Source organism: Paenibacillus sp. FSL H8-0332 (assembly GCF_037963835.1).
GTDB classification, from domain to species: Bacteria; Bacillota; Bacilli; order Paenibacillales; family Paenibacillaceae; genus Paenibacillus_AQ; species Paenibacillus_AQ rhizoplanae.
Genome location: NZ_CP150145.1, coordinates 6,053,487 through 6,284,172 on the forward strand (window position 1 = coordinate 6,053,487; position 230,686 = coordinate 6,284,172).

Genomic DNA, 230,686 nt, shown 5'->3' on the forward strand with positions numbered 1-230,686 from the left:
GGCTGTCTGAGATGCTCAGCCCTTCCACCGCAAGCACCGGCTTGCCGTAGGGAAGATCGCTTTTGTCATACTTCAGCACCACATCCCGCCCAACCATCAGCCGCGAGATCTCCTGCTCTGTTACTTCCTTAGTATCGAAGACACCTTCACTCCGGCCGCCGCGCATGATAGTAATCCGGTCACAGATTGCTTTGACCTCCTTCAGCTTGTGCGAGATGAACACAATCGTGTGCCCCTGCTCCTTAAGCTGCTGCAGCTCATGGAACAGCTCCTCCGTCTCCTGCGGAGTCAGCACCGCTGTCGGCTCATCGAGGATGAGAATCTTGGCCCCGCGCACCAGCGCCTTCAGAATTTCCACCTTCTGCTTCATGCCGACGCTTAGGTCCTCCACCTTCGCCTTGGCATTCACTGAGAGATTATATTTACGTGCAGTTGCTTCTGTCAGACGTACAGCCTCTGCATAATTGAAGCCCACGCCCCTCTTCGGCTCCATACCCAGCACCATATTTTCAGCCACTGTAAAAGAAGGCACCAGCATGAAATGCTGATGCACCATACCGATACCGCGGTCAATCGCGTCCTGCGGGGACTGCAGCTTCACTTGTTCTCCCCGGATATAGAGCCCGCCTTCGCTCGGGCTCTCCATTCCAAACATAATTTTCATCAGAGTCGATTTACCGGCTCCGTTCTCACCCGCAATCGCATGGATCTCGCCTTCACGCAGGGAGAACTCAACGTTCTTGTTGGCAACCACACCGTTCGGATACACTTTGGTGATTCCCCGCATTTCCAGCAGAGCATTTGCCATGGGTTATCAACGCCTTTCAACCAAAGATTCTATTCATGTCCTTAAGGTTTAACGGCATTACGGATCGCTTCGACCTCAGAGGTCTCCATACCCATTGCATTATCCACCTTAATTTCCTTATTGATCAGCTTCTGCTTCACTTCTTCAATCTTGGTCTGCAATTCCGCCGGGAATGCCGCTTTGTAGATTTCGTTCTCGGCAATGCCTACGCCGTCTTCCACGAATCCAAGTACATCGCGTTTACCCATTTCAAGCGTGCCATCCTGCAGTTTCTTCACTGCACCAAGGATGGCCGAATCGATCTTTTTAATCGCAGAAGTAACGATCAGGTTGGCTTTCACACTATCCGTATCCTTCAGCAGCATCGCCTGGTCCGAATCGACGCCGATTGCATATTTGTTCTTTTCCTTCGCTGCATCGAAGATACCAAGGCCCGTACCGCCCGCCACGTTGAAGATAATATCTACACCCGAGTTATACTGGATCAGCGACAATTCCTTGCCCTTCGCAGGGTTCACGAAATCTCCGGCATAAGAGACAGCTACCTTCACTTCCGGATCAACATATTGCGCTCCCTGAATGTAACCGACCAGGAAGGCATTGATGCCGGGAATATCCATTCCGCCCAGGAATCCGATCACATTGTCCTTGTTGGCGTTAGGCATATCAGACTGGGTAGCAAGCGCCGCAGCCGCTCCGGCCAGGAAGGAGACCTCGTTGGTCGAGTAGGACATATTGTACATATTGGCAGGCGCTTCCTCGATGTCAGTGTCATAGTTGATGAATTTTTTATCAGGATTCGCTTCTGCCGTTGCATTGAACATTTCTGTAATTTCCGAGCCGCCGGAGATGACAACATCCCAATCCTCAGCAGCGATATCATTAAAAGTCGGCTCCCATTTCGTCTTGTCAGCGCCCATTTCCACAACCTTCGTTTCTGCGCCAAGCTCGCTTTTCACCTTCTGCAGACCATTGTTCGCCGCATCAAAAAACGATTTATCCCCCAGCGTCCCCGGAATCAGCAGTACCACCTTGAGCTTGTCCCCCGCAGCCGAGCCTCCGCCTTCCGCATTCGTTCCCGGAGTTGCTGCCGCACCATTCCCGTTCCCGGACTTGTTGTTTCCGCACGCAGCGACCAGTACCATAACTGCCAGCAACATTAAAGTGAGCATTTTCTTTTTCATTTTCTAAGTTCACACCCCTATTTGTAATAGATCCACCCTGCTGAATAGCATAAAATCCCAATTACACGTTTTGTTAGTTCCTTCGAACCGGGCAGCATGAATAAGCGACTGTTGAAATTCTGAAAATACGCAATTTACTCTGAAAACCAAACATTTCATGTTACATTTCACTAAAAAACCGTAAAATATCCGAACAAGATGGCCAGTCCAGTTGAGAATCTTCGGTTTTATTGATAAGATCATAACAAATGAAAACATAAATATTTATATATATTCGGTCAACTTTTTATACGATTCGGCTAAATGACTATCTAGGGAGGCTCATCATGGATCGTGTCCTATATATTGTAAATGCAGAGCATGAAGCGGGTACCTATATCCCTCCGCACCAGCATGAGTGCTTCGAGCTTGTCTATTATATCCATGGTCAGGGCACCTGCAGCATCGGCCAGCGCAGCTATCACTTCCGGCCCTCTACCTTCGCCCTCATTCCGGCAGGCTTCAAGCATGACGAGAATCATCAGCCCAGCCCGGAGGTGCTGTTCGTCGGCTTTCACTGCGGCAATCCGGTGATCAATTCGCTGTCCGGTGTGTTTGACGACGATAAAGAGCACACAGTACTTCAGACCCTGCAACGGATGAGCGCCGAGTTCAAGCGCAAGCGCGACGGGTTCAGCGAGCTGCTGAATCTACAAATGAGTGAAATTACCGTCTATCTCCAGCGGCTGCTCAGCGCCTCCGATTTCCATTCCCCGGCCGAGGATCAGATGCAGTATGTGCTTAATTATATGAACGAGCATTACCGCCACAAGCTCTCGGTGGCCTCGCTGGCAGAGATGTCCGGCTACAGCTACGACCGCTTCCGGCATCTGTTCAAGGAGCGGTTTATGCACTCCCCCCACCGTTATCTTTTACTAAAACGCCTGGATTATGCCAAATCGCTCCTCCTGCACAGCCAAATGCATATTTCCGAGGTCTCGGCTGCAGCCGGATTCGTCAACGACGCCCAGTTCTGCAATATGTTCAAACGGGAGATCGGCCTTTCCCCGCGCACCTTCCGCATTCAGAGCAGAGTCATATAGGGAATAGTCCCCCTCCCCTGTCACAAGTAGCTTTTGTACACGAATCTTGCATTTGTTCACTGTGCTGGGGTCCGGCCTGTTCACTGTTGTAAGCTTGTTCCTCTGTCCTGTTCATAGGCTGGAGCTTATAATCGTACTATGAACATTTAAGACAAGGACGGTACCCGCAAGAATACACAGTGAGTCAGGGGGGCTACTTTGGATGAGACTGAACAAGATCGGCAATCAACGGGCACTGTACAGCAGACTGCTAGTGAGCATTACGCTTTGCGTCTCCTTAACCTTTCTGGTCTCCACCATCATTTATTACAACTACTATATCGGCGTAGAAAAGAAACAGACCTTCCAGTCCGACCTCGGCAACCTCACACAGACCAGCCGGGAGGTCATGAACATGACCGATGCTGCGCAATCGCTTTCTTTTCAAATCTACCGTAATAGCACCATCTCCAAAATCGTGTTCTACGATAAGCCGGACATCTACGATGTCACCGCCGCTATGTCCGAGCTGGGCAACTATCTGAGCTCCATGCCTTATATCGAATCCATCTATGTATATAATCCCAAGGGCGGGCAGCTGTATGTTGCCTCCTCCCATGGCCAGAACGGTGTGTATACCGAAAAGGAGCTGGTCGATACCTCCATTCTGGATATTCTGAGCCACTATCAGAACTATAAGGCGTTCACCCCGATCCCCAGGGTCTATTCCAACGGCGCACAGGAGAATGATCAGGTCCGTGCCTACACCTTCCTGTGCCTGGATGCCATTGGTTGGGACCGGGCGATTAATTCGGCGGTGATTGTCAACATTTCTGCCCCTTGGATCAACAAGGAGATCGCCAGCCCCGTGGATTCAACCAGCGCCACCTATATACTGGATGATCAGGGCGCCTTCCTGTCCAGCAATAGCCTGAAGCAGCAGGAGCTTTCCCACGAGGAAGCGGGATTCATTGAGCAGCGGATCAAGGGCCGGGAGGCCGGCTATTTCATCGCTCCCTTCGGGGGCGTGAACTCGCTGATTTCTTATACAGCACCGGACGATTTAAGCTGGCAGTATGTACGAATTACGCCGTATGAGATCATTACGAAGCAGACCAACAACATCCGTAACACCACCCTGCTAATCGCGGGTCTTGTGCTGGTGGCCGGCATCGGCCTCTCCTGGATCATGTCCAGAAGTCTCTACCTGCCGATGAACCGGATTGTCAGCGAGATGCATATTCTGGAGACCGAGAAGCGCGACAGCATGTTCATGATCCGGCAAAATACACTGCGGGACCTGATCCTCGGCCTGAAGCCGCTGCAGTCCATGCAGCAGGTGGAGAAGCTGCGCCAGCTCGGCATTCATTTCACCTTCAATGATGATTATCGGCTGATCCTACTGCGGATTGACCGTTACCGGGAATTCCGGGAAGCCCGCTCCTCTTATCTGCTGGCCTCCAAGTTCGCCATCATGAACATCGCCTCCGAAATCTGCGGCCAGACCTACCGCGTGGAGACTGTAGATATGAACGATGACGGAATCCTGGTGCTGCTGAACATTATTGATCCCGTGGAATATACGGATACCGGCCTGATCGAAGCCCTGCTCCGGCAGATTCAGCAGGCCTGCTCCGATTATCTGAAGATCAGCCTTACGCTGACCTACAGCCATATTGACCGTAATGCCAGCCAGCTGCATCAGCTCTATCAGCAGGTCCGCGAGGCGTCGAATCACCGGCTGTTCTATGGTCATGGCTGCATCCTTAATGCCCGGGACATCTGCACGCTTCAGTCCAGCACTTATCATTATCCGGCGGACAAGGAGAAAAAGCTGGCGGATGCATTGCTGAGCGGTAGAGTGGACGATGCCGCCGAGCAGTTCAGCTCGATGATCCGCGAGACCGGGGCCTTCCCTTATCAGACCGCGCAGTTAACCGTGTCCAGGCTCAGCGTCACCGTCAGAGAGATCGTAAATTCGATCCAGAAGCGTAACCGCTTACAAATCGATGGAATAGCCGAGCTGCCCTGCCTGGAAGCCATCGAGACGATAGAGGAGCTGGAGGCGGCTTTCGCCGCCCTCTTCCATACCCTGCAGGAGCAGCTGGCCGGCAAAAAGAACACCAAGCAGCACGACCTCATCTGCCAGATCAACGCCAAGATCAATGAGGATTACATGAAGCCCCATCTGAGCCTGAACCAAATCGCCGATGAACTGGACATGTCACCCATCTATATCAGCCGTCTCTACAAGCAGCAGACCATGAACAGCATCGTCGATGTCATCCTTGAGGTGCGGATGCGTGAGGTGTGCGCCCTGCTGGAGAACACCGACCTGCCCGTCACCGCGATCGCCGAGCGCTGCGGCTTCACCAGCAGCTCCTACCTGCACCGGATGTTCAAGCGCAGCTTCGGTACAACGCCTACCGATTACCGGCGGTTAAAGAGTGTGCGGATGAACTAGGGGGTGTGCTTTGGTGGAACACCAAGCCTGCCGTTGGCTTCCCTGGTTTAGTGAAGCACCAAGCGCCTCAGATCTCACTAACCCGCACATGGTCGAGATGCTCATATCATTTAAACAAACTCGGCCAGTCTCGAAGTTGCAGATATTGCAACTTCGAGACCGTATTCATACCTCACTTTGTTAAATTGTTGCACCAAATGCAGCAACTCGCCCAAGTATCCGCCGAACTTAGAAGGAATGATGCCTTTCCTGCAACAATTCCCGTCCAGGCCCCATTTATAACGTAGAATGTTGCAATTTGTGCAGGATTTAAGTAGTGGTGGCGCTTTTGCGCTTTGGTGGAACACCAAGCCACGCTTTCCGCTTTGCCTTGCAGTTTCCGCTTTGGTGGAACACCAAGCCACGCTTTCCGCTTTGTCTTGCAGTTTCCGCTTTGGTGGAACACCAAGCCACGCTTTTCGCTTTGCCTTGCAGTTGCTGTGTGTGGAACACTAGCCCGTCTCCAGATACATGGAGACGGGCTTCTGCTCTCCCCTCCTGCCCCGGAGGCCTTAGGGCTGACGCGGCCTCCGCGGCTGTGGTCTCGTTGCGCCAAGCGCTTAAACAGCGGAGAAAACGGAATGAATGTGGAGAAGCGGAGCGTTCGCCTTTGTGTCCGGATTTTCACCGCTAAGGTAAAATCAAAAAAATCCGGACACAACAGCGATCGGAACATCATTCCGTTTTCGGAGCGTCCACCCAAGCGCCCAAGCACCAACCTGCGCCCCAAGCCCCCAGTCACAGCAAAAAGCCCCAAAAGCCATACGGCTTCCGGGGCACCACCTCTACTTTACATAAGCCTCCCACTGCTTCGTCCACTCCGCCTGAATCTTCTCCAGGCCCGCCTGCTTGGCCTTCTGCATGAAGGTCTCCAGGCCCTTATCCACATCATCCACGAGTCCGGCCTCCAGCGGGAACAAGTACTGCTTCTCTACCTGCTCAAGCGCAGCCTTCTCCGCCTGATAGGAGGTGTAATCCTCGGCGAAGCCCAGGAACAGATCCGGCTTCTGGATTTTATCCAGCTCATCAAAGATCGCCTTGACCCCGTCAAAGCCCTTGTCGAACAGCATGAACTCCGGATTTCTCCACGCCCAGCCGTTCATGCCTTCCCGGGTGAAGCCATTGGAGGTACTGGTGCCAACAAGCTTGTAGTAGCCGTCTTCCACCGTGTAGTTCTTGCCTTCAATACCGTATTGCGTCAGCTGATTATAGCGTTTGTCCAGCACCATCTTCTGATAGAAGGCGAGTGCCCGCTCCGGGTTCTTGCTGCTCTTCGGAATAGCGAACCCGTTGTGAATCGGATGTACAGGGGTTGCATAGCCGGTTGTCAGGCCGAAAGGAGAATACGCCAGCTCCCAATCCGGATGAGTCGTGCTGATCTTCATCTTCATGTCGTTGAACCGGTTAGGATTGTCGCCGAACATGCTGGCCGCTTTACCTGAAGTGACCGGGTCCTGCATCGTATCCTTAATATTCAGCACATTCTTCGGAATGAAGCCTTTATCGGCCCAGCGCTTCATCATCTTCAGCTCTTCTTTTTGCTCATCGGAGCCCCAGTAGGAGTAGACCGTGGACGGAGAATCATACTTCACACCCATGCCGTACGGCAGCGCGCCGACCATTTTATGCAGCTCCGTGTAGATATAATGGAGATTGTTGCCTACATCGCTGTTGAGTGACATGGGCATCATATCCGGCTCGTTTTTGACAATGCCGTCCATGTAGGCCTCATAGCTGGCCAAGTCCTTAGGCTCGGGGAGATTGTATTTCTTGCGCAGATCCTCGCGGTAGACGAACCCGTTGGTTACATACTCCTTGAAGGTCGCCGGAACCGTGTAGATTTTACCGTCAACCTTAACATCCTCCCACATTTTCTCAGGGACGAACTTCTGCAGCTCGGGTGCCGCCTTAGGCAGCAGATCATCCAGTGCCAGGAAGGCACCGCGCTTCGCATAGGATTGATATTGAGTCCAGTCCGCCGTAAAAATCAGATCAATCGCCTGCCCGGAGGACAGCAGCAGCTTATACTTCTGATCCCAGTCCGTCCAGCTGGTGAAGTTGAACTTCACCGTGGCGTTCAGGTCTGCCTCAGCCATTTTGTTGACCTCCGCCTGGATGGCCGGAAGATCCTTAGGAGCATCGCCGAGCATATAAAATTGCAGCTCCACCTTCTTCGAGGTGTCGATCCCGGTATCCGCTGCCTTCGCCGCTCCCTCTGATGCAGCCGGTGTGCCTGCGTTGCCGTCCTTCCCGGCACTGCCGGTGTTGCCATTGCTGTTCCCCCCGCCGCAGCCGGCCAGGAGCGATAGAGCGAGCACACCTGTTGTAAGCGTAACCAAAGATCGTCTGCCTGCTTTCTTTCTCATGAATGAACCCTCCTAGAATTTGTTGTAATCCCATGCTTCATCGATGCTCCTCGTGCAGTTCTCTCCCCGGAAGCATACCGCCCTTGTGTGTGACTCTATGTTAGCCGATATAGCAGCTGTACGGTAAAGGTACAATCTGCCACACGGTTCTAACCTTTGACCGCTCCGATCGTCAGCCCCTTCACGAAATAACGCTGGATGAACGGATACAGGAACAGAATCGGACCCGTGACCACAATCGCCATCGCCATCTTGGTGGATTCTGTAGGCAGATCACTGCCTAAGCTGACCCCGGTACCCGCGCCCATATTGGCGATGAAGGAGGCCGAGTTAATGACATTGTACAAATGGAACTGCAGCTGATACTTATGCGGATCATTGATGAACAGCGAAGAGGAGAACCAGTCATTCCAGTAAGCCAGAGCCAGAAACAGACCTACGGTCGCGATGCCGGGCATCGAGAGCTGCAGCACAATGCGCCAGTATATTTTGAAATCCCCCGCCCCGTCAATTTTGGCCGATTCGAACAGCTCCTCCGGCACCGCCGAGCGGATGAAATTCTTCATCAGAATAATCAGGAACGGCGTCATCAATCCGGGGAGAATCAGCGCCCCGTAAGAGTCGGTCAGATGCAGATACTTAGTAATCATAATGTACCAGGGCACCAATCCCCCGCCGAACAGGGTCGTGAAGTAAATATAGAACGAGAAGGTATTGCGGTATTTGAAATCCTTGCGGGCCAGCACATACCCGGCCATCGTCATGAAGAACAGTCCCAGCGTCGTCCCCGTCACCGTAGTGAACAGCGTCACCCCATACGCCCGCAGCACCTCATCAGGAAAAGTAAATACCGTCTTGTAGCCCTCCAGCGAGAACTGCGCCGGGATGAAATGATACCCGTCCTTGATGATGGACTCATTAGCCGTCAAGGAAGCCGAAATAATCAGCAGGAACGGAATCAGACAGGCTAAGGAGCCTAGTATAATTACCGTGTAAGCCACTCCCTGGAGCAGCCTGGTGTACGAGTCGTCTTTGATTTGCATGCTCTTTCTCTCCTTCCGCAGCAGGTTCCGCACAACCTAGAACAAGGCGTAATCGTCATTTATTTTACGGATGATATAGTTGACCGTCATAATCAGGAAGAAGCCGAACAGCGATTGATACAGGCCGGCCGCCGTTGCCATCCCGACATCGAAGGTCACCTTGAGCGAGCGGAACACGTACGTATCCAGAATATCCGTTGTATTGTACAGCACCCCGTTATTGCCAATCAGCTGGTAAAAGAGGTCAAACTGCCCCTTCATAATACTCCCCAGCGAGAACAGCAGCAGCATGACGAAGGTCGATTTCAGCATCGGCACCGTGATATACCAGATCCGTTGAAAAATGTGGGCACCGTCAATTTTGGCTGCTTCATAATATTCCTCGCTGATGCCCGTGATGGAGGCCAGGTAGATGACCATGCTGTAACCGAGATTTTTCCAGAGATAAAAGAGAATGATCAAGAAAATCCAGATGACCGGATTATTATAGACATCCACAGGATTCGCCCCGAATTGCGTCAGCAGCGTATTGAGGAAACCGTTATCATAATTGAACACATTGTAGACGATAACGCTCAGAATAACGAACGATACGAAATACGGCAGGAACATGACCGATTGGGTCAGCTTCTTGAACCACTTCACCCGCAGCTCGCTGAGCAGAATCGCACAGATAATCGCCAGCACATTCCCCAGTAAAATAAAAGCCAGATTGTAGCCGATCGTATTGAGCGTCAGCTTCACCAGCGTGCCGGACTTCCAGAGGAATTCAAAGTTCTTCAGCCCCACGAAGGGAGCGTCGAACAGCCCGGAATTGAAATCAAACTGCGTGAACGCATAATAGACCCCGACCATCGGAAAATACGAGTTAATTAGAAAGAACAACAGCGTAGGCAGCAGCATCAGGAACAGAATCCGGTTATGGACCAGCTCATGCACAAAGCCCTTCTTCCTTTTCTTCCGGGTGCCGGACTCAAGCTGCGGGGATAGCCCGCCCATTCCCTTCATGGGAAGCTGGGTGACAAGCGGCATACCGGTCTTGCGTTTGCGGTGTCTCAAAGCCTTCACTCTCCTATGCCTATAGATAAGTTGCCGCGTTAGTTACTGGGTCCGAAGCCTCCGCCCTTGGGCCTTGATGGCCCTGCGGCTTCGTGAAATCCAATGTATGACCTGAGTATAGAAGAGGCCCCCTGCGGCTGAACAGTGAAGCTTCGGGATATTCCTGCACTTTATGGCTAAGCACACTGTGCACTTATCATACTTTTGTGCAGTAATCGCAATTTCAACGCAAATAAGCCCCCGGAGTACTCCTTAAGGAGAAGAATCCGGGGGAATTCGGGTGGCCGCTCAGGACCTATCCGTAGCCTTACGATTTAAACTTGCCTGTAATAAATTATAGGTGATATACTCTGGAAAATGTACTAATTCTCCAACCTAAACTTTCAATATCCAAACTTATCTTCAGGAGGCCAGCCTATGAACCCGCTTCTGTTCCGTATCCCTCCCCTGCCGCATTATATTGCCAGCGGCCGCAATCACTGCCAGCCCGGCTATCAGCACCGGAGCCGCCAGCAGATCAAGGTATTTGACTTGCTCATTGTCCAGCAGGGCTGCCTGTATATCGGCGAGGAGGAGCAGCGCTTCACCGTGAAGGCAGGCGATGCCTTGATCCTGCGCCCCGACTGCCACCACTTTGGAACCGAAGGCTGCAAGGAGGAGACGGCCTATCATTGGCTTCACTTCCAGACCTTCCATGACCTGCCTTCCTTATCCGTAGCAGGGTCCGCTTTCGGCAACCCGAACGAGACTACAGGAGAGCTTCCCGCTTCTCTATTCGATATCAGCTCCTTCAATCTGGTGTTATCCCAGTTTGTCAGCTTACTTCTGCCGGACAGAGCTTACGAGGTATTGGAGCAGCTCACGCAATTGCAGGCCACCGCCCACCTTGAAGCCGTCCGCTTCCGGCAGCAGCTCCTCTTCCAGGATCTCCTGCAGCAGCTGGCCGCTTCTGTAAACCCGGAGCACCGCAGCTCCCAAACCACTTTATGTGCCGAGCAGGCCGCCTCCTATCTCCGCTCCCACTACCGTGAAGAGATTACAACCGCCATGCTGGGAGACAGCCTCAACTTCCATCCGGTCTATATTGCCCGCTGCATGAACAAGGTATATGGCTGTTCACCTATGGAATATCTGCTCCGCTACCGTATCGGACAGAGCAAGCTGCTGCTGATGCAGACCAGCTTCCCGATCGCCCGGATTGCCGAAGAGGTGGGCTTCAACCAATCCTCCTACTTCAGCTCCACCTTCATGAAGCTGGAGGGATTGTCGCCGCGAGAGTACCGGCAGCGCTTCTCATGAAACAGGCCATCAGCGAAGGATACGCTGATGGCCTGTTTACTTAGTGATTATTACACCTCCGGCAATGCCGCCGTCAGCGTGAACTCGAATTCCAGCGGCTGATTGGCTGCGATCCGGTATTCCGGATGCACCGGCGCACCCCAGCTGTCATCCCCTCCCACACCCAACTGCTGCGCCGCGAGGGTGACAACCGTGTAGTGCACCTTAGGCAGCTCATAAGCATGTGCTGCCTGCTCCAGCTCGAACGCTGTATACGGTGACAGCGTACATTCCAGCGGCTGGCCTGCAGCCGCCTGAATCTGCAGCCCATACCCCCGGCTGTCCGTGATGCTCACCTCACGGACGCCCGTCCGGTTGCCGGATTCCTGCGGCACCAGATACGGTGACGGCAGCTCCGCCACCTTACGCCGGAACCGGGTGAGCCGCGCTCCATGTGCGCGGTCACTGTAGTTCTCTTCCGGTCCGCGGGCATACCACTCGGTGGCCTCGTAGTCTGCCGACATCCGGAAGGATACCGCCACTACCGGCACATCCGGCAGGCCGTCTGCCCCGCCATAGACCATACGGACACGGACCCTGCCGTCGGCATGGACCGTGTATTCAATGCTTGCCTTCAGCTCACTGCTGATGCTGAAGGCATAATCGAAGCTGACCGTAGCCCGGTCTGCTTCGGTATGCAGGCTGACCGCCGTACACTGGCGGGCCAGACTGGCCGCGAACCAGCTGCCGGCATGGTATCCCAGCGCAGTCCCCTTATCATTGTCGGTCGTTGCCCGCCAGAAGTGCGGAGCCGGCGGAGTCGCAATCATCTCACGCCCCCCATAGCAGAGCGACACCAGTGAACCTGCCTGTTTGGAGAATAACGCAGAGAAGCCGCGGCCGCTCACCCCAATGTTCACATCTCCTTCAATGACGCCGAACTCCGCTGCCGCAGGCAGCAGCGCCGCTTCCCCGCCTGCTGTTACCCCGGCCGCTTCTACGCGGAAGACATGCTCTCCATAAGCGGTCTCGAACCCCTGCTCCGCCCATAACTCTACTTCCTTCAGCACCAGACTTACAGCCAGTGTATACTCCCCTGGAGTTGCTGATACATCCGGCAGTTCCAGCGGAATTCTCGCCTCTTCCTGAGCGGCAACCGCAAGCTCCTGCTGTCCCTTGAAGATCTCCCGTCCTTCCCGGTATAACCGGAACTCCAACATCAACTGGTCCGTTCCTTCGAACAGATTGCCGTTGGTCACCGTCACGGCGTCCTGTTCAGGAACAAGCCGGATGTTCTGGTAGAGGAACTTTACCTCCTGCATCTTCGGCGTGATACTCCGGTCAGCGAACACAATCCCGTTGCCGCAGAAGCTATAGTCCGTCGGCCGGTCATCGAAATCCCCGCCATACGCCAGATACTCTTCACCGTACCGGTTCTTGGCCACCAGCGCCTGATCGATGTAATCCCAGATGAAGCCGCCCTGATACAGCGGATAACGGCTCTCCAGCTCGATATATTTATGGAGTCCCCCTACCGAATTCCCCATAGCATGCATGTACTCACAGCTGATATACGGCTTATCCGGCTGATTCTCCAGGTATTCTACAATGTCTGCGGGCTTGGCATACATCCGGCTCTCCATATCACTGCTGTCATTATATTTGCGGTTATGGAAGACTCCTTCATAATGCACCAGCCGTCCCGGATCAGCCTTGCGGAAGTAATGGGACACCTTCAGAATAACCTCACCCGCATACGATTCATTGCCGCAGGACCAGATCAGGATCGACGGATGATTTTTATCGCGCTCCAGCATCGATACCGCCCGGTCCAAGACAATCTCCTCCCACTCCGGCTTATCCCCGGGGATGTTCCAGGACGGCTCAACGGCGCCCATCTTCTGCCATGAGCCATGGGATTCCAGATTCATCTCATCAATCACATACACCCCGTATTCATCACACAGCTCATACCAGAGCGTCTGATTCGGATAATGCGAGGTCCGCACTGCGTTGATATTATTCTGCTTCAGGATGATGATATCCTTGATCATATCTTCCTTGGAAATGTTCCGTCCTGTACGGGGGTTGAACTCGTGGCGGTTGACGCCTTTGAACATGATCCGTTTGCCGTTCAGCAGCATCAGCTTGTCCTTCAGCTCAAACACGCGGAAGCCCGCCCGCTGCACAATCGCCTCCACCAGTTCCCCTTCGCCATTACACACAGAGATACAGACGTTATATAGGTACGGATTCTCCGCGCTCCACAGGAACACCTTGCCTGCATCCACACTTAGAGCCGCCTTACCCGCCACAGCCCGTCCTTCTGCTTCCGCTACCACAGCGCCTGCCGCATCCTTCAATTCCACCCGAACCACAGCCTCAGTCTCAGTTGCCATACGAAGTTCAGCCGTTAACTTGCCTTTCTCATAAGAAGCATCCAGCCCCGCCTGAATCCGCAGATCCTGTACATGCAGCTCAGGAACCGTATACAAATACACCTCACGAAAAATCCCCGAGAACCGCCAGAAATCCTGATCCTCCAGCCAGCTCCCCGTACAGCGCTGATAGACCTCAACCGCGAGCTTATTGGCTCCTTCCTGCAGATAGGGTGTCAATTCAAATTCCGCCGGGGTGAAGCTGTCTTCACTGTAGCCGACGAAGTGCCCGTTCAACCATACATAACAAGCCGCCTCTATCCCCTGAAAAGAAATAAAGACCGGTCCCTTACCCATATTCTCCGGCACCTCAAAAAACTTCACATAGCTGCCCACCGTATTACTGCTCACCGGAATCTCCGGCGGTCTTACAGCATCCAGACCGTCCCAAGGGTACATCGTATTCGCATATTGCGGTCTGCCGTACCCCTGAAGCTGAATATGACCCGGCACCTGGATGTCCCCCCAGCCTCTCGTATCATATTCCGTCTTATAGAAATTCTGCACACGGGCTGCCACATTCACTGCATAACTGAATTTCCAATCTCCGTTGAGCGAGTGGCGCAGCGCCATGGGGGCTTGTCTCTCCGCTTCCTCCATCGTTCTATAATAGCGGTGGTCCGAATGCGCTTCCAACCGGTTCACCTTAAATACAGATACATCGCTTAGCCAATCCAGACTAGGTTCATTGCCTGACATTATAGTGTCCTCCTTCATCTTCTTGAAGTGAATCTGTTCCTTATTCTACCCAAAGTTTGCCCCGGCTCCCAGAGCAGGATCACAACTTCGGTGCAGATAACTTACTTTTCAAGTGGTTTTATAATTTCCGGAGGCTTCGGCTTCATTCTCAAGGGAAGCGAAATAAGCGATCTTATGGTCAATCTTCCGGGCAAAGCTCTGAAAGAATTTAATCTTCTCATCGATATGCTGTTTATGCTCCTGCAGCAGCTTGCGCTGATCGGGCAGACGGTCCCTGCCTTCCTGGGAGAGCGCGATGAATTGCTTAATGTCCGCTATAGCCATTCCGGTATCCTTCAGGCAGCAGATTAGCGAGATCAGCTCCAGATCCTCGTCATTGAAGCAACGGTTACCGTTCACATCCCTTGCCACAACCGGCAATACACCCTCCCGTTCGTAGTAACGCAGCGTATATTGGCTCAGTCCGCTTTTTTGTGCTATGGTTTTGATGCTGTATCCCATCATGCAGCTCCTTTCTGCCAACCATGGCTGGCTTCACCTATATGTAAAGGTAACACCAATCCGTTTCTATGAACAGCCACTCTATGATTCTATTGACTTACACCTAACTCTAAGGTCTAAGCTTACACTATACCTTCATTTAAGGAGTGAATAATTAATGGTAAAAAGAATTAATGTGGCTAACGGTACACTTGAGGTATCCGAGATTTCACTCGGTTGTATGCGGATCGCTGATCTGTCTCCCAAAGAGGCTGAAGTCCATATCCACAGCGCCCTTGAGGTGGGCATAGACTTTTTCGACCATGCAGATATTTATGCTGGCGGTAAAGCGGAGGAAGTATTCGGGGACGTACTGGCGGCAAATCCCGGCATGCGCGACCGGCTGATGATTCAGGCCAAATGCGGCATCCGTAACGGCTTCTTCGACTTCTCCAAAGAGCATATTGTAACTTCGGTTGAGAACAGCTTGAAGCGGTTACAGACCGATTATGTCGATGTCCTTCTCCTCCACCGCCCTGACACGCTGATGGAGCCGGAGGAAGTAGCCGAAGCCTTCGATAATCTGGAGCGCAGAGGGCTGGTCAAGCATTTTGGCGTCAGCAACCAGAACCCGCTACAGATTGAGCTGCTGAAAAAGAACGTCAAGCAGCCCCTCCTGTTCAATCAGCTTCAGCTCAGCATCATGGTTACCGGCATGATTGATGCCGGCTTCAATGTCAACATGACCAATGCGGGTTCCGTAGTCCATGATGGTGGAATCCTGGAATACAGCCGCCTGCACGATATGACCATCCAGCCATGGTCGCCGTTCCAATACGGATTCTTCGAGGGCGTATTCCTCGGCAACGAGAAGTTCCCTAAGGTGAATGAAGTGATTAACCGTCTCGCCGCAGAAAAAGAGGTAACCGATACCGCCATCGCAACCGCCTGGCTGCTTCGCCATCCGGCTAAGATGCAGCCAATTGTCGGTACCACCAACACAGCACGCCTGCTCGACATCGCGAAGGCTTCACGCATCACCCTCAGCCGCGAGGAATGGTACGAGATTTACCGCGCAGCGGGGAATGTGCTGCCTTAAGTCCAAACTTCTGTATGACAAAACCCGCACACCTCCTCTTCAGTATAGGGGTGTGCGGGTTTTTTATTGCTTGCAAAAAATTTTATATCATAATACGCTTTTCACAGACATCGATGTACTTATATTTAGAAGGAGAACTTGTGTGAATAGCAGAATAGAAAATTTCGAGAATCTGATCAAAACAGACTATGGCAATATTGCTGGTATTGCAGTACTGATCGGCAGCGAAAAGGTATATGAAAGCTATTTCGACGGCTACACCGCTGACGATACGATCCATGTTGCATCCGTGACCAAAAGCATCATTTCTGCACTTATCGGCATTGCCATAGATCAAGGCTTTATTAAAAGTATAGATCAGAATATATTGGAATTTTATCCGGATTACACGGTCAAGCGCGGCGAAAAAACGATACAGGATATCACTATTAAAAATATGCTGACAATGACCGCACCGTATAAATACAAATCGGAGCCCTATACAAAGGTCTATACCAGCGAAGATTGGACCAAAGCTGCGCTGGACTTGTTGGGTGGCAAGGATGCTCCTGGAGAATTCAGGTATTCCACAATCGGTATACAGGTCCTGTCGGGAATCCTCACCTATGCAACAGGCCAATCTGTACTTCATTTTGCCACCGATAATCTGTTTGAACCGCTTGGCATTGAAGCACCCCCTAATGCAATGATCCATTGCAAAGAAGATTATTTGGCTTTCCTCAAAAATAAAGATGTAAGCGGTTGGATGATGGACCCCAAAGGCACACATACTGCAGGTTGGGGCCTCGCCTTAACCGTCATGGATATGGCGAAAATTGGCCAAATGTACTTAAATCAAGGATTCTGGAACGGTAGGCAAGTTCTATCCTCAACATGGATCAAAGACAGCACCCAAGAAAGCAGCCGATGGGGAGATTTAGCGTACGGGTATTTATGGTGGATTGTTAGCAATGAGGGAGGAGGTTGTTATGCGGCTTTGGGCGACGGCGGAAATGCGATTTATGTTAACTCCAACAAGAAAATGGTAGTTACGATTGCTTCGCGTTTCATGCCGCGTGCGAAGGACAGAATTGAATTGATTACAAAGTATATCCTACCGTTGTTTGAGCCGACAAAGGAGTAACCGACATCGCCAAAGCCCCGGACATCACCCTCAGCCGCGAGGAATGGTACGAGATTTACCGCGCAGCCGGGAATGTGCTGCCTTAACGAAGAAGGCAAAAAACACCGCCAGACTTTAGACCTCTTTGGGGTTAAAGCTGGTGGTGTTTTTTTTAACTATCTCGCGGTTGGACTTGCCTTTTTACCCATCCTATAAATTCCAATCCAGGCTAACATTAATACGATCTGAGCCAGAACGACCAGCCACAATACTTCTGTGAAACCTCCTATCAGGCAAAATATAGTATTAACCAGGGGGAACCCTAAGAAAGTAAACATGATCGGAAAATCTTTTTTGGGAGTGATTGAATAAATAACCTTCCGGTCCCAGAACTTTAGGAAAGCTAATGCTAAAACTCCGATTGTAATTACAGAAAGTGCAATCAAATTCACCCATTGCATATTAGAGGTTCTTTCGAAGAACGGCCCCATATAGTTAAAGAAGTTAGATAAAGGTGAGAACATACAAGCCAATGACGCAATGGCCGCCAGAAACGGATAGATGTAACCCACGGATTTACTGTAGCCTTTCTTTTTATGCCACCATTCCCCAATTAGAATAAAGACTGTCCAATACCCCGCTATATAAATCCATCCTGTAAAATTCATCACAGGTTCCCCATAGATTTGAGGTTCACCGGCCAGCGGATAATAAGTCCATCTTGCAATGGTTCCATCCATGGTCTGAAAGATCTGTTTAACGGCCACCGGGTCGAGTGAGAAGTCAAACACCATAGCGCTTAATCCCGTAATAAAGGGCTTTGTCCAGGCCGGTATATTTACAGACTTTAGCACACGCAAAGTGGAATAAATGATCAGAAACTCAATAATAGGAACAGTAATTGGTATATTAAATAACATCAAAATACTGCGCCCATAGGCGTAGAAACCTTCCCCAAGCGATGAAGCAGTAATTTCAAAAACGGCGGCGTAAAAAAACACAAAACCTATAAATTGAAGCAGAACCGTTTTGGGATGTGTTTCCTTATCAAGGATATAGAAAACCATTAGAACAGCAGCAATTAAGACTATAATATCTTGAATAATCCATACAGGGACTACAGTTATATCACCCATATTATTCCTCCATTTAATTTAATTTGAATCGAACGTTCAAATAAATTATAATATCACCATGTTAGTAAAACAACAGGCTGTTCGTTTGGATTATGTTAGTTATCATACATATCATATTAGATTTGTTCATTTACTATTTTATTATTTTAAATCGGGAGGATACGATGTCAGACAAAAAAACAGATCACAGAGTGAGATATACAAAAATGGTTATAAAAGAAAGCTTATTAAAGCTGCTGACAGAACGGTCAATCAATAAAGTTACCGTGACCGACATTTGCAGAGAAGCGAATATTAATCGCAACACCTTTTATTCACACTATGCTAGTCAATTTGAGCTTCTTTCAACGATCGAAAATGACCTTTACGAAGAAATTAAGCAACTTGGGATTAGTTCTGCAAGCCCTCAAAAGCTGTCTTATGAATTATGTAAGTATATAAAAGCAAACAAAACGATATGTGAGGTTTTGTTCTCCGAGCATGGTGATAAAGAATTGTTAGAAAGAATCCTTTATATCAGTCACGATCTAACTATTGAGCGATGGAAGCAGGAATTAAAGTATTTTGATCCACAATTATTTGAGTCATGGTATACATTTACCGCTCATGGCAGTATAGCCATTATTAAAAAGTGGGTGAGCAGTGGTCTGAGGGAAAGCCCCAGTAAAGTTGCAGCCTTTATTGATAAAGCGACAGAGGCAGTATCCAAAGCATTTTACTCTAAAGAATTATAAATCATAAAAAATGAAGCGGTCCCCCTGTTTTGAAGGCCGCTTCTCTGCTCTTTTTCCAACATTCATCTTGTTCCAATTTCATTCTGACCGATCCTTTTGATCCTTTGCTGCTTGTAAAAGTACGGCCTCTTGAGCTGAAAGCTCATTTAAAGTCGTGAAAAAAGGTTCTATAGGTACCATCACACCACAGGTTGAGCCTAATCCCAGCATCAATCTGAGATAAAATTGAACCTTCCTTTTCTCCCTGGAAATCTGCTCTAATTCTGACAGGTCCGAATTTTTTCTTCATCAGCCGATGCTTCCTTCCATCTCAATCCTTAGTGTCGCCATTCTCCTCAGTTCCCCTCCCGTATTGTTCTTCGGCTTGCGTACCCAAAGTGCCCAACAGGCGGCTGAATTATCGGGCATGGCCCAATCCATCGGATATCTGCTGGCAGCCATCGGCCCGGCGCTGATTGGATACTTGCATGATGCCAGTCATAGTTGGAGCGCTCCACTCCTGATAATGGTCGGCGCCTCTGCTCTTCTTGGCATCGTTGGTCTAGGTGCAGCCAGAAATCAATTTGTTGGTGCTGCGAAGTAAGTTCATGAGATAAGCACTCAAGCGCTTAAGCACTTAAGCAACTGATGATTACTTAGATCTTAGACACTGCGAATATAAAAAAAAGAGTTCATCGGAGGTATACTCTGATGAACTCTTTTAGCGTATACCGGCGAGAGGACTCGAACCTCCACGGTTTCCCACTCGATTTTGAGTCGAGCGCGTCTGCCATTCCGCCACGCCGGCGTATACATATATAATTTCCAGAAAAATAATGGAGGTGCCACCCAGATTTGAACTGGGGATAAAGCTTTTGCAGAGCTTTGCCTTACCACTTGGCTATGGCACCAGATTAAATGGAGCGGACGACGGGAATCGAACCCGCGACCCTCGCCTTGGCAAGGCGATGCTCTACCGCTGAGCCACGTCCGCATATAATGGCTGGGGATATAGGAATCGAACCTATGAATGACGGAGTCAAAGTCCGTTGCCTTACCGCTTGGCTAATCCCCAATATATTTTTTAAAAGAAAATGGGGCGACCGATGGGTCTCGAACCCACGAATGCCGGAACCACAATCCGGTGCGTTAACCCCTTCGCCACGGTCGCCATGTAAAGCTATTTAATTGTTATGCCTTATTACTCTTATAAAAGAAATGGGGCGACCGATGGGTCTCGAACCCACGAATGCCGGAACCACAATCCGGTGCGTTAACCACTTCGCCACGATCGCCATATGATTCTTTTATATGAAATAACTTGGCAGGGGCAGCAGGAATTGAACCCACACCAACGGTTTTGGAGACCGTTGTTCTACCTTTAAACTATGCCCCTAAAAATGGTGGAGGCTGATGGATTCGAACCACCGAACACGTACGTGAGCAGATTTACAGTCTGATGCGTTTGGCCACTTCGCTAAGCCTCCACGGTATGGTGCCGGCGAGAGGACTTGAACCCCCAACCTACTGATTACAAGTCAGTTGCTCTACCAATTGAGCTACACCGGCATATTAAGTTGTATATGGTGGCGCGGGAGGGAATCGAACCCCCGACACAAGGATTTTCAGTCCTTTGCTCTACCGACTGAGCTACCGAGCCATATAAATATTTTGGTAAAAATGGCGGAACCGACGGGATTCGAACCCGCGATCTCCTGCGTGACAGGCAGGCATGTTAGGCCAACTACACCACGGTTCCAAAGTAATATTGCGGGGGCAGGATTTGAACCTGCGGCCTTCGGGTTATGAGCCCGACGAGCTACCGGGCTGCTCCACCCCGCGTCATTGAACAAAATCTATTCGGTTAAAGATAGATGGTGGAGGCTGAGGGGTTCGAACCCCCGACCCTCTGCTTGTAAGGCAGATGCTCTCCCAGCTGAGCTAAGCCTCCATATATGACTCGTATGGGATTCGAACCCATGTTACCTCCGTGAAAGGGAGGTGTCTTAACCCCTTGACCAACGAGCCACGCTGTTCTATTACTTGTAAGGTATTGCTACGGAGAGAGAGGGATTCGAACCCTCGAGACGCTTGTGGCGCCTACACGATTTCCAATCGTGCTCCTTCGGCCAAACTCGGACACCTCTCCATATGGCTCCCCGAACAGGACTCGAACCTGTGACAACTCGATTAACAGTCGAGTGCTCTACCAACTGAGCTATCAGGGAATATGCATATCAGGCTTAATCGCCTGAAAACTGAATCCGAAATGAATCTGCGTGTTAGAAATTTGGATAAGCCCTCGACCGATTAGTATTGGTCAGCTCCATGCATTGCTGCACTTCCACCTCCAACCTATCTACCTCGTCGTCTTCAAGGGGTCTTACATACTGGGAAATCTCATCTTGAGGGGGGCTTCACGCTTAGATGCTTTCAGCGCTTATCCCGTCCGTACGTAGCTACTCAGCCATGCTCCTGGCGGAACAACTGATGCACCAGCGGTACGTCCATCCCGGTCCTCTCGTACTAAGGACAGCTCCTCTCAAATTTCCTGCGCCCACGACAGATAGGGACCGAACTGTCTCACGACGTTCTGAACCCAGCTCGCGTACCGCTTTAATGGGCGAACAGCCCAACCCTTGGGACCTACTTCAGCCCCAGGATGCGATGAGCCGACATCGAGGTGCCAAACCTCCCCGTCGATGTGGACTCTTGGGGGAGATAAGCCTGTTATCCCCAGGGTAGCTTTTATCCGTTGAGCGATGGCCCTTCCATGCGGTACCACCGGATCACTAAGTCCGACTTTCGTCCCTGCTCGACTTGTAGGTCTCGCAGTCAAGCTCCCTTATGCCTTTGCACTCTGCGAATGATTTCCAACCATTCTGAGGGAACCTTTGAACGCCTCCGTTACTCTTTAGGAGGCGACCGCCCCAGTCAAACTGCCCGCCTGACACGGTCCCCGTACCCGGTAAGGGCACTAGGTTAGAACCTAGATACGATCAGGGTGGTATCCCAACGGCGCCTCCGCAGAAGCTTGCGCTCCTGCCTCAACGGCTCCCACCTATCCTGTACAGATCGTACCCAAATTCAATATCAAGCTGCAGTAAAGCTCCATGGGGTCTTTCCGTCTTGTCGCGGGTAACCTGCATCTTCACAGGTATTAAAATTTCACCGGATCTCTCGTTGAGACAGCGCCCAAGTCGTTACGCCATTCGTGCGGGTCAGAATTTACCTGACAAGGAATTTCGCTACCTTAGGACCGTTATAGTTACGGCCGCCGTTTACTGGGGCTTCGGTTCACAGCTTCGGGTTGCCCCTAACCACTCCCCTTAACCTTCCAGCACCGGGCAGGCGTCAGCCCGTATACTTCGCCTTACGGCTTCGCACAGACCTGTGTTTTTGCTAAACAGTCGCTTGGGCCTTTTCACTGCGGCCCCCTCGGGCTATTCACCCTACCGAGGCACCTCTTCTCCCGAAGTTACGAGGTCATTTTGCCGAGTTCCTTAACGAGAGTTCTTCCGCGCGCCTTAGAATTCTCTTCTCGCCTACCTGTGTCGGTTTGCGGTACGGGCACCTTCTCCTGGCTAGAGGCTTTTCTTGGCAGTGTGAGATCATGACCTTCGCTACTGTAATTTTCGCTCCCCATCACAGCCTGGCCTTAGTAGTGTGCGGATTTGCCTACACACCAGCCTCACTGCTTAGACGGACATATCCATCAGTCCGCGTCACTACCCTCCTGCGTCACCCCATCGCTCATAGCGGATTACGGTGGTACAGTAATTTCAAACTGTTGTCCTTCGACTACGCCTTTCGGCCTCGCCTTAGGTCCCGACTTACCCTGAGCGGACGAGCCTTCCTCAGGAAACCTTGGGCTTTCGGCGGATCAGATTCTCACTGATCTTTTCGTTACTCATACCGGCATTCTCACTTGTATGCTGTCCAGCGCTCCTTACGGTACACCTTCAACCTACATACAACGCTCCCCTACCCCAGATGCAAAGCATCTAGCCATAGCTTCGGTGGTGTGTTTAGCCCCGTTACATTTTCGGCGCAGAGTCACTCGACCAGTGAGCTATTACGCACTCTTTCAATGGTGGCTGCTTCTAAGCCAACATCCTGGTTGTCTGTGCAACTCCACATCCTTTCCCACTTAACACACACTTGGGGACCTTAGCTGATGGTCTGGGCTGTTTCCCTTTTGACAATGGATCTTAGCACTCACTGTCTGACTCCCGGCAAGAAGTACATGGCATTCGGAGTTTGACTGAGCTTGGTAACCCTTGCGGGCCCCGCACCCAATCAGTGCTCTACCTCCACGACTCCATTCACCGAGGCTAGCCCTAAAGCTATTTCGGGGAGAACCAGCTATCTCCGAGTTCGATTGGAATTTCTCCGCTACCCCCACCTCATCCCCGCATTTTTCAACATGCGTGGGTTCGGGCCTCCAGTGCGTGTTACCGCACCTTCACCCTGGACAGGGGTAGATCACACGGTTTCGGGTCTACGTCCACATACTCATTCGCCCTATTCAGACTCGCTTTCGCTGCGGCTCCGGCTTCTCACCTTAACCTTGCATGTTAAACGTAACTCGCCGGTTCATTCTACAAAAGGCACGCCATCACCCATAGAAAGGGCTCTGACTTTTTGTAAGCACACGGTTTCAGGTTCTATTTCACTCCCCTTCCGGGGTGCTTTTCACCTTTCCCTCACGGTACTGTTTCACTATCGGTCGCCAGGTAGTATTTAGCCTTAGCAGATGGTCCTGCTGGATTCATACGGGGTTTCACGTGCCCCGCACTACTCGGGATCCGTCTCGGAGAGAACACAGTTTAGGCTACAGGGCTTTTACCTCTATCGCGGGCCTTTCCAGACCTCTTCGCCTACCATCTTCCTTTGTAACTCCATGTGAGACGTCCCACAACCCCAAGAGGCAAGCCCCTTGGTTTAGGCTGTTCCGCGTTCGCTCGCCGCTACTGACGGAATCACTATTGTTTTCTCTTCCTCAGGGTACTTAGATGTTTCAGTTCCCCTGGTCTGCCTCTGCATTTCCTATGTATTCAGAAATGAGTAACTGCGAATTACCACAGCTGGGTTTCCCCATTCGGACACCCCCGGATCAAAGCTTGCTTACAGCTCCCCGAGGCAGTTTCGTTGTTCGCCACGTCCTTCGTCGGCTCCTGGCGCCTAGGCATCCTCCGTGTGCTCTTAGTAGCTTAACCAATGCTCCGGCGTTTCGCTTGTTTGCACAATCGAAAACCTTCGCTTAGCATCACTAAAATATTGAAACTTGTTTACACAAGTTCAGCTTAAAGGAATGTTCTAAAACGCAAATTCATTTCGGTATCCAGTTTTCAAGGATCAAAGTTAAAGATGAGAGCTTAAACTCTCAAAACTGACCAACGAGTGAGTATTCGAACCCAAGGGTTCTATTGTGGAAGCTTTAGCTTCCGATTTGAATGTTTCCGTTGCAGGAAACGATTCTCCATAGAAAGGAGGTGATCCAGCCGCACCTTCCGATACGGCTACCTTGTTACGACTTCACCCCAATCATCTACCCCACCTTCGGCGGCTGGCTCCCTTGCGGGTTACCCCACCGACTTCGGGTGTTGTAAACTCTCGTGGTGTGACGGGCGGTGTGTACAAGACCCGGGAACGTATTCACCGCGGCATGCTGATCCGCGATTACTAGCAATTCCGACTTCATGCAGGCGAGTTGCAGCCTGCAATCCGAACTGAGACCGGCTTTGCTGGGATTGGCTCCACCTCGCGGCTTCGCTTCCCGTTGTACCGGCCATTGTAGTACGTGTGTAGCCCAGGTCATAAGGGGCATGATGATTTGACGTCATCCCCACCTTCCTCCGGTTTGTCACCGGCAGTCACTCTAGAGTGCCCAGCTCAACCTGCTGGCAACTAAAGTCAAGGGTTGCGCTCGTTGCGGGACTTAACCCAACATCTCACGACACGAGCTGACGACAACCATGCACCACCTGTCTCAACTTTCCCCGAAGGGCACCTGATGCATCTCTGCTTCGTTAGTTGGATGTCAAGACCTGGTAAGGTTCTTCGCGTTGCTTCGAATTAAACCACATACTCCACTGCTTGTGCGGGTCCCCGTCAATTCCTTTGAGTTTCAGTCTTGCGACCGTACTCCCCAGGCGGAGTGCTTACTGTGTTAACTTCGGCACCAAGGGTATCGAAACCCCTAACACCTAGCACTCATCGTTTACGGCGTGGACTACCAGGGTATCTAATCCTGTTTGCTCCCCACGCTTTCGCGCCTCAGCGTCAGTTACAGCCCAGAAAGTCGCCTTCGCCACTGGTGTTCCTCCACATATCTACGCATTTCACCGCTACACGTGGAATTCCACTTTCCTCTTCTGTACTCAAGTCACCCAGTTTCCAGTGCGACCTCAGGTTGAGCCCAAGGTTTAAACACCAGACTTAAATGACCGCCTGCGCGCGCTTTACGCCCAATAATTCCGGACAACGCTTGCCCCCTACGTATTACCGCGGCTGCTGGCACGTAGTTAGCCGGGGCTTTCTTCTCAGGTACCGTCACTCCGATAGCAGTTACTCTACCGGACGTTCTTCCCTGGCAACAGAGCTTTACGATCCGAAAACCTTCATCACTCACGCGGCATTGCTCCGTCAGGCTTGCGCCCATTGCGGAAGATTCCCTACTGCTGCCTCCCGTAGGAGTCTGGGCCGTGTCTCAGTCCCAGTGTGGCCGTTCACCCTCTCAGGTCGGCTACGCATCGTCGCCTTGGTGAGCCGTTACCCCACCAACTAGCTAATGCGCCGCAGGCCCATCCCCAAGTAGCAGATTGCTCCGCCTTTCATTCTCTCTTCAGGAGAGGAAAGAAATTATCCGGTATTAGCTACCGTTTCCGGTAGTTATCCCAGTCTTGAGGGCAGGTTGCCTACGTGTTACTCACCCGTCCGCCGCTAAGTTAATCAGGAGCAAGCTCCATCATAACTCCGCTCGACTTGCATGTATTAGGCATGCCGCCAGCGTTCGTCCTGAGCCAGGATCAAACTCTCCAAATTGGTATTTAGAAAGAGCGATTGCTCATTTTGAAACATCTGACGAGAATTTTCATTCTCATTTTTGGATCTCACCGAAGTGATCTCCAGATACTCACTCGTTGTTCAGTTTTCAAAGATCAAGTTCATCTTTCGTCACTGTTTTTTGTCTCAGCAGCGACCTTTATAATATATCACAGCGTCCTCGTTTTAGTCAACCTTTATTTTTAATTTCTTTTTTCGGCTGATTTACGACTGCATTACTGCGCATCGTTATGTCAGAGGGACGAGTTATAATTTATCATAAGAACTGCACCCTAGTCAACCCTAAATATTATACTCCCTTTCAGCTCTTCTGCAAACTTGGACAAATAAAATAACCCCACAAAGTGAGGCTTTAGCTTCGATGATGACTCAGGTACTTTGCGGGGGCCCCAAACATATAAATTCTATAAAAAAAGAGAGTACATGTACCCTCTCCATTCTCCCGCTAATGCTATCTATATATAGAGCTGTTCCCGCCAGTAGGCGTACTGTTCACTTAAAGGGTATAACGAATGGTATGACCGTCCCCGGCTTCAACTGCCCATGAGGCGATCTCCCGAATTAATGAACGGGAGACAAGCTTGCGGAGTACAAGCGGCAACTCTGCCTGGAGCGGGCTAAGCCCCGAATGCTGCAGAAGCTCCTTAATACTCCATGCCTCCTTACGGCTGCCCAGAATATGGAGCAGCATGGCACAGGAATCCTCCATTTTTGACATGAGGGCAAATTCACAGGCGAGCAGGATCAGCTCAATTCTCTGGTCCAAGGTCTCTGTGCTGATAGTCAATTCTTCGTATAGCTTATGGACCGGGGAGTTCAGGCTTTTCACCTGTCCCCATACTGCCGGTTCCGGGAAATACCCCGCTTCACTTACTTCAATGCGTGCCCAATGATATAAGGCAATCAGTACGCAATTATAGGCATCCATGGTACACCCTGCTTCAATATAACGCTTGGACTTAATATACATATGTAAAAAACGGGCGAATTCCATAAACAACACCCGTTCTTTGAGCGGGCCCTCAAACTGGGTAAGCTGCTTGCGCATCTCCGCCAAGATCCCCTTCGGGTCCCAGATGACCTCTCCGGATATCAGGCTGCTAACAAGCTCGTTGTTATCCCCGGCCATTACAGCACGTTCCAGTGCAGATAGACCTACATGTACCGATTGCGTCCGCTTATCAGCGGCAATGCTATGGGTTATGATGCGTTCCGTCTCCTGTTCCTCATGCAGCAGAAGTACCACCATATCAAAATCGTGCAGCAGCGCACTCTGAAACGTGGCATCCCCTCTTTGCCGCCAAGCAACGGCTCCCAGAACATTCTCCTCAAATGTCTCCCCGCTTAGTAGGGTCAAATTGGACAGTTCCATACTTCCCTCCATCAAATTTGGCGATTTTGCATCCGTCAGTTATAATCTCTATACATAATCTTATTCTACATATTCATGCCAGTTCCTCCTGAACAACCGAACTATATTTCAGTTAGGAGATCATACTCATGAAATTTAAATCAGCCAAAATCAATGCTTTTCGCACCTGGGGACTGCTTCTGACCATGCTGGGCATGGGGCTTATGATCATGGGAACTGCAGGTATTGTCTTCTGGGGATCTGCCGGCAAGGTAGTTGCTGCTGTCGGTCTTGTCATTGGACTCGTCTCCATGATGGCCAGTCTGGCTATTTATTTCTGGGCGGGCATGCTCTCCACCAGTGCGGTTCAGGTGGAATGTCCGGAGTGCCATAAGCTGACCAAAATGCTGGGCAAAACCGACCGCTGCATGTTCTGCCACACCGTCCTCACCATGGACCCTGCACAAGCTACCATTACTGCCGAAGAGCTTGAACTCCAGCAGCTTAAACATTGAACGTGTTCAGGCAGCGTTGACTCCAATCATTTGTTGTTATGCGGATATTCGGATTTCCTTGCAAAAAAAGGTGTTGTCCTCTCCAGGACAACACCTTTTTTATGATTATGATGAGCAGGAGATAATCTTATTTTATAATTCCCTTCAATGCTTCCCAAGCCTCCGGACTGGCGAAGCTCCGGTTCCAGGCTGCCACACCGCCCAGTTTCAAGGATTGGGCCAACTCTACCCTTGCTGTGAGCGAGGTGGTGTCCTCGATCCAGATTTTGCGGAGAACATCCTCCTCCTTATACTCCACGTAGTTCTGTCCGGCTTCCTTATCGAATACCGGTTTCAGCTTCTTCTCAGCAATGATCTCCTTGACCGCATTCATGCTGACGGCCTTGGAGCTTACCTTGGTCTTGCCCTTCTCGGTGGCTTCCGTCCAAATCCGCGTATAAAGCGGCACTCCCAGAATCAACTTCTCTGCCGGTACCTCATCCTCCTCGATAATCCGGTTCAAAGAACTCTTAACCCATGGTAGAGAGGCTACTGAACCTGCGACCGGACTGGCTGCCCAGTGTTCATCGTAGGCCATTATAACCAGGAAGTCGGATACGGCGGCAAGCGCCCGGCGGTCGAGGAACATGGACCACATCTCGCTCTTGGACTTCGGCGTCACATCAATAGAGACAATCAGATTCCGGCTCTGGGCCATCGGCTTCAGTTCCCGCATGAACTGCGTTACGTTCGGTCCATCCTTGGTGTACACATTCTCGAAGTCGATATTAATGCCGTCTAAGTTATACAGGTCTGCATACTTTAGCATCTGAACAATGGCATTCATCCTATTGTCATATGTGGACAAGGCTTCAGTAGTCAAATCGGGTTCAAAGCTGTTGCTCAGCAGTCCCCATACCTCCATCCCCTGATTATGCGCCCAATCCACATAGGAACGGTCAGCCTGGCTGCGCACATTACCGTTCACATCAATAATGCTGAACCAGGTAGGGCTAACTACGTTAACTCCCGGCAAATCAGCAAATTTGGCCGGATTCGGCTTGCGTTCGTACACGGCTTCCCAGAACATGTTAACAGGCTTGCCCTTCCAGCTGCGCTCGGCGCGTGTAGGCGCTGCGGGCTGTTTCTCTACTGTTGTGGTTCCGTCTGCGGTAATATCATCCGCTTGGACATAGCCTGCATAACCGTTGTCAAGCTGAGCATATACCCAGTCCTTCGTGTCCGTGTTCCAGATTCGTACGACATCCCCAGGGTTCATATCAGCAAAAATCGGTGCATGCACCGAGGGTTCACTGCGCAGGGCTTTGGTCTTTCCGCCTTCCTCACCCTTCACTTTGCCAAGCGGCACCGATTCTCCCGCAGTCATCAGCAGTACCGCACCGGTAGCCGTATCCTCATTGATCTCGAAGCCGTACAAATTCTCCAGCGTGTCTACCGGAAGGTAGGTCACTTTATCCTTAACCTCAGGAGCAAGGCGAAGCTGCAGAGGTTCATTGTTCAGACTTGCTGCTGTTGATTCCTCCTGCATATACAGGAGACTGCTGTCCGTCGAGAGAATTACAGATTTGCTCTTGTCTTCATAACGGATAGAAGGGTCTACGTATTCCTGTAAAAAAGGCAGAGGTAACAGCATACTATCCCCTGTACCTGAAGCAGAGTATCCCGTAAGCTGTCCCTTCACAAAAATCGGCTTGTCCAGCCCCTTCCAGTCCGGGTCCAGATGCTGGCGGTTCGGCAGTACATAATAAACAACCCAAAAGGCTGCGGCGGCTATGATGACAAGTCCCAATAAGCGGCGAAAAAGACTTCCACGCTTTTTGACGCGTCCTTGTCTCTGTCTTCTGTCCAAAATAGGTCCTCCAAACAATATATTGAATTTTTAAATGCAGGCAACGCTTCTGTTAAGTATACGCCATGCAGGCGAGCTTGGTTGCGCGAATCTCTTGGAAGGTTTGTATTTTTGTAACAGCTTCATTCTCTCTTCATACAAAAAAGCGTGCAGAATCCGCATTCGGACTCTACACGCTTATAGATAAACTTGCATTTCAGTGCCGCTTCTCGCCGCAGCCTTTACAGACACCATATAGTTCCATACGTAATCCATGAATCTTGAAGCCTGTGGCCAACTCGGCCTGATGCTCTACTTCATGGAGAGAGGAATAACTGAAATCCTCAATCTTGCCGCATTCCTGACAGATAACATGATAATGATCAGATACATTGGCGTCGAAACGGCTGGAATTATCACCGTAGGTCAGCTCACGGACCATACCTGCTTCCATGAACATCTTAAGATTGTTATACACAGTTGCCACACTCATGCTCGGAAACTGAGGCTCAAGCGCCCGGTAGATGTCGTCTGCCGTAGGATGATTCATCGCTTCCATCAGATACGTTAGAATCGCATGACGCTGAGGCGTAATACGGACACCGGTTGTCTTCAATTGCTCCAATGCATGCTGTACGCCACTACCCATCCATGCCACCGCCTTTGATTATACAACTTAATAATAATTCTAATGTAATTGTATGACTCTGCTTTTAGCGTTGTCAATGAAGTCATTACATTATATTCATTATTATATAATAAAAATTCCTTAATTCAATATTTGCTCACATTTAAATTGCTGTTTCCGTCTACACGCAGCTTGAATTCGCCGGTTCCGATCTGGCCGGAAAGCACTTTTTTGTCAATCACGAGCCCTGGCAGGTCTGTTACTATATCTCCATAGCCGCTGGAGCCCTCCACCGTATAATTACCCGTTAACGGCAGGAACAGTTCAATATCCCCCACTGCACTGTAAATATCCCAGTCTCCCCCGAAATCTCCGGAGCGGACACTGATCCGGCCGTTCAGGGATTCGGCATGCAGCTTGGCTCTTGCTCCGGATACCTCAACATTGCCGTTCTTCGTGGACAGATCCAGCGTATCCCCGCTGTCATATGCCGTGATATTGCCGACCGCCGTTGACATCTTCAAGGCACCTCTGACGTCCCAGGCCCCCATATCGCCTCCGCTTGTCCCCAGCTCCACATTGCCCAGGACATCTCTGGCGCGCACCGCGCCGTTTAAGGTTTTACCTTTTACATTACCGTAAATGCGGTGCAGGATCAGCTCCCCGTTCCCGGTCTCCAGCGAGATGTCGGCAATGGCCTCCACATTCTGCAGTGTTATTCCGCCATTCATCGTACGGACGTTCAGGTCGAACCGCCGGTCTTCCGGCAGGGAGATATCGAGGTTGATCCGCGGCTGGCGTTTGCCGGATTCACCGTACGCCTTACTCTGGGGTGTGATCTTGATCGTTGTTCCCTCTGTCACCTCGACAAAAGACTGATCGGCTATGGATTCAGCCAGTACCCCGTCCAGCTGGTCCACCCATACGGTTGCCGTAATCTCGATATCCTCCACAGCAGCCCGGTGAATGAGAATATCTCCATTTATAGCGTCGATATTGACCTTGGAGGTGTTCAGTTCGACCGGAACCATCAGCGGAGCCTTCTGATAAGAGCTTCCTTCCGCTTCCCCGTAATCGACTGCCGCCACGGTCAGGTTAAGACTCACCTTGTTCCACAGATGCAGATAGTGCTCCTGCTCGGTTACGATGAACACACAGGCAGCCAGTATTACCGCAGAGAACAATCCCCGCAGATCCATCCTAGCTCTTCCGGCAGTACCGCTCTGCTTCAGACGGCGGAAAAGAATATAGATCAGCAGATACTCTACTCCCCATAATACCGGAATGATAGGCCACCATTTGAGCAGCAGCATCATATAATCCGTTCCATCGCGCCAGTCCAGGAGAAGCAGAATTCCGACAGCAGCCAGTGTTACTGAGGCCGTATATCTGCCGATCCGCCGCTTCTTCCGTTCCTTGTCCTGACGCGCTATGGAGTCCCGGGCCATCTCTCTGATTCCCATAAGCAGGCCAAGGCCTATCAGCACCACGGAGGCGGCAGCACCGGCAGAGGTCTCAATGAATCCCCGAAGCCAGGGCGGCTTTTGCTGGAAAAGAAAGAGCAGCGCTCCGCCGATAAGCAGCAGGAGGCCAAAGGAAATCCCCGGCTCGCTGATCCTTACCCGGCGTCTTGATGATGTACTAGACTGGATGGTCTCCAGCTCTTCTGGATCATGCTCATCAGGAAACCGCAGAATCCGGTCTGCGTTCTGGAGCGCGTCGAATACATTATAGAAGTATAATACCGGAATCAGCAGCCCCAGCAAGATCAGCAATGGTACATTAATTTGCATCCCGATAGATGAGAAATACAGCAGCGCCACAATATCCAGCACAATTAGGAAAATGACAGAAATCCCTTTGCGGAGCAGCCCGAGATAGAGATGTCCCGTGCCAGGAAGCACTGCAGCCAGCAGGCCGGCTATAAATTTACGTTTGCGCGGACGGCGTTTGGGACGGGGAGGGATGTAGGGGGCCTTCATTTCTTCATCAGCTTCAGACAGCGGCAAGCCTGCCTCATTCTCTTCCTCCAGCACGGGAAGCTCCTCATGATTCTGTTGACCGGAATTCATTCTCGGTACTCCTCCTTTCTAAAATGGGATGTACTTGTCATTTCAGCCTGCCTGTCCGGTGGAACTCCAGCAACTCTACTCCCGGAACCACCTCTTCGGACCCCACAGGAATGAACCCGTGCTTGGTATAGAGCGTCACTGCCGGAAGGTTCAGCTTCCCCGTAGAAACGATAAACTGCTCCATCTCCGCATAACGGTCAAAGATAAATTCTAACAGTCTTCCGGCCACGCCTTGGCGGAAATGGTCCGGGCTGACCATCATCCGGGTAACGGTTAGCTTGCCGGGAGACTCCTGGGTGACTGCAACAGCGCCGAGCAGCTCCTCCGTCTCATCGAAGCAGCCGTAGAACTCCTCTGTAACCCGGCTGAGCATGTCCCTCGTCTCGAGCAGCGGCGGTATGTCACGAAACCCGATGATCTCCGCCTCCAGGCGGTACGCCTTATGCTGAAGGCTCCATAGCTCATCCAGCATGATCTCATCCTGCAGATTCAGCTTCACTATTGTATCCATCCGTACATTCCCCTTATATACTGCACAGGGGCCTGCCGTTGCCGACAAGCCCTGTGCCCAAGATTCTATAATCTATTACCCAATCTAGCTGTTCAGCACTTCTGCAAGCAATGTGTTCACAAGACCCGGGTTCGCTTTCCCTTTGCTTGCCTTCATGACCTGTCCTACAAGGAAGCCGATCGCTTGTTTCTTGCCGGCCTTGTAGTCTTCGACAGATTGCGGATTAGCAGCGACCACTTCCTGTACGATTTTCTTAATCGCACCTTCATCACTAATCTGCACTAGACCCTTTTCTTCAACGATAACTGCAGGCAGCTTGCCGCTCTCCAGCATTTCTTTGAACACGGTTTTGGCAATTTTGCTGCTGATGGTTCCGCCTGCGATCAGGCCGATCATCTCGCCCAGTCCCTGCGGCGTAATCTTCACCTGGGATAATTCCAGATTATTGCTGTTCAAATATCCCAGCAGGTCTCCCATCATCCAGTTGGCGACAGCCTTGGCATCCTGTGTATAAGCCAGACTGCCTTCAAAGAAGTCGGCAAGCGGCTTGGATGAGGTAAGCACTCCCGCATCATAGGCAGTCAGGCCAAATTCTTCGCTGTAACGGGCCTGCCGGGCATCTGGAAGCTCCGGAATGGTGGCACGGATCTGTTCCTTCCAGGAATCACTGATATGCAGCACGATAAGATCCGGGTCCGGGAAATAACGGTAGTCATGGGCTTCTTCTTTACCGCGCATAGACAAGGTCTTGCCCCCAGCTTCATCCCAGCGGCGGGTCTCCTGCACAACGATCCCGCCGTCATCCAGAATCTCTCCCTGACGGAGTTGTTCGTACTCCAGCCCGCGGAGAACCCCGCGGAAGGAGTTCATATTCTTCAGCTCCGCCCGGATACCGAATTCCTCCTGCCCTTCCGGGCGCAGGCTGATATTGGCGTCACAACGCATCGAGCCTTCTTCCATCTTCACATCGGATACATCGCAATACTGCATGATGGCGCGGATCTTCTCCAGATAAGCACGCGCCTCCTCAGGCGAACGCAGATCAGGCTCAGAGACAATCTCAATAAGCGGAGTCCCCACCCGGTTGAAGTCAACCAGTGAAGCAAATCCTCCATCCACATGAGTCAGCTTGCCCGCATCCTCCTCCAGATGAAGACGGGTGATGCCGATCCGTTTGGTCTCTCCATTCACTTCAATATCAATCCAGCCGTTCAGGCCGATAGGCTGATCAAATTGCGAAATCTGGTAGGCCTTCGGGGAATCGGGGTAGAAATAGTTTTTGCGGTCGAATTTGCTGACATCGCCAATCGTACAGTTCAGAGCCATTGCGGCTTTCATGGCGTACTCTACAGCCTGCCGATTAAGAACCGGCAATACGCCGGGGTGGCCCAGACAGACCGGACAGGTATGGGTATTAGGCGGAGCGCCGAATTCTGTGGAGCAGCCGCAGAAGATTTTGGACTTGGTATGAAGCTCCACATGAACTTCAAGCCCGATGACCGTTTCATATTTAGACATAGATAATCTCATCCCTTAAAAGTTTTGTGGGCAACTACTCAAATTATATAAGAAGCACTAAAGAAATAAACAAAAAGCAAAAGAAACGGAGGGGAAATTTGGAACTGTAGGAGCGGTAGCGACCGCCTGAAAGCTTTCCGCAGGAAAGCTCGCTTCGGAAGCATCATCAGTCACCGGATTTCACCCGCGAAGAGCGGTTTAAATCAAGAAATCTGGGGACAACAGCGGCCGGAAGTCCAAATGTTCACCGCAGTGACGATGTAGCTTCAAGTTCAAATCTTAAGTGCATCTTAATATAAAAGCTACATTTGCGGACGGGCCTTGTGATGCTCTGTATGCTGTTCAAAGGCATGCGCAACGCGCAGTACCGTACTCTCGTCAAACTCCTTGCCGATAATCTGCAGGCCGACAGGCAGGCCTTCTGCGAAGCCGCAAGGGATGCTGATGGCAGGAATACCGGCCAGACTGACAGGAATGGTCAGGATATCATTCAGGTACATGGTCAGCGGATCTTCGGTCTGCGAGCCCAGCTTAAAGGCTGTCGTAGGCGCAGTCGGGCCGATCACGACATCATAATTCTTGAACACTTCATCGAAATCCTGCTTAATCAAGGTGCGAACCTTCTGCGCCTTCAAATAATAAGCATCGTAGTATCCGGAGCTGAGCGCATAGGTGCCGAGCATAATCCGGCGTTTGACTTCAGGACCGAAGCCTTGACTGCGGGAGTTATGGTACAGATCCAGCAAACCGCCTCCGTCATCCACACGCGTCCCGTAACGGACACCGTCAAAACGGGCAAGGTTGGATGAAGCCTCGGAAGAAGACAGGAGATAATAAGCAGCTACGGCATATTCTGTATGCGGAAGCGAAACCTCTTCCCACACGGCGCCGAGACTCTCCAGCACTTTAAGCGCTGACAGCACGGATTCACGGACCGATGCGTCTACGCCTTCGCCGATGTATTCCTTCGGCACAGCTATACGCAGACCGGAAATATCACCGGTGAGCGAACTCAGATAATCAGGTATGCTAACCTTGGCCGAGGTGGAGTCCTGGGCATCATAACCGGCAATCGCCTGCAGTACATACGCTGAATCCTCAACGCTGCGGGTAATCGGACCGATCTGATCCAGGGAGGAGGCAAAAGCTACCAGACCGTAACGGGAGACCAGGCCATAGGTAGGTTTAAGACCGACCACTCCGCAGTAGGAAGCCGGCTGGCGGATCGAACCTCCGGTATCGGAGCCAAGGGTGAAGAACACTTCTCCGGCCGCAACCGCCGCTGCCGAACCACCGCTCGACCCGCCGGGAACACGTTCCAGATCCCACGGATTGCGCACCGCCCCGAAGCTGGAATTTTCATTCGAACCGCCCATGGCGAACTCGTCCATGTTCAGCTTGCCCATGGTTACGGCATCGGCCTGGCGCAGCTTGGAGACTACGGTCGCATCATAAATCGGCTGGAAGTTATTAAGGAACTGGCTGGCACAGGTGGTGCGCAGACCTTTGGTCACAATATTATCCTTGATTCCGGCAGGCAATCCGAATAACAGACCACCCGCTGCTCCGGACGCCAGCTTGTCATCAAGCGCACGTGCCTGATCACGGGCACCCTCTTCATTCAGTGTCAAAAAAGCATGAACCTTGCTGTCACGTTCCGCAATGACGGACAGGGATTCTTCAGTCAGTTCACGGACCGAGACCTCTTTACTGTGCAGCATGTTATGTACTTCAGGTAGTCGATATTGAAACAGGCTCAACTTGCTTCCTCCTCTCAGGGTATGGTTATTCCAGAACAGCGGGAACCTTGAAGTGTCCGTCTTCATGTTCCGGTGCGTTAAGCAGCGCTTCCTCTTGGGTCAGGCTCTCCTTCACCGCATCGTCACGCATCACATTGCTGACTTGCAGCACATGGGTGGTCGGCTCTACATTCTCGGTATCCAGTTCATTCAATTTCTCGGCATATTGTAAAATAGCATTCATTTGTTCGGTGAAGGTAGCCTCTTCTTCCGGGCTTAATTGCAGTCGGGCCAGCTTGGCCACATGCTGCACATCTTTGACGGTGATGCTCATAATGAATATCCCTCCTGTTTAAAGGGCTAAAGCGCCCGGATAACGTTTTTAATTATAGGGTAGACGGCCTTACAATTCAATGCGCTTGTCGATGGAGGGAGATATATACAGCAAAAGACCCGCACCTGCTGATTGTGGCAGGAAGCGGGTCTTGAGTGCTTAAGCTTAATCCGGCTAATGATTCATCCGGTAATACAGGTCATTCCAGCGCAGCTCATTCTCAAGTGAAATCATGGTGCTGGAGGTGTCGATGACAAGGCACTCGACCCCTGCCATACGCGCCCAATCCCGGAGCTGTTCACTTGTTGTATGGAAGGAAAAGGCGAAGTGATGTGCACCCCCGGCCAGAATCCACGCTTCCGATGCACGGGTCAAGGACGGCTCCGGCTGCCAGAGGAGCCGCGCTACCGGCAGATGAGGCATTCTATGTTCATTCTGTACGGCATTCACTTCATTGACGATCAGGCGGAACCGGTCGCCCATATCCACCAGTGTGGCATTGATTCCTTTGCCGCTGGCTCCGTTAAATATTAGACGCGCAGGAGCTTCCTTGCCGCCGACAAACAAGGGATGCACTTCAATCCTTGGTCTGTCCGCAGCCAGGGACGGGCAGATCTCCAGCATATGGGAACCCAGTACCATTTCATTGCCCTTTTGCAGATGATACGTATAATCCTCCATGAAAGAGGTCCCTTGATTACCGGCCATAATCTTCATCATCCGTACCAGCGCGGCCGTCTTCCAGTCGCCTTCACCGCCGAAGCCGTAGCCTGCCGCCATCAGCCGCTGAGCCGCCAGCCCCGGCAATTGCTTCAGTCCATGCAGGTCCTGGAAGCTGGTCACGAACGCTGTATACCCGCCCTCCTCCAAAAATTCGCTCAGCGCAATCTCCATCCGCGCCTGTTCACGAATGGCTTCCCGTTCAGCGCCATCGGCGCGACCCTGATCCGTAAAGTCATATAATTCGGCGTATTCATCCATCAGCCTACGCAGCTTGGCATCACTTACACTCCGAACCCGTTCAGCCAGATCACCGGCCGGATAACCGTTGACCGTCCACCCCAGCTTGATTTGCGCCTCCACCTTATCGCCTTCCGTCACTGCGACATCACGCATATTGTCGCCGAATCTGGCGATTCTCATCGTCTGGCTCCCGGTATAGCCCGCCGCCGTCTTCATCCACCCTCCGATTCTTGCACGCACCTCTTCATCCTTCCAGTGGCCCGCAATAATCTTTCGGGCCATGCGCAGGCGGGCGCCGATGAACCCGAACTCACGGTCGCCGTGCGCCGCCTGGTTCAAGTTCATAAACTCCATGTCGATACTGTCCCAGGGAATCTCGATATTGTATTGGGTATGGAGATGGAGCAGCGGCTTGCGCAGCTGGGTAAGCCCCGAGATCCACATTTTGGCCGGAGAGAAGGTGTGCATCCATGTGATCACCCCCGCGCAGGTCCCGCTGGAATTGGCTTCAAGGCACACTCGCAGAATCGCTTCCGGAGCTGTGACCGTTTCGCGGAACTCAATCGGATACGGAAGGCCCCCTTCGCGGTTTAGCTCCTCGACCATTCTCCTGGAATTCTCCTCCACCTGCTCAAGTACATCCTCTCCGTACAAACCTTGGCTTCCTGTTACAAACCAGAATACATATGGCTTAGCTTGCAGCATATCAAATTCCTCCGTTAGTTCAGTTCGTTTTGAATTTCAATTCAATCTCGTAATGAACGGCTTCTCCAGGCTCCAGCAGCTTCAAAGAATGCGCTCTGTGCTCCTCCGCTCTTCCCCGGGTCCAGCAATTGGACGGCTCGAGTCCCAGCACATGTTCACCTGCTCCGGGCATTCTCCACTGCACCAGTCTGGGCAGCGTCCGCTGATCCCACTTCAGCTCTACCGTCAGGCCTCCCGATGAAGAGGATAAGCCGGGTATAGGAAAAGAAGGGCTGCTGATTTGAGCGCAGATGTACGTTTGCCGTTCCAATGGCTCATGGTAGTACACTTGTTCCTTAAAACGCTGATCCGGCGCCTGCCATTCATGTATCCGTGATATCTCCATATCATCATCACGCGGAGCACAGCTGCTCTCCGGCAATACAATCCGGGTATCCTCCGCAAGCAGCGGAAAGCCAAAGTTGAAATGATACAGCATCAGATGCGGGGCCGGTGTAAAGCCTGCATTCTCCACGCAATCGTTAAGCAGCAGACTGTTCTCTCCAAGCCTGCTTGTAATGGTGCGGGTTAAACGCAGCTTATGTCCAAAAATGGACGTCTCCTCTATGACTCCCCGCAGGCGGATCTCATATTCATTGTCTTGCCATTCCGCCTGATACGAAGCTTGGCGTGCAGACGTATGATGAATCTGTCCATGCAATCCATAAGCTCCGTATTCGTCCCGGCCGGCCGCACCTGCCTGCGACAATCCGCAAGTCATCAGCAACCCGCCGGAGGCTGTCTGCAGCCAGTGATTCCCCTCATCCCTGAAATAAGCGGCATGGGGATCGCCGTTGGCGGCAGACCAGCTAACCGGAATGCCGCAAAATTCAGCCAAAGAGATATCCATTCCCTTGCCGGGATGCACCCAATAGGAGAGGCCAGTGCCGGTCCGCACACGGAACACTTCCTGACCGGCCTCCGGCCCTTCTCTCATTACAAAGGGCTGCACTCCCGCAAGCTGCTCTATTCTCCCAACTCTCGCTTCCAGCTCACGACGGGTCCATTCTCTGCCATAAAGTCTTGCCATACCACCATTCCTCCTGCACCCGGGAAGGAAAGCCTCAGGCTTGTCCGGCACTCCCGAAAATTCTCATCGTACGAACAATATCCTGCTGCACAGCTTCCATAGCCCATCTGGATAGATCATGATAATAGCTTTTGCGCTGCTGCGCGCTGTTGGCCGCCAATTTCGCCTGGAGGATATTGGCCACTTCATGCGCCATATTGGAATAATAGTTAAGCTTGCGGATGCCGCACTGTATGGAAGTTTCATAGGCAGCTTCATCCAGTCCAGACCCGCCATGCATCACCAGCGGCAGGCCGGTAAGCTCTTTGATGAGCTTCAAACGCTCAAAATCCAGAACCGGTTCTGTCAGATAAACACCGTGCGCGGTCCCGTAAGCAACGGCGAGCGCATCGACATCGGTATTTGCAATAAAGGTCTGTGCCTCTTGGGGATTGGTGTATACATCGTCCGGATCATATTCTTCGATCTCTTCCTCCGCTCCGCCGCCCTCCGGACGCAGAATCTTGCCAAGCTCGGCTTCTACGGAAACTCCAAGCGCCTTGGCGATTTTGCTGATCTCATTGGTCTGGCGGATATTCTCCTCCAGCGGCAGATGCGCACCGTCGAACATCACCGACGAGAAGCCGAGTTGCATCGCCCGGATCAGAATTTCGTGATCCTGGCCGTGGTCCAGGTGTACCGCAACGGGAACCCGCGCTTGCCTCGCAGCCGCCAGTATAATGGGAGCGATCACTTCAAGCGGAACAAGCGGAATATGCACTTCCGCAAAGGACAGAATGACCGGTGAGCGCGCCTCCTCGGCCCCGGCAATGATTCCCCGGATCATCTCCAAATTAATCACATTGTACGCGCCGACGGCATAACGTTTGGCTTCGGCATCCTTCATTAACTCTTTCAGGGTCACTAATGGCATTCTTCAGCATCTCCTATGGGTTCGACATGACGTTATTCACTGCTTGATACAGCCGTTTATATTTGGCGTAATTCTCATCATAATGCCTGCGGTTCTCCGGGCGGGGATAGAAGGTAGTGCCCACCTTCACCAAACGGCGGGCAGCTTCTGCATAGGAAGGGAACACTCCCAGCGCCACCCCGGCCAGAATAACCGCTCCTAGAATACCCGCCTCTTCGATATCAAGGGCGATGACGGCCCTATTCATGATGTCCGCCTTGATTTGCAGCCATAGGGCAGACTTGGCACCGCCGCCGCAGGCTTTTAGATCCCTGATACGCATACCCGCTTGCTCCAGACAATCCAGATTGAGCCTCATCTCATAGGTGACGCCCTCCATCAAGGCTCTGTACAGTTCACCCTTCGTAGTGTTGAAATTCAAGCCCGCGATGACCCCAACCGCAGCCGGATTCATGTAAGGTGTGCCTGAGCCGGCAAAATGCGGCAGTACCAAAATGTCTGTAGGACCTTCTCCGGCGCTCTCGCCCATAATCTCATAGACACTCCGGCCGGACTTATCTGCCGCACATTTCTCTTCATAACCGAACTGGTCCCTGTACCACTTGAGCAGGGAGCCGCCGGTGAAATTAAACGCATAGGTGGTATAACTCCCCTGGATATAAGGAACCAGCGCCAGCTTGCTGAGCGCAAGCGCTTGGTCATTGACCTGCATTTTATCGAAGACCGGCGTGATGCACTCTACGGTGCCGATGCCGTCTACGGCCGAGCCTTCTTCCGTGACTCCCGCGCCAATGGCAGCGCATACCTGGTCATGTCCGCCGAGCACCAGCTGAAGGTGGGCAGGCAGTCCCAGCGCCTCAGCCGCTGCGGGTGAAATCCGGCCGAGCCGTGATCCAAGCTCCAGCGCCTGGGGAAATATCCCGCTCCTTAAGCCTGACGCCCGGATTATCTCCTCATCCCACTCAAGCCGGTGAACATCAAAGGCCATCGTTCTGGACGCCAGCGAATAGTCGATCACGGGTCCTGCACCCAGCTTGTAGAGAATAAATGATCCAAACGGCAGAAAGGTATGAAGCCGCTCATAAATGTCCGGCCGCTCTTCCCGGTACCACATCAATTTGGAGAGGGTGTACATCGGATGGGGATGAAGACCCGTCCTGCCAATGATCTTCTCTTCTCCGATATGCTCCACCAAAACCTCCAGTTGCTCGCTTCCCCGCTTGTCAATATACAGCAGGCTGTTTCCAAGCACGCAGCCCCCGCTGTCGAGCAGAACGGCAGCCTCCCCAAAGGAAGAAACGGACAGTCCGGCAAGCATGGCAGGCGGTCTGTCATACTTAATCATTGCGGAACTGATCACAGCTTGAACCGCTTCCCACACCCGCTGCGGGCTCAGCTCATAACAGCCGCTTTCCGGCGATTCCATGGGATATTCCCTGTATGCCTGGGCCAGCACCTCACCCGTTGGAGCCATGATCAGGCATTTCGTTCCTGTTGACCCGATATCTAGGCCTATGAGATCGACGGCCATGTCCCCGATTCAGCCCCTCTCCCCATCCGGGACGTATTTCACACCGGCTATACTATAGCGCTCAGAGATTATGTCTTGTTCCTCTATGCTCAGACCGCCTTCTTGGGTCACCTTAATTGAGGCAAAAGGCAGGCTCTCAGAAATCATGGAATAGCTTACTGCATCATCACATAAAAGCGAGCATTCCCCTGCTTCCGCACCGTACAGAACAGGCTCTATATTAAAAACGGTATCGTCCCGGACACATAGAACGGGCTCTGCCCAAGGAATTAGCGCGCCCTGTTTGATATACAGAGGAACTTCATCCTCAGCAACCTGGCGGGTGATCCATTGTCCGCCGTTCAGCCACTCTCCGGTCAAACGTTCGTACCAGCGGCCTTGAGGCAGGTAGAGCTTACGTGTGTCACCGTTACCATAGACAACAGGAGCAGCCATAAGATCCTCTCCAACCATGAACTGGTCGAAGCAATCCAGCACCTCAGAGTCACCCGGGTAATCCATCACTAAGGGACGTATAGGCGGTACCCCCTGCTGACGGTATCTGCCAAATGCGGCATACAGGTAAGGAATCAGACTCATTCGGATTTGCAGAAGCTTTCTGCATTGCTGCGCCAGTTGCGGCCAATCCTCCAGCCATTCACCGGCATGGTTCTTGTCATGATCGAATTGCTTCCACGGCGGCGAAGGAATCATATAACAGTTAAGCACCGCCAGAGGCGAGAAAATCACAGCGCCAATCCGGCGCAGCAGCTCTTCCCTCGTTGCTGTCTGGCGGACCTCCGGCGACCAGAGCAGACCTGAGAAGGACGCTGTGGCCAGCCCCCGTACGAAGTCTTCATGGTCGTAGAGGTCGCTGTACAGTACATAGGGATAGGGCGCCGCAAGCGCATGGGAAGCGCGTACCTGTCCATAGGTCCGGCGATCCGCTGCCTTGAACGGGGCGAGCATCGTTTGCTGATAGAGCTGGCCGAACAAGCTGTGCATCTGCTCCCCGTCCGCCCCTCCCGGAAAACGGGCGAAATCGGGAAAACCCCAGTTGCCGATATAATCGCCGTTATCACATTCATCCAGCTTGAAGCCTGACAACCCCGCCTCAATGAAGGGCTGGTGGATGTCCGTGAAGGCTTTCCGGGCCTCAGCTTGGGTGAAATCCGGCACCAGACCGTCCCATACATAGCTGTCGGCCGAATAAGGCTTCAGCTCCGGGAAGACAGGACTATCAGGATGCACATAAGCATGCTCCCACAGATTAAGCCGGTACCCCATATCATTCAGATCCTGGATCAGCCTTGTTTCATCCGGAAATCTGTTGCTGTCCCACACATAAGTACAGGAGTAGGCGTTCGTCTGCCAGCCGGGCTCCAGACCAAACATGTCGCAGGGCATCTCATCTTCCCTGATTTGCCGGGCTAACTGCAGGACATCCTCCTGATCCGCATGCCAGTCGGCGCGGTACATCACACCCAATCCCCACATCGGAGGTAACGCCCCGCCGCCGCTGAACAGATTATAGCGGCTGACCGCGTCCTTCATATCCCCGCCGCAAAACACATAAATATCTACTCCTTGCGCCGCAGGGATATCCACCAGCATATTGCCGCTTCCCTTTTTCACTTCCCAGTGCCCCTTCTCGGTGCCTGCCGATTCGAAGCCTTCCAGATCCTGCTTGCTGCCAACTCTCTTGCACCCTCCGCTGAAAAAGGTTGCGTACCGGGCCGTATCCACCAGAATGGCATAACCGGCAGTACTTACATAAAAGGGAACCGGCGCATGGGAGTCGCCCAGATCCGCGGACGGGTCGGAATTCGTGCGCAGCTTCTTCTTGCTGCCGCTCTGTCTGAACGATTTAAGCTGTAAGCCCAAACCGTATACTTCCTCTTCCGGCTCCAAGGGAATCTCCAGCAATACAGAGCCCTGGCGCGGTTGAAAATGAATGTCCTCCCTTAGAAAGGGAAGCGGATTATCTTCAAGCGCATTCAGCGCTTCGAGACATGTGACGGGCTTCAATACCGATACCGGTGTAAATTCTTCGGGTGTTCCGAAGGTCAGCTTAAAGATTCCACTGGCAATTTTCTGCATAATCCATTTCTCCTACTGTAAATAGTTTTTGGAACTATCCCTTCACGCTTCCCAGGACGAGACCAGACACGAAATAACGCTGTAAAAAAGGGTAGACGCACAAGATGGGCAACGTGGCCAGAATGATCTGCGCGCTCTTGGTCGTGCGCGGTGAGATGCTGGCCAGGAGTGCGGCGTCCTCAGACCTCACATTGCTGAAATCGAAGCTGACAATAATGGAGCGTAAATAGGTGGCGAGCGGATAGTTCTCGGTCTGGTTCATGAAGATCATTCCGTCAAACCAGCTATTCCAATGCCCTACCATAGCCAGCAGCAGGATGGTCGCAAAGGCAGGCAACGACAGCGGGAAATATAACCGCCACAGGATGGTCCAGTGTCCGGCTCCATCTATGCGGAAGGACTCATCCAGTTCCCGGGGCAGTCCTCTGAAGAAATTGATCATCAGAACGATGTTGAAGACCGCCAGGGCTGTCGGCAGGACCAGTACCATCATGGTATCCAGCATGTGGAGGGATTTCACCTGCATGTACAGGGGAACGATGCCTCCGCTGAACAGGATGGTGAACATGAAAAACCATACATAAAACGTCCGCATGCTGAAATCCCTGTTCTCCCTGGAAAGGGGGTAAGCCGAAATAAAGGTAACCAGCATCTGCAGGGCGCTGCCCACAAGCACACGGATCACAGCCACGCCCAAGGATCTTAGAAATTCCGGACGGGTAGCGATAAATTTATAAGCGTCCAGTGAAAAGTCCGACGGAAAAAACCGTACCTTCCCCATCGCCACCGCCGAGGCGGAGCTGAAGGAAATGGCTAACGTATTGACAATCGGCGCAATGCAGAGGATTCCCAAGAGAATGAGAAACACTTTGTTGAATACTGCGAACACGGTGCTGCCGTTCAAACGGTATTTCACCCTTGCTCCCCCTTTCAAAAAATGCGGTAATCGGCAAACTTATAAGCCATATAATAGGAAACTGAAATAAGTACTCCGGATACCAGCGATTTAAACAGTCCTACGGCTGTCGCTACGCTGTACTGCGCCTGATTAAAGGCCAGCCGGTAGACCAGCGTATCCAGGATATCGCCGGAATCGACCACCAGCGGATTGAGCAGCATGAATACCTGTTCGAACCCGGCGTTCAGCACATTGCCCAGACTGAGAGTAGCCAGAAGAATGATTGTGGGACGAATGCCGGGCAGCGTAACATGCCAGATCTGCCGCCAGCGGCTGGCTCCGTCAATCATGGCTGCTTCATACAAATCCGGATTAATGGAGGTTAGCGCAGCCATATAGATAATCGTATTGAAGCCAAAGTTCTTCCACACTTCAGTAGTGACCAGTACGCCGGGGAACAGCCGGTTGCTGGACAGGAAGCCCACCGGCTCTCCGCCAAAGGCCTGGATGAGGCTGTTAATCACCCCCTCCAGACTGAGGACATCCAGAATGATGCCGCCGAGCACCACCCAGGACAGGAAATAAGGCAGGTACATCGCAGTTTGCAGCACCCGTTTCAGCTTCTGGCCGCGCATTTCGTTCAGCAGCAGCGCAACAACGATAGGCACAATCAATGAAAATACAATTTTCAAAATCGAGATATAGATCGTGTTATACATGACTTGCCCGAAGCGGGGCATGGAAATAATATATTTGAAATTGTCCATCCCGACCCACGGACCCGCAAGCCAGCCCTTGAACACGCTAAAGTTCTGGAAGGCCATGACAATCCCCATCATCGGGATATAGCAGAATAGAACAGCCAGTATAATTCCCGGTATCAAAAACAAATGGTACGGTAATTCATGTCTGAAGCGGCTCTTCAGGTGCGATGCTCTCACAATAGGCTACCCCTTTCATCACAAGCTGGCATTGATCTCGTCCAGAATCTGCTGGCCGCCCAGCTTGTGCCACTCGGATACGAAGGTATCGAAGGCGTCAATAGGCTCCGCACCCATGATGATCTTCGTAAAAATTTCACGTTCATAATCGCCCAGAATGCCCATTTTGTTCAGCATCGTTTCCGTGGTGCCTCCATAAGCCTGGGGAATCAGATGATCCGTGCCATAGCCCTCCACAATCGTTTTGAAGGCTTTGACCTGGTGATATTCCATATAGCCGGTCCCCTTGCCGTCCAGATAAGCTACGCTCGGTTCGTATTTCCCCGTCTCGGTCAGAGCCTGATCCAGCTTGCTGGGATCGCGCTTCTCGATGGCTTCGATCAGGTATTCCAAAGATTTCACGGTAGCATCATCGGTCGTAAGAGTCCGGGCCAGAGACAAGTGCCCCTGTTCCACAATGGTCTGCCCTTTTTCGAAAGCAAAGAATTTCTTGACCTCGGGATCATTCCGGTTCGGACCGTAAGCCATCTCGTTGTAATCATTTAATAATTGGACGAGAATTTCGGGATGCTTATAGTCTTTGTTCACCGCATAGTAGCTCACCACGGTTGTGCCTACATTGGCAAATACATCCTCGCCGTCGGCGCTTGGGGCCGCCAGTGGAGTCCAGACCATATCCGGCTGGCCCTCCAGGCCCGTACCGTACATGTATACGTTCCAGCAGCGTCCATAGCTGATGCCGTATTTGCCGCCGCTGACCTCCTCCGTTACCTTGGTCGTATCCTTCATGCCAAACTCAGGATCAATCAGGCCGGCCTGATACATTTCTCTGAGCTTAGCCAAGGCATTCTTCATTTCAGGCTGCACGCTGCCGTAGGTGATCTTGCCGTCATCTCCTTTGAGCCAGCTCTGCGGATAGGCATGGTATCCGTTGAAGAATCCGGTGGTGGAGGTAATCCCGTCGAATAGCCAGTTGCTGAACGCCAGCCCGCCGGTGTCGTCGATGCCGTTGCCGTCCGGGTCCTGTTCCTTGAAGGCCTTGGCTACCTTAATTACATCGTCGATGGTCTTCGGCACAGGCAGGTTCAGCTTATCCAGCCAGTCCTGACGCACCCACAGCAGACTAGGTTCATAGATGACTGAGGTCGTGTAAGGCAAAGCCATGAGCTTGCCGTCAAAGGTAGCCGAATCCATCGCAAGGCCGCCGTCACCGGTAAGAATCTCCTTCGTCAAATCAGAAGCATGCTCCTCGAAAACATCGGTCAGATCCGCTGTCATACCGGCTTTTACCATGGTCTCCAGCTGGTTGGTGGAGGCTTCAATGACGATATCCGGGATTGAGCCCGAGGCAATAACGATATTCAGCTTCTCATTGTATTCATTCTGCAGAGCGGTCCATTCGTGTATGACATTCAGATTGAACTTGTCAGCATAATGCCGGTACCAGATGTTGTTCGCAAAATCATCCCCTGCGGGATATCCCCAGGTGGGCAGGGAATAACGGCCTACCCGCAGGTCAATGGGTTGCTTCGGATCGGCACTGGAGCTGGCAGTGTCTTTGGTATTGGTATTGGATGGTGAGCTGCAGGCTGTCAGGGCCAAAAGAACGGTACTAATCGATAAAGCGGCAATTTTTCTCATGATTTTGCTTCCCCCTCATATTCGGTTTCTGCATGATCTCTTTATTGCACAATCAGAGCCGGCTGGCCCCAGAAGGCCCTGTCATATCCGTAGTCGCCCAACGAATCAGTGATCAGGGTAATGATGACCGAAGTTCCGGCATATTCGGCCAGCGGGATACTGAACGGCGTCCAGGCCCCGCCTGGCATGATATCCTGCGACCACTTTACCGTTCCGTTCACCGCTATGCGGAAGCCGGCGCCCTGGGAGCCCTCCGATCCGTCCTTAATGCCGGCGAATCCCTGCAGTACAGCCTGCGTGTCTGCGGGCAAATTCAAGGCATATTCAATATGCGTCTGCCCGTGCTGCGGCGGGTGGGCATCCAGCCCCTGCTTCTCAACACCGAGTACAGAGCCGCTTCCCGGGAATCCGCCGAACGGAGACTGGGCTTGCCCTTCGCTTCCGTCCTCGAACACCAGGCTCGAATGATATGGAGCGCCGGGTAACGATAAGGGCAGCTGCACAGGAGCAGACACGTTGTGAATCAGATACACCGTACCCGAGGCAGGTGCTGTAATTTCGTAGTGATTGTTACCTAGACTTACAGACGAGGCTGCTCCGTAGCTGGATTGCACCACAGTTAAGGGCAGCGGGCTGTTCACCTTGAAGCTTACGCTGCGGTTGCCGCCGTAAGTTGCGACGGCTACTGTCGGCGCCACCCATACGGCAGAATCATTGTCCACCGTCACACCGGGATGCGTCTCCAGCCGGAGGGTCACTTCTTTGCCTGCGAATTCCGACAAATCCAGCTCCATGGCTGTAGGTGAGGCGCTTCTGCTGAACTGCTCTTCACTCAGCACCGTACGGTCCCCAGGCGCTTCTGCCTTATCCCAAGCGGATACCTTGAAGGTGACACCGTCACTGCTCGCAACATTCTGCTCGGAGCCCAGCTGCACACCGGCTTGAAAGCTCGCTGCCGCTGCTGCAGGCAGATTGATATCAAATTCCAGCCAGGTATGCCCGCCCTGCCACTGTCCTGCGTAAGGCGGATGGGCCAGGATCCGGTCGCCCCAGTGCTGCACAGTTCCTCCTCCGGGGAAGGAGTAGGAGAATCCGCCCGTGGTAGGGAACGGGGCAGCGGTTGTATGGACGGTACCGTCTCCCAGAACCTCTCCTGCTCTAACCGGTCCCTCGTAATTCAGCAGATCTATATCCCCGAACTGAAGCTTGTCGTCCATAACGATGGTGGTGTGGGTGGAGCGGCTGGACAGCCGTTTTAGCGCCACATCCTCCGGCCACTCATAGACATGGAATCCCTCGGGATCGCGGACCTGGTTCAAATACAGATACGTTTTGTCCGGGTCCAGCCCGAACAGCTTCTGTTCGTCATAGAGCAGCCACCCCGGAATGCTTCCCGGCAACGGATAGGTCTCTGCCCCGTACAAATAACGCATGATGTCGGTGCCCCCGCCGGAAGGGTTCCCGTCGTAGGCGGTCAGCTTCTCGCCATAGGAATCGCGGACATATTTGGCACTGCCGCCGTTTGCTGTCCTGAAAGCAAACAAAGTGGGATCTGACATATTGCTGAAATCGGCTGTAGGCTGTGCGCTCTGGTACCAGCCCGCTTCATCCAGCAATTGTTCCATCAGCGGGGTAGGATTGGCGATCTGGCCCAGATTAGGTCTTGTGAGCATCGGAATGGCCCCGAGCCGGTTCTGAACGACCTTATGCCAGGCCATGAAATAATCCTCCGTGATCGGGTTCGCATGATCAGGATGACCATAAATGGTCGTATACGGGGCAAAAATCGCTGAGCTGGCCGGAACCACCTGATTGATTTTGCTGTCATCCCACGTTCCGCTCGCGGAGAAGATGCCATAGGCATGGCGCTGCGCAAAGGACTCATAGCGTGTCGTGATTTCATTCAAGCTCTCCCCGCCCAAGGCGATATCCGGCAGCGCTTCTCTAAGCTCGCGGTGCAGGGCGATATTGCCTTGCATCATGTTGTTGCCGTCAATCAGGCCGTTGGCATCGTTATACATGAGCAGCGACTGGTCCAGATGCAGCGCGTCCGGTCCGACCTCATTCACCAGGGCAGTCATCTTGTTAACGAAGAGTTCCCGCCACGCCTCCGCCGCCGGATTAATAACGGCAAATGAAATCTGTTCCGATCCTGCTGTATACTCCCAGCGCTTCCGCTCCAGCGTGAACGGATCCTTCACCTGATAGGGCTGCATCTGTGTATAATTCTCGTTGTTAAACGATGTTCCGAATATATTGACATACAGCATCACGCGGAATCCCAGCGCCTGAGCAGCGTCGATCCTGGCTGCGATATCCGGCTTAGGCTCATAATTGGGAAAATTCACATCATAGGGGTCCGCTCTCCAGCCGGGAACAACCAGCAGCGTCCGCTCCGCATCTACCCGCTGTGCAAGCTCCTCCAGCATCGGCTGGTCTTCCAGATCGGTCAGTACCGTGAATCCGATATCCTTCGCCCAATCCGGTGCCTTCGCGGAAGATTCAGCTAACCCAAAGGCGCCATCTGCCCACTCCCGGTACATCGCCGATCCTTTTGCCCAGTCACCGGCGTAGGCTTTAAGCCGCCAATCCGTGGAGACTGACTTGGTCGTTTGCTGAAACGGAGCGGGCGATTGCGTCTCTATTCCAACATAGAAGCTGCCATTCTCATGCTTCACATGCAATGTTTTGAAGAAATCGGCATTGTCATCCGCATGAACCAGCAGTCCGCCCTCTGCCCCCTGCACAAGAAACATCTGCGCCTCCCAGACATCGGGATAGGTGAACTGGGAGAAGCCATAGGCGGCGTCCGGTGATTCGGCAGTGAGCCGGATCCCGCCCAGTGCAGGAATAATCAGATCATACGTATCGGGGATAATGAATCCCCATTGCACGCCCGATATACCTGGTTGCACTGTCTGCGCATGTTGGCTGACGGTCAAGGTACCGTCATATTTACGGGCAACCGTCGTTTCCAGCTCAGCCAGCGAAGTGCCCGACCCCCAGGTGTGTTCATAGGTGACATGCCCTCTCTTCGCTGAAACGGTGGAAGTTGCCGTATCATTCCACAGATTGTTCTGCGCCAGATGGCGGATACCGGTCAGCTTGCCTTCGTTGCCGCGGGCCAGATTTATCGTTCCATAGGTGAAGTCGATGGCGGCCGTGCCGGAATCAATCGTCACCTTCACATTAGCTGTATCTGCAAAACTAAGACCCGGCAGACTGCCACACCAAAGGATACACGCCACACATACCATCACTGTTCTTCTGACAACATGGATCATTACCTATCCCCTCTCTTCATCCGGAATGGAATGGACCTACATTGCAAACTGCCTGGTAATGAATTCCGCACTCCCCTCACTCACGAACAGCCCCATCCCTCCTTGCTGGAAATCATACAGCCGTGTGCTTAACGCAAGCTCCTCGTTCACATAGACTACGCATACCTGATCTTCCAGATATATGCTTAACGAGCAGGCGGTTCCCGGCAGCAATTGCAGCGGCCGCTCCATGCCGACGGCGTAGGGGACATCTCCCTTCCTCGGCCACTGGTCAACAACAATCCGGTTACGGCCCGGCTCCAGCCGGATCATATACCCCTGCCCGAACTCCTGATCGGTCCGCAGAATAATGCCGCAGCCCCGGGTGCCGGGAGCGAACGTTATCGTCGCCTCCAGCTTGCAGGCGCCGTCCGGTAATGGCCCCGCATAGGCACCGGCGAAGGAATCGGTTGCCGTAACCGCAGCCGTGCTGCCGCTGAACTTCCAGCGTCCGAGCACTTCGGTGAAGGATAAAGCGCTTTCCTGATTAAACGCAGCATTCAGGGTATCCGGCACTTTTACAAGCAGCGCACCATCCGTGCCCTGTACGACTTCATGCACAACCAGATGTCCGCCCCATTGCCAGGTGCCCCCGTCATGCTCGCCTTCCCGCGTCGGGTTCCATCCGAAAGCATAACGCCGCTCACCGTCGGTCCAGGTCTTGGCGGCATAGAATGCCCGGGTATCAAGTGCATCGTTCTCGGGTGCCAGCCAAGGCCCCTGCAGCGAGCGGCTCATCCGGTAATGCGTGACCGTACGGTCCGAGAATGTCGAGTACAGAAGGTACCACCAGTCCCCCATCCGGAACAGGTCCGGGCATTCGTGAGTCGTATACAAGTAGGGAGCCCAGAACGGATCGCGTACCTCCCAGCTGGTCAAGTCCTTGGAGGCGCATAGGGCAACGCAGCCGCGGCGACCCGCGGGGCCCTTCTTCAACCGGGCGGCAAGGAGCATCCAATATTCCCCCGCCTCCTCGTTCCAGAATACAAACGGATCACGCCAGTCATGCTCCTCGTAGCCCTCCGTTGGTGCGAAGAAGGCATCCTCCGGCCGTTTTTCCCAATGTACAAAATCGCTGCTGACCGCATGCATCACTGCCTGCTGCGCCTTGCCCTCTGCCGGAAAATGAAAATTGTTGCCGGTATAGAAAATATGATACAGTCCGTCTTTCTTCAGCACGCATCCCGTATAGATATACAGGTCCTGCTCGGATACCGCGCCCCTCGGCAGAACCTCTCCGTATTCCTTGTAGTGAATGAAATCCCGGGTCCCCAGCAGAAACCAGGGCGTGCCTTCACCGTGTCCTTCCCTGTCGCGCCAATCTTTCAGATACAGCAGCTTGAACTCGCCGTCTTCATAGAACGGGATAACGTCGGCCAGCCAGCCGTCTTCAGGCTTGTAGAATAATTTGCTCATGCTGCTCGTTCACTCTCCTCCATACGGTTCATTAATTTCTTCCAGGATCGCTTTACCGCCAAGCCGGTTCCAATCCTTTACGAATCTATCGAATTCATCAATGGAAACCGCCCCCATAATAATTTTGGTGAAGGTTTCTTTCTCGAGTCTGTCCAGCATGGCCCACTTCTCTGTCATCGTAGGGGTCTGTCCTCCGAAGGCAGTCATCAGCAGCCGGTCGCCGCTATAGTGGTCCATGGTCGTCTCGAACCCGAAGTATTGATGGGCAACGGCCCAATTATCCATATTTCCGGTTGTCAGGTAATCAAGGGTCGGCCCGTATTTGTCGGTTTCGGTGAGCGCATCCTTCAGCAGGCTTCCATCCTCGTTCCTGATAGCCTCGCGCAGTAACGACAACGACTCTGCCACATCCTCGTTGGATACACCGGATTGGACAAAGGACAGCCTGGAGGTGTTGATCCGTCCGCCGGCTTCTTCCACAGTAATGAATTCGCCTTCGCCGCGTCTGGAGCCATGAACCACCTCTTCATGCAGGTTCAGCATTTTCACTACAGCCTCCGGGTGCTGATAGCCTTTGCGCACTACGACATATCCGCTGGCCGAGAAGCCTACGCTGGCCTTGGCCGGCACGCCATCCACCGAAGGCACCGCATACGGCTTCCACTCCATTCCGGGGTTTTGCCGTACCGCATCCAGGAATACATAGGGATTCCAGTTGGCGCCGAACGTCATGCCGAGCTTGTTCGCGGCGATATCCTCCACTACCTGGTCGCTGTCCTTGACACCGAATTCCCGGTCCAGCTGCCCGCTCCTGTACATCTCCTGAAGCTTGCCCAGCGCACGCTTCATCTCCGGCTGTATGGAACCGTACATCACTTGACCGTTCCCGTCCTTGATCCAGGTCTGCGGATAAGCATGATACGCATTGAAGAATCCGGTAACCGAGGCAATGCCGCCATACAGGTAATTATTGATGGCCAGGCCAAAGGTATCCTGCCGGTTGTTGCCGTCGGGATCTTGCCGCGTAAATGCATCAGCAATCGCAAACACCTCCTCCAGCGTTTTGGGCTCAGGCAGACCTAATTTGTCCAGCCAGTCCGTACGCACCCACAGCAGATTGGCTTCGTAGATCGGAGCATTGACGATGGGAATGGCCAGCAGTTTGCCGTTGAACGTGGCGGAAGCCAAGGCCGCACCGCCGTCTCCCAGCTGTAGTTTTTTGGTGCGGCCGGAGGCGTAACGCTCATAGACCGCCGTCAGATCTTCCAATTGATCCGCATCCGCCAGCTGTTTGAGCTGGCCTGCGGAGACGGAGAACATCTCCGGCAGACTGCCCAATGCGATCAGGACATTCAGCTTGCGGCTGTACTCGCCCGGCAGGGCGGTCCAATCGTGTTCAATTTCGATGCCCAACAGGTTGCGGTACTCCCGGTACCAGATATTATCTTCAATGCTGTCACCGCCGGGATACGTCCAGGTCTGATCGACCGGACGAGCGATATGAAGCTGAATCGGCGGATCGTATTTTCCAAACAGGTAGACTTCATGTTCCGCAGAGTTCAGAATTATGCCCGTTCCGGGACTGCTCGCGCTTAGCAGCAGCGACAGAACGATTCCGTAAGACGTCAAGACTGCCAATCTCTTTCCCTTCACTTCTTATCCCCCTTCAATCTTGGAGGAGCTTCGTGAAAGTTCGCCTTATTTAGCATTATTATAGGCTCTCTTCCCCTGGCCCCTCTACTCGCCGATTTTCACTTTTGATTATCCGATTTGGATAAGGTATGCCGCTCTCTGTATTCCTGGGGAGTAATGCCGGTCTCCTTCTTGAAAAAGCGGTAGAAGGATTGCTCCGTCATAAAGCCGACCGCTTTCGAAATGTCCTGAACAATCAGACTGCCGCCCTCCAGCAGCTTCTGGGCTTCAGCCAACCGGTAGGAAGCCACGTAATCCGGCAACGACTGGCCCGTTAAACGCTTATACAACCGGGTCAAGTAATACGGATTGTAGCCGACGACATCACCGATCCGGGTCAGTGAGAGATCGCCGGCCAAATGGTGCTCCACGTACAACCGGACGCGGGTAATCAAATCATGCTCGCGGTAGACCTGGTCATCCTGCTTTTGTTCAAACAGCTGCATGGCCAGCGCCGACAAATAATCTTCCGCGCTCTCCCAGGAAGGGTGGGCCTCATATCTTGTAAGCTTGTCCAAATCCATGGACTCTCCGATGACCTCATGCAGTTCCCAGCGGTTCATATAAGACAGCAACAAACACATGAGCGAATAGTAGATCTCCAGCTTCAGCCGGTTGTCGGTGCCGCGCGCAGGGGAGGCCAACGCTGCCAGCTTGCCGAATTCGAGAAAAAAATGCTCCTGCTGTCCGTTGTCCAAATAAGCCGCCATGGCTCCCAGCTTCCCCAACTGGCTGCTAATTTCATGATTGTGCAGCTCTGCCTGCTGCGCCTCTTCTCCGGCTTCCTTGCGCTGTTCGATCAGGACAAGCTCCTTGCCCATGCCAAGTCCCCGTCCCAGCAGCGCCTTAAGGGTGCTGAACTGCCGGGGCGCCTCCTCCCAGGGGCAAAATGCTGCACCGGCCGAGAACGACAGCCGCAGCTTCAGCAGCCGCTTGCAGCTCATGGCGATCGTCTCAAGCGTCCCATGGATGAACCGGAGCGCCCGCTCCCTGTCCCCCGGAGCATCTCCCATAGGCTGCAGCAGCCACAGCAGCTTGTTCTTCTCATAACGCAGACTGATGCAGCGCACGGAGGGGAGCCAATATTCTTCGGCAATATTCCGGATAGCGTACAGCATCAGCTCCCTGTCTGCTACACTAAGCTCGTCCCGCCAATCGTCCACACGCCCGATGGTGAGCAGCACGCCGCGGGCAGCATCCAGCGGGCATTCCAGCTCCTGGAATTTATGTGCAAGCTGGCTTACGCCCGGGCTATCCCCCTGCAGCAGCTCCAGCAAATAATCGCCCAGCAGCAGCGGACGGACAAGCTGCAGCTGCCGGTGCGCACGCTCGATCAGCTCCTCTGCTTCCACCGCCGCATATAGCTGCGCAGCGGCCTGCTCCACAGCGCGAAGAATCGCTTCCTCGCCTTCTGTCTTTAACAGATAGTCCACCCCGCCGCCGCGCATGACTTGCTGTATATAATCAAATTCGTTATATCCGCTCAAAAAAATAATTTTGCACCACGGCCAGTAACGTCTGATTTCCTGCTGCAGCTCAAGCCCGTCCATTCCCGGCATGCGGATATCGGACAATACAATATCGAACTTCATCTTCCCCAGCTGCTCCAGTGCCTCCGCAGCGGAATACGCACCGTATACCTCCAGCTCCAGCTTGTCCCAGTGCCCGAACAGATCAAGCAGGTTCCGTACAATCCACCGTTCATTATCGACAATCAGCAGTCTGATCATGGCTGTCTCCCTTCTTCCCGTCTTATCATCAGCAGCACCTTCAATCCGCCCAGTTCACTGCGTGATACTTCAATTCCGAACGCCGGACCATAATTCAACTGAAGCCGGCGGTGCACATTGAGGATTCCTGTCGTCTCCATCGCTTCTTCAGCAAGAGCCAGCGTTCTGCGCAGCGCATTCAGCTGTTCATCGTCCAGCGATTCGCCGTTGTCTTCCACCCCGATGACCAGCCGGTCCGCCCCTTCCTCCCGGAAGGTTACCCGCAGCATCCCTTCTGCCAGCTTGTTCTCCAGCCCGTGGGCATAAGCATTCTCAATTAATGGCTGGACAATGAGCCGAGGCACCATGGAAGCCTCCCACCCCTGCGGGATGGGCTCCAGTTCGGCTGTGACCGTACCGGCGAAACGTATATTCTGAATCTCCACATAAGACCATGCGTGCTTCATCTCTGCAAGCAGACTGACCTGCTCTGCTCCACTACGTGTAATAAACTGAAAATAGCCGCTGAGATGGTGAAGCATCCGCTCGGCTACTTCATGTTCCCTCATACGAACGAGACCCTGCAGAATGAAGAAGGTGTTGTAGAAAAAATGGGGGTTAATCTGCGATTGCAATTGCTTAAGCTCGGATTGCTGGGATCTGATCTGCTGCTCATACACCTCATGAATCAACTCCTGAATCCGCTCCAGCATATGATTGAAGTGGTTATATACATAATTGAATTCATCCTGATTGCCGTGATAGAGCCTGACACTCAGATCACCAATCTCCACTCTCCGGAAGGAAGTAATCAGCCGCCTCATCGGCTTATGAATAAACCGGTATATCCAGTAAGAGAACACTACGGCGAGCAGCAAAGCGACCAGCGACTCTCCCCAAATCCAGTTGCGATGCTTGTTCAGCGGCTCCAGCACCGTCTCCGCAGGTACAAACACGGCCAAAGTCGTCCCCAGCAGCGGTGAATATTCACTGGCTCCAAAATAGTCAATGCCTGCTGACTCCAGCCGGTATTGGCCGGATTCGCCGCTGTCGTTGAGCAACTCCCCGCGGAGAGCTTCCCCGAACGCAGCCAGCAGCGAGTCCTCCACACCGGAGGCAATCTGCCACTGGCCGCCGGTGTCCATCCATACAGCTCCGCCGCCCTCCCCCTCGGCCATGCTGGAGAGTGAGCGGAGAATCTCCGGGCGTGACAGCTGAATTTCGATGGCCAGCACTGGCGGCCGGCCGGCGTACACCGCATCGGGGTAGACGCCACTCATCAGCAGCTTCTCGCCCATGCCGAAGATCGGTGATTTCATGTGGGCCGGGTTCAAAATGCCCTCCAGTTCTTCAGGCGGCATCGCACTGTCGAAATTGTTGGCATTGATGCTTCGGTCCAGGGAAGGAATATACAGCTTAACGTTCTCCACGAACGGGCTGGAGCTTTTGAGCAAATATAATTTGCTCTTGGCGGATAACAAGGCGCGGGTCCGTTCATAATCGTTCAACTGGTTCGGAACCGTCGCCAGCAAGAGCAAATCATCGTCATTGACATACTCCAGCTTCAGCCGCGTCAGCCGTGTCAGCTCTGTCTCCAGCGAAGTCAGATAGAAGTGGACACGGCTGGCCATGGATTCCGAGATTTGCTTCTGGACGACCTCCTGTCCGGATTGATTCATGACCAGGCCCCACAGGTAGAGCGGAATAATGACAAGCAAGAAAGCCATAACAAGTTTGGGATAAATTGAAAGCGTTCTCATAAATCTGATCAACAGCATCTCTCTCCTTCCACAAGCCTCCCCTGTAGTCCCATCATACCTCTGCAGCAGGCCCTTAAACAATAATAAAGAGAGGCGGTTAGCCTCTCACATTTCAAGCAGAAATTGTATGGTTTTGTCCTCGAAGCCCGGCAGCCGTTCATGGATGAAATCGGGATAGATCTCCAGTTTCTTCTCGCAGCGGATTCGGTTGTAGGCGGCGAATTGTGTCGAAGGCGGACACACCGTATCCAGCAATCCCACACCCATCATCACCTTCCCGCTGATCCGGTCCGCCAGGTGTTGAACATCAATATAGCCGAGCCGTTCAAAAATCTCATTCTCCCGCAGGTGCTGGGGATCGCGGTGACGGAAAAACGTCCGCAGTTCCTCATAGGCATCTCGGGCCAGGTCCATTTCCCATACCCGTTTATAATCACACAGGAACGGAACACTGGGTGCAGCCCGGTTGATCCGCGGCTCAAGCGCCGCACAGGCCAGCGCCAGCCCCCCTCCCTGCGATCCGCCGATTGCACCGACGCGGGCCGCATCCACTTCCGGCATGTCCATTACAATTCCGGCGAGCTGTGCCGCATCAAGATAGATCTGCCGGAACAGCAGCCGTTCGGGCGCATCATCCAGTCCGCGGATCAGGTGCCCTTTATGTGTGGTTCCTTTGACCCCGCCAACATCTTCAGACAGTCCTCCCTGGCCTCTGCAATCCAATGTGGCTATAGTAAAGCCCAAGGAAGCATAGATTAGCTTGTCGGCCCAGTCATCCGAGTGGTGGGCGTACCCATGGAACTGCACTACCGCCCGGTGCGGACCTGCAACATGCTTCGGCTTGACCAGCTTCGCATGGATACGCGCTCCGCCTGTCCCCGTGAAATACAAATGGAAGCATTCGGCGAACGGAACCTGAAATTCGCTTCTCACCAGTTCCACACGGGCATCCGTATTTCTCATCTCTTGCAGTGCTTGTTCCCAATAAGCCTCGAAGTTGGCCGGACGGGGATTACGTCCCTCATACGTTAATAATTGTTCTAACGGCATATCGACTAGCGGCATTAATAAGCACCTCCGTCTCTCTTGGTTTGTGTGTCCCATATCAAATACAGTACAATGTTGCCAGCAACGAAAGAAACAACCCGGAAGAAGAGGAGGCCGCACCATGAGCTTGTTGTTCAACCTGCCCGAAGTCAAGGAATTGCTGCGCAATTTCTATACATTGACCGGTATCCGCACCGTGATTTTCGACAATTCCTTTACTGAGCTGACCGCATACCCTACCCGTCATTCGACATATTGTCATATCATCCGCAGTGATCCGCGCGCGGAGGCCCAGTGCATCCTCTGTGACCAGGCAGCCTGCACCCAAGTGAAAAAGGAGAAAGCCCTTTACACCTATCAATGTCATGCCGGACTTACCGAAACGGTGGTTCCAATTCAAACGGACAATCAGGTCATCGGATATATTATGTTCGGCCAATTGCTGCAGACCGGGTCCCGTGATGAGTTATGGGAGAAGGTCTGTGAGAATATAAGCCCCTATAATGTGGATATGAATAAACTATACAGCGCCTTCCAGCGCAAAAAATACATCTCCAAGGAAGTCATTGATGCTTACGCCAAAACCATGGAGATGAGCGCCAGCTACCTGTATCTATCCCGGATGCTGGTGCTGAAGGAGGATACGCTGGCACAAAAGATCGACGGTTATATTACAGAGCATATCCAGGAACCGCTGTCTGTTCCCATTCTGTGCAAAGCATTCAGCATCAGCAAATCCCATCTCTACAAGCTCTCGGAGCAGAATTTTGGCATGGGCATTGCGGAATATATCCGTAACCTCCGTATCCAAATGGCCAAAAGGCTGCTGGGTGACACCGACAGTCCGATTTACGAAATTGCGGAGCAAGTCGGCATTCCCGATTATAATTACTTTACCAAAGCCTTCAAAAAGGTCACCGGCACATTGCCCAGCGTCTACCGCAAAGAAAACACTTTACAAGGACGCACTCCGGGCCGATTCTGACGGCACCTGGTTGAAAGCGTATACAGCAGAGATGGCAGCTTCCGGCACCAGCCTCTTGTTATCACCCCCGGCTTCTAGCAGTTCAGCCCTGCTCTGTGCTGATCTTATCATCCGGTCCCTGGACCAAAATAGTAATAATCGTTTGAATTAATAGTCATTTTGTTCTCAAAGGTGTGTACTATAGACAGCGCGCTTGGCTTGTCAGGAGACAAAAAAAACCCACAAAGTGGGGCTTTAGCTTCGATGATGACTCATCAAAAAAAAGCCGGCATTCGCCGGCTCTTACTTAAATCCAAGCGCGAAGATTCACCTGCTTGATGAAATCCGCCTGGGACAAACTCTCTGGGGATGCAGCCTCTATCTCTTCAACCTCAACTTCTTCACCGTTCATCAGATGATGGAACAGCTTCTCATTGTACGTTGACAATGCATAATCTATCAGCGCTTCGTGCGTGGCTCTTTCAGCTTCTAGTACCAGCAATTGCTCCTCGGCCTCAATATCCTCTGCCGTAACATAGAAATTCCGGTTAGCTTGGGGAACACGAATGACATAATCAAACGCATTATCAGGATTGCGGTCGTAAGCAATCAGGTAGCCATAGTCTCCGATAGGAAGACTCTGCTCAAAAGCGTCTGCGATAATGACAATCTTCTCTCCTAAACGCAGCATCATCCTACCTCCTGACCAAAATCTATCATGGTTCTGCTTGTTTCAACAGTCTACTAAAAAAAGATAGAGCTGTCCAGCAGCAGGATGATTGTACGATGAATTTCCGCAGAAAACACTCTGAAAATTCATGAAAGATCGCTTTCTTATTGCAAAGCTTGCTAGACTGGCAATTTATTCCTTCCAGCCAGCAGTGAGGCGCTGGCAATACAAATAATAATCAGGAGCACTGCGGAGACAATCGGTGCCAAGCTCACTCCGGTGCCTCCATCTGCAAGTACACCGGCAGACATTCCCGGCAGAGCAGCAGGCATCCAGTTCAGCTTAACTGGCAACAGGCCATGGACCAGACTCATGACCGCTGCCAGCAGGAGAGATAGACCGGCAGCTGCAGGTCCGCGCAGCCAGGCACTGAAGAGCAGCGTAAGCGATACCGCACAGAGCAGCCACAGCGCATACAGCGCAGACGCTGCAATCACATCCCCCCAGGATAAAGCCCCCATAAGCTGTACAGTATAATAAGCCGCTCCCGCTGTTCCCAGCCCAATGGCAATAACCAGCACCGTGAAGTTCGCGGTCCATTTGGCTGCAACAACGGATATAGAGGAGACCGGCTTCGCCATTAACAGTTCGGAGGTGCCGCTGCTGCGCTCTCCTGCCAGACTGTTCATCGTTCCCAGCACCAGAATCAGCATCCCAATTGTTCCATACTGGCCTAAGGCCTGAGCCATTACAGAAGACGCAGCTGGTCTCTCCATATTCTCCATCAATCCAGCCGGGACATTGGAAGAGAACGCCAGGATATCCGCCATATAAAAGCTGACCAGCGGCTGCATAATTCCCAGAACAATAAACACCACGGGAACCCAAATCAGCTTATAGCTGCGCACATTCTCCAACATCTCCTTCAAATATAGAGCCCAAAGCCTCCTCATGTTCCCACCACCTTCATGAACAGGTCCTCCAGTGTCGATGAGCCTGCTTCAAATTGCAGCAGCGGAATATCCAGTTCCACAGCTTCCTGTAAAAGCGTCCGGCGGGCGAGTTCTACATCCGTGACATTGAACACGGCCTTGCCATCCGAAATTAGCGCTTCTTCAATAAAATCCCTGTGTCTAAGTCCTTCAAGCCAGCGGATAGCCGAATCTTCCTTCCCTGTAGTGAGTCGGATTACCGGCAGACTGTATTCTGCACGGAGACTGGACAAGGTTCCTTGGACAGCTATAGTCCCCTGGTTCATCAATACGACATCATCGCATATCTCTTCCGCATCATGCAGCACATGCGTGGAGAAAATAACGGTTGTCTCCTCCCGGATGTCCCTAAGCAGCTCCATGACTTCCCGGCGTCCGATAGGATCAAGCGCGGAGACAGGCTCATCCAGCAAAAGCAGACGCGGGCGGTGTACCAGGGCCTGACCCAGCCCGAGGCGCTGCTTCATTCCCCCGGAATATCCGCCAATCCGCCGCCGTGCCGCAGAGCCTAGTCCCACACGCTCCAGCACAACGCCCGATACCGCCGCAGCCTCCCGTGCATTCATGCCGCTCATCCTGGCGGCAAATACGATGTATTCGAGTCCGCTCATCCAGTTGTAGAAAGCCGGGGCTTGCGGCAGATAGCCCAGTTGCCGGCGGTAATCCTTCCCCGGAGACCCGTCAAAAGTGATCGTTCCGGCAGACTGCGTCAGAAGACCGGCAAGCATACGCAGCGTTGTAGTCTTCCCGGCTCCATTGGGTCCGAGCAGCGCGACACAGCGTCCTGCTTCAATTCCAAAGCTGATGCCGTTCACCGAGGGATGCCCCTTAAAGCTCTTGTGAAGATCCTTGACCTCAAGCAGCGGCATTAGAATTCTTTCCTTCCCAGTGTAAAATAAGCCACGCTGCCCAGCAGGTTGCCAAAAATCAAGAACAGAACCCACATCCATTTCGGTCCGCGTACCTGCTCTGTCTTGCTCAGTGAAATCAGACCGATTATTGCCAGCACTACCTGCAGTGCAAGCAGCGGCGCAATCAATCCCCAATTCAAATCCTCCATAGCCGTGTCCTCCTTATCTGTCGGGCAATGAACTATTGTCTCAGCGGCTCCTTCCGTCCTTCCGTTTGCGCTTGTCTGGAAGAACTACAAACAGCAGGTAACATACTGCCGGTGACGGTGCACCGGTAAGTCCCCAGATTCCCCAGAACCAGGCCTTCCTCCCTTGACCTCTGTCCCTGGCATCACGGAACAGCCAGGTTCCCTGCAGCAGCAGCACAGCTGCAAGAATTATCCAAATCCAAACAGGTATCTCCTGCAGCTCCTTCACGCTTATGATTCCTCCCGCCCGTGTCTGATCCTCGCTGCTCCCAGGCTGCCAAGTGCGCTCAGAATGAACACTGCCTGCAGACTCCAATACAGCACCGGCGCCGTGCTTAGAATAGAAATCACTATGGTAACCAGTACAAGAGCCACCAAAAGGAATAACAGCAGCTCTTTACGGCGCCGCTTCCTCCGGCGGATAGCTTCCCCGGCAATTAGCTGCTCCAGCTCCGGCAAGGAGGGCGGAGTAACATCGGCATAGAGCATATCCAGGTGATCCAGCTCTGCGGACAGCTTACCCAGCAGTTCCTCGTCACTCTTAAACCTCATCCTCATTCAGCTCCTTTCGCAGTTGACCCAATCCGGCAGCTACCCTTGATTTGACCGTTCCGGAAGGGATCTCCAGCATCTCCCCGATCTCATCGTAGCTGTATCCGTAATAATGCTTCAGCAGCACAGCCATTCTGTGCGCAGAGGATAGACGCGACAAGGCGTCGAGCACTTCACTCCACTCCATATTCCGGCTCTCAAAGCTCCAGCGTAAACTGCGGTTCCCCTGCTCCTGCATCTGCCCTTCCCGCCACTGTGCCTCCCGGCTCCAGCGCCGCTTACGGTCAATGTACAACCGGCTGCCAATGGTAATCAGCCATGAAGAGAATGCCGAGGTCCCATTATAAGTCCCGATCTTCTCCATGCATCTGACCATCGTGTCCTGAGCAATCTCTTCCGCAAGCAAAGGGTCAAGTGTCGCTTTGATCAGATACTTGTACAGGAAGGGATAATGCTCCCGCAGCAGCACGGCCAGTGCAGCAGCGTCACCCTGCTGTGCCTGGCTGATCATCTCCAGCGTCCTGTCGCCCATAGCCCCTCCCCTTATCTCTTCTGTCACACCTGTAATACGTCTATGTAATAGTTATCGTTCATTCCGAGTCAGAATTATTCTGCAGCTCCCACAGTCTGCGTCTCCATGGCTGAATAGCCCCCTTGCCTCCGGGAAAGCTCCAGAACAGCGTATATTTAGTATCACTCTTCCCGCCCAGATCATTCACTTCATTCCGCTCCGCTATCAATGAATCATTCGCTTCCAATTCCCCGTAATCCAACTGACAATGCATATTATCCTTCATTCTGCTTCCCCCAATAAAATTCATATCTATAGGCAAAAAAAAGAACGCAAACCGGGATTATTCCACAGTCTGCGTGCTTCGCGAGGTAAATGTTACATTTAATTAACCATATTGTAACAACCTGGCCCCGGCTTGTCTACCTCTAATTTCCCGGTTTGTGTCAAATCCGGCCAAAAGATGTCGTTACACGGCAAACGGAAACGGCTTTGGCGTCCTCTTACATCGGGACATAAGGGTTGTGAAGCCTCTCATAGCCGATTGAGGTTCGCGGACCATGTCCGGGGAACACTCTCACTTCCTCATCCAGCCGGTAGAGCTTGCCGCGGATTGAGTCAATCAGATCCCGTTCTCTGCCGCCCGGAAGATCGGTACGTCCCACTCCCATTTTGAACAAGACATCACCGGCAAACAAATCATTCCCGCATAAAAAGCTAACGCTCCCCGGCGAATGTCCCGGCGTATGCATGACACTGAAAGAAAGGCCGAGCAGCTTCAGAGTCTGGCCTTCCGCCAGATCGTACTCTGCCGGATCTGTGCTGATGGGAGGCGTAGTATCAGGCCACATCAAGGAGCCGTTCAGCTTCGGGCTGCCCAGCCACTCGCTCTCCAGCGGATGGATATAGACCGGGCACTTCTTGGCTTTGCGGACCTCGTCCAGCCCGGCGATATGGTCGAAATGGGCATGCGTCAGCAGAATCGCTTCAATCTCCATTCCCTCAGCGCCGCGGAGAAGACCCGCAGGATTAGCGCCCGGATCAATGATGACACCGCGCTTCGGGTCTGCCCCCGTCAGAAGATAGGCGTTAGTCTGGAGTGCCCCCAGGTTATAAGAACGAATATTAAGCATCGGCATTAGAATCCGGAGATCAGACTGCGCAGCTCTTTGACGATAACTGCGTGTGATTCCGTTCCTTCTCCGTAGGCTTGCCCCATAGCTTTGCGCACTTCGGTAATTTTGCTGTCATAGTCCGCTGCTTCGCGGTCAGGGTTCTCCCGTTTGAACTCTCTCATCAGGGTCTGCACATGCTCCGGACGCGGTCCCCACTGGCCCAGTTCATAACCTCCGGTATCCGCAAAAATCACGATCGGAACCGAACGTCCGCCCATGGTCAGGAAGTTGTCCATCAGGTCCAGATTCTCTTCCAGAATCATCACTTCCGTCTTGAAGCCCGCAGTCTCCAGAATCCGGAAGACTACCGGGACATTACGGACAACATCTCCGCACCAGTCGGCAGCCAGAATCAACACACGCAGATCATCCCGGTGATTCAGGCTCTCGAAATATTCGCGGTCACTCTCGTCTTCCCAGGTGAACTTCTCATACCAGGCTTCAAAAGCCTGCTGGTTCTTCGTCATGGCCTCCACGAACTGGCGCGGAGTCAGGCCTTGGCCAAATTTAGATGCTACATTCTGCTTCATACTGCACTACCCTTCTTTTTGGATTTGTACCACTTGAACAGGAAATACAGAATAATTACCGCAATAGCGCCAAGAAGAATCTCATGAGTGTACTTGGCTGCGACCTCATCAATGGTCTTCCACTTGTCCCCGAGCGTATACCCCAGATAGACAAACAACGCGCTCCACGGAATGACTGCAAGGGTTGTCAGCATAGTGAATTTGCCCAGCGGCATGCGGGAAATACCAGCCGGAACCGATATGGCATGGCGGACAACCGGGATAAAGCGGGCTGTGAAAATCACACCGGTCCCATACTTTTGAAACCATTCTTCGGAGTGGTCAATGTGCTTTTTGGAGATGAAAATGTACTTGCCGTACTTCTCCAGCACAGGCCTGCCGCCATAACGGCCAATCCAATAAACAAAGATCTGGGCGATCACTCCCCCGACGGTACCGAACAGCACCGCACCAAAAAAGTTAATATCGCCTTGTGAGACCAAATAGCCGCCGAAAGCCAGGACAATCTCACTTGGGATGACTTCAATCATGAGGCCGATCATAATCCCGAAGTAGCCCAAAGACTGAATCCATTCAAACAATTGTGAAATGACATCAGATATAAAGTGCAATGCAGGTCTCCTCCCGTATGGCGTAATAGCGTGGTATTCTGCTGGCAGAACCCATCCGCTTAACCGCTCTATGTATCCAGCTTCTCCTAGCCTATTCTAGCATATGCAGGCTTACGACTTCTACATTAAGGAAAACAAGTGGAAACGGCTTTCTGACCTTTTAAAAGAAAGGGAACGTTTCGGCGAGAAATAGAAGGATAATTTATAGCGTGAACCATATGTGAGTTTCTATATTGACAAAGATTGGAATCGGCGAATATGGAGTTGAATGAATCGTTCAAAGCGCTCGCTGACCCGACCCGAAGGCAAATTCTCCGGCTGCTGCGTGAAAAGGACCGGACGGCCGGGGAAATCGCCGATTTTTTCAATATGACAAAGCCCAGCATCTCTCAACACCTCAATGCGCTGAAGCACGCGGGGCTTGTGCAGGACGAACGTAACGGGCAATTCATCGTCTATTCGCTGGACTCCACGGTACTTGAAGAGGTGCTTGGCTGGTTCCTGGAATTGACGGGTACGGGCAAGGGCAGTACGGACAGCAAACCGGAAGCTCAGGCGGATGCTAGCCCAAAGGACTCAGGGTCCAAGGGGAAAAGTGACCCGCGTGCTATTAAAAATACGGAGGATGAAGATTGATGGCGAATTTCAAATGGAAGTGGCAGGATACGCTGATTGTCATGCTGGGCTTGCTCTCCCTGGGTTATGCTCTGCTGAATTGCGGGAGTCTGCCGGATCAGCTTCCCGCCCAATTCAGTATTACCGGCAAGGTCAATACTTACTGGAGCAAGGGTTCAGTTATTGCCTTGTTCTCTTTTATGGGGTTGATTTTTCCGCTAACGATGCAGTTCATTCGCAATATTGATCCTAAGGGAGAGAATTACAATAAGTTCCCGGGCGCTTACAAAATGGTCCGTCTCACCGTTGCCGTCATCTGTGATGCCGCCCTTGTCCTGTCGGTCAGTTCCGGGCTGGATGAACATTTTGCCGCCGGAAAGTGGGCTACTGTAAGCCTGGGGCTGCTGCTGGCTGTAATCGGAAATTTCCTGCCGCAGATCAGGGATAATTATTTCACCGGAGTCCGCACGCCCTGGACGCTGCATGACCCAGCCGTATGGCGGAGAACCCACCGCTTCTCCGGAAGGATGTGGGTGATCGGCGGCCTGCTAATTGCACTGGCGGCCTTCATGCCCGCTACGCTATCGATCTGCATGATCATTACTGCTCTGGTAATCATGATTATTCTCCCTACTGTATACTCTTGGCTGATCTCACGGCGTGTTAAAGCCTGAGATTGGTCCGGGGATGGCTATGAACTGAGGCGCGGGTGATGGGCGGCAGCGGGCAGTCTAAATGCTCCCGCTGCTGCGGTCATTATGCTGATATGTTCACCGCAGCGGCGATCAAACTCCGAGCTCCATTCTAAAGTGCGTCTTATCTATCGTTGAAGCTAAGAGCCGCTTGGGACTGTAAATGTATTAGCTGAAAGTAGATCCCTTCGCTCTGCGGAAGTAGGGTGAAGTTGCGGTCATTGTGCTGCGGTCCTCTGTCCTGCTCCTTGGTGGTCAGCAGGCTGTACTGCCGCAGCAGCTCTAGCCCCGCCGCCGCGCTGTCCGCCGCTATACGTCTGTCTCCCTCTGCCAAGCTGCGTTCCCCCATCTCAAGCATTCCTTTTAAAGCGGCAAGCCTTCCCGCAGCATTAAAGTGATCCGTCTGTTGACTACGGCGAACCCAGTACAGCGCTTCCCCCGGATCACTGCCCCGCAGATAACGTGCCGCAAGCTCCCCATGCAGAGCAACATCCCCCTGAGAGAATGACAGGCTTCGCAACAACAGGTCAACCCCCTGCTTCTGTGGAAGCAGCCGCGATAAAGCAACCGCAGTCTGAGGCTCCCTCGGATTCCATCTCAGTGATTGCTGCAGCAGTGTAATTTGTACGGCAGGATCATTCTCTCTGACCGCCTGCTTGAATAGAGCAGCCCCCTTCATGGCCTGGAAGGAAAGGCCGCTGCACAGGAGGGTCAGCCCGCAGAGAACGCTGATTCCTGCGTATCCCCATAATCGGCGCGGCCGCTTCCTTCGCTGGCCGGCCGGCTTGCTGTGCTGCCAACGGGAGTCATACAGAGCTGGAGAGGCAGCCGTCCTAGCGGTCCGGCTGTTTGCTTCGGCAAGTGCCCAGGCGGGCAGCAGGAGCAGCAGCAGCCAGACCAGTCCATAGCTCCAGTCAAAATCGACTGCGCTATGCAGCAGGATCACGAACAGGGGCGGAAGCAGCCTTGGTGACGCCTTGAATACCAGTCCTCCTGCGGCCAGAAGCAGCAGGAGGACCGCAGCCAGACCCGCCATCCCGAGGTTCAGCAGGATGTCGAGGTAACCGCTGTGCACCTGGCTGCCCACATAGGGGCGGGACTGGGCGGCAAGGTACGTATGCCGCCAGGTCTCGCCCCCGCGCCCCAGCCAGGGCGCTTCTGCCGCGAGCTTCCAGGCGTCGCGGTAGAACAGTCCGCGCGCGTCGGCCGTCGGTGACGGCCCGGTGATCCGCGCGCGTACCAGCAGGAGGACGGCGCTGCCCGCCGCCGTCCAGGCCCCCGCCGCCAGCGCCAGCAGGGCGGCGCGGTGCTTGCCCGCCGCGCGGCTGACGCGGCGGTGCAGCCATAGGCCGGCCAGCCACGCGCCGGCCCAGAGCCCGGCCAGCAGCAGCAGGCCGGGCAGGGGCTCTGCCGCCAGCCCGGAGCGGGCCAGCTGGCGGTAGAGCAGCGCCGCCGCGGCAACGGGGGCGGCGCCGGTGATCAGAAGCGGCACGAACAGTTGCCGCTTCAGGAGAAGGGCTGCGGCACCGGCGGCAGCCGCAGCCAGCCATGCGCCACGCGACTCGCTGAGCAGCAGCGCGGCGGCGTACGGGAAGAGCGGCAGCAGGCGCGCCGCTGTCCGCATTAGCTCTGCGGTCCGGCGCCACGCGCGCTCCTCTCTGCCAGCTATAGCGGTCTCACCCGCGCTGCTTAGCGCTTCACCCTTCACTTCACCGCTGGCTATGTTCTCTTGCCCTGTCCGGCTTACCGTCCCACCCTCTGCTTCACTGCTGGCTATGTTCTCTTGCTCAGCTCTACTTACCTCTTCACCGTGCTCCTCCAGGCTTGCTGCTCCACGGGATGCTCCGCCCTCTTCCTCTGTGCCCTCTTCTCCGTTCACGGTTCCCGAAGGGCCCATCAGCTTGAAGCCGCTGGCGGCAGAGAATAACCTTTCCAGCAGAAACACAGCCATCACTGCGCCAAAGGCATTCGGATACTGGAGCAGTCCGGCCAGCCGGGCACCGGTAACACTGACCTCAGGTGACTGGCTGTAGGCTACCGCGTAGGGAAGCGGCAGCCCTCCGCATACCGCCAATAAGGCAGACAGGCTGATCACGAGGCCAAGCAGATGCCAGACCGCGGCAAGAAGAGCTCCTCCCCGGCGCGTTCCTGCCGCAAGTACAGCGAAGAGAGCATAGCTGGCGTAGAATCCCCAGCGCAGCAATTCATTCCATGTTCCCTGCGAGGATAAGGGGCCACGGAAGGCATGAATTGCATATAGAATACAGATGACCATGCAGCAGCCCGGCAACAACCATACAATCGCTTTTAACCTCCTAACTCTGCTCACGCTGCCACCCAACACTCGCCCGCTCCCGGACACTGCCTCAACTGCTGCCCGCGTCGTCGCGGCCCTCCCGCCATGATATGTCACCAACCGCTTACTCCCGGCTAACCTCTCAGCTTCAGTTATTTCTCTCTTTACGGGACCTCCAGTATCTCCCTTCACGCCCCCTCCGGCCAGTGCCCGTACGGGCTCCGCCTTCCCTGCCAGCTTCCCCTTCAGCTTCAGCTTCCGCATTTCCCAGCTGGAGGCAGCATAGAGGACAAGCCCCCCTAAGGTAAGAACTCCGCACAGCGCATACCATCCAGTCAGGAAGAGGTACATTTCCCCTACAAAAAAGAATCCCCGCAGCATACAGGCCGCAACCCCCGCTGCTATCAGCGCCAAACCGCAACCCAGCGTGACCGCCATTCCCCCGTATTGCCGAAACCGATTGATCTGCATTCCTAAATCTCCTATTCCTCTTGTTGCCTACAGTCTTCCCATATCTATCGCAATGCAAAAGAAAATGGCTACATAAAACACACTTAAGTCTATGATTGGGGAAATAAACGCATAGGGGGAGATAAACGCATAAGGGAGAGATAACGCTTAAGAGAAGGACTGGTAGTCAGGCAGGATAAGTCGACGTGACTTTTCAAAATGTTGCAAGTATTGCAGCTTTGATTCAGATATATCCGGGTGTCCAGATGGATTGTTGCACAAAATATAAGAATAGTTCCATAAACCGGCTTAGGGGAGAGGAAATGCTGCATTTTGTGCAACAACCCCAACCAGAGGACGGCGTAATGACGAAACTGCTGCATTTGAGGCAGGATTTCAAATAGAATTTTAAATAGGATTTTAATTTGAGCATCCAATTGAGCATTCACACAAAAAAACAGCCGCCCCCATAGGAAGCAGCCGTTCTGTCACACACTGAACTATTAAGCTGGTTAATTAAGCTCCATCTTCCCCCCGGGCAGCAGGTCGGAGCAGACGCGCTCCAGATAAGGCTTGGCACCGAGGAAATTGCGGAATGCGGTGTATTCGCGCCATTTGGCGGCCTGATCGCCGCTGTCGCTGCGGACGGCGCGGATCAGGATGTTCTTCGGAGTGTGCTCCATGTCGATGAATTCCAGCAGCTGGCTGCGGTAGCCCATCAGGTCCAGCAGCTTGGCCCGGATTGCATCGGTGGCGAGCGCCGAGAACCGTTCCTTCAGGATGCCGTGTGACAGCAGCGGACTTAGTACATCGCTCTGCACCTGCGCGAACAGCTCATGCTGGCAGCAGGGCACCGAGAGGATGACCGATGCGCCCCAGCGTACCGCCTTCTCCAGAGCCGCATCGGTCGCCGTATCACAAGCATGCAGAGTAACGACCATGTCCACCTGCTCCAGTTCATTATAGTCGGCGATGTCACCGACCAGGAACCGCAGACGGTCATAGCCCAGCTTGGCAGCGAGCGCACCGCAGTGCTCAATGACGTCCGCCTTCAGGTCAAGACCGACAATATTCAGCTCCCGCTGCTCACGGACGGCCAGATAATGATACAGGGCAAAGGTCAAATAGGATTTGCCGCAGCCAAAATCAACAATCGTCAGCGGACGCCCTGACGGCAGGTCGCCAAGCACATCCTGGACCATCTCCAGGAACCGGTTGATCTGGCGGAACTTGTCATACTTTTTGGCCAGCACCTTGCCTTCGCTGTTCATAATGCCAAGCTCCACCAGAAACGGCACCGGCTCGCCCTCGTCCAGCACATATTGCTTCCGGCGGTTATGGGCCAGATCCGGGGCTTCCTGTTTGCTGGCTGATTTGGTCAGAATGGACACCTTGTATTTTTTGCTGATCAGCACCTGGTAGTCGGCACTTGTGGTACACAGCAGGCCTTGGCGGAAGGTCTCCCGCAGTAAAGACAGCATTTCTTCTGCGGCATTCTCTGCGGGAATGTTGCGGTGTTCCACCTTGGGGCCGATATAGTAGGCAAACTGATAATGCAGCTTCCCTTTTAACTCAACAGGTTTGATCTGTACTTTACTGTAGGCGGTCTCGCCCTTGCTGCGCAGCTGGCTTAAAGTAGCTGTAATCAGCGTACGGCCGGTAATCACTTGCTCGATCAATTCTTTCAAAGCTTCCACTGGGTACATCCCACTTTCGGGTTTATAAAATAGAGCACGGTGTCTCCTGAATATCGTTATATTATAGCACTAACCGTCAGCTTGCTCCATTCTTCCCCGCCCTGCTGCACTTCCTCCAGAGGAAGACTGCCCTCGGCTAACTGCTCCGGACTCAACAGCAGCAGCCGTCCGTACAGCTCCCTGCCTTCCTCTGCAACATCCTCCCCATGCTCCCAGAGCCGGTACAAACTGTTCTCTGCTTTGGCATACCGTCCCATGGATTCCTGGTAGGCCATCAGCAGCCGCTCTGTTTTGGCCGGAAGGCGGTACGGCTCCACTTCCTCCAGCAGCTCATTGATCTCTTTCGTCATATTCAGCAGTTCCCGGTCGGCGCCATGCAGATCCGCATACAAAAACAGGTGGAGCGAGCGCATCGCCCTGAACAAGGCCTGATCCTGCTCCCCTTTGGCCGTGTAGATTCCGCCTTCCTCCTTCAGCAGCCGGGCTACCCCTTGCAGCTTATCCGCTTCCAGCACCCCGCCGAGACGAAACATATCAATAATATCCTCTACGGACAACGAATTGAGCAGACGCGAATTCAGGCGAAAATGCCGCATCAGTAGCTCATCCACTTCCCACAGGGCTTCTGTAGTTTTTTTATCCTGCTTCAAGGTCAGCACCTTGGCTACCATTGCCGTCATATCCTCGATCATGCGCACGATATAATCTCTCCGGAACATGTTTGCTCACCCTTTCGCCTTTGAAATCATCTTAAACCATTCCACCTGCCTGCGCCACCTGTGCACAACCCGTTCCTCAACAGACACTTGTGTTCACTGCTGCTGATTGTTCTTGACATAAAATAGCAGCCTCAAATACAATACACATATCCGATCTGGAATACAGATCGTACTGTAAGACAGATCGAACTATAGGAGGAAACGTGATGCCACAACCTGCTGACCCCGGGCAAAGCCCTCCGGAAGCTGCTGCTTCAAGCAAGTCTCAACTGGAAGAAAACGTCCAGCCTTTGAAGGTAACCCCGGAACAGGATAAACTGCTGGAAAGTGCCTTGCGGATTAAGATCATGCATACGCTGTCGGGGGAACCCCTCACATCCAAACAGGTTGCCGGGAAGCTGAACAAGACACCGGGGAACATCCACTACCACATCATCAAGCTCTATGAAGGCGGGCTTCTGGAGCTTGTCCGCACCGAAACGGCGGGGGGCATCATTCAGAAATTCTACCGCTCTAAGGGAACTATGTTCCGCTCGGAGCAGCTTACCGGCTTTCACTTCAGCCAAGAAGACCAGGTGGAGCATTTCATCACCAGACTCACCCTTTCCCCCCGGGAGCTTGCTAAATTCCATCAGGAGATGATGGAGCTGATCACCGCCTGGGAATCTAAAGTTACTGCCGGCGACGAATATGGCGTGGAAATCGTGATGGGCCGTCTGCAGTCTGCAGAGCCTGCTACTGAGCCGGATACAGATTCGGAGGTACAGAAGTAGATGAATACCGCCGCCCCTTCCGGGCAGGAAAAGCACAATCCGCTGCAGGGTTTCGCTGCTCCTTTTGTCCGCTCGCGCGCCTTCCCTTATCTGTGGCTGGGACATTTAATTTCATTCCTCGGCAGCTCAGTGACGATGGTCATTCTGCCCGTTCTCGTCTATTCCCTGACCGGATCAACTACCACGATGGGTCTGGTCATGGCCGCTTACATGCTGCCGAATGTGATCATGCTTCCGGTATCCGGACATATCGTGGACCGTTACGACCGTGTGCGGATTATGATGCTGGCGGATATTGCCCGTTTTGCCGTAATGATGATAACAGCAGTCTTAGCCCTGACCGGAATACTCAGCATTCCGCTGCTCTGTATCCTGGTAGCCTTCTATGGTCTGCTCGATGGTCTATTCCAGCCTGCCTATGCTGCAGTCCGGGCCACAGTATTCACTCCCGACATCCGCGTGGCTGCGAATTCGCTGACCCAAATCACTACCCAGTCCGTACGCCTGATCGGCCCCGCCCTGGGCGGTCTGCTGATCACTCACCTGTCCGCAGGTGTCGGGTTTGGCCTGGATGCCTTCACCTATCTTATCTCCCTCATCTGCCTGGTCTATCTGCGCAGAGTGCTGATCGCCCAATTACAGACCAGACCCGCCGCAGATGCCGCGGCCTCAGTTCTACCGGATACTGAAGCCCAGGATACTCCTAACTGGAAAGAGGATTTCATCGAGGGGATCTCCGTTCTGCGCAGCCACCCCTGGCTGTGGATTACGATTCTGGCCTTCTGCTTCATCAACATCTGCTACGCGGGAATCAGCACCGTCCTGCTTCCCTGGCTCTTCAAGGTCCATCACGGCTGGCCTCCTTATGTCTACGGGCTTGCCGTTACTTTCTCCGGGGTAGGCGCAATTATCGCAGGCCTGCTGTTCGGACTGCGGCCCAAATGGAAGAACCGCGGCATTATGGCTTACAGCGGTGCTATGCTGGGTGGTCTGGCCCTGCTGCTCATGCCGTTCGCGGGTACTCCTGCTGCAGCCATCGGTTTCTTTGCCCTTGAAGGCTTCGGGCTGATGATCTTCGGGCTGATCTGGGAGATCAGCCTGCAGGAGCTTGTTCCGAAGGAAGCCTTTGGACGGGTAGCCAGTCTGGATATGTTCGGGTCCTTCGCTCTGCTGCCGGTCGGTTACATCTTTGTCGGCTGGCTGGCCGACGTGATTGGTGGGGTTCCGACAATCCTTATTTTCTCCACTCTGGGACTGACCTGTGTCGCTCTCGTGCTCTGTGTTCCGGCTATCCGTAAATTTCAATAAAACCGCCATGCGGCCGTGCGGTCAACACAAAGAGACAGCACCCGCCCGATGGCGGAAGTGCTGCCTCTTTCTGCTTATATGAATTACTTCTGCACAGGGGCATGCACGAAATCCTTAATAATCTGTACCAGCTGCTCCGGCGCTTCATACATACTCATATGGCCTACACCCGGAAGTGTCGCCTTGGTGATATTCTGGTTATCCGAGGTGAAGGTCCGCTCCGGCGTCACTTTCGTGTCCTCCGCTCCGGCCACCAGCAATACCGGCAGCGCTGTTGCCGAGATCACATCGCGGCGGTCCGGGCGCTCGCGCATAGCCAAGGACGCGCCAACAGCGCCTTGCGGCGGAGTCTTATAGCCGATCTCCTTGGCACGATCCAGCAGCCGGGGTTCCGCTTCAGGAGCAAACAGTCCAGGCACCAGCTGATCTACAAAAGCAAAGATGCCTTCGCTCTGGATCATCGTGACGCTCTTCAGCCTGTTCTCCTTGGCTTCTTCACTGTCCGGATAGCCGGAGGAATGAATCAGCCCGAAGCCCTTCAATCTGGAAGCATGATGCTGGGCAAACGACAGGGTAATATAGCCTCCGAGCGAATGTCCGAGCAGATAGCATTCAGGAATCTCCAAGGCATCCAGCAGCGACAGCACATCATCGGCCATCTGCTCGATGGTATAGGCTCCAAGCGGAGCATCTGAAGCCCCGTGCCCGCGCAGATCAGGGGCAATGACCCGGTAATTGGCGGTTAAGCCCGGAATAACCTTCTCCCAGTATTCAGCACTCCCGCAGAATCCATGCAGCAGCACTATTACTTCACCCTTGCCTTGATCACTGTAGCAAATGTTGCTTCCTTCGCATCGAACATTTTCCATGGCTGCTTCCCCTCTTTCTTATGTAGTTGTCTATATTAATAAGCTAGAACAGAACATTTGAAACGCTCTCAATCCGTAAGTCCAAAACCCTGGGCTGCAGCCAGTGCAATCTGGTCAGCCATAAGGATCACCCGGTAGAGCGGTGTGGTCTGCAGGGTCCGGTAGGGGCGGGGGCTGTTCACATCAACGATGGCTGCCAGGCTGTAATTCCCTACTGCCGGCAACCGCAGCCCGACAGATTCTGCCGGACGCAGCGGCTGTGCTGCCGCAAAATAACAGCCCAGCGCCGCAGGCGGTCCCAGACAGGCATCGATAGCGATAATAATCTGCCCTTCCGGAATCTCTGTTATCCGCTGAACCAGATTATCCGCGTCACAGGGCGATGGCAGCGTTCCCGTTACATTCGGAAATCCGTACTCCAGTAGACGGCTTCCCGTCAGGGGGCCGAGTGCATCCCCTGTAGAGCGGTCCGTTCCGATACAGAGAAAGGTCAACTTCTCCGCCGAATACACTTCTGCGATCTCCCGGAAGAAGGCTGCCAGCCCCCCGGCATCCATCTTACGTCTTTTTCTGCTCTCCTCTTCTCTGATGGCCAAGACCTTCCCCCCTCGTTAACCTACCTGGAATGTTTCCCTATAATTTAACATGTTTGCGTGATCTGGACAAAAAAATGGTCATTTGCGGGTCAACCATGTTAAAATACTGGAACTATGACTAAGGGAGGACGGTATACCCAATGGACTTATCGAAACCAAGCCAGGAGAACGTTGAATATATGATCGAAGGCATTAAAAACAAGCTAAAAATGGCCAGTGCCGCTGCGATGCAGGCCTCGGCTTTTTCGGTGGAGCAATACGAGGATATTCAGGATGTGTATGAGGTTGCCATGGGCAGCGACAGGCTCAGTATCTCACAGGTGGAGGCACTGGTCTCCGAGCTAGGACGTTTACGCAAAAAATAGAACAGTGCTGCCCTTACAAGAAGAAACGGCTACGGCATCCTTCACAAGGACGGTATCCGCTTCTGCAAGAAATAAATCCTTATCTTTTAAAAAAACCCTTCTCTCCACCTGTCCGCAAGCGGATGGTGAAGAAGAAGGGCTTTTCTCTGCGTTCCGGCTTTGCTTCAGGATTGTACTGCTCCCGGCATTTACGGGAGATCAATCAGGATGAATTCGGCATCGCCTTCGCTGCTTATGCCTTTAAGGGTCAGGTCACAGCTCTTGCGGATACGCGCCGCATCCCCATGCTGGAGCTGGAATACACCGTCCGCGCATGATATCTCCAGATTCCCGGAAATGACATACAGATGGGTGCGCCGCTCCTCCTGCTGGGGATAGCGCAGCTCACGGTTCGTCTGCAGAACGGACAAGTAGATGTTAACATCATTGTCCAGCTGCAGCGAGCCCTGAGTCCCTTCCCCTGAAGCCACATGCAGCAGGTGGTTGAGCTTAAGCTCGGCCGGAAAGAACCGGGCATCCCATTTCGGAGTCTTACCGGGCCGGTCGGGCAAAAGCCAGATCTGCAGGAACCGGACATCCACATGGTCTGACGGATTCGTCTCCGAATGGTTAATGCCTGTTCCTGCGCTCATCAGCTGCACACTGCCTGCCTGCAGATCTGCATGATTCCCCAGATCATCCTGATGCTTCAGCACACCGGATACCACATAAGTGATAATCTCCAGATCATGATGCGGGTGCTCATGCATACCTTGCTCCGGCTTCAATTCATTGTCGTTATGCGCCAGCAGTGCGCCGAAATGGGCGTTGCTGGGATCATCATAATCGGCAAACGAAAAGCTGAACTCACTGTGTATCCATTCTCTATTCGATGTATGTCGCTCGGCTGCTGTAACTACTTTTATCATAATGTTGCACCTCCATAGATGTTGGAATCTTATCAATATCCTAAACAGGGGAATGAATGCTCTTCAATATGGGATGTATAGATGCGCTATGATTAACTATTTCTTACCCCCTTCCCTTCGAGATCAATCAAACTTGTAAAGCCGCATATTCATCGAAATAGGTATGAAAAAACACCTTTTCGGCTGGTATGCTCCCTTATGCTCCGGCAATCTTTGCCAAGCTATTCCGCTGTTTCAGCACTTAGCCCAAAGTGTATATACGAAGTAAGAACATTCAGGCTCACCTGAATTTGAATGACAATTCTGATAAGGAGTGATTGATAATGAATAAAGCAGAGAAGGAATTTCCGGTAGAAAGCGGCAGCACATTCTTTAAAGGGATCTTCATCGGCGGTCTGCTTGGAGCAGCAGCGGCACTGTTATTCGCACCGAAGCCTGGACGCGAGATGCGCAGTGACCTGTCCGATAAGCTGACCGTAGCTACAGACAAGACGAAAGAGGTTGCCGGAGCCGTAACTGACAAGACCAAGACGATTGCTACGACCGTAGGTGAAAAAGCTACAGACCTGGCAGGCACCGTATCGGCCAAAGCCTCCGATATCTTCACCACAGTCAGTGACAGCAAGCAACAAATTGCAGCTACTCTGGCGGAAACCGGCAAAAAGATTGGCGAAACGGTAAGCGATGCCTCCAAGGACATCACGGGCAGCGTTAAGGATGCCTCCCAGGACATAGCGGTTGAAGCCAAGGATACCTCCAAAGATGTTGCCGACAAGGCGAAGGACGCTTCCAAGGAAATCGCAGGCGCAGCTAAGGATGCTAAGGACGAAGTTAAATCCTCTTATTAATCCCGGATTTTCAGGCTGATTATACATTGAAGGGAGCGGCCAGATCTTCCGTAGCTGGCCGCTCCCTATTTATGCATGTCTTATATTTCAATAAAGCCTGATTCAGGCTACAGAAAGCAGGTACGCCTTATGGGAGAAGCGGACAACAGAACCAAAGCTTATGACGTAGATGAGCATCCCTTCGAGCTGCGGCATGAGGTCAAGCGCTTGAATGCGAGGCTCGACAAGATCGCCGACTCACTGGAGAAATCCGAGTTCAAGGATATCCTGGAGAACTATACAGACCCCAAGAAGCGGATTATTACCAATCTGATGGCCGGGATCTCCAGAGGTCTGGGCCTCTCACTCGGTACCTTTGTCATTCTCGGTTTACTTGGCTATATTCTCAGTTTGTTTCTCAATGTACCGGTTATCGGGGAATATCTTGGAGAAATCAAAAAGTATATAGATGCTAACTAGCTGACCACATTTCCCGCGCATCCCTCCTGCAGCCTACTCTACCGCGAATAGACTGTAGGAGGGATGTTGCTCATGGCCAAATCCCTCCCTTTGCGTGGGCCCAAAAAAGGGCAGGCTCCATCCCGTAAGGGATAGAGCCTGCCCTGGTAATTATAATGGCATTGATATTTAATAGGATGAATTAGCCATGATCTGCTTCAGCTTCTCCGTAGCCCGCTTCTGGATACGGGACACACTCATCTGCGAGACGCCCAGCTTCTGGGCAATAGCCCGCTGGGATTGGCCATCCTGGAAGGCCAGCAGCAGCACCTGCTGCTCCTGCTCCTTCAGTTGTCCGAGCGCCTGCTGGAGATCCATACGCTTCTCCACGGTCTCGTAGTCATTTGCGTCAGAGCTGATCAATTCCCCGAGTGTGGCTCCACTCTCTTCCTGAGAGAGCGGTGAATCCAGGGAGACATAATGATAACATTCTCTGCCAGCCAGCACTTCCACAGTTTCCTCAACCGTCAGATCCAGGTAATGGGCAATCTCTTCAACCGCCGGAGAACGTTCGAGCCGCATGGTCAGTTCATCAATGGCCTGCTGCACAAGCGCGCCTTTTTCCTTAATCCGCCGCGGAACCTGTATGTACCAGGATTTATCACGCAGGAAGTTTTTCATGTGTCCAATCATACTCTTCATCGCATATGGCTCGAAGGGAATCCCCAAGCTGATGTCGTATTGCGCCAGCAGCCGGATCAGCGCCATTTGCCCCACCTGATACAGATCCTCGTAGAGATCCGGGCGGTTACGGGCGATTTTGCCGGCGGCCATCTTCACCATCGGTTCATATTTGCGGATGAGCACTGTTGCAATTTCATTGTCTTTCGTCTGCTGGTATTCCCAGATCAGGCTTACTGCTTCATTCATGGACTCTGGGGGAGTCACTTTGTCACTCATACTTTCTCCTCGCTGAAATTGAGCCGTTTAGTCAGGGTAACGACTGTTCCTTTCCCTGCTTCACTAACGACGCTAACGTCATCCATCAGCGCCTGCATTAGATAGAATCCGAGTCCGCCTACCTGAACATCATTCAGCTCCTTGTCATGAAGCGTCAGACGTTCCCCGGACGCATCCAAACCGTCAAAGCTCTCCCCCTCATCTTTGACAGTAATGGATAAGACACTTGATCCTACCTCAAAGATTACATCAACCACACCGTCTGCCTGCCCGTAAGCATACAGCACGGAGTTATTACAGGCTTCCGAGACTGCTACCTTCATATCTTCAATGTCCTCATAAGTGAAACCCATCTTGGAGGCAATGCCATATAAATTAAGTCTGACGATATCGACATATTCTGCACTGGCGGGTAACTGAAGAACTACTCTTTGTACGTCATCACTCATTCTTAGTTCGATCCTTTCCTAGTGGGAATTCTCTTGGGAGGCAAAAAATTTGGAAATGCCGGTCATGTCAAACAGCTTCTGTATTTGCGGAGGAACTTCAGCAACGGTAAACTTAACGTCCATTCCATGTCTTGCCTTGAGGATCGACAACAGGATTCCGATACCGGTGCTGTCAATATACTTCAGATCCTTCAGATTGATCACTAGATCAAGTCCAGTATCTCCCACTAGAGGTTCCATCACCAAACGAAAGTCTGGCGCCACAGACAGATCGAGTTCACCTACCAGATAGACAGTACATACCGAACCAACAGTTTCGGTTTTTGCATGAAACTTTTCGCTTTTATGTGTATTCATAGACAACTCTCCTGATTAAATGTTTTCTTTACCAATAACCCTAATAGCACATGGTTGAAACAAAAAAGTAACAATACGGCACTGGCAATTCATGGACTAAGCATTGAAAATTGAGGTGTTCCGCTGGGTTGCGGGATTATCCCTGCCGGAATATCTGGAGAGCATTTGTTTGATGCTGCTTAGCTTAAGCGGCTTGCTGATGTAACCGTCCATCCCGGCAGCGGTGCACCGGTCCTGAATTCCCTCCATCACATTCGCTGTCATCGCAATGATCACCGTCTTGTCCGGAGAACCGCTGCCCTCCTCACGAATCAGGGAGGTTGCTTCAAGTCCATCCATCACCGGCATCTGCAGGTCCATGAAGATAAAATCATACACGGATTCCCGGGTCAGCTCTACAGCCTGGTTCCCGTCCTCGGCAACATCGGCACGATATCCTAGCTTATCCAGCATGCTAACCATAAGCCGCTGATTAATCGGATGGTCATCCACGACCAGCACTTTGCTCCGGCTTGCCTCTTCTACCCCGCTCGCTGCACCTTCCTCTTCCCGGCTGACGCCTTCCAACTCATGCTCCGGCACCCCAACCTGGATACTGAATACAAAGGTAGCCCCCTTCTCTTCCATCGACTCTACGCGGATATCTCCGCCCATCATACCCACCAGGGATTTGCAGATGGCGAGGCCCAGGCCCGTGCCTCCGTATTTGCGGGTCATGGATGAATCAAGCTGGGAGAAGGGCTGGAACAGCCGGTCACATTTCTCCGGAGAAATGCCGATGCCTGTATCTTTAACTGTAAATTCAATGACCAGTTTATTATCCGCTGCTGGCAGACTGGAAGCAACTAAATAAACGCCGCCCTGGTTGGTAAATTTCACCGCATTGGCTACGAGGTTGATCAGCACCTGGCGCAGCCGGGCCATATCTCCATAGATCAGCCGCGGCAGCTTCTGGTCGATGAAATAGGCCAGTTCCAGATTTTTTTTGCCGGCTTCGGCCGAGAACAAGCTAAATACCTCCTGAATGGTGGTATTCAGCTCGAATAATTGCTCTTCCATTTCCATCTTGCCCGACTCCATCTTGGTGAAGTCAAGGATATCGTTAATCACCGTAATTAGTGTGTCCGCACTTTTCCGGATAATCTCTGTGTATTCCTTCTGCTCAGGAGCAAGCTGGGTCTCCATCAAAAGATCAATCATGCCCACTACGCCATTCATCGGTGTGCGGATCTCGTGACTCATCATCGCAAGAAATTCGGTCTTGGCCTTCGCGGCGATCTCCGCCTCTTCCTTGGCTTTGATCAATTCACCGTTCATGCGCTCAAGCTCCAGCGTCTTTTGCTGCAACTGCATCGCTTGAAGCTGCTGCTTCTTGCTGGTCAGATACATATTAACAAAGCCTTCAATCTTAGACTTTAGAATCTGCGGAATAAACGGTTTGACCATATAATCAATAGCGCCGGCCGAGTACCCTGCGAATAGATGCTCCGATTCCCTGCTGTTGGCAGAGATGAAGATGATCGGAATATCCTTGGTCTTCTCCCGGGCTTTGATTAATTTGGCGGTTTCGATCCCGTCCATACCCGGCATCTGAACGTCCAGAACAATCACGGCGAATTCATATTTCAATAAGCACCGCAGTGCTTCTTCTCCAGAATTGGCTTTGACAAGCTTGTAATGCTGACTCTCAAGGACGGCTTCGAGTGCCAGCAAATTCTCGGGACGGTCGTCAACCAGCAGTATATGAATCGGTTCCTGAACCCCCATAGGTCCCTCCTAACCCGCTATTTATTTTTGCGGTATATTTTCTCTACCCGGTCCAGAGGCTCATAGCTATCACTGTATCGCGTGAAATGAATGGATTCCTTAGAACCGAGGACCAGTACTCCGAACCGGCTGAGGCTCTCATGGAACAAGCCATGCACATGATCGCGGAGCTCATCGTTGAAGTAGATCATTACGTTGCGGCACAGGATCACATTGAATTCATTAAAGGAAGTGTCTGTCGCCAGATTATGCTCTGCAAAAATGATATTCTTGCGTAAATACGGCTGGAAAATTACTGAATTATATTTCGCTGTATAATATTCCGAGAAAGCCCCCGTGCCTCCGGCCTCAAGGTAGTTCTTGGTGTATTGCTTCATTTTGCCAATTTCGTACACGCCTTCTTTGGCCTGCTGCAAGGAACGGGCGTTCATGTCCGTTGCATAAATCCTTGCCTTATCATACAAGCCTTCCTCATGCAGCATAATCGCCATCGAGTAGACCTCTTCGCCTGTCGAGCAGCCGGCATGCCAGATCCGGATATAAGGATAGGTCCGCAGGAGCGGAATGACCTTTTGGCGGAACGTCAGGAAGAGTCCCGGGTCACGGAACATCTCTGTCACAGGGATCGAGAGGCTGTATACAAACCGTTCGAAGCAGGCACGGTCATGCAGCACCTTCTCCTGCAGAGCAGATATAGTGGGTAAGCTCTCCGCATGGACATGATGCCAGATACGCCGTTTCAAGGAAGGCAGCGCATAATTTCTGAAGTCATATCCATACAGCCGGTGTACTCCGCTCAGAAGCAGCTCAATCTCAATTTGTTCAAGCTCCTGCTTGCTTCCCGGCTGATTCCCCTGCTCCTCATATCCATGCTCCATCGCTGCCATTGTCATCAATACTCCCTTGCCTGTGCCTTATTTCCGTACGTGGTTTCAACCTACTGTATAGCTATTACCCCGAAATCACGCTTACGAATACAACCAGACGCGCATTAACGAAAGAAGCTGATCGGTGCTGATCGGTTTCTTCATATAATCGGAGGCTCCGGCTTCAATACACTTGGCGCGGTCCTCCTTCATCGCCTTGGCTGTAAGCGCTATGATCGGCAATTTCTGGTACTGCGGCATCTGCCGGATACGGCGCATGGCTTCATATCCATCCATCTCCGGCATCATCATATCCATCAGCACCAGGTCATAATCACTCTGCTCGACCAGCATGTCGATGGCCTCGCGGCCGTTCTCGGCAAATTTCACTTCCATGTGATAACCTTCGAGCACGCTGGAGAGGGCGAAGACGTTGCGGATATCATCATCGACGAGCAGAATTTTCTTGCCGTCAAACAGTTCTTCTTTATTGTGCAGCTTTTGCAGAATTTTACGCTTATCCTCCGGCAGATTTGCTTCTACCCGGTGCATGAACAGCGTTGTCTCATCCAAAAGCCGTTCCGGCGAGCGGACATCCTTAATAATAATGGATTCTGCATATTTACGGAGTTGCGTTTCTTCCTTGCTGTCCAGATCCTTACCGGTATAAATAATAATCGGCAGATCATTCAGCTCTTCATCATCACGGATCTGATCCAGCAGCTCGAATCCGGTCATATCATCCAGCATGAGGTCAAGGACCATACAATCGTATCTCTGCGTGTGCAGCTCATTCAGGGCCTCCTGGCCTGAAGAAACCGCCGTAATGACAACATCATCATGGCCGATAAGCTCCTCGATGGAGCGGCGCTGGATATCGTCGTCCTCTACGATCAGCAGATGCTTCATCGTGCTTGCGGTATAATTCTCAATCTGCGAGAAGGCCCGCTCAAGCGCTTCCCGGGAGGACGGCTTTCTCAGATAGGCCATCGCCCCCATCATGAGCCCCTGCTTCATCTCATCATTCACAGAGATTACATGCACTGGAATATGGCGCGTCTGGGAGTCGCCCTTAAGCTCCCTCAGAATCGACCAGCCGTCCATAACGGGCAGCTGAATATCGAGAATGATTGCGTCCGGCAGCATAGTCTTGGCCATCTGTAGGCCAGTATCGCCCTGTAGAGCTACCAGCCCCTTGAAGCCGCGCCCGCGGGCCATGCTCAGCAATATCTTGGCAAAGCTCTCATCATCCTCAATTATCAGCAGCACCTTATCGCCGCTGGCAAGGGATTCCCTGTCATCTTCGACAACTACAGGCACAGCAGGTGTAGGGGCAATATCCCCCGCTACATCCATTGACACGGGTATCCGATATTTCTCAAGCTGTGCGGGCTCCCCGGCAGGTGCGGCTTCTATCGCTCCGGGCAGCAGGCTGAAGTTTCCCTGGATGGGTAGATACAGCGTAAATACGCTTCCTTGCCCTTCACGGGACTCCAGTCCGATGGCTCCGCCCATCAGGCGGGCTAATTCGCGGCTGATCGACAGCCCAAGCCCCGTACCGCCATATTTGCGGCTTGTCGTGCCGTCCACCTGCTGGAACGCCTCGAAGACGATGTCCAGCTTATCTGACGGGATACCGATGCCGCTGTCTTTGACGGATATGGAGATATACTCATATTCATGGGGCAGATAGGCAGGCAGCCGCTTGACGTCGGCACGGCTGACAGAGAACTCTATATACCCTTCGCTGGTGAATTTGAAGGCATTGGACAACAGGTTGCGCAGGATCTGCTTCAGTCTGTGGCTGTCACTGTACACGCTGTCCGGCAGCGGCTCATCAAACGACAGGCGCAGCGACAGCCCCTTCTGCGCAGCCAGTGGAGCAAAGTTCTGCTTCACGAAGGTCTTCAGCTCGACCAGCGGAATCTCTTCATGATTCAGCTCCATTTTGCCGGCATCGACCTTGGACAGATCGAGAATCTCGTCAATCATCTTAAGCAGATCCGCACCTGACATATAGATGGTATGGGCGAATTCCACCTGTTTCTCGCTCAGGTTGCCCTCCTTATTCTCCTTAAGGAGCTGGGAGAGGATCAACAGGCTGTTCAGCGGGGTCCGCAGCTCATGGGACATATTGGCGAGAAACTCGGATTTGTATTTGCTGGTTACCGCCAGCTGCATCGCCTGCTTCTCCAGCTGCATACGGGCATGCTCAATTTCATCCTTCTTCTCTTCAACCTCCTGCACCTGATCCTGCAGCGCACGGGTCTTGGAGACCAGCTCTGTATTGTAATGCTCCAGCTCTTCCTGCTGACGCTGCAATAACTCCTCTGAGCGCTTCAGGGCATCTGTCTGCTCCTCCAGGTTCTCGTTGGAACGGCGCAGCTCCTCCTGCTGGGTCTGCAGCTCCTCCGACTGGCATTGCAGCTCTTCGGTGAGCGCCTGCGATTCGCGCAGCAACTCTTCAACCACCAGCCTGCGGCTGATGTTGTTCAGAATAATCCCCAGATTACTGGAGAGCTGATGGAGCAGTTCATTCTGCAGCACCGAGAACGGTGAGAAGGAAGCGAATTCCACCACACCCAGCACCTCATCCTCGAATAAAAGCGGCTGGATCGATATATAACTCGGATGCGATTCCCCAAATCCGGAAGATACCGCGATATAGTTGTCAGGTGCCTCTGTCAGCTTGATCGGCAGCTTATCCAAGGCGCTCTGCCCGACCAGTCCCTGACCGATCTCGAAGCTCTCCTTGGGGGTAACGCCCTCCTCACCGGCATAAAAAGCACTGCTCACCAGCAGGTTCGGATTATCCTGGCTCTTCAGATAGACGGCACCATACTGGGCTCCCAGTACAGGCGTGAATTCACTGATAAAGGTCTGGGATACCTGATCCAGCGAGCTGACGCCGCGCAGCAGCTCCGTGACCCGGGCTATATTGGCATTCAGCCAAGCCTGATCGCTCTGGGCCTGGGCGTAGGACCGCTCAAGCTCCTGTTTCTGCTCGATATCTTCAGCCATCTGCTGGAACACCCGGGCTACGTCACCAATCTCATCCTTAGACTTCACCTTGATCCGGCGGATGGCCCGCATTTTGCCGTTGCCGAAGCTGGTGATCATCATGGAGACGACACTTAGGCCGCGCGTAATGCTCGGTATCACCCACAGAATGACACCCAGCCCGAGCAGCAGCCCCAAGGCCATGATCAGGGTGACCATCTGAATCGATCTGGCGGAAGCCTCCTGGGCTGTGGCAGTCTCCTCGGTCATCCGGAAGGCATTGTAATCAGACAGGACATTCAGACTGTTCAGCACCTCGTTCTGAATATCCTGTCCTTCTGCATTGCGGTACGTATTGGCGTTCTGAAAAAATCCGGCGCCGAGCATCTCCAAGACCTTATTCTGATACTTCAGATAAGCGGAGTAGGAGTTCTCAATCCGTGATAACATCTGCAGTTCCTCTGCCGTCTTCAGCGAGGCCTTAATGTTCTCCAGGTGCTCTCCGGCCTTAAGGACCTTACTGTCGATTTCCGATTTCTGCGCTTCCACAGTTACGGTATCAGCATTAAGCATAGATGTGGTCAGAATCCGTGCCATGTCGTTCACTTCACCGCGAAGTCCCGAAGAAGCGCGGCCCTTACTGTATCTCTCCTGGTAGCTGTCAAGCTGGCCGCTCATATAATGCAGCCTATCATAGCCGATCATGGTAAGGGCCAGCATAATGGCCAGCATCGCACTAAACCCGATTAGCAGTTTCGCCTTAATCTTCATTGCCTATCTGTTCCTTTCTTCATAGAGATCCATACCAGACATTTATCATCATCACGGTCCGAATTGACAGGTTCGCTCAGGAAGGCAGCGCGCATAACCTCTTCCTGCCAGTCATGAGTGGAATTCAAATGCCCGATCATGAATTGCAGCTGTTCCTCCTGACCGCCCTCCACCATCTCCAACAGGCCGTCGGTGAACAGCACCAGATGACCCTCGTCCTCATAGCTCAGGCTCTGCTGCTGGATATCAATCCGGTCAAACAGCCCGACCGGATGGCAGTTGCTCTCAAGCAGCACCGGCGTCTTAGCCTCTCCCTCAAAGAACAGCGCCGGCGGATGTCCGGCATTCACATAGTTAATCCGCTTCATGCGGGTATCAATGACAAGATAAATAGCGGTGAAATAATACTGGACCAGCTGCTTCTCAATATAAAGCTGGTTAAACCGTCTGTTCAGCTCCTGAATGACCTTCTCCGGCTCCACATAGGTGGTTACAGTATCCTTCAATACTGAGGCCAGGAACATGCAGAACAGGGAGGACGAAATGCCGTGACCCATCATATCCAGCAGGATGACCGCATAACGCCCGTCGCCCAGCGGATACCAGGCATACAGATCTCCGGCCAGCTCGAAAGAAGGCTGATAGATGGCATGTACCTCCAAGGCCTCCTCGGCCAGCGGCAGACTGAGCACGGCATTCTGTACCAGGGCAGCGAGCTTCAATTCATCCTGTATCCGCTGATCCCGCTCCTTATGCCAGTCCTTCTCGCGCTTCAGCCGCAGTGCCAAGCGGATACGGGCCATCAGCTCCACCTTATTGATCGGCTTCGTCACATAATCCACCGCCCCGGCATCCAGCGCCTCGGCGAGCTTCTTAGAGTCACCTACAGCCGTAACCATAATAATAGGAATATCCTTCAGGTGCTCATATTGCTGGACCACACGGCAGGCTTCAATTCCATCCATTTCCGGCATCATCATATCCAGCAGAATCAGGTCCACATCGGACGGCCTGGGCTGCACGTTCTCTCCCCCCGCACCGACTCCCAGCAGCTTCAACATATCTATTGCGGACGAAGCCGTTATGAAATTCCGGTAATCTTCCTTCTTGAGGATTTCACGGATAATAATTACATTGGTAGGATTGTCGTCTACGATTAATATTCTCAAGCTTCCTCACCTCACGCGTATAATGTTAAGCTCTTCATCCCGCAGTTCTCTCATTCTATCATACGTTATTTACACGGCCTGTTACCAACCCGCTAGATATTGGCATAAACAGGTTCCCGTCTTCAACAAAGTAACCTCCAGTCCCACTAGATCTAGTGGGACTGGAGGTTACGCTATTGTACTATGGAGGTCAAGCAAACTGAGCTTGAATTATTGTGGGTTTCTTTTGGCAATAACAAGAACCTTGCCTGTATCAAGCTCTTTCTCATAAAAGGCCGCCTCCGCTGCGCTGAAGCCAAGGGAAGTAATCTTGAAGCGTAAAGCGTCGCCACGCGAACGGAAGAGATTGGCGATTGAACCAAATAGCCCTTCTTCACTCAGCCCTACTTCATTAGTATCTGCGGCGTCGACAATACGTCCTTCGCGGTCTTCATCGTGACTGATCACATAGAGATCCTCTCTGGTGTAGCCGCTGCTACGGAGCCGATTCACTTCTTCTATCGCCTGAATACCGTTCTCCAGCAGCTTGGCATAGGCCTGTGTACCGATTGAATCCATGAAATCACTCTCCTTCATAATGGGTAAGGGGCAAGCCACCGGATAGATGACTGAGCATTCATTAACCAGAAATCCCGCCCTTGAAACAGCTTCAGAAGGAATTGGCGTCAAACAAATCCAATCCATCCCATTCGCCGCTCTCCTTATGGCGGTAGATCTTGAACGCAGCATCTCCCCTAATATAAACATCCCCATCCTCGGCTTCAAAATCAGGCGCACCCAGCATATCCCGCACGTTCATGGTCTGTGGATCGAGTAGCTGTCCGTTAAGCCTCAGACCGTATTGCCCAGCCTGAGCAGGTGAAGCATGAACGTAGAGGACAACGCCGCCGCATACCCCAGCCGAGATATCGGCATATGAATATTCCAGGCATCCCGCCCAAGGATCTTCAGCAATCTGCTGAGGGGCTCCCTTGGCCTCCAGCAGCTCCTCTTCCGTCATATATAAGCTAATGCCGGATAAGGAATCGAAGCTGCTTATGTAAGGATCGGCAGCGATATTATGCTCGAAGGCGAACATCGCCGGGAGCTGTACGGCGGTTGCAGAAGCGGCAGGGACAGTCATATCTTGCGGCGTTGCAGATATGAAGGGAGCAAGCAGACCAAGCAAGAGAATAACCATTTTCATAGGAGTTCCGCCTTTCATGAGCTGGTATTGCCCCGTCCTGTGCCCCGCCGTATATCATTCCATCAAGGGATTAGTGGCGGAATTTCTGCCAGATCGCGGCGGCTGCATCCACGCCTTTGAGGGCTGTTGCGACTTTGCCCTTGGATTTGCTTGAACTCACTGCCTCATAGGATTGAACGGTTCTCTCCTCGGCTGGTGTTAACGGGGCTTCTGCGATAGATACCGACTTTGCCTTATCCTTCAGTTCACGTGATTTACGGAATTTCTCGATCACCGTTACCGATACCTGCTTCACGGTCAATGTCAGCTCGTTCATGACATCGCCCAGATTCTTCACGGAATCCACAATCGGGTCAATCTTCTGAATTTTGCTCTGGACATCAGCAGTGATGTCATTGGCATGCCGGACTGTTGTTTTCACTTCATAGGTAAGCTCATCGATAGTCTTCTGAACCTCCTGCAGCGTCTGGCTGACCTTGTCGAGCGAGTCCTTCGCTGACTTTAAGGTTTTGATTAAGAAGAATACGAGTACTGCAAAGGCGATAGCAGCCAGTGCTACGCTAAGTTCAATGATCATTTTGAATAACCCCTTCCTAGTGTCTAATTCCTAGTGTCTAAATTGTCGGTTTGCCCTGTGTGATACTGCATAGTTACCCTTACAGAATTCGGCCGAAACAAAGGTCAAGCCCCTGGAATCCTCTTCCTTTCCTCCCTGTTTCAAATGGATAAGCCTCGTTTAAACAATGACTACATCAACGCACAGAAAGGATGACTCCTCATGTTAAGATGGTCTATCATTCTGCTGGTGGTTGCCCTGATTGCCGGTATCTTCGGATTCTTCAATATTGTGGCGGCGGCTGTCGGTATTGCCAAAGTATTGTTCTACATCTTCCTGGTCCTCTTTGTGGTCTCCCTCTTTATGGGGCGCAGGGGACGATCAATGTAGTCAAGTCTACCGTTAGCTAACTGCTTCCAGGCAGTGCTGCAGGCCCGGAGGTCTCCGTCAGGAGACCTCCGGGCCTCTTGCTGTCTTCAAAAAGTATAGGCCTTTCCGCTCAGGTTGTCATCCATGATTCGGACCGGAATGAGGCTTTACTCGTCAAGCGGGACAGGAATAAATAAATTTCCTTGCCGACAATGGTTCATACAATGCAAATTATGTTTATATCCTTATTAGCACAGCATGAACATAGAAAATCGTACCAACATACCTAGGAGGAATCATCAATGAAAAAATTAGCCAGTTTAACAGTAGCAATGGGTCTTATGGCTTCCATAGCAGCAACAGCTTCCGCTGCTGAGGTAACAACAGGAACAACAGCAACTACCAAAACCACTTCTTCTGATGCAGTAGCTACTGTAACCGGAGCCACTTACCTGAATCCGGCAGACCCGGTAATTACGCCAGCGGACATCAAGCCGGCGACTCCTCAGATCATTCTGACCAAGACTACAGCGTTCCATCTTTCTATGGGAAGCATGGCAACTCCTGCAGGCTGGCTGAGTGCACAGACTGTTGATACTACCGGAGTGATCATGAAGGACGCAATGGGCAACGAATGGAGAGAAGTCTACACTTGGCTGGGTACAGCCTGGATTAAGGTTCCTTCCTCCGCATATGTAATCAATCCATAAACGACTGACACATAGGAGTCATAGCTGCTCAACTCATGTGCTGCAGCTATGACTCACGCATGTATCTGACAAGGCCCGTGGATGTTAATCCAGACGGCCTTTTTTTGTGTGTTCATGTTACGACAAAAAGGGTTATCCCTTCAGTAGAAGCTTCTACTGAAGGGATAACCCCACCAAACACCCGATTGTAGTTCACCCGTCACAAACTTGTACTGCCTGTCGCTTCTTGCTGTCATAGCTCTATATGTTAGCGGATGACCGAACCTCCGTACAGGAAACGGTTCATCCATGAAGCGCTTAAATTATCTACTCTTACACCGCCGGAGCTTACTGAATAGGTATGCAACAGCTTCCCGTCACCCAAATACATGGCAACATGCGTAATTCTTGCCGTAGACTTGTTGATCCCTGTATAAGCAGAGGGAGAAGTTCCTTTATAATCCATGAAGAACATCAAATCACCGCGTTTCAAGCCGGCTATATCCGTGACCACAGCGCTGTTCTGCTTGACCCAATCCCCCTGTTGCCGGGAATCGGCAGGCAGCTTCATGTTCGCTGCGTCCATGAAGATCTGGCGGATGAAATCCGAGCAATCGAAGGTACGGGTATCATTGCGGCTGGAGCCGAATTCATACGGCGTTCCCAGATAGCCCATCCCCGCTGCGATCACAGGTTCAATCCCTGCCGTCTGCCCGGCTGTAGGTACAGGTGCCGGAACTGGTGTCGGCATAGGCGTCGGAACAGGCGCCGCCGGTGTTGGAGCAGGCGATGATGAACCAGCCGCTACAATATACTGGTCAGATGAGCTTGTATACCCCACCGTACCATTTGCCGTTCTTATTTTGTACCAATAGCTGTTGGTTTCTTCAAGGATGGTAACCTGGTCATTCTTGTAGAGATATCCAACCACTGCTCCGCTTGTTCCAGGGGTATCCCGGACACGGACCGTGGATTGGATCACTGCAACCTGTGAGGCAGGTGCGGAAGCCGTAACCACCCGGATATAAGAAGCCCCCGAGCTTGTATACCCCACAATCCCTTCTGCCGTTCTTACTTTGTACCAATAGCTGCCCGCAGCTTCCAGAATAACTACCTGGTCGCCTTTATTTAGATATTTCAGTATCGTGCTGCTGTTAGACGGATCTGTACGCAGCCGGACTGAAGCTTCAATGATACCCGTCTGTCCGGTGGATGCCGCCAACGTTGAAATCGAAGAATCGGTTGCAGCGAAGGCCTGTCCCGGATTGAACACTCCCAAGGATAATGCCAGTGATGCGGAAACCCAGAGTGATGCTGTAAATTTCTTGCGTGATACGATCATAGCGTTCCCCCGCTTAGCGTATTAAGAAATTCAACAACGGCGCGCGCTACGTTTGTTGCTTTCTGCCCTCATTATAGGCCTACCCGGGATTTGGAACATGCTCCAAATTTCACAAAAAACCTTTCCATCTTATGGTAACATGCAGGTCTATAGTCTCGATTTCTCCTTGGATTTGGTGGAAATTACAGCTAACTAGGAGAAATCATGGAATGTTACTCCTTGGGCTCCACATGAACTTGCACATGCATGATGTTGTGCAGCTTGGTCATCCGCTCTTCAATCGAGTCGCTGATCTCATGCCCTTCCATGACCGTCATGCGGGCATTGACCTCCACGACCACATCCACCAGCACATGATTACCATGTACACGGGCCTTCAAATCCTTGATGCCCTCCACGCCCGGCGTCCGGGCAATGGTGCTGCGCAGGTCCAGCAGCTTATCTTCGTCAAAGCCGTCAGTCAGCCGGTACGTGGAATCACGGAAAATATCCCAGGCTGTCTTGATAATCAGCAAGCCGACTCCGATGGCGGCAGCCGAATCAATCCATGGCAGCCCGAACTGTGCCCCTACTATGCCCACAGCCGCGCCGACGCTGACTATCGCATCCGAGAAATTGTCCTTCGCCGCAGCCATCAGCGCATGGTTATTAATTCTTTTCGCCAGACGCTTGTTATATATATATACCCCCATCATCGCTACGGCACACACCAGTGCCACACCGGCAGACCAGAGCTGCGGTGTAGCCTTGGCTCCCTCGAACAACGAGCGCACCGCTTCCACTATGACCTGGATGCCCACCAGCGCCATAATAAAAGAGGCCATTAGCGCAGCAATCGTCTCGGCCCGGAAATGCCCGTAGGTATGATCGGAATCCGGCGGCTTCCGGGAGATGCGCAGACCGATCAGCACCGCCAGCGAGGCTACAATATCGGTTAAATTGTTGAAGCCGTCTGCCAAGAGTGCACTGGAGGCGAACAGGTAACCGCAGACCAGCTTAAAGGCGGACAAAATCACATATGCGGCGATACTGACCAGCGCACCCTTTTCACCCTTGCGGATATCTTCATAAATATCGGTCATCTCTGCCCCTCACCCTCTCCCTATCCCTGCCGCATAAATACAGGAAATCTTTCTTTGAGTTATTCTTGCCCTTGTAGCCGCATTTAAAAACATTTAGAATAAGAAAAGGACTTGCTGCCTAAGGGGGTAACATAATGAGCGAGAACAATGAGAAACCAAAAATTAATTTGGCCGATGCCATCCGCCAGAAGCTGGAGCAGAAGAAACAGCATGCTTCGGGAAAACCGGAGTCAACCTTCCAGGCCGGCTCCGCGAAACCGCTGAAAAGCCAGAATAACAAGAAGCCGAACAATCAACGCCGCCGGACTGGCGGGTCTTAGACTTCTAATTTGTTGTATATTTTGAACATAAACGGCTGCGTGATCCCTTCGGGGACGACGCAGCCGTTTGTCGTATGAACACATTACCGTTCATTCTGTCTCTATCTAGTTCTTAAGCCTCTGCAGGGTACATCCGGGCACGCATTTCCTTGATCTCCGGGTTATCCAGATACTCGTCATAGCTCATCGTACGGTCAATTACTCCAGCCGGAGTAATCTCGATAATGCGGTTGGCAATCGTCTGGATGAACTGATGGTCATGGGAGGTGAACAGGATCGTGCCGTCAAAGTCAATCAGCCCGTTATTGAGCGCGGTGATCGATTCCAGGTCCAAGTGATTGGTAGGCTCATCGAACACAAGCACGTTCGCCCCGTTCAGCATCATCTTGGCCAGCATACAGCGGACCTTCTCGCCCCCGGACAATACGCTTGCCTTCTTCAGTGCTTCTTCGCCGGCGAACAGCATCCGGCCGAGGAATCCGCGCAGGAAGGTTTCGTCCTGATCCTTGGAATACTGGCGCAGCCACTCCACCAGGTTCATGTTCACCCCGTCGAAGTAGCTGGAGTTATCCTTAGGGAAATACGCCTGGGTAGTTGTTACTCCCCAAGTATACTCACCCGCATCTGCTTCATCCTCGCCCATAATCACATCGAACAGCAGGGATTTTGGCTGGGAATGCGGTCCTACAAAAGCGATTTTATCCCCTTTGTTCACTACAAAGCTGACTTCATCCAGCAGCTTGTCGCCGTCCACAGCCTTGGTCAGGCCGCTGATCGTAAGCAATTGCTTGCCGGCTTCACGCTCCGGCTTGAAGTTCAGGAACGGGTATTTACGGTTGGAAGGACGGATATCGTCCAGTGTAATCTTCTCGAGCTGCTTCTTACGGGAAGTCGCCTGCTTCGATTTGGACGCATTGGCCGAGAAGCGCTGAATGAAGGCTTGCAGCTCCTTCATCTTGTCTTCCTTCTTCTTGTTCGAGTCGCGCTGCAGGGCCTGGGCCAATTGGCTGGACTCATACCAGAAGTCGTAGTTGCCGACGTACATCTGGATTTTGCCGAAATCGATGTCCGCAATATGCGTGCAGACCTTGTTCAGGAAGTGACGGTCATGGGATACCACGATAACAGTGCCTTCGTAGTCCATGAGGAAGTTCTCCAGCCAGCCAATGGATTCAAGATCCAAATGGTTGGTAGGCTCATCGAGCAGCAGGTTGTTCGGACGTCCAAACAACGCTTGGGCCAGCAGTACACGGACCTTCTCGTTGCCGCTGAGTTCGGCCATTTTCTTATCATGCATCTCACGCATAATACCAAGGCCAATCAGCATTGCAGCCGCATCAGGCTCAGCATCCCAGCCGTTCAGCTCTGCAAATTCACCTTCCAGTTCACCCGCGCGAAGTCCGTCCGCTTCAGTGAAGTCGCTCTTAGCGTACAGAGCATCCTTCTCCTTCATAATTTCATATAGCCGGGTATGGCCCATAATTACTGTCTCCAGCACCAGATGCTCATCATACTCGAAATGGTTCTGCTTGAGTATCGCCAGTCGTTCACCGGGTGTAATATGCACATCGCCGATGTTCGCTTCAATCTCTCCGGACAGAATCTTTAGAAAGGTCGATTTGCCGGCGCCGTTCGCGCCAATCAGACCGTAGCAGTTGCCGGGGGTGAATTTTATGTTTACGTCCTCAAATAGTGCGCGTTTTCCGTAGCGGAGTGTTACGCCGCTTGTGCTAATCATTAAGCATTACCATCCTTTTCACTTAGGTTCCGGCTCATTATAGCATAAAATCAAGCAAAATGGCCCTTATTACGGCTCTTATTTAAGTAGAAGTGTTATTGCCCCGCCGGGCGTTCCTCGGGCTGGACGACCAGCGTCTCCCCATAGCCCAAGGTACGGATACGCTCCTCGCTGAGCCCCTGCGCCACCCTTGCCTGCTCCATCCGGTCCAGCGCTTCACGCGCCGTGTCATCGGCCAGCCTGAAGGTTCCGAAGTGCATCGGAATCATCAGCTCTGCGCCAACATCAAGGAAGGCCTGCACGGCCTCCTCGGGATTCACATGCTGGGAGTTCATGAACCATTCAGGTTCATAAGCGCCTATCGGCATCAGCGCCACATGCAGCTTGAAGCGGCTGCCAATCTCCTTGAAGCCCGGGAAGAAGCCGCTGTCCCCGGCAAAATAGAGGTTAGGCGGAAGCAGCTTATGCTGCGCCTTGCCCTCCTCCCCCTCCGGGTGCTTCTGCGGGTCTGCCGGCTGAAGCACATAACCGCCCCAGTGCGAGGAATTCGTATCGAACGGCGTTCTCCGCGTCCAGTGCTGGGTCGGGACAAACGTCAGCTTGATTGCGCCCAGCGTAATCTCCTGCCACCACTGCATTTCCTGGCAGTTCGGGAAGCCTTTGCGGTGCATCTTGCGCTTCAGTCCGGCAGGCACCACAATAGTTGTTCCTTCCCGGTACAGCTTGCGGATGGACGCGATATGCAGGTGATCATAGTGGGAGTGGGAGATCAGAATCAGATCGATCGGCGGGATATCCGCGAGCGGAATGCCCGGCTGACCGATCCGCTTCTCGAAGCCCAGCCGCCGCGCCCAGATCGGGTCGGTGATGATATTAAGCCCTTCGTATTGCAGAAAAAAAGTGGAGTGCCCGATCCACGTAATCGTCGTCTCCAGCCGGTTCCCGGCCAGATAGTCCAGCCGCGGCGGATGATTCGGTACTTTATAGGTGTAATCCTTCTTTTTCTTCCGGCGGTCCTCACGCCATTGGCGGAATTCCTTAAGCGTTTTATCGGTGCTGACATTGTCGATGTTGTTATAACGTATTTTGGCCATAGCAAGAACCACTCCTTATAGCAGATTTGCCTTTTCTGTTGCCCGGCGGCAAACCCCGTATCTTAACTATAGGGTTCCGCAGAATCATTTGCAAAATTACAGGGCTCTGCGGAACGCTCATTACAAATTGTACCCAAATGACTGGGCGGGAAACGTCCGGGCTTGCCGCCAACTTTGTATTCGCCCATTGAAATGAGGTAAAATGCGGGTAAAGCAAACGGTGCTTATGCTACTTAGAAGAGGAGCTGACATATGAAGATTACATTTATTGAACCGACACCGAGTCCAAATACGATGAAGCTTCATCTGGACGAAAGCCTTGCCCCCGGTATCCGCCGGACCTACACCCCGGAGACCCGGCGCTCCGCCCCTTCCTGGGCGCAGGAGATGCTGGAGATCCCAGGCGTTACGAGTATCTATCATGCCGCTGACTTCGCCGCGCTGGAGCGCAAGGGCAGCGCCGACTGGGCTGCAATTCTGCGCGAGGTCCAGAACCGCTTCGGGGCGGACGGACTCAGCGCGGAATACAGTCTCGGCGATGAGAACGACGGCACCCACTACGGGGAGTCCCAGGTGTTCGTGCAGCTGTTCCGCGGCATCCCGATCCAGATCCGCGTCAAGACCGGCGCGAAGGAGGAGCGTATCGCCCTCTCCAGCCGTTTCACCCAGGCAGTGACCGATGTGGCCAGCGCTGTGATGATCAAGGAGCGTAAGCTCAGCGATTACGGCGTACGCTACGGCGAGCCGCCGGAGATTGCCCGCGAGGTCGAGCAGGAGCTGGAAGCGGCGTATCCGCAGGAACGCCTCGACTCCCTCGTGCAGCAGGCCATCGCGCACGGGGCTGCCGGCGAGTTCGTCGAGCAGCGGCACAAGAAGGAGCAGGCCGAGCTGCTGCGAGACCTGCACGCCGAGGATTGGCGCGTGCGCTACGCCGCGCTGGAGGATCTGGCGCCGGGCGAGCAGCTCCTGCCGGAGCTGCGGGCGGCGCTCCATGACCCCAAGCTGCAGATTCGCAGATTGGCGGTCGTGTACCTGGGCGACATCCGCACGCCCGGTGCGATGGAGCTGCTCTATGAGGCGATGAAGGACAGCGCCCCGGCCGTGCGGCGCACAGCCGGGGACACGCTCTCCGACATCGGCGACCCGGCTGCGACGCCGGTGATGACGGCGTCGCTGAGTGATGCCAGCAAGCTGGTGCGCTGGCGGGCGGCACGCTTCCTCTACGAAGTCGGGACCGCCGAGGCTCAGGACGCGCTGAGCGTTGCTGCCGAAGACCCCGAATTCGAGGTTGGGCTGCAGGCCAAGATGGCGCTCGAGCGGATTCTGTCCGGCGAAGAAGCCGCGGGCACCGTCTGGCAGCAGATGTCGGAGCGCCGGCGGAGCTAACGTGAACCTGCCGTATTTTGTCATTGCCTGAGAAGCCGGTATGCCTTATACTGATTCCTGTTGTTCATATCGTTCAAAGATAGCCTCATCATACCTAGGATGAGGTAGAGGTCGCGGATAAGAAGAGTAAGCGCGTGGAGATGCCTAAGAGCCATCGGTGATACGTGCCCAAAGGAATATCCGCCGAAATCGTAACTGCTGCTCTTAGTCCGCAGCTACGATTGGGGCCGTTTGCCGAAAGGCGCGGAACTGTCACTGTGTATTGCCGCCTGTCAGGAGACTGCGGGAGCTGCACCGTGTTGCGCTATCTTAACAGGGAGTATGATGCGGAGCCCATAATCAGGAAACCGCAGCGTCCGTCTGCGGTTTTTTTGCGTGCATCATGCCGGGAAGAAGACACTGGCATATGCAGGCAGCGGCACTCCCCCTGTGAACAGAACCATCAATCTAAAGGGAGTGTCTTATTCATGCAACCACAACAGCCAAAACGGCCGGTAGTACAGGCGGGCAACGCCAATACACCGGGCCTGCGCAAATCCTTCAAAGCAAGACATCTGACCATGATCGCCCTCGGCGGCTCGATCGGAACCGGACTGTTCCTCGCCAGCGGCGGGGCCATTGCCTCCTCCGGTCCGGGCGGAGCACTGCTCGCCTACACGGCCGTCGGCATTATGGTCTATTTTCTGATGACCAGCCTTGGGGAGCTGGCAACCTATCTGCCCGATTCCGGTTCCTTCAGCACCTACGGCACGCGGTTCGTCAGCCCCGCCTTCGGCTTCGCTATCGGCTGGAACTTCTGGTACAACTGGGCGGTGACCATAGCAGCCGAACTCTCAGCAGCCACCGTTATTATTAAGTATTGGTTCCCGGACAGTCCCTCTTTCCTGTGGAGTCTGCTCTTCCTGTCACTCATGTTCGGCCTGAACTTCCTGTCTGCGCGGGGGTACGGCGAGTCGGAATACTGGTTCGCCATTATCAAGATTATTACGGTGGTCTTCTTCCTCATCGTCGGTGTCCTGATGATCTTCGGGATTATGGGCGGCAAGGCGGTGGGCTTCAGCAACTTCCAACTGGGAGGCAGCTCGTTCCATGGCGGCTTCTTCGCCTTCGTCGGGGTCTTCATGGCCGCCGGGTTCTCCTTCCAGGGAACGGAACTGGTCGGTGTCGCCGCCGGAGAGAGCGAGAACCCGCGCCGGAACGTGCCGATTGCGATCCGCCAGGTGTTTTGGCGCATCCTGATCTTCTATATTTTTGCCATTGCCGTCATCGGCCTGCTGATTCCTTATACAAATCCAGATCTGCTCCGCGGAGGTATTGATGATATCGGCGTCAGCCCGTTCACGATCGTCTTTAACAAAGCAGGGCTGGCGATTGCCGCCTCGGTAATGAATGCCGTGATTCTCAGCTCCGTGCTGTCTGCCGGTAACTCGGGAATGTATGCTTCCACCCGCGTCCTGTACGCCATGGCCAAGGATGGAATGGCACCGCGCGCGCTCGGTAAGCTGAACCGCAGAGGTGTTCCTGTAGGCGCGCTGCTCGTGACCACCGCTGTCGGCATGCTCGCCTTCCTCGCCTCCTTCTTCGGAGACGGCGCGGTGTACAATTGGCTGCTTAACGCTTCCGGGATGTGCGGCTTCATCAACTGGCTCGGAATTGCCGTCTGCCATTATCGCTTCCGCCGGGCCTTTGTGAAGCAGGGCCATTCACTGGATGAGCTGCCTTACCGGGCAAGATGGTTCCCTTTCGGTCCGCTGTTTGCCTTCGCCCTCTGTATGGTAGCCGTATTCGGCCAGAACATGGGTGCTTTCACCGGTGCGAAGATCGACTGGTACGGCATTCTGGTCTCCTATGTCAGCGTGCCGCTGTTCCTGCTGATTTGGCTGGGCTATGGCTGGTTCCGCAAAAGCAGCCTTATCCCGCTGGAGAAGTGTGACCTGAGCACCCACGCAGACTGATTCATTGCAGCATAGCAAAAGACCGGTTTTGATCCCGCAGCAGCGGGCCAAAACCGGTCTTTTAAATAGGGATAGCTTGATTATGCCCAGGTGGTGATCGTTTCGACCGGCAGACGGTAGGATGGATACCCCTCTTTGGCGGCTTTGCCTATCGAGATCAGCATGACCGGCTGGAACCGTTCTTTGTCCAGGCCAAAAGCTTCTGCAATATGCTCCTTGTCAAACCCGGCCATCGGATTGGTATCGTAGCCGTGCGCACGGGCAACAAGCATCAGTTGCATAGAGATAAGCCCCGAGTCAATCAGATTCATATCCCGTAATTCGGACGCGGAAATCTTCGCATAATAAGGCTTAACCTGCTGCAGCTGCATATCCATCACCTCGCGGGGCATGTACCCAAGCTCCACAGCCTTGCCGAAAATTTCGTCCATATATTCAACGTTGTTCGTATCATAAAATACCGCAATCACAGCCGAAGAGGTGAGCGCCTGGGTCTGGTTGAAGGTGGCCAGCGGTGCAAGCTTCGCTTTGCCTTCAGCGCTGTCAATGACCAGGAAACGCCATGGCTGCAGGTTAACGGCAGAGGGGGCGCGGGAAGCTTCCGCCAGAATCTCGGTCATTTCCTCTCTGCTGATTTTCACCTCAGGATCATAGACTTTCACGGAACGGCGCTCCAGGACGATTGCATTGAAATCATTGGTTTTGTGGAATTTGCCTGTCATTGTGCTCATAGTTACTTCTCTCCTTTTTATATATAATGTGCTGATATTGAATCATCACTAGGAGAATTGTAAACTATAAACTATAGTTCATAGCAAGCACAAACCATGAGGTGATGGCATGAAGATTAGTGAAGTCGCAACAAAGGTAGGCCTTCCTATTTCAACCCTGCGTTATTATGAGAAAATGGGCATCATTACGGAGGAGTATATCCTCAGAGAAGAGAATAATTACCGGAATTATGTCCCGGAAATCGTTCAATACATCGAAGTGGTAAAGAATTGTATAGCGGTTGGATTTTCAATCCAGGACATTAAGTCTATGATTTCCAAGCATGGAATATCCAAGGATGAGCAAGCTCGCATTATACATCACAAAATAGCAGAGATTGAAGACGCGCAGAAAAAAATGGAGACTTCCAAGCAATCTCTGTACGGGATTCTTGACATGAACATCACTTGTGAGGACGGGTTCGGAAAAGCCTGAATCTTCAAGAAGCAGTCCAGGCATAGAAGCGCCTTCGTAGGGACACGCTAACCAATATTCACACCCCAAGGAGGCCGCTATGAAAATGAAAAAAAACTGGATGATAGCCTTGCTGATGCTCCTGCTCGTCACCGCCGCTCCGGTTAGCCGGAGCTCCGCTGCACCTGACTATGCCCGGTGGGGAACCATCGCCGTGAAGGAGGCGCAGCAGAAATACAACGCCGAGATCATCGATTACAAGCACATCGGCCGGACCCAGATCAGGCCAAAGCTGGCAGAAGAGAAATTCAAGCTGCTGGTCCGAAGCAAGGCAGGCCGGGAATTCGGCGTAGTTGTGATGGTCCGCTTCAACCCTTCAACAAACAAGCTTCAGACCATTCAGTTCCTGGAGACCAAAGCCTGAAGCTCCACCCTGGCTGGCTTGCCGGGTAGCTGACAAGCTTTTATTTCCAAGTGACGTATACCTTAAGATCTCCTGTATTCTCGAACGGCGAACTGTTGAAGGCCAGGTTGTTCAGCCTCAGATCGTAGAGCACCTGCAGGTCCTGCCTCAGCAGCTTGTCGCTTCCGCGATAACGGAACAGCAGCGATTGCCGTCCGGCCTCTGCCGCCTGCTTCGCAAGCTCCTTGAGCTGTGCCGCCGACGAAACCACCTGATTCTCCTCGTACAGCCAGTAATTCAGGTCCTTCTGCAGCCTCTTGTATGCCTCCACCCCCTGGCCCCCTTGATTGACCAGCTTAGATAGGGTCTGGGCATAACTGGTGGAGGCCGCCGGATAGGACTTGGTCCAAGTGTGGTCAAGCCGCAGCTGGGCATCCGTCCTCATATAATAGAGCGTGCTGATTCCGCCCTCCGGACTTGGGTCCGGGTCATCCCAGGTGGTGTCGAGATGATACCATGCCCCGTTCAGCTGCACCAGATTCCAGGCATGCGACTGGGTTACGCCGTCTGCCGCCCTGGCCGTCCCTTCCACAATCCTGTTCGGAATCCCCGCGCCCAGCAGGAGCTTATAGGTTAGCAGCGTATAGCCCTGGCAGACCGCACTACCGGTCTGAAGTCCCTCATACGCGGTGTATTTGCGGTGCGAGTGATCATATTCCAGATTCAGCACGACCCAGTCGTGGATCGCTTTTATCTTCTGATGATTGTTCATCCCTGGTGTTATAATCTGCTGCAGAATAGCCTTCACCTGCTTGTTAACATACGCCGTCTGCTGCAGCGTCTCCCGGTATTCCACCTGTACCGTCACATGAACAGCACGCGTGCTTCCACGGTAAGAGAACGCATAGCTGTCAATAATGTAATACAGGTACGGATCGCTCCCCATCGCCTGATTAATTGCCGTCTGGATCTCACTCTTCAGCTTGGCGGTCTTGCCCTGATAAGTGAAGGTGATCGTCTCTCTGCGGTTACTCATCGCTCCCGCCAGCTTCTGCGTCATTCCTTGTGTGGTCTGCACCACCGCTGAATCCGATGCAGCATATGCATGCTCGTATCCCCAGTACGTCGCAGGCGGTATAGCTGCAAACACAAGCATAAGTCCAACCGCTGTCTTTATCAGCGATCCCTGTCTCTTCCCCATATGATCCGCGCGCCTCCTGCAATCTATATCATCGGCCATAGCCATATACTCTATAGTAAATGCCAATAATGCCCTGTTTACAACCCCAACCTCAAGAACGTAAATTTGTGCCAGCCTGACCTATTCATTATATCATCTCTAACCGTCCAACTTGGCATGGATAGCACAAACAGGTCAATCATGGTAGTATCTAACCATAATCAACCTGTTCATTGTATCGTTATTGCGGGATTTAAGTTATGAGTATATAGCCTTTAATGTACGTATAACCGAAAATGAAGAATCTTTATACAGGTATTACATGGGGTATATGTGTTATTGGTTGAAGGATGGGTTTATTCGGCACAGGGTAGCCCCACTATCGATATTCTACAGCACCTAAGAATCTGAAGTAATTAGATTGAATGGTTACTTCGACAATTGCCCCAGTATATTCAAAATTATACAATAAAACTATTGCATTAATATCGTTCGGCAAACCTTCTTGCACTAGGGCAGTAAATCTTGGAACAATTTCATCATCATAAGAGAATCCCTCGAGTAATTGATTCAAGTCATCACTTACTTCTTCATAATACTCTGCTTCTCTTACAGCATCATCATATCTACGAATGTTAATGTGTTTTGCAAATATGGATGGAATAAAATCACCCTCATCTGAATAAGAAACAACAAGTAATCTATCCAACTCCTCAGAAGATTGGACATTCCCTACCCACAAAGATACGAAACCTTCCTTTTCCATGCTAATCCCCCTCTAAGGTTTTAATCCGTTTGGCAGAGCATCTGCCCCACCATCAAATCTATAATTCGCCCAGTTTTGTAATCTTCTTTTAAACATACCATAATCAGTAGACGAATCAATAATGTCTAACAACTCATTATGTGCTGTTGTTGAGCCTTTCCCACCATGTTTACCTTTTGGATTTACAAACTTGGTGTTGCTAATAAGTGTTCGCATTTCAGCAATCTGCTCACTCGTGATTCCCCATCTTTTAAAGACATCTGCTCTTGATACCAAATGCCACTCATGTAATCCGCCTGGATGTCTGAGCCGGTCTTTGATGATATCCCTTAGTTTAGGATCTGCCCATACTTTGTCAAATTCATCAGGAGTCAAAGAATTGAACCATTTATTAAACTCACCGTTTCTAACTGACGGAACAGAATCAAGAACTTTACCCGGCCCCTCAACCTTACCACCCCCACCATCCACCGCATCCATATACTTCTGCTGCACCGGCGTCTTCGGCAAGGCTGGAGTATCGGGGATCTCCCCTACCTTGAACACAAACCCTTCCGGCGTCTGCACTACCGGACCCAGATTCGGAAGCTTCTGCTTGATCCCTTGCAGGGCATCCTTCGCCACTTGGCTGACGGCGTCTTCTACCTCGCCCAGGACTTTACCCACTTTTCCGGCCTTCGTGACCTGTAGTCCGGGAACAAGGATAGAGGCGACCGAACCCAGCATCGCAGCTTTCTCTTCGGGTGTGCCTTCGTCAAATTGATGATACGCCATCTTCGCCGCTTCCACTAGCACTTCCGGATGGTCAATTAGATATTTCGCCTGATTCTTCATTTCTGTGGTGGTTTTGACCGGGTCCACTACTAGTTTGAAGGCAAAGGTTGCCGTGTCCGCTACGCCCATGACGACCTCTTTCACCAATCCTTCGGTAAACGCCAGCACCACACCTTCCGACTGACGGACCTTGCTCTCCCACTTCGTAAGCCCGTAAGTCTCCTCCAGCCACCCCAGATAACTGGTGTACATCGGGGTGAGATATTCATTCGGCACATAGACTTTCGCCTGATAAAAGTCCAACGTGGTCTCATTTTCCTTGTTGTCTGCGGTAATTGGCGTGCCATCCGGCAGGGTAAGCGGCGGCCCGTTCAACCGCCGCTGCGCTTCAATTTGCTCTTGAACCTGCTTAAGAGCCGCTGCAATCTGAATTTCCTGCCGCTTCGCCGCAAGCTGACCCCGCGCATACGCTCCAGCGGCGGTCTTCTCCATCGCCAGCCGCAGCAGCAGCAAATATTCTTCGTTATGTAGTAACGGAACCTTATCCGCCGTGATTGAAGGATCATACTCACAGGCTGTAACCGCTGGTTGTCTGTAATTGGCGCTTAGATCCTTACCGGCTTCATAGTAGATCTTGGCTACGCCTAGAGAGGCCAGCTTCTGCCGGGCCTCTGCCGCCTGTGCATGAACAGCCTCCATCTGTGCCTGATTTCCGAACGCCTGATACACCTTGAAGGCCATCTGTGCCTTGGCGATCTGATTCCGCGCCGCAAAGATATCCGTCAGTTTACTTTGTGCAGCTATACTCTCTACGGTCAGCAGGCCGGAGGTCTGAATGACATTCCTGAGCTGCTGCACCACCGGGTCCCTGCTGAGCTCATCTTTTCCTGATAGAGCGGCAATCGAAGTGATGAGGTTCGTCGCACTTCGCTGCACAAATTCGGGGATGGAGAGCCGTCCGGCGGCTGGTTGCAGTCCCAAGCTTCCGAAGGCTGCGAGCAAAAGATTAAATTGCCCCGTCAGCTTGTCCGCCTGCCGTTTATTCTCTTCCTGTAATTCCGAGACGCCTCTCAGGGCGACCCGGATGATATCCTCTAATTTCTCCGCTTCTACGGTTAATTCATTGATCAGGACTTGGGCCCTGACCATATGGTCGCCCATGGGAATGACACCCCAACCGCTAGACTGCCCCCTCAACTGAAGATATAGCCGGTTGGTGTCCTGACTCACCTGGCCGATTTTCGTTTGCAGGCGCCTGACTTCATCCTCATTAAAAACTAGCTTCGTTGACGCCATAACCATCCTTCCCGCCTGATACTAAAACTCACTGGCTTCTAATTTAATATATAAATCTCCCTCAGTTAAAAAGGATAACTCCTATACTATCGGATTTATTTTCCATTATATTTATAGTTTTACATCCCTTCTGCATTCCCCCTCCTCCTCACCCCCCCACCCAATACACCCCGCCAGCCGTAACCTCAAGCGTACCGTTCAGCGCCTGGCGGCGGCCGTCTGCATGCTGTAGCATCAGCTCTTGCGCATAACCGAGGCGCAGTGTTCCATCGAACCGGGCTGTAATCCGCGCGGATACCAGGACTCCAGCCTGCCATTCGATATCTACCTCATACCCTCCGCGCCCCTTCAGGCCGCTGATGCGGCCGTTCTTCCAGGCTCCCGGCAGCGCCGGAAGCAGCGTAAGCTCCCCGAGATGACTCTGCAGCAGCATCTCTGCAATCCCGGCGGCCGCGCCGAAATTACCGTCAATCTGAAACGGGGGATGTGCATCGAACAGGTTGGGATAGACGGAACGGGTTAGCAGCGTGCGCACATAACCGTAAGCCGCATCGCCGTCTGTGAGCCGGGCATAGAGGTTGATCAGCCAAGCACAACTCCAGCCGGTATGTCCCCCGCCTGAAGCAACCCGCTGCTCCAGCGTTAAGCGGCTGGCTTCCAGCAGCTCCGGCGTGTCCCGCCTGTTAATCCGGCTGCCCGGATACAGGCTGTACAGGTGGGAGACATGGCGGTGCCCCGGCTCCGCTTCGGCGAAGTCATAGAGCCATTCCTGCACCCGCCCGCTCTTGCTGATCTTCAGCGGAGACAGTCGGGCGAGTGTCTGCTCCAGCTCCTCCTGAAACTCAGCGTCTACGCCGAGAATACGCGCAGCCTCCAGGCAGTGCTGCATCAACTCAGCGATCAGGCTCATATCCATAGCCGAACCCATAGATATACTGCAAGCTCTGCCGTCCTCCGTAACGAACCGGTTCTCCGGCGAAGTAGACGGGCTGGTAACCAGCCAGCCCTCCGGTCCTTCCACCAGCCAATCCAGGCAGAAGAGGACAGCTCCCTTCATTAGCGGATAAGCAGTCTCATCCAGAACCTTCATATCCGGGTTGAATTCGTAATGCTCCCACAGGTGACGGCATAGCCACACCCCGCCCATTGGCCAGAAGGCCCAGCTGGCATCTCCGCCGGACGGTGTGGAGGCCCGCCACAGATCCACATTATGATGGGCTACCCAGCCGCGCGCCCCGTAATGAATAGCAGCCGTTCTGGCCCCGGTCTCACTAAGCTCCTTAATCAGCTCAAGGAGCGGCTCATGACATTCGCTGAGATTGCAGACCTCCGCCAGCCAATAGTTCATCTGTGTATTGATATTGGTCGTGTAATTGCTGTTCCATGGCGGCTGAACATGGGGATTCCATATCCCCTGCAGATTCGCTGCCTGGGTTCCGGCCCGTGAACTGCCCATCAGCAGATAGCGGCCATATTGGAACAATAGGGCCTCCAGCGCCAGGTCTTCTGCCCCATCCTGATAGGCGGCCAGACGTTCATCGGTAGGCCGCTCATCCGCCTCGTGACCGCCGAGATCCAGATCCATCCGGCGGAAGATCGCCTGATGATCTGCAACGTGGCGTGCGTACAGCTCCTCATAAGTCTTACCGGCCGCAGCGCTTAATCTGCTGGCGCACAGCTCCGCCGGACTTAGCATAGCTGCGGAATACTGAGCTGGCGCAGCGGCTCTATGACTTGCTCTGAACCGCACCTCCTCATAGTCCGTTCCGGCAGCCAACAGCAGCAGAACACGCTCCGCCCCACTGATGACCAGCTTGCCTGCGGAATGCCGGATACTTCCCCCGGTTACCTGTACATGCAGGTGCAGTTCGAATGCTACTCCAAGCCCCGCTTCATAGAGTACTGCGAGCGGATGATCCTGGTGGTAATTGTCGGCAATATGCGAGGGACAGCGCCCCTGCATTACCAGCCGGTTCCCTTCCCCGGGACTAACGCTATGCTGTAATTGGCTGTCCAGTGCCAGCTCTAGCTGAATTCCCCCGGGCTGACCGCTTGTCAGATGCACGACACCCACCTGATCTGGTGTGCTGATGAATACTTCACGGGTGAAGGCACCCTGCCCGGTCTGATAGGTCACTCTGGCAACTCCGCTATCCAGATCCAGCACTCTTTCATAGGCCGTACAATTCTCTGCGCCCGGCTGCGTAAGAATCAGGTCCCCAAGCGGCATGTAGGCCTGGGCGTTGACCCCCAGCATATGGGCATTCACCATATCCTCGGCCTCACCATACTGGCCTGCAGCTATTAGCTCCCGGGTTCTCTTCAGATACCTGAGCGCTTCATAATTGCCCGTATCCCGGGGGAACCCGGACCATAGGGTATCCTCATTCAGCGAGATCAGCTCTCTGGCGGTACCGCCGAATACCATAGCCCCCATGTGCCCGTTCCCCAGCGGCAGCGCCTCTTCCCAGACGGCTGCGGGCTGGCTGTATCTGAGCTTCCACGCGGATTTCCTTTGTTCAGTTTCCATGTTCTCCTCACCCTTCGTACTAAGTTCTGAATACAGCAAAAGGCCCTGACCTAAGTCGGGCCTTCTGCTTTCTGCTGTACACTTGATCATGCTACATCCCATTAGGATTTACAGATTTTTGCCTGTCCACAGGGATACTCTCTTCTTCACCAGCTCAGTGAATTCTTTTTCCATATCCTGAGCGCCGGCTTTGTCCAGCTCAGCCAGGAAGGCGTCATAGACTTTATCGAAATCAGCCGGTTTGGACAGAATCGCTTCCGGGATACGTTTACGTACGATATCCTGGGTCTTTTTGAAGATGACCTGATATTTACCGTCTGTCGGAACCGGCAGGTTGTACAGGGCACCAGTTTCTTTTACAGGGAATTCATCCTCTTTCGGGAACAGGTCCTTCCAGGTAGTCGCCTTATATCCGGCAAGGGATTCCTTCTCAGCTTCTGAGTACGAAGCAACAATCTGCTCAGGGAAGCTTGTAGTGTAGTAGTTGTCCGTAGAATCCTTCACTCCGTCGCCATACCGTGCACCGAAGATCAGGTACTGGCCGATCCCGGTTGTTTTTTGAGTGTTCGCTGTATCATTGGCTAAGCCGTCACGGATCTCAGGCAGAACCTCACGTTTGCCATTGGCATCCACAGTATAGTGCTTGTCTTTAATCCCCCAGGTTCTCAGGATCTGGCCTTCATCGGAGGACATCCAGTCCAGCCATTTGATGATCCGCTCAGGATCTTTGGCAGCTGTAGTGATTGCAATCCCGTAGCCGTCGATTCCTGTCTGCATGAAGGAATGATCCTTATACTCTTCGGTCAGGGTTACAGGGAAGTGTCCATAAGTATACTCGTCTTTACCGGCAGCCTTCAGGGCATTCTCACCGTCAGAGTATTCCCATTCCTGGGAGATCAGACCGAGTACACGGCCGCTGGCCACTTTCGCTTTGTATTGGTCATCCTTTTGTACGAAGGTATCCTTGTCAAGCAGTCCTTGATTGTACATGCCGTTCAGCCAGCGGAAATATTCCTTTTCTTCGGCGCGTTTGTAGTGAAGCTTCGCTTCGAAGGTCTCAGGGTCCACATAATATTCACCATCATCCGGTGCGCCGGTTGTAGTGAAGGCCGGGTTCGTCACGGTGATCATAATCTTCCAGTCATCGGCGTTCAGCGTCAGCGGAATGGTAGGCTGTCCATCGGTTTCCGGATGCAGAGCGACATAATCCTTCAGCACCTTTTCAAAATCAGCTACAGTCCGCACCTTCGGATAGCCAAGCTCTTTGAGCACACGATGCTGAATTTCAAATCCGCCTGTGGCATCGAAGGACTTCTGGCCGACACCCATATTCGTAGGAATCTGATAAATACTCTGGTCATCCAGACTGTACTTCAGACGATTCATGTTCTCGCCGTAGACTTTCTTGAGGTTGGGGCCATATTTGTCAATCAGGTCCGTCATATCCATGATCAGGCCCGCATCCACCAGGGTACTCAGACTGCCTTTAGCGAAAATAATATCAGGAACATCGCCGCTGGCCGCCATCATGGCGATTTTTTGGTCACCGCCGCCGCTGCCTACATCGAATTCAGCTTCAAGGGTGACCCCTGTTTTTTCCGTAATGGCTTTACCGACATCATCCTGCATCTTGTTCCAGTTCGGGCTGGCATCCGCACCGAAGAAGGTGAACGTAGCGGGTGAGGTATCTAGAGCCGTATCATCTGCTGCGGCAGTAGCATCAGGTGTAGTTCCTGAGTTGTTAGGCGTCGTATTGTTGGCTGCATTATTGCCGTTGCCTCCACAACCGGCGATCAGCATCGAGCTCATCAGCAGGAGTGTGAAGATAGTCTTGGTACTCTTGCGGTTCATTGTGTATCCCCCTTGTATCTTAATATGTTGCCTTTATGCATATCAGGTGAGACCTGAATATACCATTGTGAACGCTTGCAAAACTACCATAAATATAAATTTCCATTAATTAACACTCAACCCTAAGCGGGTTAGCTGCCCGGCTCTGCACTGAACCCGGCAGCTTCTCCCTGTCACTCCTGGGTTAAGGCCTATGCCTTAACTGCACCCAACGTCATACCGCCGACAAAATACTTTTGCAGGAACGGATATACCACGAGAATCGGCACGGTTACGACAATCGTAATCGCCATCTTGATCGACTCCGGTGAAATCTGCGCCATCTGTCTGGCCATATCATTCGCATTTGCCATGCCGCTGCCCTGATTGGTCGAAGACAGGACCTTCATCAGCTCGAACTGCAGCGTAGTCAGATGCGGCTTGTTGCCGTTGTAGAGATAGGTGGTGAACCACTCATTCCATTGCCCCACGGCCAGGAACAAGGCGATAGTCGCCAGTACCGGCTTACAGAGCGGAAGAATGATTTTGTAGAAAATCATAAAGTCATTCGCCCCATCCAGCTTAGCGGATTCCTGCAGGGCAAACGGCAGCCCGTCCATGAAAGAGCGGATAATGAACACGTTGAACGCGGAAACCATACCCGGCAGGATGTAGATCCAGAACGTTCCGATCAGATTCAGATCCTTCATGAGAATGTACATCGGCACCATACCGCCGGAGAAATACATGGTCAGGGCCAGGAATACCGAGACGAATCTTCTGGCTCTGAATTCCGGACGGCTGAGGGTAAAGGCCAGCATGGAAGCACTGATCAGACCCAGGAGGGTACCGGAAAGGGTACGCAGAATCGATATTTTGAAGCCTTGAATCAGTCCCGTATAGCTGAAGATCCGCTCGTAATTCTCCAGCGTCCAGACCCGCGGGAAGATATAGATGCCGCCCCGGACCGTATCTGTAGATTCATTGAAGGAAATCGCCAGCACGTTCAGAAAGGGATATAACGTCACAATCATAATCAGGATTAGAGCGATGTAGAGAAAAATATCGAAGACACGTTCACCTTTTGACATTTGGAATGCTTTGCCACCCATGGATGATCCCCTCCTTACATAATGCTTTCTTTGGCAAATTTCTTCATCAGACCGTTGGCGGTGAACAGCAGGATGACACTGACTACCGAGGTGAACATGCTTATCGCAGTACCATAGGAGAAGCGTCCAATCTGTATCCCGTATTTAAGCGCATACAAATCCAGCACTTCCGAATAATCGGTAACCATGTTGTTCTGCAGCTGGAATTGCTTCTCGAAGCCGATGCCGACCAGATGGCCGATATTCATAATCAGCAGCACCATCACCGTTGTGCGGATACCCGGCAGCGTAATATTGAACATCTGCTTGACCCGTCCTGCACCGTCCACTTTGGCGGCTTCATACAGCTCTTTATCAATGCCTGTAATCGCTGCCAGATAGATGATCGCATTCCAGCCCGTTTCCTTCCAGATATCAGCAGCCGTTAAGACTCCCCAGAAGTATTTCCCTTTGGCCATGAACTGAATCGGCTCATCAATAAGATTCGTCCAGAGCAGCAGATCGTTCACGATCCCTCCATCGATGGCAAGCGTCTTGTAGACAATCCCGCCTACAACGACCCAGGATACAAAGTGAGGCAGGTAAGATATCGTCTGAACCGATCTCTTGAAGATGTTCCCGCGCAGCTCGTTGAGCATTACGGCGAACAGGATAGGAACCACGAAGCCGAAGATCAGTCCCAGCATGCTCATCGCCAGTGTATTTCTTAATACGAGGTAGAAGCGTTCATCTTGGAACAGCTCCTTGAAGTTGTCCAGTCCGACCCATTTCTGCTCGCTAAACGACCTGACCGGCTTATAATTCTGGAAGGCCATTAGCCATCCCCATATGGGCACATAGCTGAATATAAATACCCAGATTACGAATGGAAGGGACATCAGGTATAAGTACTTTTGCTGGAGTACGCTTTTCCAAAATCCACTATTCCGTTTCGCAGGTGGGCGGGGGGTTACGCTTTCATTTGCTGTAACACCGCTTTCAGTGAGCGCTTTCACGATCATTATTCCCCCTTCGCTTTGATAGCTTTATCTTATCCCAGCGCCGGGGGCGAGAATACCCAACAGATTTCACGTAAAAACCTATAGAAATTAGACATTCTCCCCGCCTGTATCCCCTTAAGCCTTCAAATCACTGTTCCTTAGGAATTGAAAATGTAATCCGCGTCCCCTCTCCCTCCCGGCTGGATATGCTCAGCCCATGCTCAGCTCCGTAATACAGGGTCAGTCTCTGCTGCACATTGCGCAGCCCGATCCGGCCCTGCTCCTCTTCCTCCGCCTTGGTGATGACCTCCATAATCTCGGACAGCCGTCCTTCCTTCATGCCGATCCCGTCATCCATTACAATCACCTCAATCTCCTGATTCTCCGTGAGGGTAATGGCGATGCTGACATGCACCGTGCCTTCCTTGTTCTCCAGACCGTGAACGACAGAATTCTCCACCAGCGGCTGGATAATCAGCGGCGGAATCATCACCTCAGCAGCGGCGGGATCGAAGGTAATCTTATATTCCAGCCTGTCCTCATACCGGAACTTCTGAATCTCCAGATAGGAGCGGATCATCTCAATCTCTTCCTTGATCGGCGCTCTCTCCCGGCCTACTTCCAGATTCTTGCGCATCAGCTTGCCCAGCAGCCGGACAATATTGGCAATCTCCTTCTCTCCCCGCAGATGGGCGTTCATACGAATCGACTCCAGCGCGTTGAACAAAAAATGCGGATGAATCTGGCTGGCCATCATCTTCAGCTTAATCTCCCGCTGCGCGATCTCCAGCGTACTGTTCTTCTCATTGCTCTCTATCACCTGCTTAATCAGCTGGTTGATGCTGGCTACCATGTAGTTGAACTGGCGCGACAGCTGGCCGATCTCGTCTGTTCCGTCAATATGGGAGACAACGTTCAGGTTTCCGAGGGCCACTTGATTGAGCTGGCGGCTCAGCCGCAGCAGCCGGTTGCTCGTCAGCAGCGAGATGGTGTAGACCAGTACGAGCGCAACCAGCAGCACCCCGATTACGATAAACAAGCCCAGCTGACTCACCTTATTGGCATCGCTCAGAATGCTTTTAGTCTCAAATACCGAGATAATCTTCAGCCTGCTGACACTCAGCTCTGGGATCATCTCATCGATGATGACGTAGGAATCCTTGTCCTTCACCTGGGTCGTGAACACGCCCTTGGACTGCGCCCCCACATCGATCCCTATATCAAAAGCATCCACCGTACTTCCTACGAGCTGCGGATTTTTGGCGGATACAATATAACCCTGTTCATCGATAATAATGGTCTCGAACGGCTCCTGGTGCAGCATCTGGTTCAGCTCATTCTGATTCACCTGCACCATCAGAACTCCTGACTTGCTGTATTCAGGGTAGGGCACCTGGCGGACCAGGCTCAGCTTGTTGATGGTTCCTTTGGGGCTGTTGATATAAGGGTCCTTGTCGTGGATATACATCCAGTAGATCTGATTGTTCTGCATAGCCTGTGTATACCAGTTTCTCGTACGGATCTCCGGCGTTACCGGTGCGATGGACATATCGTCCACCAGTGTGGGATTATCGATGAAAAAGCGGATATTGGAGATCTCCCGGTACCGCAGCACATACTCCTTGAGGTCGGTATAATTCAGGTAGGCCTTGGTCAGCTCCAGGATACTCGGATAATGGGTATTGACCAGCCGCTCCAGATCCTCATCGAAATAGAGCAGATTCGAAATATCTGTAGGGACCCGCAGCTTGCTGTACAACTGGCTTTTGATCTTTTCCACGTTGTTGGTGGCCTGATCAATCGCTCTGTTCAAGGCTCCCTCCCGAAAATAATTCGTCAGAATAACCCCTGCAATCAGCACGGGAATCATCACCACTATGATATAAAAGAAGATCAGCTTGTATTTCAGCTTCATATTATTGACCATCCGCACCAGCTTCTTGATATCAATCTCCCCTCTCTATACAAACAGGCTGCTCCCGGTCTTCTGCAAGAAGGGGAACAGCCTGTATATCATAAGCCTCATACCTGATTTTCTGCAAGCTTGCTGCGACCTGCAGTTCCAAATTTCTCCTTCGATTCTTTTTGCTTTTCGTAAAGTGCTTTAGCGCTTCTTATATAAATCTACTTCTCCTTGCGGTACGCGCTTGGGGAGACGCCGACATATTTGCGGAATTTGGCATTGAAGTAATCGGAGTTCATGTACCCGACCTGCTCGGCCACCTCATAGACCTTCATGCCCTGGGTCAGCAGCTGCTTGGCCTTCTCGATCCGCACCTTATCCAGATACGTGTTGAAGTGCTCGCCCACCTGGTTTTTGAACATTTTGCCCAAATAGGCACTATTGTAGTTAAAAATCTCCGCAAGTGTGCCCAGCTTCAAATTCTCCTTATACCGCCGCTGGATCAGATCCGTAATCCGCTTAATCTCATCGCCGCGTCCGCTTCCGCTGCCCGTCAGCCTGGAGAGCTGCTCCATATAGCCCGACACCAGCCGCTCTGCATCATGCAGGTATCTGCTGCTGTAGACCTCGCCCATCGGCGAGGCTTGTCCGGCAATCAGCGGGCGCAGCTCAGGACTCGCCGCCTCCAGCCGGGCAATGGTGCTGCTGACAATCCGCAGCAGCTGATCCTTGATATAGGTCTCATCCCGCTGGGTATCCACGAGTTGGCGGATAATCTGCAGCGTAAGGTCCCTGGCCACCTCGCTGCTTCCAGCCTCCACTGCCAGCAGCAGCTGCACCTCGATGTCGCGCTCGGGGTCCGGCTCCTCCTCCGGTTCAACCGCAGCTTGTGCAGGCTCCTCCCAGAGGTCCGGCATTTCGCAGAGCAGTGTGTTCTTCTGCCCGAAAAAGGCATCCTCCAGCCGGGCGCGTGCAGCCGCGAAGGACTGTCCGGCCTCCTCCGGCCGGTCAGCTGCTCCGCCCGCTGCGGCCACGAACTCCAGCCCCTCCTTCGAGATCAGGTGGTGCAGCTCCTGCCAGAGCGCCGCCCGGGCGCGTTCATCCCGGAGCGGCTCCTTCAGCAGAATTCCCATGTACGGAGGAAGGGTGAAGAAGAAGCCGCGCTCCTCCTCCTGCCAATGCCGCTCCATCAGCCGCTTCACCGCGTCTTCGCGGGCATCCTCACCCTTGTTAAGCCCTTTCAATTCCAGCAGCACCACTTCGCAGCTGCTGTCCTTAAGGCCCAACTCGGCCGCCGCCTCTCCGGCTTCCTTCGACTGCAGCAGCTCCCGCACCAGCACCTCGGTGGTTCTTGCCGGCTCCAGAGCCTGCCATTCGTTGATCCGCTCTTCCAAGCTGATCTTCTCTCGCAGCTCCTGCAGGTAGCTGATCAGCTCCTCCTCATCCACCGGCTTAAGCAAATATCCGTCAATATGATAGGAGATGGCCTGCTTCGCATATTCAAAATCGGCATAGCCGCTCAGAATCAGCACATGGCAGCCCGGATTCTCCTTGCGCAGCTCAGCGATCAATTCCAGCCCGGTCATTCCCGGCATGCGGATATCCGCCATCACAAGTCCAGGTTTCAGCTCACGGAATTTGTCCAGCGCTTCATAACCGTTAGCCGCTGTCGCCACCACGGTATACCCTTCTTCCTCCCAGGGAATCAAGGTGCGCATCCCTTCCCTCAGCTTGGGCTCATCATCCACAATCAGTACTTTGATCAATTGGGGCCTCCCTTCACAGAGCTCATAACAGATTCTACAGCAAAGCTTATACCATAACGCGTATAAAGAAAACAAGCTGCCACCCTATACAGGATGGCAGATATTCCATGCTAATATTTTATTTACGATACTGAGCCAGCTTCTCATTCAGTTCACGGGTCTGGCTGTATACATCCTGGTACACAGCGAAGATACCGTCATAGATTGCAGCCTGCTCTGCATTAGGAGTGTAGGTTTCAGCGGGACGGATGAAGGCTTCCGCACATTCACCCAGGGATTCGAACCAGCCTGCGCCGTAGGCTGCCAGCATAGCTGCGCCCATAGCCGGACCCTGCTCGCTCTCCAGCTTGATGATCGTAGCACCGAAGATATCAGCTTGCATCTGCAGCCAGGCTTCATTCTTGGCCCCGCCGCCGATCGCCACGACCTCGGTAATCTCTTTGCCGGATTCACGCACAATCTCAATCGATTCACGCAGCGAGAAGGTGATGCCTTCCAGCACAGCGCGGGTAAAGTGGGACAGGGTGTGTCCGGAATCCATCCCGATGAAGCTGCCGCGGATGCTGGCATCCGGGTGCGGTGTACGTTCCCCGCTGATGTAAGGGGTGAACAAGAGACCGCTGCTGCCAGCCGGGATTTCGTTCACTCCCTGCAGCAATTCGTCGAAGCTCATCGAAGCTGCAAAAGTCTCCTTGAACCAGGTCAGGCTGTGTCCTGCCGCCAAGGTCACGCCCATAATGTAGAAGGCATCCTTCTCACTGTGGTTGAAGAAATGCACCTTGCCTTCGAGGTTAAGATCCTTATTGCTCTCGTAGGACAATACCACACCGGAAGTCCCGATGCTGCACATCGTCCGGCCTTCACCCAGAATGCCGGCACCCAGTGCGCCGCAAGCATTGTCTGCCCCGCCGGCGAACACCTTGGTGGTAGGAAGCAGGCCGGAGGCTTCGGCAACCGCCGGCAGCAGGGTTCCGGTCTGCTCGAAGGATTCCACGAGTCTCGGGCAGAGGGAGACCGGCAGATCGAACGCTCCGGCAATCTCCGCACTCCACTGCTTCGCGCCTACGTCGAGCAGCAGAGTTCCGGCTGCGTCGGAGTAGTCCATGGCGTAGTCACCTGTCAGGTGGTAGCGCACATAATCCTTCGGAAGCAGGAACAATTCAGCCTTCGCGAGCACCTCCGGCTCATGCTCCTGGACCCACAGAATCTTCGGAAGCGTGAAGCCTTCGAGCGCACGGTTTCTAGCGATATCAATCAGCTTGCTGCCAAGCTTCTTCTCAATCTTGCGGCATTCCGCAGTCGTACGCGTATCATTCCATAGAATAGCGGGACGCAGCGCCTTGCCTTCACCGTCAACGAGCACAAGCCCGTGCATCTGGCCGGAGAAGCTGATGCCGTCGATCTGCGTAGGCTCTGCACCCGATACTTCCATCAGACGCTTCAGACTGGCGATGGTTCCCTTCACCCAATCCTCCGGATTCTGCTCACTCCAGTTCGGCTGGGGTCTGCTGAGCGGATATGCTTCAGAATGCTCAAAAGCCACCTTGCCCTGAGGATCTACCAGTACAGTCTTTACCGCACTGGTTCCAAGATCGACACCAATTACATATTTCATAGTTATCCTCCTAAAAGTTATATGAAGCATTACTTCTCTTGAAACGACTTCGCAATATAACTCGCTTCGTAAGCATAATCTTAAGTTTTGCGGGATTCCGCATCCTGTATTCACTTCAAGCAAAACTCGCTTCGTAAGCATCAGCCGTTCCAACGGTTCAATCCACTGAAGATGCGGCCGCGATTGTATTTCCTGCAATAGATTCCACTTAAATTGGCCGAAAATCGTAAGCTATTGCACTTTGTACACTAGAATTTGTTAAAAAGGCTGTTTTGTAGGGTACCCTTAAATATCTGTTGTGCTAAATACAGTAGAATGCTATTTCCCAGCGAAATTAGAGCATTCTATTGCACAAAATACACTCACACAGTCCTGCTCCGCAAGACTTACCACATTTATGGAATACATACACTTCTGCGGTTCTTGATGCACTACTCCGCAGGAAACCCTACCATTCTGCATTAAAAAAGGGGCTGCCGAAGAATGCTCTCTTCAGCAACCCCCGTTGCGTGTATTCTCTAATGAATCTGCGGGCAATCCCGCAAATCCGGCAGCGTCTTACTCAGCAGTCAGGATGTACTGGTTAAGTGTAGCTCTCAGCATTTCCTGGCGTCCTGATTTGTTCGGACGCGGGCTCTCGTTGTTCAGCGCGTAGTCAGCCAGCGAAGCCAGTGTCGCTTTGCCGGATACGATGTCAGCGCCAACGCCTTCGTTGAAGCTGCTGTAACGATCCGCAATGAAGTTCTCGAATACGCCGTCTTCCAGCAGCTTAGCAGCTACCTTCAGGCCCTTAGCATATACGTCCATACCGGAGATGTGTGCCAGGAACAGATCCTCAGGCTCGAAGGAAGGACGGCGTACTTTGGAGTCAAAGTTGATTCCGCCTTTGCCCAGTCCATCGTTCTTCAGTACTTCATACAGAGTCAGGGTAGAATCGTAGATGCTTGCAGGGAATTCATCTGTATCCCAGCCGAGCAATGGATCGCCCTGGTTCGCATCCAGCGATCCCAGCATGCCGTTGATACGGGCTACATGCAGCTCGTGCTCGAACGTGTGGCCAGCCAGTGTAGCATGGTTCGCTTCAAGGTTCAGCTTGAAGTGCTTATCCAGGTTGTATTTCTGCAGGAAGGCAATGCAAGTTGCTGCATCGAAGTCATATTGGTGCTTGGTAGGCTCTTTCGGCTTAGGCTCGATCAGGAACTGGCCGTCGAAGCCGATTTCCTTCGCATAATCCACAGCCATGGTGAACAGGCGGGCAATGTTGTCTTGCTCCAGCTGCATATTGGTGTTCAGCAGTGTCTCATAACCCTCACGGCCGCCCCAGAATACATAGTTGTCAGCGCCCAGACGTTTACCCACTTCCAGACCTTTCTTCACTTGTGCAGCAGCGTGTGCGAATACGTCAGCGTTGCAGGTGGAGCCTGCACCGTGCATGTAGCGCGGGTTAGTGAACATGTTGGCAGTGTTCCACAGCAATTTTTTGCCGGAAGCCTTCATGCCTTGTTCAAGGATGTCTACAATAGTATCGATGTTGCTGTAGAATTCACGCAGGGACGCGCCTTCAGGAGCGATGTCCACATCATGGAAGCAGTAGTACTGCAGGTCCATCTTATCCATGAATTCGAATGCTGCTTCTGCACGGGCCTTAGCCTTATCCAGTGTGCTCAGTTTGTCCCAAGCGCGGACTGCAGTTTCGGCGCCGAACGGATCGGAACCGCCAGCTGTTAATGTATGCCAGTAAGCCATTGCAAATTTCAGGTGTTCTTCCATTGTTTTGCCGGCTACGATTTCTTTGGAATTGTAGAATTTGAATGCATAAGGGTTGGTGGAACGGCTTCCCTCGTAAGAGATCTTGCTCACTGTTTCAAAATAAGCCATTTGTAAAATCCTCCTCGATATTTTGCTTCGCCCGCAAGCGTTTACAGGATCATCTTAACACATCCTCCGGACTTTGTATATTGGTTAAACAAAGTTTTTTTATTTTTATTTTTCGCGCTATTCCGCATCTTTCCCGGCGCTTATCTTCACCTTCATAAATTCTATTTATATAAAATTATGTAATTTTACTATCGCTCCAGTTCAATGGATGTAGTTGCATTTTTGCGCTCTTCATTCTAGACTAGGGGGCATACCCGCGCAGCGGAGAGCGGCTTCACAGCTGCCTCTTCCCGTTCCCGCACGCGCAAGGGCCCCGTTCTAACCTGAAACAACGGCTTTCCTCATTGTTACATGCCGCTGATCAGCAGACCGGACGAACATTATTGTGTGAGACATATAAATTCTTATATTGTAAAAGGAAGTGTGCTTCTTGAAAGTTACCGGTGATCAGGCGCTGGTCAAAAAAATAAACAAATCGATTATTTTACATACCATCCGTATGCATTCCCCCATCTCCCGGGCCAAGGTGTCCGAGGTGACAGGACTGAATAAAGCTACCGTCTCCAATCTGGTGGCCGAGCTCTGCGGACAGCAGCTGGTTACTGAGGCCGGACCCGGAGAATCCAGCGGCGGGCGCAAGCCGCTGATGCTGCATTTTAACGAAATGGCTGGTAGTGTGATCGGAATCGAGCTGCGCGTGAAACAGCTTAAGGCTGTACTCTGCAACCTGGGGGGCGGCATTCTTCATGAACGTGACAGTGTGCTGGAGAACCACGATTTCCCTTATGTGCTCGGGCAGATGCAGCAGATGATCTCGGAGCTGATCGCTACGGCCGCGCCTTCTCATTACGGACTCGTCGGCATTGGTGTCGGCGTCCCGGGAATGGTCGATGAGCAAGGCGTTGTCCTGTTCGCGCCTAACCTGGGCTGGGAGATGGTAGACCTGCGTTCGATTCTGGAAAGCGCCTTCGCGGTGCCGGTCACCATTGATAATGAGGCCAATGCAGGGGCTCAGGGTGAGCTGAACTTCGGGGCGGCCCGTGATGTGCGCCACCTGCTGTATATCAGCGCCGGCTCGGGGATCGGGTCGGGGATTATTATCGGCGGAGAATTGTACAAGGGTGCGCGCGGCTATGCGGGTGAGACCGGACATATGACGATTGAAGCGGAAGGCAAGCCTTGCAGCTGCGGCAGCCGGGGCTGCTGGGAGCTGTACGCCTCCGAGAAAACCTATGATAACCCCGGCCTCACCCTCCCGGCCCGCACAACAACCGGACTGGTCAAATATGCGCTTGAGGGGCAGCCCGACACACTAAGCCATTTCAACTCCATTGGCGAGTATCTGGGGATCGGAGTTACCAATCTGATCAACAGCTTCAACCCCGAGCTGATCGTTATCGGCGGCGCTCTATCAGAGGCGGAACCGTGGCTCGGCGAGCCGCTGCGCCGGGTCGTGGCTGAGCGTACCCTCCCCTACCACAAGCAGCAGCTCGAAATCACATTCTCCAGGCTGGGCAGCCGGGGAACCATGATTGGAGCGGGTTTTTCAGCGGTCATGCATTTTCTGGGCAATATCCGCGTGACCCTATAGAGCATATTTACAAGCGGAACAGCTGCGGCATGCTTTTTATGACGCGGCTTTTTTTCCGTGAAATAGCAGGATCACTTTTGGCTAGCGCATAAATTCTTATATTTCTTAAAATCGCCGCATTTTTATCTGCATTTCCTGCTCTAAAAGGAGTAGCTATCCTATATAATAAGGATACTTGTGTGACATTTGTCACCATACCCTTTTTTCTGAAATGGAGAGAGAATCCATGACTTATGTTGATACGTCTGATATTTCGGCGAAGATGTTCATCGCGGTGCTGCTGCTGCTGCTCATCATTGCTCCGCTCGTCAGCCTCGGTGTCTTGCGTCTATTCCAGTCGCGGAAGAAATCGGGATTCCTCCTTATCGCCAGCGGCATTGCCGTCTATGCTGTCTTCCAGATGTTCATGTCTCTTACCTGAGGCCTGCAAGCAGACAGTAATGACGTAAGCAAGTGGAGAAGCAGCATTTAAGATTGTTCATATTCGCTACAGCAGGCCAATGGGCAGATTTAAATGTTGTTTTTCCGCCGCCGCACGTAAAAAGCCGCCTCCCACCGGGAAGCGGCTCTATATATTTCAGGACTGCCGGCTATTATTCCGTTGCAGCCAAAGCCTTGTCGAACTTGGTCTTGTTCATGCCGACAATCTTCATATCTCCGATTACCGTAATCGGCACAGCTCTCATGCCCATATCCCACACCTGCTGGGCGTACTCTTCATTCTGCTCGATGTTGCGTTCTTCGTACGCTACCCCTTTATCGCTCAGGAAGCTTTTCACCTGACGGCAATGCGGGCAATTCGTCGATGTGTATACAATTACATTCTCCATAGTATGATTTCCTCCTCGTATCTAAGTATTAGACTCCGAGCTCTATTGTAGCACCGGAATCTCTGCTTTTCCAAATGCCAGACTTACATAATTACCGCGCTGTGCTCCAGGCTCTCGATATATTTCTCGGCATCCATAGCCGCCATACAGCCGCTGCCTGCAGCCGTAATGGCCTGTCTGTAACGGGTATCCTGCACATCGCCGCAGGCGAATACGCCGGGAATGTTCGTCTCGGAGGTTCCGGGATTCGATACGATATAACCGTTCGCATCCGTAGTAATCTGTCCGCCCAGGAATGATGTATTCGGATGATGGCCGACCGCCACGAATACCCCGCTGGCTTCAATGAACTCTTCTTCGCCAGTCTCGTTGTTGATCACCTTCAGGCCGGTTACGCCCTTGTCTGCAGCAATTACTTCAACAGGGGTACGGTTCAATCCCCAGGTCACTTTGGCATTATCGCGGACACGGTCCTGCATAATCTTCGAGGCCCGCAGCTCTTCACGACGGTGCACCAGGGTTACCTTGGAAGCAAAACGTGTCAGGAAGCCCGCTTCTTCAAGCGCGGAATCGCCGCCGCCGACCACCACGATCTCTTTGCCGCGGAAGAAAAATCCGTCACAGGTAGCACAAGTGCTGACCCCGCGTCCGATATTATCCTGCTCCCCGGGAATGCCGAGATACTTGGCTGTAGCACCCGTGGAGATAATCAGCGTATCCGTAATCAGTGTGCCCATGCCTTCCACGTTCAACTTGAACGGACGGTCGCCCAGCTCCACGCTGTTCACCCAGCCGGTCACGAACTGTGCACCGAAACGCTCTGCCTGCTTGCGCATATTATCCATCAGATCAGGACCCAAAATGCCTTCCGGGAATCCCGGGAAGTTCTCGATCTCCGTTGTAGTTGTAAGCTGTCCGCCTGGCTGCGGACCTTCGATAACGAGCGGGTTCAGGTTCGCCCGGGCCAAATATATAGCAGCTGTCAATCCGGCCGGTCCAGTACCGACAATAATTGATTTGTACATGATGATATCCCCCTTGAGATGGACGGAAAAGACGCCATTCCTTATTTAAAATAATTATAATCTAGTATTTATTATGATCACCTCAAGGCGAGTTGTCAATATGCCAGGACTGTTGTAAACGCTCCTTTTTGTGAACAATTCAATTTTAAGCAATTAAATAAATTAGCGCAAAAGACGCAAGCCGTTAAGGATGACGAGAATCGTGCTTCCCTCATGCCCGACCACCCCGAACGGCAGCGCAATCCCCTGCACAAAGTTGCTGATCATTAAGGTTGCAATGACTGTTACGGCAAAAATCATATTCTGCTTCACAATCCGCTGCGTCCGGCGCGCCAGGGCAATTGTTCCGGCAATCTCTTCAATGTTGTCATTCATCAGCACCACATCGGCAATCTCCAGAGCAGCCCCACTACCCTTCATGCCCATGCCCATGCCAACCGTTGCAGTAGCGAGTGCAGGCGCATCATTCACCCCATCGCCTACCATGATGACATGGCCGTATTGTTCCCGCAGCGCTTTGATGTGCGATACCTTATCTTCCGGCAAAAGCCCGGCGAACACGAGGTCAACGCCGCTCTGCCCCGCAATTACCCGGGCTGTAGCCTCGCGGTCACCGGTCAGCATTGCTACCTTGATCCCCAGATCCTGCAGCTTGCGCACGGCAGCCGCCGCCTGGGGGCGAACGGTGTCCTGCAAGGCAATCATTCCGGCGATGGTCTCTCCGGCAAGGATCAGCGATACCGTTTTGCCTTCCTGTTCCAGCCTGCTGCGCAGAGCCTTCCAATAGTCCGTATCCGCCCCAGCTGCCGCACCTTCCGCTTCATCCAGCAGATTGGACTTGCCGATCCGCCACAGCTGGCCGTCTATGACGCCTTCAATTCCCCAGCCGGTGACTGACTGGCTCTCTTCAATATCCCGCAGTCCGATCTGTTCCGCTTCCGCCAGCGCGACAATGGCCTCGGCCAGCGGATGCCCCGACAGCTTCTCGATGGAGGCGCTCACGGCCAGCAGCTCTTCCCGCACATACCCTTCTCCGGCGATAAAGTCCGTGACCTGCGGGATTCCTTCCGTCAGGGTACCGGTTTTGTCAAAAGCAACGACCGAGGTCCGCGCCATATTCTCCAGATGAACCCCGCCTTTGAACAGGATGCCTTTGCGGGCGCTCTTGGAGATGGCCGACAGCATGGCGGGCATGATTGAGGATACCAGCGCACACGGGGAGGCCACAACCAGGAAAACCATTGCCTTGTAGAACGTATCGCTCCAACTCCAGTCCAGCAGATACGGCGGCAAGGTGATCAGCAGGACCGTGGCAGCCACCACAACTCGGGCATATACGGATTCAAGCCGTTTGATAAAACGCTGCGAATCCGGCACTTCGTTCTCCGCCTCTTCGACCATGCGGATGATTTTGGCGAACAGCGTATTCTCGGCAGTCTTCGTCACTTCTATATAGAGGGGGCCTTCTCCATTGACGGTACCGGCGAATACATCACTGCCGGCAGTTTTGTCTACGGGAAGCGATTCTCCCGTGATGGACGCCTGATTCACAGACGACTCCCCCCGGCATACCTTGCCGTCAGCGGGAATCAGTTCACCCGGACGGATCAGCAGCAGATCTCCCAGCATGAGCTGATCAATGGTTACCTCACTCATCGCGCCTTGCTCGATCCGGACCGCAGTGGCAGGCTTGAGGGCCAGCAGGGCGGAGATGTCCTTTTTGCTGCGCTCCATGGTGTAGCTCTCCAGCGCTCCGCTCAGGGCAAAGATGAAGATCAGCATCGCACCTTCATTCCAGTACCCGATGGAGGCGGCACCCAGCGCTGCGGCGATCATCAGCAGATTGACGTCCAGGTCACGTTCCTTGACCAGCGTCTCCACGCCTTCCTTCGCCTTCATCCAGCCGCCCAGGGTGTAAGATATCACATAGAGGATAACAGATAAGATCTCCGACCAGCCGCTGGTAGCCCAGGCTACGAGCATAATCAGCCCGCTCCCCAGAGCAGCCTGCATTTCGGAGTTACTGAGCATCGCCAGCGGATCGAAGCGCCGCGGTCCCGGAGTGCGGGGCTGCTGCGCCCCTCCTTGACGCGTTATGGATTTGGGCATTGATTTCGAGGTTGCTTGCATGAACAATCACCTTCCTGAATGGTTTTGGTTAAGCGCACACTTGAGAATGAGAGCCATTATTAACACCCTTAAAATGACACATGCTGCCCCGGCATCGCCGGGACAGCATGTTGAATAGGTATGGTAGTTGAGGATAATGACTGAGATGATGACTGAGAATGATAATCATTGTTGCAATAGAGCAACTATATTTCCTTCGTGCAACTTATAACTATACTATACCACGCTATCCGCAAATGTAAACCGGTGGATGAGTCTAACTTATACACTCTGGTTCAACAGAAAGCCTGGGCTACAGTATGACCTCCACTTTCACTGATTGTTTGTACGGGTACGCGGGGAGGACTGTTCCTTCGAGCCGTTCGCCGTCCACCCGGATTTCTTGGACGCCTGAGCAGACATGGCTGTTGTTCTTCACGGTAATCTCATACTCACAGCCACGGAACCGCCGGGTGACCGAGAAGCCCTCCCAGGAAGACGGGATGCACGGGTTAATGGACAGTCCGGCCAGCACCGGCTTGATGCCCATAATGTACTGTGTTGCAGCTACATACATCCAGGCGGCCGTCCCGGTCAGCCAGGATACATTCGCCAGACCGAATCTGTCGGACTCCGGCCCGAACAGGTTCGAGGCATAGACATACGGCTCTGCTTTGTAGCGCCAGATTCCGGCCTGCTCCATGGCGATGTTCGGGATCAGCTGGCGGTAATATTTGTACGCCTGGTCCCCTCTGCCCAGCATGCACTCCGCAATAATCGCCCAGGTATTGGCGTGGCAGAAGACGGCCCCGTTCTCCCCGGTTCCTTTGTTATAGTTGGTTAACGGATCGGCGGGATCGGGGAAGGTGGTGATGGACGGATGCAGTTTTTTGATACCCAGCTCTGTATCGAGAATGTTGCGTACACTGTCCATAGCCTTCAGCCCCTTGTCAGACTCGGCCATCCCGGACAGGGTCGCCCAGGTCTGCGCGTTGAGCCAGATCTGGGCCTCCTCATGTTCAGCGGTACCCAGATAACGCCCGTCATCCATCACCGCCCGCCGGAACCATTGCCCGTCCCAGCCCAACGTGTTCACCAGCCGCTTCTGCTCCCCGTAGAGCCGGTCATAATCCGCCGCATGCTCCGGGTAACCGGAGGCCGCCGCCAGATCCTTCATGCGCAGCAGCACCGTCCCGAACTGCATCGCTGTCCATATACTCTCCCCTCTGCCCTCACGGCATACGCGGAAAAGCTGGTCATTCCAGTCCGAGCGCAGCATCAGCGGGAATCCGTTAGGCCCCAGCCGGGAAACCGTGAAGTCCACCGCCCGCTTCAAATGGTCATAGAGCGGCGCCTCACCGCCGTCATAGAACGGAATATTTTCCTGAAGGAATGCCCAGTCTCCGGTCTCGGCAAGAATGTCCCATACGGCCAGCGCCGTCCACAGGTGATCATCCGAATGGATGCTGGTGACCGGGTCCCAACCCTCATTCGGGAAAAAATAATGATTCACATGCCCGTCCTGATACTGCTGCCCCAGGAGCAGCCGGACTTTATCCTTGGCCGCCTCGGGATCGTACGGTACGACCGCCAGAATATCCTGGGCAGTATCCCGGTAGCCTACGCCCCGGAAGGTGCCGGTGGCATAGTAAGAAATATTGCGCGAAAAGAGGAAGTTCCGCTGTGACTGGTACGGATTCCAGGTGTTGAGCATACGCTGCGCATCCTGATCCGGCAGCTCACAATTCCACGCCCCCAGGTAACGCTCCCAGTTCTCCTGAAGCGCCGCGTAGGAACGGGTAACAAAATCCGCCTCCCGCGAATGGTCGATGGCCCGTTCAATCTCGGCCTCGTTCATGGCTGTCCCCAGGAAAAAGTTCACGGTTCGGGTCTCGCCAGGCGCAAGCGTTACCCGAACCTGGAGTGCGCCGCAGGGGTCGCCTCCCAGAATCGCCGAGCCAGTGCAGCCCCCCTGCTCTATGGCAGCCGGATTGGATTCGCTGCGGTAGCTGCCGATGAATTCTTCACGGTCTCCGTCATACCCGGCAAGCGGTGCATTGGACATCATATAGACGAGCGGTGTTTCGTCGGGCTTGGGCTGATTTTCCACCCCGTATTTGTAGATCAGTGCTTCCTTGTCATGGTACTGCACCGAGACCTGATGCTTGTTATAGCATTGCCATTGCAGCTCGCGCATGAATTCCATCATCCCAAACTCGGCGTAGGCATACACGTTCAGCTCCTTGAGCTCGCTACTGTTGTTCGTCAGCGTCAGATTCCAGATCAGGGAATTCTCATAGGGCCCGACAAAATAGACTGTTTTTGCCGCCAGCTCCTCCTCCTGCGCTTCAAAGCGGGTATAGCCCATGCCATGGCTGCTCCGCCACTCCTGCGGCTTCCGGAAGGCCGGCTCATACGTGGGACACCAGTAGCTGCCTGTTCCGGCATCCTGCAAGTAAATATACGGGCCGGAGCGGTCGGTGGGCAGATGGAAGAAACGGTAGCGGGTAATCCGCCAGATCTGCGGAGACTTATAGAAGGCCAATCCGCCGCCCGCATGGGACAGCATGGTATGGAAGGTCCCGTTGGATAAGTAATTCAGCCAGGGGGTCGGCATATCATGCCGCTTGAACTCCACCTCCCTCACCTCATCGTTGAAGGCAAAATACTGGTCCAGCTCTGTAGCGCGGCTGGAAGAGCCTGCGGGTGGTGTGGATGAATTGGACGGTGCGGATGATGCAGATGCTGCGGATGATGCAGATGCTGCGGATGGTACCGGTTCATTGGCGTTCATATCGGTATGCTCCTCTCCATTGATCGTGCTCATTTGGGCTCCACCTCATCCATCGTCAGGCGGAACTCCAGATCATTCATATACGTGCCGTCTGTATTCAGGAAGACCATGCCGAAGGCAATATCCTCCTGCGCTCCCCGGACGATGGCGATCAGGCGGTTGACCCCGCTTGCCAGCGTAATCTCCTGTTCAGGCTCCGGCACCAGCCTGCCGTTCATATAGATGTCAAAAGCGCAGGCCGAGTTCACCCGGAGTCTGCCGGTTCTTGTGCCGTCCGGGCTCACGCTGCCCAAGGCTGCATCCGCCGCCTTGGGCAGATGCACGAAGCAGCTCAGGAACAGAGGGCGTCCTTCCGGTGCGGGGATGAGGAAGGTTCCATCCGGGCGCCGTTCTTTTTTCTTCATCCAGCCATATAGGCCTTCCCCCAGATTGTTCAGGGAGAATTCAGGGTCTGTATAGTAGTCCTTCATCGCCTCGTAGTCGATATGCGGCGGACAGAACAACGTCATTGCGGCTTCCACCGCCCACTGCGCAGTCTCCTTGTCATGAAGCAGCAGCTCATCGTCAAAAGCGGCTCCGAGATTGGCGAGCAGGCGGGTGTAGAGCCTGAGGCTCTTGTCACTGTCCGGGTCGGTAAGCAGCTGCGAGCAGAGAATCTCTCCCGCTCCGGCCGCCTGGCGGATCACAAAAGCCCCCGGAGCTGCAGCCTGGCTGCGGTTCAGCTCGACCAGCGCCAGCCGGCTGTATTCCGCCGTATGCTGCCCGGCGAAATAGTCCTTCCAGGCTGTGCCTTCGACGCTGGTGCACAGCACCCCGGCGTCCGGCACCTCCAGCCTGTAAGCGGCCAGCTCCCGGTTGACGACATCCCGGGGCGAGAGATGCACCTTGTCGAAGCCGAACAGGTCGACCGGGCTGATGCCCTGCACGGCGGCGTGCGCATAGTCCGCCGCCAGATGATAAGTGCCGTGCGGCGCGATGCGCACGGGAGCGTCCAGCAGGCGGGCGAGGGCCTCCTGCCCGCCGGGCTCTGCCGGCAGCACCAGCACGCTGCCGCCGGCCAGGGCTGCCTGGCGCACGGCTTCCGCCGCGCCCGGCGTGCCCAGCAGTGCGGCCTCCACGACTAGGAGGCCGGGGGTCAAGCCGGACAAGCCTGCGGCGCTGTCCAGGCTCTGGCCCTTCAGGCGGAGCTTGCTGAGCAAGGCCTCCGCCATTCCGCCGCTGCGGACCCATACCGCAGCGGACCTTGCCGCGGCGGGCGCCAGCGCGGCGGCGGCGGGCTTGGCTGCAGCGGCGGGACCTGCGGACCGCGTCGCAGCCGGGGGAGCGGCCGCGTGGACCGCGCGGCCCGCATACTGCAGCAGGCTGCGCAGCAGCAGCAGGGCCTGGGGAACCCGCTGGAGATGATCCATGATCTCCAGTTGATTCGCCAGGAACATGCCGGCTCCGCTGCGGTATTCGAGCAGCGGCGACCACAGATCGCCGCCGTCTCCGAAGTCCCCTGCGCTGCATTCCAGCAGCAGGGTGAAGTCGCCGGTTACCGGCTTCTCGAACGCCGCCCGGATGATCGGCAGCGGCCCGTCCTCACGCAGCTCCTCATGCCAGTACATCAGGTCCTCCGCGCCTAATCCCCGGAGCACCGGATGCCCGTAATCCCCGGCATGGGCGCGGATGAATTCCCGGCGGGTGAGCGGCAGCCGGCCGGGAGAGAGATGAAGCTGCTCCAGCAGCAGCAGCCGGCCGTCCCGCTGCACGAATCCTCTCAGCCTCCGGTCCAGCGACCCGTCCTTATCCTCCATCTTGCTGCCGACAATCAGCAGGGTTCCGGCCGCAAGACTCTCTACCGCTTCCGGCTCAGCCCGGACCAGCGCAGGCACCAGCGCGTGTATCGCCTGGAAGTCCCGGTCAGAGCCGATGTATGCAGCGGGCAAGGCAATCTCTACCGGCCCGGTCCGGCAGCTCCCGGACAGCAGCCGGTAGCTTACCTCAAGCTCATGCATCAGCTCGCTGCCATGGAGCAGCCGGGCGGACAGCGTAGCTTCTCCTTCACCTGCCGGTACGCCTACTCCTGCCCCCTCTCCAGCTCCTTCGCCATGGACTGCCTCCGGCATCCACTCCAGCCGGATACTCTGGCGTGCAGCAGGCTCATGACGGAAGCGGAAGGTCTCACTGTGCACCCTGCGCCCGCCCTGCATGACTTCACATTCGACCGTTACTTCCTGCGCTGACAGCGTATCGTTATAGACATCGAAGCTGCGGGAGACCGGCGCATCATCGAAGAAGCTGCGGTTATATTCGGCGGCAATCAGCGTGACCGGCTTGAAGGCCGCGGCCATAATGGCAAAAGCAGGATTAGGCCGGTAGACCGGATATTCCTCCGGCAGCAGCCCGTTGTTCAGTGAAAGCGAGTAGGCCGGAATCACAGCAGGCTTAGGACCGGGTGTGGCCAGATCGGCCTGCGGCAGCTTCAGCTCCTGCTCCGGCATCGCCCGCATGAAGTAATGGACAAAGTTAAAGGTAGAGATGCCTGAGACGCCCTGCCGCCGTGCATATTCCACGAACAGCCGCTCCTTGTGGGCCAGCCCGGCAGCACTTGCGTCAGAATCCTTATATACATCCATTCCCGAGTACATACTGCTGTTCTGCGGACAGATGTACCACCAGCCGCCATGCTCACCGAAGGTGAGCGGAACCTGCCGGTCCCACTGCGCGATCGTGCCATCAATATTGTAATGGCGGCTCTCCACCTCGGTCTGCTGCCTGGAGACCAGGCGGTTATCCCCCTCCACCATGACCGGGCGTGTGTCATCCAGCGCCTTCATCAGCTGGATCAGGCCGGGGATATGTTGCTTGTAGTGATCCCGTCCGTCCACCCAGCGCATCTCGTTCTGTACACTCCACAGAATGACCGAAGGGTGATTCTTGTCCCGCTGCACCAGCCGCTGCACATGCGCGCGGCAATTGTCGATGAAATCGGGATGGGCAGCATCCATGCTTTTGCTGGAGCCGTAGATGGCCGTCTCATCGACAATCAGCATCCCCTCCTCATCGGCAATCCGCAGATAATCGGACGGATACGGCTGCGCATGCAGCCGTATGCTGTTAATGCCCGCCTGCCGGCACATCCGGTACCAGCCCCGGATATAGTCGTCTGTCTGCTGGGCCGCACCCTGAAAATGCCAGGAGTCCCCCCGCAGATTAACGGGAATCCCGTTCAGCATAAACTGCGGCCCCTCGCACCAGAACTCCCGGAAGCCGAAGGACTCGCTCCGGCGGTCCAGAACTACACCGTCCGATTGAAGCACAAGCTCAAGCTCATACAGGACAGGGGAATCCGGGCTCCACAGCCTGGCCTCCTGCCAGGGCAAACTGAATGCCGCTCCGCCCCACTCCCGGCTGCCGGTATTGCCGCATAACTGCCGCCCTGCCGCAGCCTGCCCGGGAAGAAGCGATACTGCTGCTTCCGCTTCAAGTACGGGCAGCGGCTGCGACAGAAGCGGCGGCTCTGCCAGTGCTGACTGGACGCCGGACTTCCGCTCCCTGACCTGCAAAAGCACGCGCATTCCTTCGGGTGAGGGCCCCTCTTCTGTGCTGCTTATCAGAGCATCCACTTCCAGCCTTCCCTGCCGGACAGAGGTGCGGATCGTAAGATCCTCCAGCGATACCGGCGGATAGGCCTCCAGGAAGACATCCTGCCAGATGCCCCGCGCGATTCTGCCGAACCAGGAGCCGGAGAGTCCGGTGATTTTGGTCTCCCCGGAGGGAAGCACCGCCGTGTCGAAGCTGCCGCAGACCACATGCAGATGCTGCTCCCGGCCGGGCTTCGTTAGCGCCGTGATATCCAGCCGCAAGGGCAGGAATCCGTCCTCCCAGACGGCAATCCGCTCGCAGTCCAGATAGATTGCCGCTTTTTGCATAATGCCATCGAACCGCAGTACGATCCGCTGCTCGACCATCGTCTCCGGCACCTTAAAGCTGCGGTGAAGCACTCCGGCTTCGGCTGCATTCCATTCCTCCGGGTAGCTGTACACATCGAAGGGTTGGAAATGATATTCGGCGACTTCGCCGAATTTGCTGCCCGAAGGCGCAGGATAGCTGTAGCGCCAGCTCGATGGGACCTGTATTTTGCGGGCTTCGTATTGCAATCTCTCCGGAAGGGCACGGCTGCGCGGCTGGTCATAGAGCGGCATGAAATCCCACTCGCCATTGAGACATATGGATGTACGTAACATATTCATTCTCCTTTTCCTGTATGGGGGCGGGGGATGGTTAGGACGAGCCCAAGCTTTTTCCAAATGGCCTGATCCGGCCCCATCTCACTCCATTTCCTGAAATGCGGGTCCATCACCTCACCCCAGTTCTCCGGCCGGAGATTCGTGGTAAGCTTCCCGGCGTACGGGGCAGGTTCAACCGTTGCAGGCAGCTCTGAATAAAAGAACAGCAGGTTCTCATGCAGGCCGATGATCCCGTACTTGTCACCGTCTCCCGGGCGCTCCTCCTGATATTGATAATGGTGATACACATAACTTGCGACCTGCTCCGGCTTCAGCGCCGCCACTCTTCCGTAGGGGGTTCCAGTCGTATGACTGCGCTTCCATTGCTCTGCGGAGACCGGCTGCTGATAATGAAAAATATCCATCATAGGCACCCACAACCGGGGTTGCTCCCCTCCCGGCCATTCCTTGAGAATCTCTGCCGCACCCTGAAATAGCTGCTCCGGCTCCGCCTCCCGGCTGGCGCACTCATAGTACAGAAACAGCTCCTTGCCATTCTGAAAAACACTAAGCTGTGCAAGGCCCAGCCTGTCCATGCGTTTACTCAGCAGTCCGGTCTGCGCGCCCCAGAACGCTGACGGATTAGCATCCTCCCTGCACTCGGCTCTATATAAACAACGCTGCATCGTGTCCCTCCAACCTTATGTCATCTACCCTTCTAGAGTAACGTATCCGGCGGGCCGGTTCCTTGACGATCATGCCCTTCTTTAGCATAATAACGACATGCGAAAATGCAGCCATAAGCTGATGTGATATAGCAGCGGAATCCGGCTTACTGTTAGAGCAATACACAATGCCCGCCGATACTCCAGGAATAAAGAAGAGGCTTGTTCCGGGAGAAAAATGGGAGGCTGATTGGGGCCTGCCAACGGCGACGCTGGGGGGCATATACACTTGACTCGTGCGCCAACAGTGCTATTCCAGTAAATGCAGTGTATTTATACCCTTCATTCGTGCACTGACGGTGGTTTTGTAGAACGGCAGCACCTCCGCACCAAGCACACAAACAAGACGGCAGGGGGCCCCGGCCGTCTTGTTACACGCCTTGTAGCTCAACCAACTTATCTCCGTAGCTGTACCGCTGTGCGCCCCGTTTACGCCACGCATCCATGAACCTAACCCTCCCCATCACTTTCACCATTATGCAGGGGACTGCCCTGGGCTTTGCGGTATTCGCCCGGCGTGATGCCTTCGAGCTTCTTGAAGACGCGGATGAAGGACATGGGGTACAGATACCCCACGCGCTCCGCGATGCTCTGCACTGGTTCGGAGGTTCCGGTCAGCAGGCGCTTGGCCTCCTCCATGCGCAGGCGGGCCAGATAATCGACGAAGTTCTCGCCGATCTCCTCCTTGAAGATCCGGCTTACCGTCTTGGTGTTCATGGCGAAGCTGTCGGCAACATGGGTCAGGGAGAAATCGGGATCAGCGTAATTGCAGCCGATATATTCGCGCACCTTATTGGCGAGCGTGTACTGCTCACGGTTCATCCGCAGGCTGCGCAGCGCCTCCTCCATCTCCTCCAGCGAAGAGACCAGCTCCCCGTGCAGCTCCTCAATCCATTCAAAAGACTCCGGCGAATGCGGAATTCCCCGCAGCCGCCCGTTATTCCAGATCCCCTTCATCTCCGGCGGCAGCTCCTGCATCTCCCGGGACAACCCCGTCTCCAGCAGCCTCAGCAGCCGGACGATATCCTCCTTGGAGTAGTTGCCGCCTGCCAGCAGCTCAAAGATCCGCTCAATCAGCGGCTTCCACTCCGCGTTCCCCAGCCGGTACAGCTGGGGAACGGCGCCGATGGCCTGAACCAGCACATCCATGCCTTCTGCCGGAGGCAGCGGACTTCCGGCCGGCGCCGCATAGACGCGGCCGGGACCGGCGGTGATTTTGCGGTCCAGCGCCCCCAGGGCCTGGCGGTACGCACCCGATAAGCCGCTGAGGCCGGCGGAAGGTCCGCTGATACCGAAGGTAGCCGTGAACTTGAGATGCTGCTTCACCCAGGACCGGGCCGACTCGGCAATGATCAGCGTCTTCCCGGGGATGTCCGCTGTCTCCTCATCCGCAGAGCGGCGGAACAGAAGTCCCAGACGGCCCGGTCCGATCCACTCGGTCCACAGGGAACCCCCTTCCTTCTCGGCGATCTCCTGAATCACACTGCGCAGCGTGAACTTGAACAACGCCTGATCCCGTGCCGAATAATCTGCGGCAAAAGCCTCATAGAAATCAATCTCGGCAATGCCCACCACCGCACCTGCCAATTCACCGTCCATCCCGATCCGTTCCGCTTCCCGGCTCCAGTTATCCGCCGACATCTGGCCGCTGTTCTCCAGCAGCTCCTTGAATAACTGATTTCGCCTGTGCAGAATCCCCTCGGCCTGCTGCTTCTCATAGCTGTTGGTCTGCTCGATCAGACTCTCCAGCGCATGGCCGATGAAGGCAAACTCGTCGCCTTCCTTGCTCAGCGGCTTCCAGCCGAAGGAACGGTCCTCCCCGAAGGAGTAGATTCTTCTCATTACCTGCTCAATCGGACGGTAATTGCGGTGGCTGATATACGTCATGGCGGCGATACCGCCGATGATGGCGGCAAACCCCAGGACCGCCCAGACATTGGAGAAGGCAGACAGCAGGGAGAAGGCCTTGGCCCGCTCCATGCCTACCTGGATCGTCCAGCCGGTATAGGAGGATATGCGGCTGACTGCCTGACTCTGAATCTGCGGTCCGGAGCAGGCCTCTCCCCCTGCAAAAGCGCGTCCCGCCGCATCCTTCAGGCAGATCTCCGTATTCTCCATGTTCATCTCCTGAATCAGCGCCTGCAGCGACTGCTTCCGCACGTTAATGACAATCAGCCCCTGCTCACCGGAGAAATAAGGCACCTGCTCCACCAGCGAAATGACTGATTTCCGCTGATCCTCACCGGAGAACAGCTGCAGCTCACGGATTCCGCTCCAGACCGGGCCGACGGTATTCTTCATCGCAGACGCTATGAAGCTGCGGTCCCCGAAGTCCGGCAGACGGGAGGAGAAATGCTGCATCAGCACCTTGCCGTCAGCCGCGCGGTATAAATAGACCGAATCAATCATCGGCAGCGGCGACATGAAATCCAGCAGTACCTCCGTTACCCCGTAATCGCGGTAAGGATCAAGCTTCCCCGGACGGTCAAAATAACTGTCCACCTGATCATCCATCAGCAGGCTTTTGATCGTCATGGTCTCCAGATTGCGCAGGGTAGTATCTACAATCTGCAGCACGTTCTCTGCATACACGCCGTTTGCCTTCGAGGTCTGCTTCTCCATCGCCTCATTTAAGGTCACGAAGAACAGGATAATCAGGCAGAACACCACCGCAAACAGGATGGGCAGATAGGAAAGAATCAGTCGGTACAGCCATTTCTTATGCATCGGTGTCATCCCCTGTAAGTCCAGATGTTGGTGATCCTTAAGGCTGCGGGTGCAGGTTACGGGGCCGGATTCCTAAATACAGGTTGTCAGTACCCCAGCTCGGTGCTGGCATTACGTGAGATCAGTCCGAAGTACCCGGCTTCTCCAATGGCCCCGGCGGCGGTGTCCAGATAGTTGAATACCTGCACCCCGTTAACCTTCAGGATCAGGCGCACACCTCCGGATTCTTGAAAAGCACCCAGCTGAACCCGTTTGCGCTCCCGGAAGGGCAGGAACGAATTAGGAATCGCCGGTCCGCCCAGACTGGTCAGGCCCTCGATCTTACCGTAAATAACAGTGCGTACCCCATTGTTGAAGCGGTGCAGCTCAATGCCCGAGGTTCCAACGACCACCAGATACATGCTGCCGGTGCTGTAGCTCAGCTCCTTGCTCTGATTATTCAGCATCAGGGCATACCAGTTGGAGGAGACGGAGCTGTCATTGATTCTCATAGTGAAATCCAGCAGCTCATTCTGATACTTGCGGTTCTGGTAGATAATATGGCCTCCGGGTGCCCGCAGGGTCAGCGTATCCGTCCCGCTCTCCTTCAGCCCGTTAGCCGTTGCCGCTACATACCAGCCGTCCGGGTCCTGCACCTCGCCTTGCAGGGTATGATCGTAGGTACTCTCCTCATTCCATACCTTAACCTCATATTGTCCCTGCGTCACAGCGCCCAAATACTCCGTAGAGAGTGTAAGTGTGGCCGTGCCGGTCTGATGGGCTGTTAACAGGCCGTTCCCGCTGACGCTGACGATGGAAGGATCGCTGCTCGTATAGGTGACCGCCTCCAGCTCCTCACGGTTGCCGAACAGCGTCTCGCCATACGGCTGCAATTGCAGGTCTGCGCCTTCACGGATGTATGCGACATGACCGTCATGTCCCTCCAGAAGGACCGTGGACAGGGTGTCTCCCACGAACACATCCGCGCTGAGGGTGCGCAGCATTGAGCCGTTCAGGATGCTCACTACAAGCTTCGTCTGTCCCTGGCTCAGTCCGGTGACCTCGCCCCCGCTGCTAACCGAGGCCACTGCCGGATCAAGAATACTGTAAAAGAAGGTGCTCGACGCTGTACCCAGCGGTCGGTCTTTGCCGTCCATCGCCTGAAGGGACACCTGCTTACTTGCACCGGCTGCCAGTTTGAGCGGAGCAAGCTTCCAGCGGCTGACCTGCCCTTCTGCGGCAGAGGCGTATTCCGGCTGAATCCCCGCCTGTTCCATAATGGACAGGGCCGCCTGCGGCCATGCGGCATCCGGCTGGACCAGATTATTCTGAAACAGCACATTGCGCCCGTTGTTGGTGTATCCGTCTGTTGTCGTATAGTTGTTCACAAAATCCACATCATGGATGGTCGGCACATAGGCCATCGCCCAGCGGAGCGGGGAATGCCAGAGCGGAGCATCCTTCAGATCAATGACGTTATGCTCGAATCTCCAATAGGCAGAGCCTTCATCCGTGTAGAGAACGGCATTGCCGTCCATCTGATTGCGGATGTAGTTGCCGCTGACCAGGTTTTTGTCGGGCGCTGTGGCTCCTGTCGGCCCGAGACTGTAAATGGCACCTCCGTCACGCAGCCCCATGCCCATGAGGTCATAAATCAGATTATTCTGAATCTTGACGTTCCGGGTCGCGGCATCGAACAGCTTATCCCAGCCATAGCCGATGTGAGTTCCGCTGTAAGGCAGATTGTACATTTCATTATGGCTAATATCCATATCCACAGGATAGCCTGCCGATACGGCGGACGCTGATTTATAATCGATACCGATATCATGAATCACATTGTTCAGCACATCATTATTCTTCATCAGCAGCCGGTGGTCTTCCGGATGATAGATATTGCGGTCCGCCGAATTCGGCTGGCCCACATTCAGCGCGCTGCCGGAAATATCATAGAAGCGGTTACCCTCGATCAGGCTGTTCTGAACACCGTTCTGCATCCGCACCGCTGTAATCCCCAGCTTGGTGAACTCGTTGCTGCGGAAATTCACCGTGTTCGCCAGCTCCAGCATCACCGCTGCATCGGTCAGTTCATCAGGGATGGACGGATAACGCAGATGGTTGTTCTGGGAATCGGAATGTCCCGCAGCCGTGCTGGGCCAGTTCCAGGTGGTATACATAAATTTCAGGCCTGCAAAATTCAGGTTGCGCACCGGTTCATCGGCGGATTCACCGTAGATTGTAGCGAGCTGTTCCAGTACCGGAACCACCACCTCGGCGGTGGAGAGATTCTCCCAGGCGCGCGGCTTGTAATACAGCATCCCTTCCTGGCGGTTATAGTACCATTCGCCAGGCTCATCCAGCAGCTCAAACGCATTCTCATAATAGACCGGAACCGTCGCCGAGGTTAATCCGCGGTTGAAGACCGCGCTGCGGCCCGGCTCTTGGAGCACAATCTGCGCCGTGCCGCCTGAAGAAGCGACAGACGCTACTTTGATCCGGGAATTCGTCCACAGCTCATTGTATACAAGCTCCAGATCATCGATGTTGCCCCATCCGGCCAGCTCCGGGTTATCGGATGTATAGCCGGTGGCTGTCTTGACCGGATTAACCAGCCCCGCCGTACTGCGGGCCCGGACCGCGCGGATGCCGTCCACGAATAACTGCCGGGTCTGAAGGCTGGTTCCTACGTTAGCTCTGTAGATCCCCCTGGCACTGTCGAACACTGCCCAACCCGTGACGGGCCGTCCCCCGCTGATGGCTGCCTGCTCCCCGGGATAACTGCGGTAAGTAATGAAATAGCCGTTCGTCCCGGAATCCTCAGGGGTAAATGCCAGCGGCTCCGTCAGCGTATAGGTCCCTTCTCTCAGATTCACCACGATATCCGCATCCATATCATCATTCAGCAGACGAACCGCCTCCTGTGTCCGGGCAATCGTCCGGAAGGGAGCTGCTTCCGTGCCGTTATTGCTGTCATCCCCGTCCGGGGCGACATACAGCTCTTGACCGGTTGTACGTCCAGTCACCGTAACGGAAGTCTCAGCGCGCACGCTGCCGGTCTCATCTGTGACGAACACGGTCGTTGTTCCGGCGCTTACACCCGTCAGCTCTCCGTAGCTGTCAATCACGGCAATGCTCTCATCCTCCGTTCCCCACTGGATACCAGTATCCGTATTGTCCTGTGGCGTTACCGAGGCCTGTAACAGCACACGGGAGCCTGCGGGCACCGTCCGCTCCAGTGGAGCCAACACGATGGCCGTAATCGGATCTTCGTAGACGGCTACTGTCGCAGTGACGGCCGGAAGCCCCTCATTCGGCTGGGCTGTCACCACGGTGGTTCCCTGACGGATGCCTGTGACCAGGCCGTTGCCATCCACTGTGGCGACCTCCCCGTTGCCGGAAGACCAGACAGCCGTCTGATCTGTAGCATCCGCAGGTGTGAACTGAAGAGGCAAGGACAGCTTATCACCTCTTCGCAGACTGTAGCTTTCCTGGGAAAAGGCTGCACTGAGCGCCTGTTTGTATCCGCTTACAATAAAATTGTCAAAGCCGATCTTGCCCGTGCTGTCTTTATAGAATCCCATATAAAAGGAGGTTAACGCCCCTCCCTCGGCCATCGGCTCCTTCGTCAGCAGACGGTTGCCGTCAATGGACAGATCGAAGGTATGGCCGCCGCCGTCGAGCGACAGGCGCACCTCATGCCATACGCCTGCCGATACCGGCAGTACGGAGGTCCAGGACCCGGCGCCTTTTTTCATATAGCTGAACGCTCCGTTGTTAATGGCGAACTTCACCAGCGGCACGGAACCGCTCTGCGGGGTGGGCAGGTAGATCACGGCTCCGGTCTGCTCGGCTCTGAACGAATAGCTGAACATGCTTCTGTACGTCACATCTGTAACGGATCTGCTGATGCTGTAGCTGCTGGCGAGCTTACTGGTCTGCTGGAGCTCCAGCAGCTTGCCGGGATATCCCTCCCAAGCCTGCACTCCCACACTCACTCCCTGGGGAGGTGTCTTAATCGTCCATCCGGCCGGCTTCGCACCGGGGCTATACGTCTCAAAGGTCTCTTCCAGCCTGTAATCACTGTCCGCCCGGGCAACAGATCCAAGGTCTGCCGGGAGAAGTCCCAGCAGCAGAACCATAATGATAGCGTATACAAATAAGGGTTTCCGGCTTGATTGTCTCATAATAGCCACCTTTCCGTATGGAAGCAAGTATAGTGTTACAGCGCGTATGGATCAACGGTGAGCTGAACCGGGGGCCGGGGGCCCGCAGTTAGCCTAATGCTGCGTATCTGAGCCCATGGCTCACGGGGCACCTCCCGGTCATCCCTCTGTGTATCCTCAATCATCACCGTATCGAGCTGCTGCTGGATATCCGCTGACTCCGCTGCTTCGTCCAGACATACCACCGCCCAGCCCGCTTCCAGGCGGGGCAGCGCCAGCATCGAGCCGCTGCCGGAATATAGCACCTGGCGGAGCCTGATCCGTCCTTCCTCCCGCACCACCGTGACCGGCAGTACGGCATGAGCTTCCGCCTTGGAGTCCAGGCCCCCGAGCGCCGTGACTGCTACCGCGCAGTCCGGGTAACGCAGCACCAGCCATTCCCTGTCTCCGGCAGTATTCACTACAGCTTCTACCTCGCCGTCATAGCGGTGGACCAGCCATTCATCGGCAATCTCCGCTGCCCGGTTATGCACCCGGGTCATCGAGCGGATCACCACCAGCGCATTCCCCTGCTGGGCTGAGCGCGTCTCCACCTCCGGGTACAGCGGCCCGGCGAACAATGCGGGCATCAAATAGGCGCTGCGGTATTCCTCCGCCGGATGCGTCCGCACGGCAGTGGAGTCATCTACATACCAGCGCAGATAGGACACCTGCTGATCCTGCACGCTGAAGCTAACCGGGAAGCTCTGCCAGCCCAGCCCCCAGGACGGATGCTGGTAGCTGCCCGGCATCACCGGGAAGCGGTTGATGCTGCCCAGGCGGGTATGCTGCCCGATCCAGGTATAGGCACGCGAGGCATCGAAGATCCGCTCCTCACGAATCCGTGGTACCGGCAGCGCAGCCGAGGCGTTCTCCCGTGGCCGCAAATCCGCCGCGAACAGTAGGACCGCCGCCAGATCGTTAAGCGAAAAGGTCTGCTCCGCCAGAGCACTGACCCCCGTCACCCCGGCAATCGTCCACAGCAGGCTCTGCCGTGAGGTCTCTCCCCGGAAGTTATAGCTGCGGATCGAGGGAACGAATTCCTCTCCGTCATGGAAGATGAGCAGTTCCTTCAGGGCATCCATCTGCACAGACAGCCGCCCGGCCAGCTCCCGGTCATGCTGCTGAAGTACAGAACCGGCAATCCTCAGCGCGTTCATCATCACCCCTTGGTAGACAAGGCTGATATTCTCTCCCCAGCCCCAGCCCCGGCGGACCGTATATTCCTCCCACCTCTTGAAATAGGCGGTTGCCGTCTGGAGATACTCAGGTTCTCCGAGAAAGTGGGCTACCGCCAGCAGCATCGCCCCGTCACTCATCGTCTTGTTCGGGTAGAACAGCTCCGGTGTCCGGCATTCCTTGGAGAACCAGGCAGCCGCATGATGGAACATGCGCTGCATGATCTCCAGATGGCTGGCCGGGAAGACGCCGGGATTGGTGAGGCGCACCGCCACCAGCGGCATGAGGATGAAGAAGGCGGCATTGGAATCCTGGATTACGCTCTCCTCCCGGTACCAGAGGAACCCTCCGTAATCCGGGTGCTCCGGGTCAGTGAACTGCAGCCCGGCAATCGCTTCAAGCATCTCCAGCCCGGCCTGTTCATCCAGCCGGCCCAGTAATGTGCCGTAAGCATAATATCCGGCCGAGAACCGGGCCTCATGGCAATAAGGCAGCGTAGCGACCTGCCGGGTATGCCCGGGCCGGTCATAGCGGACCAGCCCTGCTTCGATTACACTATCCGCCGAGGCGGCGGCATAGCTCTTTTCGAGAATCTGTCTCACCTCATGATTCAACGCTGCCCGCCCCCTGTGCTTGAATTCATCTGTTATTCCACCGTGCTCAATTGCTTGCCCATTTCATAAATATCCTTCAGCATAATGGCATCCGCTTTATGCTCCTGATACCAGGAGGCATAGAATTCATCAACCTTGGTGCCGCCTGCCTTCTCCCAGACCCCCTTGGCTTCTTCAATGAACTGGTCCACCGAAGCCGGATCGGAGCTGACGATGGCCTGCATGGCCCGGTCAAGGATCGTTTTATTCGCATTGGTGTTGATCTGGGTCAGATCCTGCGGCAGCAGCGGCAGGAAGGCTTTTTGCGTAATGCCGACAATCGGGCGGTCCGGGTTCATGTACAGCTTCTCGGCCTTTTCATAGATTGCGATGAAATCCTGTTCCGCCGGTGTAGGATTCACCTTGTTCTTCAGCCCGTAATTCTTGCCGATCAGCGGGGTTAGCATGCCCATATCGCGGTTATATTCCAGTTCCTTCTTGTTCTTCTCCGGGTCGATCATCTCGGCACGGCCATCGGCCGTTTTCTTGTAATGGACCCCTTCGATGCCGTTCTGAATCGTGGTGGTGTACTTCTCTGTAACCATGAAATCAATCATCTTCATCACGGATTCCGGGTCTTTGCCCGCTGCATTCACCATGCCGGTCATCTGGATCGGAGAGGTCAGCGTCGGGCTGAACTGGCCGAATTCCGTCGTCGGCAAGGCAATCGGGATCACCTCGGCCTCCGGCGAGTTCTTCTTGAGCGTCTCATAGGTGCTGACATCGGCCCCGTTACCGCCGTAAATGCCCAGCTTGCCGGAGATCCACTCCTGCTTCTGCTTCTCGCCGTTCTTATCCGTGACGAAATCCTTATCCACCACACCCGCTGCATACAGCTCCTTCTGGAAGGAGATTGCCGCCTTGATCCGGTCCCAGTCATGGACAACCTTGTCATTCTCCAGCACCCATGGGTACTGGTCTTCGCCAAACAGCGTAAATCCGGTGCCGAACATGTTGTTCAGAATAATTCCGGCTACAAAGCTGAGTCCGGTTCCCTGCGTATCCGCTTTGCCGTTGCCGTCCGGGTCCTGCTCAGTGAATGCTTTTGCCACCTTCAGCAGCTCCTCCGGTGTGGTGGGCACCTCCAGATTCAGCTTCTTCAGCCAGTCATTGCGGATAAACAGATAATGCTGCGGACCGAACTGGATCGGACGCCCCACCGTATACAGCTTGCCGTCCGCCATGGTACCTGCCTTGCGCAGCGCCGGATATTTCTCCAGCATCGCCTTATATTCTGTACTGCTGCCCGCAATCAGGTCATCCAGCGGAAGGAGCTGCTTCTGGTTGTAGAGCTGCCCCTGGTAAGCGGTATCAAATTCAAAGATCAGGTCAGGGGCAGACTTCGACGCGAACAGCACATTGAACTTTTGCAGGGATTCAAAACGCGGAACCGTAACGTATTTGACGTTCACCGGCCCGTTCTCATTGACCCATTTCGTCCAGCGGTTGTCGCTCATTGTCCCCTCTTCTGCGGGTACCGAGCCGCGGTCGTACAGCGAGACGGTGATGGACCCGCGCTTCCCGGAGCCCTCTCTCTTGTCTGTGCCCTGCGTGGCGGCATTGTTGCCGCCGCAGCCTGTTACCGCGATTGCGAGCAGCAGGGATGCTGCACTTGCAGCGGTTGTTTTTCTAAGCCGGGGTGAATTGTGCATATGATTATGACCCTCCTAATAATGGCGTTCTGGTATTTGCGGTATGGCGCAGCAGCGGTCAGCCCTTGATGGCCCCGATGGTTACGCCTTTGACAAAATAACGCTGCAGCAGCGGATAAACAATCAGCATCGGAATGACCATGACCATAATCCCCGCAGCCTTGATGCCTTCCGGTGTAATGTTGACCACCTCCTGCGAGTTCATCGTATTCAGCTCCTGCAGGACGGCCTGGCTCTTCACCATCTGCTGGATAAGCACGGTCAGATTGATTTTCTCCGGGCTGTTCATGTAGATCATGACGTTGAAGAAGGAGTTCCAGTAATACACGCCGTAAAAGAGTCCGATCGTCGCCAGTACGGGCAGGGACAACGGCAGAATAATGCCCGCCAGCAGCCGCCATTCGCCGGAGCCGTCAATTCTGGCCGCTTCCACCAGCTCCTCCGGTATGTTCTCGAAAAAAGACCGCATGATCATCATATTATAAGTGCTGACCAGAGCCGGCAGCCACAGGGCTGCGTAGGAATCGACCAGACCAAGACTGCTGACCACGAGATAGGTCGGGATCAGTCCGCCGGTGAACAGCATGGTGAACACAATCGCCAGCGTCAGCGTGCGTCTTCCGTAGAAATCACGGCGGGACAAGGGATACGCAGCGAAAATGGTGAACAGCATACTGGCCGCCACACCGACCAGGGTAATCAGCAGGCTGTTGCCGAAGGCGCGCACCACCGGCGTTCCTTCAAAGAGCATCGTGTATGAGCTTAGTGTGAAATCCACCGGCCACAGGGTGACAAAACCGGACAGTACCGCATCCTTGCCGCTGAGGGACAGGGAGGCCAGATGGAGCAGCGGCAGCAGACACAGAATGCCTGCGAGCGTCAGCAGCAGATAATTGAAGCTGTAGAATACTTTTTCACCGTTTGTACTTTGCATAGTGTCCTCCTGTTACCACAAGCCTTTATTGAAGCGCCGGGCAATGGCGTTGGAGATCAGCACCAGAGTCAGCGCGACCAGGGAATCGAACATCCCCAGGGCAGCCGTCAGGCTGAACTGCCCGCCTTGCAGTCCAATCGCGTAGATGTAGGTGCTGATGACCTCGGAGATGCCCGATACAATCGAGTTCTGCAGCACGTAGACATGGTCGAACCCTACCTCCATCACCCGTCCCATGGCGAGAATCAGCATGATGACGATGGTCGGGCTGATCCCGGGCAAAGTGATGTTGCGGATCTGCTTCCATTTGCCCGCCCCGTCCATACTCGCCGCTTCATAGAGGCTGGGGTCAATGGACGTCAGTGCAGCCAGATAGATAATTGCATTGAAGCCCGCGTCCTTCCATATTCCAGAGCCGAGAAAGATCGAGACCCAGGACCACTCCTTGAACAGGAAGGGAAAAGCCTGGCCGGTCAGCTTCTCAACCACCACGTTAGCTACCCCGGTCTGGGCAAAGATCGTCACCACCAGCCCGCCGACAATGACCCAGGAGAAGAAGTAAGGCAAGTAGACGAGGGTCTGGACTGATTTTTTGAACCACTTGTTCCTGACTTCATTCAGCATAATCGCCAGGGCAATCGGGAACGGAAAGCTGACCAGCACGGATAATATACTGAGCACAAGCGTATTGCGGATAATCTGCACCGACTGTGCCTGGGTGAACAGATTGGTGAAATTGTCCATGCCGACCCACTGGCTGCCCCATACCCCTTCATAGAAGGTATAGTTCTTGAAGGCGATAACCAGCCCCAGCATGGGGGTGTATTTGAAAATCATATAAAATGCGATAACCGGAACGAACATGACCCACAAGGGGACATTGTTCTTGAACCGGCGGGTCTGCCAGAAGCGCCTGCGGCTGCTTCCGCTCTGCCGTGAAGTGTCCAGCTGCAGCACCGCTTCACTGCTTGTATTCGCTTTCATTCCGGTGCCTCCTTTCGCTTGCGTGTTGTGCTTGATTAAGTCATGCGATGGAGCTGAAATGGCCGTTTCATGTCCTCACCATAGCCGCTCCGGCCGGTTAGAGCAATATTCAGTTTACCTGTTAATCGCCGCAGAACCCTTATACAGCCTGGGGTTACAGGATTTCGGCCAGCTCCCGGGCCAGATTCTCCCCCATCCGGATATGTCCGTCATCCCCGGGATGAATCAGATCACAGGACAACCCGCTAAGATCATCCAGCACCCGGTCTCCTTCAATCAGGTGCAGCTTGGGGTGGGACAGGCGCTCTACATGGCTGCGCAGAATGGCGTTGAACCGGCTGTCCTGCTCCGCAATCCCGCTGCCCGGGAACATGGCAAAGTTGGGGTAGATCGTAATGACCGCCACCGGCTTCTCCGGATGCCCGCTTACCAGCCGGTCCAGCAGATAGCCGGTCCGCTCACGGAATTCGTCTGCCGACAGGTGATCCCGCATATTCACGCCCAGCTCCAGGGTCATGAACGACCAGTCCTGCTGCGCCGCCAGATAATTGCTCATCTCCCGTTCACAGTGGCAGGAGCCGCTCATGCCCAGATTCAGCACATCGGCAGCCAGCCTTCTTGCCGCGTGAGCAATATACGGCAGGCTGCTATTCTCTCCATAGGTGATGGATGAACCGTAAGCCATCCAACGCTGGCGGGGAATCTCCCCTTCCACCGGCGGGCGGAGCGGATGGCCGAAGGTCTCGATGCCGCAGACCACGCAGGCATACCGTCCGAAGCAGATCCGCCATACCTCCGGCGCAAAGCCTGTGCCCATCAGCAGCCTGCGGTCAGCCATCGCCAGCCGCGGCGGCTCGCTTAACTGGAGCGTGCGGATCGTCCCCGCCTGAAGCTCATGCCTGGAATGGAACAGCCCGCCCTTGAACACGGTCACACAGCCATCCGTCTCCGGCAAAGACAAGGTTACCCGGATATTCGGAGCCGGTGTGACGAACCTGAGCTCACAACCACCTGCTTCCCCGGCAATGAACCGGCCCCGCTCATTCAGGTGCTCCCTGACGCTGCGGGGAATGCGGCGGAGGTGCAACCCGTAGCCCGCTGCCGGCTCCAGCTCGGCAACGTTATGGAAGGCAACCCGGTCCAATCCCGGCAGCCCTCTGGTGGCGGAATGGATGCTGGATGGATTGGTGCTGGAGGGATTAATGTTGGCGGAATTATACATGCTTTATCGCCTCTACCAGCAGCAGGAGCGCCATGGATTGCCCGTAGGGCATCGGGCAGACGGGGATCTCCCGGTAGTCCTGAAGCGTAGCGCCCATGCCCGTCCCGTAGGAGACACCCTTCACTACCCCGTCTTCATCTATCTGGTCCAGCACGTAATGAAGGGCTGTCATTCCAGGCTTGCGGCAGTCCTCTGGCAGCAGCCCTTGCCGCACGGCCTTAAGCATCCCGTAAGCAAAAGCGGCGGTAGCCGAGGTCTCCAGATACGAACTGCTGTCGTCCAGCAGGGTATGCCACGCTCCCTCCGGCGCCTGGAGCTCCATCAGCTTGCCCACCTGCCGCTCCAGTGAAGAGAGCAGGAAGCTGCTCACGCCCGGCGGCAGCTCCACCATCTCCAGATAATCCACCAGCCCGGCGGTATACCAGGAATTGCCGCGTGCCCACAGGGCCCGGGCAAAGTGATGGCCACCCTCGAAGGTCCAGCCATGGAAGAATAAACCGGTTACGGGATCGGTCAGATACTTAAGGTGGACGAGAAACTGGCGGATGCTCTCCTGTATGCACTCTTCCTCCTTCAGCATGATCCCCATCCGGGCCACAAACAGCACTGTCATATACAGCGTGTCGTCCCAAAGCTGACCGGTATTCGGACTGCCGGTCACCTCATGCTGAAGGCCGCCTTCCTCTGTACGCGGCATCTCATGCAGCGCATACTCCAGCCATTCCCGGCACAGCTTCAGATAATCCGCGCGTCCGGTCTCCTCCGCCAGATAGCTAAGAGTAAGCATCGGACACATCGTATTGACGTTTTTCACCGGGATTCCCCCGTCAAGCTTGCTGTCGAACCAGCCGGTCAGATATTGCAGAATCTCCTCTTTCCCGTTCTCACGGTAGTAGCTGTACAAGGCAAACAATCCCACCCCCTGCGGCCATTCCCAATTGTCCATCGAGATGATGCCAATGGGCGCCGTTTCCTGAATGGAGCCTCTCATATCCTTCATCCGCTCAATGACACGGGCGATATGGCCTTCCAGTGCTGTTCGTGACACGGTCTTCATCATGTTCCCCCTTGTGAATGTCCTGATCAGGGCCTGCTGCTACGTGGATACCCTGTTCGCCACCTCAGTGTAGTCAAGCGGCGCAATGCCGTCCATTAACAAGAATCTTGCTAATCGCTTTCATTTCTGGCATTGTTCATGATGGGGCTGTATTCATCAGTTGGAGGAGTATCTATATAGATTGGACCTGTAAATTTAATAATGGGAGAAGTGACTTAGAGGAAGCCGCAGACTGGCAGCGCCCGGAAGAGCAAGGCCTCCACGGAGTCAGGAACAAATCCCACATTATAAATTTCCAGTTCAATCTACATAAAGAGAAATCAGGGAGGGTAACAGGTAATGAGAATCAAGTTTGATCTTTTCCCCGGCGGTGTTGCTAAAGCGCTAACATTAAGCTGGGATGATGGAAGAACCTACGACCGGAAGCTCGTCGAGATTCTGAATCAGCATGGGCTGAAGGGGTCTTTTCATCTCAATTCGGGGTTGTTCGGCAATGAAGGCTACATCTCGCGGGACGAGGTGGCTGCGCTCTATGAGGGGCATGAGATTTCGGCGCATACCAGCACCCATCCCTTCCTAACTATGACTCCGCGCGAGGGGATCGCCGATGAGATTCTGACGGACCGCAAGGCGCTGGAGGAGTTGGCCGGTTATCCGGTAAGGGGCATGTCCTATCCGTTCGGCAATTACAATGATCAGGTGGTCGGCTTGCTCCCTGCCCTGGGTATTGAGTATTCCCGCACGGTGAATTCCCACCACAGCTTCAGCCTGCCGGACAACCTGCTGGCTTGGCACCCTACCTGCCACCACAAGGAGATGCTGGCCCTGGGTAAGAAGTTCCTGGAGGAGAAGCCCCGCTTCTCGTATATGCAGCTGCTCTATGTCTGGGGACACAGCTATGAGTTCAATGACGATGACAACTGGCAGGAGCTGGAGCAGTTCGCCGCTATGATGGGCGGCCACGAAGACATCTGGTACGCCACCAATATCGGGATCGTGGACTACCTCTCCGCTGTGCAGGGACTGCGCTTCTCGGCTTCGCAGGAGATGGTCTATAACCCGTCGGCAGTGGAGGTATGGATCTCCGTAGAGGGCGAAGCCTGCCGAATTCCCGGAGGGGCAACGGTACGGTTGGGTTAGGGAATGCTGGGTTAGGGGACTGTTGGATTAGGAGGCTTGTTGGTCACGAAGGAGAAATGTTGCACTAATTGCAGCTTTGGTTACTTACTCCCGGGCGTTTGAGTGGAATGTTGCACAAAATGCAGGAATTGGCTCGCCCCTCGGTTTGGGGGATGAGAAATGCTGCATTTCTTACAACAATCCTGAGTTAGAGCCGACTTAACGCGGGGAATGTTGTATTTAGTGCAGGATTTCGCCAACAGTAGCCAGTTAGTCTGAAGGCCATAAGCAGGCATAATAAAACCCGATTCCGCCGCAGCCTAGATGGCTGGTGGAATCGGGTTTTTGTTATAGTAGAGGCGCTTAGATATTAAGGGTCTTTGGAGAGCGTATTGTCTGACGGCAGCAGCTTGAACAGCATGAGTCGCAGCGTTGCGCTGTACGGCTGCGAGTAGCACAGGCAGATTATCGGTGTGGTGACGGCGATAGTCCTTCTGGCGGTAGCAGCAGCTTGAACACAGTCGCCGCTCTAGATGGGGATCAGAGACAGCAGCCATCCTCTCCGGCAGCTACTGCCATCCTCCGGCGGCAGCGTCGGTATTGTCCTGCCGGGCGATCCAGGTCAGGCAGGCCGCCCGGAGCAGCGCTTCAGTCCGCAGGGCTGCGCTGCAAAAGACCCCGCTCAGGCCGATCTCATACAGATCGGCCAGCGCGTACGCCGCCGGTGCCCCCGCGGCGAGCACTGCCGCCGCCGGCCGCACCCGGCGTACGGCGGCCAGCACCCCAGCCGCCGCCTGCGCGAAGCCCTCGGCGGCGTTCTCCCCGGGCGCGGCCTCCTCCGCCGCGCCGTCCAGCACCAGGAAATCGGCGATACGCGCGATTTCTCCGGCGGCAGCCTGCTCCACATCGGGCGCGAGCAGCGCCCCGATGCGGCAGGCTGCCGCATAAGCGTGGCCGAGAGTCTGCTCGGCCACACCCTCAATGAATTCGCGCTGCGCCGCGAATTCCTCCAGGCTGGCGGGGTACGGCGCCAGCAAATCGATGCGGCTGTCGCCGCCCAGCCGCTGGCTGTGCAGGGCGGCGGCGAACAGCGCGTCAAGCTGCGCATCCTGAAGCGCAGCAAGTCTGGCCGGGCGGGCAGCGAGCTCCGGCGTATAGAGCAGAGCAACCGCGGCCCAGACGCCGTCCGCCGACTCCAGGAGGTCGGCAGCAGCAGCCCGCAGCCGGTGATAGATCCGCTGCAGGATACGCTCCGCCTGCTCCTCATCACTGCATGACATCCAGCTTGAATAGAGTGTTGCGGTCTCTGGCGCAAGCAGCCATTCCTCGCCCCGGATCAGGCAAGGGCCCGCAGGGTAGACACCCGGCTCCTCACGCTGATGAGACCGCTCACCCGTTCCATCACGCAGGACCAGGAATGCCTGACGCTCCCCCGGGCGGCGGGAATAAGTCCGCTCCCGGTTCACTTTTCCCTTACGCGGCTCCCCTTCAGCAAGAAATTCCGCTGCGGCGGAAGCTACAGATGCGGACTGGCTCATCTCTATGCCAATGGTCCGGTCGCCGGTGTTATACTTGAACGGGCGCTCTTCCTTGTTTGGATCATCCTTCTGCTGGCGTTCACCCTTCATCCTCGCACCCACCTTTTCTCACTTGGATTACTGCCGATCTGCTCCCCTCAAGGGGCTGCTGCCAGCACTTAACATGCTTCAATCTATAAATACTGGCAAAGGCACTGAAATATGCAAACGGTATCAAATGAATGCAGCAGCAGCAGCTTACTCGAATGGGTAGTGGACAAGCGGAGGGTGGCGAGCTTCAGTAGGTGGGCGAGTTGAAGTAGGCGGGAAGTAACCTTTACATATTCTGTTGTTTGTTGTATGGAATACATCAGAACGGATTTTAACGCCGAATATAGCCTAATCTACTGCAGAAAATACATTCGCCGGCCCAATTCCTCGGATCAGTTCCTCACGAACCGCTTTTCTTACAAACCATTTCCTTATTTCCTCGCAAACACTCCGCCTCCCTCCTCCCATTCCCCCCACCTCCTGCTCCCGCTCAAGTGGAAACGGCTTTGCCGTCCTTTTAGGGACGGCACCGTTTCCGCGAGAAATAGAAGGAAGAGTTATGGTGTGAAACATATAAATGCTTATATTCAGCAAAAAACCACCGTATCATGCAGAATGGTTCTGCATAACACAGTGGCTGGTAATTTCTCATCCTATGCTGTCAGGAGCTAGGTTTCCGGGATATTAGCTCAGCGGCATAGCCCGCTTCTGCTCTTCCCCTTAAGACTCCTGGCTGGCAGCGATCGCCTGCTCCAGGTCGAAGAGGATATCGTCGATGGATTCGGTGCCAATGGACAAGCGCAGCAGTTCCGGATTAACACCGGCTGCCGCCTGCTCTTCGTCCGACAACTGCTGGTGGGTGGTGCTAGCCGGGTGGATGATCAGCGACTTGGAGTCGCCGACATTAGCCAGATGGGAGAACAGCTTCACATTCTCGATCAGCTTCACCCCTGCTGCTGCTCCGCCTTTGATGCCGAAGGTCAGGATTGCCCCTTGGCCCTTAGGCAGATATTTCTGCGCCAGCTCATAGGATGGATGACTCTGCAGTCCGGCATAACTTACCCACTCCACAGAATCATGCGCCTCCAGATACTGGGCAACCTTGAGTGCATTCTGGCTGTGGCGCTCCAGACGCAGGTGCAGCGTTTCGAGCCCCTGCAAGAGCATCCACGAGTTGAACGGTGAAATGGCCGCGCCTAGGTCACGAAGCAGTTGAACCCGCGCTTTGATGATATAGGCGATAGGACCTACAGCTTCAGTGTAGACTACCCCGTGGTAGCTCGGGTCCGGTTCAGTAAGTCCAGGGAACCTTCCGCTGGCCTTCCAGTCGAATTTGCCGCCGTCCACGATGACTCCGCCGATGGAGGTACCGTGGCCGCCGATGAATTTGGTCGCCGAGTGTACGACGATATCCGCCCCGAATTCAATCGGACGCAGCAGATACGGACTAGGGAAGGTGTTGTCAACAATCAGCGGAATCCCGTGTTCGTGGGCGATGGCTGCAACCTTTTCGATATCCAGCACATTGCCTTGCGGGTTGCCAATGGTCTCGGCGTAGAGCGCCTTGGTCTTGTCCGTAATCGCCGCCCGGAAGTTCTCCGGATTGTCGGAATCCACAAATTTCACCTGAATCCCCAGCTTGGGCAACGTTGTAGAGAACAGATTATAAGTCCCGCCGTACAGGCTTGCGGAGGATACAATCTCATCCCCGGCTCCGGCAATATTCAGAATAGAGAAGGAAATGGCCGCCATTCCGGAAGCTGTCGCCAGTGCCCCGGCCCCGCCCTCCAGCGCGGCAAGACGCTGTTCAAACACATCGGTTGTGGGATTCATAAGCCGGGTATAGATGTTGCCGAACTCCTTGAGCGCGAACAGATTCGCTGCGTGCTCCGCATCGCGGAACCCGTAGGATGTAGTCTGATACAGCGGCACGGCACGGGCTAAAGTAGTTGGGTCAATCTCCTGGCCTGCATGAACGGCTAGGGTCTCAAATGACAGCTTGCGCTCTTCTGACATGGGTATTTCCTCCTCATAAATCGATAATGGGAAACGTTAACAATAAAGAATTGTACCTATTCTCTCACAAACCATGTCATTTGAAAAGATAAAATTCTTATTAATTCACTGTGTTTTATTAAGTTTAGCAAGCCAGAATAACCTCCCTGCAAAATGCTGTACATTCTGCAACCTACGCGCAGCTATTACGGCATATCCGGAAGGAATGTTGTATGAAATACAGCAAAAGTTACGTTCATCTGCCTCAAGCGGGAGGAATGCTGCCTTTTGTGCAACTTTGGAGGGATAGAGCCGATAGGTTTCAGCGAATGTTGCATTTCAGGCACAATTCTCAGCTGCAGGCTACATCCATGGTAAAAACCCCGCTGCAAGCAGCGGGACCAAGTGCGAGGTTATCCCTCTAACAAATCTTGTGGCTGCAACATCTGTCCAAAGGAACCACAGCTTCAAGTATCATAGCTGACCAGATAATGATGGAGCTCCGTATTATAGCAGCCGATGCTGTGCTCGATCAGCCTGCCTTCCCCGTCATAGGAGTTGCGCAGGCGCTTCAGCACAGGCGTCCCCGGCGGAAGCTTCAGCAGCACGCATACCTCGGATGGTGCCGACTCCACGAAGAAGCGGTCCCTGAAGTTCTCCAGCACAATGTCGTTCTCCTCCAGCGAGTCGTACAGGGACTGGATGTCTGCCCCCATCTCTGCCGCTTCCCCGCCGGGCAGGGCTGCTGCCGTCAGGAAATGCACCAGATGTATATAGGGCTGGCCATCCAGAATATACAGACGTTCAATCCGCTGGCAATACGGCCCGTAGAGGCTGTATTCCTCTGTTCCAGCTTCATTTACGAGGCGCTGGGATAAGAGCAGTTTCTTTTCCAGCTTATGGCCCGCTTCGACCAGCAGCTCCGTGAACCGTTTGCCCTTGGAGAGCTTCTGGTAGGAGGTATTGCGCATGACTATGGTTCCGACACCACTTTTCTTCTGCACATAACCTTCCTGGGCCAGTTCCTGGACCGCGCCGCGGACCGTCATTTTGCTGACACCGAACTCCTTCTCGAGCTGAGGCTCGGAGGGAATAATGCTGCCGAGCGGGTATACCCCGTGCAGAATCCGGTCCTTGAGGATCTTCTGGATCTGCTGGTATAAAGGGCCTTGCTTGCGTTTCAGTGACACCTTACGTTCACTACCTTTCAACATCTAAGGTAAAGTCTGACAGCGCCCGGAGCACCTCGCCCTCGGTAAACAGCGCGGTATCGCCCGGGATAGTGTGGGCCAGCATCGCTGCGGCGGCTGCCATCTCCACCGTCTGCTGCTGCGGATACTCCTGCAATTCACCATGGATAATAGCGCTGGCAAAAGCATCACCGGCACCAATCCGGTCATACACCGGGAAGGTCAGCTTACGGGAGAACGCGAATGTACCTTGACGGTACAAATATCCTGTCAGGGAATGCGTATTGTCCGCGTTAATCTCACGGTGGGTGCCCGCTGCCGCTCTGATTCCGAAGCGCTCCGCCACAGCGGGAATCGCTTGCTTCAACTGTGTTATTCTATCATAATCTGCCGCTGCGGTGCCAAGAATGTACAGCGCATCCTTTTCGTTCATCAGCACCAGATCGGCAAGCGCAAGCAGCTCCTCGTAATGCGGACGGGCCTTGGCATACCCCTCCTCACCCCATAACGCCGGACGGTAGTTGCAATCAAATACCACCCTGCCCCCGGCACGCTTCACCTCCGCCGCAAGCTGCTTCATCTGCCCGCGCACCCCGTCATTCATAGCCAGCGTAATGCCGCATAGATGAAGTACATCCACCCGGGAAGCCAGCGCCGCCATATCATACTGATTGGCCTCTGCGGTATTGAAGCTGCTGCCCAGCCGGTCGGTATAAGTGACTCTTCCGGGGCGGGCGCCGAACCCGTTCTCCAGGAAGTACATTCCGAGGTGCTTGCCGCCCCGGCGGATCAGCGACGTATCCACCCCAAGCTTGCGCAGATAAGCGATTGCGGCTTCCCCTACCGGAGTCTCCGGCAAGGTCGTGATCAGTGCTCCGTTATGGCCATATCTGGCGAGCGCCGCCGTCACATTCACCCCGCTGCCCGAAAAAGAATACTCCAGCCTGCTGCTCTGGGCCAGTGTCTCCACCCCCGGAACCTGAAGCCGCATCATCACTTCGCCGAAGGCAGCGATTCTAGGCATACCGGTCCACCAGCGATTTCATCGTACGGAGCAGCGTACGGACATCCTGTACGTTCGTACTTCCAGTCTGCGGGTCAATAATTGAGGAATAGACATGCGGGATCACCTGCGGCACGCCTGCCTGAAGTGCAATCTCCAGAATGGGTCCGAAGTTATCCAGATCGATGCCGCCGGTAGGCTCCAGGGCAAATCCGGCTTCTCCGCAGGCCGTAGCTACCGCACGATATTCTTCTTCCAGCTCCAGCCCTTTCATCGGAAAATATTTAAGCGCATTGCCGCCCATGTCCCGGACCAGAGCAATGGCAGCATGTACCGGAACGATGGCCTGCGAAGCATTCCCCGCGCTGACCGGACCGGTGGAAATATTGACATAGCCCGGCTGTCCGCAGGGAGAGACCAGGCTGTTAATCCAGCTGTCCTTTGCTCCCAGATTGGCACGGGTCGCACCTACTGCCGGAAACACCTGATTGATATGACTGCCTGCATAGCTTGAAGCAATCTCTGCGACTACCGCCGCCTGGCGGTTGTCCCCGGCTCCAAGCCCGATCGATACGGCGTCCTGGATCGTCTGTCCATACTCCGTCATAGCGGCGGACGCTTCCCGGGCGTTAGCGTAATTTTTGGAGAGTACGCCCACCAGAACATGCCCTTCGGCAGCCTCATAGATATCCTTGGCATTCCCGATACTGCCAGCCAGTACATTCAGTGCCGCTCTGTTCTTATAGAAACGCTCCTGAATCTTGCTCATTATGTTCTGCCCCCTATTATTTCATGAATTCTGCTGACGATAACCTGAAGATCGTCGCCCTGCAGCGATCGCGGATCGATATCGAAATATCCCTGCTTCACGCCATAGTCCCGCGTATACACGGCAATATCGCCTTCCCGCAGGCGGTCATTGACCTCCCGTGCATCCACGCCCGCAGCAGCGGCATCAATCTGGATGCGCCCCCGGTAGATCTCCCGGCCCGCTTCATCCTGCACGGTGCGGACCGACACTCCGGGAAGACCAGTGAGCGGTTGAAGCGCCTCCAGTGCCTGCTTCTCCTGCTGGCTGCTGTCAGCCTTGGTCTGGTATTCATCCAACGCCTGAAGCAATCCGAAGGTCGTCTCTTTGCCAACCTTCATGCTGCGGCCAATCCCATGGAGCTGCACCTTTAGCCACTGGGTGTATTTCTGCTTGCCCGCTACAATGCCCGAAGTTGGACCTTCCACAGCCTTCGAGCCGCTGTAGATGGCCAGATCTGAATACTGGACATATTTACGCAGGTCCTCCTCCGCAGCCGCATCGACAATCATTGGCACGCCCCTGCGCTGTGCAACCTCCCAGGCCTCCTCCACGGAGATCATATTCTTCTGTACGGCATGGTGGGATTTCACATAGAGGATCGCTGCGGTACGTTCACCGATGGCCTGTTCAATATGCTCTGCGCGGCCTTCGTTGGCATATCCTGCTTCAACCACCCGGCCGCCGCCGAGGAAGACCATCGTCTCCACCGGCGCTCCATATTGCACATTATGGCCCTTCAGCATAATGATCTCATTCTTCAGCACCGGCTCCTGGTGCAGGCGCAGACTGAGGCGCGGATCTCCGGCGGTTACAATGGCCGCCACCGACAGCGCGATGCCGCTGGAGGCTGAGTTCACGACAACGGCCCCTTCCGAGCCAAGCAGACGGGCGATGTACGCTCCCGCTTTGTCCACCAGATCCGCGATCTCCACATACTGCTGTCCGCCCTGCTTCATAGCCTCCATCACCGAATCGGTGGGCGCGGATACGCCAAGAATACTCATTCTTCCACTGGCATTAACCACACGCTTCAATCCATATTTAGCCTGTAATGAGTGATCCATTGATAAAGACTCCTTTTGCTTCAATATAGTAATTCGCGGTCCGGACATCGCCTTCTGAGTCCTTCAGTTGCTTCTCCCCTGCTTCCAGGGAGAACAAGGTCAGATTCGCCTGCCCGCCTACCCGGATGTGCCCAAGCTCCGGCTTGCCGAGCCAATCTGCGGCGCTGCTGGTGACGGCACGGATCACTTCTTCCAGACTGTAGCCGAGATACAGAAATTTCGTCAGAACATCTGACATACTGTACACCGGACCGTTCAGCCGGTTGCCCCGGTAGATATCTGTGCTGATTGTATCCAGCGCAACCCCTGCCCGCTTCGCCTGCTCAGCTACCTGGAAGGAGAAGCTTGCTGTGCCATGACCGACATCCAGATGAACGCCCCGGGCCACAGCATCCAGCAGCTCTTGCAGCGGTGTGCCGTCCGCCCGGAACAGATTATTGGCTTTGCCGTTCAGGTAATGGGTAATTACATCGCCCGCCCGCAGCAGCTCCAGCACTTCGGAGATAGCAGGCGGAGCGGAGCCGATATGCACCATGAGCGGAAGCTTCATCTCATCCGACAAGGCCCGTGCCAGCTTAAGCGGCTGTATGCCGCTGTCTTTGACGACACTTTGGCTGATGCGGGCTTTCAGGCCGACGATGAATTCAGGATACGCTGCCGCTGCCGCATGCGCGTGGGTCCGGTCAATCCAGTCCAGCTGTGAGAGCTCATCGGTCCGCGCAAGGCCGATTCTTGAGATATTGAGCAGCGCGAATACCCGGGTATCGGCCAGAAGACTAGCACTGTAAAAAGCCCCGATCCGGTCTGCTCCGCAGCTCCCGGCATCCACAAGTGTCGTCACTCCCTGCTTCACCCCGATCTCGTCGATCACATCGCCGTAGGGGTCAAGCTCCGGCACAGCATGCACATGCAGATCAATCCATCCGCTGGAGCCGTATAACCCGGAGCAGTCCAGCAGGGTCCCGCCTTCCGCCTGCCCCGGCGGGGTAATCGCGGTGATGATCCCATCCTGAATGGAGATATCCACCGTCCGGCCGTCCACCAGCCGCAAATTGCGCAGCACGTTCTCTGTGCCCACTCGTCCCATCTCCTTTTTTCAATTACAGATTTACAGGGGAATTACAAAAAATGATTAATGACATGAACTCCATACATCCTTATATTTAACAAGTAGCAACAGCTGTGCCGTCCTTTAATAAAAATATAAAGCTGCTTCACTCAAAAGATTATAATGTTATAATGTTTATAGTAGCACAAATGTAATCCAGAAGAGAACTGCGATTTCTAATCCAAGAGAATCCATCCAAGATTTCTAGTCCGAATATCTTAACACTGGAGGTACTGCTGCATGTCCAATCCCGCACCCCAGCCATCCTTGCTGAACCGGTTCCGGCTGACCTGGAATCATTTCAAGTCAAGGCTGCTGCTGAAATACGCTTTTTCCTATATCCTCATGTTCCTGATCCCGCTCACCGGCGTTACCATCTTCGTCTATGAAAACGCCGTCAAGGGCCTGCGGGTCGAAATTGAACAATCCAATGTTAATCAGCTCAATCAGGTGAAAAGCACCATCGACGGGCGAATGAATGAGCTTCAGGAGATCGCCGGAAGAATCGCCTATGACAAGCATCTGACTCCTTATATGGTCCGGCATCCTTATTACAGTCTGGAGGCGATTCAGGCACTGGCGAATTACAAGGCCAGCAGCAGCATTGCGGAGGATCTGTTCCTCTACTTCCACGGCGATTCGAATATCTATTCTTACCGCGGTCTGGCTGATCTTCATGTCACCTTCGATACCCTCTATCAGTTCGAGCGCTGGACCCCGGAGGAGCTGCGGCGCGACTTGAACGAGACCCGTCAGCCGCTGGTGCGTCCTGCTGAGAATGTGACTGTCAACTCCAGGATCGAGCCGATGCTCGCCATGCTTGTTCCTGTGAAACCCAATGACCCGTTTCCTTACGGGACGGTCGTCTATCTGATGAAGGAATCCAATCTTACCGGCGTCATGGATTCGGTTCTGAGCGATTTCTCGGGCAGCAGCTATATCTTCGGCCCCTCCGGCGAGGTGCTGACCGCGAACAGCCATGGTGTCAGTTTCCCCCAGAACGAGCTTCAGACCCTCTCCGCCCTTGAACCGGGGATTCACAATCTGGAGCTGGACGGGGAACAGTACTCCGTGGTGTCCGTGCAGTCCGAGGAGAATGGCTGGACCTACGTCACCACGATGCCCAGCTTCCAGTTCTTCAGCCGTGTCGCCCATGTCCAGACGCTGATCCTGATTGTCTTCTGTATTACAGTCGTTACCGGTATAGCCGCCGCGCTGCTGCTGGCCAAACGGCAATACCACCCGATCCGCGATCTGATGGAGTTCGCCAAGCCGAGAGGCAGCAGTAATGAAGCTCCGAAGCTGCGCAATGAATGGGAGTCCATCCGCCAGACGCTGCATGACTACAGTGCCCGGATTGATCTCCAGGAGCCTTTTGTCCGCAACCAGTGTATGCTGCTGCTGCTCAAGCACGGCCAGCCGGATGATCCCGAGATTGAACAGATGATCCTGAGCGCAGGCTTCCGGCATCCGCAGGGACAGGGCCTCTACTTCTCGGCTATCCTGTCCTGGGATGATGCAGCGCCGGGCGGCAAGTCCTGGCAGGAACGCCATCTGCTGCAGGAGATGCTCAGCAATATCTGCCTGCCAGGCCCGGATGCGCAGATCTTCGGGATTGAATTCTCGGTCAAGGACCAGTTCGCTCTGATCATCTCCCTGCCAGGGGAGGGGGAGCTGCCCGTTCAGCGCCGGATGGAGCAGGTCATTGAAGGGATTCAGGATGTGATCCGTGAACACTCACAGCTCGCGTTGAGTATTGGTGTCGGCATGGCCTACCGGGACCTGGCCCGGTTGAACCAGTCTTTCATTGAAGCTGCCGCCGCCCTTGAGCACCGGATGATCCGGCGCAGCGGCCAGGTCACCTATTTCGAGCAGCTTGCGGAGCTGAATCCTGCCGCTGCCGAGAGCTTCTGGATTCCGCGCAAAACCATGCTGAAGCTGGAGCAGAGTCTGAAGCAGGGCAACGAATCGGTAGCGGCCCAGATGATTGCCGATACCATTGACACGATCAAGGACGAGCCGCTGCAGGTTCATCTGCTGCGGTGTATCTGCTTCGATCTGCTGAATGCTTTTCTGCGCACCGCCTCGGAGCTTGGTATGGATGAGGTGTTCACCAATATGCCGGAGCTGACCTCCTTCGAGACGCTGGAGGAGCTGGAGAGCCGGCTGCTCTCGCTGGCTTCCGCCATTTGTGCGCAGGTGGAGCGGAACACCGAGAACAGCGAGTCTTCCCTGATGGATGACATTCTGGCGTATGTGGACCAGCAGTTCGCAGACTACACCCTGAGTCTGGAGCATGTGGCGCTGAAGTTCGCCATCTCGACCTCTTATTTAAGCCGGAGCTTCAAGGAGAAGACCGGCAGTAATTTCTCGCAATATATCTGGCAGCGGCGTGTGGACGAGGTGATCCGGCTGCTGGAGAATACCAGCGCACCACTCAAGGAGATTATCGAGCAGGTCGGTTATCTCGACGCGCCGAACTTCATCCGCAAGTTCAAAAAAGAAACCGGTCTGACGCCGGGGCAATACCGCAAGGAACATGCCTTGAAGGGGGCCGCTGCGAAAAGACCGGTTTGAGGCGGGGCTTCCGCCCTGTGGATAGGCTGAATCTGACATTGCGATGTCCAAGCAATTATTTATCCTGTGAATAGTTAATAGCCTGAACCCCTGAAATCTGGTGATCACCCCTATAATCCTGCAACAAATGCAACAGTTCCCGTAGCGGTTTGGCCCGAATCCGCGATTGTTGCACAAAAGGCAGGATTTCACCTTGTTCAGGCCGCTTAGCAGGCAGATTGTTGAATTCTATGCAAGAATCTGCCTGTACACCTGGCTACGTACGAACCGAAGCTGCAAAAAGTGCAACATTTATGTCCTCAATGCCTTATAAAGGAGTTCCCTGGCAGTTGGGAATGAACCCGTCGCCCGCAGGGGAACCAGGACTGGTTGCTCCACTTCATTGCACACTCCACTTCATTTCCTACTCCGATTTCTGAAGCTGCCGCCTACTCCGCTTCCTTCAGAATATGCTCCACCAGTTCATCCAGCGGCACCGTGGCGAGCGCAATTGCTGTGTCAGTTACGCCGTAGTAGATATAGAGCAGGCCATCCTTGACCACATTGCCGGTCGGGAAGATGACATTCGGAATCTGGAAGCCGAATTTCTCGTAATACGTCTCCGGCTCCATAATGAAATTATGGGTCCGGGCAATGATTTTCTCCGGCTGCTCCAGATCCAGCAGCATCGCCCCCACGCGGTAGACGATCTCTTCATCTACACCGTGATAGAGCACCAGCCAGCCCTTGTCTGTACGGATTGGAGGCGTAGAGCCGCCGATCTTCCGCGATTCCCAGGACAGGTTCCCGGCGGTGGCGAGCAGCTTGGGTTCTTCCCAATTCACGAGATCCTCGGAATAGGTAATCCACATGGCGGCTTTTTCCGTTCCGTAAGCCTCGCCGACATATTCTTCGGGGCGGCGGAGCAGCACGAATTTGCCGTTTATTTTCTCAGGGAACAGGATGTTGTCCCGGTCGTTGATGTGGAGCGGCGTGGTGTCCGCCACGAACTCCCAGTCCAGCAGATTGGTTGACTTCAGAATCGAGGAACGGGTCAGCCAGTGGCCCTCCTCTTCCCCCCAGCCGTCCGGGTAGGTCGGAATGGAGCGCTCAGGAACGCCGGCCCCGGTAGGATAATAGCTCATGGCGCAGGGGCGCAGAGCGTAGTTGAGGTAGAAGGTTCCATCGATTTTGACAATACGCGGGTCCTGCACGCTACCGTACGGGAAGCCCAGCATATCCGGCGTGACAATCGGCTCATCCTTCACATGGGTGAAGTTCACGCCGTCCTCGCTCTCTAGGAGGCCGAGATAGTTCTTGCACGGGGTCAGGGAACCGGCAGTACGCTCGATCATATAGAACTTGCCGTTATCGATAATAACCGCAGGATTGAACACGGTAACCTTGCGCCACTCATAGCCGCCCGGGACGACAATCGGATTATTGGGATGTCTTGTAATTTGCATGTCTATTCCTCCTGCGAATGATGTTCGTGGTATAGTTTGAGCGTCTGGATCTCATAAGGTCTGAAGGACAGCGGGATCACACCGCCGCTGGTCTCCACGGAGCCTGTCTTGCTCTCCAGCAGATTGACGCGGCAGGCGCTGATCTCCTCGTCTTTCCAATCCAGCACAGCGGACTCTCTGCTGCCCGCAGCTTCATACAGCCGGATAATCGTGCCGCTGCCGTCCTCGGCCTGCTTGATTGTATCGAGCATGACATGATGGCTCTGGAAGGCAAGCCAAGCATGGGTGCTTGGATATTGGCCGGGATGTGCGGCTTCGCTGACCGCCAGCAGCGGCTCATTCAGCTCTGCCGCTTCCCGTACTACATCGGCCTGCCGCCATTCTCCGCTGTGCGGATAGAGCGAATAGGTGAATTCATGCTCACCCTGGTCGGCATTACGGTCCGGCCAGCGCGGGGCACGCAGCAGCGAGAGGCGCAGTACTCCGTCATGGATGTCATAGCCGTATTTGCAGTCGTTCAGCAGGCTCACGCCATAGCCGCCCTCGGACAGATCGGCCCAGCGGTGTCCGCAGACCTCGAATTGCGCCTGCTCCCAGCTGGTATTGCGGTGGGTAGGGCGCTCCAGCGCGCCGAACGGAATCTCATACGTAGCCTTCGCGGCAGCCATATCCACCGGAAAAGCAACCTTCAGCAGCTTATGCTGCTCCCTCCAGCTTACGCTGGTGCGGAAATCCACTCTGCGGCTGTTCTGCGGCAGTACAATCTCCTGCTCAATCTGCGATTCACCGAGCTGCCAACGGAACCTCAGCACGGTCTGCATAGGTCCGTTGCTGACTACCTCGCGGTCCAGCAGCCTCGCCTTACCCGCAGGCTGCTGCTCATAACGCGGGTCTATATCCCAGGCATCCCACAGCGGCGGGGTGTCATGATAGAACTGCAACTGGTTGCCGGTCTGGCCGGGCGGCAGCAGCTCACGGTCTACGCTTTTGTCCAGCCAGCGGCTGATCTCGCCATCTTCATTGAACTTCAAGATGTAATGGTCCGTCTCCCATTGCTCCGGGAAACCGTCTCCGGCGGCAGATTCACCCTGCGGATCAGGCCCTACTCCGGCTGGCTCCGCAGCCTCCCGCAGCCAGATCGTCCGGCAGCCAAAGGCCGGAATCTTACGGACCTGCACAGCCAGCGTGTAGCTGTCCCCGCCAGCCTCCGTGTTCCAGCATTCGCTCGCAAGCGGCCCGTCTTCATCGAAGGCCTGCATAGCAGCCAGCTCAGGACCGCCCTCCAGCCGGAGCAGCTCCGTCCGCTCCCAGCCCAGGCTGTTGAAGACCACATAGGGACGGCCCTCGCCCGATGTATTCACCTCAGCCGCCAGAGCATGCAGGGAGCGGTCCAGCACCTGCCCGCCCAGACGGAAGATCTCGGCGTATTCCTCCCGCGAGGTCGTATACACCTCAGGGATTGAAGTCCCCGGAATGATGTCATGGAACTGGTTGAGCAGCAGCAGCTTCCAGCCTTCGGCCAGCTCCCCGGAGGGCAGCAGACGCTGCAATTCAGGCTGATCAGGCTGATCCGGCTGATCCAACTCCAGCACACCGTCCTTTTGCGCCAGCACGCTCCAGATCTCCGCCTGCCGGTATAGGATCTCCGCTTTGCGGTTGCTGCGCTTATTGAAGGCATGGGTCGTGAAGGTCCCCCGGTGAAGCTCCAGATAGAGATCGCCGTGCCATGCCGGAAGCTCCGGCTGGCGCGCACCAATCTCCGAGAAGAATGCCTCTGCCGTTGAGAATGTGCTGACCGGCTGGCCCAGGGCGAGCTCGGTGCGGCTCACATATTCCAGCATCTCGTGGGTGACTCCGCCTCCGCCGTCGCCGTGGCCGTAGAGCAGCATCAGCTCATCATGCGCTTCCTTCTGGGCGTTGGCCTGCCAATGCTCCTGCACATCCTTCGGGTGAGTATGCTCGTTCACTCCATGGTTCTGATAGGCCACGATCTTCGTCCCGTCAATGCCGACCCAGTGGAACAGCGTATGCGGGAAGGGGTTGGTATCATTCCAGCCGAGCTTCGTTGTCATGAAATAATCAATTCCCGCCTGCTTCAAGAGCTGCGGCAGAGAAGCGCAATAACCAAACGTATCCGGCAGCCATTCAATCGTGGACCGCTTGCCGAATTCCTTCATATAGAAGTCCTGGCCGTACAGCATCTGCCGGACCAGCGACTCCCCGCCGGGAATGTTCAGATCCGGCTCTACCCACATGCCGCCGACCAGCTCCCACCGGCCCTCGGCAATCCGCTGCTTGATCCGCTCGTATAGCTGCGGATAATGCGCCTTGGCGAAGGCATACAGCTGGGGCTGGCTCTGCGAGTACCGGAAGTCCGGGTACTTGTCCATCAGGGTGCAGACGGTGGAGAAGGTCCGGCTGACCTTGCGCACCGTCTCCCGGACCGGCCACAGCCAGGCCACATCAATATGGGACTGGCCGACCATATGCATCGTTCCCGGGTGCAGTCCCGCAGACCGTTCCGCCGCCGCAGCCGCCCGCAGCAGCTGTTCAGCCGCAGTTACCGCACCGCCGTCCAGCAGCCGCTCCTCCTTCATATAGAGCGTGTCCATCGTCTGCTCCAGCGTCTTAAGGCTGCGGATGCGGCGCATGTCGCCCTCCGGCAGCAGGAGGGCTGCTTCGTGTACGATTCGCACCGTATACAGCAGGCTGTATACCGGACGATTGACGCGCACAAGCTTCATTTCAATGCCCGTCAGCGGCGGCTTGATCACCGCCTGGCGGTTCAGCGGGTCCTCCGGCTCAGGCACCGGATCATACAGCTCGATGTCCAGCTTCAGGCGTTCACCCGGAGCGTAAGACGGCAGCGGAATGAACCAGTGATTGCTGTCCAGGCCATGGTACGGCGCTCCGTCCAGCTTCAATAGGCCTTCCCCGCGTCCCAGATAGAGCAGCGCCGCTTCTTCATGCGCCCACTCTCCCGGAACCGTGATCTCCCGCTGAAGGAAATATGTGGTTCCATACCCGCCGTCCAGCAGAGAAATATTGTACTCCTGATGCAGCTCCTCCTCATGCTCATAGCAGCCAGGAGTAAGATAGCGGGACCTCTGCATAGTCCATTCCGCAAGCTCTAACTTCTCAGCCCACTGCCGCTTGGCCAGCCATCCGGTAAACCGGTCCATACGCTTCATGGCTTAGCCCTCCTCTCTGACCTGGAGCGGCGCGCTCAGATACTCTGCGGAGTGCGGGCCTGCCATCACTGCGAATTCTCCCGGCTCGACGATCCGCGTCAGATCCGCTGATACATATTCCAGCTCCTCCCGGCCTACACGGAACGTCACCGTCTGCGTGTCTCCGGGCTGAAGGCTGATCTTGCGGAAGCCCTTAAGCTGCTTCTCGGGCCGGGTAATGGAAGAGGCCAAGTCGGAAATATAGAGCTGGACCACCTCGCTGCCCGCCCGGTCACCTCTATTAGTCACATCCACGGAGACAAGCGCTTCTTCATCCGCAGAGATTACAGGAGGCTCCACCTTCAGGTTACTGTAGTTGAATTCAGTGAAGCTAAGACCATAGCCGAAGGGGTATTCGGCGTGGAAATCCGTCTCCAGATACCGTTTGCCTCTTGTCCGGCGCTTGTAGTAATACACGGGAAGCTGGCCTACATGCTTCGGAATGCTGATCGTCAGCCGCCCGGAAGGGTTCACCTCACCGAACAGGATATCGGCAATCGCATGTCCGCCCTCCTGCCCCGGGTACCACGCTTCCAGAATGGCGTCAGCATGTTCTACAATCCAAGGCTCTGCAATTGGACGGCCATTGATATAGACCACAATCAGCGGCTTGCCCAGCTTATGAATCTCTTGCGCCAGCTCCAGTTGCACGCCCATCAGATTCAGCGTAGCCCGGTCGATACCTTCGCCGCATTCCATGTCACTCCAGGAATGCTCGGTCACAACAGAAGCACCGGTGAGCAGATCAATCGTTCCCTCACCGAAGTCTCTGGCGCTGGAGCCGCCGATCGCCAGCACCACCGCATCGGCTTCGGCCGCACAGGCGAGTGCATGGTCGAAGCCTTCCCGCGAATCGCCCTTGATCCGGCAGCCGGGTGCATACAGGACCTTATCCGCTTCGCCGCCCAGCGCCTGCCGGATGCCGTCCAGCACGGTGACAATCGCGCCTGCGGGCTGCGGCGAGGTGTAGTCGCCAAGCTGGTTGTACGGCGCATCCGCATTGGGACCGATCACGGCAAGCTTACGGATCTCCTTGCTTAGCGGCAGCGCTGCATTCTCATTCTTCAGCATAATGATGCTCTCACGGGCGATCCGCCGCGCCAGCTCCCGGTGCTCCGGCTTGCCGATGATGCTCTCCGCCTGCTCAGGATCAGCATAGGGACGGTCGAACAGCCCAAGCTTGAACTTCAGCTCCAGAATCCGCGCTGCCGCGCGGTCCAGATCGGATTCCTGCAGCCGCCCATGCGTGATAGCAGCCGCGATATGCTGCTCGAACATCTCGCCCGACATCTCCATATCGATGCCGGCCAGCAGTGCCTGGGCTACAGCCGTTTCTCCGCTATCTGCGGTGTTATGACCATTCGTCAGCATGCCCAGCGCTCCGCAGTCCGTGATCACGAACCCTTCGAAGCCCCACTGCTCCCGCAATACATCCTGCAAAAGATAACGGTTCGTCGTACAAGGTACGCCGTCAATCTCGTTATAAGCTGTCATAATGGACAGCGCTCCGGCCTCCACCGCCTTACGGAACGGCAGCAGATCGACCTCATGCAGCTCGCGCAGTCCCATATGCACGGGTGCGGAGTTGCGCCCGCCCTCCGAGCTGCCATAGGCGGCGAAGTGCTTCAAGGTGGCCAGCACGGAATCCTCCGCGTCCAGCCGTTCTCCCTGCAAGCCCTTCACTGCTTCTACGCCCATCGCCGCAATCAGGAACGGATCTTCGCCGAAGGTCTCCTCCGTCCGGCCCCAACGCGGATCACGCACCACATCAAGCACCGGCGAGTAGGTCGCTGCTCCGCCCTGGCTGCGGGTCTCAAGCGCCACCACCCGGCACATCTCCCGGTACAGCTCCGGGTTCCACATGCTGCCCAGCGCAAGCGGAACCGGAAATACAGTGGCGCCTATCGCCATGTGTCCGTGCGAGCATTCTTCCCCGAACAGAATAGGAATACCAAGCCGGCTCTCCTTCATCGCATAAGCCTGAATGGCATTAACGGCCTCCGCCCCCTCCTTCGGGGACAGGCCGGTCTTCAGCGTGACCCCGGTCCACGGGTCGGCACGCAGCGTCCCATACAGGGAGCCTACGCCTCCAGCAGCAACCTGGCGCTTGAAGGCCTCGGTCATGCCTGTGGTTCCGTCCGCTTGCTTCTCATAGCACTGCCAGCCGAAAGGCTGGACTAATTGTCCAGCCTTCTCTCCAAGTGTCATGCGCTGCAGCAGGTCCTGCACCCGATCTTCCACAGGCCGTGCTTTATCCTTATAGATCATTTTTACAGCACCTTTCTGCATTAGTCATTCGTGCCGCTCACTCTCGGCACTTCAGAGGATGATATTTCAAAGAAGATGGATAGCGCCTGCAGAAATTAGTTGGTTTTCCAGCGGTCATACGCAGCCTGATTAATCTCAGCTACACGCTCTCCGCCCATCTTCTTGACCGTCGCCACATAGTTATCCCAGCCGGTAAGCGGTTCGGCTCCGGTAATGAACTTCGCTTCCATCTGCTTCACATACGTGCTGAGATCCGAATTCAGGCTGCTGATCTCGGTCTGCTCTTCCACCGTTAGGAACAGGGCCGGGAACGGAATCCGTGCGCCCCGATCCAGCAACTTCTGCTTGGTCTCCTGCTCGACCCAGAGGTCAAAGTCCGTCTTCAGCCCCTTATTGATGTCATCCATGGACAGGGTTGGTGCAGGAATACCGTAATTCGGCGTTAAGGTGGCCCGGAAATCTTCCATTTCCTTGCCGTCAGGTACAGGCAGGTATTGCTTCACACGGTTGTCTTTGTCGGTGTACTCCCAGAGCGTTCCCTCCGGTCCTTTATTGAAGAACAGAGCTCCTTCATAGGAATAGAGGTAATCTACCCAGCGGAGCGAGGCTTCCGGTGCAGGATTGCTGTTCGTAATGGCAAAAGCGCCTGTCGTAATCCCTCTGTTCTTGGCAATCGCCGGAGCGGCCACCGATTCACTGCGTACAGGAGCGAACATCGGATCTGCCGTGGACGGCTCCCCGCCCTTGGTCATATAGGCATGCCAGTCGGAAAAGAGCGCCACGCGGTTATTCTGCGCCTTGGCCTTCTTCTGCTCCGCCGTCTGCGAGAAGCTCTCATGATCCAGCAGCTCCTCGGACCACAGGCGGTTCATATACGTCAGGTACTCCTTATAGCCCTCTTCAAGCGGGGTATAGTGTACCTTGTCTGCATCGTCTACATAGATCTCTTCTTCATAGACGCCGAAGGCGCCCAGCAGCCAGGTGCGGATATCACGCAGGTTCGCGGCCGTTGTCGTCACCGAAGAGATCGGAATTTCATCGGCGGTTCCGTTGCCGTTCGGATCTTCCTCCTTCACCCGCTTCAGGTAGGTGTACAGCTCCTCTGTCGTTTCAGGCAGTTTATCGATGTTCAGGGCCTTCAGGAAGTCCCCGTTATACCACATGGGGTTGCGGTACCAGTGCTGGCTCATTTCCACCACCGGCAGGGAGTAGATATGACCGTCCGGGGCTGTGATCGACTTGCGGACATCCGGGTTCTCCGCAAGCAGCGCCTTGAAGTTCGGGGCATACTCTTCGATCAGGTCTTCAAGGGGGATCAGAATCCCCTGTTCTCCGTAATTCATCTGCTCGGCCGTCGTCAGACCGGCCGCATAGAAGATATCCGGGTAATCGCCGCTGGCGAACACCAGATTCTTTTTGGTCTCGAAGCTGTCCTTCGGCGCATTTTTATATTCCATCGTAATACCGGTCTTCTCCTTCATCTGCTGGAGCACCGGCATGTTCTCCCAGTTCTGAATGCCCACATCCGGCGCCATCAGCGTCAGGGTTACGGGTTCGCTAACAATCGGGAAGCCCTCCTTGTTCACCGTGGCCTCCCCGGTACTCTTATTCGCGGTGCCTTCATTAGAGCTCCCGCAGCCTGCCAGCAGTCCAAGAATTACAGCCGAAGACAGCAGAATCTTCCATGGTTTACGTGTGATCTGCATTAATAATTCCTCCCTTAGGTTCATTACATTTTAACCTTTTAACCTTTCACAGAGCCAATCATGACCCCTTGGACAAAATAACGCTGCAGGAACGGGTAGACCGCCACAATCGGCAGTGTCGAGACGACGATGACGCCATATTTGACCAGCGATGCTGTTTCTGCCTTATTATTCATGGCCATAGCTACCTCGCCGTTGATCGCAGCGCCTGTGGTCTCAGCCGACATTTCCTGCAGGACCAGGATCTGGCGCAGCACCATCTGCAGCGGATACTTGGCTTCATCGTTCAAGTAGATCAGGGACGGGAAATAGCTGTTCCAGTGTCCAACCCCGTAGAACAGGGCCATCACGGCGATAATCGGCGCGGACAGCGGCAGGATAATGCGGATAAACAGCTTCAGATTCGTACAGCCGTCGATGTGGGCCGCTTCCTGTAATTCTTTTGGAATCGTGGACTGGAAAAAGGTGCGGGCGACCACGATGTTCCACACCGATGCAGCCACCGGCAGAATCAACGCTCCCATGCTGTTAATGAGGCCCAGGTTCTTAACCAGCAGATACGTCGGCACCAGCCCGCCGCTGAAGAACATTGTGAATAGAATGAGGCCCATGAACAGCTGGCGTCCGACAAAATCAGACCGGCTCAGCGCATATGCAGCAGGCAGCGTAACCGCCAGATTAAGCAGAGTGCCCACCGCTGTGTAGATGATGGTATTGAGATATCCGTTCCAAATCTTCGGGTTCTCGAACACCAGCTTGTAGCCGTCCAGCGTCACATTCTTCGGGAACAGCCACATGGCGCCCGAATTGACATCCTGCGGCGAACTGATGGACGCGCTGAGGATGTAGATCAGCGGATAGAGGACCACTACCAGCGCAAGGCACAGATAGATGTAGGTGCTGATCAGAAACAGCTTATCTCCCCTGGATTCTTTCATGGCAGTAATCAAATACTTCAACTCCTTTCTACCAGAGGCTGTTCTCACTGGTGCGTTTGGCAATCCGGTTCACGGTAACGAGCAGTATTACATTGACGACCGAGTTGAACAATCCGACAGCCGTCGAGAAGCTGTATTGGGCGTTCACCAGACCGGCCCGGTAGACATAGGTGGATATGACATCGGAGGCTTCCATGTTGAGCGAATTCTGCAGCAGCAGGATTTTCTCGAAGCCCAGGCCCAAAATGTTACCCATGTTCAGAATCAGCATGATCGTAATCGTGGGTATAATGGTCGGCAGGTTGATATGCAGCACCCGCTTGATCCGGCTGGCTCCATCCACAATGGCCGCTTCATGCAGCTGGGGATCTACGCCAGACAGGGCCGCGAGATAGATGATCGTCCCCCACCCGGTGCTCTGCCAGACGCCCAAGAAGACGTACACCGTCTTGAACCAGGCAGGATCGGTCAGAAATTGCGCCGGCTGGAAGCCCAGGAATTCAATGAACCGGATAATCACTCCGCTGGAGGGCGACAGGAAGGTAATAATCATCCCCGCCATGACGACCACTGAAATGAAATGCGGCGCATAGGTAACCGTCTGGACCGACTTCTTGAACGGGCCGTTGCGGACCTCATTGAAGGCCAGGGCCAGAATGATCGGCAGCGGAAACCCGATGGCAAGCTCATAGAAGCTGATGCTGAACGTGTTCCACAGCAGATCCCAGAAGAAATAAGAATTGAAGAACCGTTCGAAATGGTCGAAGCCTACCCAGTCGCTGCCCGTAATGCCTTTGGAGGGTACGAAGTTCTTGAAGGCAATTTGAATGCCGTACATCGGACCATAATGAAAGATGAAGAAATACAGTAACGCGGGAAGCATGAACAGATAGAGCTCCCAATTCTGCCAGATTCTTTTGCCAAGGGACTTGTTCCCCTTCATTCTCCCACTCCTCTCTATGTTAGTTTTCATTACACATAAATCTGTATCCGCTTCGCATTCTTGCTATGGCCTTTCCTGCTAACGCTTACATCCCAAATTGTAGAGAAACTAAGCTGACACCGTAAATATGTAGGTTGTGCATTGTCATGTTAACGGAGTGTAAAACCGCGCTGCTACGGGGCTTATGGGCTGAATAACTTCGATGGGCTGCCGCTGGCTGACTGCCGTAAATGTGTGAATTATGAACCCTCCTCCCCCCTGCAAAAGTTACATATTGTGATCCCCCGGCAGGTATGCAAACATTTGCTACGAATGCCGACACTACAACACCCGACTGAAGATATAGGAGGTTTCTGTCATGACCCGTACAACTGCCCACCTGATTTCACACACCCATTGGGACCGGGAATGGTATATGCCTTACGAGCGTCACCATGTGCTGCTGGCGAAGCTAATGAACGAACTCCTTGAGACGCTGGAGCAGGACACGCGCTACCGGTACTTCCACCTGGACGGACAGACCATTATTATTGAAGATTATCTGCAGGTTCATCCTGAGCGGAGAGAGCAGCTGGAGCGGTTCATCCGCGAAGGCCGGATTGTCATCGGCCCCTGGTATGTGCTCCAGGATGAATTCCTGACCAGCTCCGAGGCCAATGTGCGCAATCTGCTGATCGGCCATCAGGACGCGGCGAAATATGGCGTCATCTCGAAGCTCGGCTACTTCCCCGATTCCTTCGGCAATATAGGCCAAGCCCCCCAGCTTCTCCAGCAGGCTGATATCGGGACTGCGGTGTTCGGCCGCGGTGTGAAGCCGACGGGCTTCGATAATATGGTCGGCGAACTGAACAGCACCAGCTATGAGTCGCCCTACTCCGAGATGTACTGGGAATCCCCCGACGGCTCGTCCGTGCTTGGACTGCTGTTTGCGAACTGGTACAGCAACGGCAATGAGGTGCCCGTAGATGCAGGGGAAGCCAAGGTTTTCTGGGACAAAAAAATCGCGGATGCCGGCAAATACGCCTCCACCCCGGAACTGCTGTTCATGAACGGCTGTGATCATCAGCCGGTGCAGCGTGATCTCGCGGATGCGCTGGAGACAGCCCGGAAGCTGTACCCGGACACGGACTTCGTCCACTCCAGCTTCGAGGAATACCTGAAGGCGCTGGCGCCTTCGCTGCCCGAGGATCTGGTTACCGTGCACGGCGAGCTGCGCAGCCAGCATACGGACGGCTGGGGGACGCTGGTGAATACTGCTTCCGCCCGCGTCTACCTGAAGCAGCTCAACCAGCAGGGCCAGACACTGCTGGAGAAGGGCGCAGAGCCGCTGGCCGCACTGGCTTATCTGGTCAGCGGACAGGCCTACCCCCATGCCCTGCTGACCTACGCCTGGAAGACGCTGATGCAGAATCACCCGCATGACAGCATCTGCGGCTGCAGCGTAGATGAGGTCCACCGCGAGATGATCAGCCGCTTCGAGAAAAGCCGCCATGTAGGCGAAGCTATTATTGAAGAGAGTCTGAAGGCGGTATCCGCACAGATCGGAACCCGGAATGTAGCCGCCTGGGGCGAATCTGTGCTGCCGGTGACGGTCTTCAATACTACCGGCTGGGAACGCAGCGGAACAGTAAGCGTGGAGCTCATCTTCGCCAAGCGTTATTTCAAGGAAGGGCCGAACCCTACCGCCATTGGCGAAGCGCTGGATCAGCTTCCGCTTGACCTGGAGGGCGGTCGGCTAGTGGACTCCGAAGGGCAGATCGTAGCTTGCCGGGCGGAGGATCTGGGCAGCCGGTTCGGCTACGAGCTGCCGGACGACCAGTTCCGCAAGCCTTATATGGCCCGGATGGTCCGGCTGACCTTCGAGGCTGCGCAGGTGCCGCCGTTAGGCTACAGCACCTACGCCTGGGTGAAGCCAGCGGGTGGGTACGCCGGGGCTGCTGCCGAGGGTCCGCTTAAGCTGCTGGAACGGGGGATGGAGAATGAATTCCTGGCTGTCCGCATCCATGAGGATGGCTCTTATGATGTAACGGATAAGCGGACCAGCAGGGTCTTCGCAGGACTCGGCGTCTATGAGAACTGCGGCGATATCGGCAATGAATATGTGTTCCGCCAGCCGGAGGGCGATGCTGCACTGACGACCAAGGGCCTTGCCGCCCGGATCTCGCTGGCTGAGCATGAGCCTTACCGCATCACCTATGAAATCGTGCATGAATGGGCTATTCCCGCTTCCGCCGATGCTTCGTTCGAGGACGAGAAGCGCAGAATGGTGCCCTTCCGGCAGCGCAAGGCCGGACGTTCTGCGGAGCAGGCTCCACTGCGGATTGTAACCCGGATCAGCCTGGAGGCCGGCGGGAGAGGCGTTCAGGTTTCTGCCTCGTTCAATAATCAGGCCAAGGACCACCGGCTGCGCGTGCTTGTCCCTACCGGGCTGGCGGCGTCCACCCTGCGGGCCGACTCCATCTTCGAAGCCGCTGAACGCGAGATTGAGCCAGCACCGGACTGGATCAACCCGAGCAATGCCCAGCACCAGCAGGCTTACGTCAGCGTGTCGGACGGCAGCGCCGGCCTGCTGGTAGCCAACAAGGGGCTGAATGAATATGAGGTGCTGCGGGACGGCAGCACTACCATTGCTGACACCCTGCTGCGCAGCGTGTCAGAGCTGGGTGACTGGGGCGTGTTCCCTACACCGGAAGCTCAGTGCCTCGGTGAGCAGACTGTTGAATTCGCGGTCCGTCCCTTCGCCGGGGATGCGGACTGGACGGAAGCCTGTGCGTGGGCCTACCAGTACCAGGTGCCTTGGTTCACCGTTCAGACCGGCTGGCAGGAGGGTTCCCTCCCTGCGGTCTATCAGCCGCTGGAGTGGCAGGGCCGCACCCTGGCGCTGTCCGCCTTCAAAATGTCCGCAGACCATGAGGACATCATTCTGCGCTGGTACAATCTGGCGGGAGCGGAGCAGGAGCTCGCGTTGACGCCGCATTTTCCGGTGGAGGCTGTACATGCCAGTGATATTCTGGAACGGCGGAAGCACCAGGAAGTCTTAGATGAAGGAATACTCCGCAGCTCCATCGGCAAAGCCCAAATTGTCACCTATGCTCTGCAAATAGCACAACCCTAAATCCACTATGCCTGAGGAGGAATTATACTATGAACCTGCCAGCTTCCATTACCACCTATCTGAATGAGGCCGATGAACGGCTTGCCCACCACCCGAAACTGCAGCAGTTGTTCCGCAACTGCTTCCCGAACACGCTGGAGACCACGACCAAGCTGCTGGAAGACGGCACGACCTTCGTGTTCACTGGCGATATCCCGGCCATGTGGCTGCGCGATTCGACGGAGCAGGTGCGGCACTATATTCCTTTTGCCAAAAACGACCCTGAATTGCAGCGGATTCTCCGCGGCCTGATTGCCCGCCAGATGTTCTATGTGAATATTGATCCGTACACCAATGCCTTCAACGAGACGGCAAGCGACAAGCATTACCGCGATACGGACGACTGTAACTTGAACCCGTGGATGTGGGAGCGCAAATATGAGCTGGACTCCCTCTGCTTCGTCGTTCAACTGGCTTATATGTACTGGAAGGAAGCGGAGCAGACCGATATCTTCGATGCCGCCTGCTACCAGGCGCTGACCTCCATCGTGAACACGATCGAGACCGAGCAGCATCACGGGGAGAAGTCTCCTTACCATTTCATCCGCCAGACGCTTCAGGATACGGAGACACTGCATAATAACGGACGCGGAATGCCGGTCAACTACACCGGGATGAGCTGGTCGGGCTTCCGCCCGAGCGATGACAGCTGCGAATTCGGCTACAATATTCCCTCGAATATGTTCGCTGTGGTGATTCTGGGGTATATCGGCGAGATGGCAAGCGAGGTCTACCAGGATGAGCGGCTGGCGGCGAGAGCGGCGAAGCTGCGCAAGGAGATCGACTTCGGTATCCGCACCTACGGCATCGTGACCCATCCGAAATACGGCAGAATCTATGCCTATGAGACGGACGGCTACGGCAATTACTCGCTGATGGACGATGCCGGAACTCCGGGGCTGATCTCCATTCCTTACATTGGTTATGTGGGCGTGGAGGATGAGATCTATCAGAACACCCGCCGGTTCGCCCTCAGCTTCGACAACCCGTTCTACTTCGAGGGCAAGCACGCCAAGGGCATCGGTAGTCCGCACACTCCGGGCGGTTACGTCTGGCATATGGCGCTGTCCATGCAGGCGCTGACGGCGGATAACGATGAGGAAATCAAAGAGCTGATCGATATGCTGATCCGCACCGATGCCGATACCGGCTACATGCACGAAGGCTTCCACCCGGATAACCCAGCCGACTTCTCGCGCGAGTGGTTCGCCTGGTCCAACAGCCTGTTCGCTACGCTGATCGGCAAGGCGATGGATAAGGGGCTGGTCTAGTCCAGGGAAGCCTATTCAGCTCATTTTTCAGATATCCAGACAACTATTCCTATACAAAAACGGCTACGGCCTCCTTGATTTCAAGGGGCCGTAGCCGTTTTTGTGATAAAGCTGGCAATTTAGCCCGCGTCCAGCGGATTGAGGTGCACTAGTACCCTTCATTCTCACATTTGGCCCGCGTCCAGCGATATCAGGTGCATTAATACCCTTCATTTCCACTTTTGGCCCGCATCCGCGGAATTCAGGTGCATTAATACCCTTCATTCTCACTTTTGGCTCACGTCCGGCGAATTCAAAGGGATTTATCCCTCTCCTCCCCCCATTTAGCCCACTTCCGGCGAATTCAGAGGGATTTATCCCCCTGAATCTCCACTCAGCCCGCGTCCGGTAGCCCATCCTCATACTCATCTTATCTACGCCAGACAGTTCTCCTTACTCCTTTACACATAACAAACGGCTGCGTCCTCCTTGAACTCAAGGAGGACGCAGCCGTCTACAGGTTAACCAATCTTCTATTTAGTAGCCGCTCTGGCTCTGCTCGCCCTTGGCAATGGCTACGCCGCCGCTGGTTCCGATCCGGCTGGCGCCTGCGCCGATCATTACGAGCGCGTCTTCCGCGCTGCGTACACCGCCGGAGGCCTTCACGCCGATCTCAGGGCCGACCGTTGCCCGCATCAGGGCGATATCTTCCTTCGTTGCCCCGCCGGTCGAGAAGCCGGTTGAGGTCTTCACGAAGTCTGCGCCCGCTTCTACAGCAAGCTTGCAGGCACGGACCTTCTCCTCTTCAGTCAGCAGGCAGGCTTCAATAATAACCTTGGTCAGCGCTTTGCCGCGCGCGGCTTCAACTACAGCAACCATATCGCGCTTCACCAGCTCGTCATTGCCGTCCTTCAGTGCGCCGATATTGATGACCATATCCACCTCACCGGCACCGTTCGCAATGGCATCCTTCGTCTCAAAAGCCTTAGCCTCAGGAGTCGATGCCCCCAGCGGGAAGCCGATTACTGTACATACCTTCACTTCCGGTGTATCCTTCAGTACGGCATGCGCCGTGGCCACCCAAGCCGGATTCACGCACACAGAGGCGAATTTATAGGCTTTGGCCTCTTCGGCAAGCTTGATAATATCGTCTTTCCGGGCATCCGCCTTCAGCAGCGTATGATCAATAATCCCGGATATTGTAGTTTCACTCATGTTCAATTCCTCCATATAATCGGAAATAGATGTTCACATCCCTTGTAATCATACCAATAGTTGGACGCTTTTGAAAGCTGGAGGGCATAACATCTGCTAAACCTGTATCCACTCCGGGCAATATAGATCACACCGCCGCCCCCTAGCCCTAGACATTCACCTGCCGGATGGCCTCCCGCAGATCGCCCGTACTCGCGCTGACGCTCAGCGAAGCCTCGTAGACTTCTTTGATTCGCGCCAATTGCAGATCGGTCAGCTCACGGATCTCCCGGGTCTGCTCTGAGACCTCTCCGGCAATATCGGCCATGCTGCCCACCACTGCCGCAACCTCTTCCGAGCCGGCGGAGAGCTGCTCCGCTGTCGCCGACACATCAATGATCTGTCCGGCCACCTCACGGAAGGCGCTGGAGGCCTCCAGCAGAGCAGCCTCCGCTTCGGCTGACATCCGCACTCCTTCCTTCACTTCAGCGGACGCTTCCGTCATCTGTACCCCGATGCTTGCCGAAGCCTGGCTGATATGCAGCAGCAGCTCGGCCACCCGCTCAGCCGAGGCTGCGGAGCCTTCCGCCAGCTTGCGTACTTCACCGGCTACGACCGTGAAGCCTCGGCCATGCTCCCCCGCATGCGCCGCCTCAATCGAGGCATTCAGCGCCAGCAGCTTCGTCTGATCCGCAGACTGCCTGATCGCAGCCAGCGCGCCTTCAATCTCATCCGTGTACCCTTGCAGCCGCAGCACAATATCCAGGGTCTCCCCGGTGGATAAGGAGATCGACTTCATCTGCTGATTGGTATGGTTCATGGCCGTCTGGGACGCCTCTGCAATGTCCAGCGCCTTGACTGCGAATTCCGAGACCGCAGCCGAGGCCTCCGAGATGCGCGAGATGCCCAGCGCCATCTCATCCATAGCCACAGCGCTGCTCTGTGCGCCTTCCGTCTGCGAGTTAGCCCCGGCATGGATATCGCTGATTCTGCCGCTCACCGTCTCACTCATCTTCAGCACATCGTCGGCATTCCTGGCGAAGGTCTCGGAGGAGCCGTAGAGACTGTCGGATGCGTGAGACACTCCGGATACCATCCCTTTCACTCTGGCATTCAGGTCCCCTGACATCTGGAGCATCGCCTGATAAGCCCTGCCAATCTCATCCCGGGAGGTGACCGGACGGGCATGCAGGATACGGGCTGCCCCGGCGAGATCCCCTTCGGCCATCGTGCCCGCGCTCTCTGTAATCGTCACTAGCGGACGCAAGGACCGGGAGACGAACCAGGCCAGCACTGCGAGTGCGCCCAGAGACAGCGCTAGAATAATACTATAGAGCGGCAGGCTCTCAATCAGGACATCACGGGTCAGCGTACTCAGCACAGCAACATCCGTATCAATGCCCAGCGCCCCGACCAGCTTCCCAGCGGTGTCCTTCATAGGAACGAATGCCGAGATATAATCCCCGTATTCGGGATTGCTGATCAGCGGCGTGCTGGCATTCTCTCCGGCAAGCACAGCCGTAACTGCGGCCGCTGGCATATCGGTAGTCTCATTAATCCCCGAAGCCAGCGGGTCTCCCTCCGGCCTGCCGTCAATCATCAGCTGCGGCTGGCGGGCATCATCAATCCGCACAAAATATACATAACGGGCACCAATCGACTTCCGGAACAGATCCAGTTCATGGCGGAGCGACCAATACAGGTCCGACTCCTGCGGATCGGCCAGGAATTCGCTGTAGCGGCCGGCATCAATCTGCGTCACATAATGGCTGGCAATACTCATGTTGTAGCTGCTGATCGTCCCTTTGACCGCTGATCCGGTGTTCACCCACTGAATGGCGGCATTGCCTGCTGTAATGCAGAGAATCACTAAAGTCATAACACAGAGAATACGGGCAATCAGTCTGGTTCGGATAAAAGAAAACATGGAGGCCTTCCCTTTCGCGCATAACAATTGCGTAGTTATAGTAGGGCCATCCGAACATGCAATGACAAATGTCCCTCTACCGGAAAATTTCGACAAACTTTTCAAAAAACCTTTTCCAAAGACGGCGTGGACTATTAAAATTTGTAGGATGAGTCCTTTACATTATTATATTGTCAAAAAAAGGCTGCTTCTGAAGCCCAATCGCTCCAAAAACAGCCTTCTGTCCTTGATCTCTCAATGGCCGCCCGAAGGCGACAACCCAACCCGCTGCACCAGCCGGGCACTTTCTTCATTTAGACCCGTGAGAGTGACCTTAGTACCCAGTGCCGCGTATTTGTCCATCGTCTTGGCAATAGCCCCCACCGCCGACTGATCCCATACATGGGAACGGCTGAAGTCGATAATCACCTGCGCCGGATCACTGTCATACATGAATTCATTCACGAAATGGCTTGTTGTTCCGAAGAACAGCTGGCCCGATACTCGATAAGTCGTTACAGATGCCGTAGTATGAACACTCAGCTGGATGGAAGCGATTTTCCAGGCAAAAGATAAGGCACTCAGCAGCACGCCGAACAGCACGCCGATCGACAGATTATCGGTAGCTACTACTGTAACCACAGTGACCACCATGACCAGGGCATCGCTTAGCGGAACTCTCCGCAAGGAGGTCAGGGACTTCCATTCAAAGGTGCTGATGCAGACCATAATCATTACACCGACCAGCGCACCCATAGGAATCTGCTTAACAACATCACCCAGCACAAGAATCAGGAACAGCAGGAATATCCCGGAGACAAAAGTGGATAAGCGTGTCCGTCCGCCCGATTTCATATTGACCATCGACTGGCCGATCATCGCGCAGCCTGCCATGCCTCCGAAGAAGCCGGTCACGATGTTGGCCAGCCCCTGCCCCTTCGCTTCCCGGTTCTTGTCGCTGCCGGTGCCCGTGATATCATCAATCAGCGTGGCCGTCATCAGCGATTCCAGTAATCCGACGACCGCGAGTGAGAGCGAATACGGCAGAATAATCAGCAGCGTATCCAGCGTCAAGGGAAGGCTTGGCAGATGGAATACCGGCAGCGCTGAGGTAATAGTCCCCATATCACCCACGGTTCTTACATCCAGACCCAGCACAATGCTCAGTACCGAGACTACGGCAATGGCGACCAGCGCCGACGGCACCGCCTTGGTGAGCCGGGGAACCGTATAGATGATGACCAGCGTAAGAGCCACTAGTGCGTACATGATCCAGCCTTGCCCTTCAAAATGCACCAGCTGAGCCATAAAGATCAGAATCGCCAGCGCGTTGACAAAGCCCGTCATGACCGGCTGCGGCAGGAAGGTGATGAACCGGCCCAGCTTCAGCAGCCCCATCACAATCTGCAGGATGCCAGCCAGCACCGTAGCCGCGAACAGATACTCAATGCCGTGTGACAGCACCAGGCTGCCGACCAAGAGCGCCATCGCTCCTGTCGCCGCCGAGATCATACCCGGCCGCCCGCCGGCGAAGGCCGTTACAATAGCGATACAGAAAGACGCGTACAATCCAACCATAGGGCTCACACCAGCAAGGATGGAGAAAGCAATCGCTTCAGGAATTAAGGCAATAGCCACGGTCATGCCCGATAAAATATCACTCCGTGTGTTGGAGAACCAACCGTTGTTGTATGAGACGACTTGCTTCAAAATTTCAGTTCCTCCTAGTACGTGAATTCACCCTGTTCAATTTAACGGTATAATCCCGAAGCCTTCACTTCATTGAAGAAGGTGTTGAACTCCTCAATATTAAGCTGCTGCGCCGCATCGGACAAGGCAGTAGCCGGATCAGGATGCACCTCTACCATAATACCGTCGGCTCCGGCAGCAAGCGCGGCCTTGGCACATGGAATCAGGATATCCTTGCGTCCGGTGGAATGGGTGACATCGACCAGCACCGGCAGATGGCATTCCTGCTTGAGAATCGGCACCGCCGAGATATCCAGCGTATTGCGCGTCGACCGCTCATAGGTGCGGATACCGCGTTCAATCAGCATAATCTCCATATTGCCGCGGGACATAATATATTCTGCCGCATGAACGAATTCATCCAGCGTGGCGGATAGTCCGCGCTTCAGCAGTACCGGCTTGTTCACTTCCCCTACCGCCTTGAGCAGCTCGAAGTTGTGCATGTTCCGCGCGCCGACCTGAATGACATCCACATAATCCAGCGCTTCTTCAATATGCCGGGGATCTACAATCTCACTAATCGTCAAAAGCCCGTATTCACTCGCCGCTTCACGCAGAATCCGCAGGCCATCCATGCCCAGTCCCTGGAAATCATAAGGTGAGGTCCGGGGCTTGAAGGCTCCGCCGCGCATAACCTTGACGCCTGCCTTCTGCAGGGCCGCAGCGACCGTACGGGTCTGCAGCTCGCTCTCCACCGAGCATGGGCCAGCCACCATCAGCGAGGATAATCCGCCTACAGTAACGCCGCCCGGCAGCTGAATGACCGTATCTTCCGCATGGTCTTTACGCGCTACCAGCAGGGTCTTCTTATGCTCCGTACTTTGCAAATCAAGCGAAGCGGAGAAAATCTGCTTGAACAGCGTGCGGATGGTTCCGTTCGTGAACGGCCCCTTATTGCCTGCCACCATTTTCTCCAGCATCGCCTTCTCCCGTTCAGGATCGAACTTCGGCACACCCTGCTTCTCCTTGAGCACCCCAATCTCCTGAACGATACCGGCACGCTCCGAGATCAGCTCCAGCAGCTGACCGTTAATTTCATCCAATCTTGCTCTCAGCTCATCCAATTCCACATTACTCATTCCCAGACACTCCTTTGTGATATTAATAATTAAGGCTATGAACGAACGCAAAAAGACCCCCCGCCGCAAGGGACGAGGAGCCGTGGTACCACCCTTATTTAGAGCTGAATCCTGCTGACGCATCAGCACATGACGGCATACCTGAAGGTGACCGGCCGTGGATTCATTCTGTCTTACATCCGTTAACGCAGGAAGCGGGCCACCCTACCCATACCTGCTGCAGCAGTGTACTTCAGGGACCGACTCGGAAGTGAACTTCGGCACTAAACGTCTCATGAGGGTGCTCTCAGTCTCCGGCACGCCTTCCCTGTTAAGATCCGCTACGAAGTGCTTACTCTCTTCGTCATTGTCATTACAAGGTATATCAGTGCTGCTTATGCACCAGTTTCTGCTATCTTAATCAAAAAGACTTCCAGATGCAAGACATCACAGCACTGCATTGCAGCTTTACCTCAGTATTGTGATTATTTTGTGAAGAGAGGACTGCTTATTCCTGATCCGCAAAAAATTTCCCGATTACTTTGGTAATGCTGTCGCTTCGCAGCGGCTTGCTGATATACTCGTCCATCCCCGCTTCAAGACATAGCTCCCGGTCGCCCTTGAGCGCGTTGGCCGTCACTGCAACAATGACAGGCTGCTGGTCTGCCGGCTGCTCTGCCCTGATGGCAGCTGTGGCCTCCAGGCCGTTCATCCCGGGCATCTGCACATCCATGAAGATCAGATCATAGCCGTGCCTGGCGGTCATATCGACCGCCTGCCGCCCGTCCTCGGCCACATCGACGACGAAGCCGCGCTTCTCCAGGATTTTGCGCAGGACGATCTGATTGATCACATTGTCCTCGGCTACCAGAATATGCAGGGACCGGCCTTCTGATTGCGGCTCCGGCAGGTTCCCCTCCGGCCCTTCAGCCGGAAGCGCCTGTGCTTCTGTCCGGAGGACCACGGTGAACACAAAGGTCGCCCCTTGCTCGGCGGCTGTATCCAGATAGATCTCTCCGCCCATCCGCTCAACCAATTGCTTGCTGATCGCCAGCCCCAGACCGGTGCCTTCCCCATGGCGGCCCCTGAAATGCTCCAGCTGATAGAACGGCTCGAACAAGCGGCTGCGGGCATCTTCAGGAATCCCTTTCCCTGTATCCGCCACCGTGAACTCCAGCGTTACGCCTGGCGGGCTTGCGGCAATGCACTTCACGCCTACTTTTACCCCGCCGGTACAGGTGAATTTCACGGCATTGCCAGCCAGATTGAGCAGCACCTGCTTCAGCCGCTCCCCGTCCCCGATCAGCCGCTGCGGCACATCCGGCTCCGTCTCCACGCTGAGGATCAGGCCTTTGCGCTCCGCCTTGAGCTGAAGCAGCTCCAGCGCAGAATCCATGCAGTGCTGGAGGATGAACGGCTCGTCCTGGAGTGAAATTTTGCCTGCCTCAATCTTGGAGAGATCGAGAATGTCGTTGATGATATTCAGCAGGGATTCACCGCTCTGGCGGATAATCTCCAGGAACTCCCGCTGCTGCGACCCCGGCTCACTGCTCTCCAGCAGCAGGTCGGTCATCCCGATCACCCCGTTCATCGGCGTGCGGATTTCGTGGCTCATCATGGCCAGGAACTCACTTTTGGCGCGGTTCGTATTCTCTGCGGTCTCCTTGGCAATCAGCAGCTTCTTCTGCTCGGTAATATCCTTGACGATAATATAAAAGCCTACGGTAGACTGGTTGATAATAATCGGCGCAAGGGTGGTCAGAACCTCCACAGAATGCCCGTCCTTATGCCAGATCAGGTTGATATCCTGTCCCACGGAGCCGCTCTGCCGGCGGGGACCGAGTACGTTCTGCAGCTGCCGCTCGCCGATGATCCGGCTGACACTCATGCCTACCATCTCGGGGATCTTATACCCTGTCAGCCTTACCGCCTGTTCATTCCCGTTAATAATATGGCCTTCCAGGTCCAGCGATATGATCGCGTCATGATTATATTTCTTCAGCGATGTATAACGCTCGACCGATTCCTGAAGCTTCTGCTCCACAATCTTGCGCCGGGTCACATCGCGGCCGACAGCCAGCACCCCGCGCTCCCCGCCGTCTTCCACTGTTCTCAGGGAGAATTCAATCCAGATATATTGCCCGTTCGCATGTAATATCCGCAGCTGGATATCAGGCGAGTCAGCTATCTGCTGCGCACTGATTAAGGCCAGATCCTCAGAGTGAACCAGCCTGCTGTTGTCCCGGCCGATCAGCTCCTCCGATCTGTACCCGAGCACCTCTTCCACTGAAGGGGAACAATAGCGGCAGACTGAACCCGGCGCAGCATAGTAGACAATGTCCCTGATGTTGCCGGCAATCAGCTGGTACAGCCGCTCAGGCGTCCCGGAAAGTGCCTCCACCGGTGCCGCAGGCGGCCTTCCGGCCAGATGAACGATATAATACAGACCCGCTCCCGTCGAAGGCTCACTCACCCTCACCACATGTAGCAGAACCGGAAGCACTGAGCCGTCCGCATGGCGCAGCTTGATTTCGGCTTCAAAAAAAGGGGCTGCTCCCGTCCTCAAGCTCCCCATCCTGTGCTTATGTATGTGCAGGCTATCTTCATCCCAGCATGCTGTGAAGCTGCGCCCCAGCAGCTGTTCTGCGGAATATCCGAGCAAGAGGGTTACCGCCGGATTCACATTCGTCCATTCTTCAGCCATGGAGAGAAATGCTACTCCGGCAGTCCCTGTCTTAAATGCCTGTTCAAATGAAGAAGACGTCTCCGTATGCCGCCTTAGCATAAGATCCACCACCCGTTTGGAAGTATTAAATGCGATATTTTATATTAAATCTTCAATATAAATATCTTGCATATCCGGGCGAAAGTCAACTCATGATGTCGAATATAGACGATTCTTATTCAGCGGATTACAGCAGCCCGTGAACCCGCCGCCAGACAGAGATCTCCCCAGTTCCCCACCTTAATGAATCCCCTGTTGCTATTTCGGGCTAAATCTTCTGCAGGTCTTCTCCGTAGAGCAGCCTTTTCACGGTTTCGGTGAACGCTTTAACCTGAAAGGGCTTGGTGATATATTCGGCAAAACCTTTCTTCCTGGCCTGCTCAATATCCGAGCTTTGCGCAAACGCGCTGGTCGCCAGCACCGGAATATGACAAGTCGCCTGATCCTGCTGCAATATTTCCAGAGCTTCATATCCGTTAAGTCCGGGAAGCCCGATGTCCAGAATGATCAGATTCGGCTGAGCGTCCCGCGCCATTTGTAGTCCAAGCTCTGCCGTCTCAGCCTTCAGCAGCAATACGGAGGGCAGGTTTCTTTTGAAGATATGGTGTACTAAGGCCATATTGAGCTGATTGTCTTCCACATATAGTACCGTCCACTTGCACTCCTCCATCTAGCGTATCCTCCTAAAAAATTTCAGCACCCTTAACTGCGGATGGGCACGCGAAAATAAAAAAACCGAAGAAAGGGACCATTCCCCCTTCTTCGGCTCATGTTCGGCTCATTTTCATGTCCGACTCATTTCCACCTATTATATGGTTAGACTTTAGTGAAAAGTATAGGCTATCACGCTGGTATCTTTGTCGAAATCCCAATCCACATAAATATCCGCCAGCTCTTTGCCGAGCATCTGGGCTATCGTGGTGGTATCATCCAAATACCGCTTCTCCATCTTGCGCTTGGTGGTCTTAAGCGTATTCTCATAGCCGAGGCCAATCAATTCCTTCTCCAAAGGAATCATGATACCCTCACGCTTAATAATTAGAATGCGGGGTCCCAGCCACCATGAGTCCGTATGGACCGGTTCCTTCTGGACCTTCTTAGTGACTTCGTTAATCTGGATATGGACTTCCTCGCGTCCGGCATAATCATCAATCGGTACGTCGTCATTCTTGATGAGTGCCACAATCATCCCCGAGGCGTTATGAATACCCCAATCATAAAAAAGCTCGCCGACCTCAACAGCCATGCTCTCCTTCAGGTACGCTGCAAGCTCGGGAAGCAGGGACTTCATCAGAAGCTCCCGTGTATAACGAAACGCCTGTTCTTCTTCCTTATTTAATAAAAACCTCTCCACAGGCCCGATAAAATTACGGATATGCAGGGCTATACATTGCTTCCCGATGGAGGCGTGTATCGATTCAGGACCTTTCCCGAAGCGTTCCCGCAATAGCCTTCCTGTGAAACTGGAAAGTTGGCTAGTAAGTTCTGTAATGCTCATTCAATTTCCTCCAGCATAATATTCTAGTGTCTGCGTGTGTACATCTGGGGAGACGTTCCGCCTGCTGAAAGAAACGGTTCGTTCAACTTAGTATAATCGGTAGCCGCCCAGTTCGTATATATAAAACTTTATGGGATATTTCCCGGACACTCCGATTGCTGAGACAAAAGCTTCTATAAATAGAACGCCCAATATTACAAGTAACCGCAGGGCAAGCGTTACAAACTTCCACTCATATACTTACAATTAGTAAGTTATTGTGATATACTGGGCTATATCCTTGCACTAACGGACAAGCTTAGAAGATAACTGCTACTCAATATTCTGGATTATAAGGGGTCTGTACCATGAACAACCAAGGGAATAATCAAAAGAAGGAAACAAGTCTGCCGGAGTTTGAATTCGGCATTTATACACTGGGCGATATCGTTACCGATTGCCATACAGGGCAGCGGATCAGCCCCCTCCAGCGTCTGCAGGAAGTCATTGCAGCCGCGAAGCTGGCCGATGAAGCCGGGCTGGATGTGTTCGGCGTTGGCGAGCATCACCGGCTGGATTTCGTGATTTCTTCGGTGCCCGTTGTGCTGGCGGCTATTGCCCAGGTTACACAGCGGATCAAGCTCACCAGCGCTACGACCGTGCTGAGCACCATTGATCCGGTCCGTGTCTTCGAGGATTTCGCCACCCTGGACCTGCTGTCGGGCGGACGGGCCGAGATCATCGCCGGGCGCGGCGCTTTCCTGGAATCCTTCCCGCTGTTCGGCTACGAGCTGGAGGATTACAAGCAGCTGTTCAGCGAGAACCTCGACCTGCTGCTCACGCTGAACCAGCATGAGGTTATGAACTGGGCGGGCAAATTCCGCTCCCCGCTGCATAACGCCGAGATCGCTCCGCGCCCGCTACAGCAGAAGCTGCCGCTCTGGATCGGCATCGGCGGTTCGGCCGAAAGTGCCGAGAAGGCCGGTGCTCTTGGCATTGGCATGGCTATCGCTATTCTGAGCGGCAGCCCGGAGCCTTTCGAGAATCTGGCCGGTACTTACCGACGCGCCGGGACAGCCGCCGGCCACCAGCCGGAGGACCTGAAGATCGCCATCACCAGCCATGGCTACATCGCCAAGACCTCACAGCAGGCACTGGATGAGTATTACCCTTATTACTACAGCTACCGTAATAGCATCAGCCCGCGCCCCGGTCAGGAGTACCGGGTCTCGCGCAGCGAATTCGGCCGGTTCACCTCGCCGGACAACACCCTGGCCGTGGGCAGCCCGCAGCAGATCATCGAGAAGATTCTCTATCAGCATGAGCTGTTCGGCCATAACCGCTTCATGACCCAGCTCGACATCGGCGGCCTGCCCTACGCCAAGGTAGCCGCCGCCATCGAGCTGCTCGCCACCGAGGTCGCCCCGGTGGTGCGCCGTGAGCTGGCGAAGAAGCAGCGCGGGATTTCCTCCGCGCAATAGGGGCCATTGCGCTGGATGGGGTGCCGCCTAACTGATTGGCTCATTTAACTAACATCTGTTGGATTCAGGGGCACTCGTGCTCCTGATTTGCTCATTTAGCTAACGTCTGCTTGATTCAGGGGCACTTGTGCTCCTCATTCGCTCATTTAGCCAACTTTTGCTCGATTCAGGTGCACTTGTGCTCCTCATTCGCTCATTTAGCCAACTTTTGCTCGATTCAGGTGCACTTGTGCTCCTGATTTGCTCTTTTAGCCAACTTTTGCTCGATTCAGGTGCACTTGTGCTCCTCATTCGCTCATTTAGCCAACTTTTGCTCGATTCAGGTGCACTTGTGCTCCTGATTTGCTCATTTAGCTAACTTTTGCTCGATTCAGGTGCACTTGTGCTCCTGATTTGCTCATTCAGCTAACTTTTGCTCGATTCAGGTGCACTTGTGCTCCTGATTTGCTCATTTAGCTAACTTTTGCTCCTCATCCAGCCTACTTCCAGCGCCACCAATGGGATTTATCCCTCTCATTTCCCCATCCAGCCCACTTTTCAGCGTCACCAACGGGATTTATCCCTTTCATTTCCTCATTCACCCCACTTCCAGCACCACTAATGGGATTTATCCCTTTCATTTCCTCATCCAGCCCACTTCCAGCGCCACCAATGGGATTTATCCCTTTAATTCCCCCCATCCAGCCCACTTCCAGCACCACCAATGGGATTTACTCCCTCTCATTTCCCCATCCAGCCCACTTTCAGCACCACTAATGGGATTTATCCCTCTCATTTCCCCATCCAGCCCACTTTTCAGTGTCACCAAAGGAATTTATCCCTTTCATTTACACATCCAGCCCACTTCCAGCACCACTAATGGGATTTATCCCTCTCATTTCCCATCCAGCCCACTTTCAGCACCACTAATGGGATTTATCCCTTTCATTTCCTCATCCAGCCTACTTTCAGCGCCACCAATGGGATTTATCCCTCTCATTTCCCCATCCGGCGGAGTCCGCACAGTCATTCTAATACCTTATATTAGTTTTAACTTCAATACCCCGCAGGCGGAGGATGCCACGTATAAGCAGGTGCATCAGGAGAGCGCCTAACCTAAGTAGCAGCCGCCGATCGTTCATTCGTTCATTCGTTCATTCGTTCGTTCGTTCATTCGTTCATTCGTTCGTTCATTCGTTCGTTCATTCGTTCGTTCATTCGTTCAAAAGGACAAAAAAAGCCCCCAGCGATTGCTGGGGACCTGTTCAATAGTATGAATTAGCCAATGTTCAGGCAAATGATGGCTTGTTATTATCCACTTTACCGCTGACCAGCTTCTTGTACTCGTCGTCGCCACCCTCCAGGGATGGTGCCAAATACACGCTTGACGCTGAGGGCGTAAGCTTGGGGCCGGATTTACGTTTGGAGCGGCCTTTGGCTCCCGCGCTGTTGCCGTCACCGCTTGCAGACCGGCGGACAGTACTGGATACACTAACGGCATTCTTCATATTCTTCATCCTGTTAGTCCCCTCCCACTAAATGATTGACGGTGCGGAACAAATCCCGGTTATAGGCCACGACTGCTGTAATATCCTCTGCCGTTAATCTCTGACTTCCCGAGAAGTGCACGGACAGCACATGGTTCTCCCCTAAAGGATAGCATAGGATATATACCTCCGCAACTTCCGTACGCTGTAAAAAAGTCCATTCTTTTGCCAAAAAAGCATCCAGCACCCCCGGCTTCACGCTCCCGTCCCCGAAGGCGGCGAACGGATACATCTGCCCGCGTCCCACATTGCCGCCGACCTGCTTCAGGCCCGCTTCCGCTTCGGCCCGCCACATGGCGGCTCCGATGACCCGGCAGTCCTCCGGGGGCAGGAATGAATTACGGACGGCTTCGCTCAGGGCCTGGTATTTCTCGGCTGCCTGAGGTGGCGTTACATTATTATTATATTGCCAAAAGAAGTGAAGGATACTTTCTTTTCGCCTAAGCTCTGCCCGAAGCTGCAACAGCTCTACAGCCGGGTCGTGGTACATCCCCTGTGCCTGAATACTGTCGATGATCTTGCCGCAGCTCACATCCACCGCCGCTGTAACATTCTCATGCTGCCACTCATATTCCAGCGGGGTTAGTCCCGACAGATCCGACAGCAGATGATACTCTTCCACATTCTCACCCGGAACAAGATCGCTGCGGGCGGGCACCTGATCCGGCAGCAGGCAGAAGACCCGGCCGCGCCGCAGCCGCGCCCAGAACAGGCCCATTTCGAACTGGGTGTTGTCCCGGGTCACATAATAATATTTACCCCTAATCCGGGCTACATCATCCGGTGAGAACACAAAGACGGCAAAATCGCTGATATCCAGATTCCGCTCCAGCGCTTCCATGGTGTATTCATTCGGCCGGAAAGCAGCGGCATACCACGGATGGACCTCAGCGGTCCGCTTCAGCTGTTCGTGGATAGCCCTGGCATAGCGGATAGATTCTCTGGAAGAACCAATGAATAATCTAGGTCTGATCACGGCGGCACTCCTTTGTCTGTTTCCCCAATATGTAATAATTATACAGGCATTTCCTGCTAACGAATAGGGCTTCGGGCGATATTCAGCAGCAGCGCGGGAAGATAAGAGGGATATGGTCAGCAGCGTTGTTAGCGGTAGTTGGAGTAGGTATTTATCTTCAATTTTAATTTTTTAGTGTTCTCCGGCCGATGAAACGGGTAATAGAATGTTATCTCTCCGGGAAATGAGGATTTATTTGTATGCGACAAAAATTACATACTGCAGTCCTGTCAGCCTGTCTGCTGACTTCATCCATACTGGCACCTGTCCTGCCGTCTTCTACCGCTTATGCTGCAACTTCTTACACGGCCAAAGTGTACGCCAGCTCCCTGAATGTACGCAGTGAGCCTGCTGCAAGCGCTGCCGTCACAGGCACTCTGGCTGCCGGAGCCACCGTTACCGTCACTGAAGAGCAGCATGGCTGGCTCAAGGTCCGGGCCGGCTCTGTCTCCGGCTGGGTAGCCGGTTACTATCTGAAGCGTACCAGTGGAAGCTCCTCCACCAGTACCTCTTCCAGCTCCACCGCCTCCAAGGCATCGGCCAAGGCGGCGGTTAAGACCACAGCGGCCTCCAGCGGAACGGCTGTCGTGACCGCGTCTTCCCTGCGCATCCGCAGCGGGCCGGGAACCGGCTATGAGGTGGTCGGTTCCCTGCAATCCGGCAACAAGGTGACACTCCTGCTCCGGCAGGGAGAGTGGTCGCGGGTCCGCACCGCCGGAGGAACCGTCGGCTGGGTATCCTCCGGGTATCTGTCAGGCGGAACCGTCCGCAGCGCAAGCACGGTCAGCTCGAATAGCCAGACTCCGAGTGTTGTACGGAAATCCGGCAGCATCCGGGGCAAGCTGATCATAGTGGACCCTGGCCACGGCGGCACCGATCCGGGCATGCTCGGGACAACCTATGACACGATGGAGAAGGATCTGACGCTCCAGACCTCCCTGTACCTGCGGGATTATCTGACCGCCAAGGGAGCCAGAGTGGAGATGACCCGGACCCGCGGGGACCAGAAGCCTGCGCTCTCCCAGCGGGTGCAGCTCGGACGGCAGCTCGGTGCGGACGCTTTTGTCAGCATTCATTATAATTCATCGCCGAAAAATGTCTCCGGCACGCTGACCTTCTTCTACTCGCAGCAGAATGATCTGCGGCTGGCCCGGGCAGTGGAGACCCGGCTGGGTGAGGGCATTGGCCTGCGCAGCAACGGCCTCTCCTTCGGCGACTACCATATTCTGCGGGAGAATCCGCTGCCGGCCACTCTTGTAGAGCTGGGCTTCCTGTCGAACCCGTACGACGAAGCGATTGTACGCAAGGCGGCTTATCAGCGGAAGGCCGCCCAGGCTGTTGCCGAGGGAGTGGCCGATTATTTTAACAAATAGATAAGAATCAGATGCTGATCTCCCGGATATTAAGCTCCGTTCTTTTGCTGAGATCAATATATTCATCCCCGATGCGGATCAGCGGAGTCTCGATATCATGCGGGTTCAAATAGACAATCTCGCCGACCCGGCCATCGGTTAAGACTACATCACGCCCCACGGACCGCTTCACGACATTCTCCAGAAAAACGGTTACAATATGCGGGTCCAGCGCGCCGAAGCTGCCTCTTCTCATCTGATCCACAATCATATGGAACGGCATCGGTTCATGATACGGGCGCTTGCTGGACATCGCATGAAAAATATCCGCCACGGCCACAATTTTACTGTAAGGATCGATCTGCTCGTCCGTCAGCCCCAGCGGATACCCCTTACCGTCATTTCGCTCATGATGCTGAAGCGCCACCAGGGCAATGCGTGAATTGGCTCCGGTGGTTTCTTTGAGGATCTCGTAGCCGTAGACCGTGTGCTTCTTCACTTGGGTGAATTCCTCGTCCGTCAGCTTGCCGGGCTTATTCAGCAGCTCTGAAGGAATCTTCAGCTTGCCGATGTCATGCAGGGTTGCAGCCATGGAGAGCACGGACAGCTCCGCCTCACTCATCTCCAGCCATCTGCCGATCAGGGTAGACAGCACTGCAACGCCGATATTGTGCTGATATGTATAATCATCCTTGCCCTGCACCGAATGGAACAAGGCGAAGATATCCGGGTTGCGCGAGATCTCCTGAATGACCGGAAGAACATCCTTGCGGATATCCGCCAGCGGGATTTTGCGGGAGATTCTATAGGATTCAAATAATTCCTTGGACAGGTCCACTGTACTGTTGACCATCTTCTGATAGGGGGGCGCCTGGTCAGCCTCATCTGCAAACAGAATGTCGAACCTGTCGATTTTTTGTTTACGGATAAGCTCCAGATGCTCGGCATTCAGCCGGCTCCCCGCCGGAATTACAGTCACTCCATAGGCATTAATCAGGTCATTCTTAATCGTTCTTCCCAGATCATTGTCCATTCTATCCAGCCCTCCCCTATAACCGCAGCTATGTATTTATTGCCCATATAGCTATTATCGGTTGCAGGCCGGGAAATGCTGACAGGCAGTCCGTGAACCTTACATGCTCAGGCTTCTTCTTCCTGCTTGCGGTATTCTCTTGGTGTGAGGCCGGCGGTTTTTTTGAAGACACGGCTGAAATACTTCTCATCCTCATAGCCCACCAGCTCCGCGATCTGCGACAGCCGCAGATTCGTATTCTGGAGCAGCGCCTTCGCCTTCTCCACCCGGAGGCCGGTGAGATAATCCGACAGATTCTCTCCGGTAATCTGCTTGAACTTGCGCGACACATTCTCCCTGCTGATGAAAAAGCGTTCCGCAATATGCTGCAGCGTCATCTCCTGCGCATAGTTCCTGTCCAGGTACTCCCTGATCTCCTGGACGAGCCGGCTGTCCGGCGTCTGCGGGCTGCCCTTGGACAAGCGGTGCAGCAGCGATTTCAACCGGCATTGCCAGTTCTCCACCGAGAACAGCCCTTCGGCGTCATAACAGCGCTCCAGGCTGATCTCTGCCTCCGGCCGCCAGCGCTTCAGAACGTCCAGCATCTCCGTCTCCTGATGCAGCAGAACGCGCTCTGTGAGCAGCGGCAGCCCGGCCAGATGTCCGGCCCACTCCTCCGCCACCCGCTCCATCCGCTCCAGATCGCCGGACAAGACGGCGATTCTGAGCTTATCCAGCCGTCCCTCCAGGCCGTAGTCGTTTGCAGGTCCACTCCCTTCCCCGCGCTTCCTGAAGGGATGAATGCGCCCGTCCCGCTGCAATAGATTCCGCTCCGCAAGCGCCTGTCCAGCCTGTTCAAGGGCAGACCGCAGCCCCTCCGGCAACGGGTTCAGCGGACTAAGCCCGATATCCAGCTGAACGCCAAACGCCTGGCGGATGGCCTCATTCAGGCGGTTAAGCATCTCCTCCGCCTGTGCTACAGCGCTCCACAGCAGAACTACAAGCTCGCCTCCACCCTGCCAGTTGCGGAAGGCGTAGCCGCTCTGGTCGGCCGCCATCACTTCATTGCAGACATTGGCCAGCACGAAGGCCGTCAAGGCCACATCGCCGCGAAATCTCCGCAGCAGATGGCAATCTGCGCCTTGCAGCGGGATGACGGCGATCCTGCACTCCTGCGCCCCAATCGGCATCCCCAGCTCTTCACAGAGGGCCAGCTTCAGCTCATGGAACGAGGCCTGTCCGCTCACCAGATCGGACAGCATCTTGTCCCAGTAGAGCGGACGCAGCGCGTTCAGCTGCATGTTCTGGCGCTGCCGCCGCTTCCGTTCCGCCTCCTCCTCCATCCACAGCTTGAAGGCATGCTCCGCAGAGGCAATCAGCTGCTTGCTGTTCAGCGGCTTCAGCAGATAATCCGTACCGCCGTATACGATGGCCGGCTTCACATAATTGAAATCCTGATACCCGCTGATGACAATCGTCTTCGTATGCGGATAATGACGGTGCAGCCATTCCAGCAGCTCCGCCCCGTCCATCAGCGGCATCCGCATATCCGTGAAGACGACGGCCGGCTGATGCTCCTGCATGATCCGTATCGCCTCCTGCCCGTTGGTCGCCTCATAGATCCCGGAGATATTATAGCTGTCCCACGGAACAAAATAACGGATGGCCTCCCGCACATGCTTCTCATCATCTACAATCAGCACCTTCATCTCAGCCGCTCCTTCAAGAAATAGTCTCAATTCGCAAAAGCCGCCGGAATTAACCGTCAATCTCCTCCAGCGGAATAATCAGCGTAACGGTAAGGCCTTGGCCGTCTTCATTATTCTTCAGCTGCATCTCCGCTGCGCTGCCGAACTGGAGCCGCAGGCGGGCCAGCACATTGTACAGGCCAATCTCCTCCTGGTCCGGCTGGCTGCTGCCTCTGAGGCAGGCCGTAATCTCCTCCAGCCGCTCCGGGCTCATGCCCCGGCCGTTATCCTTCACGGCAAGCACCAGCCTGGCCGCCCCTTCCAGCCTGCACTCTATCTGGATCAGCCCCCCGCTTATGCCGTCAGCGAAGGCATGCTTGAAGATATTCTCCACAATCGGCTGCAGGATCATCTTCGGCAGGATCAGCTCCAGAGCCTCCGGCCCCGCCTGAACCTCCAGCTGCAGATTCTCTTCGCCGAACCGCTCCGTCTGGAGAATCATATAGTTCTGCACATGCTCAATCTCATCACGCAGCGGTACTTGTATACGCTCGGTATTCATCGAATAACGCATCATGCTGCCCAGGGAATAGATGAGATCATACACCTTCGGCGCATTATAGCGCAAGGACAGGCTGGCGATGGATTGCAGCGCATTGTAGAGAAAATGCGGGTTCACCTGGGCCTGGAGCGCCTTCAGCTGATTCGTCTTGTTCGCCAGCTCCAGCCGGTATTCCTTAACGATCAGCTCATTGATCGTGCGGGTCATACCGGTGATCTTGCGGGTGAGCAGCCCGAACTCGTCCTCCCGCTCGGCATCCATATGCGCATCCAGCTGGCCGGTCTGCACCTTCTGCGTGAAGTGAATCAGCTTCTTGATCGGACGGGTGAAGCCGATGGAGATCAGCACGGCACTGATGCCCCCAATCAGCAGGAATAGCAGTCCAATGCCCATATTGAACCGGGTAATCACCCTTGCGTCTGTGTACAGATCCTCATAGGGTACCAGCTTGATAATGCTTCCGCTGAACAAAGGGGCCTTGATCTGCTTGTACATTACGATCCCCTGAAAGCCATCCTTCTTCCAGGCGAAATGCCCGCTGTCCTGCTCTGCGGGGAGACGGCTCCAGCCCGCTGCGACCGGCTTCCCAATCCAGTCCGGATCGGAGGCGAACAGCGCCTCGCCTTGCTCATTCAGCACATACAGGCGCTCTGTGTCCGAAGTGTACATCGACTCCACAATCCCCCCCAGCTCCCCCAGCGTATAATCGATCGACAAATCTGCCAGTACGCTGTCACTAGGGGTCCGGTAGATGGGAAAATGGGCCGTAAAGACCGGCACGCTCCCCGGCTTCAGATTGGGGAAGCCGGACTTCACGCCGTATTGATGATCCATATGCGTCACTTCGAGATACGGGCGGTAAGTTCCTCCGGCTTGCCCCTTGGCGGCATAGTCTGCGTTATCCTCACGGCGGAAAAATCCCTTAAGCAGCAGATTGGACTGCCTGGCGGCCCTCACATACAGATGAATCTGATACGTATTGCGGTCGGAGAGAAACAGATTGTACAGCTGGGTGGAGATGATGGCCCGGGTGTCCGGCAGAATCGTGCCGGGCGGGGCCTGGGCGGCGCTTTTGGCGGTAAGCAGGGTGGTGTAGAAGGAGCTGGGAACATTGATTCCGCTGTAGAGCGACATCGCCTGCTGGTTCATGCCGCTGAAATAACTCCGGAGATTCGCCTCCCCCAGCGTCAGCAGCTTCGTATTCTGCTTCACGGACTGGTCCGTAACCGACTGCCTCGTATAGAGATAAGAGAAGGTCACAGAGATGCCTGACGGGATCACTGACGCCAGCAGCACTAAGGCCATCAGCCGTGTCCGGATGCTGTTCTTGAACATGGGGAACCTCCTACAAGTTGTGTGAGCCGTATGGCCTGCAATATAATCCACTTTTCCCGGCATGAAATGAAGTGTTAGCGGTGGCCCGGGCTTTCTATAATCAAGCTGTGAACCCGTAGATATCTTACCCAAACTTACCCAAAGGAGAGTCCATATGAGAAAAACTCTAGGTATGCAGCGAGGCTGGGGACAGCAAATCGTATTTCTCGGCCCCTGTCTGCTCTTTTTCCTGACCATTGTGGTCACCCCGTTCTTCCTCGGCTTCTACTACTCCTCCACCGACTGGAACGGGCTGGATCTGGACAAAGCGGTCTGGACCGGCGCGGCCAACTGGAAACGGATTTTTATGAATGACGATAAGTTCTGGGAGTCCCTGGTCTTCACCCTGCGCTTCACCGTGATCTCGGTGGTGGCTGCCAACGTGCTTGCGCTGCTGCTGGCCTTCATTCTAATGACGACGCTGAAGACGAAGAAGCTGCTCCGTACCATCTTTTTCATGCCCAATGTGATCGGCGGCATTCTGCTGGGCTACATCTGGCAGTTCATCTTCACCAAGGGCTTCGCTACGATCGGTGAGCTGACCGGGATTTCGTTCTTCCAGCTGCCCTGGCTGGGCACGCCAAGCACCGGGTTCTGGGGTCTGGTCATTGTGTTCGTCTGGCAGACGGCCGGGTATATGATGGTCATCTATATCGCCGGACTGGCCGGGATTCCGAAGGATCTCATTGAAGCTGCCCGCATAGACGGTGCACGCGCTCCGCAGCTGTTCAAGAGCGTCTACATCCCGCTGATTATGCCGGCGATCACCATCTGCCTGTTCCTGACAACCTCCAATGCCTTCAAAATGTTCGACCTCAACCTGTCGCTGACCAAAGGCGGACCGGGCACCTCGACGCAGTCGCTGGCCTATAACATTTATGCGGAGGCACTGATCAACAACCGGTATGGCCTGGGTACAGCCAAAGCGCTGCTCTTCTTCGCCGCCGTCTCCCTGATCACCGTCACCCAGGTCTGGCTTACCAAACGAAAAGAGGTGTCCGCCTAATGAACAGCAGCCGCTACCGCCCGGGCAACTTCATCCTCGAAATTGCCGCCATTCTGCTGGCTATTGTCTTCCTGTCACCATTCTATCTGGTCCTGAGCAATTCGGTTAAAGGGCTGAAGGACATCCTGATCGATGCCGCTTCCTGGCCGCAGGTGTTCCACTGGAGTAACTATTCCAAGGTATGGGATGCCATTAACTTCCCGCAGGCCTTCTTCAATTCTTTGCAAATTACGATTCTAAGTGTTATCTTCATTGTCCTGTTCAGCTCGATGGCCGCTTACCAGATTGTGCGCAAGCCGACGCGCTTCAATTCCTTCGTGTTCCTGCTGCTGGTCTCGGCGATGATCATCCCTTTCCAGTCGCTCATGCTGCAGTTGGTCCGGGTGACCAGCCTGCTGGAGCTGCGCGGCGAGCTGTATGGCATTGTGGCCTGTTATCTCGGCTTCGGGATGCCGCTGTCTGTCTTTCTGTTCCACGGGTTCATCAAGACGGTGCCGCTGGAGCTGGAGGAAGCCGCGCGGGTGGACGGCTCGAATCCGTACGGCGTGTTCTTCCGGATCGTCTTCCCGCTGCTGCTGCCGATTATTGTAACCGTCATTATCCTGAACACGCTGTGGATCTGGAATGACTATCTGCTGCCTGTCCTGGTGATCGGCGGGAATAAGGATCTGACGACCCTGCCCGTAGCTGTGACCAAGTTCTTCGGTCAGTACACCAAGAAGTGGGATCTGGCCCTTGCGGGTCTCGTCATGGCGATCACGCCTATTCTCTTGTTCTTCCTGTCCCTCCAGCGTTATATTGTGGAAGGCGTGACGGCAGGCTCCATTAAAGGATGATCACTCGGCCGGCTTTCCTTTGCAGCAATAATATCCACTTTTTCGAGCAACATATGAAGTGTAAGTCATCTATTAATTCCATTACGCTCTAAGAGCAGGAACCACAGACCAGGGAGGTTATTCTATGAAAAGAAAGTTCGCATTCATCATGGCAACCGTTTGCACCCTCATTATCGCAGGTTGCGGGAACAGCGGCAATACGAATTCCGCAGGCAATGGAAGCGCTACGAATGCTCCTAACGCGTCAACCGAATCCGCAGCACCGGAAGCCGGCAAAGCGCCTGCCAAGGATGTTACGATCAAGATGTTCCAGTTCAAGGTGGAAATTGCCGAGCAGCTGAATGCACTCGCCGAAGAATATGAGAAGGAGACGGGTGTGAAGGTGGAGGTCGAAACGCACGGCGGCGGTGAGGATTACGGCGCGCTGCTGAAGGCGGAGATTGCCTCCGGCTCTGAGCCTGAGATTTTCAATAACGGTGGGTATATAGCTCTTGTTCCTTATATGGACCGCGCCACCGACCTGAGCAATGAGCCTTGGGCCGCCCAGCTGATCCCGACCGCCAAGACACCGGCAACCGTAGACGGCAAGCTCTATGGCATGCCTATGAATGTAGAAGGCTACGGGCTGATCTACAACAAGGATCTGTTCGCCAAAGCCGGTATTACGGAAGAGCCCAAGACGCTCCCGCAGCTCAAGGATGCCGCAGCCAAGCTGAAGACCGCCGGCATCACGCCGTTCGAAGCGACCAATGAGTGGTGGTCGATGGGGATTCATCTCGTTAACGTAGGAATGGCCCACCAGCCTGATCCGAAGCAGTTCATTGACGATGTGAAGGCGGGCAAACAGACCATCAAGGGCAATGCCGTCTTCAAGCAATGGCTGGATCTCGTCGATGTGATCATAGGTAATGCCCAGGACAACAAGATGACTACCGATTATGCAACCCAGGTGGCTGAATTCGCCTCCGGCAAGGCCGCCATGATGCTGCAAGGGAACTGGACGCAAGGCGATATCGATAAAATCGATCCGGCCCTGAACCTGGGCCTCCTCCCGCTCCCGATCAATAACGAAGAAGGCACCATCCTGGTAGGTGTGCCTAACAACTATATCGTGAACAGCAAATCCGCACATCCGGAGGAAGCCAAGGCCTTCCTGAACTGGATGGTCAGCTCAGAAACCGGCCAGAAGTATCTGACCAAGGAGTTCAAGTTCATCCCGGCGGAAGCGAACATCACCGCAGACGCCGCCGATATCGGCCAGGTCGCCGTAGCCGTGCAGGAGAAATCCGGGAGTGCGCTGGGCTGGAACTGGGATATGTTCCCTGACGGCGTGACCCAGGGCTTCGGCGCTGCCATGCAGGAATACCTCGGCGGCCAGCTGAACCATGACCAGCTGCTGGAGAAGCTGGATAAGGCGGTGCAGGATATTGTGAAGCAATAGGACGGAATGCTTTTAGACTAGGGGGTGTCCTCAGCAGCCGGCAAACGGTACTGAGGCACTCCTTTTTGGGGTATGCGGTTGACATCCATGGGCCGTTTGCATTCGGATAAATTTTGGATGTAAAATTTGTTATATCCCCATACCCCTCTGTTCAAAAGGATAGGAGTGTTTTCAGTGAAATTAGAAGACTATGCATGGAATACGCATGAGCAGATATTAAAAGAAGCACAAATCGAATTTAAACATAGTAGCCCTAAAATAAAAATTATAGATAACAGCAATTTGCGAAATCGAATTGAAGAAGCTCTTGAAAAAATGCCGCAAAAGTTACTTGCCGAATGGGCTTTGAGAGTCGCTACTCCATACTTAGATTATCTTGATGATTCTTTAAAGGATGACCCGCGAATACATCTGGGGATTGAGACATTACAAAAACGAATAGACGGAAGGATTCGAGCCTTCGATTTACGAAAGGTTGGATTTGCAGTGAATGAATTGGCGAAAGAATCCAAAACAGATATTAGCAAACATGCTGCGCGTTCCTTCGCCCAAGCCATTGCGACAGGACATATGAGGGGACATGCTTTAGTTAGCAGTGACTACGCGATAAAGACAACGAATTCTTTAACGGGTAACTCTATAGATGCTTCTACAAAGGAAAGGGAAAGACAATTAAAGTTAACGGAGCTTTTAGGCTGAAACCAAAACAAAAGGCCCTCCTCTAAAGCCATTTTATGGCTAAAGGACGACCTCTTGGATAATCTGTTATGCCGTGTTACACAAACATCTCCACCACCAGGAACAGGTTCAGCGCGACCACCAGGGCGGAGATGATCCAGCCGAGGATGGTGGTGATCCGGTGGTTCACCAGCCCCTGCATGATCCGGCGGTCGCTGGTGAAGATCACGAGCGGAATCAGGGCGAAGGCAATCCCGAAGGACAGGACAACCTGGCTCATCACCAGTGCGCTGGTCGCATTAACACCCGAGGCGATGATGAAGAGCGGCGGGATAATAGTGATCGCCCGGCGGAGGTAGAGATTGATTTTTTTATTAATGAAGCCCTGCATGACCACATCACCGGCCATCGTGCCCACCGACGAGCTGGACAGACCTGCGATCAGCAGGCTGAGGCCGAAGGAGATCGCCGTAACCGGACCCGCCAGATTGCGGAACTGCTCGAAGGCGATATCCAGATCCTCAACGACCAGACCATTCTTGAAGAAAAGTGCTGCTGCGACGATGACCATAGCCATATTCACTGCACCGGCAATCAGCATCGCAATCAGAATATCGATGAATTCGAGCCGGAAAATCTGCTTCTTCTCCTGTTCATTAGCACCTACGATACGGCTCTGGGTCAGCGAAGAATGCAGATAGATAGCGTGGGGCATAACCGTAGCGCCAAGAATCCCGGCAGCCAGCAGGATGCTGTCCACGCCTTCGAATCTGGGGGTGAACATCCCTGTAAGCACACTGCCCGCATCCGGCTTCGCCATAATGACCTGGAATGCAAAAGCCAGAACTACGATCATCACCATACCGGCGATTCCAGCCTCAAGCGTACGGTAACCTCTCCGCTGTAATTCCAGAATGGCAAACGATCCTACAGCGGTAATCAATGCAGCCGGAAGCATGGGGATGCCGAACAGCAGATAGAGTCCGAGGGCCGCGCCGATGAATTCAGCAAGATCGGTAGCGATAATGACGATTTCGCTCTGAATCCAGAGGAAGATCGATACGCCCTTCGGGAATTGCTCCCGCGCGACCTCGGGCAGATTCTTGCCGGTAGCAATGCCAAGCTTGGCAGATAAGGATTGAATTAGTACGGCCATCAGATTCGAGGCGAAAATGACCCAGAGCAGCAGATACCCGTATTTCGAGCCTGCGGTAATATTGGTGGCAAAATTGCCGGGGTCCAGGTAAGCAACGGAAGCTATAAAAGCCGGGCCCAGAAAAGGAAGAAGTCTCTTCAGTCCCTTGACATCTCCGTTAAGCACCGATTGCGCCGAATGTTTGTTGGTATGACCTTTTAATATAGGGGATGATTCTACTGCGGTATTTTGCTCCATCATGTTCTGTCCTCCTCTTGCCCGGAAAAAGTTGTCTATACACACGAAAGTTTCCCTGGTGCAACATTTGATCTGGTATTATTATAATCCTCAAGATGAGAATTGTAAATGTATTTTCATTGGGTTTTCATACGGTGCCTGAGCTTATTCCTGCACTCCTAATCCTCCACCCATATTATGTAATCCAGCCCTATAAAGTGAGGCAGACGCATACGCAAATCAGCGATCCTCCAGTAACAGGAGCACCGCTGCTTGTGTAACATTCTAAACTTTTTAAGAAGTTAGCCTGGCATAACCCGCACAACCCGCCAAATTCTAGATTCATCCACTACTTATTCGCTGCTGCTTGAGTGTCCGCTTTCCCCTTCCAAGTGTCCTTCAGCGGAACAATCCGGTTGAACACCAGCTTCTGAGCTGTGCTATGTCTGCTGTCGATGCAGAAATAGCCGTGACGCAGGAACTGGTAGGTATCCCCGGGCTGAGGGTTACCGGCAAGCGGCTCCAGCAGGCAATCCGTAAGCAGAGTTACGGAACCTGGATTAATGTATTTCTCCCAGCTCTCGCCTTCCTCCTTCGGTCCGTTGTTATCCGTCAGCAGCTGCTCATACAGGTATATGTCACTCTTCAGCGCATGAGCAGCCGAGACCCATTGTACGGTTCCCTTCACCTTCCGGCCGCTTAATGCACCGCCGCTCTTGGTCTCCGGGTCGTAGGTGCACCGCAGTTCGAGGACGGCCCCCGTCTCCGCATCCTTAATGACCTCATGGCAACGGATGATATAACCGCCTTTAAGCCGCACCTCGCCGCCTGGAACCAGTCTGCGGAAGCCCTTCACAGGCACCTCCATGAAATCGGCCCGCTCAATATAGAGTGTGCCGGAGAACGGTACCTCTCTTGAACCCAGCTCGGTATTCTCAGGGTTATTATTGACGGGAAGCCGCTCAGAGGCCCCGGCTGCGTAATTGGTAAGCACGACCTTCAGCGGGTCCAGCACAGCCATAACAGCCGGCACCTTGGCCTTAAGATCCTGTCTCAGGCAATGCTCCAGCAGCGAGAAATCCACCATCGCCGTATTGCGGACCATGCCGATCTCCCGCACGAACGCCTCAATGCTCTCCGGCGTGAATCCCCGTCTGCGCAGCCCGCTGAGTGTAGGCAGCCGCGGATCATCCCAGCCGTCCACATAGTTCCCGGCAACCAGTTCCCGGAGATACCGCTTGCTGGTGACCACTCCCGTCAGGTTCACCCGGCCGAATTCCCTTTGCCTCGGGGCCTCCGGGATATCCAGCTCCCGCAGCACCCACTCATACACCGGCCGGTGATCCTTGAACTCGATCGAGCACAGCGAATGCGTCACCCCTTCCAGCGCATCCTGAATCGGATGGGCAAAGTCATACATGGGATAGATGCACCAGGCATTGCCTGTACGGTAATGCTCCGCATGAATAATCCGGTACAGCACCGGATCTCGCAGATTCATGTTCGGCGAGGCCATGTCGATCCGCGCCCGCAGCACTTTGGCGCCGCTTGGGTATTTTCCCTTGCGCATCGCCCGGAACAGCCGCAGGTTCTCCTCCGGCGTGCGGTTCCGGTAAGGACTGTTTGTTCCCGGCTCCGTTAATGTCCCTCGGTAGGCGGTCATTTCCGCTGCTGTCAGATCACAGACATAGGCCTTGCCCTTCAGAATAAGCGTCTCTGCCCTGCGGTAGATCTCCTCCGAATAATCGGAGCCGTAGTAGATGTGCTCCCCGGGACTGCAGCCCAGCCATTCAAGATCACGGATGATCGCTTCCACGTATTCTTTATCCTCTTTGAGCGGGTTGGTATCATCGAAGCGCAGGTGGAAGCGTCCGCCATATTTACGGGCGATTCCCACATTCGTGTGGATGGCAAAAGCACTCCCGATATGCAGATAGCCATTGGGCTCCGGCGGAAACCGGGTGCAGATCTCCCGGCTGAAGACTCCCGCCTCCACATCTTCTCTAATCAGCCTATCCATATAATTCTCCGGCAGAGCCGGTCCATTATTCTCTGTCATTCCAATCTCCTCCTGTTCATGGGTGGTAAGCCGCCTTATCTGGATACAACAAAAAAGAACCTCACCTCCAAGACCGTAAGTCTTGGGGACGAAATTCTCGCGGTACCACCCCAGGTTTATTAATATGTCACCATATTAATCTCATCAAGTACGGCGCTGCCGTCCGGCAGGGCTTATACTCTAGCTCTGTAACAGGAGCTCCTGTCTTACCATCACCGGCTGCTGCCTGGTTCCGGTAAGCCGCTCAGAGGCTTGTTTCCATCCAGTCTTCCCTGCTCCTTCACACCAGCCGGAGCTCTCTGTGAGGAAAGAATTGAATGTACTCTTCTCGTCATCGCGTTTGCGTTATTGGATACAGAATAACAAAACTCACAAAGGGTGTAAAGGGCTGCGCCGGATTGCCCGGAGCGGCAGCCTAGGCTTCTGCCGGGTCCTGACTGAGCGCCGCCAGCAGCTCCAGCGCTTCCTCATGCTCCGGCTCGATCAGCAAGGATCTGCGCGTATAATCCAGCGCCGCCTCATCATCCTCCTGCTCGTAGCTGCAGATTGCCAGGCAGTACAGCACGGTAATTACCGGCTCCTCCTCACTGGACTGGAGCGAATGCTCCAGGAAGCGGCGGGATTCCCCGTACTGCTCCATCTCGAACAGCAGCAGCCCGCAGTCCAGCGCCAGATCATACTTTTGCGGCATCGGGTAGAAGCCCCTCCACATCCGGTCGATCCCCCGCTGAAGGTCCAGCAGCTCCTCGTCGCTGGCATCCGGCAGCAGCGCAGAGATCCGCTCGGCACTCTGAATGAATAGTTCCGCATCATAGCCCCCTAGCCGCCAGAAGGCCAGGATCTGCTGCATGCCGATGGTGTCGTAATTCTTGTCGATCCACACCTTCAGGCTGAAGAAATCATCCGGCCCGAAGCGCTCAACAAACCGCCGGTAGGCCAGCCGGGTATGCGGATGCAGCATCGGCTCCTCCAGCATCAGGATACAGCCCACATTGAGATTCTTATAATGATGCTGCGTGAACTGGGATTGTGCGCCCTTCCGTTCAAAATAATGCACCAGTGCATGATAATTCGCCGTAAGCGAGATGCTTCCGTGGTGAATCAGCTTCGGCGGCGCGGCGAATTCCCAGTTCTCCAGCCGGTGGTCTCCCTTATCGGCGGTGAGCAGCAGGAAGCTTCCCCGGGAGAGTGCCCCAAGACGCTCCATGCAGGACAGGGCCGCTTCCGGGAACAACACATGTGAATCCTCCAGCTTGTCCAGATAGAACGCGATCACTTCATGATAAGGATACGAGCTGTCCTCATAGCCCGCCGCGCGCTTGTAATGGTATTCCGGCACCAGATCACGGAGCACCTCGGACGGGCCCATGGTAGCGGACTGCTCAGGATATTGCAGTGAGACCTCACATTCATAGATTTTGCCTTCATCTACATAGAGCAGCTCCTGCGGAATACTGTCGAAGAAGTAGTTGGCGATTACCATCAGCGGCTGCCCCAGATCCCCGGGCTTAATCACCAATCCGCTCTGCGTTAAGCTCAGCTCCGTATCCCGGACCGCATCGAAGCGGGCAAAGTCAAGCATTCCCTGCTCTACAAAAGGCTTCAGCCCCTCATGCTGCTGCCAGCCCTCAATGTTCTTCCACGGCAGATCGCTCATCACGTAACGGAACGGCGGCAGCAGCACGCCTGCATATTGAATCAGCTCACACAGCTGCTGCAGCACATGGAACGCCAGACGCCCCACTCCTGCACCCAGCTCCAGTACCACTACCGGCTCTGTGGTGAATCCTTTCTGCGCACGGTCCTGAAGAAAGCCAAAGATGATCTCCGCATACGCCGTTCCAATCATCGGATTGCTTGTAATATACTGCGGAACCTGGTCATTGGCCCAAGCCTGGAGACCCAGCTGTTCATAATAGGTGCGCTGCAATTCCCATATAGGCGCTTCGCTGAAGCGGTAGCGTTCTTGTCCACTTAATGTCATTGGTTCTAACCCTGCTCTCTGATTATCGTACGGATCTTTGTCCGGTAGTCAAATATTATCACATTTGCGCATATATTTTCTTGAACTTAGAACAGCTTCAGCTCCAGATATAAGCCGAGTAATGTGATGAACAGTGTGGGAATCGTCAGGATCATCCCTATTTTGAAATAGGTGCCCCAGGAGATCTTCACACCCTTGCCCGACAGCACATGCAGCCACAGCAGTGTGGCCAGTGAACCAATCGGTGTAATCTTCGGCCCCAGATCCGAACCGATAACATTGGCGTAGATCAGGGCTTCCTTCACGATCCCAGCGGCATGTGCGGTATCAATGGCCAGCGCCCCGATCAGCACCGTCGGCAGATTATTCATCACCGAGGAGAGGAGCGCAGCCAGGAAGCCCATTCCCATCGTGGCTGCGAACAGCCCGTGCTTCGCAATTCCGCCAATCATATCAGCGAGCACATCCGTCAGTCCCGCATTACGCAAGCCATACACCACTACGTACATGCCAATGGAGAAAAAAACAATCGCCCAAGGCGCGCCCTTGACCACTTCCATCGTCTTCACGTAAGGACTTCTGCGGGCCATCAGCAGGAAACAGATTGCGATCACTCCCGCTACCACGGATACCGGAATGTTCAGGAATTCACTGACGAAATATCCGGCTACCAGAAGCGCGAGTACGAACCAGGATAGCTGAAACATCCGTTGGTCCTTGATGGCATCCCCCGGAATCTTCATGCCAGCCGTGTCATACTCCTTCGGGATACTGCGGCGGAAGTACAGATATAAGACCAGAATGCTTGCTCCAAGCGAGAAAAGGGTAGGCAGCCACATATGTCCTGCATACTGCATGAAGGTGATGCCGAAGAAATCGGCGGAGACAATATTGACCAGATTGCTGACGGTCAGCGGCAGCGAGGTGGTGTCGGCAATGAAGCCGCTGGCAATAATAAAAGGAAAGACTTTGCGCTCATCCAGATTCAGCGCCCGGACCATCGCCAGCACAATCGGTGTCAGTATCAGCGCCGCCCCGTCATTGGCGAACAGCATCGCCACGACCGCACCCAGCACAATCACATAAATGAACATTAGAGTGCCGTTGCCGCGTGCCGCCGCCGCCATATGCAGTGCCGCCCACTCGAAGAAGCCGACACGATCAAGAATTAAGGAAATTAGAATAATAGCTACGAAGGCAAGCGTGGCATTCCAGACAATCAGCGTCACATCACGGACATCGCCGAAGCTGACCACTCCTGCCGCAAGCGCGAGGATCGCCCCGCCGCAAGCAGACCAGCCAATCGATAGATTACGCGGCTGCCAGATCACAAAAACCAAAGTCACAACAAAAATCAGGCAGGCTATCACAACCATAATTCAGCCCCCCATTTGATCTGCAGCATTCCCTGATGCACTCCTTACACTATATATAAATATAAGCCAATTTATATATACTAAAGCAGCCTCATCCGAAGTACAAGATAAAAATTGCTGGAAGGTTCATTGCTTTACGCAAGCCTGTTCAGAGCCATCGCTGCCCTACCCGGCAGCCGTCAGCTGTAATAATATTTATATGCTTAAGTACTAAGTGTATGTATGAATACATAGGCTGGATTATGGGGAACGAAGCAGCTTCTTGGAGAGGAGATGCAGGTCCGGAAGAGCCATCCTTGTTACAGGATTGGAGGTTCGGACTACCATGAGTACAGACCAGCTCATCGCACTGCTCGTTCTTGTTATTATGATTGTACAGCTTGCCGTCAAGAAGGATAAATCCTGAATCCTGAAAACAGCAGGCCGCCAAAGAGGCCGGGGCAACCCGGTCTCTTTGGCGTTAGGACAAGTGTGGGAAGCACCCTCGTACCTGCCCAGTGTGTTCGGTTTTTCGCATACATCAGTGCGCCCTGCTAATCACGGAGTCTTCCGTATATAATAATAAAAATCACCTTTTTCACTTACTAAAGTTGAGAAACATTAAAAAGTATAGTAGAATAATGACATGAAGAAAGGGGCGGAGCATTATGGCCGAGGAGAAGAGAATCATGGAAATTGGGATAAGCACGTTTTTGGAGACTACACCTGACCCGGTGACGGGGCAGACGATCAGCCATGCAGAACGGCTGCGGGAAGCTGTCGAGGAGATTGTGCTCGCTGATCAGGTGGGCCTGGACGTATATGGAATAGGCGAGCATCACCGTAAGGATTATGCAGGGAGTGCCCCGGCTGTAATCCTCGCCGCAGCGGCAGCGACAACCAAGCGGATCAGACTGACCAGTGCGGTCAGTGTCTTGTCTTCGGATGATCCGGTGCGGGTCTATCAGGCATTCGCTACGCTGGACGGCCTCTCGAACGGCCGGGCTGAGATTATGGCCGGACGCGGTTCCTTCACTGAGTCCTTCCCGCTGTTCGGTTACAGTCTGGAGGATTACGATGAATTGTTCGAGGAGAATCTGGAGCTGCTTCTGGCGATCCGCGCCTCCGAGAAGGTCACCTGGCGCGGCGGGCATCGTCCGGCTATAAATAATCTGTCGGTCTATCCCCGTGCTGTTCAGGACCCGCTTCCGGTCTGGGTCGCCAGCGGCGGCAATCCCGAATCTGCCGTGCGGGCCGGAACACTGGGTCTGCCAATTGCCTTCGCCATCATCGGCGGCATGCCTGAGCGGTTCGCTCCGCTGGTGAACTTGTACAAGGAAGCCGCAGCACGCGCCGGGCATAATCCGGACAAGCTGCAGATTGCCACACACTCCCACGGCTTTGTAGGTGAAACTAACGAACAAGCTTCCGCCTTGTTCTACCCGTCCACCCAGGCCCAGATGAATGTCATCGGACGCGAACGGGGCTGGGGCGGAACTTACAACCGCGCAGCCTTCGACGATGCCCGCAGCTTACGCGGAGCACTCTATGTCGGTGACGCAGAGTATGTCGCCGAGAAGATCATTCTGCTGCGCAAGAATCTCGGCGTGACCCGGTTCTTCCTGCATGTGAATGTCGGCTACATGCCGCACCGCGAGGTCCTGCGTGCCATCGAACTGCTGGGCACCAAGGTTGCCCCTATTGTGCATGCGGAGTTAGCCCGTACTGAGGGGAAATAAAGACCGGCTTCACTCTGAGCAGGAATACTTTACTCTATCCACAACAAACCTCAAGCGCCAAACGGTGCTTGAGGCTTGTTTGATGAAATCTAAGACTGCACCAGGGCCTGAATCACAGGATACGAAATCAGATTCCGGTCTCTGTACGCCGCCGTGATTACATCCTTGTGCGAGCTTAGAATCCCATTCTGCAACAGCACCGCCTTGATTCCTCTTTCGGCTGCCCCGTTATAGGTGAACAGAACGCAATGCTCAGCGGCATAGCCGGAGAGGATCAGCAGATCGATACCCTGCTCCCGCACAAGCTTTTCCAGATCCGTCTTCCAAAAGGCATTCGAGTATTCCTTCTTCACATTGAAATCCGTCTCCTGAACCTCAACTCCGGGGATGATCGCGAACTTCGCTTCCTCAGACGGCTCCATGCCCTCAATGTCCTGAATATGAATGACGGCATGTCCCTTGGCGCGCAGCAGTCCCGAGACAAAATTGATATACTCGCAGGCGCGGTCAATCTCCTTCTGCTCCACCTCGCTCACATGGACCTCTTGCAGATCAATAATTAATAATCCGATTTTCACTCCTGCTTCCCCCTATCCGTTGATCCTTCAACATTACCCGATGCCGGATGTTCATTCAACCGCTTGTGCAGATCCACTCTGGTATAGGTGGTCTCATATTCGGTACCGTCTTCCTTATAAAAAACTGCTGTTCTCAGGTAAGGCTCCGTAACCGCTTGATAGCCCAGTCTTGTAATGAGCTGCATCATCCTTGGATTGTCCAGCGGATCAACACTGACAAACAGTTCAGAATAGCCCAGCTTCCGGGCCAGTTCCTCCTGATAACGGATCAGAGCGGAGCCCGCTCCTTTTCCCCGGCTGGATTCTTGTACATAGAGATCACTTAATTTGGGTCCGGCCTTCCCGCTTAACTTCAGAAGCCCGAACCCTGTAATCCTTCCATCCTGCTCAGCGGCGGTAAAGTATATATCCCCTTGCTTCTGCTGATTCAGATACTTACGGAATATGCCCTCATGGTTGCGGATTGTGCATAAACTGCCCAGATCACTCTCGCTGGCGGCTCTTAGGTTATAGGCCATAACTACCTCCATATCACAGATAATGTCACTAGAATTGTAACATTAATCCGCGCTGAACCCGAATCTCAGCACACAAAAAACTGCAGTAGAATGATCCATCGGAATGGACCTTCTCTGCAGTATGGTTTGTCTTCACAGCTATCCTGATCCGGTTATTCTTTGACTCCGCCCAGTGCTACACCTGCGATAATATAACGGGACAGCAGGAAGTAGACTACGAACAGCGGCAATGCGGTCAACGCCAGCCCCATATAAATCGAGCCGAAGGAGGTCTTGTATATATCCCCTTTCAGCAAGCTGACCATGATCGGCATCGTATACTTCTCCTTCTGAGTAAGGAGGATTAACGGCATGAACAAGTTGTTCCAGTTGCCCACGAAGGCGAAGATTGCCTGCGTCGCCACTGCCGGAACCATTAGCGGTAAGATAATGCGGTTAAAGGTTTTGAACTCACCCGAACCGTCCACACGTGCTGCTTCCACGATCTCTATGGACAGCGTGGCCAGCAGATACTGGCGCATAAAGAACACTACTGCCGGTGCGGCAATTGCAGGAAGAATCAGCGGAAGGAAGCTGTTGGTCCAATGTATTTTATACATGAACTGATAGAAACCAATGGCACTTGCCTGAGAGGGAATCATCATTACACATAAAATAAAGGTAAAGAATGCCCCGCGCAGCTTCCAGCTATAAGTCACTAGACCGTACGCCGCAAGGGATGAGAAATAGACAGTCAGGAGAGTGGCTGAAGCAGAAATAATAAATGAATTCATGAACCCCTGAATCGGATCGAAGCTCTTTTCGAGCAGCACCCGCAGGTTCTCCATCATATGGGATGAAGGCAATAGCGAGAGACCGCCTTGGATTTCTGACGAAGAGCGGGTGGCGTTTACAAACATGATCCAAAACGGTAGGATGCTGAGCACCGCCAGAGAGATGCAGACAATATAGATAATCGTTTTATTGATCGTCCGGGTGACATTTCCGTCTTTTTGATTATTGTCCATGTGCTACGCCCCCCTTTTGGCTGCTCTTGTTGGATTTCCGATGCATTTTTTCGATTTTTTTAAGTCTTGCCGCGTCACGGTCACGCATTAGATAGAACACAAATGCAGATAATATTCCTGAAATCAAGAACATAATCATACTCGCAGCAGCAGCACGGTTGTACAAATAGCTTCCTTTAAAAGCTTGCCCATAAATGAACATGGACGTAGTAAGCGTAGAGTCATCCGGTCCGCCTGCAAGGAAGAGCTGCGGAATGTCAAACATAGTCAAGCCACCGACCATCGATGTAATCAGCGTGAATAACAGAATGGTACGTAAACTTGGCAGCGTGATCCGGAAGAACGTTTGAACTCCGTTTGCACCGTCAATCGCCGCAGACTCGAAGAGCGCAGGATTGATACCCATAACACCTGCGATAAGAATAATCATGGTGTTTCCGTACCACATCCAGAACTGGATGAATGCCACAATGCCCCGCGCTACCGTCTTATCCTGAAGGAAGTAGATCGGAGCGTCGGACCAGCCCATCATTTGAAAAAAGCTGTTTACCGGACCCATCGGATAGCCAAACAGAGTACTGAATAGCAAGGCGATTGTACCCGCAGTAATCACATTCGGCATATAGAGCAGAACCTTGAAAAAGCCTTGTCCCTTAATTTTAAGACGCTGGTTAGTGAACCATGCAGTGAGTAAGAGCGCCAGAAGGATTTGGGGAACGAAGTTAAGGAACCAGAGCAATCCGGTGTTAATCAGAGATTTTCGGAAAGAGGCGTTACTAAGGATCAAATCTTTGAAATTCTGAAAAGGATTATCCAAAATATGTATGGGTTTTGGTATTAATCCCTGCAAATCAGTGAACCCGATGAATGCGGTGTATAAAATAGGATAGAGCGAGAAGATCAGAAAAGCCAAAACAAACGGAAACGTAAAAATATAGCCAAATTTAGAGTAGTTCACACCTTTGCGGCGCATGCTCTCACCCCTTTAGTTGATATGAAGGGGCGGGATGACTCCCCGCCCCTTCGTTTGATTTTTATTCGCTATCGATATTAAGTTGATCTTTGACTTGCTGCTTGAAGGTTTCGAGTGCTTTATCACGGGTCTTATTGCCTGCAGTATATTCGCGTACTTGATCACGCCAGAGCTTGTTGATCGTTTCGTCGAATGCAGTCAAGTTCTTACCGGAAGCGTTGGCATTCGCCGGAACAAAGATATCGAAAATGTTCTGTCCGCCAACGAGTTCCAAGTCACCTTTAGACTTATCCATAACAACAGAGGAAGCAACGCTGTCCTTCGCGCCTTGCTCGCCATCTTTCAACGTTCCGTTAGCCCAGTAGTACTGGAGTCCAGTTTCAGTGGTGTCGAGTGTTACCCACTTGATAAAGTCTGCAACAGCCTTTTTCTTGGCTTCGTCCTTGACTACGTCTTTGTTAGCGAGCAACCAAGTGCCTCCCCAGAAGAATCCTGTTGGTGATTCAGTAACTGCCCAGTCACCCTTTGTATCTTTGGCATGTTCGCTTAACGTATAGTTAATGAGCCAAGCGGGACCGAAGAAACCGAAGACTGGTTTTTCGCCAGTGCCGTTCATATCAGCGAACCAGGCTTCTTGCCAATCTGTCGTATCGTTATAGTAGTTATTGTCTTTAAGCTTCTTGGATAGATCAAGGAATTCTTCACGCTTCGGATCAATATGCAGCTTGCCATCGACAATCCAGCCTTTATCCGAGCTGTTTTCGATCGCGTGCCAGATATCGCCGTCACCGGAAACTGCGGCATATCCTTTAGCTTTCAGCTTCTCTGCTGCACTGAAGAATTTATCCCAGCCTGGACCCACCTCATCCTTAATCTTAGCCGGGTCATCTGTTCCAAACACATCCTTGGCAAGCGAGCGGCGATAGATAAAGGCTCCGCCTGTTGCCTGATAGCCGAGACCTTTAAGCTGTCCGTCAGTGCTGCTGCCGATATCAACAGAATATTGAGCGATGCCTGCATCCTTAACCATTTGATCCGTAAGGCCCAGGTCCGCATAGTTGGCTGCAAAAGTGGATGCATCACCTTGTGTATATTTGAGTACGAATGCGCCTTCAGTAGCATAAATATCAGGTGCATCTTTGCCGCCGGCAGCTAGAGCCTGGTCAAGCGCAGGCTGATATGCGCCATCTGTAGTTGCAACAATCGTAGTTTTGAACTCCACATTTGCCTCTGGATGAATTTCCAAATACTTCTTAGTCATGTTTGGAATTTCGTCAGTGAAGCTCCACAGATTGATCGTTACCTTCTCACCGCTACCCGCTTCCGGAGCTTTAGTTGCCTCTGCCGCATTCGATGCCGGAGCCGTTGTTGCAGCTGCGCCGGACGAGCTGGAATCCGAATTCCCGCCGCCGCATCCTGCCAGAGCAGATGACATCACGAGCACTGTTGAGAGCCCCGCTAAAACACGCTTCATACTTTTCATACTTTGCCTCCCCTTTTATCTTCATCCTCGGTTATATGTAACCGCCTTCATATTATAGTGCTTGTCCCCCTCTCGCATAAGGAACCCCTCATTGGGAAAAATACCACTATTTATGGGTTTTGCTCTAAAAAGCACAAAAAAGACGCCTGGGCATGGCCCTTAGCATCTCTGGTTCCGCAATACTATAATTAATTTCCCCATTGATCTTATACAAAAACCGCTCATTGGGGTATAAGTAATTAGCCGCCCGTACTGAAAATGTTGAAACTTGTCATACTATCTAACGTAAATTTGGACCATACAGACTAAAGAATAACAAACGGGAGAGGAGCTTGTACCTGATGGAGTATTACCGCCGCAATATATCAGACACCCTGGAAGAAGTCCACAGTTCCGCAAGCGGGCTTACGTCTGCTGAAGTAGATAACCGGCTGGCCAAGGAAGGCTACAATGAGTTGAAGGGTAAAGCAAAGGACCCGCTATGGAAGCTGTTTCTGGAGAATTTCAAAGACCCTATGGTCATTGTGCTGCTCATCGCGGCAACCGTTCAGATCGTAATGGGACATATTATGGAATCCGTCATCATCTTCGTGGTGCTGATTCTGAATGCTGTAATCAGTGTGGTTCAGACCAAGAAGGCGGAGAGCTCACTGGACGCCCTGCGCAAAATGTCCGCACCCGAAGCCAAGGTCATGCGGGACGGAGCCTTACTGTCGATTCCGGCAAGGGAGCTGGTCCGGGGCGACATCGTCTTCCTGGAGGCTGGCGATTATGTGCCTGCGGATGGACGGATTATTGAATCCGGGAGTCTGCGGATTGATGAGGGCATGCTGACCGGCGAATCCGAAGCCGTGGATAAGCATACCGACCCTATCCCGCAGGAGGCTCCGCTGGGCGACCGGCGCAACATGGCCTTCAGCGGCTCACTGGTCGTCTATGGACGGGGAACATTGGTGATTACAGGAACGGCACTCGGCACCGAGCTCGGAAAGATTGCCGGGCTGATCGAGAGTGCCGAAGCCAAGCAGACGCCCCTGCAACGCAAGCTGGAGAGCTTCGGCAAAAAGCTGGGGATCGCCGTCCTGTTGCTGTCTGTGCTGATCTTCTCCATTCAAGCCTTACGCGTCTGGCTCTCGAATGACACAGTGGACACCACCGAAGCAATCTTGAATGCCCTGATGTTCGCTGTAGCAGTAGCCGTTGCCGCTATCCCCGAGGCGTTGTCTTCTATCGTAACCATTGTGCTCTCCGTGGGCACGAACAAGATGGCCCGGCAGCATGCTATTATCCGTAAGCTGCCTGCTGTAGAGGCACTGGGATCAACGAGCGTCATCTGTACAGACAAAACCGGAACGCTGACCCAGAATAAAATGACGGTTGTCGATTATTTCCTGCCCGGAGGGCCGGAGGAGCAGTTCAAGCTGAAGGCCGATGACTGGTCGGAAGAAGCCCGCAAGCTGCTGCATATCGCTGTACTCTGTAACGATTCCAATATTAATGAAGAAGGCAAGGAGCTGGGCGACCCGACCGAGGTAGCACTGATTGCCTTCAGCAACAACAAGGACAGGGATTACCGCGAGATCCGCGATAACTTCCCGCGCGAGGCCGAGCTGCCGTTCGATTCGGAACGCAAGCTAATGACCACGCTGCATACGTTCGAAGGACAGAAGGCCCTGCTGACCAAAGGCGGTCCCGATGTCCTGTTCAGCAGATGCTCCCATGTCCTGCTGGAGGGCCAGGAGGTTCCGCTGACGGCAGAGGTCCTGGAAAACTTTAATGAAGCGAACGAACAGTTCTCCAGCAGAGCGCTGCGCGTGCTTGCTTACGCTTATAAGAACGTGCCGGACACGGTCACTGAGGTAGGCCTTGACGATGAGCACGACCTGGTTCTGGTCGGCCTGTCGGCGATGATTGACCCGCCGCGCGAGGCCGTATATGGCTCTATCGCCGAATCGAATAAAGCAGGTATCCGTACGATTATGATTACCGGGGACCACAAGACCACGGCTCAGGCTATCGGCCGCGATATCGGACTGATGGCAGAGCATGAGATTGCAGTCACCGGCCAGGAGCTGGATGCCATGTCCGAGGAGGAGCTGGACAGCAGGCTGGAGCAGATCGGCGTCTATGCCCGTGTCTCCCCTGAGAACAAGATCAGAATTGTCCGTGCCTGGCAGCGTAAAGGCAAAATCACCGCCATGACCGGCGACGGCGTCAATGATGCACCGGCCCTGAAGCAGGCCGATATCGGTGTAGCTATGGGCAGCGGAACCGATGTGGCCAAGGATTCGGCGGCTATGATCCTCACCGATGATAACTTCGTGTCTATTGTCAATGCAGTGGCCGTTGGCCGGACAGTGTTCGATAACATTAAGAAAGCGATCGCCTATCTGTTCGCCGGCAATCTGGGTGCGATTATCGCCATCCTGTTCGCCCTGATCTTCGACTGGATTAATCCGTTCACCGCGATTCAGCTGTTATTCATTAACCTGGCGAATGATTCCCTGCCCGCCATTGCCTTGGGTATGGAGAAGGCCGAGCCGGATGTAATGAGCCGCAAGCCGCGGGATATTAGCGAAGGCATTTTCGCTGGCGGCATGATGCAGGCAGTCATTACCCGTGGCCTGCTGATCGGGATTGCCGTGATTATCTCCCAGTATATCGGGCTGCAGCATTCGGATGAAATGGGGATTGCGATGGCCTTCACCACGCTGATTCTGGCGCGTACCCTGCAGACCTTCGCCGCCCGCTCCAACAGTCAGACCTCTGTGGAGGCCGGCTTCTTCAGCAACAAATATGTAATCGGCGCGGTCATGATCTGCTTTGCCTTTTATGGCATCGCAGTGCTGCCGGGAGTCAGAGATATTTTCTCGATCCCCGCTTCCTTCGGGATGAATCACTGGCTAACCGCAACCGGACTCGCCTTGGGCGCTGTCATTGTGATGGAGCTGGCGAAGCTGGTCCGCCGTATGCTGCCTGCGAAGCAGGCTGCTTAAGCTGGGCTGAGTCGACGAACGAACCGTAATAACAGCAAGAAGCCTGCACGCCCGGTATGGGGGTGCAGGCTTTTTTATACTCAATCACTTCTTCAAATGATAAGGCACCGTAGTGACAATGACATCGCTGCGGAACAACAGACGGGCGCGTATCAGCAGACTCGATTGATTATGAAGGATATTATGCCAGCCTTTCTTCGGAATGAACTGTGGAATAATTACCGTTACCCTATGGTTCAGCTCTGCGGCCTTCCAATTCACCTTATCAATAAATTTGGTCAAGGGTTGTATGATGCTTCTATAAGGAGTATATAGGGTTACCAACCTTACGTCCGGCTGCCACTTTCTCCACTTCTCCTCGAACACCGCTTCATCTTCCCGCTCGAAGGGCACGTAGACGGCTATAATCTGCTGCGGAGACAGCGACTTGGCATATTCCAGGGAGTTCATCACGACATGAGTGATTCCGGCGACTGGCACGATAATCACATTGCCTTCAATCTTGATCGTTTCCTCACAGGTAGTAATTCTAAGCTGGTCCGCAATGGCCTCATAATGCTTATGAATCCGGTGGAACACCAGGAGCAGAATCGGCAGAAAGACAAATACCGGCCATACCTGCGTAAACTTGGTCATGAAGAACATCATCGTTACAACGAAGCTGATTAGAGCGCCAACTGTGTTGATGATGAACTTTTGCACCCAGCCCGCAGGCTTTTCCCGGAGCCATTTCACCATCATCCCGCTCTGCGACAACGTAAAGGGAATGAATACACCTACAGCATATAAAGGAATCAACTGCTCCGTTTTCCCCTCAAAGACATAAATCAGAAGCATGGATAGAACACCCAATATGATAATACCGTTGGAGTAACCCAGCCGGTCCCCCCGCATGGTGAACATTCGCGGAATAAACTTATCCTTGGCAAGGTTCACGGCCAGCAATGGAAAGGCGGAATAACCGGTATTGGCAGCCAGGATCAGGATTAATGCAGTCGTTCCCTGGATAAAATAGTACATCGCATTCCGGCCAAAGGTTTGCTCGGCAATTTGCGAGACAACAGTGACGTCAGCGCGTGGAGCAATCCCGTAATAGTAGGCTAACACTACAATACCCGAGAACATCACAGCCAATAAAACTCCCATGGCGATTAAGGTTTTGGAGGCGTTGGACGCTTCCGGGCTTTTGAAATTCGGTATGGCATTGGAGATCGCTTCTACACCCGTTAATGCAGAGCTCCCGGAAGAAAAGGCGCGCAATAATAGAAATAGGCTAATCCCCGCTACCGGAGTCCCCAGTGAGGTATGCAGTTCCGCCGGAACGTTACCTGACAAGATGTTGTACAGACCTGTACCAATCAGGATGAATAAGGCCAGGACGAATAAATAGACCGGATAAGCGAGGACGGAAGCAGATTCCGTGACCCCTCTTAAGTTCAAAATCGTGATCAGAAGCACAAACACAATGGCAATCACCACTTTATGCTCATGCAGGCTGGGAAACGCTGAGGTGATGGCATCCGTACCCGCCGATATACTTACAGCCACCGTTAAAATATAGTCAACCAGCAGCGAACCTCCGGCAATTAACCCCGGATACTTGCCCAGGTTCTCCTTGGACACCACATAGGCGCCCCCGCCGTGGGAATAAGCAAAAATAATCTGCCGGTAGGACAGAATGAGCGCGGTCAGCAGGATCAACACACCCAGCGCAATCGGGATCGAATACCAGAAGGCGGCTGCCCCAATCGTAACCAGCACAATCAGAATCTGCTCTGGCCCGTAGGCCACGGATGACAGCGCATCTGAAGACAGTATAGCCAGCGCTTTCTTTTTATTTAACTTTTGCTCTCCCAATTCACTGGACTTTAAGGGCCTGCCAATTAAAAATCGTTTTAAAAATGAAATCACTCGGTTTCACCACTCGCTTATTATTTGTAGGATCTCGGTTGTACCCCATCTGCTCCCGTTCTCGGACACAACAAAAAGACCACAGAAGAATGTTCTGTGACCTTCAACATATCATGTCCGGCATTAATATAGCGTTAAGGATTACGCAAAGACATTAAGATTGCATTAAGATTATCCTCAGGCCGGAGCATTGCCTGACTGATCCTTCAGCGCGTGGTGTTACTCGGAGCCTGACACCCTACTTACAAGCTCCTCGATTTCACTTACGAAGTCATGAAGACTGGATTTCCGGTTACAGAAGCTGAATTCTTCCCGATGCTGCTCCAAATAAGATTTGCATAATCCCGGTTTGAAGATCCCTTCACTGAATCCTCGTTGCAGCGCTTCACAATCGATGCCGGGATACGTATTCTCCAGCTGGGCGATCTCCGTGAGGCTTCTCTGCTTCTTGTCCTCTAATAGTAGTAGAACGGCTTCTCCCGGATAGATCTGGTGGACCCATAGCGTCCGCAAGGCCTTCAGAGCAATTGTTTTCCCTTCAGTTAGCCGGATTAGCTCCTCCTGAATTTGAGCGATGTGGTCCTTGTTCCAGTAATCGATGATCATTTCGAATATCCAGTACATCCATTCCTCATCTTGACTCTGATTCCTGAACACATCTTGAATATAGGGGATCACCGGATCACCGGTCTCTCTCAACAAAGTAGCAATCCGGCGTGAGCCCGGCCAATTCATGTCCTGAATCCACTGAAGCAGTCCCGGCAAGATAGGCTTCACGCGGGGATAGCCCAGCTTAACAATAACCTCCGCCGCTCCGCCCCAATACTCTTTGCCTAGCGGCTGCAACAATAGATGAAGCTCCTCATCCTGGATGTCCTGAAGCTTCTGAATAGCCTCCGCTTGTTCGGCTTCAGGTGTGTCCCAGTCTAGCTTTTGAATAAGTGCATTGATATCCTCCACGTGCTGTCCCCTTCTCTGCAACAGTCTACTTCTTCGCGTTTTCCTGCCACTCTCCATCCTTATAGATAAAATAACGGGGATTCTCCTCCTGGTCGCGTGCAACAATCTCTCCGGCAGGCCCTTCCCCGCTCTCCTCTATCACTTCAAATGAAGCCTCATCCCCGGCAGGTAGCTTCCGGTATACTTGCTCCAGCCCGTCTTTTCCCGAATTGCTGCGGACAACGTCACTCTTAACGGCAAAGATCATATTCAAGTCTAAACGGACCTCTCCGCCCAAGACAGGCAACACCCCAAGCACCCTTCGCTGGGAGTCGATGACGTCAAACCCCATTTTCCAAAAATCACTCAGCTTGTGAACCTGATAATCCCCGAGCGGATACACCTGAACGGCTGCCTGTGGAGTGAGAGTGAATTTACGCGGAAGCCCTTGTTCCAGTTGCATTAGCATGGCAAGCTTAAGACTGAGATACAGGACAATAAACACAGCACTGCCCGTACTAAGCACCCGTCTCCTGCCCAACGACACCGGAAGCACAAAACCCATTACACCTAGTAACAGAGGCACCCAAACCGTAGGATCACCGAGATAGATCAAAGGAAGGGTATAAGCTTCGCTGGACAGCGGATAGACCAAATGCACCCCATGTCCCAAATAATCCACCAGTATATGACCCAGCACACTCCCCGCAAGACATAGGTACAAGTGGGTATACGAATATTTTTTCAGCAGCAGCCTGAACAGGAACACAATCGGAACCATAACCAGCCCCATGACTATAATGGAATGCGACCAAGGAGATACATACCTGTTCCCCAAAAGATCCGGCACAATTCCCAAAAATGAGGTTAGTCCGAACAGAACAATCTTTTCCCTGAAAGAAATCTCATAGCGCATGAGCACCATCGATACAATGAAACTGCCCGTAAGCAGATGTGTAGCAATATGCATAGCCAATATCATAGACACCTGTAATCCCTCCGCTTTGTTTGTTAAACTTCACTGCTCAGAGTCTGGCAATTTATAAACAAATGGAGCGGGGAAAAGGTTCATTTGCTTAATTCATTCTTATAGATTGCTAAGTTCTCTTCATCGAAACATACAAATATAACCCTCTCAATGTTTGTTTCATTCTTCAACAGGTAATTAGATACTTCCTCTACAGCTACAGCACAAGCTAAAACTTTCGGATATTTGTAGATGCCGGTGCTTATATTGGGAAAAGCAATGCTTGTCACTCCCTTTCCTTCAGCCTGCGTTAATGCATTCCTGTAACAATTCCTCAGCTTATCTTCCTCCTGACTCATGCCGCCGTTCCACACAGGGCCTACGGTATGAATGACATAACGGCTTGGCAAGTTTCCTGCTGTGGTCACTACCGCTTCGCCCACCGGACAACCGCCTTGCTGATTCCGGATCTTAATGCATTCTTCTAAAATGGCCTTGCCCCCGGCTCTATGGATAGCACCGTCTACTCCGCCCCCGCCCAGCAAGCTGGTATTCGCAGCATTGACGATTGCCTCTGCCTCAACTTGGGTGATGTCTCCCCGAATCAATTCAATAATAGAGTTCTTCACAGTAAGTTCCATAATTCCCCTCCTGCTATTTATTTTATCTCTTCCATCTACGAACACCAAACAGCGGCGCCCTGGCCCCTTTAAGAGTCCCGGCTACCGCTGGTTATTCACAACACTACTGTTTAATTACGGCGGGCAACCATCATAATCTCCATGCTCCCGAGCTGTAAGGAGTGTTTCCCGAATTGTCCTGGGCTACAGTCATACGCAGCCTCCACTTCGAAACCTTCACTAACCAGCAGCATCTGTAATTCCCGGAAGGTAAAAGCTGTGGTATAGATCAATACCTCTTTGGATTCGCCCTCGGGACTGAGAACCTCTTCTTTATCGATTACGGTGCAGGAATACGGATCAAATAACGACTCATCCTGTATACGCCGGGCTAAGTTAAGCGCATTAATTACCGTAAGCACAAACAAAGAACCCGGCTTCAGCGCCCGATGAACTCCTCTAAGGACCTTCCGGTGATTCTCTTCACTGCCCGCCAGTCCAAAGGCCCCTTCACACAGACAAATTGCGCCATCGAATTCCTGATCAAACGTTAACTCGCGGGCATCCGCCACCAGAAATACTGCCTGAAACTCTTCCTTCGCAGCCTCCCGATTTGCGTGCCTGATAAATTCCGCAGAAATATCCACGCCCACTGTTCTAATTCCGCGCCGGGCCAATTCCAGACTATGCCGCCCCGGACCACAGCCAATATCCAGGGTGCGGGTACCCTGCCGCAGATTCATTAACTCCATTAAAAAGTCTACTTCCTGCATCGTTCCCTGGGCGAAACCATAGGCCAAATATTGCTCCCGCATGAAATCCCCGACTGCTTCATAATAATCCCCACTGTACTCAAAGCCTGCTTGCGTATTCTTCAAAATTATCCCTCCGTATCTGTTGTGCCTACACGGAAGTGAATTCGCTTGACAGCTTAACCCCTCCCGTGTCCCGAATGACAACGTTCAGCCTGTCAGCGCTTCGATTCATAAGTTCACTCGCTTTCCTTATTATGTACCTTCAGGGTAGACATACGGAGGCGAGAAGTCAAAAGAAAGAACCGTTATACTCATTCTGTACGGTTAGCTTAACGAAGCCCCCGGACCTGCACCCCCTCTGTATCATCCAGCGTGATCTCACAAACAGCCGTCTTAATAGTTAGCGGATGCGGATAGGCTTCCTCCTGATCAGACATGAACCAGACCCGGCCTTGCTTCACAGCAATAATCAACCCGTGCTCGTCACCTGCAGCGGCGAACTGGCTATGGTAATCCTGCCAAGGAACAATCCCTACCCGGGATAGCTTAAGCAGCGCCTCCTCCACATCGGGTACAGGCAGCCCGATCTCACTTACACATAACAGACTGGCTGGAGAAAATGCTTCATTGGCGGAATTGTTCAGATTGTGCCGGGCAATCAACTCTACAATATTACCTGCCGGATCATAGAAATAGATGGAATCGGCATTCCAAGACTCGAAGTGCACAACTTCCTGGCCCTCATTAGGAATGACAGATACCTTTGGAGTGATCCAGCGCAACGCTTCATCTATCTGATTCTCAGGAATATTAAAAGCAAAATGATATTTCGGCTGTCTGCTTGGGTTAGACTCAGTAAAGATTAGAGTAGACACCCCCGCTTGTACAATGAAGGAGGCTGAATGTTCCTGGACTACCGTCAGCCCAAGAGTATTCTCATAAAAGTATTTCATTTCTTCTAAGGTATGGGTCCACATCTCTACTTCTTTTATCATTTAGGATCACCTCTATTTGTGGCTTATCAGCCAAAGCTTTGCTTCCATGGTAGCCATGCAGAGAATGGAAGTCAAACCGGCATCTGCAACTTCTGTACAGCGAATGCGTCCATAACAATATGGTAAATCCATCTATTCTCTGAAAACAATAGGATAATTGAACACAATAGGAGGTTTATGCATGCGCTATATGGCAGCAATTGTGCTGGCGGCGGCTTTGCTCTCAGGGTGTCAGGGGGCAGACAAGGCGGGCGTGAACGGCTCTTCCTCAGCTCCGCCCACAGCTTCCCCATCCATCGTATCACCCACAGCTGTGTCAGCCACCCCTTCCCCTTCAGCATCTTCAATCGAGGAAGAACCGCTGCTCTATATTGAGCAATTGAAAACTATCGGCGGAGGCGGACAACTGGTGCAGGTGAAATCCAACATTGATATTGACCAGAAATCATTGGAGCAAGCGCTGAAAAATAGTCTACAGACCAGTGATCCCGAGACCGAATTCCGTTACACGCTGGAATGGGAGTCTCCGCGCTTTGTCCAAATCCGCCTGCATCTGGATGAGGGCAGCGTCTGGTCCGGGACATTTAACCTGGATGAAGCCGTTACTGCAGAAGGGCGCAAGTATGCCAGCACGGAACAGCCGTACCGTAACACGGTAGTGATCAGAGCTGGAGACGGTGAGGGCAGTCTGTTGTTCCAAGGCGTCACCTCCGGTACCCGGCGCGTAGTACCTGCCTGGAACACGGGCTGGATCAAGTCCATTCAGACCCGGGAATCGGTTGCCCCTTCCTATCTGTTCTACGGACAGGAGAAGCATCATCTGGTGCACGCCCTGACAGGCGAGGCGCTGGAGATTCCGGTTTTTGCTCAGGAGAAAGATGCCTACGGCAATGACTATGGTTACCATGAGATGTATTCTGACCGCTTCTATGGGGATTTCACTTATATGATCTCGGGCAATAAGACGCTGTATCGTGTAGACCTGAAGGACTTCACCCGTACGAAGCTTCTTGTATTCAGCAAGCCTGTCTACGGCATGTCCTCCTCGCCTGACGGTAAGCGTATTGCTGTATTAACCGCTCATGACGAGTTTATCGGCCCCGGGGCAGACTTGACGGTACTGGATCAGCAGGGGAAAATACTGCATTCGCAGCAGAACGCCGCCTTCATCTCCCATAGTGACGGCTTCCTGTTCGTCTATTCTCTGACTTGGGAGGACGATTCGCATCTGCTTCTTCCCGTAGACAGAAATGAGAAGAACCCGCTGGGCCAAAACCGGTACAATACCGGAAGCGGAACCTCATCAGTTATGCAGGACGAGCGCATCACGGACAAGCTGAAGCAGGATCTCAAAGCTCATGAGCGGCAGCCGCATAATGACCTGTTGCTATCCGGGCTGATGTGGTCACCGGACAACAGATTCGCAGCCTTCCAATCCGGCACAGGAACCATACAGGTGTACGACACACAGGAGCGGACCTTCACGTTCGTATCCGCAGGCACATTGCTGGGCTGGATGCCAGACGGAACGCTGGCCTGGGCGGATATTAAGGATCATGTGTATACCTTTTGACTATACTTCTCCCGATCGTTAGCACAACAGCGGCAGCCATTCACAGGAATGACTGCCGCCTTTTAGAGTTGGGCTATTTTGTTTTCTTCGGAAAACCGTATACGAATAGTATCACACCAATTAACGTAAGGATTGGCACAAAAATATTATCGAAGAAGCCTGCGATATGGATTTTAGGCTGGACATTGAACATTTGCGCTTGGTATAACGCATTAATTTCATGACTGCGGGCGATCAACGCCCCTACACGTTCGATAGTGTAGATTAACCCGGCAGTAATCAGAAAGGCCGCCCCTAGTTTTCTGTATAAGTTGTTGCCCATGGAATATTATTGCCTCCTCTACTCTTGGTGGAATGATTTAGTTACGGTTTCACCACTCCGCCCGGAAGCTCGGAAGCCGGCGGCCAGACGATGGCTCCGCTGCGGTTCATGTACCCTCTGATTTCCTCGCGTGTATCTGGAACCAGCAGGGTGATTTCCGCCAGTTCTCCCTTAAAGGAATCGGCCCAATAGAGTTGCGGCTTAACCACGAAGCGTCCGGAGGTATTAATATAGCCGTACCTCTGCCCCGGGCTTGCCGGAGCCAGACCACCCTTGAACAAACCTCCAGCCGTGAATCCCTGAATGACCTTGGCGCCCTTCTTATTAATATAGAAGGTGGCTCCATTGCGCTCGACGAACGCCAGCCCTTCCGAGAACGGTTGGGCCATGCTGAACTGCGGTTTAATCAGGTAATTGCCTGTTTTGTCGATGTAGCCGTATTTGCCGTTCACATACACAACTGCCGCCCCGCCGGAGAACGGTGTGGCGTAATCATACCGTGGGGTGATGCGAAGCTTGCCAGTGGTGTCGATATAGCCGTATTTTCCGCCAACGGCAAGTGTAACGGCCGCCATGCCTTCCGAGAAATCAGAAGTAAAGCTATATCTGTAAGGAACGATAAGCGTGCCCTTCGTGTTAATGTAACCCGAGGCTTTACCCATATTGACCCGGGCCAGACCTTCGGAGAAATTAAATGCCCGGACATAGATTGGCTGTATGGCCACCTTGCCTTGGTTATCTATATACCCGTACCGGGTCGCCGTGGCCCCGCCGGCGAGTTGAACCTTCGCTGTATACAGCGCGCGGTCATTATACAGAATGCCGGCGTCTCTCAGCTTATATTCGAACAGCTTCGTACCGGCCGAACTGAAATAATATTGCTTTTTGGCTGCATGGTCCTCGACATACACCGTCCCTCCGGGCTCTCCTGAATACCCGTTTCCGTCGTACACCGCTTCGATAACCACCTTGCCTTTGCCGTTGATGAAGCCGTATTTCCCGTTCACTTCAATTGGATATAATTGCTCGGCCGTCTTGGCCTGTACTGCGCCCGCACCGGCGGCCTGGGCCTTGTCCTGCGATGGACGCGCTACGCCTGCACTGAACACCAGCGTCGTCATAAGTAGGGTAAAAGCCAGTTTCTTTAACACTTGCGCTTCACACTCCTTTGAGACTATTTTCCATTCTTTATGTATAGACGGCGATTGTACCGGTTTTGTTGTGCATGATTTAAAAATAGGGCTGCCCCAAGCAGCCTCTCGTGGCTACCGGGACAACCCTTTTGTGATTACAATCAGCGAACCTCTCCTCTGGACGCAATCAGCTTCTGATACCAGTAGAAGCTCATCTTACGGATGCGGCGCAGCTCCTTGAGGTCGAACTCTTCGCGGTCTACATAGATGAAGCCGTAGCGTTTGCTGGAGCCCTGATGGGTGCTGACCAGATCGATCGCAGACCATGGACAGAAGCCGAACACCTCTACCCCGTCGGTAAGCGCGAGCTGAATTTGCTCGATGTGCTTGCGGAAGAATTCAATCCGGTACGCATCATTTACCGTTCCGTCTTCTTCCAGCTTGTCGAATGCCCCTAACCCGTTCTCCGTAACAATCAGCGGCAGGTGGTAACGGGAATAGATCTGGCGGAGCGTTGTTCTGAAGCCGACCGGGTCAATCTCCCAGCCGAATTCTGTGGTCTGCAGATTAGGGTTCACCGACCCCCGGTATGCTCCCGGCTCGCCGACGATTTCGTGCTGATCTCCCGTGTGGGAGAAGTCGTTCCCGTCATTTCGGCTCTCGCCTACGGTCTGGGAAGTGTAGTAATTGAAGGCAATGAAGTCCGGGTGTCCTTGGCGGAGGATGTCCATATCCCCTTCCTCAATCTTCGGCTCATAGCCCTTCTCCACTAGATAACTCCAGGCAATATGGTTATAGCGTCCGTAGACCGCCATATCCAGGTAGAGCCAATTGCGGATCGCTGCATAGTTATCTGCGGCCAGCATATCCTCTGGCTTGGAGCTGGCCGGATAGATCACACCGATGTTGGGGGCAGGCCCAATCTTCGCTTCCGGCAGCATCTGATGACATAGCACCATAGCCTTCGCCTGCGCAACGAGCATATGGTGATTCTGCTGGTATAGCTCTTTTTGCGGATCGGTCATATTCTCATTCAAGGTTCCGATCGATCCCGGGTGCAGAATCAGCATATTCTGTTCGTTGATGGTCAGCCACCACTTCACGCGGTCCCCGTAATTCTCATACAATGTCTTGGCATATTGTTCAAAAGCATCGATCGTCGCCCGATTGGACCACCCTCCCCGCTCTTCCAGCCCGTAAGGCAGATCGAAGTGGTACATCGTGACGATGGGCTCAATGCCGTATTTAAGCAGCTCGTCGATCAGATTGCTGTAGAATTCAAGCCCCTTCGGATTAACAGCTCCGTCTCCTTGCGGATAGATTCGGCTCCAGGCGATGGAGAAGCGGTAGGCTTTGAAGCCCATCTCCGCCATCAGGGCCACATCCTCTTTGTACATATGGTAGTGGTCACTGGCTACCATGAAGTCCGTCACCCCTTCCACATGGTTGGCCAGATCAATCACGGAAGGCCCTTTGCCGTCCTCATCCCAGGCACCCTCCAGCTGATAAGCCGAAGTGGACCCGCCCCATAAGAAATTTTCTGGAAAAGCGTGAAGTTGTTTGTGCAGCATACCTAATTCCTCCTCAGTCTTGTATTAATCCACCAATGTCAAAAGCACTTCGTTCTGCTCAATTTGCTGCTGGTCCGTCTCGAAGATCTCGACCTCTTTGGTCGTTAAGGTTACGATAACCGGCGTGATCGTCTGATACCCGGCTGCTCTGATCTGCTCCAGATCGAAGCGGATCAGCAGATCCCCTTGGCTCACCCGGTCGCCTTCCTTGACCACTGGTGTGAAGTGCTTGCCTTTCAGGCCAACGGTATTAATTCCGATATGAATCAACACCTCTGTTCCGGCTGTGGACGTGATGCCAATGGCATGACCTGTCGGGAAAATGGAGGTCACCGTCCCGTCCACCGGGGCTACCGCTTCTCCAATCACAGGATCAATCGCCAGCCCTCTGCCCATGGCCCCGGTTGAGAATGCATCATCCGGCACTGTGCTGAGCGGGAACGCTGCGCCGGTAAGCGGGCTGAAGATCAGCTCCTTCTTCAAGTCCACCAATGGTGCTGCCGGCTTGTCCGGCTGAATCTGTTCAGGTGCCGCTACTGGAGTGGAAGCTTCGATTTTACCCTTACTCTCATAGCCGAACAGCCAGGTCAGCAGCAGCCCTGTACCCATGGAGACCACCATCGAGACAATAAAGATCGACATCGGCTGCTCCACCGGAATCGAGAAAATATTATGGAACACATACGCCGTATACAGCACACCGAAGTGTCCGTTAATCGCACCGCCCAGTGCCCCGGCAATAATAACGATTGGAATCACCCGCTTGTAGCGGAGAATCAGGCCGTACACTATCGGCTCGCTGACACCGGCCAGCAGTCCGGTAATCCCGGAAGAGGCGGCGATACTCCGCAGGTTACGGTCTTTCTTGGCCCGCAGGAAGATCCCGAAGGCTACCCCGATCTGGGCGAATACCGCCGCTGAAGCCATCGCTTCAATCGGGTCACCGCCGTTCGCAATATTTTGCAGCGTGATTGGGGTGAAGCCCCAGTGGAGTCCGAACACGACCATAAAGGTCATTCCCCCGCCAAGTACAACGCCCGACAGGATGCCGCTTACGCCAATCAGCCAGGTCACACCGGAAGCAATCCAGTCGCCGACACTTGTACCGAATGGACCGAAGGCGATCACCGACAGCGGCACCATGATCATCAGGGAGAGCATCGGAACCATGAAGATTTGCAGATCCTTGTGGATGATCTTCTTCAGCAACTTATCCAGTAGGGCATAGATGCTGATCGCAATGAAAATCGGGAAAACGCTGGAGGCATAACTGACCATCACCACCGGAATTCCGAGGAAGGAATGTCCGCCATCCCCCTCCAGCATCGCCGTAAAGTTCGGTTCCATTAGCGCTGCGCCGATTGCTCCTGCTACGTATGGGTTCGCTTTTAACTTGATGCCCAGGGTAATTCCCAGGAAGATCGGCAGGAAGTAGAAGACGGCATTGCCGGCCGCAGACAGAATCTTGTAGGCATCGCCTGAATCAGACATCCAGCCCAGCAACGTAAGTACCGTCAGCAGTGCCTTCAGCATCCCCGATCCGGCCATTACAGGAATCAGCGGGGAGAAGCTCCCGGAGATAACCTCGAACACCTTCGATACCGCCGAGGTCTTCTGGCCGGAATTCTGCGTATCTGTGGAGGTGCTGGACAGGAAGCTGGTGCCTTTGACAATTTCGGCATATACATTCGCTACGTTGCTTCCCACGACAACCTGGAATTGCCCTCCGCTCTCCACCACGGTAATGACGCCCGGATGCTTCTCCAGCGTCTCCCGCTCGGCCTTCTTGTTATCCTTGAGGCTGAATCTCAGCCGGGTGGCACAATGGACAAGGTCGTTAATATTCTGTTCTCCGCCTACGAGACGGATGATGTCTTCCGACATTTTTCGGTTATCCATGCTGATTCTCCTTTGCTTTACCGCCAAAAATGGGCATAAAAAAAACCTAAACGAAAGTTGTGAGATCACACCGGTGTGATCCACATCTCGTTTAGGTATCGCCTGCTGTAGCAGTAACAATCCTTAGATTTAAGTTGTGACTCCAATATAGCGGATTAAGTAATCGTTTGCAAGCCCTTTTTGACTTCCTTTTTAATCCAACGGGTTCATATCTCTTGAGGTTACCCGCTGAATATGAATCGTCAGATAGACCTTCTCGTCAATGGACATGGCGTTCCCATACGTCTCCTCCAGGTAGCGGTTGATCTTGCCCGTACACGCAAAAGCCTGCGGAAATTTCACCTTAATCTGATCGTACAGGAAGTTATCCCCTGATGCGGACCGCTCCTGTTCCCCGCTGATCATGCGCTGGAGGAAGTACTGGAGATGGGTTAAGAACCGGGAGTAGTTGAACGAATTCTCATTAAGCTTGACCTGGTATTCATCCGCCAGAATATTGAAAATATCACTCATCGCCTTAGTCACCTCGACCGTCCGCTGCATCTCCTGCCCATCCTGCCGGGCATTCACGAAGTGCATCGCAATAAAGCTGGCCTCATCCTGGTCCATCTCGATGTCAAAATGCTTGCGGATTAGACTCAGCGCCTGCACACCGATAGCGAATTCCTTGGGATAGAACTTCTTGATCTGCCAGAACAGCGCGTTCTTCAGATTCATCGACTTCCGGTAGCGGGCAATCGCAAAGTGAATATGATCAATTAACGTGATATAGATATTATCATTGAAGATGTCACCCATCTCCGCCTTGGCGTGGGCAATAATCTCATCGGCCAGCGAGAAATATTCAGCAGACGTCTCCCCGATCAGATCAATCAATTTACGCGGAACCTTCTCAGGCTTCAGCATGAAGGTCTTCTCGATCCGTTCCTCTTCGACCCGCTGCCCCGCCTTCTTTTTAAAGCCTAATCCGTTCCCAATGACAACGTATTCATGTCCGACCTGATCTTCAGCCCGAATCACATTGTTATTGAAAATCTGCCGGATGATCATTGGTGCTTCACCTCTTCTGTATATCTCCCTGAAAATATATCCTAAGATAACACAGTGGTGTTAGAAAAGACAAGGGGGTGGGGACTTCTGTTCATTTGGAACGTATTGGTACTACAATGGTTGAGCATGAGGACCACAATCACTTGTGTGCTGCTGGATACCACCTGATCACTGTATGGGTTATCAAACAGAAACAGGAAACTTAGTCCAATACCCAGTAGCGATAAGAAAAAGGCCAACCACTTCACCCATGGACTCAAATTCCCCACCTCCTGTTCACTGTGGATGATAATCAGAGAATCCTGAAATCAGAACTCTAGACCCCTTAGTGACGCTATCCACCTTCCAAGTTCCGTTCGCGAATATTAGCGAGACTGTACGATCTTCTGCATATTGATCTTCACCTGTAAGACCATTCGCCACTATCACAGACTGTGAAAGTGTGGCAGAATTCTTACTGGTATAACTGGGTGAAGTGACCGGCGTTTCATAAGTACCCGCTGTTTTCAATCCTTTGTTCTGAACAATAGACTTCATTAATCTATCCGTGAAGTACGGTTTGAAGGTTGAATTTGCATTTTTAATTGAAGATTCGTTTGAGGCTTGATTTAATTTATCAGATAGTAGTTTCAAGCGTGCTTCAGAAATTTTGTTCTTTTCCGGAATTTGGATAGATGGGGTCTCCATATTAACAACCAAGCCTTTGTTACCCACTGTTACTGTTGCTTGTTTAGATAGTTGGTTCCACACTACCGTTGCCCCTAACGACTGGCTAACAAAACGAAGAGGGACATAAGTTGTTCCTTTAATGACCTGTGTTGCAGTATCCAAATCAACATATTTTCGTGATGGTGTATCTGGAGCTTCACTTGATGGAGCAGATTCAACAATCACACGTTTGAAATTTGCTGCAAGCCATATCGTCGAATTGCCGTTTTTGATTTTAACAACTTTATCTGTTTGAAACCATTCCAAGCTTGCGCCGAGATTTTCGGAGACAGCACGTAAGGGGATTAATACTCGGCCGTTGTTTATTTGACCATTGTTAACCGTTGTAGATGTTTGTGCCTTAGCCGTATAACCAGACCCTGTTGTTAAAGGCAGCAAAAGAAATGCTGATGAAAGCAATGCAATTGTCCATTTTTTTATCATAATATTTCCTCCTCTTAAATAATTCACCACAAATTACTCTCACGCATCTGATTTCTCTAAGAGAATAGAATTTAGTCAAACAAAAACTCCCCATACAGCAACAGGCTCTATTATCTCACCTGTCTACCATATGGGGAGCAAATTACTTAGAGTAACACGGTATTACTGTTATACTAATCAGTCCTTACTGTGAAGAGTAATTAAATAACCGTCCGGATCAGCAAAGGTAAATGTACGTCCGAAAGGGCCGTCGATGGGTGCGGATGTGATTTTCACGCCTGCTGCTGCGAGTTTATCGTGAATGTCTTGCGTATCCGGGGCATTGAGCCATAGCGCAACACCAAGTCCAGGCTGAGTCCCCGCACTAAGTTCGACTCCCGGCATGAGGTCACGAAGTGCAAATGCAATAGGCTTTGTGTCAAAAACGACCGCATGAGGCGGGCCCGCCTGTGAACGGACGAGTCCAAGATAGTGTTGATAAAATTCGGCAGAGCCTTCAAGATCGCTTACCTGAAGTGAGATGAAATCGGGTCCAATGACTGACATAATAGCCTCCTAATATTCGTGTTTGTAGGTTAATATAGTCTTCATTATACCCACCCTTCCTGACAACGTTATGTCAGTAGCGTTCTATTAAGATTACCATCTCTTTTACGCAATTTCTGAAATGCCGAGTATTCCTGATTGGACTTAATATAGTTAATTATCTGTTCTGCGCATTCTGCCGGAGTCAGCTCTTCCGTGTTCACTTCAAGGTCATATTCATCAAAACGATAGACGATGTCGAACTGGGCATCCACTAGACCAATCTGCCGGTCCCCTCTGGCCTGCTCTCTTCGGATAAGCTCTTCCCGGGAGCATAGGACACCAACAAATAGCGTAATCCGATCAGCAAAATGATCCAAAAACTCATTAAATCTCTTATCGTTGTCGAATACGGTATCCACGATGACATTGAATCCCATTTCCGATAACAGCTTAATCGTCGAATAGTACACTGAGACTATAGCATCATCCAATATTTGCGAGACCACCTGATGGTCTATTTCGCGTACAGGCTCGTCAGGAAATTTATGATTAATGAAATCATTGTAATTCATGAAAAAATCATCAATCGATAAATGATAAAACGGAATCTCTTTCTGTTTTATAAGCTCAGCCGAGATAGAAGTCTTCCCGGAGCTTGAGGTTCCATTTAGAACAAGCAGCATGCCTTTATTCATTTCGTCCCCTCCTTTTCATCCATTATAAACCATAGACGATAGAGGCAGGAACTCATCATCTGCTTCAGTTAAACCCGCCGTTGACGCGAATCGTCTGTCCTGTAATCCAGCGGGCCTTGTCACTGACGAGCAAGTCGATCACATTCGCAATATCCTCGGGCTCGCCAAGCCGTCCAAAAGCATTCATTCGCCGGAAGGAATCCACCAGCTCATCAGATTTCCCATTCAGGAATAGCTCCGTCGATACTTGCCCGGGTGCAACACAATTCACAACGATATCCTTCGCTCCGAATTCCTTCGCTAATTGGCGGGTTAACTGCTCGACTGCTCCTTTGGTTGCGGCGTAGACACTATAAGTCGGCAGCATCGCGCCCGATACAGAGGTCGAGAAGTTGATAATCGTTCCGCCCTGCTCCATATGCTTCATCGCTTGCTGGCAAGCGAAATAAGTACCTTTTACATTTACAGCAAAGTGCCGGTCGAACATTTCCTCCGTTACGTCTGAGATAGGCACACAGTCCATAATTCCGGCATTATTCACCAAAATATCGATACGCCCAAATTGCCCAAACGTCGCTGCGAATAGTGCTTCCACATCAATCAAATTGCTTACGTCACCCTGAACGGCTATCGCTTCCCCGCCAGATTTCTTAATAGTTTGCACGACCTCGTCCGCTTTTCCCCGGTTAGATGAATAATTGACAGCCACCTTTATTCCTAACCCGGCCAGTTGAATGGCGATTTGTCTTCCAATACCCCTTGATGCACCTGTGACGATGGCTACTTTTTCGTTCAGACTCATTCACGAACACTCTCCTTAATCTCGCTTAAGCCAGGTAAAACTCTGTTGGCCTTATGGATTCATTGTAAAGCAATCGAAGAGTATTTCGTTATAACAGACCTGTTCACTTCTTGCCTATTTCTCTTCTTATCGCTATGATATACATCAAATCACACCAATACGTGAAAAGGAGGCTTTCAACGTGGACGATTCATTGCGGACCGGGCAACTTTTAC

The 230,686-nt window shown here is 53.7% G+C and carries 176 protein-coding genes, 16 tRNA genes, 2 rRNA genes, 2 pseudogenes, 1 riboswitch and 1 other annotated feature (2 of these 198 only partly in view); of the genes and pseudogenes, 40 read left to right on the forward strand and 156 right to left on the reverse strand.

The annotated features are described in order from the left end of the window. Together NST43_RS26175 and NST43_RS26180 are read right to left on the reverse strand one after the other, a co-directional pair. A protein-coding gene (locus NST43_RS26175; RefSeq protein WP_209994127.1) for an ABC transporter ATP-binding protein crosses the window boundary here: on the reverse strand, nt 1–808 show its 5' portion. It extends 755 nt beyond the left edge of the window; only the first 808 of its 1,563 coding nucleotides appear in the window; its start codon is at nt 806–808; the stop codon falls past the left edge of the window. Between the two features lie 41 nt (nt 809–849). After that, complete coding sequence (locus NST43_RS26180; RefSeq protein ID WP_339220267.1) at nt 850–1,992, reverse strand: BMP family ABC transporter substrate-binding protein; 1,143 nt, start codon at nt 1,990–1,992, stop codon at nt 850–852. A 326-nt stretch (nt 1,993–2,318) separates the two neighbouring features. Between NST43_RS26180 and NST43_RS26185 the strand changes: the two genes are divergently transcribed. The 3 genes from NST43_RS26185 (at nt 2,319) to NST43_RS26195 (ending at nt 6,012) form a co-directional block, all read left to right on the forward strand. Next, entirely contained in the window at nt 2,319–3,074 is a 756-nt protein-coding gene (locus NST43_RS26185) for an AraC family transcriptional regulator (RefSeq protein WP_076085625.1), read from the forward strand. 202 nt (nt 3,075–3,276) lie between these two features. Then, nucleotides 3,277–5,517 carry an AraC family transcriptional regulator gene (locus tag NST43_RS26190; RefSeq protein WP_339220269.1) on the forward strand — a complete coding sequence of 747 codons (2,241 nt, stop codon included), beginning with the start codon at nt 3,277–3,279 and terminating at the stop codon, nt 5,515–5,517. Nucleotides 5,518–5,805: 288 nt separating this feature from the next. Continuing rightward, on the forward strand, nt 5,806–6,012 hold the full coding sequence (locus NST43_RS26195) for a hypothetical protein (RefSeq protein ID WP_339220271.1): 207 nt from the start codon (nt 5,806–5,808) through the stop codon (nt 6,010–6,012). Nucleotides 6,013–6,341: 329 nt separating this feature from the next. Here the strand turns inward: NST43_RS26195 and NST43_RS26200 are convergent, their stop codons facing one another. The 3 genes from NST43_RS26200 to NST43_RS26210 all read right to left on the reverse strand — a co-directional run bounded on the left by NST43_RS26200 (nt 6,342) and on the right by NST43_RS26210 (nt 9,964). Then, entirely contained in the window at nt 6,342–7,922 is a 1,581-nt protein-coding gene (locus tag NST43_RS26200; protein ID WP_339220273.1) for an extracellular solute-binding protein, read from the reverse strand. 149 nt (nt 7,923–8,071) lie between these two features. After that, entirely contained in the window at nt 8,072–8,965 is an 894-nt protein-coding gene (locus tag NST43_RS26205; protein ID WP_209994132.1) for a carbohydrate ABC transporter permease, read from the reverse strand. Nucleotides 8,966–9,001: 36 nt separating this feature from the next. Beyond that, nucleotides 9,002–9,964: an ABC transporter permease subunit gene (locus tag NST43_RS26210; protein WP_339225531.1), complete on the reverse strand. Its 963-nt coding sequence runs from the start codon at nt 9,962–9,964 to the stop codon at nt 9,002–9,004. A 477-nt stretch (nt 9,965–10,441) separates the two neighbouring features. Between NST43_RS26210 and NST43_RS26215 the strand changes: the two genes are divergently transcribed. Then, nucleotides 10,442–11,323, forward strand: a complete 882-nt coding sequence (locus tag NST43_RS26215; protein ID WP_209994134.1) for a helix-turn-helix domain-containing protein — start codon at nt 10,442–10,444, stop codon at nt 11,321–11,323. Between the two features lie 50 nt (nt 11,324–11,373). Here NST43_RS26215 and NST43_RS26220 read toward each other — a convergent pair whose 3' ends face one another. Together NST43_RS26220 and NST43_RS26225 are read right to left on the reverse strand one after the other, a co-directional pair. Then, a complete protein-coding gene (locus tag NST43_RS26220) occupies nt 11,374–14,439 on the reverse strand; it encodes a glycoside hydrolase family 2 TIM barrel-domain containing protein (protein ID WP_209994135.1) in 3,066 nt (1,021 codons plus the stop codon). Nucleotides 14,440–14,547: 108 nt separating this feature from the next. Further along, nucleotides 14,548–14,943, reverse strand: a complete 396-nt coding sequence (locus tag NST43_RS26225) for a MerR family transcriptional regulator (RefSeq protein WP_209994136.1) — start codon at nt 14,941–14,943, stop codon at nt 14,548–14,550. Between the two features lie 154 nt (nt 14,944–15,097). On the opposite strand from NST43_RS26225, the gene NST43_RS26230 reads away from it, so the two are divergent. After that, on the forward strand, nt 15,098–16,018 hold the full coding sequence (locus NST43_RS26230) for an aldo/keto reductase (RefSeq protein WP_209994137.1): 921 nt from the start codon (nt 15,098–15,100) through the stop codon (nt 16,016–16,018). Between the two features lie 142 nt (nt 16,019–16,160). After that, entirely contained in the window at nt 16,161–17,141 is a 981-nt protein-coding gene (locus tag NST43_RS26235; RefSeq protein WP_209994138.1) for a serine hydrolase, read from the forward strand. A 155-nt stretch (nt 17,142–17,296) separates the two neighbouring features. Here the strand turns inward: NST43_RS26235 and NST43_RS26240 are convergent, their stop codons facing one another. Continuing rightward, nucleotides 17,297–18,256 carry a carotenoid biosynthesis protein gene (locus NST43_RS26240; RefSeq protein WP_339220276.1) on the reverse strand — a complete coding sequence of 320 codons (960 nt, stop codon included), beginning with the start codon at nt 18,254–18,256 and terminating at the stop codon, nt 17,297–17,299. Between the two features lie 164 nt (nt 18,257–18,420). Here NST43_RS26240 and NST43_RS26245 point away from each other — a divergent pair, with 164 nt between their 5' ends. Together NST43_RS26245 and NST43_RS26250 are read left to right on the forward strand one after the other, a co-directional pair. Continuing rightward, entirely contained in the window at nt 18,421–18,990 is a 570-nt protein-coding gene (locus NST43_RS26245; protein WP_209994140.1) for a TetR/AcrR family transcriptional regulator C-terminal domain-containing protein, read from the forward strand. Between the two features lie 349 nt (nt 18,991–19,339). Beyond that, nucleotides 19,340–19,573, forward strand: a pseudogene (locus tag NST43_RS26250) (MFS transporter); the annotation flags it as partial. 125 nt (nt 19,574–19,698) lie between these two features. Here the strand turns inward: NST43_RS26250 and NST43_RS26255 are convergent. The 19 genes from NST43_RS26255 to NST43_RS26345 form a co-directional block, all read right to left on the reverse strand. Next, nucleotides 19,699–19,777 (reverse strand) — tRNA-Leu (locus tag NST43_RS26255). Nucleotides 19,778–19,806: 29 nt separating this feature from the next. Further along, a tRNA-Cys gene (locus tag NST43_RS26260) sits at nt 19,807–19,880 on the reverse strand. Between the two features lie 8 nt (nt 19,881–19,888). Next, nucleotides 19,889–19,963, reverse strand: a tRNA-Gly gene (locus NST43_RS26265). Between the two features lie 6 nt (nt 19,964–19,969). After that, nucleotides 19,970–20,044, reverse strand: a tRNA-Gln gene (locus NST43_RS26270). Nucleotides 20,045–20,064: 20 nt separating this feature from the next. Then, nucleotides 20,065–20,140 (reverse strand) — tRNA-His (locus NST43_RS26275). Between the two features lie 48 nt (nt 20,141–20,188). Further along, a tRNA-His gene (locus NST43_RS26280) sits at nt 20,189–20,264 on the reverse strand. Nucleotides 20,265–20,291: 27 nt separating this feature from the next. Continuing rightward, a tRNA-Trp gene (locus NST43_RS26285) sits at nt 20,292–20,365 on the reverse strand. Nucleotides 20,366–20,370: 5 nt separating this feature from the next. Beyond that, nucleotides 20,371–20,456: transfer RNA gene (locus NST43_RS26290), tRNA-Tyr, on the reverse strand. A gap of 6 nt (nt 20,457–20,462) precedes the next feature. Further along, a tRNA-Thr gene (locus tag NST43_RS26295) sits at nt 20,463–20,538 on the reverse strand. Between the two features lie 15 nt (nt 20,539–20,553). Beyond that, nucleotides 20,554–20,629 (reverse strand) — tRNA-Phe (locus tag NST43_RS26300). Nucleotides 20,630–20,650: 21 nt separating this feature from the next. Further along, nucleotides 20,651–20,728 (reverse strand) — tRNA-Asp (locus NST43_RS26305). Nucleotides 20,729–20,737: 9 nt separating this feature from the next. Then, nucleotides 20,738–20,811, reverse strand: a tRNA-Met gene (locus tag NST43_RS26310). A gap of 33 nt (nt 20,812–20,844) precedes the next feature. Next, a tRNA-Val gene (locus tag NST43_RS26315) sits at nt 20,845–20,920 on the reverse strand. 5 nt (nt 20,921–20,925) lie between these two features. Then, nucleotides 20,926–20,997, reverse strand: a tRNA-Glu gene (locus tag NST43_RS26320). 31 nt (nt 20,998–21,028) lie between these two features. After that, a tRNA-Ser gene (locus NST43_RS26325) sits at nt 21,029–21,118 on the reverse strand. Nucleotides 21,119–21,121: 3 nt separating this feature from the next. Beyond that, nucleotides 21,122–21,197: transfer RNA gene (locus NST43_RS26330), tRNA-Asn, on the reverse strand. 62 nt (nt 21,198–21,259) lie between these two features. After that, a 23S ribosomal RNA gene (locus NST43_RS26335) occupies nt 21,260–24,188 on the reverse strand. A gap of 269 nt (nt 24,189–24,457) precedes the next feature. Then, nucleotides 24,458–26,016, reverse strand: a 16S ribosomal RNA gene (locus NST43_RS26340). Together the 16S and 23S rRNA genes with 16 tRNA genes alongside form the textbook arrangement of a ribosomal RNA operon. 517 nt (nt 26,017–26,533) lie before the next feature. After that, a complete protein-coding gene (locus NST43_RS26345) occupies nt 26,534–27,409 on the reverse strand; it encodes a nucleotidyltransferase-like protein (RefSeq protein WP_209991894.1) in 876 nt (291 codons plus the stop codon). A gap of 128 nt (nt 27,410–27,537) precedes the next feature. On the opposite strand from NST43_RS26345, the gene NST43_RS26350 reads away from it, so the two are divergent. Further along, on the forward strand, nt 27,538–27,903 hold the full coding sequence (locus tag NST43_RS26350) for a DUF2614 family zinc ribbon-containing protein (protein ID WP_209991893.1): 366 nt from the start codon (nt 27,538–27,540) through the stop codon (nt 27,901–27,903). A gap of 127 nt (nt 27,904–28,030) precedes the next feature. Here the strand turns inward: NST43_RS26350 and NST43_RS26355 are convergent, their stop codons facing one another. The 21 genes from NST43_RS26355 to NST43_RS26455 all read right to left on the reverse strand — a co-directional run bounded on the left by NST43_RS26355 (nt 28,031) and on the right by NST43_RS26455 (nt 58,238). After that, on the reverse strand, nt 28,031–29,752 hold the full coding sequence (locus NST43_RS26355; protein WP_339220279.1) for a glycosyl hydrolase family 18 protein: 1,722 nt from the start codon (nt 29,750–29,752) through the stop codon (nt 28,031–28,033). A 196-nt stretch (nt 29,753–29,948) separates the two neighbouring features. Further along, nucleotides 29,949–30,380: a Fur family transcriptional regulator gene (locus NST43_RS26360; protein ID WP_339220280.1), complete on the reverse strand. Its 432-nt coding sequence runs from the start codon at nt 30,378–30,380 to the stop codon at nt 29,949–29,951. A gap of 125 nt (nt 30,381–30,505) precedes the next feature. After that, the gene (locus NST43_RS26365; protein WP_339220282.1) at nt 30,506–32,431 is read right to left on the reverse strand and encodes a DUF4097 family beta strand repeat-containing protein; all 1,926 of its coding nucleotides are present in this window, start codon (nt 32,429–32,431) and stop codon (nt 30,506–30,508) included. 37 nt (nt 32,432–32,468) lie between these two features. After that, nucleotides 32,469–32,942, reverse strand: a complete 474-nt coding sequence (locus NST43_RS26370) for a GNAT family N-acetyltransferase (RefSeq protein ID WP_209991890.1) — start codon at nt 32,940–32,942, stop codon at nt 32,469–32,471. Nucleotides 32,943–33,026: 84 nt separating this feature from the next. Then, nucleotides 33,027–34,472: an Asp-tRNA(Asn)/Glu-tRNA(Gln) amidotransferase subunit GatB gene (gene gatB / locus NST43_RS26375; protein WP_209991889.1), complete on the reverse strand. Its 1,446-nt coding sequence runs from the start codon at nt 34,470–34,472 to the stop codon at nt 33,027–33,029. Nucleotides 34,473–34,762: 290 nt separating this feature from the next. Beyond that, nucleotides 34,763–36,220, reverse strand: a complete 1,458-nt coding sequence (gene gatA / locus NST43_RS26380) for an Asp-tRNA(Asn)/Glu-tRNA(Gln) amidotransferase subunit GatA (RefSeq protein WP_209991888.1) — start codon at nt 36,218–36,220, stop codon at nt 34,763–34,765. A 25-nt stretch (nt 36,221–36,245) separates the two neighbouring features. Next, a complete protein-coding gene (gene gatC / locus NST43_RS26385; RefSeq protein ID WP_173139646.1) occupies nt 36,246–36,533 on the reverse strand; it encodes an Asp-tRNA(Asn)/Glu-tRNA(Gln) amidotransferase subunit GatC in 288 nt (95 codons plus the stop codon). 174 nt (nt 36,534–36,707) lie between these two features. Next, complete coding sequence (gene araA / locus NST43_RS26390; protein ID WP_339220286.1) at nt 36,708–38,201, reverse strand: L-arabinose isomerase; 1,494 nt, start codon at nt 38,199–38,201, stop codon at nt 36,708–36,710. 19 nt (nt 38,202–38,220) lie between these two features. Beyond that, on the reverse strand, nt 38,221–39,270 hold the full coding sequence (locus NST43_RS26395) for an aldose 1-epimerase family protein (protein ID WP_339220288.1): 1,050 nt from the start codon (nt 39,268–39,270) through the stop codon (nt 38,221–38,223). A gap of 34 nt (nt 39,271–39,304) precedes the next feature. Continuing rightward, the gene (locus NST43_RS26400) at nt 39,305–40,183 is read right to left on the reverse strand and encodes a class II fructose-bisphosphate aldolase (RefSeq protein ID WP_339220290.1); all 879 of its coding nucleotides are present in this window, start codon (nt 40,181–40,183) and stop codon (nt 39,305–39,307) included. Between the two features lie 13 nt (nt 40,184–40,196). Beyond that, a complete protein-coding gene (locus tag NST43_RS26405) occupies nt 40,197–41,714 on the reverse strand; it encodes an FGGY-family carbohydrate kinase (RefSeq protein ID WP_339220292.1) in 1,518 nt (505 codons plus the stop codon). Between the two features lie 9 nt (nt 41,715–41,723). Further along, nucleotides 41,724–43,793 (reverse strand): TIM-barrel domain-containing protein, encoded by a 2,070-nt coding sequence (locus tag NST43_RS26410; protein WP_339220294.1) that lies wholly within the window; start codon nt 43,791–43,793, stop codon nt 41,724–41,726. A gap of 34 nt (nt 43,794–43,827) precedes the next feature. Beyond that, a complete protein-coding gene (locus tag NST43_RS26415; protein ID WP_042139988.1) occupies nt 43,828–44,709 on the reverse strand; it encodes a carbohydrate ABC transporter permease in 882 nt (293 codons plus the stop codon). Nucleotides 44,710–44,723: 14 nt separating this feature from the next. Then, the gene (locus tag NST43_RS26420; RefSeq protein WP_339220298.1) at nt 44,724–45,632 is read right to left on the reverse strand and encodes an ABC transporter permease subunit; all 909 of its coding nucleotides are present in this window, start codon (nt 45,630–45,632) and stop codon (nt 44,724–44,726) included. An 18-nt stretch (nt 45,633–45,650) separates the two neighbouring features. Continuing rightward, a complete protein-coding gene (locus tag NST43_RS26425) occupies nt 45,651–47,273 on the reverse strand; it encodes an extracellular solute-binding protein (RefSeq protein ID WP_339220300.1) in 1,623 nt (540 codons plus the stop codon). Between the two features lie 41 nt (nt 47,274–47,314). Further along, nucleotides 47,315–50,557, reverse strand: coding sequence for a DUF6259 domain-containing protein (locus NST43_RS26430; protein ID WP_339220302.1), 3,243 nt, complete (start codon nt 50,555–50,557; stop codon nt 47,315–47,317). Between the two features lie 36 nt (nt 50,558–50,593). Continuing rightward, nucleotides 50,594–52,012 (reverse strand): family 43 glycosylhydrolase, encoded by a 1,419-nt coding sequence (locus NST43_RS26435; protein ID WP_339220304.1) that lies wholly within the window; start codon nt 52,010–52,012, stop codon nt 50,594–50,596. Nucleotides 52,013–52,021: 9 nt separating this feature from the next. Beyond that, nucleotides 52,022–53,665: an extracellular solute-binding protein gene (locus tag NST43_RS26440; RefSeq protein WP_339220306.1), complete on the reverse strand. Its 1,644-nt coding sequence runs from the start codon at nt 53,663–53,665 to the stop codon at nt 52,022–52,024. 98 nt (nt 53,666–53,763) lie between these two features. Further along, on the reverse strand, nt 53,764–55,434 hold the full coding sequence (locus NST43_RS26445; protein ID WP_339220308.1) for a response regulator: 1,671 nt from the start codon (nt 55,432–55,434) through the stop codon (nt 53,764–53,766). After that, nucleotides 55,431–57,140, reverse strand: a complete 1,710-nt coding sequence (locus tag NST43_RS26450; protein WP_339220310.1) for a histidine kinase — start codon at nt 57,138–57,140, stop codon at nt 55,431–55,433. Before NST43_RS26450 ends, NST43_RS26445 begins: the two co-directional genes overlap by 4 nt. Before the next feature lie 138 nt (nt 57,141–57,278). After that, complete coding sequence (locus NST43_RS26455; RefSeq protein ID WP_339220312.1) at nt 57,279–58,238, reverse strand: acetylxylan esterase; 960 nt, start codon at nt 58,236–58,238, stop codon at nt 57,279–57,281. 103 nt (nt 58,239–58,341) lie between these two features. Between NST43_RS26455 and NST43_RS26460 the strand changes: the two genes are divergently transcribed. Continuing rightward, nucleotides 58,342–59,205: a PocR ligand-binding domain-containing protein gene (locus NST43_RS26460; RefSeq protein ID WP_339220314.1), complete on the forward strand. Its 864-nt coding sequence runs from the start codon at nt 58,342–58,344 to the stop codon at nt 59,203–59,205. 286 nt (nt 59,206–59,491) lie between these two features. On the opposite strand, the gene NST43_RS26465 is transcribed toward NST43_RS26460, so the two are convergent. From NST43_RS26465 to NST43_RS26515, 11 genes are all read right to left on the reverse strand, one after another. Further along, nucleotides 59,492–59,875, reverse strand: coding sequence for an ATPase (locus NST43_RS26465; protein WP_339225532.1), 384 nt, complete (start codon nt 59,873–59,875; stop codon nt 59,492–59,494). Nucleotides 59,876–60,033: 158 nt separating this feature from the next. Then, nucleotides 60,034–60,783 carry an ABC transporter permease subunit gene (locus NST43_RS26470; protein WP_339220316.1) on the reverse strand — a complete coding sequence of 250 codons (750 nt, stop codon included), beginning with the start codon at nt 60,781–60,783 and terminating at the stop codon, nt 60,034–60,036. A 20-nt stretch (nt 60,784–60,803) separates the two neighbouring features. After that, the gene (locus tag NST43_RS26475; RefSeq protein WP_339220317.1) at nt 60,804–61,715 is read right to left on the reverse strand and encodes an ABC transporter ATP-binding protein; all 912 of its coding nucleotides are present in this window, start codon (nt 61,713–61,715) and stop codon (nt 60,804–60,806) included. Then, the gene (locus NST43_RS26480) at nt 61,715–61,906 is read right to left on the reverse strand and encodes a PLDc N-terminal domain-containing protein (protein ID WP_209991872.1); all 192 of its coding nucleotides are present in this window, start codon (nt 61,904–61,906) and stop codon (nt 61,715–61,717) included. Before NST43_RS26480 ends, NST43_RS26475 begins: the two co-directional genes overlap by 1 nt. Before the next feature lie 40 nt (nt 61,907–61,946). Further along, nucleotides 61,947–62,174: a hypothetical protein gene (locus tag NST43_RS26485; RefSeq protein WP_339220318.1), complete on the reverse strand. Its 228-nt coding sequence runs from the start codon at nt 62,172–62,174 to the stop codon at nt 61,947–61,949. 2 nt (nt 62,175–62,176) lie between these two features. Continuing rightward, on the reverse strand, nt 62,177–62,497 hold the full coding sequence (locus tag NST43_RS26490) for a DUF5345 family protein (protein WP_209991870.1): 321 nt from the start codon (nt 62,495–62,497) through the stop codon (nt 62,177–62,179). Next, nucleotides 62,487–63,029, reverse strand: coding sequence for an RNA polymerase sigma factor SigY (gene sigY, locus NST43_RS26495; RefSeq protein WP_209991869.1), 543 nt, complete (start codon nt 63,027–63,029; stop codon nt 62,487–62,489). The genes NST43_RS26490 and sigY overlap by 11 nt, the downstream gene beginning before the upstream one ends. Before the next feature lie 58 nt (nt 63,030–63,087). After that, nucleotides 63,088–63,294: a hypothetical protein gene (locus NST43_RS26500; RefSeq protein ID WP_209991868.1), complete on the reverse strand. Its 207-nt coding sequence runs from the start codon at nt 63,292–63,294 to the stop codon at nt 63,088–63,090. A 217-nt stretch (nt 63,295–63,511) separates the two neighbouring features. Further along, a complete protein-coding gene (locus NST43_RS26505; protein ID WP_339220321.1) occupies nt 63,512–64,141 on the reverse strand; it encodes an MBL fold metallo-hydrolase in 630 nt (209 codons plus the stop codon). Between the two features lie 5 nt (nt 64,142–64,146). Further along, on the reverse strand, nt 64,147–64,713 hold the full coding sequence (locus NST43_RS26510) for a thioredoxin family protein (protein WP_339220323.1): 567 nt from the start codon (nt 64,711–64,713) through the stop codon (nt 64,147–64,149). After that, a complete protein-coding gene (locus NST43_RS26515; protein ID WP_036696330.1) occupies nt 64,710–65,324 on the reverse strand; it encodes a DedA family protein in 615 nt (204 codons plus the stop codon). The genes NST43_RS26510 and NST43_RS26515 overlap by 4 nt, the downstream gene beginning before the upstream one ends. A gap of 264 nt (nt 65,325–65,588) precedes the next feature. Here NST43_RS26515 and NST43_RS26520 point away from each other — a divergent pair. Both NST43_RS26520 and NST43_RS26525 read left to right on the forward strand, forming a co-directional pair. Beyond that, nucleotides 65,589–65,834 (forward strand): annotated as a pseudogene (locus NST43_RS26520) (autorepressor SdpR family transcription factor); the annotation flags it as partial. A gap of 125 nt (nt 65,835–65,959) precedes the next feature. Further along, nucleotides 65,960–66,613 carry an SdpI family protein gene (locus tag NST43_RS26525; RefSeq protein WP_339220324.1) on the forward strand — a complete coding sequence of 218 codons (654 nt, stop codon included), beginning with the start codon at nt 65,960–65,962 and terminating at the stop codon, nt 66,611–66,613. Between the two features lie 142 nt (nt 66,614–66,755). Here the strand turns inward: NST43_RS26525 and NST43_RS26530 are convergent, their stop codons facing one another. The 3 genes from NST43_RS26530 to NST43_RS26540 all read right to left on the reverse strand — a co-directional run bounded on the left by NST43_RS26530 (nt 66,756) and on the right by NST43_RS26540 (nt 71,793). Beyond that, nucleotides 66,756–69,398 carry an O-antigen ligase family protein gene (locus NST43_RS26530; protein WP_339220326.1) on the reverse strand — a complete coding sequence of 881 codons (2,643 nt, stop codon included), beginning with the start codon at nt 69,396–69,398 and terminating at the stop codon, nt 66,756–66,758. A gap of 491 nt (nt 69,399–69,889) precedes the next feature. Then, nucleotides 69,890–71,083 carry an SAM-dependent methyltransferase gene (locus NST43_RS26535; protein ID WP_339220328.1) on the reverse strand — a complete coding sequence of 398 codons (1,194 nt, stop codon included), beginning with the start codon at nt 71,081–71,083 and terminating at the stop codon, nt 69,890–69,892. Between the two features lie 47 nt (nt 71,084–71,130). Further along, complete coding sequence (locus NST43_RS26540; RefSeq protein ID WP_339220330.1) at nt 71,131–71,793, reverse strand: DUF6483 family protein; 663 nt, start codon at nt 71,791–71,793, stop codon at nt 71,131–71,133. Between the two features lie 206 nt (nt 71,794–71,999). Here NST43_RS26540 and NST43_RS26545 point away from each other — a divergent pair, with 206 nt between their 5' ends. Both NST43_RS26545 and NST43_RS26550 read left to right on the forward strand, forming a co-directional pair. Next, complete coding sequence (locus NST43_RS26545; protein WP_173139699.1) at nt 72,000–72,566, forward strand: winged helix-turn-helix domain-containing protein; 567 nt, start codon at nt 72,000–72,002, stop codon at nt 72,564–72,566. Further along, the gene (locus NST43_RS26550) at nt 72,567–73,874 is read left to right on the forward strand and encodes an MFS transporter (protein ID WP_339220333.1); all 1,308 of its coding nucleotides are present in this window, start codon (nt 72,567–72,569) and stop codon (nt 73,872–73,874) included. Nucleotides 73,875–73,957: 83 nt separating this feature from the next. Here NST43_RS26550 and NST43_RS26555 read toward each other — a convergent pair whose 3' ends face one another. Then, nucleotides 73,958–74,743, reverse strand: a complete 786-nt coding sequence (locus tag NST43_RS26555; RefSeq protein WP_339220335.1) for an alpha/beta fold hydrolase — start codon at nt 74,741–74,743, stop codon at nt 73,958–73,960. A gap of 68 nt (nt 74,744–74,811) precedes the next feature. Beyond that, on the reverse strand, nt 74,812–75,300 hold the full coding sequence (yyaC, locus tag NST43_RS26560) for a spore protease YyaC (RefSeq protein ID WP_339225533.1): 489 nt from the start codon (nt 75,298–75,300) through the stop codon (nt 74,812–74,814). Between the two features lie 179 nt (nt 75,301–75,479). Between yyaC and NST43_RS26565 the strand changes: the two genes are divergently transcribed. Beyond that, nucleotides 75,480–75,704, forward strand: a complete 225-nt coding sequence (locus NST43_RS26565; protein WP_173139705.1) for a DUF1128 domain-containing protein — start codon at nt 75,480–75,482, stop codon at nt 75,702–75,704. Between the two features lie 188 nt (nt 75,705–75,892). On the opposite strand, the gene NST43_RS26570 is transcribed toward NST43_RS26565, so the two are convergent. After that, on the reverse strand, nt 75,893–76,612 hold the full coding sequence (locus NST43_RS26570; RefSeq protein ID WP_339220336.1) for a pirin family protein: 720 nt from the start codon (nt 76,610–76,612) through the stop codon (nt 75,893–75,895). 323 nt (nt 76,613–76,935) lie between these two features. Here NST43_RS26570 and NST43_RS26575 point away from each other — a divergent pair, with 323 nt between their 5' ends. Together NST43_RS26575 and NST43_RS26580 are read left to right on the forward strand one after the other, a co-directional pair. Next, nucleotides 76,936–77,460 (forward strand): YtxH domain-containing protein, encoded by a 525-nt coding sequence (locus NST43_RS26575; RefSeq protein ID WP_209991858.1) that lies wholly within the window; start codon nt 76,936–76,938, stop codon nt 77,458–77,460. 129 nt (nt 77,461–77,589) lie between these two features. Then, nucleotides 77,590–77,919, forward strand: a complete 330-nt coding sequence (locus tag NST43_RS26580; protein WP_209991857.1) for a DUF5665 domain-containing protein — start codon at nt 77,590–77,592, stop codon at nt 77,917–77,919. Nucleotides 77,920–78,087: 168 nt separating this feature from the next. On the opposite strand, the gene NST43_RS26585 is transcribed toward NST43_RS26580, so the two are convergent. The 10 genes from NST43_RS26585 to NST43_RS26630 all read right to left on the reverse strand — a co-directional run bounded on the left by NST43_RS26585 (nt 78,088) and on the right by NST43_RS26630 (nt 89,000). Then, nucleotides 78,088–78,858, reverse strand: a complete 771-nt coding sequence (locus NST43_RS26585) for a sigma-70 family RNA polymerase sigma factor (protein ID WP_209991855.1) — start codon at nt 78,856–78,858, stop codon at nt 78,088–78,090. Continuing rightward, a complete protein-coding gene (gene rsbW, locus NST43_RS26590; protein ID WP_173139715.1) occupies nt 78,855–79,307 on the reverse strand; it encodes an anti-sigma B factor RsbW in 453 nt (150 codons plus the stop codon). Before rsbW ends, NST43_RS26585 begins: the two co-directional genes overlap by 4 nt. A gap of 18 nt (nt 79,308–79,325) precedes the next feature. Then, complete coding sequence (locus NST43_RS26595; protein ID WP_036694974.1) at nt 79,326–79,664, reverse strand: STAS domain-containing protein; 339 nt, start codon at nt 79,662–79,664, stop codon at nt 79,326–79,328. 96 nt (nt 79,665–79,760) lie between these two features. Next, nucleotides 79,761–81,431 (reverse strand): response regulator, encoded by a 1,671-nt coding sequence (locus tag NST43_RS26600; RefSeq protein ID WP_339220339.1) that lies wholly within the window; start codon nt 81,429–81,431, stop codon nt 79,761–79,763. 17 nt (nt 81,432–81,448) lie between these two features. Beyond that, nucleotides 81,449–82,309 carry a protein-glutamate O-methyltransferase CheR gene (locus tag NST43_RS26605; protein ID WP_339225534.1) on the reverse strand — a complete coding sequence of 287 codons (861 nt, stop codon included), beginning with the start codon at nt 82,307–82,309 and terminating at the stop codon, nt 81,449–81,451. 90 nt (nt 82,310–82,399) lie between these two features. Next, nucleotides 82,400–86,068 carry a response regulator gene (locus NST43_RS26610; protein WP_339220340.1) on the reverse strand — a complete coding sequence of 1,223 codons (3,669 nt, stop codon included), beginning with the start codon at nt 86,066–86,068 and terminating at the stop codon, nt 82,400–82,402. Further along, entirely contained in the window at nt 86,065–87,237 is a 1,173-nt protein-coding gene (locus NST43_RS26615; protein ID WP_339220341.1) for a SpoIIE family protein phosphatase, read from the reverse strand. The genes NST43_RS26610 and NST43_RS26615 overlap by 4 nt, the downstream gene beginning before the upstream one ends. 210 nt (nt 87,238–87,447) lie before the next feature. Further along, nucleotides 87,448–87,795: a general stress protein gene (locus NST43_RS26620; protein ID WP_209991850.1), complete on the reverse strand. Its 348-nt coding sequence runs from the start codon at nt 87,793–87,795 to the stop codon at nt 87,448–87,450. A gap of 91 nt (nt 87,796–87,886) precedes the next feature. Continuing rightward, the gene (locus tag NST43_RS26625; protein ID WP_339220342.1) at nt 87,887–88,423 is read right to left on the reverse strand and encodes a hypothetical protein; all 537 of its coding nucleotides are present in this window, start codon (nt 88,421–88,423) and stop codon (nt 87,887–87,889) included. Between the two features lie 70 nt (nt 88,424–88,493). Then, the gene (locus tag NST43_RS26630; RefSeq protein WP_209991848.1) at nt 88,494–89,000 is read right to left on the reverse strand and encodes a DUF948 domain-containing protein; all 507 of its coding nucleotides are present in this window, start codon (nt 88,998–89,000) and stop codon (nt 88,494–88,496) included. A gap of 201 nt (nt 89,001–89,201) precedes the next feature. On the opposite strand from NST43_RS26630, the gene NST43_RS26635 reads away from it, so the two are divergent. Together NST43_RS26635 and NST43_RS26640 are read left to right on the forward strand one after the other, a co-directional pair. Continuing rightward, the gene (locus tag NST43_RS26635) at nt 89,202–89,369 is read left to right on the forward strand and encodes a DUF1328 domain-containing protein (RefSeq protein ID WP_036730311.1); all 168 of its coding nucleotides are present in this window, start codon (nt 89,202–89,204) and stop codon (nt 89,367–89,369) included. Nucleotides 89,370–89,650: 281 nt separating this feature from the next. Then, nucleotides 89,651–90,058, forward strand: coding sequence for a hypothetical protein (locus NST43_RS26640; protein ID WP_209991847.1), 408 nt, complete (start codon nt 89,651–89,653; stop codon nt 90,056–90,058). A gap of 247 nt (nt 90,059–90,305) precedes the next feature. Here NST43_RS26640 and NST43_RS26645 read toward each other — a convergent pair whose 3' ends face one another. Both NST43_RS26645 and NST43_RS26650 read right to left on the reverse strand, forming a co-directional pair. Then, complete coding sequence (locus NST43_RS26645; protein ID WP_209991846.1) at nt 90,306–91,379, reverse strand: SH3 domain-containing protein; 1,074 nt, start codon at nt 91,377–91,379, stop codon at nt 90,306–90,308. A 212-nt stretch (nt 91,380–91,591) separates the two neighbouring features. Beyond that, entirely contained in the window at nt 91,592–92,461 is an 870-nt protein-coding gene (locus NST43_RS26650) for a cation diffusion facilitator family transporter (protein ID WP_209991845.1), read from the reverse strand. A 134-nt stretch (nt 92,462–92,595) separates the two neighbouring features. Here NST43_RS26650 and NST43_RS26655 point away from each other — a divergent pair, with 134 nt between their 5' ends. Further along, the gene (locus tag NST43_RS26655) at nt 92,596–92,781 is read left to right on the forward strand and encodes a hypothetical protein (RefSeq protein WP_209991844.1); all 186 of its coding nucleotides are present in this window, start codon (nt 92,596–92,598) and stop codon (nt 92,779–92,781) included. 112 nt (nt 92,782–92,893) lie between these two features. Here NST43_RS26655 and NST43_RS26660 read toward each other — a convergent pair whose 3' ends face one another. Both NST43_RS26660 and NST43_RS26665 read right to left on the reverse strand, forming a co-directional pair. After that, nucleotides 92,894–94,519 (reverse strand): ATP-binding cassette domain-containing protein, encoded by a 1,626-nt coding sequence (locus tag NST43_RS26660; protein ID WP_339220346.1) that lies wholly within the window; start codon nt 94,517–94,519, stop codon nt 92,894–92,896. A 95-nt stretch (nt 94,520–94,614) separates the two neighbouring features. Next, nucleotides 94,615–95,613, reverse strand: a complete 999-nt coding sequence (locus NST43_RS26665; RefSeq protein ID WP_209991842.1) for an MBL fold metallo-hydrolase — start codon at nt 95,611–95,613, stop codon at nt 94,615–94,617. Nucleotides 95,614–95,865: 252 nt separating this feature from the next. Here NST43_RS26665 and NST43_RS26670 point away from each other — a divergent pair, with 252 nt between their 5' ends. After that, on the forward strand, nt 95,866–96,999 hold the full coding sequence (locus NST43_RS26670; protein ID WP_339220348.1) for a virulence factor: 1,134 nt from the start codon (nt 95,866–95,868) through the stop codon (nt 96,997–96,999). 97 nt (nt 97,000–97,096) lie between these two features. Then, a riboswitch (Lysine riboswitch) is annotated at nt 97,097–97,314 on the forward strand. Between the two features lie 152 nt (nt 97,315–97,466). Continuing rightward, nucleotides 97,467–98,954, forward strand: coding sequence for an amino acid permease (locus tag NST43_RS26675; protein ID WP_209991840.1), 1,488 nt, complete (start codon nt 97,467–97,469; stop codon nt 98,952–98,954). Between the two features lie 80 nt (nt 98,955–99,034). Here NST43_RS26675 and NST43_RS26680 read toward each other — a convergent pair whose 3' ends face one another. Further along, nucleotides 99,035–99,685 carry a nitroreductase family protein gene (locus tag NST43_RS26680; protein ID WP_339220349.1) on the reverse strand — a complete coding sequence of 217 codons (651 nt, stop codon included), beginning with the start codon at nt 99,683–99,685 and terminating at the stop codon, nt 99,035–99,037. A gap of 109 nt (nt 99,686–99,794) precedes the next feature. Between NST43_RS26680 and NST43_RS26685 the strand changes: the two genes are divergently transcribed. Further along, on the forward strand, nt 99,795–100,160 hold the full coding sequence (locus NST43_RS26685) for a MerR family transcriptional regulator (protein ID WP_209991838.1): 366 nt from the start codon (nt 99,795–99,797) through the stop codon (nt 100,158–100,160). Nucleotides 100,161–100,239: 79 nt separating this feature from the next. Then, nucleotides 100,240–100,563, forward strand: a complete 324-nt coding sequence (locus NST43_RS26690) for a DUF3889 domain-containing protein (RefSeq protein ID WP_339220351.1) — start codon at nt 100,240–100,242, stop codon at nt 100,561–100,563. A 40-nt stretch (nt 100,564–100,603) separates the two neighbouring features. On the opposite strand, the gene NST43_RS26695 is transcribed toward NST43_RS26690, so the two are convergent. The 11 genes from NST43_RS26695 to xylA form a co-directional block, all read right to left on the reverse strand. Beyond that, nucleotides 100,604–101,743, reverse strand: a complete 1,140-nt coding sequence (locus NST43_RS26695; RefSeq protein ID WP_209991837.1) for a transglutaminase domain-containing protein — start codon at nt 101,741–101,743, stop codon at nt 100,604–100,606. Nucleotides 101,744–102,101: 358 nt separating this feature from the next. Further along, nucleotides 102,102–102,488: an immunity 22 family protein gene (locus NST43_RS26700; protein ID WP_339220352.1), complete on the reverse strand. Its 387-nt coding sequence runs from the start codon at nt 102,486–102,488 to the stop codon at nt 102,102–102,104. 12 nt (nt 102,489–102,500) lie between these two features. Beyond that, the gene (locus NST43_RS26705; RefSeq protein WP_339220353.1) at nt 102,501–104,558 is read right to left on the reverse strand and encodes a hypothetical protein; all 2,058 of its coding nucleotides are present in this window, start codon (nt 104,556–104,558) and stop codon (nt 102,501–102,503) included. Nucleotides 104,559–104,706: 148 nt separating this feature from the next. Beyond that, complete coding sequence (locus NST43_RS26710; RefSeq protein ID WP_339220355.1) at nt 104,707–107,088, reverse strand: glycoside hydrolase family 95 protein; 2,382 nt, start codon at nt 107,086–107,088, stop codon at nt 104,707–104,709. Between the two features lie 108 nt (nt 107,089–107,196). Further along, on the reverse strand, nt 107,197–108,939 hold the full coding sequence (locus tag NST43_RS26715; RefSeq protein WP_209991834.1) for an ABC transporter substrate-binding protein: 1,743 nt from the start codon (nt 108,937–108,939) through the stop codon (nt 107,197–107,199). 191 nt (nt 108,940–109,130) lie between these two features. Continuing rightward, nucleotides 109,131–110,030 (reverse strand): carbohydrate ABC transporter permease, encoded by a 900-nt coding sequence (locus NST43_RS26720; RefSeq protein ID WP_209991833.1) that lies wholly within the window; start codon nt 110,028–110,030, stop codon nt 109,131–109,133. Nucleotides 110,031–110,044: 14 nt separating this feature from the next. After that, nucleotides 110,045–111,031: an ABC transporter permease subunit gene (locus NST43_RS26725; protein ID WP_339220356.1), complete on the reverse strand. Its 987-nt coding sequence runs from the start codon at nt 111,029–111,031 to the stop codon at nt 110,045–110,047. 127 nt (nt 111,032–111,158) lie between these two features. After that, nucleotides 111,159–112,925, reverse strand: coding sequence for a histidine kinase (locus NST43_RS26730; protein WP_339220357.1), 1,767 nt, complete (start codon nt 112,923–112,925; stop codon nt 111,159–111,161). A gap of 209 nt (nt 112,926–113,134) precedes the next feature. Further along, nucleotides 113,135–114,679: a response regulator transcription factor gene (locus NST43_RS26735; RefSeq protein WP_339220359.1), complete on the reverse strand. Its 1,545-nt coding sequence runs from the start codon at nt 114,677–114,679 to the stop codon at nt 113,135–113,137. A gap of 118 nt (nt 114,680–114,797) precedes the next feature. Beyond that, nucleotides 114,798–116,294 carry a xylulokinase gene (gene xylB, locus NST43_RS26740; protein WP_339220361.1) on the reverse strand — a complete coding sequence of 499 codons (1,497 nt, stop codon included), beginning with the start codon at nt 116,292–116,294 and terminating at the stop codon, nt 114,798–114,800. Nucleotides 116,295–116,852: 558 nt separating this feature from the next. Beyond that, a complete protein-coding gene (gene xylA, locus NST43_RS26745; RefSeq protein WP_209991828.1) occupies nt 116,853–118,172 on the reverse strand; it encodes a xylose isomerase in 1,320 nt (439 codons plus the stop codon). A gap of 430 nt (nt 118,173–118,602) precedes the next feature. On the opposite strand from xylA, the gene NST43_RS26750 reads away from it, so the two are divergent. After that, entirely contained in the window at nt 118,603–119,763 is a 1,161-nt protein-coding gene (locus NST43_RS26750; RefSeq protein WP_339220364.1) for an ROK family transcriptional regulator, read from the forward strand. A 7-nt stretch (nt 119,764–119,770) separates the two neighbouring features. Here the strand turns inward: NST43_RS26750 and NST43_RS26755 are convergent, their stop codons facing one another. Then, nucleotides 119,771–119,959, reverse strand: a complete 189-nt coding sequence (locus NST43_RS26755; protein WP_339220365.1) for a hypothetical protein — start codon at nt 119,957–119,959, stop codon at nt 119,771–119,773. A 30-nt stretch (nt 119,960–119,989) separates the two neighbouring features. On the opposite strand from NST43_RS26755, the gene NST43_RS26760 reads away from it, so the two are divergent. Continuing rightward, complete coding sequence (locus tag NST43_RS26760) at nt 119,990–120,184, forward strand: hypothetical protein (protein ID WP_036694925.1); 195 nt, start codon at nt 119,990–119,992, stop codon at nt 120,182–120,184. Between the two features lie 172 nt (nt 120,185–120,356). On the opposite strand, the gene NST43_RS26765 is transcribed toward NST43_RS26760, so the two are convergent. From NST43_RS26765 to NST43_RS26830, 14 genes are all read right to left on the reverse strand, one after another. Further along, nucleotides 120,357–120,593 (reverse strand): glutaredoxin family protein, encoded by a 237-nt coding sequence (locus NST43_RS26765; protein ID WP_036694922.1) that lies wholly within the window; start codon nt 120,591–120,593, stop codon nt 120,357–120,359. An 83-nt stretch (nt 120,594–120,676) separates the two neighbouring features. Next, a complete protein-coding gene (gene trxB / locus NST43_RS26770) occupies nt 120,677–121,618 on the reverse strand; it encodes a thioredoxin-disulfide reductase (protein ID WP_209991826.1) in 942 nt (313 codons plus the stop codon). Between the two features lie 162 nt (nt 121,619–121,780). Continuing rightward, complete coding sequence (locus NST43_RS26775) at nt 121,781–123,748, reverse strand: heavy metal translocating P-type ATPase (protein ID WP_339220367.1); 1,968 nt, start codon at nt 123,746–123,748, stop codon at nt 121,781–121,783. 292 nt (nt 123,749–124,040) lie between these two features. Further along, entirely contained in the window at nt 124,041–126,554 is a 2,514-nt protein-coding gene (locus NST43_RS26780; RefSeq protein WP_339220369.1) for a glycosyl hydrolase family 65 protein, read from the reverse strand. Then, on the reverse strand, nt 126,551–130,750 hold the full coding sequence (locus NST43_RS26785) for a glycoside hydrolase family 2 TIM barrel-domain containing protein (protein WP_339220370.1): 4,200 nt from the start codon (nt 130,748–130,750) through the stop codon (nt 126,551–126,553). Before NST43_RS26785 ends, NST43_RS26780 begins: the two co-directional genes overlap by 4 nt. A gap of 2 nt (nt 130,751–130,752) precedes the next feature. After that, complete coding sequence (locus NST43_RS26790; RefSeq protein ID WP_339220371.1) at nt 130,753–131,418, reverse strand: hypothetical protein; 666 nt, start codon at nt 131,416–131,418, stop codon at nt 130,753–130,755. Nucleotides 131,419–131,907: 489 nt separating this feature from the next. Then, the gene (locus NST43_RS26795) at nt 131,908–134,184 is read right to left on the reverse strand and encodes a helix-turn-helix domain-containing protein (RefSeq protein WP_339220372.1); all 2,277 of its coding nucleotides are present in this window, start codon (nt 134,182–134,184) and stop codon (nt 131,908–131,910) included. Nucleotides 134,185–134,270: 86 nt separating this feature from the next. Beyond that, entirely contained in the window at nt 134,271–138,347 is a 4,077-nt protein-coding gene (locus NST43_RS26800; RefSeq protein ID WP_339220374.1) for an Ig-like domain-containing protein, read from the reverse strand. Between the two features lie 35 nt (nt 138,348–138,382). Beyond that, nucleotides 138,383–140,158 (reverse strand): hypothetical protein, encoded by a 1,776-nt coding sequence (locus NST43_RS26805; RefSeq protein WP_339220375.1) that lies wholly within the window; start codon nt 140,156–140,158, stop codon nt 138,383–138,385. 32 nt (nt 140,159–140,190) lie between these two features. Next, nucleotides 140,191–141,849: an extracellular solute-binding protein gene (locus tag NST43_RS26810; RefSeq protein WP_339220376.1), complete on the reverse strand. Its 1,659-nt coding sequence runs from the start codon at nt 141,847–141,849 to the stop codon at nt 140,191–140,193. A gap of 58 nt (nt 141,850–141,907) precedes the next feature. Further along, nucleotides 141,908–142,783, reverse strand: coding sequence for a carbohydrate ABC transporter permease (locus NST43_RS26815; RefSeq protein ID WP_209991818.1), 876 nt, complete (start codon nt 142,781–142,783; stop codon nt 141,908–141,910). A gap of 12 nt (nt 142,784–142,795) precedes the next feature. Beyond that, nucleotides 142,796–143,647: an ABC transporter permease subunit gene (locus NST43_RS26820; RefSeq protein ID WP_339225535.1), complete on the reverse strand. Its 852-nt coding sequence runs from the start codon at nt 143,645–143,647 to the stop codon at nt 142,796–142,798. Nucleotides 143,648–143,921: 274 nt separating this feature from the next. Further along, nucleotides 143,922–144,989: an SGNH/GDSL hydrolase family protein gene (locus tag NST43_RS26825; protein WP_339220377.1), complete on the reverse strand. Its 1,068-nt coding sequence runs from the start codon at nt 144,987–144,989 to the stop codon at nt 143,922–143,924. Then, nucleotides 144,982–146,049 (reverse strand): glycoside hydrolase family 88 protein, encoded by a 1,068-nt coding sequence (locus tag NST43_RS26830; protein WP_339220379.1) that lies wholly within the window; start codon nt 146,047–146,049, stop codon nt 144,982–144,984. Before NST43_RS26830 ends, NST43_RS26825 begins: the two co-directional genes overlap by 8 nt. A 336-nt stretch (nt 146,050–146,385) precedes the next feature. Between NST43_RS26830 and NST43_RS26835 the strand changes: the two genes are divergently transcribed. After that, the gene (locus tag NST43_RS26835) at nt 146,386–147,186 is read left to right on the forward strand and encodes a polysaccharide deacetylase family protein (protein WP_339220381.1); all 801 of its coding nucleotides are present in this window, start codon (nt 146,386–146,388) and stop codon (nt 147,184–147,186) included. Between the two features lie 548 nt (nt 147,187–147,734). Here NST43_RS26835 and NST43_RS26840 read toward each other — a convergent pair. The 7 genes from NST43_RS26840 to NST43_RS26870 all read right to left on the reverse strand — a co-directional run bounded on the left by NST43_RS26840 (nt 147,735) and on the right by NST43_RS26870 (nt 155,874). After that, nucleotides 147,735–148,793 carry a hypothetical protein gene (locus NST43_RS26840; protein ID WP_339220383.1) on the reverse strand — a complete coding sequence of 353 codons (1,059 nt, stop codon included), beginning with the start codon at nt 148,791–148,793 and terminating at the stop codon, nt 147,735–147,737. Nucleotides 148,794–149,453: 660 nt separating this feature from the next. Next, entirely contained in the window at nt 149,454–150,749 is a 1,296-nt protein-coding gene (locus NST43_RS26845; RefSeq protein WP_339220385.1) for a homocysteine synthase, read from the reverse strand. A 446-nt stretch (nt 150,750–151,195) separates the two neighbouring features. Beyond that, complete coding sequence (locus NST43_RS26850) at nt 151,196–151,918, reverse strand: GntR family transcriptional regulator (protein WP_339225536.1); 723 nt, start codon at nt 151,916–151,918, stop codon at nt 151,196–151,198. Between the two features lie 10 nt (nt 151,919–151,928). Then, nucleotides 151,929–152,942: a sugar kinase gene (locus tag NST43_RS26855; protein ID WP_339220387.1), complete on the reverse strand. Its 1,014-nt coding sequence runs from the start codon at nt 152,940–152,942 to the stop codon at nt 151,929–151,931. Beyond that, complete coding sequence (locus NST43_RS26860) at nt 152,935–153,690, reverse strand: KDGP aldolase family protein (protein WP_339220389.1); 756 nt, start codon at nt 153,688–153,690, stop codon at nt 152,935–152,937. Before NST43_RS26860 ends, NST43_RS26855 begins: the two co-directional genes overlap by 8 nt. Next, a complete protein-coding gene (locus NST43_RS26865) occupies nt 153,690–154,796 on the reverse strand; it encodes a DgaE family pyridoxal phosphate-dependent ammonia lyase (protein ID WP_339220391.1) in 1,107 nt (368 codons plus the stop codon). Before NST43_RS26865 ends, NST43_RS26860 begins: the two co-directional genes overlap by 1 nt. Then, nucleotides 154,774–155,874 (reverse strand): amidohydrolase/deacetylase family metallohydrolase, encoded by a 1,101-nt coding sequence (locus tag NST43_RS26870; RefSeq protein WP_339220393.1) that lies wholly within the window; start codon nt 155,872–155,874, stop codon nt 154,774–154,776. The genes NST43_RS26865 and NST43_RS26870 overlap by 23 nt, the downstream gene beginning before the upstream one ends. 270 nt (nt 155,875–156,144) lie before the next feature. On the opposite strand from NST43_RS26870, the gene NST43_RS26875 reads away from it, so the two are divergent. Next, complete coding sequence (locus NST43_RS26875; RefSeq protein ID WP_339220394.1) at nt 156,145–158,481, forward strand: helix-turn-helix domain-containing protein; 2,337 nt, start codon at nt 156,145–156,147, stop codon at nt 158,479–158,481. Nucleotides 158,482–158,909: 428 nt separating this feature from the next. Here NST43_RS26875 and NST43_RS26880 read toward each other — a convergent pair whose 3' ends face one another. From NST43_RS26880 to NST43_RS26905, 6 genes are all read right to left on the reverse strand, one after another. Next, on the reverse strand, nt 158,910–159,926 hold the full coding sequence (locus NST43_RS26880) for a glycosidase (protein ID WP_339220395.1): 1,017 nt from the start codon (nt 159,924–159,926) through the stop codon (nt 158,910–158,912). Between the two features lie 2 nt (nt 159,927–159,928). Beyond that, nucleotides 159,929–163,117 carry an alpha-mannosidase gene (locus NST43_RS26885; protein ID WP_339220397.1) on the reverse strand — a complete coding sequence of 1,063 codons (3,189 nt, stop codon included), beginning with the start codon at nt 163,115–163,117 and terminating at the stop codon, nt 159,929–159,931. A 3-nt stretch (nt 163,118–163,120) separates the two neighbouring features. Further along, on the reverse strand, nt 163,121–165,424 hold the full coding sequence (locus NST43_RS26890) for a glycoside hydrolase family 3 N-terminal domain-containing protein (RefSeq protein ID WP_339220399.1): 2,304 nt from the start codon (nt 165,422–165,424) through the stop codon (nt 163,121–163,123). Nucleotides 165,425–165,519: 95 nt separating this feature from the next. After that, nucleotides 165,520–167,130, reverse strand: a complete 1,611-nt coding sequence (locus NST43_RS26895; RefSeq protein ID WP_339220401.1) for an extracellular solute-binding protein — start codon at nt 167,128–167,130, stop codon at nt 165,520–165,522. A gap of 38 nt (nt 167,131–167,168) precedes the next feature. Next, entirely contained in the window at nt 167,169–168,080 is a 912-nt protein-coding gene (locus NST43_RS26900) for a carbohydrate ABC transporter permease (protein WP_339220402.1), read from the reverse strand. 16 nt (nt 168,081–168,096) lie between these two features. After that, nucleotides 168,097–169,011 (reverse strand): ABC transporter permease subunit, encoded by a 915-nt coding sequence (locus tag NST43_RS26905; protein ID WP_339220403.1) that lies wholly within the window; start codon nt 169,009–169,011, stop codon nt 168,097–168,099. A 358-nt stretch (nt 169,012–169,369) separates the two neighbouring features. Here NST43_RS26905 and NST43_RS26910 point away from each other — a divergent pair, with 358 nt between their 5' ends. Further along, nucleotides 169,370–172,126: an alpha-mannosidase gene (locus tag NST43_RS26910; protein WP_339220405.1), complete on the forward strand. Its 2,757-nt coding sequence runs from the start codon at nt 169,370–169,372 to the stop codon at nt 172,124–172,126. A 29-nt stretch (nt 172,127–172,155) separates the two neighbouring features. Then, entirely contained in the window at nt 172,156–173,436 is a 1,281-nt protein-coding gene (locus NST43_RS26915) for a glycoside hydrolase family 125 protein (protein ID WP_339220407.1), read from the forward strand. A 516-nt stretch (nt 173,437–173,952) separates the two neighbouring features. Here the strand turns inward: NST43_RS26915 and deoC are convergent. The 7 genes from deoC to NST43_RS26950 form a co-directional block, all read right to left on the reverse strand. Further along, a complete protein-coding gene (deoC, locus tag NST43_RS26920) occupies nt 173,953–174,630 on the reverse strand; it encodes a deoxyribose-phosphate aldolase (protein ID WP_339220409.1) in 678 nt (225 codons plus the stop codon). A 148-nt stretch (nt 174,631–174,778) separates the two neighbouring features. Then, on the reverse strand, nt 174,779–176,488 hold the full coding sequence (locus tag NST43_RS26925; RefSeq protein ID WP_339220410.1) for a HAMP domain-containing methyl-accepting chemotaxis protein: 1,710 nt from the start codon (nt 176,486–176,488) through the stop codon (nt 174,779–174,781). Nucleotides 176,489–176,770: 282 nt separating this feature from the next. Then, a complete protein-coding gene (locus tag NST43_RS26930; protein ID WP_339225537.1) occupies nt 176,771–178,228 on the reverse strand; it encodes a SulP family inorganic anion transporter in 1,458 nt (485 codons plus the stop codon). Nucleotides 178,229–178,266: 38 nt separating this feature from the next. Then, nucleotides 178,267–179,343, reverse strand: coding sequence for a bifunctional 3-deoxy-7-phosphoheptulonate synthase/chorismate mutase (locus NST43_RS26935; protein ID WP_209991797.1), 1,077 nt, complete (start codon nt 179,341–179,343; stop codon nt 178,267–178,269). Nucleotides 179,344–179,830: 487 nt separating this feature from the next. Continuing rightward, nucleotides 179,831–182,107 (reverse strand): PAS domain S-box protein, encoded by a 2,277-nt coding sequence (locus NST43_RS26940; protein ID WP_339220412.1) that lies wholly within the window; start codon nt 182,105–182,107, stop codon nt 179,831–179,833. A gap of 208 nt (nt 182,108–182,315) precedes the next feature. After that, the gene (locus NST43_RS26945) at nt 182,316–182,717 is read right to left on the reverse strand and encodes a response regulator (protein WP_209991795.1); all 402 of its coding nucleotides are present in this window, start codon (nt 182,715–182,717) and stop codon (nt 182,316–182,318) included. A gap of 153 nt (nt 182,718–182,870) precedes the next feature. After that, nucleotides 182,871–183,545 (reverse strand): Na-translocating system protein MpsC family protein, encoded by a 675-nt coding sequence (locus tag NST43_RS26950; RefSeq protein ID WP_339220415.1) that lies wholly within the window; start codon nt 183,543–183,545, stop codon nt 182,871–182,873. A gap of 347 nt (nt 183,546–183,892) precedes the next feature. Between NST43_RS26950 and NST43_RS26955 the strand changes: the two genes are divergently transcribed. After that, nucleotides 183,893–185,005, forward strand: coding sequence for an LLM class flavin-dependent oxidoreductase (locus NST43_RS26955; RefSeq protein WP_339220416.1), 1,113 nt, complete (start codon nt 183,893–183,895; stop codon nt 185,003–185,005). A 479-nt stretch (nt 185,006–185,484) separates the two neighbouring features. On the opposite strand, the gene NST43_RS26960 is transcribed toward NST43_RS26955, so the two are convergent. The 3 genes from NST43_RS26960 to NST43_RS26970 form a co-directional block, all read right to left on the reverse strand. Beyond that, a complete protein-coding gene (locus tag NST43_RS26960; RefSeq protein WP_209991792.1) occupies nt 185,485–185,709 on the reverse strand; it encodes a hypothetical protein in 225 nt (74 codons plus the stop codon). Between the two features lie 564 nt (nt 185,710–186,273). Further along, nucleotides 186,274–186,501: a hypothetical protein gene (locus NST43_RS26965; RefSeq protein WP_209991791.1), complete on the reverse strand. Its 228-nt coding sequence runs from the start codon at nt 186,499–186,501 to the stop codon at nt 186,274–186,276. A 4-nt stretch (nt 186,502–186,505) separates the two neighbouring features. After that, nucleotides 186,506–187,507 carry a TIR domain-containing protein gene (locus tag NST43_RS26970; protein ID WP_339220418.1) on the reverse strand — a complete coding sequence of 334 codons (1,002 nt, stop codon included), beginning with the start codon at nt 187,505–187,507 and terminating at the stop codon, nt 186,506–186,508. Nucleotides 187,508–187,746: 239 nt separating this feature from the next. Here NST43_RS26970 and NST43_RS26975 point away from each other — a divergent pair, with 239 nt between their 5' ends. Then, nucleotides 187,747–188,919 carry an N-acetylmuramoyl-L-alanine amidase gene (locus NST43_RS26975; protein WP_339220420.1) on the forward strand — a complete coding sequence of 391 codons (1,173 nt, stop codon included), beginning with the start codon at nt 187,747–187,749 and terminating at the stop codon, nt 188,917–188,919. 7 nt (nt 188,920–188,926) lie between these two features. On the opposite strand, the gene NST43_RS26980 is transcribed toward NST43_RS26975, so the two are convergent. From NST43_RS26980 to NST43_RS26990, 3 genes are all read right to left on the reverse strand, one after another. Then, nucleotides 188,927–189,931: an HD-GYP domain-containing protein gene (locus NST43_RS26980; protein ID WP_036694892.1), complete on the reverse strand. Its 1,005-nt coding sequence runs from the start codon at nt 189,929–189,931 to the stop codon at nt 188,927–188,929. A 107-nt stretch (nt 189,932–190,038) separates the two neighbouring features. Beyond that, on the reverse strand, nt 190,039–191,649 hold the full coding sequence (locus NST43_RS26985; RefSeq protein ID WP_209991788.1) for a response regulator: 1,611 nt from the start codon (nt 191,647–191,649) through the stop codon (nt 190,039–190,041). Between the two features lie 19 nt (nt 191,650–191,668). Further along, entirely contained in the window at nt 191,669–193,495 is a 1,827-nt protein-coding gene (locus NST43_RS26990) for a sensor histidine kinase (RefSeq protein WP_339220422.1), read from the reverse strand. Nucleotides 193,496–193,649: 154 nt separating this feature from the next. Between NST43_RS26990 and NST43_RS26995 the strand changes: the two genes are divergently transcribed. The 4 genes from NST43_RS26995 to NST43_RS27010 all read left to right on the forward strand — a co-directional run bounded on the left by NST43_RS26995 (nt 193,650) and on the right by NST43_RS27010 (nt 197,516). Next, nucleotides 193,650–194,540 carry a sugar ABC transporter permease gene (locus NST43_RS26995; protein WP_209991786.1) on the forward strand — a complete coding sequence of 297 codons (891 nt, stop codon included), beginning with the start codon at nt 193,650–193,652 and terminating at the stop codon, nt 194,538–194,540. Next, entirely contained in the window at nt 194,540–195,376 is an 837-nt protein-coding gene (locus NST43_RS27000; protein ID WP_339220424.1) for a carbohydrate ABC transporter permease, read from the forward strand. Before NST43_RS26995 ends, NST43_RS27000 begins: the two co-directional genes overlap by 1 nt. A gap of 124 nt (nt 195,377–195,500) precedes the next feature. Further along, entirely contained in the window at nt 195,501–196,817 is a 1,317-nt protein-coding gene (locus NST43_RS27005; RefSeq protein ID WP_339220426.1) for an ABC transporter substrate-binding protein, read from the forward strand. A gap of 174 nt (nt 196,818–196,991) precedes the next feature. Further along, nucleotides 196,992–197,516 carry a putative immunity protein gene (locus NST43_RS27010; RefSeq protein ID WP_339220428.1) on the forward strand — a complete coding sequence of 175 codons (525 nt, stop codon included), beginning with the start codon at nt 196,992–196,994 and terminating at the stop codon, nt 197,514–197,516. Between the two features lie 76 nt (nt 197,517–197,592). Here NST43_RS27010 and NST43_RS27015 read toward each other — a convergent pair whose 3' ends face one another. The 4 genes from NST43_RS27015 to NST43_RS27030 form a co-directional block, all read right to left on the reverse strand. Continuing rightward, complete coding sequence (locus NST43_RS27015) at nt 197,593–198,888, reverse strand: Nramp family divalent metal transporter (protein WP_339225538.1); 1,296 nt, start codon at nt 198,886–198,888, stop codon at nt 197,593–197,595. Between the two features lie 328 nt (nt 198,889–199,216). Then, nucleotides 199,217–200,926, reverse strand: a complete 1,710-nt coding sequence (locus NST43_RS27020; protein ID WP_339220429.1) for a glutamine--tRNA ligase/YqeY domain fusion protein — start codon at nt 200,924–200,926, stop codon at nt 199,217–199,219. Between the two features lie 81 nt (nt 200,927–201,007). Beyond that, nucleotides 201,008–201,270 (reverse strand) — a binding site (T-box leader). 71 nt (nt 201,271–201,341) lie between these two features. Further along, a complete protein-coding gene (locus NST43_RS27025) occupies nt 201,342–202,910 on the reverse strand; it encodes a tetratricopeptide repeat protein (RefSeq protein WP_209991780.1) in 1,569 nt (522 codons plus the stop codon). Between the two features lie 86 nt (nt 202,911–202,996). After that, complete coding sequence (locus NST43_RS27030; RefSeq protein ID WP_209991779.1) at nt 202,997–204,286, reverse strand: arsenic transporter; 1,290 nt, start codon at nt 204,284–204,286, stop codon at nt 202,997–202,999. A 668-nt stretch (nt 204,287–204,954) separates the two neighbouring features. On the opposite strand from NST43_RS27030, the gene NST43_RS27035 reads away from it, so the two are divergent. Continuing rightward, on the forward strand, nt 204,955–206,004 hold the full coding sequence (locus NST43_RS27035; protein WP_339220432.1) for an LLM class flavin-dependent oxidoreductase: 1,050 nt from the start codon (nt 204,955–204,957) through the stop codon (nt 206,002–206,004). A gap of 89 nt (nt 206,005–206,093) precedes the next feature. On the opposite strand, the gene NST43_RS27040 is transcribed toward NST43_RS27035, so the two are convergent. The 5 genes from NST43_RS27040 to NST43_RS27060 all read right to left on the reverse strand — a co-directional run bounded on the left by NST43_RS27040 (nt 206,094) and on the right by NST43_RS27060 (nt 210,563). Next, nucleotides 206,094–206,582, reverse strand: coding sequence for an isochorismatase family cysteine hydrolase (locus tag NST43_RS27040; RefSeq protein ID WP_339220434.1), 489 nt, complete (start codon nt 206,580–206,582; stop codon nt 206,094–206,096). Next, nucleotides 206,579–207,100 carry a GNAT family N-acetyltransferase gene (locus NST43_RS27045; protein WP_339220435.1) on the reverse strand — a complete coding sequence of 174 codons (522 nt, stop codon included), beginning with the start codon at nt 207,098–207,100 and terminating at the stop codon, nt 206,579–206,581. Before NST43_RS27045 ends, NST43_RS27040 begins: the two co-directional genes overlap by 4 nt. A gap of 152 nt (nt 207,101–207,252) precedes the next feature. Continuing rightward, the gene (locus NST43_RS27050) at nt 207,253–208,107 is read right to left on the reverse strand and encodes a carbohydrate ABC transporter permease (RefSeq protein WP_339220437.1); all 855 of its coding nucleotides are present in this window, start codon (nt 208,105–208,107) and stop codon (nt 207,253–207,255) included. Beyond that, nucleotides 208,097–209,080, reverse strand: coding sequence for a sugar ABC transporter permease (locus NST43_RS27055; RefSeq protein WP_209991775.1), 984 nt, complete (start codon nt 209,078–209,080; stop codon nt 208,097–208,099). The genes NST43_RS27050 and NST43_RS27055 overlap by 11 nt, the downstream gene beginning before the upstream one ends. Nucleotides 209,081–209,141: 61 nt before the next feature. Further along, nucleotides 209,142–210,563, reverse strand: coding sequence for a carbohydrate ABC transporter substrate-binding protein (locus tag NST43_RS27060; RefSeq protein ID WP_339220438.1), 1,422 nt, complete (start codon nt 210,561–210,563; stop codon nt 209,142–209,144). 341 nt (nt 210,564–210,904) lie between these two features. Between NST43_RS27060 and NST43_RS27065 the strand changes: the two genes are divergently transcribed. Next, nucleotides 210,905–213,559, forward strand: a complete 2,655-nt coding sequence (locus NST43_RS27065; RefSeq protein ID WP_339220440.1) for a cation-translocating P-type ATPase — start codon at nt 210,905–210,907, stop codon at nt 213,557–213,559. Between the two features lie 84 nt (nt 213,560–213,643). Here NST43_RS27065 and NST43_RS27070 read toward each other — a convergent pair whose 3' ends face one another. From NST43_RS27070 to NST43_RS27095, 6 genes are all read right to left on the reverse strand, one after another. Further along, complete coding sequence (locus NST43_RS27070; RefSeq protein ID WP_339220442.1) at nt 213,644–215,470, reverse strand: APC family permease; 1,827 nt, start codon at nt 215,468–215,470, stop codon at nt 213,644–213,646. 219 nt (nt 215,471–215,689) lie between these two features. Beyond that, complete coding sequence (locus tag NST43_RS27075) at nt 215,690–216,430, reverse strand: DUF5071 domain-containing protein (protein ID WP_339220444.1); 741 nt, start codon at nt 216,428–216,430, stop codon at nt 215,690–215,692. Nucleotides 216,431–216,455: 25 nt separating this feature from the next. Continuing rightward, on the reverse strand, nt 216,456–217,391 hold the full coding sequence (locus NST43_RS27080) for a metal-dependent hydrolase (protein WP_339225539.1): 936 nt from the start codon (nt 217,389–217,391) through the stop codon (nt 216,456–216,458). A gap of 86 nt (nt 217,392–217,477) precedes the next feature. Then, nucleotides 217,478–218,017: an O-acetyl-ADP-ribose deacetylase gene (locus tag NST43_RS27085; protein WP_339220445.1), complete on the reverse strand. Its 540-nt coding sequence runs from the start codon at nt 218,015–218,017 to the stop codon at nt 217,478–217,480. Between the two features lie 110 nt (nt 218,018–218,127). Then, the gene (locus NST43_RS27090; protein WP_339220446.1) at nt 218,128–218,874 is read right to left on the reverse strand and encodes a class I SAM-dependent methyltransferase; all 747 of its coding nucleotides are present in this window, start codon (nt 218,872–218,874) and stop codon (nt 218,128–218,130) included. A gap of 206 nt (nt 218,875–219,080) precedes the next feature. Further along, entirely contained in the window at nt 219,081–219,746 is a 666-nt protein-coding gene (locus NST43_RS27095; protein WP_339220447.1) for a VOC family protein, read from the reverse strand. A 181-nt stretch (nt 219,747–219,927) separates the two neighbouring features. On the opposite strand from NST43_RS27095, the gene NST43_RS27100 reads away from it, so the two are divergent. Continuing rightward, nucleotides 219,928–221,319, forward strand: a complete 1,392-nt coding sequence (locus NST43_RS27100; RefSeq protein ID WP_339220448.1) for a hypothetical protein — start codon at nt 219,928–219,930, stop codon at nt 221,317–221,319. Nucleotides 221,320–221,392: 73 nt separating this feature from the next. Here NST43_RS27100 and NST43_RS27105 read toward each other — a convergent pair whose 3' ends face one another. The 9 genes from NST43_RS27105 to NST43_RS27145 all read right to left on the reverse strand — a co-directional run bounded on the left by NST43_RS27105 (nt 221,393) and on the right by NST43_RS27145 (nt 230,471). Next, nucleotides 221,393–221,641 (reverse strand): hypothetical protein, encoded by a 249-nt coding sequence (locus tag NST43_RS27105; RefSeq protein ID WP_339220449.1) that lies wholly within the window; start codon nt 221,639–221,641, stop codon nt 221,393–221,395. A gap of 41 nt (nt 221,642–221,682) precedes the next feature. Continuing rightward, nucleotides 221,683–222,792 carry a WG repeat-containing protein gene (locus tag NST43_RS27110; protein ID WP_339220450.1) on the reverse strand — a complete coding sequence of 370 codons (1,110 nt, stop codon included), beginning with the start codon at nt 222,790–222,792 and terminating at the stop codon, nt 221,683–221,685. Between the two features lie 143 nt (nt 222,793–222,935). Beyond that, nucleotides 222,936–224,345 (reverse strand): glycoside hydrolase family 1 protein, encoded by a 1,410-nt coding sequence (locus NST43_RS27115; protein ID WP_339220452.1) that lies wholly within the window; start codon nt 224,343–224,345, stop codon nt 222,936–222,938. 24 nt (nt 224,346–224,369) lie between these two features. Continuing rightward, a complete protein-coding gene (locus tag NST43_RS27120) occupies nt 224,370–226,244 on the reverse strand; it encodes a beta-glucoside-specific PTS transporter subunit IIABC (RefSeq protein WP_339220453.1) in 1,875 nt (624 codons plus the stop codon). 192 nt (nt 226,245–226,436) lie between these two features. Beyond that, the gene (locus NST43_RS27125; protein WP_339220454.1) at nt 226,437–227,294 is read right to left on the reverse strand and encodes a PRD domain-containing protein; all 858 of its coding nucleotides are present in this window, start codon (nt 227,292–227,294) and stop codon (nt 226,437–226,439) included. A 276-nt stretch (nt 227,295–227,570) separates the two neighbouring features. Further along, entirely contained in the window at nt 227,571–228,446 is an 876-nt protein-coding gene (locus tag NST43_RS27130) for a copper amine oxidase N-terminal domain-containing protein (RefSeq protein WP_339220455.1), read from the reverse strand. 177 nt (nt 228,447–228,623) lie between these two features. Then, a complete protein-coding gene (locus NST43_RS27135) occupies nt 228,624–228,992 on the reverse strand; it encodes a VOC family protein (protein ID WP_339220457.1) in 369 nt (122 codons plus the stop codon). A gap of 68 nt (nt 228,993–229,060) precedes the next feature. Then, nucleotides 229,061–229,669: an AAA family ATPase gene (locus NST43_RS27140; RefSeq protein ID WP_339220458.1), complete on the reverse strand. Its 609-nt coding sequence runs from the start codon at nt 229,667–229,669 to the stop codon at nt 229,061–229,063. A 64-nt stretch (nt 229,670–229,733) separates the two neighbouring features. Continuing rightward, a complete protein-coding gene (locus NST43_RS27145; protein WP_339220459.1) occupies nt 229,734–230,471 on the reverse strand; it encodes an SDR family oxidoreductase in 738 nt (245 codons plus the stop codon). 181 nt (nt 230,472–230,652) lie between these two features. Between NST43_RS27145 and NST43_RS27150 the strand changes: the two genes are divergently transcribed. Beyond that, nucleotides 230,653–230,686, forward strand: the 5' end (the start) of a protein-coding gene (locus NST43_RS27150) for an AraC family transcriptional regulator (RefSeq protein WP_339220460.1). It continues 830 nt past the right edge of the window; only the first 34 of its 864 coding nucleotides appear in the window; its start codon is at nt 230,653–230,655; its stop codon lies beyond the right edge, outside the window.

Bases quoted from the DNA above. Each gene is read 5' to 3' on its own strand.
- NST43_RS26180 (WP_339220267.1), bottom strand. From the start codon at position 1,992: ATGAAAAAGAAAATGCTCACTTTAATGTTGCTGGCAGTTATGGTACTG.
- NST43_RS26185 (WP_076085625.1), top strand. From the start codon at position 2,319: ATGGATCGTGTCCTATATATTGTAAATGCAGAGCATGAAGCGGGTACC.
- NST43_RS26190 (WP_339220269.1), top strand. From the start codon at position 3,277: ATGAGACTGAACAAGATCGGCAATCAACGGGCACTGTACAGCAGACTG.
- NST43_RS26195 (WP_339220271.1), top strand. From the start codon at position 5,806: ATGTTGCAATTTGTGCAGGATTTAAGTAGTGGTGGCGCTTTTGCGCTT.
- NST43_RS26200 (WP_339220273.1), bottom strand. From the start codon at position 7,922: ATGAGAAAGAAAGCAGGCAGACGATCTTTGGTTACGCTTACAACAGGT.
- NST43_RS26205 (WP_209994132.1), bottom strand. From the start codon at position 8,965: ATGCAAATCAAAGACGACTCGTACACCAGGCTGCTCCAGGGAGTGGCT.
- NST43_RS26210 (WP_339225531.1), bottom strand. From the start codon at position 9,964: ATGGGCGGGCTATCCCCGCAGCTTGAGTCCGGCACCCGGAAGAAAAGG.
- NST43_RS26215 (WP_209994134.1), top strand. From the start codon at position 10,442: ATGAACCCGCTTCTGTTCCGTATCCCTCCCCTGCCGCATTATATTGCC.
- NST43_RS26220 (WP_209994135.1), bottom strand. From the start codon at position 14,439: ATGTCAGGCAATGAACCTAGTCTGGATTGGCTAAGCGATGTATCTGTA.
- NST43_RS26225 (WP_209994136.1), bottom strand. From the start codon at position 14,943: ATGATGGGATACAGCATCAAAACCATAGCACAAAAAAGCGGACTGAGC.
- NST43_RS26230 (WP_209994137.1), top strand. From the start codon at position 15,098: ATGGTAAAAAGAATTAATGTGGCTAACGGTACACTTGAGGTATCCGAG.
- NST43_RS26240 (WP_339220276.1), bottom strand. From the start codon at position 18,256: ATGGGTGATATAACTGTAGTCCCTGTATGGATTATTCAAGATATTATA.
- NST43_RS26245 (WP_209994140.1), top strand. From the start codon at position 18,421: ATGTCAGACAAAAAAACAGATCACAGAGTGAGATATACAAAAATGGTT.
- NST43_RS26345 (WP_209991894.1), bottom strand. From the start codon at position 27,409: ATGGAACTGTCCAATTTGACCCTACTAAGCGGGGAGACATTTGAGGAG.
- NST43_RS26350 (WP_209991893.1), top strand. From the start codon at position 27,538: ATGAAATTTAAATCAGCCAAAATCAATGCTTTTCGCACCTGGGGACTG.
- NST43_RS26360 (WP_339220280.1), bottom strand. From the start codon at position 30,380: ATGGGTAGTGGCGTACAGCATGCATTGGAGCAATTGAAGACAACCGGT.
- NST43_RS26365 (WP_339220282.1), bottom strand. From the start codon at position 32,431: ATGAATTCCGGTCAACAGAATCATGAGGAGCTTCCCGTGCTGGAGGAA.
- NST43_RS26370 (WP_209991890.1), bottom strand. From the start codon at position 32,942: ATGGATACAATAGTGAAGCTGAATCTGCAGGATGAGATCATGCTGGAT.
- gatB (WP_209991889.1), bottom strand. From the start codon at position 34,472: ATGAGATTATCTATGTCTAAATATGAAACGGTCATCGGGCTTGAAGTT.
- gatC (WP_173139646.1), bottom strand. From the start codon at position 36,533: ATGAGCATCACCGTCAAAGATGTGCAGCATGTGGCCAAGCTGGCCCGA.
- araA (WP_339220286.1), bottom strand. From the start codon at position 38,201: ATGCTGCAAGCTAAGCCATATGTATTCTGGTTTGTAACAGGAAGCCAA.
- NST43_RS26395 (WP_339220288.1), bottom strand. From the start codon at position 39,270: ATGGCAAGACTTTATGGCAGAGAATGGACCCGTCGTGAGCTGGAAGCG.
- NST43_RS26400 (WP_339220290.1), bottom strand. From the start codon at position 40,183: ATGCCATTAGTGACCCTGAAAGAGTTAATGAAGGATGCCGAAGCCAAA.
- NST43_RS26405 (WP_339220292.1), bottom strand. From the start codon at position 41,714: ATGGCCGTCGATCTCATAGGCCTAGATATCGGGTCAACAGGAACGAAA.
- NST43_RS26410 (WP_339220294.1), bottom strand. From the start codon at position 43,793: ATGCAGAAAATTGCCAGTGGAATCTTTAAGCTGACCTTCGGAACACCC.
- NST43_RS26425 (WP_339220300.1), bottom strand. From the start codon at position 47,273: ATGAGAAAAATTGCCGCTTTATCGATTAGTACCGTTCTTTTGGCCCTG.
- NST43_RS26430 (WP_339220302.1), bottom strand. From the start codon at position 50,557: ATGATCCATGTTGTCAGAAGAACAGTGATGGTATGTGTGGCGTGTATC.
- NST43_RS26435 (WP_339220304.1), bottom strand. From the start codon at position 52,012: ATGAGCAAATTATTCTACAAGCCTGAAGACGGCTGGCTGGCCGACGTT.
- NST43_RS26445 (WP_339220308.1), bottom strand. From the start codon at position 55,434: ATGATCAGACTGCTGATTGTCGATAATGAACGGTGGATTGTACGGAAC.
- NST43_RS26450 (WP_339220310.1), bottom strand. From the start codon at position 57,140: ATGGCTTTCTTGCTTGTCATTATTCCGCTCTACCTGTGGGGCCTGGTC.
- NST43_RS26455 (WP_339220312.1), bottom strand. From the start codon at position 58,238: ATGCCGCTAGTCGATATGCCGTTAGAACAATTATTAACGTATGAGGGA.
- NST43_RS26460 (WP_339220314.1), top strand. From the start codon at position 58,342: ATGAGCTTGTTGTTCAACCTGCCCGAAGTCAAGGAATTGCTGCGCAAT.
- NST43_RS26465 (WP_339225532.1), bottom strand. From the start codon at position 59,875: ATGCTGCGTTTAGGAGAGAAGATTGTCATTATCGCAGACGCTTTTGAG.
- NST43_RS26475 (WP_339220317.1), bottom strand. From the start codon at position 61,715: ATGCCGCTGCTTGAGGTCAAGGATCTTCACAAGAGCTTTAAGGGGCAT.
- NST43_RS26480 (WP_209991872.1), bottom strand. From the start codon at position 61,906: ATGGAGGATTTGAATTGGGGATTGATTGCGCCGCTGCTTGCACTGCAG.
- NST43_RS26490 (WP_209991870.1), bottom strand. From the start codon at position 62,497: ATGAGGTTTAAGAGTGACGAGGAACTGCTGGGTAAGCTGTCCGCAGAG.
- sigY (WP_209991869.1), bottom strand. From the start codon at position 63,029: ATGGGCGACAGGACGCTGGAGATGATCAGCCAGGCACAGCAGGGTGAC.
- NST43_RS26500 (WP_209991868.1), bottom strand. From the start codon at position 63,294: ATGAAGGATAATATGCATTGTCAGTTGGATTACGGGGAATTGGAAGCG.
- NST43_RS26505 (WP_339220321.1), bottom strand. From the start codon at position 64,141: ATGCTTAATATTCGTTCTTATAACCTGGGGGCACTCCAGACTAACGCC.
- NST43_RS26510 (WP_339220323.1), bottom strand. From the start codon at position 64,713: ATGAAGCAGAATGTAGCATCTAAATTTGGCCAAGGCCTGACTCCGCGC.
- NST43_RS26525 (WP_339220324.1), top strand. From the start codon at position 65,960: ATGGCGAATTTCAAATGGAAGTGGCAGGATACGCTGATTGTCATGCTG.
- NST43_RS26530 (WP_339220326.1), bottom strand. From the start codon at position 69,398: ATGCAGATCAATCGGTTTCGGCAATACGGGGGAATGGCGGTCACGCTG.
- NST43_RS26535 (WP_339220328.1), bottom strand. From the start codon at position 71,083: ATGTACCCAGTGGAAGCTTTGAAAGAATTGATCGAGCAAGTGATTACC.
- NST43_RS26540 (WP_339220330.1), bottom strand. From the start codon at position 71,793: ATGTTCCGGAGAGATTATATCGTGCGCATGATCGAGGATATGACGGCA.
- NST43_RS26545 (WP_173139699.1), top strand. From the start codon at position 72,000: ATGCCACAACCTGCTGACCCCGGGCAAAGCCCTCCGGAAGCTGCTGCT.
- NST43_RS26550 (WP_339220333.1), top strand. From the start codon at position 72,567: ATGAATACCGCCGCCCCTTCCGGGCAGGAAAAGCACAATCCGCTGCAG.
- NST43_RS26555 (WP_339220335.1), bottom strand. From the start codon at position 74,743: ATGGAAAATGTTCGATGCGAAGGAAGCAACATTTGCTACAGTGATCAA.
- yyaC (WP_339225533.1), bottom strand. From the start codon at position 75,300: ATGGATGCCGGGGGGCTGGCAGCCTTCTTCCGGGAGATCGCAGAAGTG.
- NST43_RS26565 (WP_173139705.1), top strand. From the start codon at position 75,480: ATGGACTTATCGAAACCAAGCCAGGAGAACGTTGAATATATGATCGAA.
- NST43_RS26570 (WP_339220336.1), bottom strand. From the start codon at position 76,612: ATGATAAAAGTAGTTACAGCAGCCGAGCGACATACATCGAATAGAGAA.
- NST43_RS26575 (WP_209991858.1), top strand. From the start codon at position 76,936: ATGAATAAAGCAGAGAAGGAATTTCCGGTAGAAAGCGGCAGCACATTC.
- NST43_RS26580 (WP_209991857.1), top strand. From the start codon at position 77,590: ATGGGAGAAGCGGACAACAGAACCAAAGCTTATGACGTAGATGAGCAT.
- NST43_RS26585 (WP_209991855.1), bottom strand. From the start codon at position 78,858: ATGAGTGACAAAGTGACTCCCCCAGAGTCCATGAATGAAGCAGTAAGC.
- rsbW (WP_173139715.1), bottom strand. From the start codon at position 79,307: ATGAGTGATGACGTACAAAGAGTAGTTCTTCAGTTACCCGCCAGTGCA.
- NST43_RS26595 (WP_036694974.1), bottom strand. From the start codon at position 79,664: ATGAATACACATAAAAGCGAAAAGTTTCATGCAAAAACCGAAACTGTT.
- NST43_RS26600 (WP_339220339.1), bottom strand. From the start codon at position 81,431: ATGGGGGTTCAGGAACCGATTCATATACTGCTGGTTGACGACCGTCCC.
- NST43_RS26605 (WP_339225534.1), bottom strand. From the start codon at position 82,309: ATGGAGCATGGATATGAGGAGCAGGGGAATCAGCCGGGAAGCAAGCAG.
- NST43_RS26610 (WP_339220340.1), bottom strand. From the start codon at position 86,068: ATGAAGATTAAGGCGAAACTGCTAATCGGGTTTAGTGCGATGCTGGCC.
- NST43_RS26620 (WP_209991850.1), bottom strand. From the start codon at position 87,795: ATGGATTCAATCGGTACACAGGCCTATGCCAAGCTGCTGGAGAACGGT.
- NST43_RS26625 (WP_339220342.1), bottom strand. From the start codon at position 88,423: ATGAAAATGGTTATTCTCTTGCTTGGTCTGCTTGCTCCCTTCATATCT.
- NST43_RS26630 (WP_209991848.1), bottom strand. From the start codon at position 89,000: ATGATCATTGAACTTAGCGTAGCACTGGCTGCTATCGCCTTTGCAGTA.
- NST43_RS26635 (WP_036730311.1), top strand. From the start codon at position 89,202: ATGTTAAGATGGTCTATCATTCTGCTGGTGGTTGCCCTGATTGCCGGT.
- NST43_RS26640 (WP_209991847.1), top strand. From the start codon at position 89,651: ATGAAAAAATTAGCCAGTTTAACAGTAGCAATGGGTCTTATGGCTTCC.
- NST43_RS26645 (WP_209991846.1), bottom strand. From the start codon at position 91,379: ATGATCGTATCACGCAAGAAATTTACAGCATCACTCTGGGTTTCCGCA.
- NST43_RS26650 (WP_209991845.1), bottom strand. From the start codon at position 92,461: ATGACCGATATTTATGAAGATATCCGCAAGGGTGAAAAGGGTGCGCTG.
- NST43_RS26655 (WP_209991844.1), top strand. From the start codon at position 92,596: ATGAGCGAGAACAATGAGAAACCAAAAATTAATTTGGCCGATGCCATC.
- NST43_RS26660 (WP_339220346.1), bottom strand. From the start codon at position 94,519: ATGATTAGCACAAGCGGCGTAACACTCCGCTACGGAAAACGCGCACTA.
- NST43_RS26665 (WP_209991842.1), bottom strand. From the start codon at position 95,613: ATGGCCAAAATACGTTATAACAACATCGACAATGTCAGCACCGATAAA.
- NST43_RS26670 (WP_339220348.1), top strand. From the start codon at position 95,866: ATGAAGATTACATTTATTGAACCGACACCGAGTCCAAATACGATGAAG.
- NST43_RS26675 (WP_209991840.1), top strand. From the start codon at position 97,467: ATGCAACCACAACAGCCAAAACGGCCGGTAGTACAGGCGGGCAACGCC.
- NST43_RS26680 (WP_339220349.1), bottom strand. From the start codon at position 99,685: ATGAGCACAATGACAGGCAAATTCCACAAAACCAATGATTTCAATGCA.
- NST43_RS26685 (WP_209991838.1), top strand. From the start codon at position 99,795: ATGAAGATTAGTGAAGTCGCAACAAAGGTAGGCCTTCCTATTTCAACC.
- NST43_RS26690 (WP_339220351.1), top strand. From the start codon at position 100,240: ATGAAAATGAAAAAAAACTGGATGATAGCCTTGCTGATGCTCCTGCTC.
- NST43_RS26695 (WP_209991837.1), bottom strand. From the start codon at position 101,743: ATGGGGAAGAGACAGGGATCGCTGATAAAGACAGCGGTTGGACTTATG.
- NST43_RS26700 (WP_339220352.1), bottom strand. From the start codon at position 102,488: ATGGAAAAGGAAGGTTTCGTATCTTTGTGGGTAGGGAATGTCCAATCT.
- NST43_RS26705 (WP_339220353.1), bottom strand. From the start codon at position 104,558: ATGGCGTCAACGAAGCTAGTTTTTAATGAGGATGAAGTCAGGCGCCTG.
- NST43_RS26710 (WP_339220355.1), bottom strand. From the start codon at position 107,088: ATGGAAACTGAACAAAGGAAATCCGCGTGGAAGCTCAGATACAGCCAG.
- NST43_RS26715 (WP_209991834.1), bottom strand. From the start codon at position 108,939: ATGAACCGCAAGAGTACCAAGACTATCTTCACACTCCTGCTGATGAGC.
- NST43_RS26720 (WP_209991833.1), bottom strand. From the start codon at position 110,030: ATGGGTGGCAAAGCATTCCAAATGTCAAAAGGTGAACGTGTCTTCGAT.
- NST43_RS26725 (WP_339220356.1), bottom strand. From the start codon at position 111,031: ATGATCGTGAAAGCGCTCACTGAAAGCGGTGTTACAGCAAATGAAAGC.
- NST43_RS26730 (WP_339220357.1), bottom strand. From the start codon at position 112,925: ATGAAGCTGAAATACAAGCTGATCTTCTTTTATATCATAGTGGTGATG.
- xylB (WP_339220361.1), bottom strand. From the start codon at position 116,294: ATGAAATATGTAATTGGTGTCGATCTTGGAACCAGTGCGGTAAAGACT.
- xylA (WP_209991828.1), bottom strand. From the start codon at position 118,172: ATGGCTTATTTTGAAACAGTGAGCAAGATCTCTTACGAGGGAAGCCGT.
- NST43_RS26755 (WP_339220365.1), bottom strand. From the start codon at position 119,959: ATGGTGACAAATGTCACACAAGTATCCTTATTATATAGGATAGCTACT.
- NST43_RS26760 (WP_036694925.1), top strand. From the start codon at position 119,990: ATGACTTATGTTGATACGTCTGATATTTCGGCGAAGATGTTCATCGCG.
- NST43_RS26765 (WP_036694922.1), bottom strand. From the start codon at position 120,593: ATGGAGAATGTAATTGTATACACATCGACGAATTGCCCGCATTGCCGT.
- trxB (WP_209991826.1), bottom strand. From the start codon at position 121,618: ATGTACAAATCAATTATTGTCGGTACTGGACCGGCCGGATTGACAGCT.
- NST43_RS26775 (WP_339220367.1), bottom strand. From the start codon at position 123,748: ATGCAAGCAACCTCGAAATCAATGCCCAAATCCATAACGCGTCAAGGA.
- NST43_RS26780 (WP_339220369.1), bottom strand. From the start codon at position 126,554: ATGAGCACGATCAATGGAGAGGAGCATACCGATATGAACGCCAATGAA.
- NST43_RS26785 (WP_339220370.1), bottom strand. From the start codon at position 130,750: ATGTTACGTACATCCATATGTCTCAATGGCGAGTGGGATTTCATGCCG.
- NST43_RS26790 (WP_339220371.1), bottom strand. From the start codon at position 131,418: ATGCAGCGTTGTTTATATAGAGCCGAGTGCAGGGAGGATGCTAATCCG.
- NST43_RS26795 (WP_339220372.1), bottom strand. From the start codon at position 134,184: ATGCATAAGAAATGGCTGTACCGACTGATTCTTTCCTATCTGCCCATC.
- NST43_RS26800 (WP_339220374.1), bottom strand. From the start codon at position 138,347: ATGAGACAATCAAGCCGGAAACCCTTATTTGTATACGCTATCATTATG.
- NST43_RS26810 (WP_339220376.1), bottom strand. From the start codon at position 141,849: ATGCACAATTCACCCCGGCTTAGAAAAACAACCGCTGCAAGTGCAGCA.
- NST43_RS26815 (WP_209991818.1), bottom strand. From the start codon at position 142,783: ATGCAAAGTACAAACGGTGAAAAAGTATTCTACAGCTTCAATTATCTG.
- NST43_RS26820 (WP_339225535.1), bottom strand. From the start codon at position 143,647: ATGTTCGTTCCGGTTATCGCATTTTATATGATTTTCAAATACACCCCC.
- NST43_RS26825 (WP_339220377.1), bottom strand. From the start codon at position 144,989: ATGTATAATTCCGCCAACATTAATCCCTCCAGCACCAATCCATCCAGC.
- NST43_RS26830 (WP_339220379.1), bottom strand. From the start codon at position 146,049: ATGATGAAGACCGTGTCACGAACAGCACTGGAAGGCCATATCGCCCGT.
- NST43_RS26835 (WP_339220381.1), top strand. From the start codon at position 146,386: ATGAGAATCAAGTTTGATCTTTTCCCCGGCGGTGTTGCTAAAGCGCTA.
- NST43_RS26840 (WP_339220383.1), bottom strand. From the start codon at position 148,793: ATGAAGGGTGAACGCCAGCAGAAGGATGATCCAAACAAGGAAGAGCGC.
- NST43_RS26845 (WP_339220385.1), bottom strand. From the start codon at position 150,749: ATGTCAGAAGAGCGCAAGCTGTCATTTGAGACCCTAGCCGTTCATGCA.
- NST43_RS26855 (WP_339220387.1), bottom strand. From the start codon at position 152,942: ATGCCTAGAATCGCTGCCTTCGGCGAAGTGATGATGCGGCTTCAGGTT.
- NST43_RS26860 (WP_339220389.1), bottom strand. From the start codon at position 153,690: ATGAGCAAGATTCAGGAGCGTTTCTATAAGAACAGAGCGGCACTGAAT.
- NST43_RS26865 (WP_339220391.1), bottom strand. From the start codon at position 154,796: ATGGATCACTCATTACAGGCTAAATATGGATTGAAGCGTGTGGTTAAT.
- NST43_RS26875 (WP_339220394.1), top strand. From the start codon at position 156,145: ATGTCCAATCCCGCACCCCAGCCATCCTTGCTGAACCGGTTCCGGCTG.
- NST43_RS26880 (WP_339220395.1), bottom strand. From the start codon at position 159,926: ATGCAAATTACAAGACATCCCAATAATCCGATTGTCGTCCCGGGCGGC.
- NST43_RS26885 (WP_339220397.1), bottom strand. From the start codon at position 163,117: ATGAAGCGTATGGACCGGTTTACCGGATGGCTGGCCAAGCGGCAGTGG.
- NST43_RS26890 (WP_339220399.1), bottom strand. From the start codon at position 165,424: ATGATCTATAAGGATAAAGCACGGCCTGTGGAAGATCGGGTGCAGGAC.
- NST43_RS26895 (WP_339220401.1), bottom strand. From the start codon at position 167,130: ATGCAGATCACACGTAAACCATGGAAGATTCTGCTGTCTTCGGCTGTA.
- NST43_RS26905 (WP_339220403.1), bottom strand. From the start codon at position 169,011: ATGAAGGGGAACAAGTCCCTTGGCAAAAGAATCTGGCAGAATTGGGAG.
- NST43_RS26910 (WP_339220405.1), top strand. From the start codon at position 169,370: ATGACCCGTACAACTGCCCACCTGATTTCACACACCCATTGGGACCGG.
- NST43_RS26915 (WP_339220407.1), top strand. From the start codon at position 172,156: ATGAACCTGCCAGCTTCCATTACCACCTATCTGAATGAGGCCGATGAA.
- deoC (WP_339220409.1), bottom strand. From the start codon at position 174,630: ATGAGTGAAACTACAATATCCGGGATTATTGATCATACGCTGCTGAAG.
- NST43_RS26925 (WP_339220410.1), bottom strand. From the start codon at position 176,488: ATGACTTTAGTGATTCTCTGCATTACAGCAGGCAATGCCGCCATTCAG.
- NST43_RS26935 (WP_209991797.1), bottom strand. From the start codon at position 179,343: ATGAGTAATGTGGAATTGGATGAGCTGAGAGCAAGATTGGATGAAATT.
- NST43_RS26940 (WP_339220412.1), bottom strand. From the start codon at position 182,107: ATGCTAAGGCGGCATACGGAGACGTCTTCTTCATTTGAACAGGCATTT.
- NST43_RS26945 (WP_209991795.1), bottom strand. From the start codon at position 182,717: ATGGAGGAGTGCAAGTGGACGGTACTATATGTGGAAGACAATCAGCTC.
- NST43_RS26950 (WP_339220415.1), bottom strand. From the start codon at position 183,545: ATGAGCATTACAGAACTTACTAGCCAACTTTCCAGTTTCACAGGAAGG.
- NST43_RS26955 (WP_339220416.1), top strand. From the start codon at position 183,893: ATGAACAACCAAGGGAATAATCAAAAGAAGGAAACAAGTCTGCCGGAG.
- NST43_RS26965 (WP_209991791.1), bottom strand. From the start codon at position 186,501: ATGAAGAATATGAAGAATGCCGTTAGTGTATCCAGTACTGTCCGCCGG.
- NST43_RS26975 (WP_339220420.1), top strand. From the start codon at position 187,747: ATGCGACAAAAATTACATACTGCAGTCCTGTCAGCCTGTCTGCTGACT.
- NST43_RS26980 (WP_036694892.1), bottom strand. From the start codon at position 189,931: ATGGACAATGATCTGGGAAGAACGATTAAGAATGACCTGATTAATGCC.
- NST43_RS26990 (WP_339220422.1), bottom strand. From the start codon at position 193,495: ATGTTCAAGAACAGCATCCGGACACGGCTGATGGCCTTAGTGCTGCTG.
- NST43_RS26995 (WP_209991786.1), top strand. From the start codon at position 193,650: ATGAGAAAAACTCTAGGTATGCAGCGAGGCTGGGGACAGCAAATCGTA.
- NST43_RS27000 (WP_339220424.1), top strand. From the start codon at position 194,540: ATGAACAGCAGCCGCTACCGCCCGGGCAACTTCATCCTCGAAATTGCC.
- NST43_RS27005 (WP_339220426.1), top strand. From the start codon at position 195,501: ATGAAAAGAAAGTTCGCATTCATCATGGCAACCGTTTGCACCCTCATT.
- NST43_RS27015 (WP_339225538.1), bottom strand. From the start codon at position 198,888: ATGGAGCAAAATACCGCAGTAGAATCATCCCCTATATTAAAAGGTCAT.
- NST43_RS27020 (WP_339220429.1), bottom strand. From the start codon at position 200,926: ATGACAGAGAATAATGGACCGGCTCTGCCGGAGAATTATATGGATAGG.
- NST43_RS27025 (WP_209991780.1), bottom strand. From the start codon at position 202,910: ATGACATTAAGTGGACAAGAACGCTACCGCTTCAGCGAAGCGCCTATA.
- NST43_RS27030 (WP_209991779.1), bottom strand. From the start codon at position 204,286: ATGGTTGTGATAGCCTGCCTGATTTTTGTTGTGACTTTGGTTTTTGTG.
- NST43_RS27035 (WP_339220432.1), top strand. From the start codon at position 204,955: ATGGAAATTGGGATAAGCACGTTTTTGGAGACTACACCTGACCCGGTG.
- NST43_RS27045 (WP_339220435.1), bottom strand. From the start codon at position 207,100: ATGGCCTATAACCTAAGAGCCGCCAGCGAGAGTGATCTGGGCAGTTTA.
- NST43_RS27050 (WP_339220437.1), bottom strand. From the start codon at position 208,107: ATGGACAATAATCAAAAAGACGGAAATGTCACCCGGACGATCAATAAA.
- NST43_RS27055 (WP_209991775.1), bottom strand. From the start codon at position 209,080: ATGCGCCGCAAAGGTGTGAACTACTCTAAATTTGGCTATATTTTTACG.
- NST43_RS27060 (WP_339220438.1), bottom strand. From the start codon at position 210,563: ATGAAAAGTATGAAGCGTGTTTTAGCGGGGCTCTCAACAGTGCTCGTG.
- NST43_RS27065 (WP_339220440.1), top strand. From the start codon at position 210,905: ATGGAGTATTACCGCCGCAATATATCAGACACCCTGGAAGAAGTCCAC.
- NST43_RS27080 (WP_339225539.1), bottom strand. From the start codon at position 217,391: ATGATATTGGCTATGCATATTGCTACACATCTGCTTACGGGCAGTTTC.
- NST43_RS27085 (WP_339220445.1), bottom strand. From the start codon at position 218,017: ATGGAACTTACTGTGAAGAACTCTATTATTGAATTGATTCGGGGAGAC.
- NST43_RS27095 (WP_339220447.1), bottom strand. From the start codon at position 219,746: ATGATAAAAGAAGTAGAGATGTGGACCCATACCTTAGAAGAAATGAAA.
- NST43_RS27100 (WP_339220448.1), top strand. From the start codon at position 219,928: ATGCGCTATATGGCAGCAATTGTGCTGGCGGCGGCTTTGCTCTCAGGG.
- NST43_RS27105 (WP_339220449.1), bottom strand. From the start codon at position 221,641: ATGGGCAACAACTTATACAGAAAACTAGGGGCGGCCTTTCTGATTACT.
- NST43_RS27115 (WP_339220452.1), bottom strand. From the start codon at position 224,345: ATGCTGCACAAACAACTTCACGCTTTTCCAGAAAATTTCTTATGGGGC.
- NST43_RS27120 (WP_339220453.1), bottom strand. From the start codon at position 226,244: ATGGATAACCGAAAAATGTCGGAAGACATCATCCGTCTCGTAGGCGGA.
- NST43_RS27125 (WP_339220454.1), bottom strand. From the start codon at position 227,294: ATGATCATCCGGCAGATTTTCAATAACAATGTGATTCGGGCTGAAGAT.
- NST43_RS27130 (WP_339220455.1), bottom strand. From the start codon at position 228,446: ATGATAAAAAAATGGACAATTGCATTGCTTTCATCAGCATTTCTTTTG.
- NST43_RS27135 (WP_339220457.1), bottom strand. From the start codon at position 228,992: ATGTCAGTCATTGGACCCGATTTCATCTCACTTCAGGTAAGCGATCTT.
- NST43_RS27140 (WP_339220458.1), bottom strand. From the start codon at position 229,669: ATGAATAAAGGCATGCTGCTTGTTCTAAATGGAACCTCAAGCTCCGGG.
- NST43_RS27145 (WP_339220459.1), bottom strand. From the start codon at position 230,471: ATGAGTCTGAACGAAAAAGTAGCCATCGTCACAGGTGCATCAAGGGGT.